The organism is Paenibacillus baekrokdamisoli (assembly GCF_003945345.1).
Classification (GTDB): Bacteria; Bacillota; Bacilli; order Paenibacillales; family Paenibacillaceae; genus Paenibacillus_Z; species Paenibacillus_Z baekrokdamisoli.
On the sequence record NZ_AP019308.1, the window covers coordinates 1,499,458 to 1,730,143 of the forward strand.

204 protein-coding genes and 6 pseudogenes (2 of these 210 running past the window's edge) are annotated in these 230,686 nt (G+C 43.7%); 164 read left to right on the top strand and 46 right to left on the bottom strand.

Going from position 1 to position 230,686, the window contains the following annotated elements; translation table 11 throughout:
* The 3 genes in view from deoB to EKN16_RS06555 are tightly spaced (at most 60 nt apart) and all read left to right on the top strand, a layout consistent with a single transcriptional unit that may run on beyond the window.
* Positions 1–677, top strand: partial view of a phosphopentomutase gene (deoB, locus tag EKN16_RS06545; protein ID WP_125654745.1) — the 3' portion only. It extends 514 nt beyond the left edge of the window; 677 of the gene's 1,191 nt are visible here — the last part of the coding sequence; its start codon lies beyond the left edge, outside the window; the stop codon is at positions 675–677.
* Positions 678–737: 60 nt separating this feature from the next.
* On the top strand, positions 738–1,445 hold the full coding sequence (gene deoD / locus EKN16_RS06550; protein WP_125654747.1) for a purine-nucleoside phosphorylase: 708 nt from the start codon (positions 738–740) through the stop codon (positions 1,443–1,445).
* Between the two features lie 42 nt (positions 1,446–1,487).
* Positions 1,488–2,789: a pyrimidine-nucleoside phosphorylase gene (locus tag EKN16_RS06555; RefSeq protein WP_125654749.1), complete on the top strand. Its 1,302-nt coding sequence runs from the start codon at positions 1,488–1,490 to the stop codon at positions 2,787–2,789.
* A gap of 160 nt (positions 2,790–2,949) precedes the next feature.
* Here the strand turns inward: EKN16_RS06555 and EKN16_RS32875 are convergent, their stop codons facing one another.
* Positions 2,950–3,669, bottom strand: a complete 720-nt coding sequence (locus EKN16_RS32875; protein ID WP_331852370.1) for a DUF421 domain-containing protein — start codon at positions 3,667–3,669, stop codon at positions 2,950–2,952.
* Positions 3,670–3,890: 221 nt separating this feature from the next.
* Between EKN16_RS32875 and EKN16_RS06565 the strand changes: the two genes are divergently transcribed.
* The 3 genes from EKN16_RS06565 to EKN16_RS06575 all read left to right on the top strand — a co-directional run bounded on the left by EKN16_RS06565 (position 3,891) and on the right by EKN16_RS06575 (position 7,579).
* Positions 3,891–4,712 (top strand): DUF2935 domain-containing protein, encoded by an 822-nt coding sequence (locus tag EKN16_RS06565; protein WP_125654751.1) that lies wholly within the window; start codon positions 3,891–3,893, stop codon positions 4,710–4,712.
* 235 nt (positions 4,713–4,947) lie between these two features.
* The gene (locus tag EKN16_RS06570) at positions 4,948–6,504 is read left to right on the top strand and encodes an ABC-F family ATP-binding cassette domain-containing protein (RefSeq protein ID WP_125654753.1); all 1,557 of its coding nucleotides are present in this window, start codon (positions 4,948–4,950) and stop codon (positions 6,502–6,504) included.
* A gap of 247 nt (positions 6,505–6,751) precedes the next feature.
* The gene (locus EKN16_RS06575) at positions 6,752–7,579 is read left to right on the top strand and encodes a L,D-transpeptidase family protein (protein WP_232016255.1); all 828 of its coding nucleotides are present in this window, start codon (positions 6,752–6,754) and stop codon (positions 7,577–7,579) included.
* 116 nt (positions 7,580–7,695) lie between these two features.
* Here EKN16_RS06575 and EKN16_RS06580 read toward each other — a convergent pair whose 3' ends face one another.
* Positions 7,696–8,595, bottom strand: a complete 900-nt coding sequence (locus tag EKN16_RS06580) for a LysR family transcriptional regulator (protein ID WP_125665945.1) — start codon at positions 8,593–8,595, stop codon at positions 7,696–7,698.
* A 148-nt stretch (positions 8,596–8,743) separates the two neighbouring features.
* Here EKN16_RS06580 and EKN16_RS06585 point away from each other — a divergent pair, with 148 nt between their 5' ends.
* Together EKN16_RS06585 and lspA are read left to right on the top strand one after the other, a co-directional pair.
* Positions 8,744–9,754, top strand: a complete 1,011-nt coding sequence (locus EKN16_RS06585; protein ID WP_125654758.1) for an alpha/beta fold hydrolase — start codon at positions 8,744–8,746, stop codon at positions 9,752–9,754.
* Positions 9,755–9,832: 78 nt separating this feature from the next.
* Positions 9,833–10,303, top strand: coding sequence for a signal peptidase II (gene lspA, locus EKN16_RS06590; RefSeq protein WP_125654760.1), 471 nt, complete (start codon positions 9,833–9,835; stop codon positions 10,301–10,303).
* A gap of 129 nt (positions 10,304–10,432) precedes the next feature.
* Here lspA and EKN16_RS06595 read toward each other — a convergent pair whose 3' ends face one another.
* Both EKN16_RS06595 and EKN16_RS06600 read right to left on the bottom strand, forming a co-directional pair.
* Positions 10,433–11,173: a spermidine synthase gene (locus EKN16_RS06595; RefSeq protein ID WP_125654762.1), complete on the bottom strand. Its 741-nt coding sequence runs from the start codon at positions 11,171–11,173 to the stop codon at positions 10,433–10,435.
* A gap of 88 nt (positions 11,174–11,261) precedes the next feature.
* Complete coding sequence (locus EKN16_RS06600) at positions 11,262–12,935, bottom strand: ribonuclease J (protein WP_375782068.1); 1,674 nt, start codon at positions 12,933–12,935, stop codon at positions 11,262–11,264.
* Between the two features lie 249 nt (positions 12,936–13,184).
* Between EKN16_RS06600 and EKN16_RS06605 the strand changes: the two genes are divergently transcribed.
* From EKN16_RS06605 to EKN16_RS06655, 12 genes are all read left to right on the top strand, one after another.
* A complete protein-coding gene (locus tag EKN16_RS06605) occupies positions 13,185–14,540 on the top strand; it encodes a GGDEF domain-containing protein (protein ID WP_125654766.1) in 1,356 nt (451 codons plus the stop codon).
* Between the two features lie 212 nt (positions 14,541–14,752).
* Positions 14,753–15,769 (top strand): NAD-dependent epimerase/dehydratase family protein, encoded by a 1,017-nt coding sequence (locus tag EKN16_RS06610; RefSeq protein WP_125654768.1) that lies wholly within the window; start codon positions 14,753–14,755, stop codon positions 15,767–15,769.
* A 2-nt stretch (positions 15,770–15,771) separates the two neighbouring features.
* Entirely contained in the window at positions 15,772–16,839 is a 1,068-nt protein-coding gene (locus tag EKN16_RS06615) for a dihydrodipicolinate synthase family protein (protein WP_375782069.1), read from the top strand.
* Positions 16,840–16,855: 16 nt separating this feature from the next.
* Positions 16,856–17,536 (top strand): L-serine ammonia-lyase, iron-sulfur-dependent subunit beta, encoded by a 681-nt coding sequence (sdaAB, locus tag EKN16_RS06620; RefSeq protein ID WP_125654770.1) that lies wholly within the window; start codon positions 16,856–16,858, stop codon positions 17,534–17,536.
* Positions 17,533–18,426, top strand: a complete 894-nt coding sequence (gene sdaAA, locus EKN16_RS06625; RefSeq protein ID WP_125654772.1) for an L-serine ammonia-lyase, iron-sulfur-dependent, subunit alpha — start codon at positions 17,533–17,535, stop codon at positions 18,424–18,426. Before sdaAB ends, sdaAA begins: the two co-directional genes overlap by 4 nt.
* Positions 18,427–19,307: 881 nt before the next feature.
* Positions 19,308–21,131, top strand: coding sequence for an LTA synthase family protein (locus tag EKN16_RS06630; protein ID WP_183530747.1), 1,824 nt, complete (start codon positions 19,308–19,310; stop codon positions 21,129–21,131).
* Positions 21,132–22,034: 903 nt separating this feature from the next.
* Positions 22,035–22,331 (top strand): hypothetical protein, encoded by a 297-nt coding sequence (locus EKN16_RS06635; RefSeq protein WP_125654776.1) that lies wholly within the window; start codon positions 22,035–22,037, stop codon positions 22,329–22,331.
* Between the two features lie 615 nt (positions 22,332–22,946).
* Positions 22,947–23,279, top strand: a complete 333-nt coding sequence (locus tag EKN16_RS06640) for a PadR family transcriptional regulator (protein ID WP_125654779.1) — start codon at positions 22,947–22,949, stop codon at positions 23,277–23,279.
* A complete protein-coding gene (locus EKN16_RS06645) occupies positions 23,276–24,610 on the top strand; it encodes an FtsW/RodA/SpoVE family cell cycle protein (RefSeq protein ID WP_125654781.1) in 1,335 nt (444 codons plus the stop codon). Before EKN16_RS06640 ends, EKN16_RS06645 begins: the two co-directional genes overlap by 4 nt.
* Before the next feature lie 265 nt (positions 24,611–24,875).
* The gene (locus tag EKN16_RS06650) at positions 24,876–25,487 is read left to right on the top strand and encodes a hypothetical protein (protein ID WP_125654783.1); all 612 of its coding nucleotides are present in this window, start codon (positions 24,876–24,878) and stop codon (positions 25,485–25,487) included.
* A gap of 141 nt (positions 25,488–25,628) precedes the next feature.
* Positions 25,629–25,754: a hypothetical protein gene (locus tag EKN16_RS33435; RefSeq protein WP_269462722.1), complete on the top strand. Its 126-nt coding sequence runs from the start codon at positions 25,629–25,631 to the stop codon at positions 25,752–25,754.
* A gap of 61 nt (positions 25,755–25,815) precedes the next feature.
* On the top strand, positions 25,816–26,517 hold the full coding sequence (locus EKN16_RS06655; protein WP_125654785.1) for a DUF3153 domain-containing protein: 702 nt from the start codon (positions 25,816–25,818) through the stop codon (positions 26,515–26,517).
* 73 nt (positions 26,518–26,590) lie between these two features.
* Here the strand turns inward: EKN16_RS06655 and EKN16_RS06660 are convergent, their stop codons facing one another.
* Positions 26,591–27,256 (bottom strand): stalk domain-containing protein, encoded by a 666-nt coding sequence (locus tag EKN16_RS06660; protein ID WP_125654787.1) that lies wholly within the window; start codon positions 27,254–27,256, stop codon positions 26,591–26,593.
* Between the two features lie 109 nt (positions 27,257–27,365).
* Positions 27,366–27,965, bottom strand: a complete 600-nt coding sequence (locus EKN16_RS06665) for a TetR/AcrR family transcriptional regulator (protein WP_311547056.1) — start codon at positions 27,963–27,965, stop codon at positions 27,366–27,368.
* Positions 27,966–28,042: 77 nt separating this feature from the next.
* On the opposite strand from EKN16_RS06665, the gene EKN16_RS06670 reads away from it, so the two are divergent.
* The 11 genes and pseudogenes from EKN16_RS06670 to EKN16_RS06720 all read left to right on the top strand — a co-directional run bounded on the left by EKN16_RS06670 (position 28,043) and on the right by EKN16_RS06720 (position 38,215).
* A complete protein-coding gene (locus EKN16_RS06670; protein ID WP_125654791.1) occupies positions 28,043–28,588 on the top strand; it encodes a hypothetical protein in 546 nt (181 codons plus the stop codon).
* Positions 28,589–28,740: 152 nt separating this feature from the next.
* Positions 28,741–28,863, top strand: a pseudogene (locus EKN16_RS33680) (S-layer homology domain-containing protein); the annotation flags it as partial.
* Positions 28,864–29,072: 209 nt separating this feature from the next.
* The gene (locus EKN16_RS06680; protein WP_125654793.1) at positions 29,073–30,836 is read left to right on the top strand and encodes an ABC transporter substrate-binding protein; all 1,764 of its coding nucleotides are present in this window, start codon (positions 29,073–29,075) and stop codon (positions 30,834–30,836) included.
* A gap of 75 nt (positions 30,837–30,911) precedes the next feature.
* Positions 30,912–31,883: an ABC transporter permease gene (locus EKN16_RS06685; protein WP_125654795.1), complete on the top strand. Its 972-nt coding sequence runs from the start codon at positions 30,912–30,914 to the stop codon at positions 31,881–31,883.
* On the top strand, positions 31,883–32,881 hold the full coding sequence (locus EKN16_RS06690) for an ABC transporter permease (RefSeq protein ID WP_125665951.1): 999 nt from the start codon (positions 31,883–31,885) through the stop codon (positions 32,879–32,881). The genes EKN16_RS06685 and EKN16_RS06690 overlap by 1 nt, the downstream gene beginning before the upstream one ends.
* Positions 32,848–33,906, top strand: coding sequence for an ABC transporter ATP-binding protein (locus tag EKN16_RS06695; RefSeq protein ID WP_125654797.1), 1,059 nt, complete (start codon positions 32,848–32,850; stop codon positions 33,904–33,906). Before EKN16_RS06690 ends, EKN16_RS06695 begins: the two co-directional genes overlap by 34 nt.
* Positions 33,903–34,877 (top strand): ABC transporter ATP-binding protein, encoded by a 975-nt coding sequence (locus EKN16_RS06700; RefSeq protein ID WP_125654799.1) that lies wholly within the window; start codon positions 33,903–33,905, stop codon positions 34,875–34,877. Before EKN16_RS06695 ends, EKN16_RS06700 begins: the two co-directional genes overlap by 4 nt.
* Positions 34,878–35,156: 279 nt before the next feature.
* On the top strand, positions 35,157–35,372 hold the full coding sequence (locus EKN16_RS06705; RefSeq protein ID WP_125654801.1) for a hypothetical protein: 216 nt from the start codon (positions 35,157–35,159) through the stop codon (positions 35,370–35,372).
* 494 nt (positions 35,373–35,866) lie between these two features.
* Positions 35,867–36,367, top strand: a complete 501-nt coding sequence (locus tag EKN16_RS06710) for a 2,4'-dihydroxyacetophenone dioxygenase family protein (protein WP_125654803.1) — start codon at positions 35,867–35,869, stop codon at positions 36,365–36,367.
* Positions 36,368–36,832: 465 nt separating this feature from the next.
* Positions 36,833–37,444 carry a DUF3267 domain-containing protein gene (locus tag EKN16_RS06715; RefSeq protein ID WP_125654805.1) on the top strand — a complete coding sequence of 204 codons (612 nt, stop codon included), beginning with the start codon at positions 36,833–36,835 and terminating at the stop codon, positions 37,442–37,444.
* Positions 37,445–37,633: 189 nt separating this feature from the next.
* Entirely contained in the window at positions 37,634–38,215 is a 582-nt protein-coding gene (locus tag EKN16_RS06720; RefSeq protein ID WP_125654807.1) for a class I SAM-dependent methyltransferase, read from the top strand.
* A 94-nt stretch (positions 38,216–38,309) separates the two neighbouring features.
* On the opposite strand, the gene EKN16_RS06725 is transcribed toward EKN16_RS06720, so the two are convergent.
* On the bottom strand, positions 38,310–38,714 hold the full coding sequence (locus tag EKN16_RS06725; protein ID WP_125654809.1) for a CBS domain-containing protein: 405 nt from the start codon (positions 38,712–38,714) through the stop codon (positions 38,310–38,312).
* 327 nt (positions 38,715–39,041) lie between these two features.
* Between EKN16_RS06725 and EKN16_RS06730 the strand changes: the two genes are divergently transcribed.
* The 6 genes from EKN16_RS06730 to EKN16_RS06755 all read left to right on the top strand — a co-directional run bounded on the left by EKN16_RS06730 (position 39,042) and on the right by EKN16_RS06755 (position 45,191).
* On the top strand, positions 39,042–39,479 hold the full coding sequence (locus EKN16_RS06730) for an RrF2 family transcriptional regulator (RefSeq protein ID WP_125654811.1): 438 nt from the start codon (positions 39,042–39,044) through the stop codon (positions 39,477–39,479).
* Between the two features lie 320 nt (positions 39,480–39,799).
* Positions 39,800–40,951: a serine hydrolase domain-containing protein gene (locus EKN16_RS06735; protein WP_125665962.1), complete on the top strand. Its 1,152-nt coding sequence runs from the start codon at positions 39,800–39,802 to the stop codon at positions 40,949–40,951.
* An 82-nt stretch (positions 40,952–41,033) separates the two neighbouring features.
* On the top strand, positions 41,034–42,254 hold the full coding sequence (locus EKN16_RS06740; protein ID WP_232016257.1) for an MFS transporter: 1,221 nt from the start codon (positions 41,034–41,036) through the stop codon (positions 42,252–42,254).
* 352 nt (positions 42,255–42,606) lie between these two features.
* On the top strand, positions 42,607–43,293 hold the full coding sequence (locus EKN16_RS06745; RefSeq protein WP_125654813.1) for a FadR/GntR family transcriptional regulator: 687 nt from the start codon (positions 42,607–42,609) through the stop codon (positions 43,291–43,293).
* Positions 43,294–44,511, top strand: coding sequence for a CynX/NimT family MFS transporter (locus EKN16_RS06750; RefSeq protein ID WP_125654815.1), 1,218 nt, complete (start codon positions 43,294–43,296; stop codon positions 44,509–44,511).
* A complete protein-coding gene (locus EKN16_RS06755; RefSeq protein WP_125654817.1) occupies positions 44,508–45,191 on the top strand; it encodes a hypothetical protein in 684 nt (227 codons plus the stop codon). Before EKN16_RS06750 ends, EKN16_RS06755 begins: the two co-directional genes overlap by 4 nt.
* A 114-nt stretch (positions 45,192–45,305) precedes the next feature.
* Here EKN16_RS06755 and EKN16_RS33625 read toward each other — a convergent pair whose 3' ends face one another.
* Entirely contained in the window at positions 45,306–45,632 is a 327-nt protein-coding gene (locus tag EKN16_RS33625; protein WP_331852371.1) for a DUF2642 domain-containing protein, read from the bottom strand.
* Positions 45,633–45,998: 366 nt separating this feature from the next.
* Here EKN16_RS33625 and EKN16_RS06765 point away from each other — a divergent pair, with 366 nt between their 5' ends.
* Genes EKN16_RS06765 through EKN16_RS32890 form a run of 3 tightly spaced genes read left to right on the top strand, consistent with a single transcriptional unit; the run spans position 45,999 to position 46,866 of the window.
* Positions 45,999–46,364, top strand: a complete 366-nt coding sequence (locus tag EKN16_RS06765; protein ID WP_125654819.1) for a DoxX family protein — start codon at positions 45,999–46,001, stop codon at positions 46,362–46,364.
* A complete protein-coding gene (locus EKN16_RS32885) occupies positions 46,364–46,558 on the top strand; it encodes an LLM class flavin-dependent oxidoreductase (RefSeq protein WP_232016260.1) in 195 nt (64 codons plus the stop codon). Before EKN16_RS06765 ends, EKN16_RS32885 begins: the two co-directional genes overlap by 1 nt.
* Before the next feature lie 41 nt (positions 46,559–46,599).
* Positions 46,600–46,866, top strand: coding sequence for a hypothetical protein (locus EKN16_RS32890; RefSeq protein ID WP_232016261.1), 267 nt, complete (start codon positions 46,600–46,602; stop codon positions 46,864–46,866).
* Positions 46,867–47,109: 243 nt separating this feature from the next.
* Here the strand turns inward: EKN16_RS32890 and EKN16_RS32120 are convergent, their stop codons facing one another.
* Both EKN16_RS32120 and EKN16_RS06775 read right to left on the bottom strand, forming a co-directional pair.
* Positions 47,110–47,286, bottom strand: a complete 177-nt coding sequence (locus tag EKN16_RS32120) for a hypothetical protein (protein WP_164522699.1) — start codon at positions 47,284–47,286, stop codon at positions 47,110–47,112.
* A 163-nt stretch (positions 47,287–47,449) separates the two neighbouring features.
* The gene (locus tag EKN16_RS06775) at positions 47,450–47,674 is read right to left on the bottom strand and encodes a helix-turn-helix domain-containing protein (protein WP_125654821.1); all 225 of its coding nucleotides are present in this window, start codon (positions 47,672–47,674) and stop codon (positions 47,450–47,452) included.
* Positions 47,675–48,119: 445 nt separating this feature from the next.
* Here EKN16_RS06775 and EKN16_RS06780 point away from each other — a divergent pair, with 445 nt between their 5' ends.
* From EKN16_RS06780 to EKN16_RS06815, 9 genes and pseudogenes are all read left to right on the top strand, one after another.
* Entirely contained in the window at positions 48,120–49,400 is a 1,281-nt protein-coding gene (locus EKN16_RS06780) for an ArsB/NhaD family transporter (RefSeq protein ID WP_125654823.1), read from the top strand.
* A gap of 42 nt (positions 49,401–49,442) precedes the next feature.
* Positions 49,443–50,375: pseudogene (locus EKN16_RS06785) on the top strand (ATP-binding protein); the annotation flags it as partial.
* 97 nt (positions 50,376–50,472) lie between these two features.
* A complete protein-coding gene (locus EKN16_RS32125; protein WP_164522700.1) occupies positions 50,473–50,634 on the top strand; it encodes a hypothetical protein in 162 nt (53 codons plus the stop codon).
* A pseudogene (locus tag EKN16_RS06790) lies at positions 50,565–51,023 on the top strand (M15 family metallopeptidase); the annotation flags it as partial. The gene EKN16_RS32125 and the pseudogene EKN16_RS06790, both read left to right, overlap by 70 nt.
* 51 nt (positions 51,024–51,074) lie before the next feature.
* Complete coding sequence (locus EKN16_RS06795) at positions 51,075–51,926, top strand: carbohydrate ABC transporter permease (RefSeq protein WP_125654827.1); 852 nt, start codon at positions 51,075–51,077, stop codon at positions 51,924–51,926.
* A 74-nt stretch (positions 51,927–52,000) separates the two neighbouring features.
* Positions 52,001–52,834 carry a carbohydrate ABC transporter permease gene (locus EKN16_RS06800; protein ID WP_375782074.1) on the top strand — a complete coding sequence of 278 codons (834 nt, stop codon included), beginning with the start codon at positions 52,001–52,003 and terminating at the stop codon, positions 52,832–52,834.
* Positions 52,835–52,859: 25 nt separating this feature from the next.
* Positions 52,860–54,026 carry an efflux RND transporter periplasmic adaptor subunit gene (locus tag EKN16_RS06805; protein WP_311547067.1) on the top strand — a complete coding sequence of 389 codons (1,167 nt, stop codon included), beginning with the start codon at positions 52,860–52,862 and terminating at the stop codon, positions 54,024–54,026.
* Positions 54,027–54,067: 41 nt separating this feature from the next.
* Complete coding sequence (locus EKN16_RS06810) at positions 54,068–55,414, top strand: ABC transporter substrate-binding protein (protein ID WP_311547069.1); 1,347 nt, start codon at positions 54,068–54,070, stop codon at positions 55,412–55,414.
* 389 nt (positions 55,415–55,803) lie between these two features.
* A complete protein-coding gene (locus EKN16_RS06815) occupies positions 55,804–56,787 on the top strand; it encodes a phosphotransferase enzyme family protein (RefSeq protein ID WP_125654831.1) in 984 nt (327 codons plus the stop codon).
* 542 nt (positions 56,788–57,329) lie between these two features.
* Here the strand turns inward: EKN16_RS06815 and EKN16_RS06820 are convergent.
* Positions 57,330–58,031, bottom strand: a complete 702-nt coding sequence (locus EKN16_RS06820; protein ID WP_125654833.1) for a succinylglutamate desuccinylase/aspartoacylase family protein — start codon at positions 58,029–58,031, stop codon at positions 57,330–57,332.
* Between the two features lie 132 nt (positions 58,032–58,163).
* Between EKN16_RS06820 and EKN16_RS06825 the strand changes: the two genes are divergently transcribed.
* From EKN16_RS06825 to EKN16_RS06850, 7 genes are all read left to right on the top strand, one after another.
* Positions 58,164–58,901, top strand: a complete 738-nt coding sequence (locus tag EKN16_RS06825) for a YheC/YheD family protein (protein WP_125654835.1) — start codon at positions 58,164–58,166, stop codon at positions 58,899–58,901.
* A 120-nt stretch (positions 58,902–59,021) separates the two neighbouring features.
* Positions 59,022–59,819, top strand: a complete 798-nt coding sequence (locus EKN16_RS06830) for a lipid II flippase Amj family protein (protein WP_125654837.1) — start codon at positions 59,022–59,024, stop codon at positions 59,817–59,819.
* A 98-nt stretch (positions 59,820–59,917) separates the two neighbouring features.
* A complete protein-coding gene (locus tag EKN16_RS06835) occupies positions 59,918–60,745 on the top strand; it encodes a MerR family transcriptional regulator (protein WP_125654839.1) in 828 nt (275 codons plus the stop codon).
* An 829-nt stretch (positions 60,746–61,574) separates the two neighbouring features.
* A complete protein-coding gene (locus EKN16_RS06840; RefSeq protein WP_232016262.1) occupies positions 61,575–62,990 on the top strand; it encodes a sensor histidine kinase in 1,416 nt (471 codons plus the stop codon).
* 151 nt (positions 62,991–63,141) lie between these two features.
* The gene (locus tag EKN16_RS33440) at positions 63,142–63,270 is read left to right on the top strand and encodes a hypothetical protein (RefSeq protein ID WP_260182826.1); all 129 of its coding nucleotides are present in this window, start codon (positions 63,142–63,144) and stop codon (positions 63,268–63,270) included.
* A gap of 57 nt (positions 63,271–63,327) precedes the next feature.
* Positions 63,328–64,899 (top strand): amino acid permease, encoded by a 1,572-nt coding sequence (locus EKN16_RS06845; RefSeq protein WP_125654843.1) that lies wholly within the window; start codon positions 63,328–63,330, stop codon positions 64,897–64,899.
* A gap of 445 nt (positions 64,900–65,344) precedes the next feature.
* Positions 65,345–66,001, top strand: coding sequence for a FusB/FusC family EF-G-binding protein (locus tag EKN16_RS06850; protein WP_125654845.1), 657 nt, complete (start codon positions 65,345–65,347; stop codon positions 65,999–66,001).
* Between the two features lie 302 nt (positions 66,002–66,303).
* Here the strand turns inward: EKN16_RS06850 and EKN16_RS06855 are convergent, their stop codons facing one another.
* The gene (locus tag EKN16_RS06855) at positions 66,304–66,879 is read right to left on the bottom strand and encodes a 5' nucleotidase, NT5C type (RefSeq protein ID WP_125654847.1); all 576 of its coding nucleotides are present in this window, start codon (positions 66,877–66,879) and stop codon (positions 66,304–66,306) included.
* 158 nt (positions 66,880–67,037) lie between these two features.
* Here EKN16_RS06855 and EKN16_RS06860 point away from each other — a divergent pair, with 158 nt between their 5' ends.
* From EKN16_RS06860 to EKN16_RS06870, 3 genes are all read left to right on the top strand, one after another.
* Positions 67,038–67,571, top strand: coding sequence for an NUDIX domain-containing protein (locus EKN16_RS06860; protein ID WP_125654849.1), 534 nt, complete (start codon positions 67,038–67,040; stop codon positions 67,569–67,571).
* A gap of 497 nt (positions 67,572–68,068) precedes the next feature.
* Positions 68,069–68,974, top strand: a complete 906-nt coding sequence (locus EKN16_RS06865; RefSeq protein WP_331852372.1) for a tyrosine-type recombinase/integrase — start codon at positions 68,069–68,071, stop codon at positions 68,972–68,974.
* An 84-nt stretch (positions 68,975–69,058) separates the two neighbouring features.
* On the top strand, positions 69,059–70,753 hold the full coding sequence (locus EKN16_RS06870) for a M3 family oligoendopeptidase (protein WP_125654851.1): 1,695 nt from the start codon (positions 69,059–69,061) through the stop codon (positions 70,751–70,753).
* 113 nt (positions 70,754–70,866) lie between these two features.
* Here the strand turns inward: EKN16_RS06870 and EKN16_RS06875 are convergent, their stop codons facing one another.
* On the bottom strand, positions 70,867–72,627 hold the full coding sequence (locus EKN16_RS06875; protein ID WP_125654854.1) for a sigma-54-dependent Fis family transcriptional regulator: 1,761 nt from the start codon (positions 72,625–72,627) through the stop codon (positions 70,867–70,869).
* A gap of 229 nt (positions 72,628–72,856) precedes the next feature.
* Here EKN16_RS06875 and adh point away from each other — a divergent pair, with 229 nt between their 5' ends.
* From adh to EKN16_RS06895, 4 genes are all read left to right on the top strand, one after another.
* Positions 72,857–74,377 carry an aldehyde dehydrogenase gene (gene adh, locus EKN16_RS06880; protein ID WP_125654856.1) on the top strand — a complete coding sequence of 507 codons (1,521 nt, stop codon included), beginning with the start codon at positions 72,857–72,859 and terminating at the stop codon, positions 74,375–74,377.
* A 20-nt stretch (positions 74,378–74,397) separates the two neighbouring features.
* The gene (locus EKN16_RS06885) at positions 74,398–74,760 is read left to right on the top strand and encodes a DUF779 domain-containing protein (protein ID WP_125654858.1); all 363 of its coding nucleotides are present in this window, start codon (positions 74,398–74,400) and stop codon (positions 74,758–74,760) included.
* A gap of 58 nt (positions 74,761–74,818) precedes the next feature.
* Entirely contained in the window at positions 74,819–76,147 is a 1,329-nt protein-coding gene (gene rpoN / locus EKN16_RS06890) for an RNA polymerase factor sigma-54 (protein ID WP_125654860.1), read from the top strand.
* Positions 76,148–76,232: 85 nt separating this feature from the next.
* Positions 76,233–76,601 carry a VOC family protein gene (locus tag EKN16_RS06895; RefSeq protein ID WP_125654862.1) on the top strand — a complete coding sequence of 123 codons (369 nt, stop codon included), beginning with the start codon at positions 76,233–76,235 and terminating at the stop codon, positions 76,599–76,601.
* 116 nt (positions 76,602–76,717) lie between these two features.
* Here the strand turns inward: EKN16_RS06895 and trhO are convergent, their stop codons facing one another.
* Both trhO and katA read right to left on the bottom strand, forming a co-directional pair.
* Positions 76,718–77,614: an oxygen-dependent tRNA uridine(34) hydroxylase TrhO gene (gene trhO / locus EKN16_RS06900; protein WP_125654864.1), complete on the bottom strand. Its 897-nt coding sequence runs from the start codon at positions 77,612–77,614 to the stop codon at positions 76,718–76,720.
* 204 nt (positions 77,615–77,818) lie between these two features.
* Entirely contained in the window at positions 77,819–79,276 is a 1,458-nt protein-coding gene (gene katA / locus EKN16_RS06905; protein ID WP_125654866.1) for a catalase KatA, read from the bottom strand.
* 267 nt (positions 79,277–79,543) lie between these two features.
* Between katA and EKN16_RS06910 the strand changes: the two genes are divergently transcribed.
* Entirely contained in the window at positions 79,544–79,993 is a 450-nt protein-coding gene (locus tag EKN16_RS06910) for a PCYCGC motif-containing (lipo)protein (RefSeq protein ID WP_408636358.1), read from the top strand.
* A 197-nt stretch (positions 79,994–80,190) separates the two neighbouring features.
* A complete protein-coding gene (locus EKN16_RS06915; protein ID WP_125654870.1) occupies positions 80,191–81,288 on the top strand; it encodes a GerAB/ArcD/ProY family transporter in 1,098 nt (365 codons plus the stop codon).
* Between the two features lie 15 nt (positions 81,289–81,303).
* On the opposite strand, the gene EKN16_RS06920 is transcribed toward EKN16_RS06915, so the two are convergent.
* Positions 81,304–82,203: a LysR family transcriptional regulator gene (locus EKN16_RS06920; RefSeq protein WP_125654872.1), complete on the bottom strand. Its 900-nt coding sequence runs from the start codon at positions 82,201–82,203 to the stop codon at positions 81,304–81,306.
* A gap of 183 nt (positions 82,204–82,386) precedes the next feature.
* Here EKN16_RS06920 and EKN16_RS06925 point away from each other — a divergent pair.
* Positions 82,387–83,010, top strand: a pseudogene (locus EKN16_RS06925) (ankyrin repeat domain-containing protein); the annotation flags it as partial.
* A gap of 30 nt (positions 83,011–83,040) precedes the next feature.
* Positions 83,041–84,261 (top strand): amidohydrolase, encoded by a 1,221-nt coding sequence (locus EKN16_RS06930; protein WP_125654876.1) that lies wholly within the window; start codon positions 83,041–83,043, stop codon positions 84,259–84,261.
* 228 nt (positions 84,262–84,489) lie between these two features.
* Here the strand turns inward: EKN16_RS06930 and EKN16_RS06935 are convergent.
* Positions 84,490–84,693: pseudogene (locus EKN16_RS06935) on the bottom strand (YnfA family protein); the annotation flags it as partial.
* A 115-nt stretch (positions 84,694–84,808) separates the two neighbouring features.
* On the opposite strand from EKN16_RS06935, the gene EKN16_RS06940 reads away from it, so the two are divergent.
* The 10 genes from EKN16_RS06940 to EKN16_RS06985 all read left to right on the top strand — a co-directional run bounded on the left by EKN16_RS06940 (position 84,809) and on the right by EKN16_RS06985 (position 92,902).
* Positions 84,809–85,165, top strand: a complete 357-nt coding sequence (locus EKN16_RS06940; RefSeq protein ID WP_125654880.1) for a hypothetical protein — start codon at positions 84,809–84,811, stop codon at positions 85,163–85,165.
* Positions 85,125–86,012 carry a hypothetical protein gene (locus tag EKN16_RS06945; protein ID WP_125654882.1) on the top strand — a complete coding sequence of 296 codons (888 nt, stop codon included), beginning with the start codon at positions 85,125–85,127 and terminating at the stop codon, positions 86,010–86,012. The genes EKN16_RS06940 and EKN16_RS06945 overlap by 41 nt, the downstream gene beginning before the upstream one ends.
* Positions 86,013–86,166: 154 nt before the next feature.
* Positions 86,167–87,039 (top strand): helix-turn-helix domain-containing protein, encoded by an 873-nt coding sequence (locus EKN16_RS06950; protein ID WP_232016263.1) that lies wholly within the window; start codon positions 86,167–86,169, stop codon positions 87,037–87,039.
* Positions 87,040–87,226: 187 nt separating this feature from the next.
* Positions 87,227–87,661, top strand: a complete 435-nt coding sequence (locus EKN16_RS06955) for a VOC family protein (protein ID WP_125654884.1) — start codon at positions 87,227–87,229, stop codon at positions 87,659–87,661.
* A gap of 438 nt (positions 87,662–88,099) precedes the next feature.
* Positions 88,100–88,411 carry a hypothetical protein gene (locus EKN16_RS06960; protein WP_125654886.1) on the top strand — a complete coding sequence of 104 codons (312 nt, stop codon included), beginning with the start codon at positions 88,100–88,102 and terminating at the stop codon, positions 88,409–88,411.
* Positions 88,412–88,556: 145 nt separating this feature from the next.
* The gene (locus EKN16_RS06965; RefSeq protein ID WP_125654888.1) at positions 88,557–89,135 is read left to right on the top strand and encodes a TetR/AcrR family transcriptional regulator; all 579 of its coding nucleotides are present in this window, start codon (positions 88,557–88,559) and stop codon (positions 89,133–89,135) included.
* A 105-nt stretch (positions 89,136–89,240) separates the two neighbouring features.
* Complete coding sequence (locus tag EKN16_RS06970) at positions 89,241–90,335, top strand: cytochrome P450 (RefSeq protein WP_232016265.1); 1,095 nt, start codon at positions 89,241–89,243, stop codon at positions 90,333–90,335.
* 273 nt (positions 90,336–90,608) lie between these two features.
* Complete coding sequence (locus EKN16_RS06975) at positions 90,609–91,094, top strand: 8-oxo-dGTP diphosphatase (protein ID WP_125654892.1); 486 nt, start codon at positions 90,609–90,611, stop codon at positions 91,092–91,094.
* A 167-nt stretch (positions 91,095–91,261) separates the two neighbouring features.
* Positions 91,262–91,822, top strand: a complete 561-nt coding sequence (locus EKN16_RS06980) for an adenylate kinase family protein (RefSeq protein ID WP_125654894.1) — start codon at positions 91,262–91,264, stop codon at positions 91,820–91,822.
* A 255-nt stretch (positions 91,823–92,077) separates the two neighbouring features.
* Positions 92,078–92,902 carry a phytanoyl-CoA dioxygenase family protein gene (locus tag EKN16_RS06985; RefSeq protein ID WP_125654897.1) on the top strand — a complete coding sequence of 275 codons (825 nt, stop codon included), beginning with the start codon at positions 92,078–92,080 and terminating at the stop codon, positions 92,900–92,902.
* A gap of 127 nt (positions 92,903–93,029) precedes the next feature.
* Here EKN16_RS06985 and EKN16_RS06990 read toward each other — a convergent pair whose 3' ends face one another.
* The gene (locus EKN16_RS06990; RefSeq protein ID WP_164522701.1) at positions 93,030–93,845 is read right to left on the bottom strand and encodes an AraC family transcriptional regulator; all 816 of its coding nucleotides are present in this window, start codon (positions 93,843–93,845) and stop codon (positions 93,030–93,032) included.
* A gap of 315 nt (positions 93,846–94,160) precedes the next feature.
* Between EKN16_RS06990 and hpaB the strand changes: the two genes are divergently transcribed.
* The 5 genes from hpaB (at position 94,161) to nagA (ending at position 99,687) form a co-directional block, all read left to right on the top strand.
* On the top strand, positions 94,161–95,609 hold the full coding sequence (gene hpaB / locus EKN16_RS06995; protein ID WP_125654901.1) for a 4-hydroxyphenylacetate 3-monooxygenase, oxygenase component: 1,449 nt from the start codon (positions 94,161–94,163) through the stop codon (positions 95,607–95,609).
* Between the two features lie 148 nt (positions 95,610–95,757).
* Complete coding sequence (locus tag EKN16_RS07000; RefSeq protein WP_125654903.1) at positions 95,758–96,810, top strand: hypothetical protein; 1,053 nt, start codon at positions 95,758–95,760, stop codon at positions 96,808–96,810.
* A gap of 234 nt (positions 96,811–97,044) precedes the next feature.
* Positions 97,045–97,521, top strand: coding sequence for a GNAT family N-acetyltransferase (locus tag EKN16_RS07005; protein ID WP_125654905.1), 477 nt, complete (start codon positions 97,045–97,047; stop codon positions 97,519–97,521).
* A gap of 215 nt (positions 97,522–97,736) precedes the next feature.
* The gene (locus tag EKN16_RS07010; protein ID WP_125654907.1) at positions 97,737–98,528 is read left to right on the top strand and encodes a DeoR/GlpR family DNA-binding transcription regulator; all 792 of its coding nucleotides are present in this window, start codon (positions 97,737–97,739) and stop codon (positions 98,526–98,528) included.
* Entirely contained in the window at positions 98,521–99,687 is a 1,167-nt protein-coding gene (gene nagA, locus EKN16_RS07015; RefSeq protein WP_125654909.1) for an N-acetylglucosamine-6-phosphate deacetylase, read from the top strand. The genes EKN16_RS07010 and nagA overlap by 8 nt, the downstream gene beginning before the upstream one ends.
* A 3-nt stretch (positions 99,688–99,690) precedes the next feature.
* On the opposite strand, the gene EKN16_RS07020 is transcribed toward nagA, so the two are convergent.
* Complete coding sequence (locus EKN16_RS07020) at positions 99,691–100,563, bottom strand: pentapeptide repeat-containing protein (RefSeq protein ID WP_232016496.1); 873 nt, start codon at positions 100,561–100,563, stop codon at positions 99,691–99,693.
* Between the two features lie 314 nt (positions 100,564–100,877).
* Here EKN16_RS07020 and EKN16_RS07025 point away from each other — a divergent pair, with 314 nt between their 5' ends.
* Positions 100,878–101,105: a hypothetical protein gene (locus tag EKN16_RS07025; RefSeq protein ID WP_125654911.1), complete on the top strand. Its 228-nt coding sequence runs from the start codon at positions 100,878–100,880 to the stop codon at positions 101,103–101,105.
* A gap of 21 nt (positions 101,106–101,126) precedes the next feature.
* Complete coding sequence (locus EKN16_RS07030; protein WP_125654913.1) at positions 101,127–101,450, top strand: hypothetical protein; 324 nt, start codon at positions 101,127–101,129, stop codon at positions 101,448–101,450.
* A gap of 72 nt (positions 101,451–101,522) precedes the next feature.
* Here the strand turns inward: EKN16_RS07030 and EKN16_RS07035 are convergent, their stop codons facing one another.
* Positions 101,523–101,993 (bottom strand): ferritin family protein, encoded by a 471-nt coding sequence (locus EKN16_RS07035; RefSeq protein ID WP_125654915.1) that lies wholly within the window; start codon positions 101,991–101,993, stop codon positions 101,523–101,525.
* Between the two features lie 183 nt (positions 101,994–102,176).
* On the opposite strand from EKN16_RS07035, the gene EKN16_RS07040 reads away from it, so the two are divergent.
* The 5 genes from EKN16_RS07040 to EKN16_RS07060 all read left to right on the top strand — a co-directional run bounded on the left by EKN16_RS07040 (position 102,177) and on the right by EKN16_RS07060 (position 106,428).
* Positions 102,177–102,863 (top strand): response regulator transcription factor, encoded by a 687-nt coding sequence (locus EKN16_RS07040; protein ID WP_125654917.1) that lies wholly within the window; start codon positions 102,177–102,179, stop codon positions 102,861–102,863.
* Positions 102,864–103,002: 139 nt separating this feature from the next.
* A complete protein-coding gene (locus tag EKN16_RS07045; protein ID WP_232016268.1) occupies positions 103,003–104,109 on the top strand; it encodes a sensor histidine kinase in 1,107 nt (368 codons plus the stop codon).
* A gap of 99 nt (positions 104,110–104,208) precedes the next feature.
* Positions 104,209–104,718 (top strand): FMN-binding protein, encoded by a 510-nt coding sequence (locus tag EKN16_RS07050; RefSeq protein ID WP_125654920.1) that lies wholly within the window; start codon positions 104,209–104,211, stop codon positions 104,716–104,718.
* 11 nt (positions 104,719–104,729) lie between these two features.
* Complete coding sequence (locus EKN16_RS07055; RefSeq protein ID WP_125654922.1) at positions 104,730–105,611, top strand: FAD:protein FMN transferase; 882 nt, start codon at positions 104,730–104,732, stop codon at positions 105,609–105,611.
* A 1-nt stretch (position 105,612) separates the two neighbouring features.
* Complete coding sequence (locus tag EKN16_RS07060) at positions 105,613–106,428, top strand: RnfABCDGE type electron transport complex subunit D (protein ID WP_125654924.1); 816 nt, start codon at positions 105,613–105,615, stop codon at positions 106,426–106,428.
* A 3-nt stretch (positions 106,429–106,431) separates the two neighbouring features.
* On the opposite strand, the gene EKN16_RS07065 is transcribed toward EKN16_RS07060, so the two are convergent.
* A complete protein-coding gene (locus EKN16_RS07065; protein ID WP_183530749.1) occupies positions 106,432–106,959 on the bottom strand; it encodes a hypothetical protein in 528 nt (175 codons plus the stop codon).
* A gap of 383 nt (positions 106,960–107,342) precedes the next feature.
* A complete protein-coding gene (locus EKN16_RS07070) occupies positions 107,343–108,587 on the bottom strand; it encodes an IS110 family RNA-guided transposase (protein WP_125654929.1) in 1,245 nt (414 codons plus the stop codon).
* A 410-nt stretch (positions 108,588–108,997) separates the two neighbouring features.
* Here EKN16_RS07070 and EKN16_RS07075 point away from each other — a divergent pair, with 410 nt between their 5' ends.
* From EKN16_RS07075 to EKN16_RS07090, 4 genes are all read left to right on the top strand, one after another.
* Entirely contained in the window at positions 108,998–109,411 is a 414-nt protein-coding gene (locus EKN16_RS07075; RefSeq protein WP_125654931.1) for a VOC family protein, read from the top strand.
* A 401-nt stretch (positions 109,412–109,812) separates the two neighbouring features.
* The gene (locus EKN16_RS07080) at positions 109,813–110,457 is read left to right on the top strand and encodes a DUF4912 domain-containing protein (RefSeq protein ID WP_232016498.1); all 645 of its coding nucleotides are present in this window, start codon (positions 109,813–109,815) and stop codon (positions 110,455–110,457) included.
* Positions 110,458–110,470: 13 nt separating this feature from the next.
* A complete protein-coding gene (locus EKN16_RS07085; RefSeq protein WP_232016270.1) occupies positions 110,471–113,329 on the top strand; it encodes a 1,4-alpha-glucan branching protein domain-containing protein in 2,859 nt (952 codons plus the stop codon).
* A 35-nt stretch (positions 113,330–113,364) separates the two neighbouring features.
* Positions 113,365–115,779 carry a sugar phosphate nucleotidyltransferase gene (locus EKN16_RS07090; RefSeq protein ID WP_164522703.1) on the top strand — a complete coding sequence of 805 codons (2,415 nt, stop codon included), beginning with the start codon at positions 113,365–113,367 and terminating at the stop codon, positions 115,777–115,779.
* 114 nt (positions 115,780–115,893) lie between these two features.
* Here the strand turns inward: EKN16_RS07090 and EKN16_RS07095 are convergent, their stop codons facing one another.
* Complete coding sequence (locus EKN16_RS07095; RefSeq protein WP_125654937.1) at positions 115,894–116,250, bottom strand: hypothetical protein; 357 nt, start codon at positions 116,248–116,250, stop codon at positions 115,894–115,896.
* A gap of 14 nt (positions 116,251–116,264) precedes the next feature.
* Positions 116,265–117,716, bottom strand: a complete 1,452-nt coding sequence (locus EKN16_RS07100; protein WP_232016272.1) for an FTR1 family iron permease — start codon at positions 117,714–117,716, stop codon at positions 116,265–116,267.
* Positions 117,717–118,047: 331 nt separating this feature from the next.
* Here EKN16_RS07100 and EKN16_RS07105 point away from each other — a divergent pair, with 331 nt between their 5' ends.
* From EKN16_RS07105 to EKN16_RS07115, 3 genes are all read left to right on the top strand, one after another.
* Entirely contained in the window at positions 118,048–120,489 is a 2,442-nt protein-coding gene (locus EKN16_RS07105; protein ID WP_125654941.1) for a bifunctional diguanylate cyclase/phosphodiesterase, read from the top strand.
* A 151-nt stretch (positions 120,490–120,640) separates the two neighbouring features.
* Positions 120,641–120,835 carry a hypothetical protein gene (locus tag EKN16_RS07110; RefSeq protein WP_125654943.1) on the top strand — a complete coding sequence of 65 codons (195 nt, stop codon included), beginning with the start codon at positions 120,641–120,643 and terminating at the stop codon, positions 120,833–120,835.
* Positions 120,836–121,132: 297 nt separating this feature from the next.
* Positions 121,133–121,315 (top strand): hypothetical protein, encoded by a 183-nt coding sequence (locus tag EKN16_RS07115; RefSeq protein WP_125654945.1) that lies wholly within the window; start codon positions 121,133–121,135, stop codon positions 121,313–121,315.
* Here the strand turns inward: EKN16_RS07115 and EKN16_RS07120 are convergent.
* Positions 121,298–121,717, bottom strand: a complete 420-nt coding sequence (locus EKN16_RS07120; RefSeq protein WP_125654947.1) for a DUF2238 domain-containing protein — start codon at positions 121,715–121,717, stop codon at positions 121,298–121,300. The two genes, EKN16_RS07115 and EKN16_RS07120, sit on opposite strands and share 18 nt — an antisense overlap.
* A 177-nt stretch (positions 121,718–121,894) precedes the next feature.
* On the opposite strand from EKN16_RS07120, the gene EKN16_RS07125 reads away from it, so the two are divergent.
* Positions 121,895–122,308, top strand: a complete 414-nt coding sequence (locus EKN16_RS07125; protein WP_125654949.1) for a CBS domain-containing protein — start codon at positions 121,895–121,897, stop codon at positions 122,306–122,308.
* Between the two features lie 209 nt (positions 122,309–122,517).
* On the opposite strand, the gene asnB is transcribed toward EKN16_RS07125, so the two are convergent.
* A complete protein-coding gene (asnB, locus tag EKN16_RS07130; protein ID WP_125665985.1) occupies positions 122,518–124,389 on the bottom strand; it encodes an asparagine synthase (glutamine-hydrolyzing) in 1,872 nt (623 codons plus the stop codon).
* 88 nt (positions 124,390–124,477) lie between these two features.
* On the opposite strand from asnB, the gene EKN16_RS07135 reads away from it, so the two are divergent.
* The 6 genes from EKN16_RS07135 to EKN16_RS07160 all read left to right on the top strand — a co-directional run bounded on the left by EKN16_RS07135 (position 124,478) and on the right by EKN16_RS07160 (position 128,470).
* Positions 124,478–124,663 carry a hypothetical protein gene (locus EKN16_RS07135; RefSeq protein WP_125654951.1) on the top strand — a complete coding sequence of 62 codons (186 nt, stop codon included), beginning with the start codon at positions 124,478–124,480 and terminating at the stop codon, positions 124,661–124,663.
* A gap of 118 nt (positions 124,664–124,781) precedes the next feature.
* Positions 124,782–125,315: a GNAT family N-acetyltransferase gene (locus tag EKN16_RS07140; RefSeq protein ID WP_125654953.1), complete on the top strand. Its 534-nt coding sequence runs from the start codon at positions 124,782–124,784 to the stop codon at positions 125,313–125,315.
* 293 nt (positions 125,316–125,608) lie between these two features.
* Entirely contained in the window at positions 125,609–126,001 is a 393-nt protein-coding gene (locus tag EKN16_RS07145; protein WP_164522704.1) for a VOC family protein, read from the top strand.
* A gap of 172 nt (positions 126,002–126,173) precedes the next feature.
* A complete protein-coding gene (locus tag EKN16_RS07150) occupies positions 126,174–126,374 on the top strand; it encodes a GNAT family N-acetyltransferase (protein ID WP_125654957.1) in 201 nt (66 codons plus the stop codon).
* Between the two features lie 384 nt (positions 126,375–126,758).
* Positions 126,759–127,859 carry a glycosyltransferase family 2 protein gene (locus EKN16_RS07155; RefSeq protein WP_125654959.1) on the top strand — a complete coding sequence of 367 codons (1,101 nt, stop codon included), beginning with the start codon at positions 126,759–126,761 and terminating at the stop codon, positions 127,857–127,859.
* Positions 127,814–128,470, top strand: coding sequence for a glycerol-3-phosphate acyltransferase (locus tag EKN16_RS07160; RefSeq protein ID WP_311547865.1), 657 nt, complete (start codon positions 127,814–127,816; stop codon positions 128,468–128,470). Before EKN16_RS07155 ends, EKN16_RS07160 begins: the two co-directional genes overlap by 46 nt.
* A gap of 186 nt (positions 128,471–128,656) precedes the next feature.
* On the opposite strand, the gene EKN16_RS07165 is transcribed toward EKN16_RS07160, so the two are convergent.
* Positions 128,657–129,556: a helix-turn-helix transcriptional regulator gene (locus EKN16_RS07165; protein ID WP_164522705.1), complete on the bottom strand. Its 900-nt coding sequence runs from the start codon at positions 129,554–129,556 to the stop codon at positions 128,657–128,659.
* 166 nt (positions 129,557–129,722) lie between these two features.
* On the opposite strand from EKN16_RS07165, the gene EKN16_RS07170 reads away from it, so the two are divergent.
* The 3 genes from EKN16_RS07170 (at position 129,723) to EKN16_RS07180 (ending at position 132,821) form a co-directional block, all read left to right on the top strand.
* Positions 129,723–130,568 (top strand): sugar phosphate isomerase/epimerase family protein, encoded by an 846-nt coding sequence (locus EKN16_RS07170; protein WP_164522706.1) that lies wholly within the window; start codon positions 129,723–129,725, stop codon positions 130,566–130,568.
* Between the two features lie 10 nt (positions 130,569–130,578).
* On the top strand, positions 130,579–131,580 hold the full coding sequence (locus EKN16_RS07175) for a hydroxyacid dehydrogenase (protein WP_164522707.1): 1,002 nt from the start codon (positions 130,579–130,581) through the stop codon (positions 131,578–131,580).
* 125 nt (positions 131,581–131,705) lie between these two features.
* Positions 131,706–132,821: a glycoside hydrolase family 88 protein gene (locus EKN16_RS07180; protein WP_164522708.1), complete on the top strand. Its 1,116-nt coding sequence runs from the start codon at positions 131,706–131,708 to the stop codon at positions 132,819–132,821.
* A gap of 91 nt (positions 132,822–132,912) precedes the next feature.
* Here EKN16_RS07180 and EKN16_RS07185 read toward each other — a convergent pair whose 3' ends face one another.
* Positions 132,913–134,205 (bottom strand): carbon-nitrogen hydrolase family protein, encoded by a 1,293-nt coding sequence (locus EKN16_RS07185; RefSeq protein WP_125654971.1) that lies wholly within the window; start codon positions 134,203–134,205, stop codon positions 132,913–132,915.
* Positions 134,206–134,449: 244 nt separating this feature from the next.
* Between EKN16_RS07185 and EKN16_RS07190 the strand changes: the two genes are divergently transcribed.
* From EKN16_RS07190 to hepB, 4 genes are all read left to right on the top strand, one after another.
* Positions 134,450–135,421 carry an ABC transporter permease gene (locus EKN16_RS07190; RefSeq protein ID WP_125654973.1) on the top strand — a complete coding sequence of 324 codons (972 nt, stop codon included), beginning with the start codon at positions 134,450–134,452 and terminating at the stop codon, positions 135,419–135,421.
* A gap of 46 nt (positions 135,422–135,467) precedes the next feature.
* The gene (locus tag EKN16_RS07195; RefSeq protein ID WP_125654975.1) at positions 135,468–136,355 is read left to right on the top strand and encodes a carbohydrate ABC transporter permease; all 888 of its coding nucleotides are present in this window, start codon (positions 135,468–135,470) and stop codon (positions 136,353–136,355) included.
* Between the two features lie 74 nt (positions 136,356–136,429).
* Positions 136,430–138,013, top strand: coding sequence for an extracellular solute-binding protein (locus EKN16_RS07200; RefSeq protein ID WP_125654977.1), 1,584 nt, complete (start codon positions 136,430–136,432; stop codon positions 138,011–138,013).
* A 257-nt stretch (positions 138,014–138,270) separates the two neighbouring features.
* A complete protein-coding gene (hepB, locus tag EKN16_RS07205; protein WP_125654979.1) occupies positions 138,271–143,505 on the top strand; it encodes a heparin/heparin-sulfate lyase HepB in 5,235 nt (1,744 codons plus the stop codon).
* Positions 143,506–143,589: 84 nt separating this feature from the next.
* On the opposite strand, the gene EKN16_RS07210 is transcribed toward hepB, so the two are convergent.
* The 3 genes from EKN16_RS07210 to EKN16_RS07220 all read right to left on the bottom strand — a co-directional run bounded on the left by EKN16_RS07210 (position 143,590) and on the right by EKN16_RS07220 (position 148,973).
* Positions 143,590–145,746 (bottom strand): helix-turn-helix domain-containing protein, encoded by a 2,157-nt coding sequence (locus EKN16_RS07210; protein ID WP_125654981.1) that lies wholly within the window; start codon positions 145,744–145,746, stop codon positions 143,590–143,592.
* Positions 145,747–145,925: 179 nt separating this feature from the next.
* The gene (locus EKN16_RS07215; RefSeq protein ID WP_164522709.1) at positions 145,926–147,698 is read right to left on the bottom strand and encodes a DUF4091 domain-containing protein; all 1,773 of its coding nucleotides are present in this window, start codon (positions 147,696–147,698) and stop codon (positions 145,926–145,928) included.
* 651 nt (positions 147,699–148,349) lie between these two features.
* Complete coding sequence (locus EKN16_RS07220) at positions 148,350–148,973, bottom strand: acetylglutamate kinase (RefSeq protein ID WP_232016275.1); 624 nt, start codon at positions 148,971–148,973, stop codon at positions 148,350–148,352.
* A gap of 485 nt (positions 148,974–149,458) precedes the next feature.
* Between EKN16_RS07220 and EKN16_RS07225 the strand changes: the two genes are divergently transcribed.
* The gene (locus EKN16_RS07225; protein ID WP_125654985.1) at positions 149,459–149,722 is read left to right on the top strand and encodes a zinc ribbon domain-containing protein; all 264 of its coding nucleotides are present in this window, start codon (positions 149,459–149,461) and stop codon (positions 149,720–149,722) included.
* 152 nt (positions 149,723–149,874) lie between these two features.
* Positions 149,875–150,513 carry a pentapeptide repeat-containing protein gene (locus EKN16_RS07230; protein WP_125654987.1) on the top strand — a complete coding sequence of 213 codons (639 nt, stop codon included), beginning with the start codon at positions 149,875–149,877 and terminating at the stop codon, positions 150,511–150,513.
* 181 nt (positions 150,514–150,694) lie between these two features.
* Here EKN16_RS07230 and EKN16_RS07235 read toward each other — a convergent pair whose 3' ends face one another.
* The 3 genes from EKN16_RS07235 to EKN16_RS07245 form a co-directional block, all read right to left on the bottom strand.
* Positions 150,695–151,015, bottom strand: a complete 321-nt coding sequence (locus EKN16_RS07235; RefSeq protein WP_125654989.1) for a hypothetical protein — start codon at positions 151,013–151,015, stop codon at positions 150,695–150,697.
* A gap of 309 nt (positions 151,016–151,324) precedes the next feature.
* A complete protein-coding gene (locus EKN16_RS07240; protein WP_125654991.1) occupies positions 151,325–153,064 on the bottom strand; it encodes a SulP family inorganic anion transporter in 1,740 nt (579 codons plus the stop codon).
* 148 nt (positions 153,065–153,212) lie between these two features.
* A complete protein-coding gene (locus tag EKN16_RS07245) occupies positions 153,213–153,542 on the bottom strand; it encodes an ArsR/SmtB family transcription factor (RefSeq protein WP_125665989.1) in 330 nt (109 codons plus the stop codon).
* A 226-nt stretch (positions 153,543–153,768) separates the two neighbouring features.
* On the opposite strand from EKN16_RS07245, the gene EKN16_RS07250 reads away from it, so the two are divergent.
* Both EKN16_RS07250 and EKN16_RS07255 read left to right on the top strand, forming a co-directional pair.
* Positions 153,769–154,392, top strand: a complete 624-nt coding sequence (locus EKN16_RS07250) for a hypothetical protein (protein WP_125654993.1) — start codon at positions 153,769–153,771, stop codon at positions 154,390–154,392.
* Between the two features lie 406 nt (positions 154,393–154,798).
* Positions 154,799–156,358, top strand: a complete 1,560-nt coding sequence (locus EKN16_RS07255; protein WP_125654995.1) for an SAM-dependent methyltransferase — start codon at positions 154,799–154,801, stop codon at positions 156,356–156,358.
* Positions 156,359–156,487: 129 nt separating this feature from the next.
* Here the strand turns inward: EKN16_RS07255 and EKN16_RS07260 are convergent, their stop codons facing one another.
* From EKN16_RS07260 to EKN16_RS07275, 4 genes are read right to left on the bottom strand one after another with little or no spacing between them, the layout of a single operon-like run.
* A complete protein-coding gene (locus EKN16_RS07260) occupies positions 156,488–157,600 on the bottom strand; it encodes a GerAB/ArcD/ProY family transporter (protein ID WP_125654997.1) in 1,113 nt (370 codons plus the stop codon).
* A gap of 24 nt (positions 157,601–157,624) precedes the next feature.
* Positions 157,625–157,867 carry a hypothetical protein gene (locus EKN16_RS07265; protein ID WP_125654999.1) on the bottom strand — a complete coding sequence of 81 codons (243 nt, stop codon included), beginning with the start codon at positions 157,865–157,867 and terminating at the stop codon, positions 157,625–157,627.
* 2 nt (positions 157,868–157,869) lie between these two features.
* Positions 157,870–159,039: a Ger(x)C family spore germination protein gene (locus EKN16_RS07270; protein WP_125655001.1), complete on the bottom strand. Its 1,170-nt coding sequence runs from the start codon at positions 159,037–159,039 to the stop codon at positions 157,870–157,872.
* Positions 159,036–160,595, bottom strand: a complete 1,560-nt coding sequence (locus EKN16_RS07275) for a spore germination protein (RefSeq protein WP_125655003.1) — start codon at positions 160,593–160,595, stop codon at positions 159,036–159,038. Before EKN16_RS07275 ends, EKN16_RS07270 begins: the two co-directional genes overlap by 4 nt.
* Positions 160,596–160,843: 248 nt before the next feature.
* Here EKN16_RS07275 and EKN16_RS07280 point away from each other — a divergent pair, with 248 nt between their 5' ends.
* The 20 genes from EKN16_RS07280 (at position 160,844) to EKN16_RS07370 (ending at position 185,986) form a co-directional block, all read left to right on the top strand.
* Positions 160,844–161,170: a hypothetical protein gene (locus EKN16_RS07280; protein ID WP_232016276.1), complete on the top strand. Its 327-nt coding sequence runs from the start codon at positions 160,844–160,846 to the stop codon at positions 161,168–161,170.
* A 333-nt stretch (positions 161,171–161,503) separates the two neighbouring features.
* Positions 161,504–162,205, top strand: coding sequence for a response regulator transcription factor (locus tag EKN16_RS07285; RefSeq protein WP_125655006.1), 702 nt, complete (start codon positions 161,504–161,506; stop codon positions 162,203–162,205).
* 3 nt (positions 162,206–162,208) lie between these two features.
* Entirely contained in the window at positions 162,209–163,201 is a 993-nt protein-coding gene (locus EKN16_RS07290; protein WP_125655008.1) for a sensor histidine kinase, read from the top strand.
* A 100-nt stretch (positions 163,202–163,301) separates the two neighbouring features.
* Positions 163,302–164,072, top strand: coding sequence for an ABC transporter ATP-binding protein (locus EKN16_RS07295; protein ID WP_125655010.1), 771 nt, complete (start codon positions 163,302–163,304; stop codon positions 164,070–164,072).
* On the top strand, positions 164,047–165,927 hold the full coding sequence (locus EKN16_RS07300) for an ABC transporter permease (protein ID WP_125655012.1): 1,881 nt from the start codon (positions 164,047–164,049) through the stop codon (positions 165,925–165,927). The genes EKN16_RS07295 and EKN16_RS07300 overlap by 26 nt, the downstream gene beginning before the upstream one ends.
* Before the next feature lie 517 nt (positions 165,928–166,444).
* Positions 166,445–168,463 (top strand): endonuclease MutS2, encoded by a 2,019-nt coding sequence (locus EKN16_RS07305; RefSeq protein WP_125655014.1) that lies wholly within the window; start codon positions 166,445–166,447, stop codon positions 168,461–168,463.
* 179 nt (positions 168,464–168,642) lie between these two features.
* Positions 168,643–169,473, top strand: coding sequence for a glycosyltransferase family 2 protein (locus EKN16_RS07310; RefSeq protein WP_125655016.1), 831 nt, complete (start codon positions 168,643–168,645; stop codon positions 169,471–169,473).
* Entirely contained in the window at positions 169,470–170,441 is a 972-nt protein-coding gene (locus EKN16_RS07315) for a phosphotransferase (RefSeq protein WP_164522710.1), read from the top strand. The genes EKN16_RS07310 and EKN16_RS07315 overlap by 4 nt, the downstream gene beginning before the upstream one ends.
* 240 nt (positions 170,442–170,681) lie before the next feature.
* Positions 170,682–173,267 (top strand): RCC1 domain-containing protein, encoded by a 2,586-nt coding sequence (locus EKN16_RS07320; protein ID WP_164522711.1) that lies wholly within the window; start codon positions 170,682–170,684, stop codon positions 173,265–173,267.
* Positions 173,268–173,584: 317 nt separating this feature from the next.
* Entirely contained in the window at positions 173,585–173,986 is a 402-nt protein-coding gene (locus tag EKN16_RS07325) for a VOC family protein (RefSeq protein ID WP_125655022.1), read from the top strand.
* 139 nt (positions 173,987–174,125) lie between these two features.
* Entirely contained in the window at positions 174,126–174,551 is a 426-nt protein-coding gene (locus EKN16_RS07330; RefSeq protein ID WP_164522712.1) for a pentapeptide repeat-containing protein, read from the top strand.
* 302 nt (positions 174,552–174,853) lie between these two features.
* Positions 174,854–175,204, top strand: coding sequence for a VOC family protein (locus EKN16_RS07335; RefSeq protein WP_125655026.1), 351 nt, complete (start codon positions 174,854–174,856; stop codon positions 175,202–175,204).
* 214 nt (positions 175,205–175,418) lie between these two features.
* Positions 175,419–175,883 (top strand): VOC family protein, encoded by a 465-nt coding sequence (locus EKN16_RS07340; RefSeq protein WP_125655028.1) that lies wholly within the window; start codon positions 175,419–175,421, stop codon positions 175,881–175,883.
* A 573-nt stretch (positions 175,884–176,456) separates the two neighbouring features.
* Positions 176,457–179,078 (top strand): alpha-amylase family protein, encoded by a 2,622-nt coding sequence (locus tag EKN16_RS07345; RefSeq protein WP_125655030.1) that lies wholly within the window; start codon positions 176,457–176,459, stop codon positions 179,076–179,078.
* Between the two features lie 281 nt (positions 179,079–179,359).
* A complete protein-coding gene (locus EKN16_RS07350) occupies positions 179,360–180,085 on the top strand; it encodes a hypothetical protein (protein WP_232016277.1) in 726 nt (241 codons plus the stop codon).
* A 12-nt stretch (positions 180,086–180,097) separates the two neighbouring features.
* Positions 180,098–181,786, top strand: a complete 1,689-nt coding sequence (locus EKN16_RS07355; protein WP_125655032.1) for a vWA domain-containing protein — start codon at positions 180,098–180,100, stop codon at positions 181,784–181,786.
* Between the two features lie 25 nt (positions 181,787–181,811).
* Complete coding sequence (locus tag EKN16_RS07360; protein WP_125655034.1) at positions 181,812–182,951, top strand: toxic anion resistance protein; 1,140 nt, start codon at positions 181,812–181,814, stop codon at positions 182,949–182,951.
* 299 nt (positions 182,952–183,250) lie between these two features.
* Complete coding sequence (locus EKN16_RS32135) at positions 183,251–183,403, top strand: hypothetical protein (protein ID WP_164522713.1); 153 nt, start codon at positions 183,251–183,253, stop codon at positions 183,401–183,403.
* 187 nt (positions 183,404–183,590) lie between these two features.
* A complete protein-coding gene (locus EKN16_RS07365) occupies positions 183,591–185,066 on the top strand; it encodes a protein adenylyltransferase SelO (protein ID WP_125655036.1) in 1,476 nt (491 codons plus the stop codon).
* 569 nt (positions 185,067–185,635) lie between these two features.
* Positions 185,636–185,986 carry a hypothetical protein gene (locus tag EKN16_RS07370; protein ID WP_125655038.1) on the top strand — a complete coding sequence of 117 codons (351 nt, stop codon included), beginning with the start codon at positions 185,636–185,638 and terminating at the stop codon, positions 185,984–185,986.
* 907 nt (positions 185,987–186,893) lie between these two features.
* Here EKN16_RS07370 and EKN16_RS07375 read toward each other — a convergent pair.
* Positions 186,894–187,610, bottom strand: a complete 717-nt coding sequence (locus tag EKN16_RS07375; protein ID WP_221226884.1) for a VIT1/CCC1 transporter family protein — start codon at positions 187,608–187,610, stop codon at positions 186,894–186,896.
* 453 nt (positions 187,611–188,063) lie between these two features.
* Here EKN16_RS07375 and EKN16_RS07380 point away from each other — a divergent pair, with 453 nt between their 5' ends.
* The 16 genes and pseudogenes from EKN16_RS07380 to EKN16_RS07455 form a co-directional block, all read left to right on the top strand.
* Entirely contained in the window at positions 188,064–188,609 is a 546-nt protein-coding gene (locus tag EKN16_RS07380) for a YdhK family protein (protein ID WP_125655040.1), read from the top strand.
* A gap of 321 nt (positions 188,610–188,930) precedes the next feature.
* Positions 188,931–189,485, top strand: coding sequence for a hypothetical protein (locus EKN16_RS07385; protein ID WP_125655042.1), 555 nt, complete (start codon positions 188,931–188,933; stop codon positions 189,483–189,485).
* 355 nt (positions 189,486–189,840) lie between these two features.
* Positions 189,841–190,650 (top strand): type II pantothenate kinase, encoded by an 810-nt coding sequence (coaW, locus tag EKN16_RS07390; RefSeq protein WP_232016278.1) that lies wholly within the window; start codon positions 189,841–189,843, stop codon positions 190,648–190,650.
* A gap of 272 nt (positions 190,651–190,922) precedes the next feature.
* Complete coding sequence (locus tag EKN16_RS07395) at positions 190,923–191,366, top strand: small multi-drug export protein (RefSeq protein ID WP_232016279.1); 444 nt, start codon at positions 190,923–190,925, stop codon at positions 191,364–191,366.
* Between the two features lie 626 nt (positions 191,367–191,992).
* Entirely contained in the window at positions 191,993–194,065 is a 2,073-nt protein-coding gene (locus EKN16_RS07400) for a methyl-accepting chemotaxis protein (protein WP_125655048.1), read from the top strand.
* Positions 194,066–194,848: 783 nt separating this feature from the next.
* On the top strand, positions 194,849–194,923 hold the full coding sequence (locus tag EKN16_RS07405) for a DUF2277 family protein (RefSeq protein WP_375782100.1): 75 nt from the start codon (positions 194,849–194,851) through the stop codon (positions 194,921–194,923).
* A 283-nt stretch (positions 194,924–195,206) separates the two neighbouring features.
* On the top strand, positions 195,207–196,706 hold the full coding sequence (locus tag EKN16_RS07410; protein WP_125655050.1) for a malate:quinone oxidoreductase: 1,500 nt from the start codon (positions 195,207–195,209) through the stop codon (positions 196,704–196,706).
* A 443-nt stretch (positions 196,707–197,149) separates the two neighbouring features.
* Positions 197,150–197,527, top strand: coding sequence for a hypothetical protein (locus tag EKN16_RS07415; RefSeq protein WP_125655052.1), 378 nt, complete (start codon positions 197,150–197,152; stop codon positions 197,525–197,527).
* Between the two features lie 5 nt (positions 197,528–197,532).
* Positions 197,533–198,864, top strand: coding sequence for a right-handed parallel beta-helix repeat-containing protein (locus tag EKN16_RS07420; RefSeq protein WP_232016280.1), 1,332 nt, complete (start codon positions 197,533–197,535; stop codon positions 198,862–198,864).
* Positions 198,861–199,421, top strand: a complete 561-nt coding sequence (locus EKN16_RS07425) for a nitrous oxide reductase accessory protein NosL (protein ID WP_232016281.1) — start codon at positions 198,861–198,863, stop codon at positions 199,419–199,421. Before EKN16_RS07420 ends, EKN16_RS07425 begins: the two co-directional genes overlap by 4 nt.
* Positions 199,418–200,239, top strand: coding sequence for an ABC transporter permease (locus EKN16_RS07430; RefSeq protein WP_125655056.1), 822 nt, complete (start codon positions 199,418–199,420; stop codon positions 200,237–200,239). The genes EKN16_RS07425 and EKN16_RS07430 overlap by 4 nt, the downstream gene beginning before the upstream one ends.
* Positions 200,232–200,963: an ABC transporter ATP-binding protein gene (locus tag EKN16_RS07435; RefSeq protein WP_125655058.1), complete on the top strand. Its 732-nt coding sequence runs from the start codon at positions 200,232–200,234 to the stop codon at positions 200,961–200,963. Before EKN16_RS07430 ends, EKN16_RS07435 begins: the two co-directional genes overlap by 8 nt.
* Positions 200,964–201,052: 89 nt before the next feature.
* On the top strand, positions 201,053–201,631 hold the full coding sequence (resA, locus tag EKN16_RS07440) for a thiol-disulfide oxidoreductase ResA (RefSeq protein WP_125655059.1): 579 nt from the start codon (positions 201,053–201,055) through the stop codon (positions 201,629–201,631).
* A gap of 276 nt (positions 201,632–201,907) precedes the next feature.
* A complete protein-coding gene (locus EKN16_RS07445; protein WP_125655061.1) occupies positions 201,908–203,701 on the top strand; it encodes an ABC transporter ATP-binding protein in 1,794 nt (597 codons plus the stop codon).
* Positions 203,702–203,721: 20 nt separating this feature from the next.
* Entirely contained in the window at positions 203,722–205,497 is a 1,776-nt protein-coding gene (locus tag EKN16_RS07450) for an ATP-binding cassette domain-containing protein (RefSeq protein WP_164522714.1), read from the top strand.
* An 18-nt stretch (positions 205,498–205,515) separates the two neighbouring features.
* Positions 205,516–205,756 (top strand): annotated as a pseudogene (locus EKN16_RS07455) (IS110 family transposase); the annotation flags it as partial.
* A 170-nt stretch (positions 205,757–205,926) separates the two neighbouring features.
* On the opposite strand, the gene EKN16_RS07460 reads toward EKN16_RS07455, so the two are convergent.
* From EKN16_RS07460 to EKN16_RS07475, 4 genes are all read right to left on the bottom strand, one after another.
* On the bottom strand, positions 205,927–207,540 hold the full coding sequence (locus tag EKN16_RS07460; RefSeq protein ID WP_232016282.1) for an MFS transporter: 1,614 nt from the start codon (positions 207,538–207,540) through the stop codon (positions 205,927–205,929).
* Entirely contained in the window at positions 207,498–207,938 is a 441-nt protein-coding gene (locus tag EKN16_RS07465; RefSeq protein WP_125655065.1) for an SRPBCC family protein, read from the bottom strand. Before EKN16_RS07465 ends, EKN16_RS07460 begins: the two co-directional genes overlap by 43 nt.
* A 13-nt stretch (positions 207,939–207,951) precedes the next feature.
* Positions 207,952–208,440, bottom strand: coding sequence for a MerR family transcriptional regulator (locus tag EKN16_RS07470; protein WP_125655067.1), 489 nt, complete (start codon positions 208,438–208,440; stop codon positions 207,952–207,954).
* Positions 208,441–208,740: 300 nt separating this feature from the next.
* The gene (locus tag EKN16_RS07475; RefSeq protein ID WP_125655069.1) at positions 208,741–210,126 is read right to left on the bottom strand and encodes an MFS transporter; all 1,386 of its coding nucleotides are present in this window, start codon (positions 210,124–210,126) and stop codon (positions 208,741–208,743) included.
* A 113-nt stretch (positions 210,127–210,239) separates the two neighbouring features.
* Here EKN16_RS07475 and EKN16_RS07480 point away from each other — a divergent pair, with 113 nt between their 5' ends.
* The 4 genes from EKN16_RS07480 to EKN16_RS07495 all read left to right on the top strand — a co-directional run bounded on the left by EKN16_RS07480 (position 210,240) and on the right by EKN16_RS07495 (position 214,280).
* On the top strand, positions 210,240–211,127 hold the full coding sequence (locus tag EKN16_RS07480; RefSeq protein WP_125655071.1) for a LysR family transcriptional regulator: 888 nt from the start codon (positions 210,240–210,242) through the stop codon (positions 211,125–211,127).
* 457 nt (positions 211,128–211,584) lie between these two features.
* Positions 211,585–212,634 carry a Gfo/Idh/MocA family protein gene (locus tag EKN16_RS07485; protein ID WP_164522715.1) on the top strand — a complete coding sequence of 350 codons (1,050 nt, stop codon included), beginning with the start codon at positions 211,585–211,587 and terminating at the stop codon, positions 212,632–212,634.
* 17 nt (positions 212,635–212,651) lie between these two features.
* Positions 212,652–213,416, top strand: a complete 765-nt coding sequence (locus tag EKN16_RS07490; RefSeq protein ID WP_125655075.1) for a sugar phosphate isomerase/epimerase family protein — start codon at positions 212,652–212,654, stop codon at positions 213,414–213,416.
* Positions 213,417–213,755: 339 nt separating this feature from the next.
* The gene (locus EKN16_RS07495; RefSeq protein WP_125655077.1) at positions 213,756–214,280 is read left to right on the top strand and encodes a GrpB family protein; all 525 of its coding nucleotides are present in this window, start codon (positions 213,756–213,758) and stop codon (positions 214,278–214,280) included.
* Between the two features lie 192 nt (positions 214,281–214,472).
* On the opposite strand, the gene EKN16_RS07500 is transcribed toward EKN16_RS07495, so the two are convergent.
* Positions 214,473–215,099, bottom strand: a complete 627-nt coding sequence (locus EKN16_RS07500) for an FMN-dependent NADH-azoreductase (RefSeq protein WP_125655079.1) — start codon at positions 215,097–215,099, stop codon at positions 214,473–214,475.
* 591 nt (positions 215,100–215,690) lie between these two features.
* Positions 215,691–215,981 carry a hypothetical protein gene (locus tag EKN16_RS32895; protein ID WP_221226918.1) on the bottom strand — a complete coding sequence of 97 codons (291 nt, stop codon included), beginning with the start codon at positions 215,979–215,981 and terminating at the stop codon, positions 215,691–215,693.
* 255 nt (positions 215,982–216,236) lie between these two features.
* Between EKN16_RS32895 and EKN16_RS07510 the strand changes: the two genes are divergently transcribed.
* From EKN16_RS07510 to EKN16_RS07550, 10 genes are all read left to right on the top strand, one after another.
* Positions 216,237–219,236 carry an immunoglobulin-like domain-containing protein gene (locus EKN16_RS07510; RefSeq protein WP_164522717.1) on the top strand — a complete coding sequence of 1,000 codons (3,000 nt, stop codon included), beginning with the start codon at positions 216,237–216,239 and terminating at the stop codon, positions 219,234–219,236.
* 341 nt (positions 219,237–219,577) lie between these two features.
* Complete coding sequence (locus EKN16_RS07515) at positions 219,578–221,149, top strand: pullulanase X25 domain-containing protein (protein ID WP_125655085.1); 1,572 nt, start codon at positions 219,578–219,580, stop codon at positions 221,147–221,149.
* A gap of 11 nt (positions 221,150–221,160) precedes the next feature.
* Positions 221,161–221,616, top strand: a complete 456-nt coding sequence (locus EKN16_RS07520; RefSeq protein WP_125655087.1) for a hypothetical protein — start codon at positions 221,161–221,163, stop codon at positions 221,614–221,616.
* A 360-nt stretch (positions 221,617–221,976) separates the two neighbouring features.
* The gene (locus EKN16_RS32900) at positions 221,977–222,192 is read left to right on the top strand and encodes a hypothetical protein (RefSeq protein ID WP_232016283.1); all 216 of its coding nucleotides are present in this window, start codon (positions 221,977–221,979) and stop codon (positions 222,190–222,192) included.
* A gap of 7 nt (positions 222,193–222,199) precedes the next feature.
* Complete coding sequence (locus EKN16_RS07525; RefSeq protein ID WP_232016284.1) at positions 222,200–222,466, top strand: hypothetical protein; 267 nt, start codon at positions 222,200–222,202, stop codon at positions 222,464–222,466.
* A complete protein-coding gene (locus tag EKN16_RS07530) occupies positions 222,417–224,222 on the top strand; it encodes a hypothetical protein (protein ID WP_125655091.1) in 1,806 nt (601 codons plus the stop codon). The genes EKN16_RS07525 and EKN16_RS07530 overlap by 50 nt, the downstream gene beginning before the upstream one ends.
* A gap of 35 nt (positions 224,223–224,257) precedes the next feature.
* Positions 224,258–225,670: an arylsulfatase gene (locus EKN16_RS07535; RefSeq protein WP_125655093.1), complete on the top strand. Its 1,413-nt coding sequence runs from the start codon at positions 224,258–224,260 to the stop codon at positions 225,668–225,670.
* Between the two features lie 283 nt (positions 225,671–225,953).
* Entirely contained in the window at positions 225,954–228,095 is a 2,142-nt protein-coding gene (locus EKN16_RS07540; RefSeq protein WP_311547873.1) for a glycoside hydrolase family 36 protein, read from the top strand.
* A gap of 3 nt (positions 228,096–228,098) precedes the next feature.
* Positions 228,099–228,371: a hypothetical protein gene (locus EKN16_RS07545; RefSeq protein ID WP_125655095.1), complete on the top strand. Its 273-nt coding sequence runs from the start codon at positions 228,099–228,101 to the stop codon at positions 228,369–228,371.
* Between the two features lie 346 nt (positions 228,372–228,717).
* Entirely contained in the window at positions 228,718–229,698 is a 981-nt protein-coding gene (locus tag EKN16_RS07550; protein WP_125655097.1) for a glycoside hydrolase family 43 protein, read from the top strand.
* Positions 229,699–230,076: 378 nt separating this feature from the next.
* Here the strand turns inward: EKN16_RS07550 and EKN16_RS07555 are convergent, their stop codons facing one another.
* A protein-coding gene (locus tag EKN16_RS07555; protein ID WP_125655099.1) for a LysR family transcriptional regulator crosses the window boundary here: on the bottom strand, positions 230,077–230,686 show its 3' portion. Its footprint extends 266 nt past the window's final position; only the last 610 of its 876 coding nucleotides appear in the window; its start codon lies off the right edge, out of view; the stop codon is at positions 230,077–230,079.

Below are 230,686 nucleotides of genomic sequence, written 5' to 3' on the forward strand. Positions count from 1 at the left end.
CATTGAAGGAGTTATATGAGATTTGTGAATTTTGCCGAAAAATCACGCTAGAGGATCCCTATATGCTGGGACGCATTATCGCTCGGCCATTTCTAGGCGAACCAGGCAGCTTCAAACGGACTGCTAATCGCCATGACTATGCCTTGAAGCCCTTTGGACGTACAGTCATGAATGAATTGAAAGATGCTGGCTATGATTCGATTGCGCTTGGGAAAATTACCGATATTTATGATGGAGAAGGCGTCACAAAGACCGTTCGGACGGTCTCTAATTCCGATGGTATGGATAAATTCATTGCTACTTTGGATGAATCGTTCACTGGACTCAGCTTTTTGAATCTAGTCGATTTTGATGCGTTGTATGGACATCGACGTGACCCGCAAGGCTATGGTCATGCATTGGAGGACTATGATACGCGTCTTCCGGAAGTATTCGCTAAGATGACGGATGAAGATCTTTTGCTGATCACTGCCGATCATGGCAATGATCCCACATACCGGGGAACGGATCACACGCGTGAATATGTACCGCTATTAGCCTACTCGCCACGGTTTAAGCAAGGCGGCCAGGCGCTGCCAATTCGGGATACTTTTGCTGATATAGGGGCTACGGTTGCGGAGAACTTCGGCGTCCAAATGCCGGAGCATGGAACAAGCTTTTTATCGGATTTAAAATAAGCTCTAAACCATAATCAGTATTTGCTGAAGCTATTATTAACATAATAAAGGAGCAATCAAATGAGCGTTCATATTGAAGCTAAACAAGGTGAAATTGCAGAAACGATTCTACTTCCAGGGGACCCGCTTCGGGCCAAGCATATAGCCGACACGTATTTGGAAGATGTCATTTGCTATAATCAAGTACGCGGTATGCTTGGTTTTACAGGAACTTATAAGGGGAAGCGCGTATCCGTACAAGGCTCGGGCATGGGCATTCCGTCCATTAGTATTTATGTGAATGAGTTGATTAAGGAATACGGTGTGAAAACTTTAGTTCGTGTCGGCACTTGTGGTGCTATGCAGGAGAATGTGCATGTTCGAGATGTCATACTTGCACAAGCGACTTGTACAGATTCAAGCATGAATCGTCACGTTTTTGCCGATTATGACTTTTCGCCTATCGCCAGCTTCACACTGCTGAAGGCAGCCTACGATCGCGCTGTCGCTAAAGGCTTGAAGCTGCATGTAGGTAATGTGTTCAGCTCCGATATTTTTTATCGCGACGACAAATCAGTCGTACAGAAGCTCATGGACCATGGCGTATTGGCAGTGGAAATGGAAACAACGGCTCTTTATACATTGGCAGCGAAATTTGGGGTTAATGCCTTAACCATCTTAACGGTGAGTGACCATTTATTGAGTGGCGAAGAAACGACCTCGGAAGAGAGACAAACGACCTTTAATGAGATGATGGAAGTCGCTCTTGATACGGTAACCTCCCTATAACTCCATACTGTAAAAATAATCGATGAATGAGGAGAGTTTCCTATGAGAATGGTTGATCTAATTGCAAAGAAACGAGACGGTGAAGAGTTAACGACTGAGGAAATTAACTTTATTATCGAAGGCTATACCAAGGATGAGATTCCGGATTACCAAGTTAGCGCCTTAGCTATGGCGATCTACTTCAAAGATATGACAGAACGTGAACGTGCCGATTTGACGATGGCTATCGTGAACTCTGGGGATACGATTGACCTATCGGCTATCGAAGGAGTGAAGGTGGACAAACACTCCACAGGCGGAGTTGGTGATACGACGACACTGGTCTTGGCACCTCTTGTTGCAGCGCTCGATATTCCTGTGGCTAAGATGTCTGGACGTGGACTAGGTCATACTGGCGGCACGATTGATAAATTGGAAGCAATCGCAGGATTCCATGTAGAGATCGACAAAGAGGAATTCGTTCAATTAGTGAACAAAGATAAAATTGCAGTCATTGGCCAATCAGGCAATCTTACACCAGCGGATAAAAAGCTATACGCTCTGCGTGACGTAACGGCGACGGTTGATTCCATTCCTCTGATTGCTAGCTCGATCATGAGCAAGAAAATTGCTGCCGGGTCGGACGCGATTGTATTGGATGTGAAAACGGGTGCTGGTGCTTTTATGAAGACCGTGGAGGATGCCAAGGAGCTTGCCCATGCAATGGTGAGTATCGGTAATAATGTGGGTCGCAAAACAATGGCAGTTATCTCCGATATGAGTCAACCACTTGGCTTTGCCATTGGAAATGCGCTCGAGGTTAAAGAAGCTATCGATACACTGCAAGGAAAAGGCCCGAAAGACTTAGAAGAGCTTTGCCTTGCGCTCGGTCGTCAAATGGTTTACCTAGCCAATAAAGCAAGCTCGCTTGAGGAAGCAGAGGAAATGCTCAAAGAAGTCATTCATAATGGCAAAGCATTGCAAAAATTCAAAGACTTTATTACGAATCAAGGCGGGGATGCGTCGGTTGTCGATCATCCAGAAAAATTGCCGCAGGCAGCCTACCTCATTGAAGTACCTGCTCTAGAATCAGGGGTTGTAGCTGAAATTGTAGCCGATGAAATAGGCACTGCTGCTATGCTGCTTGGAGCTGGTCGTGCGACGAAGGAATCCACTATCGATTTGGCTGTAGGTCTTATGCTCAATAAAAAAGTTGGTGATCCTGTTAAAGCAGGGGAATCACTAGTAACGATTCATTCCAACCGTGAGAATGTAAAAGAAGTCATCCAAATGATATATGAGAATATTCGGATTGCTGACCATGCGGAGCCTCCTGTACTGATCTATGAAATTGTAACGGAGTAGCTTGAATATCGTCTGACGAGTTGAATCCAATTTGAAAGAAGAGTGAGGCTTCACGCCTTGCTCTTTTTTGCTCATTACACTCAAGTGGGTTCATTTGATAGGGGGTGTATCCTTCAAAAAACAGAACCTACCCGGTGAACAAAATACGGGTAGGTTCTGTTTATTCTTTATCAATTGGATTCCGAATACGGTCTTTATAGACATCCCAGTAGAAGTTTCCATTAGAGCTCTTTACCGCATAAAAGATATCCGGTATTTTTATTGCGTGTTTCTTTAGCTCCTGTTTGAACCATTCTTCCAGGTTATTCTCTTTTAGGTTATTTTCGATTATTTGTCCGTCCATGACGAGCTCGATAGGGAAGTTCATAATCGGCTGCAGCGCAATGTTTAGATCCTTTTTGAGAATTTGGCGAAATTCAGGTTTTTTGATTATCGATAATTTCCCGTTTAACTCAAGAACCGCGTATTCAACCTCTTCGATATCAAATACATCCTTCAACCTTAATTCCTGATTTAACGTATCCATGGTAAAATACAGCTTTTTCATATTATGTTCGAGGACTTTTCCCTTTTCAATTAATATAGTTGGTTGACCGGATACCCACTTCCTGATTTTGCGATTTTTAGTGGCAAGTATAGATAGCAGTAATGACACTAAACTGAAAGTAAGCAAGGAAATAATAAAGTACCATGTACTTACTTTGATGTTAAAAGCCAAGTTACCTGCCATAGAACCTAATATGATAACAAATGCAAAATCATGAAAACCCATATGAGATATAGCTTGCTTACCCAGTACTCGTGAAATAAGGATAACAATCATTATCGCGAGAATTGTCCTCGTAATAACTGTGAAATTTTCTAACAAGCTTGTCAGCACCCCTTATAAGTTCCTGCTAAACAGAAACTGAATCCACATTCATTATCTTCCCAATTAAATCCAGAATTTATTCATACACGAAAGTGAACTGGTGACCACGCAGGGAGAGTATATGAATGGATTACAATGCAATGACGAGTGACGAATCCAGAGCTTTGGGTGATAACTCTAGCCTAGGCAGCATAGAGTAAAATGAAATCTTTACATCTGGAGGTCGGCCTATGAAGAATGGCTTTGTAATTCGGTCATTAAATGAGATCCAATTTTGGTCTCGAATTATGAAAGAACACTCGTTTTTTTTAGGTTTGGGGTTCCGACGGGAGGATACTCAACTTATTGACGAGGCCAATCATTTTTACAAAATATTTGAAGGGATCGAACAAAAATCATATTCTTTTGGCGAGAATGCAGATCCAGCTACCATTTTACAATTTAACAAAGAAGTGCACACAGCAGTTACTTACATCTGGTTGTTTAAACGAAAAGTATTAGGACTTATACTTACATGTAAACTTCCTGGAGCAACGAACTTCCCTCTATTAGTGGATCATACCAGCAGGGAAGCAAAGTATTTCAGAAAACGATTAGAAGAATTAAATGAAGGCAAACTTGAACCGCTGCAGGATGCGATAATCGATGAAAATGTCTTTTTCTTAAAAATCATGGCAGACCATGCTAAATTCATCGGTCATCTTCTGGATCCCTCCGAGCGGAAACTTGTGGAACAGGCACGAGATTTTAGCCAAGACTTTGATCAGTTGTTATTTCAGGCAAAGGATTTAGACTCGATGCGCCCTCAGTCTCAAACCGTTCCGTTATTAGATCAGTTTCTTGACCAGAATAGGGTGTCTGTCAAATCGTTACGCGATTTCAAGAAAACAGCGAGTGAATTAATTAATGAATGCAAAATTAAAAGCATTATACATCCTTTATTGGCTGATCATGTGTTCCGCGAAGCAGAGAGATTTTTAGAAATTATTGATGCTTTTGAAGGGGCGTTAACAGGGAAGAGACCACCTAAACTTGATATTCATGAGGCTTAACTTTCGCCAGAAGGGGCCATAGTTTCATGAATTCATGGAAATCATTTAAAATTCATGGAAATCATATAAATACATGCTGAAAGCTGGCGTCTGTAACTTACAGGCACCCGCTTTTTTAGCGTTTTTGCTGATTTTTGCGCTTACATACATTTTGCATCATTTCACAGATTGAGTTTTGCGCCTTATAACGTTTATAATAAAACGAGAAAAAAGTCTAAAAGAAAAGGTGTCATTCATGAGCATATTAAACGTAGAACGACTAAGTCACGGATTTGGAGATCGAGCTATCTTCAACGATGTATCTTTCCGCTTGCTCAAAGGCGAGCATATCGGACTCATTGGCGCCAACGGTGAAGGTAAGTCCACCTTCATGAACATCATAACGGGTAAACTCCAGCCAGATGACGGCAAGGTTGAATGGTCCAAACGCATGCGTGTTGGATACCTCGATCAGCATGCGGTGCTTAGCAAGGGTGTAACGATCCGCGACGTCCTGAAGGGAGCCTTCCAATACCTGTTCGATATGGAGCAAGAAATGAACGATATGTACGGGAAAATGGGCGAGGTGACCCCGGAGGAGCTTGAGCAGATGCTCGAGGATGTCGGAACGATTCAGGATACGTTAACGAATCAAGATTTCTATATGATCGATGCCAAGATCGAAGAAACTGCCCGCGGGCTGGGACTAACTGATATTGGACTGGATAAGGACGTCAACGACCTTAGCGGCGGACAGCGGACGAAGGTATTGCTAGCAAAGCTTCTGCTCGAGAAGCCGGATATTCTGCTTCTTGATGAGCCGACCAACTATCTCGATGAACAGCATATCGAATGGTTGAAGAGATATCTGCAAGAGTATGAGAATGCATTCATTCTTATCTCTCACGATATTCCTTTCCTCAATAGCGTTATTAACCTGATCTATCATATGGAGAATCAAGAGTTGAACCGATACGTTGGGGATTATGACTATTTCCAGCAGGTTCATGATATGAAGAAACAGCAGCTTGAATCAGCCTTTAAACGTCAACAGCAGGAAATTGCGGGTTTGAAGGATTTCGTTGCCCGGAACAAAGCGAGTGTTGCGACACGAAATATGGCGATGTCCAGACAAAAGAAGCTCGATAAGATGGAAGTTATCGAAATTGCGAAGGAAAAACCGAAGCCGCAGTTCAATTTCAAGGATGCGAGAACTTCTGGCAAGCTGATTTTCGAGACGAAGGAGATTGTCATTGGATATGATTCTCCTCTATCTAGACCACTCGACCTCCGTATGGAACGTGGTCAGAAGATTGCGCTTGTGGGTGCAAACGGAATCGGTAAAACGACGTTACTGCGAAGTATTTTAGGTGAGATCCAAGCGCTCTCAGGCTCCGTTCAGCGGGGAGAGCACCTCAACATCGGCTACTTTGAACAGGAAATGAAGGAAGCTAATTATACGACATGCATCGAGGAAATATGGAATGAGTTTCCCTCACTTTCGCAATTCGAGGTACGTGCAGCATTAGCTAAATGCGGTCTTACAACAAAGCATATCGAGAGCAAAATTGCTGTGCTTAGTGGCGGTGAGAAGGCGAAGGTACGACTTTGCAAGCTGATCAACCGTGAAACGAATCTTCTTGTGCTCGATGAGCCGACGAACCACTTGGATGTGGATGCGAAGGACGAGCTTAAGCGTGCCCTCAAGGCTTATAAAGGCAGCATCCTGCTGATTTCCCATGAACCGGAATTTTATCGCGACATCGTTACAGATACATGGAACTGTGAATCCTGGACAACGAAGGTGTTTTAAATCGTCGCCTATAGCCGATCTGATTGTTAATGATCAGATCGGTTTTTTTCTGCGCGCTGATAAAGTGTGAAAACAAAGAAGGGGATCATTGGAAATTCGTTGTCGTAGGACAGCGTCTCCCGCAATATATTGAATAGTAATTCGATTATTGATGGGAGGTTATCTGTAGCTGAAGCATCGTTTTCTTCGATATACCATTGTTTCTCTCGCCGTTCTTTTATTGTGGAGTGTTTCATTTACGCCTAAGGTGGATGCAAAGGATAATAATAACGATTTGATTATTATTAACAAAAAAACGAATAAGTTGGCTTATTTTAGCAATGGAGAAATGATTAAGACCTTCTCTGTAGCTACCGGCAAAAAGAAGCAGTTAACACCTGAAGGGACTTTTAAAATTGCTAATAAAATTAAAAATAGGCCCTACTATAAAGACAAAATTCCAGGAGGCGACCCCCATAATCCTTTAGGAGACAGATGGTTAGGCTTGGATGTGAATGGTACAAAAGGAACAACGTATGCCATTCACGGTAATAACAATGAGAGATCTATTGGGAAGTATGTTAGCGCTGGCTGCATTCGTATGAAGAATGATGAGATTCACTGGCTCTTTTCCCAGGTCAAAATAAATACCGATGTTATTATTACGAATTCAACACTTACATTGGAGCATATTGCAGCCAATCATGGCTATCAGATCGGTCAGATGAAGTTTGAAGGGAAATTGCTTGTAAATGGTGTGAGGAAGGAATTGGATAGTGATTTATTATTAAGTAACTCACAAGTTTTTATCCCATTACGAGAATGCTTTGAAATTCTAGGGGCCAAAGTGGAATGGAGTCAATTAACGGGGATAGTAACCGCCACGATTGGTAATCGCATAATTACGCACAAACCGCTCACGAGCAAAGCTGCTGTTAATGGAGTATCCATTGCTATCACAACCTCTCGTTTACAAGATGACAAAGTCATGCTGCCACTGCGGAATATCGCTGAGATTACCGGTTATAAAGTGATATGGGATGCTAAAGGAAAGACAATTCAAATCTCTGATCATGGAGACGAAGAGGTAAATTAATAGGCTTCCCCAAAAGGGTAACGCTGAATGAGCCAGTCCCACAAATCGAATTATGAAGCCTCCAGAACCACTGTTAAAGTGGAGCTGGAGGCTTCATTTTATTATCATTGCTGAAGCTATGCCTTCTCTACGCCCATGAGAGTATCCCGAGCGATATCCAGAAAAGCGCTAATGGCGGGCGAGAGCCATTTCTCTTTATGCCAGAGCATTTGTGTAACTACGCGCAATTCCGGCATTTCCCAAGAGAGAGCGACCAGTTCGCCCCGATCCAATTCGTTTGCTACCACCATTTCGGGGAGAAAGGCGATACCGAGGCCTACCATCGCGCACTGTTTGATCGCTTCCGCACTGCTGAACTCCAAATTCATGGTGCTGTCGATGCCTTCCCGCGTAAGTGCCCGGTCGAACAGTGTGCGATAGGTGCACCCTTTCTCGTTAAGCAAAAACAGCTCCCCTTGAAAATGTTCCGGAAGAAGATTGCTCCACTTAAGAAGAGGATGGTTCGGCGCGACAAGAAGCTGGAAAGGTTCCTCGATCAATGATTCGATAGCGAGACCCGTCGAACGGAGCGGCTCGTCTAGTAGAAAAACCACATCGGCCTTTCCATCGCAAAGACTCTGCTTAAGATAATCGCTAGGAGTCGGACGAAAGATGAGGCGAACGCTGGGATGATGCTCGCGAAAACGACGAAATAAGGCAGGCAGCCGATAGGCGCATAGCACTTCGTTCGCACTAACGGTCACGGTTCCGGTCACTTGTTCACTTTCGCACATGACGATTCGTGCTTCGTCCAGCGTATTCAGCACTTTATCGACGTAGAGAAGAAATCGGTTTCCTGCATCGGTCAGGACAAGCTGCTTGCCGAGACGGTCAATAAGGCGAACCCCCAGCTCTTCCTCCAGTGCTTGCATCTGCATCGTGACGTTCGAAGGGACATAATTTAAAGCAGCGGCGGCACGACTGAAGTTGAGCGTAGAGGTTACGGTTCGGAAGGTAACAAGCTGGCGCAGTTCCATAGTCTGTATCCTCCAACATTCAATATTTTTGAATCTTAATGTCAAGAATGATTAATTTACCTGATCTTATCTTCAATATAAAATAAAAGCAAGAGGTGCTGTACGCGCTGCACTTCTTCAATACGATCGAATGGAAGGAGCCTTTGCGATGGATTATGAAATTTTCGAGCTTGGTGACGTTACACTGCAGTCTGGAGTGATGCTGCCTGACGCTTTCTTGGCCTACAAGACATATGGAAGGCTTAATGCCGATAGGAGCAATGCCATCGTCTATCCGACAGCATTCGGTGACCGGCATCATAATAATGAGTGGCTGATAGGTGAAGGCATGGCGTTGGATACTGAGAAGTATTTTATCATCGTTCCAAATTTGCTCGGAAATGGTCTGTCATCGTCTCCCAGCAACACGCCGCCGCCTTTTGACAAATCTAACTTTCCGCAAGTCACGATCTTTGATAATGTTCGGCTTCAGCACCAGCTGGTGACCCGTAAATTCGGGATTGAGAAGATTGCTTTAGTCACAGGCTGGTCGATGGGCGCACTACAAACGTTTCAATGGGGTGCGAGTTACCCGGATATGGTGGAGAGGATCGCGCCGTTTGCCGGTACTGCGAAGACATGGCCTCATACCTTTGTGTTCATTGAAGGCGTAAAGGCACCCTTGCTGGCAGATGCCTTATGGCGGAATGGAAATTATACGGAGCCACCGACAGCCGGTTTACGAGCTATTGGGCGTGTCTACGCCGGATGGGGCTTCTCGCAGGCATTTTATCGCGAGGAGAGCTTCCGTCAGTTGGGATATCGCACGCTGAACGATTTTCTTGCCGGCTTCTGGGATCGTAGCTTTCTCGGATTGGACGCCAATAACTTGCTGGCGATGCTCTGGACGTGGCAGCATGCCGACATTAGTGCCAATTCCATGTACTGCGGTGACTTTGAGAAAGCTTTGAGGAGCATAAAGGCCCACGCAACCGTCATGCCGGGAAGAATGGATTTGTACTTTACTCCTGAAGATAGTGAGTATGAGACAAGACGGATTCCCAATGCCAACTTCCGTCCCATTGAGTCGATTTGGGGTCATTTTGCTGGTCGCGGTATCAATCCTGACGACACGGAATTCATTGCTGCTCAACTGAAGCAAATACTGGATGTATGCTGAATAAACATTCCATTAGCAGTTAATCTTATTTGTCATCATCTCTCAGAAGGTTATAATTACTGAGAGGGAGTGTGAGTGATGAGATTCTACATCGTTTTTTTTATAGCCATTTTGCTTGATCAAGTCTCAAAAATATGGGTTCGGCTGCATTTGCCCACGGGAGATTCGTTGGAAATATGGACCGGCATTCTTCATTTTACACATTATGAGAACAGCGGGGCTGCATCCAGCATGTTTCAGGGTTATGGAAGGTTGTTTGTTCCTGTGGCGATTCTAGCGGTGGTCTTCGTTCTTTATTTCCGCAGAAAAGGCCATCTCAACAGATGGCTCTTGGATGTGGGAGCTGCGCTCTTTGCAGGAGGCGCAATTGGCAACGCTATTGATCGTGTTCTGTTTAACCAGGTGACTGATTTTATTGTCTTTCAGTCAAGTAACGGCATTATGAATGTAGCAGATTTGGTGCTAAATCTAGCTATTCTTCTATTGGGGTTAGATCAGCTATTGAAGTATTGGAGAAACAGAAGAACGAGGTATTATCACAAAATATAAGAAAGTATAAGTTTCCTCTATACTTTGCTTATATTTCAGAGGGAAGAAACTTGCTTCGCCGCCAAGGACGGCGTAAGCCGTTTCTTCTTGATTCCTGATGCTTAAAAATCGATGAAGTAAACGAATTTTCTACCTATCCATAATGATATGACCTTGTCCAAGTTCGATTTCAGTAAAGCCTGCCATATGTCGCAGTTGGAACTCGATTGGCCTATTTCGGCCAATGATAATGATATTCTTGGTGTCGGTGATACCCTCTGATCGGAGAGAAAAGGCTTTGGTATAGGCAAATTCTTCTTTTAGAGTCGTATAGATGGCGTTAATTAGCTTGTCATTTTCACCTTTGCCCATTACATTCATGATGATCGCTCCACGGGGATCCAGCTTTTCTCTGGCTATCCTGAAAAATTCCTTGGAGGTCAGATGAAGCGGAGTTCCCTTATCCGTGAAGGCGTCCAAAACAATATAATCATAGGCATGTGGCACTTCATTGCTCAGAATATGACGTCCATCACCAATAATCACATTATCCTTAAGGTATTCAAAATACTTCCTGCTGAGCTCAAATACTTGGTAGTCGAGCTCAGCTACTTTAACTCGCTTCTCTAACAAATGACCGGGGATCGTCCCAATGCCATGTCCGATGACGAACACCTCTTCGAATGACGGGTTATTAACCTCCATTAAGTGGATAATAGCTCGCGGATATTCAAACAAGATACGTTGTGGATGATTCAAATCCATCGCACCTTGTATGGCATGATTGGAGAACTGCATAACTCGAAAATTTCCCTTCTCGCCATATAACTCGGTCGTGTCATAAACCGTTATTTCATGATTATTGCTGAGTTCCTTAAACAGTAAATCCAAGTCAATGATCTCCTTCTGAGGTTAAACCGCATAGCAAAAAAGAGGTCAACCGAAAGTTCTGGTGACCTCATAATACGATAGGATGGGGTTAAACCTCAATGATTATGGGGAGAATCATCGGTCGTCTCTTTGTCTTGTTATATAAAAATTGTCCAACCGCTTCTTTAATACTTTGCTTCATAACGCCCCATTTGTTCACATTCGTTTCTTGCAAGTCGTTAATGGTCGTAATAACGAGTTGATTCACGTCATTCAAGAGATCTTCTGAACCGCGTACATACACGAATCCACGAGAAATCGTATCCGGCCCCGATACAATTTTTCCTTCCGTCTTACTAAGCGTGATCACAATGACAAGCATCCCATCCTCAGCAAGTTGTCTGCGATCACGCAATACAATGTTGCCAACATCGCCAATACCCAAACCATCTACTAGAATATTGCCCGCAGGAATCTTGCGACTTTGCTGGGCCACCGATTGATTAATGTCGACAACATCACCGTTATTGATTATATAAATGTTTTCCTTCTCCACGCCAACGGATTCTGCCAATAATCGGTGCTGGTACAGCATTCTAAATTCACCATGTATGGGGATAAAGTATTTTGGTTTCATTAAGGTCAGCATCAATTTCAGTTCCTCTTGGCTAGCATGTCCGGAAACATGCATACCCGTTACACTACCCGATCCATAAATCACTTTTGCGCCCAGAAGAAATAAATGATCGACAATATGTGCGACATTCCGTTCATTGCCTGGTATAGGCGAGGCAGCAATAATTACAGTATCTTCACGCATAATTTCGACTTGTCGATGGTTAGAGCTGGCTAGACGGGATAAAGCAGCCATCGGTTCTCCTTGGCTTCCCGTACATAATACTGCGACCTTATCAGGGGCCATTCGGTTAACTTCACTTGCATCAATCAACATCCCTTCGGGGACATTCAAATAACCAAGTTCTGATGCAACTGACACTACATTCACCATACTTCGTCCGAGCAACGCAAGCTTTCGGTTTGTTTTAAGTGCAGCATCGATAACTTGTTGTACACGATGAACATTAGAAGCGAAGGTAGAGATGAATATTTTGCGACGGGCCTTGGTGAAGGCATCTTCAATATGTTCACCTACAAGTCGTTCAGAAGGGGTAAAGCCAGGACGCTCCGCATTCGTGCTTTCGGACAAGAGGACTAGTACGCCCTCCTTACCAAGATCTGCCATTTTATGAATATCCGGATATTGATCATTTACAGGCGTTAAATCGAACTTAAAGTCACCGGTATGAACAACTGTACCTTCTGGGGTATGAAAGGCAACACCTAGACAATCGGGAATACTGTGATTGGTTTTAAAGAAGGTCAGGCGTATCGTGCCTAGCTCAATATTGGAATCGGAGTCAATCCGAAATAGCTGTGTTTGCCTAAGAAGTCGATGCTCTTTTAACTTCACTTCGATTAGCCCTAGGGTCAATCGCGATGCATATATGGGCATATCCAATTGTTTCAGCACGTAGGGAATGCCCCCAATATGATCTTCATGACCATGGGTCACAATTAAAGCTCGAATCTTATCCTTGTTTTCTTTTAGGTATGTAATATCCGGGATAATCAAGTCAATGCCTAATAAGCTTTCATCAGGAAACTTGGAGCCGCAGTCGATGACAACGATATCGTCCGCGTATTGTATGGCATACATATTCTTCCCAATTTCATTAATGCCACCTAAGGCAAAAATGGACAATGTAGGTGCTGCTGCATTCACATTAATATCCTCCATGTTTGAACGATTTGGTTTAATTATTCCCTTATAAAAAAACATTTATGTTTCTTAATAAAATTTGGATTGCCAAACTGTGTTAACTGGGTATAGAGGAGATACTGTCTTTAATGATACGATTGGACTCGTAACTTCAGAGCACAGATTTGCTGCTGTTGCGGGAGATTTAGAAAACATGCTATGCTTTATTAAAGTCTTTTTATAGATGATGACTGTAAGTAATGGAGGATTTTTATGCAACATATAACTGACTCATCCACGGAAAAAGGCATTTCTATCGGTATTATCGGGCAAGAAGTTTTAGTGAAGCGGATGATGAGGGTTCTGAAGTCTTTCCCTTCCTTCCGACCGATTCCGAAGATATATGAGAAAGAAGATGAGGCACCCGGGTTGGCGGAAGAAATCGCAGGTGATGTAGAAGCGATCCTCGTATCGGGACCCTTGCCGTACCACAGAATCCGGGAAGAAACGAGCCTGAAAGTGGCGCTGCATCATGTGCCTTTAACGGATACCAGCTTTTATCGGTCGTTGTCTCGGATAAAAAACGCACTTGGCCCAGAGAAGACGCTGCGTGTTTCGATCGATACGCTTGGGATGCAAATGGTGGCCAAATCGTTAAAAGAAATCAATGAATCCCGTATCGAAGCGACTCATTTTGACGGATCATCCTATCCCTCTCGTGAAGAGTTAATTACCTTCCATAGACGCCATTATGAGTCTGGGACATGTGATGTGGCAATGACAGCTGAAGGAGCGGTTGCTGAAGCGCTGTCTGAACGGGGCATTCCGAACGAATGGATTATACCGACTGATCAGAATATTACGGTTGCCCTAGAGAGAGCTTTGTTATCCACGGAAACCCGGCAGAGTAAAGAAGCGCAAATTGTTGTTGGGCTTCTGAACTTTGATCATTTTGAGAAGCGAATTCATACTCACGCCTCCGAGCATGAGGTCCAAAAGTTCAAGCTTGACATACATCGGATGCTGCTGGATTACGTAGAGTCGCTGGACGGTTACTTGACCCATCTCGGCGGAGACGAATATTTGTTCTTTACAACTCGGGGGATATTCGAAAGAGAGACTGGTGGGTACAAATCGATCCCGTTAGGCAGACATGCCTTTAAGAAATTCGGCCTCTCCCTTAGCATCGGAATCGGATTTGGCCGCTCTGCCAATGAAGCGGGTACACACGCGAGGGCTGCTTTGCGCAAATCGAAAGAAGCGGGTGGAGATACATGTTTTATCGTCCGGGAGGATAAGACATTAATCGGCCCGCTTGCGATGGCAGATCCGCTGGAGTTTGTATTGTCTATGACGGATGCGGGATTAATCAAGAAGGCAGAGGAGGCGGGAATGACCTCCGTATATTTAAGCAAGCTGATGGCTCAAGTGGCTCGAACCGGTAGAACGGACTATATGGTACACGAGCTGGCTGCTATATTGGATATTACCGTGAGGAGTACACATCGGTTAGTGCTGCAGTGGATGGATCACGATTTGGTGCGGATCGCAGCGGTAGAGAAGGTTCCCAAAGGAAGACCGCGTCAAATTTTCCGCCTCTCTTTCCTGGAGGACAAAGTCGGGGGTTAAATCTAAGCAGCAGTCGTTCTTAATGTATTAGGGAGATCAGAATAGTTAATCATCAGAGCAGTCTATGACTATATTTTATAGTCTTGACTGTTCTTATTTATTTTCATGCAATCAGACTACGCTTATTTATAGACAATTTAAAGATTTGTCTTTTAAGTTGACCGATACTATGATTAAGCTATTCGGTAAACATAGAAGGGAGATCTGGACAAATGAGAACCATAGAAGAACTGGAGGCTAAGCTATCCGAGCCCTCAGAAGCACTCATTAAAGACATAAAGGAAATTGACGGGGATATTCTGCTGCTGGGTGTCGGAGGGAAGATGGGACCGAGCTTGGCTAGACTGCTAATGAATGCGATAAAGCAAGCGGGTGTCGACAAAAAAGTAATTGGGGTGTCTCGCTTTTCGGAAGCAGGGCTGCAAGAGCAGCTGGAGGCCGAAGGCATCCAGACAATCGCCTGCGATTTGTTCGATGATGAGAAGCTTCAAGGCTTGCCGGATGTTGAGAATGTGATCTATATGGCCGGCAATAAATTTGGTACGACTGGCAACGAATCTTTTACATGGGCGATGAACGCTTATCTTCCCGGCAGAGTTGCAGAGAAGTATCGGAATTCACGAATCGTCGTATTCTCCTCAGGTAACGTGTATCCCTTTACGCCGGTAGGTTACGGTGGTGCGAGCGAATCCGTATCGCCGTCACCGATCGGGGAATATGGTCAATCGTGTTTGGGTAGAGAACGCATTTTTGAGCACTTTTCAAAGAAGTATATGATTCCAATGGTCATTTACAGACTCAACTATGCTATTGATATGCGATACGGCGTTCTGCTGGAAATCGCCAAATCAGTCAAAGCCGGAAAACCGATCAATCTAACCATGGGTCATGCGAATGTCATTTGGCAAGGGGATGCTAACGAAATTGCCATACGCTCCTTGCTTGCTTGCGAAGCACCTGTTAATTTCCTGAACGTCACAGGACCGGAGACGATGTCGATCCGCTGGGCTGCAGAAGAGTTCGGCAAACGTTTTAGAACCGAGCCCGCGTTCGAAGGGGTTGAAGCCGAAAATGCACTTCTGAATAATGCGACAAAATGTCATCAACGATTTGGCTATCCACGCGTATCGCTTCTGCAAATGATCGACTGGATGGCTGAATGGGTAGAGGCTGGCGGAGCAACTTTGAACAAACCCACTCATTTTCAAGAGAGAAAGGGGAAATTCTAATCGTGAGCCATGCAAAAGAGTTATCATCTGAGCAGAAGCACGCGCTTCATGACGGATTAGTGATCCCGGCTCATCCGCTTGCGCTGGACGAGAATCGCCGATTGGATGAAACGTATCAAAGGGCTTTGACCCGCTATTATATAGCCTCAGGAGCGGGTGGGATTGCTGTAGGCGTCCATTCGACGCAGTTTGAAATCCGCGATCCGAAGTTCGGTTTTTATGAAAAGGTGCTTCGTTTAGCTGCTGAAGAGGTTGATCGGGGTAAACTTGAGCGCCCGTTTATCCGTGTTGCTGGTATATGCGGTCCTACAGAGCAAGCGCTGAGCGAAGCTGAGATTTCGGCGGGACTCGGTTACGAAGCGGGTCTGCTCAGCATGGGTGGTCTGCAAGAATGGTCGGAATTGGACATACTGAAACGAACGGAAAAAGTAGCGGAGGTCATTCCCGTCATTGGCTTTTATTTGCAGCCTTCCGTAGGCGGGAAGGTGTTCAGCTTCGACTTTTGGCGGGCATTCGCTGATATTCCAGGTGTCATTGCAATCAAAATGGCTCCCTTTAACCGCTATCAGACAATCGATGTTGTACGTGCGGTCTGTTATTCCGAACGCAGAGATGACATTGCCTTGTATACGGGGAATGACGATAATATTATTAATGATCTACTGACAGTTTACCAATTCCAGGTGCAAGACCGTATCGTTAAAAAAAGAATCGTCGGGGGGCTGCTCGGACATTGGGCTGTCTGGACGAATAAAGCGGTGGAGCTGCTGGAGGAGATAAAAAGGGTTCGCATTCAAGAGAGCATTTTACCGGAATGGCTGACTCGCAATATCGAAGTGACGGACTCCAATGCGGCATTTTTCGATCCGGCCCATGGGTTTGCCGGTTGTATCCCAGGGATTCATGAGGTACTGCGTAGGCAAGGACTGTTGAGAGGAATTTGGTGCTTGAATCCGCACGAAAGCCTCTCCAAAGGTCAAATGGAAGAGATCGATCGGGTTTATCGGGATTATCCACATTTGAACGATGATGCTTTTGTTAAGGAACATCTCTCTTATTGGCTGTCATAGAAGGTAGTGATTAGATATGCGCTTTAAAGATGTGTTTTCCATTATTGGACCGGGGATGATTGGACCGTCTAGTTCGCATACGGCGGGGGCTGTCCGATTAGGAAGAGTTGCACGTGAGCTGTTCGGTGGACAGCCCAAGCAGGCTGATATACTATTCTACGGTTCTTTGGCGGCAACATACAGCGGACACGGAACGGATTTAGCCGTGACTGCTGGACTGCTGCAGTTCGAAACAGATGACGAACGAATTCCGGAGTCGCTGCATTTTGCCGATGAGATGGGAATTAGGGTGACATTTCAGACGAGCAGAGGACCTGCCATTCATCCGAATACCTTGACTATTACATTACGTTCGGGACGCCGACGCTATAAGATGACTGGCTGCTCAATCGGCGGAGGGAACATCGAAGTGGTGGAAGTGAACGGGTTTGATCTCAAATTTACGGCCAATTATCCGACCTTGATCGTATACCACGAAGATCGTCCCGGCGTGCTTGCAGACCTCACAAGGTTATTAAGTGATGCTAAGGTCAATATCGGTTATATGGATGTTGACCGCAAAGGCAGGCTTGGGCATGCCGCAACCGTCATCGAAACCGATGGAGAAATACGGGAGGAATTGCTCAAGAAGATCAAACAGCTGGATAATGTGAAAAGCTTGAGTTACATCCATTTGAACGGCGGTGTTCGGAGTTGAGGTTCAGCACTCTAAAGGAATTGGCGCTCGTGTGTGTGAGTGAAGGAAAGCCGATCCATCTCATTATGTTAGAGGACCAGGCGAAGGAGTCCGGGCGGACAGCGGAGCAGGAATGGGACAAAATGAAAGATTATTACGGTATCATGAAGGAAGCCGTAATCAAAGGGATCTCGTCAGAAAAAACTTCCCGCAGTGGTCTAACTGGCGGAGACGCGAAACGGGTGTATGAATATACCCATCGTCCGGACGCATCGTTGGAGCCGTTCACGGGTAAGGCGATGGCATATGCACTTGCGGTATCAGAAGTGAATGCCTCAATGGGGCGTATCGTGGCTACACCGACTGCCGGATCTTGCGGCGTTATACCAGGTGTATTCGTCAGCAGCCAAGAGCGGTTTGGATGGACTGACGATCATATGGTGAACGGTCTATTCACTGCTGGAGCAATTGGCTATATCATCGCGAACAATTCTTTTATATCCGGAGCGGAAGGCGGCTGCCAAGCTGAAATCGGCTCTGCAATCGGGATGGCGGCTGGTGCTCTTGTCGAACTGAAGGGTGGAACTCCGGCACAAGCGGTTCACGCTGTCGGATTGGCGCTAAAAAACACACTCGGTTTGATATGTGATCCAGTAGGGGGATTGGTGGAAATTCCATGTATTGTCCGCAACGGGTTCGGAGCGGTGAATGCACTGGCGGCCGCCGATATGGCACTTTCCGGTGTGAGAAGCGTCATTCCTTCGGACGAAGTCATTCAAGTCATGCTTGAAGTAGGGAGCGCAATGCCAGACATTCATCGTGAGACGGCAAGAGGAGGATTGGCGCAGACACCAACCGGCAAACAAATAATTGAGCAGCTGACCAAAAACAAAAAGAAGCCTCTTTTGTAATCGGCTTCCAGCCGTCAAATAGATCATTTTGCTGAAGTTCTCGACTTGGTAGAGGTGCTGTAATATACAGCGCCTCTACCTTTTCTTTTAGGACTTCTATGTTTCATGGGCAGGATAACGTAATAACTTTCTTTATTGAAATTGAAAGCTGATTCGAATGCAATATAATTGGTTAATTCAATAAAAGATTTATTAATGAGGTCTCGATTACCATATTATTGGTATCGAGACTTTTTGTTTTCATATAGTGATGCACTCTTGATGGCTGTCAAAGCATTCGCGCCAGCCTCTCTTGAACGGTTTGAAACTTCAAGTCTGGATAAAGTTCGGCGGCCTCTACCGCATTGGGGAGCGCTTGATGTGGCCCCGAGAGGACTTTGAACCTCAGACCTGCGGTTTAGGAAACCGTAAATTTCTAAATTAATTCTGTCTCAGCGTAAAAACCCGCTGTGCTTTCTCTTACGAGGAGCCATTTGAGACCGATCAATGATGATGGTCAGAAGAATGGTTTTGTAGTCCTAACTCTCAAGGTTACCTCTAAGAGGTTATCGACCTTTTGGTTTTCTTATAGAAATATTTTTCTGAATTTTCTGTTAATGAGGTGATGAGATTTTATGTAACGCTAGTAAATGTCAACCAATGATTCTACTTTAAGTTAATAGTAAAAATAACTGTTAGTAGTTTAAACATAGGTATCATAGAAATGCAACGATTTAAGTTCAAGTTTGGAAAATCAGCAACTTTGCATAGTGCAGCTTCAAGTCAAAGAAACTGTGATGTTTAAGAGAAGTTCCCTTTTGATGAATCGAATTTTAAGGTTCTATTAATTTGCTTATGCTATACTCACGCTTTGAAAGAATAACAGATGAAGGAGAATGACTTTGCGCAATGTACCTTATAAACGAATCGGATGGACGCTCGCGGGATTGTTGATAGTTGGACTAGCGCTGAATCTCTTCCTGCAGGCTGCTTCTTTGAATATGAATGGCGAAAGCGCGCTGGCTTGGATGACAGAACATATCTGGATTTACCTGGTAGGCGGACTTTTCTTTTTCTTTGTGTTACTGGCGGTGGTGTCCGTTGTTGGCAACGTCTACATGGGTACGCTGATCGTTGTAGTTGTGGGCGCGCTGGTCGGGACGGCCGATTATAAGAAACTGAACGCCACAGGCGAGCCGCTGTTTCCGTGGGATATGATGCTGCTTCGCAATGCCAAGGAAATGGGCCAGATCACAAAAGGGATGATTTCTCCCTTTTATATTCTAGTGGCGCTGGTAATCATCGCCGCAGTTGTTTACCTGACATTCAAGATGCCCAAGGTCCGGATTCCGCTTGTGATTCGAGCCGGCTATGTTGTTGTTTCAATTGCGGCTGTCATTGGCTTCGTACAGCTGATGGGCGGCAATCATTCGAAACTGTTCAGAGCTATAAACTATCAGAACCTATTCTGGACTCAAAAGGCCAATTATACCGAGAATGGCTTCCTGTTCGCATTTGCGGCCAATCTGAAGCAGGATCTGATCGACGAGCCCGAAGGCTACAGTGAATCGGCAGTGACCGCGATTGCTCGCAAATACAGCCAAGCTTCCAATTCGGCATCTTCGGTCGCGTTGGCGGAACAGCCGAACATCATGTTTATGATGGATGAGGCTTTCTTCGACTCGACCCGTCTGCCCACGTTCTCGTTCAGTGAAGATCCGCTATCTTTTATTCATAGCGAGGAGAAGTCGACGCCGTCAGGGTATATGCTCTCGCCGGAGTTCGGCGGAAATACGGCGAATATTGAATTCGAAGCGTTAACCGGGGAGTCCATGTATTTTTTGAAGGACGGCTCCATTCCCTATCAGGAAAAAATCGTTAAGGAATCGTCGCTGCCGTCTATTGTCAGCATTCTAAAAGCCCGAGGATACCAGGCGCTGGCACTGCATCCCTTTGACGAAACGTTCTATAACCGCAATCGAGTATATCCGATTCTTGGATTCGACAGGTTTACGAGTCAAGCTGACTTGCAGAATGCGCAGAGAATTACACCAAATGGATATATTTCTGATATGGCTGCTGTGAAGGAAGCGATTCAAGAATTGCAATCCGCAGAAAAGCCAACCTTTCTTCATCTGGTGACGATGCAAAACCATTTTCCGTTCACCAAGGGACTGAACGGACCGAATACAGTAAAGGTAAATGGCGTGAAGCCGGAGCGCAAAGATGAGCTGGAAACCTATGTGCAGGATACGAAGCTGACGGATCAGGCTCTTGCCTATCTGCATCACGCGATACAGTCGCTCAAACGGCCGACGATCGTCGTGTTCTGGGGCGATCACTTACCGGCATTATCTGCAGATATTTACACGCAAGCGGGCTGGGATGTTCTTCCGAAGCAGAAGCATGAGACACCTCTCTTGTTTATGGCCAACTTCGATATTGGCAAGCAACCGATAGGTACGTTAAGTCCAGCGTTCATCGGACCGACCGTCTTCGAGCTTACGGGGCAGCAGCTGCCTCCATATTACAAACTGCTGGTCAAAGTAAAGAACGAGATTCCGGGCCTAAGCAAAAATGTGCTCACCAGCTCCGATGCGGTATTGCAAAATTTGACGGCTGAACAGAAGTCGTTACTTGATGATTACCGTATGATTGAATACGACTTGCTCGCAGGAAACCGTTATTCGGAACCGATTCTGTTTCCTAAATCGATGGGAAGCTGATTAATTCGGTAACTCCTGTGTGACCGAAACCGTTGCTTCGCGCGCGCGGGAAGAGAAGATGGCCGGCTGTAAGATAGTCCTTGCGATCGGCGGCTATTTGCAGGAGAGCTGCTGTGCGTAATGCTGGAGGTTATGGTTTCACAATTGATTTGGAAAGTGACGGTGGTTCATCTCATGCTTTTAATCATCGTGGATATATGGAATATCAATATTCTAAGGATTGTAACCAATCCCACACTTGTATATGCATTTTCCACATGCAGTCGGTAAACTGAAGAAAACGCAGCATTTATTAACATTTTCTAGAATGGTGGCGTTTATTTTAACCAATTCCATAGTCCTTACCTTGGAAAAAATAAAATGAATTTTTCCATAATTGATTGAGTGAAGTGATATAGAAAAAGCCAAATAAATATAGAATGAAGCAGATAGGGCAGCCTATCTGCTTTTTCATGCAAAGATACAATTATGGTATTCGTTATTCAGTCGGAGATACATAAAACAAAAACTTGGACTAGAGAAAGGGAATTACAACCAAACGCTTAAGAACTTGTATAACATGATTAAATGGAATCACAAATTTGATTCAGAACGAAAGCCATTAATTGATAAGATGTTGTATTCGTTTGACTACAAAGTACAAAAATTCAAAAGCAATAAACACGTTATAGAATCTTATCTCGATAAGACTTGTTGAACTAACGAGGAGTTGTCTATATGCTAACAAAAAAACAGAACCCATAAGAAAAATGTCCGGTTTATGAAACAGAGCAATTTGTTTTTAGATTGGTTCAACTGGAAGACGCATAAGAGTTACTTTCCTATTATTCTGATCCGGATTCAGTTGAATTTTTCAACAGTGATAATTGCACCAGTAATTTTGTATTTCGATCGTTAGATGAAATGAAAAAATGTATTCAATTTTGGATTCATGAATACGAGAATCAAAATTATATTCGATTTAGCATCGTTGACAATATAAACTATAGAGCGGTTCGGATTATTTCATTTTTTGCAAAAAACGAAATGTTTGAAGGCTTTGGAAAGGTGGGCGTTTTACGAATCGATCTTGCAAGTATTATGACAAAAGCCATTCCAACAGCAAAACAAAGAGTCATTGCTTTAAAAAATAGTGGATACCAAGAATTAATGAGCAACCCAATCATGCCATTTGAGCATTATTACGTAAAAGCCAGATGAGACTTCATTTCAAATCGGAAATATTCTATGTCTTATCGCATGGCGTTATTTGTTCAACGGATAACGAGAGTTTAATAAACAGCAGGAGAAGGCAGTCGGCCTAAAGTGGTCGGCTGCCTTTGCTCAACTAAACCGAGTAACGGGCAGAAAATATGGATAAATGTTACAATTGGACAATTGAAGAAATTCTTCGTGAGATCAGGGATAAAAAATAAACAAACAACCTTCAATTCCCATAACAAATTGCTCGAAACCTAAAATAGAACATATTAAAGTAGATCCTAGAAGAAGTGTATTAAACTTAGTGGGTGGAATGATTAGCAATACTCAAATTCGGAGGTATAGAGCTTCTTCACTTTGTATCATTAAGATAGCTGGTTCAATATTGTTGGAACAGTTTCCCGTATAGGACGGCGTTATTACATTCCTTCCAGTTGAAAGAACCAATGATGGCTGTCAAAACGAACGGCAGCTTTCGTTGTGCTAACGGACAGCATAAATGGTATAGCGAATTATCAAAATTCAATTAGTTCTTGAAAAAAATAGGATATCATCTATAATCATACATAGATAATCAATGCATTGTTAAACGATGCATTGGAATAGGAGAGTTACATGAACATTAACAAGGAGCTCATGAAGGGTAGTACAGTGATCTTAATTTTGACGCTGTTGGAGAGTAGGGATATGTATGGATATGAAATGACAAAAGAAATTGAACGAAGATCGGACGGTATTTTTACATTTAAAGAAGGCACACTGTATCCTATTCTACATACACTTGAGGTTGAGAGATTTGTGGAGGCCTATTGGAATGAGGAAGGTGGACGAAAACGTAAATATTATCGAATCACAAAAGAAGGACTCAAGAAACTCGGTGAGAAGCAACGAGAATGGTCGTTGTTTAGCACTACTGTTGACCGTGTGATCGGGGAGGGCCATGCATGAGTAATAAAATAGAACATCATCCATTAGTCTATGCCTATCTCCAAAGGGTGCGCGCTCAGGTTAAGGCTAAAGAGCTTCATGATGACATTAGGTTTGAAATGTTGAACCATCTGGAGGAAAGGGTAGATGAGAAGATCGAACAAGGTGGTAAGACTGAGGAGGAGGCTATAGAAGAGGCTCTCAGACAAATGGGTGATCCAGACTTAGTTGGTAAGCAACTGCATGCTGTTCATAAGCCGAAACTGGAATGGAGCGTGTTTGCACTGGTCGCGGTTATGATCGTCATCGGGCTCGTCTCGCTAGTTTCCTTGAAGTTTTCGCTAAATCTATTAGTTGGACGCAAGCTTTTTTTCGGCTTTGTGGGAGTAGCGGCTATGATTGTGCTTTATTTTGTTGATTATCGCAGAATGCTGGGTTATTCCAAGATTTTATACGGAATGACACTACTTCTTATGGCGATAGCTAAATTGCAAGGTACTCAAGGCCCCGATCAGTGGATTGGAATTGGCTCATTTGGTATTCATGTGTACGCGATGTCTCCTTATTTGCTTATTATCGCCATTGCGGGCATGCTTCAGAAAGAGAAGTTAGAAGTCAAAAGCATTAGTCAGAAAGCACTGTTGGTTCTAGCTAAGGATGCAGCAATCTACATGCTGATTCCCACGATATTCTATCTGATGGCTCCAGCATTCACATATTTAGTAATCTATTCCTTAAGTCTAGCCATGCTTCTGTTAGTTGCTGGGAAGAGGAAGTTGCTGTTAACCGGAATTGGTATACTTGCTCTTTTGCTCAGTCGGTTAATTCATTCCCAATCATTTTATTATACTTGGCAGCGTTTTACCGCCTTTTTTCCTCCAGTTACGGATAGAAAAGGATTTGGTTTTCTTACAATGCGCTCTGTAGAAGCCATTCATTCAGGCGGCATGTGGGGGCAAGGAGTAGGAGTAGTAAACAGCAAGCTGCCATATGTATCGAGTGAGATGATTTATTCCTATTTGGTTTACAGTCTGGGATGGGTATTCGGCATTACCCTTGCCGTTATTACGTTATTGTTCATAGTAAGAGTCACTCGTATGGGCTTTAAGCTTCAGAATGATTATGCAAAAAGTTTGGTTGTAGGGCTTTCATTAGTATTTGGCATACAATATGTATGGAATTTGCTGATGTCCATAGGCTTGCTCCCTATACTTGGAGGAATGTCCCTGCCAATAATAAATTGGACTTCCGTCACGATGATTGAGCTGGGAGCGGTCGGACTAATGCTCAGCGCGTACAGACGTAAAGACATTATCGTTAGTTCCTATCGTCATCAAATAACTAAAGTTTAAATATAGATCGAGAAAATCTCGTTGAAAGTTGGATGCTCTAATGGTATGGAGAGAAAGCCTCCCGGCACACCTAAAGCGCACAGGTCAATCTGTCAACTGGCGTCAGCATAATACCAGAGAAGCCGATTCCACTGGCTTTTACGACGGAATGCGGATTTGTTATCGTCATATAGGCCTGCTTATGAAAATAGGAACGATGAATTATGTAACATTTCAGCTCCTTTTACGTCGGATAAGTAAAAGGTGATGGAAGAGGTGATTTTTTTTGAATATTAGATTACTACCTCTAATCCTTGTGCTATCTTTTTTCTTGATTTCACATAACGCAACTGCATGTAGTCCTAAAGAGTGGTCATATGAAATTCTGGAAAAAGAATCAATCGCTATTATTTATGGTGAAGTTACAGAAATTAAAAATGACGGAAGGAGGGCAACTTTAAAGGTCATAAAGTATGTCGGACCTGGTGTTGCCCCACAAATAGTGCGCTTGCCGTCTACAGCATCTAGTCAGAAAACAAATGACGATCCTTGTCCGGACTTCTCAATGAAGTTCCAAAAAGGGAAAAAGTATCTTGTTTTTTTGAAGGAGATTGGAAAGACCCCGGCGTTGCTTTATTCGGACTCGACAACTTCTTTAGAAGTTCAAAGGAATAAGGTAATGGTGAACATGCAAGAAGAAAAAGTAGATGTGGATGCTTTAGTTCAAAAATATGCTGAGTTTCATCTTCAAGAGGTTAAAGCCCCGAATCAAAATGCTCCTAGCTGGGGTACGCAAAATGACAAGAAATTGATTATTTTATCCACATTAGTAATTCTAATGGGCATTGGAATAATTTGTTTTTTTATAAAAAGAAGAATGCACAACCCAAAACTTTAGGCCCGTTGGGTAATCTTACAGTACCAGCTGCAGCTGGAAGGTATTGTTTACCTGCATGCAGCTTATTCACGATTGGAAGGGCAACCAAAAACCTATGTTCAGCATGAAATGGGGCAGGATGCTCATTAAATTATCGAATTATTGGATCATGGTGCGAAACTCTTCGTATGCGGAGACGGAAGTAAAATGGCTCCTTATGTAGAAGAAACGTTGGAAAAAGCGTATCATACTATTCATGGTGTCAATGAGGAGAAGTTCAAAATCTGATAGACTGCCCGATTACTAAAAGAAAGTTTCAAAGACAGTTTTATTATTTGGAGGCGCTGGAGTGAAGTTTAAGTTATTGAAGGTAATAGGATTGATTGTTATATTCGTATTATTAACGGGATGCGCATCGGGAACAGCCCACATTATTATTAAGAAAGATGGTAGTGTAGATTTAAAGATTAGCGCGCGCATTGATTCACGTACCTTGAAGTTGATAGGCGCCCAAATGGAAGATACGCTAGAGACGAAAGCAAAGGAAGAAGGCTATCAGTATAATAAAACGCAAACCGAAGAATATGTGGATTACCAAATTTCCAGAACATTTGCTTCCGCAGATGAGATGAAAAAGGCTTTTGGTAATACCAATGATTCTACGATGAATGTTAGTAAAACGGATCGTCTATTCTACACAAAATATACGATTGACGGTCAAATTGAAATGAACGCATATACGAATGGAATGATTCAAAGTATAGAAAAACTGAACGTACCCAAGCCGCTTATTACTCTGCTTCTTCGTCAGTTTGTATTTAATTTAAAAATCACCTTTCCGCTTAACTTAATTGGAGACAATAATGCAAACGAAGTTACGGGAAAAACGTTAACTTGGCAGGTTCCCTTGACGGAGGATAAACCCTTTCACCTTGAGTTTTTTGTCCCTAATGTGAAAAACATCATCTATATAATCGCAGGACTCATAGTATTTGTGATCGTAATTGTAATTTTCTTTGTTAGGAAGAGGAGAAGAAAGAGGAAAGTTTGATTTGATGGGAAGTAGGGTCAATAAAAAGGCTGAGCAGGGTGCAATCACACTCTGCTCAGCCTTTATTTGTCGCTTATTTATAATACGAAGTAGAGAGAGGCACGAACATGCCAAGATTTTTACCGGGGTTCACAAACTTATAGAAAACGAAGACTTCATCTTCTTGAGCCACTTTTACTTCGATTGTTTTCAGACCATCTGCCTCTGTCACATTATCTTGCTTAAGCAATCTACCTTCGCTGTCTTGAACCGCTATCTCTATTTCTGTATCAATAGCAGCAATTTGTAAATATAAAGTTTGGAATTTTTTATTCGGCGTTAGCATGAAATTGGCGTTGTGGAAATCTTCTCTTACGTTGTATACTTCCGTATAATCCTTGCCTCTGTATTTAGTCAGATTAGGGTCTTTAATGGAAAGTGGGAAAGATTGAGCCGCATTAAGTGGAGTACCGTCAACTTTTTCACCAATCAAAACACTATTCGTTGCGGTATCAAAGTCAACAGCTACACTCAACGAGGAGGATATTGCTCTTACAGGAAGATAGGTACTGCCATTATATGTAATCGGAGTAACTGCTTTTCCTTTGGCGTCTACAAGTTGAACAGCTTTACCGTTTACTTTGACTTTAATATCGTTGTTTAGGTAAGCCTTGATTTCTTGCAAATGAGCGCCAGCGTAAACGCCGCTCGCACCGAAAAGCATAGAACAACCGACAATAGAAATAATCATTTTTTTCATAGAAATATAATTCTCTCCTTCTGATTGAATATGTGCATTCTCGTAATTATAGATTACAAAAATAGGCATTACAAGATTTCTTATTATTAAAGATTGTATCCTCTGAAGTCTAGTGCTTTAGCAACGATTGTAAATGATGAATAACAATAGACCGAATCAGCTCGGGCGTTACATGATCAGGCTGCATGATTGCATGCAGCGCTAACCCGTCTATCAGGGCTAATAACCTCTCCGTCTCTATCTTTGCATCTAAATGGCTGCAGCCCGGTTCATATTGAATAAGAGAGTCGATCATCCATGAAATTCCCGCTCTCATTTCGTTTGACACTTGAAGACTTAAAGATTGCAGTGCTGGATCGACGAGCGCTTTTGCCGTAAAGGCAATCCAGACCTCCATTTCCGCGCTTCGCTCTTTATCCAGCGGCAGCAGCTCATACAACAACTGCAAGATGTCCTCTTGTAGATTGCCAGTGGAGACAAAGCTCTGGAATTGGGCATTTACTTTGTTGGATACCAATTTCATTGAAAAGGCGAGAAGCTCAGAGTGCGTTGAGAAGTAGTGACGCATGGATCCAACTGATAAACCAGCTTCCGCTGCAATATTGCGGACGGATGCGCGCTCTAAGCCGTCTCGACGGATCACTCTCCAAGTTGCTTCAGCAAGTTTTTCCCTTTGTTTTTTGTGATCTACAATTTTTGGCATGTCCATAGTATATCACCAATTGTTTTTTTAATACAACTGTGCTATTTTAAATTAATACAATCGTATTAAAAAGAGGTGAGCATGTGATCGCTTGGTTTATTTTGGCTTGTGAGATTGGGTTCTGGGTGTTTGTCATCGCTGGATTGTTTATGAGATATGTGTTGAAACAGAAGAAGTTTGGTGGTTTCTTACTGCTTTGTACGCCTCTTATCGACCTCATTTTAATCATCGTTACGATAATCGATTTGAGAAATGGAACAAAGGCTGACTTTTTCCACGGTTTGGCGGCTATCTACATTGGGGTGACGATCGCTTACGGACACCGAATGATTCAATGGGCGGATGCTCGTTTTGCTCACTGGTTCGCTGGCAGAGCGAAGCCGCAGTCGGCGCCTAAATTCGGTAAACAGCACGCGAGTAAGGAACGAGCGGATTGGTTTCGGCATCTGCTCGCATGGGCGATCGGAGTCGCCTTGTTGTTTGGAATGGTCTTTATCATCGGAAACTTGGAACAAACGAGTCAGCTTCTGAGCCTTGCTGGAGGATGGACTGTCGTACTATTGATTGATTTTCTCATCAGTTTCAGCTACACGTTGTGGCCAAAAAAAGGTAAAGATCAATCATGGTGACCCAAGCGGCAGATCGGCAACAAAAAGGGAATTGCTTCCGACAAGGAATGTAATCGCCTTCCTTGTACGTGCGCTTGATCTAAAAGTGGATCCAAAGGCTATTCTTACTTTCACTGATTCCAAGTTAGTGCCGAAGTGGGGCCGTTCCATACGTAGCGGCAGCCTACAAGGAGGGTCTTATCAAGGGAGTAGGCGATAATAACTTTGCTCCGAATAAAATTGCGACAAGAGCCGAAGCAGTAACGGTCATTCTCGCATTGGAGAACAGTAAGTAATACGCAATGTATGACTTAGTAAAATAGTTTTCAATTAAGAGGTTAATCAGCTAAGTCTGGTTAACCTCTTTTTTGTTACAGGCAAGACTGCGAATTGAGAAAATATTTATTATGGAAAAAAATGTGTAGTTAACTTTCAGAATATTTGGTATATTCTTAAAAAGCAGTTTTTACCATTTTTAACAACTGAATAAGAGGAGGATGAAGAAGTGAGAAAAGCAACCAAATGGCTGTCCTGTTTGACCGTGATCACTTTAGTCGGAATTTTGTTGGTGGGGTGCTCCGATTCTAACAAAACAAATACCAATACCAAACCAACCGACCCAGCCCCCTCTGACACAACGGGTGATGCAACGAACAAAGGAAATACCTCAACCAACACCCCTGATACGACGGGACAGCCCGTAGATGGAGGGACTTTAACCATCAGTACCTTCTCCGATATCGTATCTATTAATCCCATGTTCATCAACGATACCTCATCAGGTGATGTCGAAAATTTAATTTTCGCTAAGCTTTATGATTTGGATCGCAATGCCAATTTGACGGTTGAGCCTTGGTCTCTTGCATCGGAGCTTCCTAAAATAAGTACGGATGGTAAAACATACACCATCAAATTGAAGAATTACGCAAAATGGAGCGACGGACAGGCGATTACGGCTGATGATGTCGTCTATACCTATAATACGATCCGCAATCCTGAAGCTGCCTCACCAGGGATCAGTCAGTACGATAAGATTGAATCTGTTACCAAAGTCGATGATCAAACGGTCGACATTAAGCTGAAGCAAGTCTATGCACCCTTCCAATTCTCGCTTTATATCTCTATGCTGCCAGCTCATATTTTGAAGGATGTACCCCTTAAGGATCTTAAGACGAATTCCTATGGAGTCGACCCAGCCAAGACGATTACTAGTGGACCTTGGAAATGGACGGAATGGAAACAGGGCCAATACATCACTCTAGATACGAACCCGAATTATTGGGGAGAAAAGAAGCCGCATATCGCGAAGATCGTTTACAAAACATACGCGGATCAAAACACGGAGGTTCAAGCGTTAATTAAGGGTGATGTCCAAATGACGCAAGCGATTCCTGTCACTCAGATCGATGCTGTTAAGAAGCATGAGAATATTAACGTCATTCTGGCGCCGGGTCCTCAATACGAATACGTACAATTCAACTTCAAGGATGAGAATTTCCCTGACAAATATTCACCTTTCAAAGGGCAAAAGACTCGCCAAGCGATCGCTAACGCCCTGAACCGCCAAGGCATGGTCGACAATGTTCTGAAGGGTTCTGGCCAGCTGATGAATTCGCCATTCTTGCCAGGTTCATGGGCAGATCCGGGCTCTGAAGCAGTTAATTACGCTTACGATTCTGATAAAGCAAAGAGCTTGCTGGCCGAAGATGGCTGGGTGGCTGGCAAAGACGGAATTTTGGTGAAGGACGGACATCGATTCTCCTTCGAGCTTCAGTTCAATGCAGGTAACAGCCGACGTGAGCAGGTGGCGGCAGTCATCCAGCAAAACTTGAAGGATGTAGGCATTGAAGTTAAACCTAAAGGGATCGACTTCGCAACTTGGATCGATCAGAACATTACACCAGGTAAATTCCCGGCTATCCTGCTTTCATGGTCTCTTAATAACCCTGATCCGGATGCAGAAAGTATTTTCTCCTCTAAGTATTACCCGCCGACAGGACAAAACGGTGGCTGGTACAAAAATGAAAAGCTTGATGCTCTGTGGGTACAAGGACAGCTAACCGTTGATCAAGCGGCACGGACTAAAATCTATCATGAAATTGGTAAAGAAATCTCTATCGATTTGCCATACGTATTCCTGTATCAGTATGGTTTACCTCAAGGGGTAGATAAAACTACCGTCCATTGGTCCGAAGATGATCGTCCGGAGTCAACTTTAGGCAGCGGCTACCTATTCCATATCATCAATTGGTGGTCAGACAAGAAGTAATAATCACATAAGATGATTCAAACAGGGGAAGGACCACTAGGCCCTTCCCCTGTATCGGGAATAGGGGGATGCTAGATGACCGAATATCTGATACGCCGACTGCTTCAATCCGTACTCGTGCTATTCTTGATTTCCGTACTAACATTCATAATGATTCACGCGGCGCCAGGTGGACCTACCCAAATGTTTCTCGGACCAGGGTTATCCCCAGAGGTAGCGAAGGTTCAAGCACATAACCTTGGACTTGATCGTCCAATTCCCGTTCAATTCACGATTTGGCTTGGAGGTTTACTGAAGGGGGATCTGGGATATACCTTCAAAAACCATATTCCGGTTGGAGATATCTTATGGCCAACCGTTAAGAATACGATGGTGCTAATGGGTGCTGCATGGTTTCTTTCGTTATTAATCGCGATCCCATGGGGGATTTACAACAGCACGGTTGAATATGGCTTTTCCGACCAGACGGCATCTTTCATTTCGTATATTGGGTTTGCGATGCCTACGTTCTGGTTCGGGATTATTTTGCAGGAGTATTTTGCGCTAAAGCTGAATATTCTGCCTTTGTCCGACATGTATACGATGGGGAAAGAGGGCAATCTGATTGATTTGTTTCTCCATCTTATTCTACCTGTATCTGTTCTTACGCTGGGCTTTCTGGCCTCTTATTCCAAATATGCGCGTTCCAGCATGCTCGAGGTGCTTAATCAGGATTATATCCGAACAGCACGAGCTAAAGGGCTTCGGGAGAGGAAAGTTATATTCCGTCATGCCTTGCGAAATGCCTTAATCCCTATCATCACAATTCTCGGTCTTGACTTGCCGATTCTTGTAAGTGGTGCAGTACTAACGGAAAGTGTATTTAACTGGCCTGGCATGGGCCGGCTGTTCGTAGTAATGGCAGTGGCAAGAGAATACTCTGTGTTGATGTCAATCACGTTGATTGTTTCTCTTATTGTCGTCATCGGTAACCTTATCGCCGATATTCTCTACGCGATCGTAGATCCAAGAGTTCAACTCGGCCGGGAAGGGGGATCAGCGACATGATGAGTGAAGCTAATCTTGGACATCCCATCCCAGACAGTAATTTGAATAAGACAGTAAAGGTTCCAGTGGAAACTCAGACCACAGTGCTGGACAAGCGGCCGCAAGGTCCGTGGAAGACGGCGTGGAAGAAATTCGTGCATAATCCTTTTGCCATTACGGGACTTGTCGTTCTGTTATTCTTCATTACACTCGCCATACTTGCCAAATGGATCGTACCTTATGACCCAACCCGGATTGATATGATGTTCCCCAATCTGCCTGCGGGCACCGACAATCACCTGCTAGGGACGGATGAGCTAGGGAGGGATATTTTCTCCAGACTTGTGTACAGCAGTCGAATTTCGCTTACAGTTGGCTTCGCTGTTGCATTCGTATCTGTCATGATCGGCACATTGATTGGCGCTGTTGCAGGCTATTTCGGCGGGTGGGTAGATACGATTGCCATGCGTTTCGTAGATGTTATGAATTCGATTCCCTCGTTGTTTCTTAATATTTTGATTCTAGCTATTTTCGGTTCCAAAATGTCTTATATGATTCTTGTTCTTGCTCTTACAAGTTGGATGGGGGTAGCGAGGCTCGTTCGAGGCAATTATCTTCAGCTGCGAGAAATGCAGTATGTGGAGGCAGCCAAAGCGACTGGTGTATCCAGCTGGGGGATCATATTCGGTCATCTTCTCCGTAATGCATCCGCACCGATCGTTGTCACGGCTACCTTAATGGTGGGCGGAGCAATTCTTAGTGAATCGGCTCTTTCTTATTTGGGCTTGGGCGTTAAAACCCCAGATACGAGCTGGGGGCTGATGCTGAGCAATGCACAGGAATTCATGTTAATTGATCCCATACAGGCTTTATATCCTGGCTTATGCATCCTGATTGTCGTTCTGGCTGTCAATTTCATCGGAGATGGAATTCGTGATGGTTTGGATCCTAGGAAGACCACGATCCCTAGAAGGAGGCTGGACCAATGGCGGAAAAAATTCTCCAAATCCGAAATTTGACAACCGCTTTTCTGACGGATCAAGGTGTGGCCAAAGCGACCGATCGAGTTACCTTTGATTTGGAAAAAGGACAAACGCTTTGCGTAGTCGGTGAATCCGGGAGCGGTAAGAGTGTCACGGCACTCTCGGTAATGCGTCTGATCGATTACGCAGGTGGCGTCATCATGGATGGCGAAGTGCTTTTTAATGGAGAAGATTTGGTTCGGACGAGTCAGGACGACATGCTGCGAATTCGCGGCAATCTGATTACGATGATCTTCCAAGATCCGATGTCCGCGCTGAATCCTGTATTCACGGTAGGGGACCAAATCGCCGAAGTACTTCGGATTCACAGACGGATGAAGAAGAAAGCCGCCTGGCAGAGAAGTGTGGAAATGCTGAAGCTGGTCGGGATCCCAGATCCCGAAATACGGGCTAAGCAATTCCCGTACGAAATGTCCGGAGGGATGTGTCAACGTGTTGTCATTGCCATGGCGCTTGCATGCAATCCCGAATTGCTCATTGCCGATGAACCGACAACGGCGCTGGATGTGACGGTGCAAGCGCAGATCTTGGAACTTCTTCTTCAATTAAAGAAAGAGCTCGGGATGTCGATGCTGCTGATTACTCACGACATGGGTGTAGCAGCAGAAGTTGCGGATCGTATCGCGGTCATGTATGCGGGGATCGTCGTAGAGGAGGGAACCGTGCAGCAAATCTTCGAGAATTCGCGACATCCTTATACGATTGGTCTTTTACAATCTATTCCCGGTATGGACGGTAAGCGAGGCGGAGAATTATACACCATTAAGGGCTCCATTCCTCCTATTAGCAAAGTACCTTCCGGCTGTCGTTTTCATCCGCGCTGTCCTCATGTGATGGATATCTGTCGCACGGAAGAACCGCTGTTAAAGTCATCATTGACTGGACACAAGACGGCCTGCTGGCTCGAAGATAAGGGCGAGTTCGACCTGAAGTCAAATAAGGGGAATAACCAAGAGGCCAATAGGTTGACTGATATACGGACGGAGGCGACACATCCATGAGCAGCGAATACCTATTAGAAGCCAGTCATGTGAAGAAATATTTCCCGATCAAGACCGGCTTGCTGAACCGTGTCGTTGGGCATGTAAAGGCGGTAGATGATGTTTCCTTCGGAGTTCGGGCAGGTGAGACCTTCGGCTTGGTCGGGGAGTCTGGCTGCGGGAAATCCACCTTGGCGCGTGTTCTGCTAAATTTAAAGAAGGCGTCGGGAGGCGAAATCAACTTTGGAGGACGGAACATTCAGCGGCTGAGGAACAGGGAGCTTCGCCAGCTTCGCGAGGAAATGCAGATCATTTTTCAGGATCCATACGGGTCCTTGAATCCGCGGTTTCTTGTTCGGGATCTTATTGGTGAACCGCTTCTTATACATCGTAAGATGACGTCCAAGGAGATAGACGATCGGGTCATAGAGCTGATGGAGCTAGTAGGATTGGATGTTTCCCGTCGTAATCGCTACCCGCATGAATTCTCGGGAGGTCAGCGCCAGCGGATCGGTATCGCTAGGGCAATTGCGCTCAATCCGAGGTTCATCGTGGCAGATGAAGCGGTGTCGGCATTAGATGTTTCGGTGCAATCACAAGTATTGAATCTGATGATGAAGCTGCAGAAGGAGCTCGGGCTAACCTATTTGTTCATTGCACACGGTCTTAATGTAGTGCGTCATATATCGGATCGGGTAGGTGTCATGTACTTAGGCAAAATGGTGGAGGTAGCGCCAACAGAGGATTTGTTTGCTCATCCGCTTCATCCTTACACGGCAGTGCTGCTGTCTGCAATTCCACAGCCTACGCTGAATCGGAAGACCGCGAGAATCATTTTGCAAGGCGAGGTACCCTCTCCAGCCAACCCGCCATCTGGCTGTCGATTTCACCCTCGTTGTCCAGCCGCCCAGAATCGGTGTAGAGTAGAAGAGCCTCTACTGAGTAAAGTAGCTCCAGAACGACAGGTTGCTTGTCATTATCCATTAGAATAGAAAAAGTACGCCGAGTTTTGTTTATTGTCATAAAAACTTGTGAAAAAGGAGCCAAAAGGGCTCCTTTTTTGGTAGGCTTGTATATGCTAAACTTACTTTTGCTAATAAACCTATCCGCAATCTTGACGCTGCTGCAATGAGCTATAAGGAGTAATTGGAAGAAAATGAAAGCGCATCCTTGTTGCTGAGAGCTTCGGACAAGGTTTACCTTGCCAGCGTATGGTGAATAATTAGTGAGTAAGTAGGCTTGGCATTCTATACATGAAAGGAGAAGACGTTATGACAGCTTCAGGAGATACCATTAAGCAAATCGATGAGTTAACGAACATTTTGCAAAATGCCTTATCCATAGAAATTCGAGTGAAGAATTCAGAAACTGAACAGGCGATTGCAAGTATGGCTAAATACGATTTCAGATATAAGAATTCATGGAGCTCGATGGAATTAGCAGAACATACCGTTATTAATTTTTGGAAAAATGAATTCTTCAAATAAGGAAATGGCCAATCCGTGACAATAGCCAAAACTAAATAAGAATTAGTTAAGTAGGGGCTGTCTCAAAAGTCATTTCCGGAAAATTCAGTCCCCACTTTTCACGTAATATTCGGGTAAAGAAGAACCTTCAGATCCACTTTCATAGTGGCTTTGAAGGTTCTTTTGCAAATATTATGGGATTCGCTCACTTGGGTCTACCCTTTTGGGACAGCCCCTCTTCATTTTTTAAAATATAAGAAAGTATAAGCGTCCTCTATACTTTGCTTATATTTCAGAGGGAAGAAACTTGCTTCACCGCCAAGGACGGCGTAAGCCGTTTCTTCTTGATGATTTTGAGTTTTTTGATTACAAATAGCATAGCGGAGCAGGGATATTTTAGGATATATTGAATTAATGTGAGGAGTGCATTCTAGCAAGATCTTGTTAAAGGAGAAGATAATGATGGAACAATCGAGATATGTCATCGTTGTGTTTAAGAAAAGGAGGTTATCCCTATGAACCAGCTGATTAATGAAACAGTTATCAAACTTGCTGAAAGTATCCAACTACCCGAAAGAGTGATTAATAGAGATGAATTACCTTGGGTTCCTTTCAATGAAGGGGAAGCAAATTGTTACTTTAAACCACTGAGATTTGATTTGACAACTGGATCTTGGACGTACTTATTTAAGATTAAGAGCAATCAAGTTTTAACTCGTCATCGACACACAGGAGGTTGTGTTGTTGGTTACAATTTGCAAGGGATTTGGCGCTATGAAGGACGAGAATGGCTCGCCAAGCCAGGAACCTTTATTTTCGAACCACCAGGTGATATCCATACATTAATTACAGAAGATGAAGAGGTTATCACATTGTTTATCTTAGGAGGTTCTCTACAGTACTTTGATGACAATAACCAGATTATTGGACAAGACGATGTATTCACAGTATTGAAGAAGTATAGAGACTATTGTGATGAGAATGTATTAGAAATACGTAAGGACTTAATCTATTAACCAGATATTGGATGACTGGTTCCTTGCTGGTACAAGAAGCAGGTGAAGTGGTTACAGATAGTCGCCAATCAAACGTAGTTTAGATAGTAGTCGCATAGGAGAGCAAATTGATAAGGGGTAAGTCAATGATAATAATGATTAACGGAGCCTTTGGTTCTGGGAAGACTACCGCTGCCAAGATGCTTCAATCCTTAAGCCTCTGAGGAGACAATCCGAAGGCGTCTAATAGCTAGAGGAGATGCATTAGGTGGATGGACATTTCAACAAATCAATAAATGTGTAAATGCGTTTAAAGAAAGTAGATTTGAAGAGCATATTCTTACAGATGAGTTGACCACGGAAGAGGTTATTAATCGGATCTTATCTAAGGTTGGAAAACGATTGAATTGACCGGTGATCGGCGAGAGGAACCTTTGAAATAGGGGAGCATCCGAAGTAGACATCATACAACTGTAGGAGGTAAGTGTGAAAATCATTTTTCATATTCCAAAAGCTAATCCAGAGAAACAAGCCGAGCTAGTTCGGCAGCAATGGATGAAACTAAAAGAGCCCCAATCTATGCCAATCGCTATCTTATTTTCTATTCCCTTTATGATTCTTGCTGCTGGTATTACACTCATTCTAACGAGTTTATTTCATCCAATTCGTTTAGAGGACTTTGGTTTCCATGGAGGCTCTATTACCTTTAAAATTAATATCCTTTATATCATTGGTATCTTTGTGGTATTGATTATTCATGAGTTGATTCACTTGGTTCTCGTTCCGAATTTTATGAAGTCCAACAAAACATGGATAGGCATTCAGTTATTCGGTGGTTTTGTGCTGACGGAAGAGGTAATGTCCCGGAATCGATTTGTTTTAATATCTTTATCACCATTTCTCGTGATTTCTATTATTCTACCAATAATCTTTGGTTTTTTTGGATGGCTGAATCCAACCGTTATTTTTCTTTTCTTTCTTAATGCCATGGGATCGTCAGTCGATTTATTGAGTTTAACTCTGATTTTGTTTCAGGTTCCCAAGAAAGCGTTAATCATAAACTGTCATTTGACTACGTATTGGAAGTTGAGTAAGTAATGAATAGATAGCGCTGAATTAAATGGGGGATAGAATCAAGAAATAGGGAGACAACAGCGATCGTAAGAATGATCCGGCAGCAAGCGGGCTTCTACGCACCATGTTATGAATTTATCAAGCACTTATTATATGAGATAGAAATTCATTATCTGTATGATCGATTTTATTGTTTTTACATCAAATGGATAAATTGATTTAGGAGCAGGAAGTGGGATTTTCAGTAGAGACCTAAATAAAATTGGTGCTCATGTCATAGGTATCGAACCTTCTAAGGAATTAATCCAAGAGGCCATGCTAATGGGTAAATTAGCAGGAGTAGATGCTATTCAGTATGTTGAAGCACATGCTGAAGATTTTAAGCTTCAATGTACCTACCCAATCATAACTGTTGTTAGAGCATGGCATTGGTTTGATCGAATCAAGGTTATCGAGAATATTAAGGCACATTTAGAACCGAATGGTCATCTATTGGTCATTAACTCTATATTTAAACCGGATTCCAAAATAGCCAGACTTACGTTTGAGGTTCTAATGGATAACAACATTGAACTTAAGCCATCTGGATCAAATGTGGATACAAAGGATCGAAGAAATGGGTTTCCTGTTAATTGGTTCGATGAATGGAAGAACAACTCATTCCTCGTTGTAGATGAATGGCAGCATGAATACGAACTCAAATTTACACATGAACAATGGTGTGGAAAGTTAAGATCGATATCATGGCTGGCAAATATAGAAGAAGAGACGAGAATAACATTTTTCCTACATTAAAAGATATCGTTGATTGCGTAGGAGTCTCCATCTCGACGTACAGACTCCGGAATTGTGCGCAGCTTCTTGAATGAAGTTCGACACTATAAGCACTTCAATCGGTTATATTTCTCATATAGTATTCAATAATATCTTTTCGTCTAATAATTCCGATGAAAACATGCTCATCATCGACAACCGGAACGAAATTCTGATCGGCTGCCAGCGCTAGCATATCCTCCATATCCGCATGGATAGAAACGCATTCGCTATGGATACGCTTCTTGATATCGGTTATCGGAACCTGCTGCATGTCATCAACATTTAGACCGGGCGTATTAATTATTTTCCTTAACAGGTCACCTTCGGATAAGGTCCCCAAATATTTACCTTCGCTATCTATTATTGGAATTGCGCTGTAATGATGATATTCCAACTGCTCCAGTGCTTCACGCATAGATGCTGAGGATGAAATAAAAGCTACCTCGTCTTTCGGTAATACAAAAGAATCTATTTGCATCGTTATGGACTCCTTTTCTCTAGGATTTTCACATACCGTTCCTTTTATTAAAACATACTTTGCAAAAAAAGAGCATTGAGAATGCCTTCCAATCTATTGCAGTATGCCCCTAACCCTGTTATTTGGTTCATTTGGGGAGGAGGAACGATATATTATCTCGACACGGGGATTTGATTCAAAAGATAAAACAAAAGATAAAACTAAAGATAAAACTTTCTTGAGTATTGAAATTTTATGTTCTATAATGCGCTTATTACAGTTGCATTTAAAAAGCTCAAAATTGAAAGCTTAATATAGAGTAAATGCGGCAAAAGGAGTGAAAGTAAATTGAGTACAGCAAACCGTGGAGTTAACATTGGTCCTCCACGTTTTAAGATAGCCGTTCATTCGCTCGTCTGGTTAGCAAAAAGCGGCAGTATATTATCGAGTGCCATGATAGCGAATCAGGTGAATTCGCACGCAACCTTCATGCGAAGAGTGATGCAAGCACTAACGACTGCAGGTATCGTTGAGTCAAAGGGCGGTCGAGAGGGCGGGTATATTTTACGGAAATGTGCGGATCAAATCACGTTAGGTGAGATTTACTCTGCAGTTAATGCGGAGTCTGATGAGCCAGAGATTGACGTTGACTGTGGTGAAGCTGGTGAACAACTGGATGTGGAATTAGAAAAAATACTCCACGAAGCCGAACAGCAAACCATTGATTATTTACGACAATATACGATTGCGAACGTAATGGATCGTGTTGATTTTTTCGTGATTTAATGATTTTCAGAAGGTGCTAGGAATCCGGGTTTGTGCCGGATTCCTTTTTGTTTTGCCCGTAACTTCAACCCTTATTCTAGCTCGGCAAGTAAGTTTGCCTCTTCTTCCTAGTTCCGTGTCATCATCGATGGGGGTTCCTTTAAATTTAACGATTTATATTCAAAATAACTTGTTTTCCTTCGTAACGGGGCAGATTTAACGTAAATGTCTTATGTAAAACAATTCACTTAATTAATATAATATACTTACAATAGTAAAGCGATTAAAGCTTTTACTATTCAGAGAGGATGAAGAACATGAGTAAGTTATATTCAAAAAAAATGGATACAGATTATTTAGAAGCACGCATCGATGAAGTAATCGATCGTACCTTTGCCGACAAAAGGTTGGTTGGCGCTGTCATTAAAGTGGCGGTAGACGGGGAACTGGTTTATAACCGAGCTGCCGGTCTTGCTGACCGGGAGAAGAACCAGCCTATGCAAGAAAATAACTTATTTAGACTTGCCTCTGTATCCAAACCCATCGTTTCAACAGCTGCCTTAGTACTGCTTTCACAAGGTCGTATTCATCTGGACGACCGCGTTGATCGGTGGCTTCCCGAGTTTCGGCCACGATTGGAGAACGGGGATTTCGCGATATTGACGATTCGACATTTGATCACACACACGGCGGGTCTGACTTACCGCTTTTTTCAAGAAGAGAATGGTTCATATCATCGCGCTGGGGTATCAGATGGGATGGATCAGACTGATATCACGTTGGAAGAGAACCTGCGTCGTATTGCCTCTGTTCCACTCCTTTACACGCCAGGCACCCAGTGGAAATATTCTATCGCAACAGATGTACTCGGCGCAGTGATTGAGAAGGTTAGTGGAGCCCCACTTAGCGAAGCCGTTCAATCCTTGGTGTTAAAGCCGCTTGGTATGAACGACACCGGATTTACTGCAGTCGACCCGGAGCGACTGGCTACGGCCTATACGAATGACGCTCCAGAACCACGGCCTATTCGTGATCCAGATCACATTCCTTTTATTGAAGGTACCGCGGGCTTTCAGCTTTCTCCTGGCCGAGCTCTTGACGATTCTGCCTATCACTCTGGTGGAGCTGGCATGGTCGGGAGCGCTGGCGACTTGCTGCTGATGCTGGAAACATTGCGCAAGGGCGGAGCACCTTTGCTGCCGGAGAGTTTGGTTCGCGAGATGACTACCAACCAGATCGGGAATATGCCAATGGCCTTTTGGCCAGGCAGAGGCTTTGGCTTAGGATTTATACTGCTCAAAGATCCTATTGCTGCTGGCACTCCGGAATCACCAGGTACCTGGCGTATGGGTGGTACTTATGGTCATTCGTGGTTTGTTGATCCTGAGCAGCAGCTCAGCGTTGTTGCCTTTACTAATACGGCTTTGGAAGGGATGTCGGGCCAGTTTACTGTTGATCTCACAGAAGCCGTTTATGACGGGATCAAGAAATAAAGAAGGGGTACAAGAGCCTTGTGCGGCTTGATCCGTACAGGGCTCTTTGTGTAAAAGCAGGATACTTAAGGGAGTGATGATCTTGGTACAATTCGATTCAAATAAAAGGACTATAAATCCAATATTTTTTATTGCTCTGGGCTTATTCGGCCTGTATACCATTGAGTTTGGTATTGTCGGAATACTGCCAACTATTACTGAACGGTTCAACGTCAGTACGTCTCAAGCCGGACTGCTTGTTGGTATGTTTGCGCTTGTCGTTGCTCTATTAGGTCCCTTTATGGTATTGCTGCTTTCAAAATATAATCGTAAACATGTTTTGGTCATGTCGTTACTCATTTTTTCTGCGAGCAGCTTATTATCAGCTTATACTTCGAATTTTTATATTTTGCTGGCGCTTCGTATGATCCCGGCATTGTTTCATCCCGTATATTTTTCAATGGCTTTTGTTGCTGCGAGTTCACTTTATCCTAAGGAAAAAGCCACGCAGGCTTCAGCTAAAGCATTTGTAGGTACTAGTATGGGAATGGTACTTGGAATTCCGATAACAACTTATATCGTAGATCAGTTCTCATTCGAGGCCTCTTTTATTTTTTGTGCGCTTGTAAACGCCGCTGCTAGCGTAGGGATCGCGTTCATGCTTCCGAAAACGTCGAAAGCCGAGAAAGTATCTTACGGAGAGCAGCTCAGCATTTTGCGAAAAGTCCCTCTTTGGATAAATATTGGTGCAGCAACCTTCATTTTTGCCGCTATGTTCTCGGTGTATAGTTATTCAGCTGAATACTTGAAACAAGTGATGGGTATGAGTGGAGAAGTGATTAGTGTCCTGCTTGTCATATTTGGTGTTGGGGGTGTCGTCGGAAACTTGTTGGCAGGGAAACTGATTGGTATAAATAAGGTGAGAACGACTGTTTTCCATCCGATCCTATTAGCACTCACTTTCATTTTGCTATATTTGGGAGCAACATCTATTGTGCCTGTCATTGTCATAATGGTTTTGTGGGGAGCCGCTCATACCAGTGGACTCATCGTCACCCAGATATGGTTGACTGCTGAAGCTCCAGAAGCTCCTGAATTTGCCAACGGGTTATATATTTCTTTCATCAATCTTGGGGTGTCCATCGGTTCGTTAGTAGCAGGATGGTTTCTTACTGCTTCAGGCATGAAAGGAACCATATGGAGCGGATTATTATTTATCATATTGGCACTTGTTTGTATTGCAATAAAAATTCTGTATGAGAACCAAAAAGGCAGAGAGAAAATGTTGTTGCCACCAAGCGACAAACCATCGGTGAATAGATAGCATTGGCGAAAGACCGCAAAACACCCGCCGAGCAGAACACCGAGCCACTCAGGAATGGTAAAATGATGAATGTTGATAGAACCCTCCGCAAATAGCTTCATCTAATACCATTGCGAGTAACGATTCCGGATCTCTCCAAAATGCCAAAAACCCTTGTCACACAAGGGTTTTTGGCATTTCATTCCCAATCATAGCTTTACGGATATCAGTTAAAAGTATGGAATGATCAAAAGGCTCGTATTAGCAAAATGTAAAAAAAATGAGAATATTATTTTTTGGGCAATGTACACAAGTGAGATTATATGTTATTTTAACAAGAGAACCAATCATCCCATGTTTGGAGGTTTGATGAATGCTAACGAAAACAACTCGACTTAATCTTGTTGATCAAGTCATTTTACAAATTGAATCTCTAATTGAATCCGGCGAATGGCAGGTAGGAAAGAAGATACCAGCCGAACCGGAACTTGTCGTTGAACTTAACGTTAGCCGCAATACGTTGCGTGAAGGTATAAGGGCTCTGTGTCATGCTGGCGTATTAATGACTAAACAAGGGGACGGAACCTATGTTTCTTCAGGCAGCACGCTTGGCGCGGCCATTCAACGGCGTATTCAAAAATCGAGCTTGCTTGATACGCTGGAAGTTCGGAATGCGTTAGAGCAGGAAGCAGCTAGACTCGCCGCTGAAAGGCGCACTGAACAGGATCTGGAGAAAATTTGGTTTTATCATCAGGAATGCAGTTCGTTTACAGTTAGTCGTGATATGGAACAGTATGTGGCCGCAGATATGAAATTGCATCAGACCATTGTGGAATCGACCGGCAATCAAATGCTCATCGACCTGTATGCACATATCACTGAAGCCATCCAGGAATCCATCACCATTTACTTAAGAAAAAGATTTACCGATAAGCTTCCTCAAGATGAGCATCATCAACTGGTGGAGGCCATTGCCGCGCAAGATTCAAAAGCAGCTGCCAAAAACGTACAGCAGTTCTTCGACCAATTAAAAAGAGATATTGAGATGGAGGAAATGTAAGTGGAATCATCACAACTTAGATCCAATACCAAATCGAAATCCACTTCTAAAGGATGGCTGCTTGTCTTAGGCATTATTTTGATTGCGGCGAACTTGCGTGCCCCTCTAACCTCAGTAGGTCCACTCATTGGAACCATTCGGGATGACTTAGGAATATCGAATACTTTAGCGGGCTTGATTACCACACTGCCATTATTGGGGTTTGCACTTCTTTCACCTGTTGCGCCTAAATTGGCTCGCCGTTTTGGTACGCCAGCTGTTCTCTTCGGTTCCTTGTTCCTTCTTTTAATAGGAATGGTATTACGCTCATTTTGGGGAATCAGCTCACTGTTGATCGGAACAGTCATTCTGGGCCTTGCGATTTCTGTTTGTAATGTATTAATGCCGAGCCTTATCAAAGAAAACTATCCATTAAGAATTGGAGTAATGATCGGTATTTATTCCGTTGCAATGAATTTTAGCGGTGCGATCGCATCCGGAATCAGCGTGCCGCTGGCCAATCAAGTCGGCTTGGGATGGAAGGGGGCATTGGGGATATGGACACTACTAACATTGGTGGCGATGCTTGTCTGGATGCCTCAATTAAGGCGTAAGCAGCAAAAAACGAACTCATTAACAAGGAACGAAAACCGGACGAGTCTGTGGAAATCCTCACTCGCATGGTACGTTACACTATTCATGGGTTTACAATCCATGTTTTTTTATGTAGTCGTTTCTTGGCTTCCGGATATTTTGAAAAACCAGGGAATGAGTTCCGATTCAGCGGGCTGGACGCTATCCCTGATGCAGCTGGCTTTACTTCCAGTCACCTTTATTGTGCCTATATTAGCAGGGCGAATGAACAATCAAATTCCTCTTATCATCCTAACTGCTGGATTTTTCTTTATTGGTATTGCGGGATTTCTTTCTGGGAATCATTCGCTAGTTATTCTGTGGGCAGTGTTAATCGGTATTGGAGCGGGTTGTTCATTCAGTCTGGCTATGATGTTCTTCGGGCTTCGTACTACAAATGCTCATGATGCGGCAGAATTATCCGGTATGTCTCAGTCTGTAGGTTACTTGCTCGCGGCTGTAGGACCCACTTTATTCGGCTATCTACATGATGCCACGAACGGATGGAATGTGCCGCTTATTGTTCTGCTTGCAATGACAATACTGCTGATGATCTTTGGCGTAGCTGCAGGCCGAGATCGATTAATTTTGAGGGAATTTGGATGAGTAAGAAGTGGAAGGTTTTTACTGCTGTCTGTGCCGGATTCATGATTATATCGAGCACTGTTATAGCGGCAGCATCAGGTACACGGATTTTTATAAATGATGTAGAATTTTCTGGCAGCGCCTTTAATCTGAATAAGGACAAGGGAATAGTGATGGTATCCTTGAAGTCCATAGTGGAACAGTTCCAAGGAAACGTGACTTATAAAGACAATAGCATCTATGTGACTATGCCTGAATCATCCAATTTGTCCTTACAAGTGAAAAGTCTAGAGAATGCTCTTGAAGCTGGATCTCCGGAAGAAGCAGTTCAGACATGGATCCGTGGCGTGCAAAAGAGAAGCGGCGCAATGCAGTATGCTGTCTTATCGCCGGCTCTCCGTCAAGAGAACAAGCAGGAATTTGAAGACAACTTTTGGGTAACCGGTGCCTCCAGCCCTCATATGGGAAAAGTCGAACAATTGCATTCCAAGGAATTAACACCAGACAAAGTTCAAATCTCATTTGATTATCCACTTGTTGTGATGAATGAAACGATTGGAACCGGGAGTGCCTCCATTACGGTTGATAAGATTAAACGGGAACCGTTCGATTACTGGGCTATATCATCTATTGCTTTGAAGGACCCAGGGGATACAGGAAATATGATCGGAGCGATAAAGCTGGGGAATCCAAAAAAATGATATCGGAACATGTTTTTGTCATTCTGCTTGACAAGAACATGTTCCGATTCCCGATGCTAAGGAACGACGAGCAGAACAAGACTAGGAAACGCTTGAAGGAGTCTCCTTAAATGCTTATAATGGCATCGTCCATACAATTTCGGCTATTCGCACACAGGCTTGGCGGGAATGTAGCTGGAGCAGAACATGATCTGGTTTGACATCAACAATAGCTCCTTCAATCGCCCCTCGTGTTGTTTCGAGCAATACGCATCGGCCTACTAAGCGGCTAAGGGCTTCCACAACGTAGGGGTCGATCGACGAAACCATTTGTATTTGGCTAGGGCTAACTTGACTCGGGCTTACCTGGCTAGGATTGACCGGACTTGTATGGTATGGATACAAAACATTCATCACTCCTTGATATAGGTTCGAACCCATCATATGCAGATGCCTATTCATTGGACTGGGCGGAAGTGGTTTTATGATTTCACGACAACTGTTAAAGATTACACTAGCTTACAGCCAGGTGTTTAATCTTCGGATTAGTTGAAGAGCTTGGAATAAACACACTTGGACATAAAAAATTTACTCTATAATGTGCTTATTGAAGTTGCATTAAAATGAATGTCAGATTATAATGTGCTTAATGCTGTTGCAGTTAAGGCTGCATGATTAATAAACAATAGACGAGAAGGGTGTGATACAACCGAACGGGGTCAATTGGCCCTTTAGTAAAAGGGTATATGGCATGAGAGTGACAAGGGTGATTTTTAATTTAAAATGTGCTTCAAACAGTTGCATATATAATGAAAAGGGGAGATTAAGATGGATATTTTGTCAAATATTTTAGGGGGATTACTAGCACTTATCTTTTTGATGGCTGCCTTGGGTAAAATAACAGGTTCCAAGATGCATGTCGATGGCTTTAGGCAGTGGGGTTTACCACAATGGTTCCGAGTTGTGACAGGCATCGTTGAATTTGTCGGTGCGGCAGCATTAATTATTGGCTTCTGGGAGCACAGTTGGACAGCAGTAGGAGCTCTCTTACTTGGTGTTACGTCTATTGGAGGTATTCTAACTCATATTCGTGTTAAGGATTCATTCAAACAAACATTCCCGATTATATTCCTCGGTATTTTATCTTTTATAGTATTTTTCATTCGGTTATCTGATTTCCCAGGGTTTAACTAATGGGTATCAATCAGAACGATAACACGGAGTTTGAGTTTGGGATATACTCCTTGGGGGAATTAATTCCTGGACCGTCTGGACAAATTATAAGTGCTGGTAAACGGATTGAAGACATTATAGCCGCCGCTAAACTGGCAGACGAAGCAGGTCTAGACTTATTTGGAATAGGCGAACATCATCGTAACAAGCATTAGATGAGTTCCATCCCCATTATGTCAATTATTTCTCCTATTTCATGAAAGAGCGTGGGCAACGATTCTGGGTATCCCGATCAGATCTAGACCCGATGACTGCTCCAAATAATGTGCTCGCCGTAGGAAGTCCACAGCAGCTTGTTGTGAAAATATTGCATCAGTATGAGTTATTTGGCCACAGCCGGTTTATGGGGCAATTTGATTTGGGTGGGCAATCGTTGTCCAAGGTGGCGACTGCTATCGAGCTATTGGCGACGGAAGTAGCTCCTGTGGTGCGGCGAGAAATCAGAAAAAGTAGAGGTCAATGAAAATGAATATAACCTTTTCGGTGCTAGTGGGGTGATCGGTCAATTGGCATTTGAACTGCAAGATTCATATATATGTCAAATGCCCATCGTATTTAACAACTAGGGTTCAGAAGTTAAATGAATTTCCCAGGTCAGAAGAGTAGGTATATATCAGCTAATGTTATTGGAAGAGGTTTGTTTAGAATATAAGGGATTTTCATAATGAACCCCAAAAAACAAGGGGATTTTAAGCCCCTCGTTATTTTACTTATCGAAGATCTCGTCCAGTGAGGTGTGTGCATCGCGGTTCGCCGCCTTAACAATTTCACGATCTGTTTCATTTCCGCCTTGGATGGCATCCGCCGCGTCCGCCTGCTGTTTCAATTGCTCTTCAATTTGCCCGATGCCGTGTGCCTCTTGATGATTTCGGCTTGATGTCATAGTTCACCTCCGTCAACATTCCGTATAATTCCCCTGCTTTAATATGCGTTGTTTAACAGGGAATTATGACGTTGATATGAGGGCAATACTGGTTCCCCGTGAGGGGCATGGAGGGCTATCGGGCAGCATAGCAGTTCAATAACATAAAACATATTTGCGATTACTAGAACTCTGTCGGAAGCGGAATTAATTCGTACAGATCGTTCACGGGACATCCGATTGTATCGGCAACCGAAATGGCCGTCTTTAACGGCATGACTCTCTTACCTTCCATATAGTCGACTAAGCGCTCTGGCTTAAAAAGCAAAGTTCGGGCGAGTTCCTCTTTCGTCATGCCGGACTCATGCAGTCGCTGATGAAGCAAGCAGCGGCCGAGTTCGATTTTCATTGTAGCAGCCTCCATTATTACGATTATAACTACATCTTAGCCATATTTCGGGAGGAATAAAACGTTCTTGGCAGGACTGAGAGAGGTTAGCCTACGAAATACAGGTACGTGAGGAATACTTACTTGACTTTCATTAACCTGACATTGTATTCTTATCAAGACAAAAACACGTTCAAGGAACATCAAGAGTGCGCATTTCATAATTAGCTGTAAATTAAAATTTCATAATTGTAATCGATACGTACTACAAACATATCGATTCGTGAATCGGAGGAGCCTGTCACCAAGGGCTCTTTTTTGTGTTTTTTAGCCACTCATTGAACTTGTGAATAGGAGACGAATAAGGAGGCAAAGAGAAAGTAAACCATGTATGCTCAGGATTTATATGTAAATAGTAAAGAGACGAAAACTGCTTTAAAGCAGCTTTAAATCGGAGGATTCAATTATGGAGCAGCAAGCTATATGGGCAATCGGAATTTTTCTTGTTATCTACGCGCTTATTATTTCAGAAAAGATTCACCGCACGATTATAGCCATGATCGGTGGGCTTATCATGGTTACGCTTGGGATAGTGGATCAAGAAACAGCATTACATCATATTGATTTCAATACGCTCGGGCTACTTATTGGCATGATGATCATAGTAAGTATTACTGCCGACACGGGTCTGTTTAAATTTATCGCAGTATGGGCAGCAAAGAAATCGAAAGGTAATCCAGTCCGGATTCTGATTGCACTAGCACTTATTACTGCAATAGGTTCTGCATTTCTAGATAACGTGACAACAGTGCTTCTTATGGTACCTGTAACCTTTAGCATTACGCGCCAATTACGAGTGCCTCCAATACCCTTCTTATTGACGCAAATTATTGCATCTAATGTCGGTGGCACAGCAACGCTAATTGGGGATCCACCGAACATTATGATTGGGAGTGCGGTTAAGGAATTGACCTTTATGGCATTCATCAACAATCTGGCGCCTGTCGCAGCGTTAGTTATGATTATTTACATCCCCATTTTTGTTTTACTTTTTCGTAAACAAATTCAAACAACACCTGAATTAACGAAAAGCATTATGGATATGAATGAAAAAGAGCTTATCGCTGATCACAAATTGCTGCGTAAATGTTTAACGGTACTGGGACTGACCATCGTTGGATTCTTCCTTCATCAGTCACTGCACCTGGAGTCGGCTACAGTTGCATTAGTCGGCGCCTTTCTTCTCTTGCTTCTTACCGGTGAACATATGATGGAAGCAGCATTTACTAAAGTAGAATGGATGACGATATTCTTCTTCGTGGGATTGTTCGTACTTGTTTCGGGATTGATTGAAACAGGAGTAATCGCCAAACTAGCGGCACAAGCTATTGAATTGACGAATGGAAACGTGATTGCAACTTCCTTACTAATCTTGTGGCTCAGTGCTATTGCATCAGCGTTTTTGGACAATATACCTTTTGTCGCAACCATGATTCCCATGATCCAAGAAATGGGCAATATGGGTGTCAGCAATTTGGAACCGGTCTGGTGGAGCCTTGCGTTAGGTGCTTGTTTAGGCGGTAACGGGTCATTAATCGGTGCAAGTGCCAATCTTATCGTTGCGGGTATGTCGGGTAAGGAGGGGCATCCCATAAAGTTTCTCCAGTTCTTCAAATATGGTTTTCCTCTGATGCTGATTTCTATTGTAATATCGACCTTTTATATATACATTAGATACTTAATGTAGAGGGGATAATTTTACGTAGATGATAGGGGATGCACATAGTGAAGCGTATTTTTGCTTATTTTTATTCCTCTTGCGATTTTGTTTTTCTTTCTACTAACCAAACCTTATGAAACCTATTTCAACAAGATTTCCAATGGCATTCATGATCTCGCGAGCGGTGAGTTTACAAGTCGTGTTCAAATTTCATCAAAGGATGAGTTCGGGGATATTGCTACAGACATTAATCTAGCAAGTGAAAAGTTAAGAGAAGCGGTAGAAAGAGGAGATTTTGCTGAAAGTAGTAAAGATCAATTGGTCTTGAATTTGGCTCATGATCTGCGCACGCCGCTGACCTCAGTTTTAGGTTATTTAGACTTCATTCTTCAGGACAATCATTTGACTGTCGAACAAATCAGACATTATGCGGGCATTGCTTTTAACAAGTCTCAACGTTTAGAGAAGCTTATTGATGAACTATTCGAGATAACAAGAATGAACTACGGCATGCTTACCATTGAAAGAGAACCCATAGATTTAACTGAACTGCTCAATCAATTAAACGAAGAATTATATCCCGTCTTTGAGAAAAATCATCTCATCGCTCGAATGAATGTGACGCCGCGTCTGCATATATGGGGTGACGGAGAACTGTTGGCACGTGTATTTGAGAATCTGCTGACGAATGCCATTCGTTATGGAAGTGACGGAAAGTTTGTAGATATAAATGGCTATCTGGATGAAGAAGAGGTGGTCATTCAAGTGGTTAATTATGGTGATCATATTCTCCCAGAAGAGCTGCCGCATCTCTTTGAAATGTTTTATACGGGCGACAAAGCACGAACAGATCAAGGCGGGGGTACAGGTCTTGGATTGTTCATTACTAAAAATATCGTGATGCAGCATAATGGGACGGTGTCCGCCCAAAGTAATTTGATTCGTACGATCTTTGAGGTACGTCTACCGCAAGAATCCACTTCAAAAGAATCTGGTTTATAATCCAAATCCCTAATTTAAGAAAAATTTTATAATTACCCTACTTCTTTTTAAACAGTTTTCTCTATCCTTTATGTATGAAGGCAGGAGGGAACTGTGGATGAAGAAGTGGGTTTTTTTGTTTGTCGTACTTTTGCTGCTGGGCTTTAAAGCCACTGGGCAGAAAGCGGAGATCATACAGGAGTATCCTAGCAAAGCCAGCTTTATGAAGAAAAGGGTTCAGCTTATGCTTTACCAGCGGGTTACAGCGAACATAATTTAGGCTTATCCCTGGATATTGGCTCTACACAAATGGAAATGAATAAAGCGCCTGAAGGAAAGTGGCTTAAGAAAAATGCTTGGAAATACGGTTTTATTTTACGCTATCCAGAAGACAAAACAGCTATCACGGGTATTCAATATGAACCTTGGCATTATCGCTATATTGGTATGCCTCACAGCGCTATTATGCAAGAACATCATTTTGTTTTGGAACAATATTTGGATTATTTAAGAAAAGAAAGAGTCATTTCGGTTCGTGTTGATGGTAAGAAATACGAAGTTTCTTATTATCCTGTCTCCAAAAAAATGACGATTAAAGTGCCGACAAATCGCCAGTATGACATTTCAGGCAACAATAGGGATGGAATCATTGTGACCGTGTACCCCTGATAAGCTTGTACGAATCTAAAGAAAGTAAGGATATCCATGATGAATACAACAATGAAAAAATGGCTTCGAAGGGATACATCAGCGGCATTCCTGTTTCTCGTACCGAGTGGTATAGGGTTTGCTTTGTTTTACCTCATTCCGTTTGCAATGGGGGTCTTCTATTCCTTTATGAATAGTACGGTCGACAGCCAATTCGTTGGATTGGATAATTACCGCGAGCTGCTCGCAAGCGATTCATTTCGTAAAGCGGCATCCAATACGTTTTATTTTACCGCAGTTAGTGTTCCGATCATGCTTGTACTGTCTTTGGGACTCGCAATGCTGCTGAATCAGAATATATATCTACGAAACTGGCTGAGAACGGCCTATGTGCTGCCGCTTGTCGTCCCTGTCGCTTCGATCATTCTAATCTGGCAAATGCTGCTCGATTGGAACGGGTCACTTAATGCCTGGATGAATGATTTCGGATTCGACCGTGTGGATTGGATGAAGACAGATGCAGCGCGCAATGTTGTCATCATCATCTATCTGTGGAAGAACATGGGCTATAACATCATTCTGTTCTTGGCGGGGCTGCAGCAAATTCCGAAGGATTATTACGAAACCGCTCAAATTGAAGGAGCTGGACGTTTTCGGCAATTTAGTAGAATAACGCTCATCTATTTGACTCCGACGATGTTCTTAGTCATCTTAATGTCTATTATTAACTCATTCAAAGTGTTCAGGGAAACGTACTTGATCGCAGGCGATTATCCGCATGACAGTATTTATATGCTGCAGCATTATATGAACAACATGTTCATGTCGCTGGATATTCAGAAGCTGACTGCGGCGGCAGCGATGATGACGGGCTGCATTCTGCTTCTTGTTATAGGGCTGTTTGCGCTTGAACGCCGTTTCTGAAAGTTTATGGAATAGGGCGGGGGAATCTATTGAAAAGTACAAGAGTACTGCAAAAATATGCATTAACAATTGCCATGACTGCAATCGCTGTGCTGCTTATTTTCCCTATTATAATCACATTCACCAATTCATTGCTGACAGAGCAGGAAATCAGTATTAATTATGGGTTGATAGGGAAAATGAACGAAACAGCTGCAGGAACAGCGAATCCTTTTATTAATTTAAAGCTGCTGCCAGATCAAGTCTCGCTGGAGCAGTATGGCAAAATATTAATTAATAGCCCTAAATATCTAACTATGTTTTGGAATTCGGTATTCATGGTGGTGCCGATTATCATCGGACAGACGCTAGTATCAGCGCTTGCTGCGTACGCGTTTGGTAAGCTGCAATTCCGGGGACGAGAATCGTTGTTTCTCATCTATGTCTTAACGATGCTCATGCCGTTTCAAGTAACGCTGGTGCCGAATTATATTATGGCCGATAAGCTTGGGTTGCTGAATAGTACGAATGCCATTATATTACCTGGGATATTTGCTGCTTTCGGCGTGTTTATGCTCAGGCAGTCCATGCTGCATATTCCGTACACCTATATTGAAGCAGCGAAGATGGACGGAGCTGGACATTTGCGAATTTTTTACCTGATTATTATTCCGATGATTAAACCAGGTTTGGCTGCACTAGTCGTACTATTGTTCGTCGATTATTGGAATATGGTGGAGCAGCCTCTTATTTTTCTAGATGATCCGTTCATGCAGCCTTTATCAGTATATTTATCAAGAATTAATACGGGCGAACAGGGTGTTGCATTCGCTGCATCCGTGCTCTACATGACTCCGATGGTACTGTTATTTCTGTATGCGGAAACTTATTTTATTGAAGGCATTCAATTGTCTGGCATCAAAGGATAGTTGCTGCGGTTAGGAGGACGGAGATGTGGAATTGGAGCTAACAGAAGTGCCTAAAGATCGTAAGCGCAAACGTAAAATTCAAATCATTTTTACTGTTTTTATGGGGTTATTAGTGCTTTTCACACTATTCAGCAATACACTGCAGTCGCTGACATTACCGAAGGTGACCACGGAGAGGGCGGCAATGGGCAGTTTTGTACATACGCTTGAAGGAAGTGGAGTTCTGCGGCCAATTGTGGAAGCAAAACTATTAAACCCTGCTGGTTGGAAAATCAAAACGATTCTCGTGAAAGAAGGTGATCATGTAAAGAAGGGGCAAAGGCTTATCATCTATGACAGTAAATCTGCCGAACGGGAATTGCAAGATGAGAAGACACAGTTGGCAAAGCAAACAATCGATCTGCAAAGTATACAAGATCGGTTCATTCTATCGAAAATGGAAGGAGATGAAACGAAGATTCGCAGCGTAAGCCGCGATATGGAAACACGTAAACTCGATATGGGCGTTCAGGAACGAAAAATTAGCGATTTGAGAGACCGTTTAACTAACCAAAAGGAAATTACAGCTCCATTCGATGGTCTTATTACGAAGCTGAATGCCGTGGAGGGATTATCGTCTATGGGGGAACCAGATGTGTATATTTCGAGTAACAGTGGGGGTTATCTGTTTGAATTTCCCTCCGATGCGCAGCGATTAACTGACTTAGGGGTTCAAGTTGGAGAGAAGATTGAGGTTGAAGTTCATATGATGTTAGATCAGCAGACGAGAATCATCGAAGGCATAATTACCGAGATCGTAAATGCAGAGCCGCGCACAGAGAACTCGAATGATATAGAGACGAATAAGACTCTAGTGATATCACAGAAGGTTATTCGCGTGAAAGTCGTTGGTACCGAGCTGAAAGGCGGTGAGCAAGCACTTGTCAAACTCACGAAAAGCTCACAGCAGGACGGGTTTATCATTTCCAATAAGGCGATTCATCAAGATCGGGAAGGCAAGTATATTTACAAAATCGAAGAGCAGCAGGGCGCATTAGGGAATGTCTTTGTTGCACGAAAAGTTACCATTCTTTCCAGTGAATCGAATGACAAAGAAACGATAGTTCAAGCAGTTAGCTTTAATGAGAGTGATCTGATTATTTTGGAGAGCAGTGAGCCTTTGCAAGATGGCAACCGGGTTCGTTTGCAATAGCTATGCACGTATACGATATAAAGATAGGGAGAGGAAGTCATATGATGAAAAAGCGACTATTGATTGTATGTATCTGTATTTTGCTGGCGGCTACAACCGCATGCAGTGCTGGAGGTAACGGGGGTTTAGGCAGCAAAGAGAAACCAAAATCCAAAGATGGGAAGACGGTCGTCACGATATCTCTACTAAGACCGGACGCATTCTACCTCGGAGTAGAGAAGAAATTTGAGAAGAAGTATCCTGACATTGACCTGCAATTCCAAATCTTTAAACAAGAAGGGGAAAAATGGGGGGAGGGTGATTTTGAAAAATACATAAAAACGACGAATACAGCACTACTATCAGGAAAAGGCGCTGATATTTTCGAAATGAGCAGCTTGCCTGTCGGCAAATATGTGAGCAAGAAGCTTCTCATGAACATGAATGATTGGATGGAACAAGACAAAACACTGAATAAGAGTAATTTGCAAACAAACATTTTGGAAGCTCTGAAAGTAGATGGCGGCTTGTATGTGATGCCTTCCTCGTTCTACGTAGGGACATTCGTAGGAGATGGAGACATTCTGAAGAAGACGAGCGTGAAGTTCGATGATAAGAACTGGACCTGGAAGCAGTTTGAGGATATTTCGCAGCAGCTCATACAAAAGGAGGGAGACAGCAGCAAAGAACATCGCTACGCCTTAGCGAATGACACGCCGGAATTTTTCCTTCTGGCACAAGTGAAGAATAATAATACGGATTTCATCGATCAGGTAACGCAGAAAGCAAAGTTTGATTCTCCCTTATTCGAGGAAACGATGCTGCATATTAAAAAAATGTATGATGATAAAATCATGACTTCAAAACCAGCGGATATCGGAAATCAGTTGTTCTATTCCACCTTCTTGTTCTGGCCTGAAGACTTTATTGATGGACCGCATAGGTTCTACTCGAATCCGAAGCTGCTGCAAAGGCCGCATTCCGAAGGGGAACCAAGTGGAACTACATTCTTAACCCCTTTTCAGCTTGCCATACAAGACAAATCATCGGTTAAAGAGGAAGCTTGGAAGTTTATTTCCTTTTTATTATCCGAAGAAGCGCAATCCTTAAGTGAGAGAGAAGGATTTTCACTCCTTAAATCCGTGAATGAGAAGAAGATGAATGAAATGCATGAAAAAGTGAAAAGTGGCGCCTATAAACTTCCATCAGGGAAAGCAGTTAAGATATCGGAAGAAGACTTTGCATCGTTCAAACAGCTCATCAATACAGCGGATCGCTTGGCATCAACGGACAATAAAGTGTTGTCGATTATCGAAGAGGAGTCCAAATCATTCTTCAGCGGTCAAAAGACTGCCAAGGAAGTAGCAAAATTGATCCAGAACCGAGTGACAACCTACTTAAACGAATAAAGAGAAATATCCAGTATAGGGGAAAGCTTGAGAAATCAAGCTTTTTTAGTTTGTCGATAATAGAACAGGTCAATATTCAAAAGTTTCTTCCAGTTATATCCTATTGTAGTATGGTAGTAACTTGTTTTTGAAGGGAGTGATCGGCATGAAAAGCCGGGCTATTACTACTATTGTTATTTTTAAGGTGATCATTAACTGAATATTGGAGGCAGACATAGTTAGTCTGCCCATATAAAGGATATTGCTGCTCATTTTTCCTGTTCATGGAGAGGGTCTGTTTGTTTTGGATTCTTACCCTCCTATAAGGATTAGTAGACCGCAGGCATAGCCTTGCGGTCTTTTTGCGCTCAAAAATAGGGCTATTCATTTAAAATGAGGAGTTGTAGACGATGTTGAAGCTAAAATATCTTTTCAATGATGTGAATGCAGCAGAAATGCTTTTGAGAAATTGGGATTTTGATAACGAATCTATGGATATGTTTCAGTATTATCGAATATCCTCAAACGCGATTTATCCGTTCCAATTCAAAGGGAATACCCAGCTATTAAGATTTGCCCCAAAAACGGAGAAGAGTAAAGAAAATATTTTAGCAGAACTCGATTTTATTGCATATCTGCGTACCAAACAATATGGGGTACTAGAAGCCGTTGTATCAAAAGCTGGGGAAGAGCTTGTAGAAGCCCAAACACCATGGGGCGAGTACTTTGCTTCCGTATTTAAACGTGTAGCAGGCGAACAGATTAACAAGACTGATTTTAACGATAACGTTGTTTTCAGCCTTGGGAAAGCGCTCGGAAGACTTCATTATTTATCTAGTGAATATACACCTATTAATCACAAGAGATGGTCATACCGCGATGTTTTAAATTGGATTGAGAATACACTGGTTGATTTTCCACAGGAAACAGCAGCTTTGGCAGAAACAAGGTTATTGCAGGATTATTTCTCTTCTATACCTATCACAAAAAGTAATTATGGACTTATTCATTATGACTTTGAGTCTGATAATGTTTTCTTTGATGAAGAAACGAAATCTTGTAACATTATTGATTTTGATGATGCTATGTATCACTGGTATGCGATGGATATTGAGCAATCTCTTGATAGCTTGCAGGGTGATGTTCCAGTTGAAATGTTTAGCCATAAAAAACAGTGCTTTATGGAAGGATATCTCACTGAATATGATTGCTCAGATGATTCTCTTTCAATTGTGCCAGCTTGCAGGCGGTTTGCTAATTTATATGGGTATACTCGTATCCTAAGATCCATATCCGAACAATGGGCTAATGAACCGGATTGGTTGATACAATTGAGAGGGAGATTAACTAGGCATCTGGAAGATAAAACTTCTTGCTTTGGACAGGAGATTTAAGGAAACGCCGAGGGGAGTATTGAATTGTGTTTAATCAATGATAGCTAGCAAATTACATGTATAAAGCGTAATGGCAGACTAGACGACAATGTTCTAGTCTGCCATTCTTCTTCACGTAGCGTTCACAATAGGTGGCAGATCGAAGCGTGAGTTTTATCTCAGAAATATCAATAGATAAAATAGGTGGTAAGTAGGTTTCACAACCTGCTTACTGTCTTTTCATTTATAGCAGCTTGGAGATCCGCGTATTGCATCCAATCTATGTTAAGCTACACATTTATAACGGGGAAAGTGTAAAATATTTCTATTCTATCCTTATACTATTAAGAAGGAGGTGTTCGTTTGTTTTTTGACCAATCACCCTATGAAATAAAAGTAGAGTGGGGACAAAGGGGACCGTGCTGCAGGGGAACGAGGGGACATTGTAAGAAAAACTGTCTATGACTCGGCAGACATCCAATTGATACTTGTAACTTCATAGGCATTCTTTTTGTTATAAAAGTCCGAACTTAACGATTACATGATATTTTAAGTATGTCCACCTATGATGACGAATTCGATAAATTGGAGTAGAGCCCTGCTTCATCCAAAAGATAATGTAGTATTTTGGATTGAAAATGTACACGGTTTGAAACAGGTAAACTCCAGCAGGTCTCCACAGTAATTGACTTCGATTTAAGTAAGCGGTTAGCTGCATTACGACCTGAACCCGGTAAAATGCTCAACTTAATCGTGAACCGCCTAGCCGGCGGAACTATAGAGCGATTTATTCGATTTACAACCCGTTTTACTGTAGGTACAGCTTTACTCCCGGGGTTTGTGATGAGTGTCTGCCCTAAAACTCTCGGATCTAAACTAGACAAATCGTTGGCTTCATGAAGATCAATGTACCAATCCGGTTGGTAATCCTTGGCTAATTGAAATAACGCAGCCGAAAGTGGATGGCGAGCCTTCTCTTTAATGTTACGCGGGAATGTTCGGTTCAAATCTGGAACTCCGCGGATATGTCGTTTATAAGCGACTTGATTTACAATGGGAACAATAATCAACGTTCCCTTATGGATACGCATAGACTCCATCTTCAGCATACTCAGCAGCTTTTTGGCTGCGATGACACTCGCACGTTCATTTCCGTGAACACCAGCTGTGATCATAACCTTGTTTCCTTCTGCATTCCCTCTAATCATGAAGTATGGAGTTTCGAATTGGGTGTCCTCAGCTAATTGTTTTTTGATGATACGCAATTAAATCACCTCCGCAATATTTTACAGTATGATTGATACGAAACAATGGCACCGGGCAAATGTGCAAGCAAAAATATCCGCAGGCACATATCTTTATAGGGATCAAGAATGATCGGAGAGGATGGTTTATTAATGCCTAGTCTTGCAACCAAACAAAACGTAAGTAAATCACTGAATACCAATAGCGAACTAAGACCGAATGTTCCTGAGACAAGTTTGTTCAATAGACCAACACTTAAAAGGATGCTGGATAAGTACAAAATGCTGTATGTAAAGCCGAATAACGGAACGGGCGGCAATGGGGTCATACGGGTGGAAAAGTTGGGACCTAGCCAATATGAATATCAGTTGGAAACCACTGTCACGACGTTCAAAACATTCGACCTATTATTCGATTCTATAAAAAAGATGACGTCAAGCACCCCATATATCATTCAACACGGTATTCATTTATTGCGTTACAGCAAACGGCGCTTTGATCTAAGGGTTATGGTGCAGAAGAACCCTCAAGGGAAATGGGAAACGACAGGGATTATCGGTCGATTAGGACACCCGAAGAAGATCGTAACCAATGTATGTAAAGGCGGCAGCTCTGAGCCGATTGAGGTTTTACTGAAAATGCATGTGCCCAATATACGCACTTTTAGAAAAGGGTTGGAAAGTCTGGGGATAATGGTAGCCAGTCAATTGAACAAAACATTTCCTGCTATTAAAGAATTGGGTTTGGATATCGGGATTGATGAGCGTGCACATCCCTGGATTTTGGAGGCCAATACTCGACCTGCTATTTATGGATTCAAGAGCCTAAAAGATAAGCGTATATATGAGAAGATATGCCGTTATCAAAAAGCGTATGGTCGTGGTAAATAAAGTTATGCTCAATAGACACATCAAAATAGGAAAATAAAATGAAGAAAGTTTCTCTTTTAGAAAAATGTAACACCTATATTATAAGAAGGGTAAGTTCAAACAAAGCTGGAGGTTATTCCAATGGTTGAACGAATCGTCTTCATTTCTTTGCTTACTTTAATTATCCATTGTGCTGAAACACTCTCTTATTCGGTGCGAATGGCTGGAATTCGAACAGGTAAGTTAGCTATAGCACTTTCTTTAACGGGCATGATTGTTCTTATTTCTAGAACGTCTAATATCGCTCAGGGAACGATGACTGGTAAAGTCGTTGATTTTGCCAAAAATCATATGGATTTTGACCTAGCTGGGAATTTTCGAATCATATTAGCTGCAGCTTCCCTTGGTACACTAATAGCAATAGGCTTATTTCCTACTTTTGTAGGGTTATCAGGACGTATGGTATCACATCTGGAGAAGGCCGGATCAATCCCCAAAATGGTTAAAGACGGATTCCGAGTCAATGTCATGCGCAATATTCCCTACCATTTTCGAATGCCGAAATGGGAAATGGTTCAGCGACTTCGTGCAGGCGGGGTCCCAAAACGATTGATGCTTATGAACGGTTTGGTGACTGCTATTTTTACCGTAGGCGTATTGGCGGCCTTATATGCAACGTTTTTACCTGGGCAATATAGCATTGGCGCTTCGCAATCCTCGGGATTAATAAACGGATTGGCCACTATACTATTAACCATACTGATTGATCCACAGGTAGCATTATTGACAGATAAGGCCCTGAGAAAAGAGGCGAAGTTATCATCCATTAATAAAGTTTTTGGTTTTCTCATGTTCTCTAGATTTTGTGGTACGTTATTCGCACAAATCATATTCATACCCGCAGCCTATTGGATAAAAGCGATTGTTCCATATTTATAAAATACATAAATGGTGATAATGATTAGCGATAGACCACGACATCATCTTGACACTTACGTTAGGTAAGAATGTAGAATATCCTTAGGAAGGGTGATTCTATGAAAATGAAAGAGGTCTGCAAGCGGACAGGGTTGACCGAGAGAACAGTTCGTTTTTACGTGGAAGAAAATTTATTAAGTCCCAAGTCAAGTCTGATCAATGGAAGAGAATACCGCGATTACTCTGAACAGGACGTAGCGGAGCTTATCACGATTGCCGATTTGCGGAAGATGTTCTTCTCTATAGATGAGATTAAAGAAATGAAGGAAGCACCGACCCGAATAGCGGAAGTAGTTTCGATGTATAAGATCAAGCTGGCAGCTGATGCACAGGCTAAAGCTTCTATCGTTCAGACGCTGGATAATATCGATATCGCTTTGCTTAGTGATGTAAATGCGCTTGCTGTAAGACTGAAGAGTATGTCGGCAAACCTGCCACTTCCCAAGCGGGATATTGATCCTGATTTCGGAAGGTTTGATAGTGAAAGCAAGGAAGAAAGAGAGCATCAGTACAATCTCTATCTGGCGAAGCAAAAACGGCAATATCGTTTGGGCCAAATCATTGTAAGTTCAATTTCTATTATCAATGTTATATCTGCACTAATTTCAGCATTTGTAAATTTCAGTTTTTTTTCATTGCTCATTCAAGTAATTGTATCTATCGCTTTATTTGCAGGTGTTACCTGGATTCGTTATCTATTTGTTGTTGGTGCCGTACTCAGTATCATATTGAATTTGATGCTGCTTACTAGCGAGTATGTATCCATGATGACGCAAGGGCTAATGATTGTGACGGTTTTCCAAATGATATATGCAGCCTTGGCAAGTTTTCTTTTACTCAAAAGTAATTCCGTTAGTGAATTTCTATATTCACAAAAAAATGGATAAATTCATGAAGGCCCCTCCTGAAATCGGGAAGGGGCCTTCATGATCGTGCAGCTAAGTACGCAAATGATCTCCACTAGGTAATAACTTCATTGGGTCATACGAACGGACAGTTTAAAGCAACATTACCTCAATTTGTCTCGTCTTAGAGTAGTGTTGAAAAGAGATATTTTTTCATTTTTACTACATATTAGAAACCAATCAAATTTGAAAGTAGTTGAGGGAGGAATTTCATTGAAGGAAGAAGAGAGTTTACTAGAATTAATTAAAAAGCTACTCCGATTTGTTGCCCGTCACTGGGTGTTCATATCTTCAGCGGTAATTGTCGGTGTACTAATAGTAGGTCTAATTTACATTGGTATCATATGGTCTGCTCTTAGAACAGAATGATTGAAAATTGATCAAGCGCTGATTTTAAGGTTGAGCCATATTCCAACATGTTTCTATACGATCCGTATAACAATACAATTGACCTCCTTCTTCCGCGCCAAGCGATTCGTTTCAATAACCCTCGATATAAGCAGTACTGAGCCGATCAGATGATACACCGTAACTTCTCGATGCTGCTCCCCTTCATGATAAAGATGAACACAACGCCGAACACCGACAGGAAGATCGACAGCTTCTGCAACACGATTGTTGCTTCTTTCAAAATACGGAAGCAAGCACCACCGTCACGACCGATGTGAACGGTACAAAATTGAAGCGATTCATTTTACCGAAATAATAAAATGACTTCCCTGACAAGTTGTCGTATTTCTCGAATAGAATGAAATACAGTCAAATACGCTGCTGTGGGGGATTTCATATGGGATCGGTCACCGAATTGTGTATGGAGCACACTTTTTTGACGGCAGAAGAGGCACTGGTTATAGAAAATCTCACACGCCATTTGCAAGTATTTGCAGATGTGTCGCAGTCGGACGTGTTCATCGATTGTCCACTCGCGGACCAAAGTACGGCGCTGGTTGTGGCTCAGGCCCATCCTTCCACCGCTCTGTCGCTGTACCGAACCTCGGTTGTGGGTCATTGTGCTTATGCGCATAATGAGCCTGCGGTAATGTTTTGCTTGCTGTCGGGCAAGCCAGTGATCGGGTCCCGCGGCATTTCGCAAGAGCAGGTCGCGATGCAGCAGAACGTCGTGCCGGTTTCCACACGGAGTGGTAAAGTGATCGGCGCGCTCATAATGGAGCGAGATATATCCTACACGATCGAACAGGAAAAGAATGTAGAACGGTTAATGGTAACGAACGAACAGTTAAGCGAGACGCTGCTCCGGGTCGCGATGTCGGAAGGCCGAATGCAATCGTTGATGCATGAAGGTATTGTTCTTTTTGATGAACATGAGATCGTCACCTACACGAACACTCGCGGCCGTGAATTGCTGCAGGACATCGGTCAAGTTGGCGCGGTGGAGGGCCGGAGTGTTGAGGAATTGTTTTATGGCAGGTTGAAAAATGCGAATATGCTGAGACAAACCGGTATTTTGCAGGAAGAGTTCCAGATCGGCAGTGTCGCGCTAGAGTTAAAAGCAGTGTCGATGTACCAGGATCACAAGACGGTTGGCGGGTTTATGCTCGTTCGGGACATATCCGATCTCAAGGAAAAAGAGAAGCAGCTAATCATCAAATCGACCGTCATTAAAGAGATCCATCATCGTGTCAAAAACAATCTGCAAACCGTATCCAGCCTCCTCCGCTTGCAAATGCGTAGAACGAAGCAGGTTGAAATCGAGAAGGTGTACCGTGACAGCATCAACCGGATTAACAGCATAGCCGTTATTCATGAGATGCTCGCGTTCGAGGGATTGGATACGATTCAATTTAATGATGTGGTGGATCGGATCGCGAAAAATATTATTTCTTCAAGTACTAAGCCGGATCAGGCGATTCGAATCGCGATTACGGGGGACGAACTGGTTCTACCGTCAAGTATGGCAACGACACTGGCTCTTGCGGTGAACGAGCTGGTTCAGAACAGCGTGATACACGCTTTTGCAGACAGGGAGCAAGGTGACATTGAAATCGCGGTACAGCACAGCGGCCAAATTGCCAGATTGCGGGTGTCGGACAACGGTATCGGCATAGATAAGACGGTGGAAACAGATCGTAAAAGTCACTTAGGCTTAAAAATAACAGAAACGCTCATACAGGAAAATCTCGACGGTATCATGTGTATCGATTCAGATATAAAAGGGACGGTCATTCAGATCACATTCCCGCTCATTGTTCTTCCTATCTGCGAATAAACACCCTTGAGTCGCTATGATTTAGTGATCTCGTTAAGGGGTTTATCTCATACAAACTTCAGCAAGCGCATACAACTTGTCCATTACCGTGATCCAACCCTTTTAGAATGGATGAGAGGATTACGAGAAAGGAAAGAAGGAGGTGGCATGGATGAATCTGGCGATCGGTCTTGTTTTAGTGGCGGTGGCTTGTTGTTTTGCATGGTGGATTGTTCGTATTGCTGGTAACAGTATTAAAAATTACGACGAAAGTGAACATGAAAGCTTCCTGGGTAAATGAAGAAACGTGGGTTTTGCGTTTATGAATTGAGAAGCTGTTACCTTAGGGAGGTAAACTATGAGTACACATGTCGACCACCAAGATAAGGATAAACAAGACTTAAATAAATTCGGTTACGCGCAAGAATTGCTTCGCAGCATGGGCGGCTTCTCTAATTTCGCCATTTCGTTCTCGATCATTTCTATTCTCACAGGTGCGGTATCCTTATACGGACACGGATTGACCTATGGTGGACCTGGCATGATGGGCTTCGGCTGGCCGATTGTTGCATTGTTCGTAATGTTCATAGCAGCTGCCATGGCCGAGCTGGCCTCCGCGATTCCGACGGCAGGAGCGCTGTACCATTGGGCAGCTATTCTGAAGAACAAGCGCTGGGGCTGGTACACAGCATGGATTAACCTAATCGGACAGATTGGGATTGTGGCCGGGATCGACTACTCTGTTGCTCTGTTCGCCGACCCTCTGCTTGCGAGCGTTTTTGGTTACGAATCTAATAATACCACCGTACTCATCGCGTTCACGATCATCTTGCTTTCTCACGGCATTTTAAACCATATCGGTATCAAGATTGTCTCCAAGCTCAATGACTTCTCCGCGTGGTATCACATCGCTATCGTTGCGGTGCTTGTCGCTTCCCTTGCCTTCTTCACGAAAGGAGGATTAAACAGCGTCGATTATTTGTTCACCGTGGGGCAGACATTTTCTGATAAGCCATACATGTTAGCTTTCTTAATCGGTCTCCTTCAAGCACAGTGGACATTTACAGGGTACGACGCTTCCGCACACACCATCGAAGAAACGATCAATCCGCGAGTGCGAGCGCCGTGGGGGATCTTCACTTCCGTAGCTTACTCCTTCGTATTTGGGTTCATTATGCTCGCATTCGTCACTCTCTCAATCAAAGATCCAAGCGCAGCGACAGGCTCAGACAATGCCTTCATCTATGTTATCAGCCAAGCACTGGGCGGTACGTTCGGATCTGTTATTTTGTGGCTGGTCACAGCTGCCATGTGGTTCTGCGGATTGGCTTCGATCACTTCCTTCTCCCGTATGATGTACGCCTTCTCGCGCGATAAAGGAATGCCCCTCAGCAACCAATGGGCGCAAATCTCCAAAATATACAGAACTCCAGCCAAAGCGATCTGGCTGGCGATCATTCTTTCCTTCCTGCTCGCTTTAGTCGATTACATTATCAAAACTGTCAATCCCGACGCTACATATACAACCATTGCATTCTTAACCGCGGTAAGCGTGGTCGGCTTATACGTCGCCTATGGCATTCCAATCCTGCTCAAATTGCTCGCCAAGTCCCAAGGCAAATTCCAGTCTAAACATCTCGGCCCTTGGAACCTCGGTAAATATAGCGACTTTATCTCCATCGTCTCGCTCATCTGGATCGTATTCATTTGTATCGTCATGGTCATTCCACCGAATCAAATGGCGGGTTACGCCTTGGGAGGCATGCTGCTGCTCCTGGTTATTATGGATTTTGCCTACTATAAAAAGAACTTCCAAGGACCGCAGGCCGCGCTGAATAAATCAATGGATGAGATTTTAAAGCGGGAGAGGGAGTTGGAGGGCGGCAATTCATTACCGGGCAACACGAATTCGCATAGGGCGAAGCAGTAGTACAAATATGGATTTGGACCGCTGCGGCGGTCCTTTTTGTTGTTAATAGATCAAGAAGTCGCTTTTACCTAAAAGTCCAGGTCTATTCAAAGAGGACAAGCCATCCGAAAACACCACATTTACGCTTCGAGCCGAAAATGTCTAATGCTTGATTGGCTCTTGTCGATCAAGTAATAAGGAAATTAGACGGCCGAATTAATTCGTCAAAAGAGTTGAAACAAAGGTTGGAATTATTTTATAATCGTCAGTAAAAGGGAGGTCGGTATAGATGGCAAAACAATTTGCCAGAATAAGTATCTGCTCATGCAAAGCCTAATAGTAGGGCGATACTTTGCATGGGGCATGACAGTTATCGTTAACATTGTCGCCCGAGAGAGCTAATATCGTTTCTAATAATAGGCTTTGCACCTTATTCCTTTCATATTAAATAAGGGGCTGAAAAGCAATGGTAAAACCATTTATTAGAAACCATCAATATAACTTGATCAAGAAGCAGGCCGTTATGCTGCAGAATGCTTGCAACACCGTTTCAGATCGGAAAGTGTTGGAATCGGTAAAATATAGCGCACAATCCAAAATTGTAGAAGCGTTCCCAGATGTGACAGAGCTCCAATTGCAAATGCTGGAGAAGATATCAACGATAAATACGGCGGGTGAATTCCAGCAGTATTTGCTTTCGTTGGAACCATATTTGACGGAATTTGTGGAAGTGACGGAGAAGCAGCTTAAGAAGCTGTTCCCCAAAATCAAAAAACTGAAGGTTCCTGATTTAGCAGCAATCGATTACCGCTATGTTACTTATCTTGGCTGGACCGATATCGCGACGAACAAATTGTTCCTCGTTTATTATCTGAACGGTCAACTCGTTGGGGTTGAAGGAAGATATACCCCGGTGAATAAGAAAAGCATTTGCTTCTTATGCAATCGGCATGAAGAGGTTGCATTATTTTCGGCGATCACCAAATCGAAACCGGCTAACGCTTCTCCAGATTACTATAAGGCGATCGGCAACTATTTGTGTGTGAACAGCGACACCTGCAACAAAAACATCACGGATGTCACCGCATTGGAAAAATTCATTCATGACGTTGTGGGATATTGATCCCACCAGATATGGAAGCTTAGAATAAAAAATAATTCCCGTTGCCTTGCGGTTAACATTTCGCAAAGCAACGGGGATTTTTTGTGAGGAAAATTTCCGGAACATGAAAGCTTTCATTGAAGCATCATTATCGAACCAGTTTCTTGACTAAAGGATTATTTGGTATTTCAATCGAATTGTAAAAGGATGAAATGGAAATTTGAAGGAGGAACCTGGAGAGTGACCATGAATTTTGAAACAGCTCGCCAGATCATATCAAAAATTGAAGGGGACGGGTTCCGGAATAGTTTCATTATGGAAATTCATTTTTTATTAATCAAGTTTAGTTTAGATTCTAGGTATTCAATTTGCTTTTTTACCTCAATCCAGTTTGAAGCACGATATACGAAGTCATTAGTAACGGACAAATTATATGGCTGATCATATAGAATAACTGGCTTATTTACAAGAGCAAACTCCTCTGCATAGTGAGGACCATCATCAATCAACACATCTACCTTTGAAATCATACATTCTTGGAGCTTGTTTTCAGTAAGTGTAATATTGTGATAATTAATCTTATGGAGTTTAAGCCATTCAATGGTAACATCACGAAAAAGTAAGGGTCGAGCAGTAATAATTGATATTTGATGCTGTTTGAATAGTTGCTGTAATATTTCTACTGCCATCGGTAAAGGTGACGAGTTCCAATGAATATCATGCCCATATTTATTATAAATGGCATCACGTTCTGCCTCAGCCCATCCATATAGACGGTATAAATAAAAATCATTAACATCGTCGGGAGTTAACGATAATCCAGACGCTTTATTATAATAGTGTAAATGAGCTGAAGTGGCATCAAGAATTGTGTTATCTAAATCTACCCCAATATGCATTAGTTAACAGCTCCTAACTATAAATTACTAGTTTTTTCTACGAACCCAGTATAGCATATGTTGGATTATATTTTTTAAATGTTTCATAAGGGAATCATTAAAGTGAGTTCAATAATATCAGAAAAAGGCAGCCGTTTTTATATAGGAGGATATTATCTATGGCAGAAATAAGAGAGCTTTATCCCAACCTGTTCCAAAAAGCGATATGGGGTAAAATTGAATTGGAATTTAGGATGGATTTACCTGAAAGTCATTTAATATCAAATGTCAATATTGTTCCATTTGTAAATAATGAATGTGTGGTTATTCGGTTAGAAAATGGACAGTGGGAAATACCAGGTGGCACCTTAGAAAAAGGTGAATATTATCTAGATACGATTAAACGTGAACTCATTGAAGAAGCAGGGGCGACATTACATTCTTTTCATCCTTTTGGCGGTTGGAAGTGTTATTCGCATCATCTACAACCATATAAACCTCACTTGCCACATCCAGAATTTTACAGAATAGTTGGGTATGGAGAAGTCCAATTAGTATCATTACCGCAGATTCCCGCAGATGGTGAAAAAGTCGTTGCAGTTGAAAGTATGTCTGTCCAAGATGCAGTGAATAAATTCCAACAGGTGGGAAGAAATGATTTAGCTGAACTATATCAATTAGCTAAAACAATTCGTAATTCAAGTGCTAAATAACACCTCTTCCAAAAAGAAAGGCTTTTATTATGGTACTGAAACTGTATCAACAGGAACAAAGCGTAAACCATTCCCTTCTGAGGGGGCTGTTTTTTCAGTATTTGAGACGTTTTGCTTTGAGCATATCACTAGCAAGCTCGGGCTTCTAGATAGTCGATGGCTTCTTCTAGGCAAGAAGATAAGTAACTCCGAATAACATGGTAATCTCAGAAGATTTGCTGACAAATGCTGCAAACTATTATTGCAGCTATGATCATAGCTATAAAAAGCATAAATGGTGGGAGTTTTTATTCCTTTTCGGGAACATATGTGCTATAATAAGTGCGCCAAACACGTATTTTGCGCACTTTCGTCCACAATCGATTTAATGAATGGATCATGGGGTCAATGTCTACTAGATCTTCTATGGGAAACTGAGTTTTTCTACAAAAAATAGGATAAGAAGAGAGATTTATACATGGATGTTTTGAGTGATTGCAATGACTAGAAATTACGTAGTGGAAGAAACCTACTCAAAACCGCTGAAAGCTTTTACAATTTGGATGAAACAATCCGGTTATACAGAAACGACGAAAAAAGAGTATTTGAGGGAAGTGAATGACTATCTACTCTCATTAGAAGAAATGCCGGTACAGCAGGCGGGAAAAATGAACGTTGTTGGTTTTTTAGTATCCAAGCAGGGAACAGCGGGGGATAAGACGAGGAATCGAACACTCTCAGCTATCCGGTCGTTTTATACTGCATTAATTGATTTTGAGCTTGCAACAAGAAACCCTGCATTAGAAGTGAAAAAGTCTAAAACGGAGAAAAACAGGAATCCGGTTTATTTGGAAGAGAACGAGCTTGAGAAGGCACTAAGCTATGTGGATGGTCGTTATCGCGATCGGAATTTAACGATTTTTCTTTTGATGGGCTACTGCGGATTGCGTGTGGGTGAGGTACACCGAATAAATCTGTCTCATTTTAAAAAGGCAAAAGGGACATTAGAAGTGCTGGGTAAGGGGAGAAAATGGAATGAAATTCCGCTTCCAGACCTATTAATTCAGTACCTCACGAAGGTTGAAAAGGAAAGAATTAGTCCCTATAGTAAAAAGGAAGATGCTTTTTTCGTTTCCCAGAAAGGGAGAAGGCTTTCTATACGTCAGATTCAAAAGATTGCAACTCAAATCTTTGCTGATTATAAAAACGACCATCCACATTTGAGCGATTTGAAGTTGTCCTGTCACAAACTACGGCATTCATTTGCAACGATGCTTCTGAATAATAATGTAGATATACGAATCGTTAAAGAACTTTTAGGCCATGCATCGATTGAAACTACGATGATTTATACCCATATCAATGACGAGCAAAAACGTACCGCCATGACCACGATTAAGGTTCCTCAATTAGCTATGGTTTAACAGATTCGCTTGGGTGAGAGCAGAGCGTATGTAACATATTCAGGCGATGAATTTAACATTAAAGAGAGGGCAGGTGCCAGCACTATGAAATTCAGCGAGTATCTTTATGAACGTCCGGATGTCAAAGTTTTTGAACAGAACTTCAAGCAGCTGCTAGCTTTATTCACTTCTGCAAGCAGTTATGAAGAGCAGGACATAGCCATGTCTGACATTAACAAGCTTCGCAGCGAGTTTGATACGCTTCAGCAAATTGCAAGTATTCGTCACTCTATCAATACAAATGATGAATTCTATAAAGCGGAGCAGGACTATTTTGACTCTGTTGGTCCGGTCGTGCAGGAATACATAACCGACTATTATCATGCGTTGGTAAATTCGAAATTCAGAGTGGAGCTCGAGGATAAGTGGGGCAGGCAGCTGTTCCAGCTTGCTGAGCTCTCGCTGAAGACGTTCAGCCCGGAGATCATTGAAGATTTGCAGCAGGAGAATAAGCTGCAGACGGAGTATTCCCAGCTTATCGCATCTGCGAAAATCCTTTTTGATGGGGAGGAGCGGACGCTATCTCAGCTTACTCCTTATGCGCAATCAACTGATCGTGAGACCCGGAGACTGGCAGAGGAAGCAAAGAGCAGCTTCATGGCCGAGAATGAGGAGAAATTCGACCGCATTTATGATGACTTGGTCAAGGTGCGTACGAAGATCGCGAAGAAGCTGGGTTATGACAATTTTGTTGAGCTCGGCTATGCTCGGATGTCCCGTACCGATTACAATGCTGAGATGGTGATCAGCTTCCGTAACCAAGTACTGGAGCATATTGTGCCAGTTGCGACGAAGTTGAAGGAGCGCCAAAGCAAACGGATTGGTCTGGATGAGCTGCTTTATTACGATGAGAGCTTCAGCTTTAAGTCTGGCAATGCGAAGCCGAAGGGCGATCCAGAATGGATCGTGAAGAACGGGGAGAAGATGTACGCTGAACTATCTCCGGAAACTAACGAATTCTTTACTTTCATGCAAGATAACGAGCTAATGGATCTTAACAGCAAGAAAGGGAAGCAAGGTGGTGGCTACTGCACCTATATCAGTGACTACGGCGCACCCTATATTTTCTCTAACTTTAACGGTACTTCCGGTGATATTGACGTCCTAACACATGAAGCTGGCCATGCCTTTCAGGTGTATGAGAGCAGAAGCTTCCAGGTGCCTGAATACAGCTTCCCGACCTATGAAGCTTGCGAAATTCATTCGATGAGCATGGAATTTTTCACATGGCCTTGGATGAATTTATTCTTCGAGGAAGACGCGGACAAATACAAGTTCGCACATTTGGCAGGCTCCTTGATCTTCATCCCATACGGTGTGACGGTTGATGAATTCCAGCATTATGTGTATGAGAATCCAGATGCAACACTAGCCGATCGGAAGAAAGCATGGCGCGACATTGAGCGTAAGTATTTGCCTCATCGCAATTATGCGGACAACGAATATTTGGAACAGGGCAGCTTCTGGCATAAGCAGGGGCATATCTTCAGCTCGCCATTCTACTACATTGATTATACCCTTGCTCAACTATGTGCGTTCCAATTCTGGAAGAAGATGCATGAGGACCGTTCCGCCGCGTGGACAGAATACTTGAATCTATGCCGTCAAGGAGGAAGCTTGTCTTTCACGGAGCTTGCGAAGGTAGCAGGTCTTATCTCACCGTTCGAGGATGGCTGTGTCACGTCGGTAATCGGCAGTATTGAGCGCTGGTTAGATAACGTGGATGACTCAATTCTCTAAATAAAGTTACGGCAGTATACAGAATGAAGGCAACCATCTCCAGCTTACAACGGGTGGCTGCCTTCATTTTTTTGGTGCTGTATATGATTAATACTCGAGTAACAGACATGGGTTCAGAAGAATACGATTCCATATTCTTCAATCTTTCTATACAGAGTCGTTCTGCCGATCTTGAGTAAATCCGCTGCTTTGCGCACATTCCATTCGGTCACGCGAAGTGCCTGTTTAATGGCAGCGATCTCCGCGTCTTGCAGGGAAGTCACAACGTCTGAACGATCTTCTGCAGGTAATCGTTGGTCGATGTTCTCAATCGGCAAATGCTCAGGACTAATTGATCCGCCATCGGAGAGGAAGGTTGCTTGCACAAGAACACTGTTCAATTCCCGAATATTGCCTGGCCAATGATAGTCAAGCAGCTTCCGCTGTGCAGCTTCCGTCAAAAGAGGTATCCTCTGACTATTTTTCTCCAGTAAAGCATGAACCAGCATCAACAAATCTTTTCGTTCTCTTAGCGGCGGCAAAGTAACTTGAATGCCCTTCAGCCGATAGTATAGATCCGCGCGAAAGCGGCCTTCTTGCACTTCCTCGGTCAAATTGCGGTTCGTAGCAGCAATGATTCTGACATCGACGGATCGCTCTTTGACACTGCCTACCGGAGTAAGGATACCTTCTTGCAATACCCTCAGCAGCGCGGCCTGTGCGCGAAGCGACATATCTCCGATCTCGTCCAGAAAGAGCGTTCCTTTATGTGCGGCCGAGAATTTACCCATTTGGCCTTCCCGATTTGCGCCTGTGAAAGCCCCTCGCTCATACCCAAATAACTCACTCTCAACTAGACTGTCTGGAATGGCGCTGCAATTTACTGCGATGAATGGCTGGTCCCTACGAGGCCCAGCTGTATGAATTGACTGAGCGAACAGTTCTTTTCCTGTGCCGCTTTCTCCCAACAATAAAACAGGGAAGTCGGTCAATGCTGCCTTATAGGCTAATTCTTTACGCTGCAGAATCGAAGGACAGCTGCCGACAATATCTTCAAATGTATAGAGGTGTTTATCTCCGGATTGTGGCTTGCGGATAGCCACAGACCGCCATGACTTACCTTGATAATCCTGGATCGTCTCCACGGCAAACCCTTTGTGACTATTGAATTCCTTCCCGATCGCATCACGGCCCACAACATGGAGTGCTGCCTGATTGGCACGTATGATCCGGTTATCCTTGTCTAATGTTAGGAGTGGCATCGGATGGTTACGCGCGGTGTAATCGAGTTCTTTCAAGGTGATTAGATGCTCCTTCATGGAATCTTCGACAATCAGCCTGTTTTGCAGTGAATCAGCAGCAAGAGAAGCGATCATTAGTGAATGATCATGGAAATTTTCTTGTTTGCCACTTATATTCACAACGCCTAACAGTTCTCCATTAGTTCCGAAGACGGGCGAGGATGCACAGGTTAGAAAATGATGCGACACAAAATAGTGTTCACCAGCGTGGACGCGGATCGGCATTTTCTCAGCAAGCGCAATGCCGATCGCATTGGTGCCCTTTCTGCGTTCTTCCCAGTTGGCACCTACCTTTAGTTGAATAAGCCCTGCCTTGCACGAGAAGTCCGGGTCGCCAACGGAGTGAACAATATGGCCTTCTGCATCGATCAGCATCGCAATTTGTTTCGTTTGCTTGATGAAGGAACTCATTCGTTCGAACACTTGTTCAGCATGTTTGACTATAGGACCCCTTTGGTCAAGAAGCTCCCGAATCCGGGTTTCACTTAGTAGGTTATCATCCCAAGGATCGGAAGGTGCCAGCCCAAAATCTTGACAGCGCTTCCAAGATTGATTCATTACTTTCGTCCGGTCATGACCCTCCACAGAAAGCATTAATAACACCTCCAAGGTAATCTCGGTACTCGTAATTTGATCATAACATATTAAGTGCAATGATACAGTCTGTATGATAAGAATGTCCCAAAATGGAACACTGTTGGTGTATCATTTTGGAACTGACCACTTAAGAGCGCTTACAAAATAGCTGATTAGACTCATTTTTTAACGTTGGCACGATTCTTGCTTATAAGAATATGTAACCTATTATGAGGAGGATGGACATATGATTTATGAGCAACCGGGTCAAGATGGATCAAAGGTAACCTTCAAGAAACGCTATGAAAACTTTATCGGAGGCAAATGGGTGGCACCCATAAAAGGGCAATATTTCGATAATCCATCACCGATCAACAACCAAGTCTTCTGCGAAATTCCAAGATCTACTTCAGAAGATATCGAACTCGCGCTGGATGCAGCACATGAGGCAAAAGATGCATGGGGACGTACTTCAGTAACCGAGCGTGCCATTATTCTTAATAAAATCGCTGATCGCATGGAAGCTAATCTTGAGATGTTGGCCGTAGCCGAGACTTGGGATAATGGTAAAGCGGTGCGCGAGACACTCGCAGCAGACTTGCCACTAGCAATCGATCATTATCGTTATTTCGCTGGCGCTATTCGCGCACAGGAAGGGACGCTCAGTCAAATAGATGAGGATATGGTAGCCTATCATTATCATGAACCGTTGGGTGTCGTAGGGCAAATCATCCCATGGAACTTTCCACTACTTATGGCAACTTGGAAGCTTGCCCCTGCACTTGCAGCTGGGAATACTGTCGTACTTAAGCCGGCCGAGCAGACACCAGCTTCGATCCTCGTACTTGCGGAGCTCATTTCGGATCTGCTTCCACCTGGTGTATTGAATATCGTGAACGGATTCGGACTCGAAGCAGGTAAACCGCTTGCTTCAAGCAGCAGAATCTCCAAAATCGCCTTTACAGGTGAAACGACGACAGGCCGATTAATTATGCAATATGCTTCGCAGAATTTGATCCCTGTCACTTTGGAGCTCGGGGGTAAATCACCGAACATCTTTTTTGAAGATGTGGGCGTGAAGGACGATGCGTTCTTTGACAAAGCGATCGAAGGATTCGCCATGTTCGCCTTAAATCAAGGAGAGGTGTGTACCTGTCCGTCGAGAGCGCTCATTCAGGAATCGTTATATGATCGTTTCATGGAGAAAGCATTGAAGCGTGTAGCAGCCATTAAGCAAGGAAATCCGCTTGATACGGATACGATGATCGGTGCACAAGCTTCTACCGAGCAAATGGACAAAATCCAAAGCTATATCAGCATTGGGAAAGAAGAAGGGGCGGAATGCCTAATTGGCGGTGGGCTCGCTTCGCTAGGTGGTGACATTTCCGAGGGGTACTACATTCAACCGACTATTTTCAAAGGACATAATAAAATGCGGATTTTCCAAGAGGAAATATTCGGACCTGTTGTTTCTGTCACAACGTTCAAGGATCAGGAAGAAGCGTTATCCATTGCCAACGATACGTTATATGGACTCGGTGCCGGGGTGTTTACGAGAGATATGAATACAGCTTACCGAATGGGACGCGGCATTCAAGCCGGTAGGGTATGGACCAACTGCTATCATGCTTACCCCGCTCATGCAGCCTTTGGGGGATATAAAAGCTCAGGTATCGGTCGAGAAAATCATAAAATGATGCTTTCTCATTACCAGCAAACTAAAAATCTACTCGTCAGCTACAGCCCGAACGCCCTTGGATTCTTCTAATACGGGGCTGGGTGATGAGGATGAATGTTCAAAAGGTGCTCGCCACCGATGAAGCTCTAGAATTAATTGATCTGCTGGTGTCCAAACATGGTCCTGTCATGTTTCATCAATCTGGAGGATGCTGTGATGGAAGCTCGCCGATGTGTTATCCACTGGGTGAGTTACTTATCGGAGATAGTGATGTGCAGCTTGGAGAAATTGGTGGCGCTCCATTCTATATGAGCAAGTTGCAATATGATTATTGGAAATTCACACAGATCATTGTCGATGTTGTTACAGGCAGGGGAGGCATGTTCTCTCTGGAAAATCCAGAAGGTCGCCGCTTTTTGACTCGTTCTCGTATGTTTACGGAAGAGGAACAGCGCGCTTTGCAACTTCTATAACGGGTAGTATAATAGTGTAAGAAAGCGCTGTCAAATTGATCAAAGGAGGACATCAGACATGGAATTGCAATTAAACTCCGCGTTGGTACAAAAGTTGACCCTGACACCGCAGCTTCGACAGTCAGTGGAGATTTTGCAAATGTCCTCCTTCGATTTGACAACTTATATGCAGGAAAGGGCGTTGGAAAATCCTTTTATAGAAATAAGCGGAGATTCATTTGCCCCCATCCAAGTAGGTTCGAGTCGCGGGACCGCTTCGATTGATCAGGGCAGGATGCTGCAGCACCATTCAAGTGAAGAACTTACGCTGGAAACCGTATTATTGGAACAACTCAATGAGCTTCAATTGGACAAAACCGTTTATCGGCTGTGCAAGCTGATTATTGGTAGTCTGGATGAGCGAGGTTATTTGGCTAAAGAAATGGGATGGATGGCTGAGCAGATGGCGACTTCCATGGAAACTGTTCGAATGGCCACAGGCATTATTCAGCTCATGGAGCCTTATGGCGTCGCTGCCGCATCGCTGGAAGAGTGTTTACTTATACAGATGGAACGGCTAGGGGAGAAGGACTCTCTGGTACTTGAACTCGTCAAGCATGAATTGAACCATATTGCGCAGGGCAGATTGCTTCAATTAGCTTCCAAATATTCGGTATCATTGACGGAGATTCAAACGGCTGTCGATAAAATTAGTATGTTGAATCCAAACCCAGGCGCTGCATACCAACAGGAAAAGATACATTATATCAAGCCTGATCTCTTATTGAAATGTCAACCAGACGGCAGTTATGAGCTTGGGATCTTGGAAGCTTCAACACCTACCGTTACCATAAGCAGCATTTATATGGATATGATGAAGTGTCAGCATGACAAGAATACGGCACAATATTTGAGGAATAACTGGAAAGCCGCCAAATGGTTGCTCCAAAGCATCAGTCAACGTAAGTCGACATTGCTTCAGGTAGGGCAGGCTATTTTTGCCTATCAGACCGACTTCTGCATGAGTGGTACTTCACAAATGAGGCCAATGAGTTTGAAGCATATCGCCCAAAAGGTGCAACTACATGAATCGACGATCTGCCGTGCGGTAAACGGTAAATATGTTCGAACACCCTGGGGACTGTTTGAGCTCAAGCATTTTTTCACATCCGCGATTAGACATACCGATGGAGAAGATGTATCTGCACTCCGTGTGAAGGATAGTATCCGTCATTTAATCAAGGAGGAGGATAAAGCTGCACCATTATCCGATCAGAAAATCACCGATTTACTGCGTAGGGACGGCATTCTAATTGCAAGGAGAACGGTCACCAAATACCGTGAGCAGTTACACTTGTATACCGCTGCGGAGCGAAAAAGACAAAGATCCTCATGTAAATTCAAGTGAGGGTCTTTGTTTATTTCTTACCATCCATAATATGGTAGGATTGAATTAACAAAGGGAGACGAAATCTTGGGAGGTTTCTAAAAATATGGTACAGGAAACAAAGTCAAATATTGAAAACAGTATTCATTTCGTATTTGTTCCAGTAAGAAACATGGAAAGAGCAGTGAATTTTTACAGTGATATTTTGGGGTTAGTCATCAAATCAGGTCCGTATGGAAGCCTTTATAACCTTGATATTAATTCACCGAATATTGTACTTGATAGTAACTTGGAAGAAGATTTCGAACCGTGTAAACACCCACTGTTTTCATTTAAGGCAAACAATCTTGAAGATGCACAAGCGGTGATTATGAATGCAGGCGGTAAAACAAGGGATATAGTATCTTTTGGGGAAACCTCTTTTTTTGTGTTTGATGATTTAGATGGAAACAGAATAATGATTGTTAATAATTAACACAACGTCAAGCAGCGCAAACACATAATATACTTTGATTTTAGTTGGAATGCGATTCTCCACAATCAAAGAAGCCTCTCCTCTTAAACAAGGGGGGAGGCTTCTTTACACTCGCTTTATGCTTCATTTACCAGAACTTTATCATTACTTTCACATTCACTGGAGCAATAGCTATTATGTGCTTTCTCGCAGTCATCGCAGCAGAGATGCTGTAGATGGCAGGTATCATCCGCGCAGTTGATGTATTTGTCTGTTGGCTGTCCACAATGGTGACATTCGCCAACAATAATATGTTCGTCTGTTTGATTAATACGCACGGAAACACGCTCATCGAACACATAACAATTACCATCGAAGCCTTTGCCTTGAACCTCGGGATCTTTACCATAGGTGACGATGCCGCCGTCTAATTGATAGACATCTTTGAAGCCTTGATCACGAAGAACGGAGGTTAGCATTTCACAGCGGATACCGCCTGTACAGTAGGTTAGAATGGTTTTCTCTTTGTGCTCCGCGAGGTTTTCTTGAATCCACGAGGGGAACTCACGGAATGAATCCACTTCAGGATTGATTGCATTACGGAAGTGACCTAAATCAAATTCATAACCGCTTCGTCCATCTAGTACGAGAACGTCATCCCTTTGCAAGTACTCATGAAACTCCTTAGGTGCGAGTCTTTCACCACCATCTGTATTTGGATCGAGTTTAATCGGGTATCGCAGCGTAACTAATTCTTGTTTATAGCGTACAAAAAGCTTTTTAAAGGCATGGTCTTCACTTTCATCGATTTTGAAGACGAGATCAGAGAAGAGAGGGTTGCGATGCATTTCAGCTATATAGTCTTCCGTCTGTTCTAATGTGCCGGATAATGTGCCGTTTATTCCTTCCTCAGCGATTAAAATCCGTCCTTTTATCCCAAGATCCTTACAATATTGGAGATGTTGGGCCGCCAAGGCTTCGGCATCAGGAATAGAGATATATTTGTAAAAAAGTAATATACGATAGTTACTCATGTTTAATAGCACCTTTCATTTAATATTGGGCATAAGAATAGCGGAAGAAAAAGAGAATACTCTTTTCTTCCGCTCATAGAAGGTAAAAGCTACAGTACTTTTGTAATCATAGCAAATAATAAATACATAATCAACATTTAAGTTTATAAAATACCAGAAGATGGGTTGCATTCAATGGTATGCTAGTTAGTTGAGCTAAGTGGTTTAAACACCCTCCGGTACAGTCAAGCCAAGCCCATCCGCAATTCCTTTTCCAAACGCTGGATCTGCTTTATAGAAATGTCCGATCTGACGAAGTTTAATTTCATCATTCTCAACCGGCTTCATTGCACCAACGATATTTTGGATTAACCGCTCACGTTCCTCAACGCTGAGTAGACGATACAAGTCTCCGGCCTGCGAATAATGATCATCATGGTCATAAGCAACACTATCAGCTTCACCAGATACCTGAAATGCAGCTGGCTTGTTCTCAGGTGACTCTTTAGGTCCGCCAAAGCTGTTGGGCTCGTAATAGGTGGAAGCCCCGCCATTGCTGTCGGAACGCATTTGTCCGTCACGCTGATTATTATTCACTTCAGCCACTGGGCGATTGATCGGCAGCGTATTATGGTTCGTACCCACGCGATAGCGATGAGCGTCAGCATAGGCGAATAACCGACCTTGCAGCATTTTATCAGGAGATGCCTCGATACCAGGAACAAATGAGCCAGGAGAGAAGGTGGCCTGCTCTACTTCAGCAAAATAATTGTCTGGATTTCGGTCCAATACCATCCGTCCCACTTCAATTAATGGATAATCCTTCTGAGACCACACCTTTGTAACATCGAATGGATCGAAACGGTAGGTGTCAGCATCCTCTAAAGGCATGATCTGAACATGCAGCTTCCATGCAGGGAAATCGCCTTTGTCGATGGCATTGAATAAATCCTCCGTATGATAATCTGGATTGTCACCAGCTAGTTTAGCGGCAAGGTTGACGTCCAGGTTTTTAACACCTTGCTCGGTTTTAAAATGATATTTAATCCATGCCCCTTGACCTTCAGCATTCACCCACTTGAAGGTATGGCTTCCGAATCCATGCATATGTCTTAAGGTAGCGGGAATGCCACGATCGGACATCAATATCGTTACTTGATGTAAAGATTCAGGAGATAGGGACCAGAAATCCCATACCGCATTCGGGTTCTTCAAATGGGTTTGTGGGTGTCGTTTCTGAGTATGAATGAAATCAGGAAATTTAATCGCATCACGTATGAAGAAGACGGGGGTATTGTTACCGACCAAATCATAGTTTCCTTCTTCGGTGTAGAACTTCACAGCGAAACCCCGAGGGTCACGCACCGTATCGGACGAGCCGAGTTCACCGGCAACTGTAGAGAAACGAATGAACATTGGCGTACGTTTGCCAACCTCGGATAAGAAGTTAGCTTTCGTATATTGGGACAGATCCTTTGTGACTTCAAAATAACCATGTGCCCCTGCGCCTTTAGCATGCACAACACGTTCAGGAACACGCTCTCTATTGAAATGCGCTAATTTCTCTAGTAGGTGGACATCTTGAATTAATGTGGGTCCACGCGAACCGGCTGTCATGGAGTTTTGGTTATCCCCAACGGGAGCCCCCCAGCTTGTAGTAAGATTATTCTTATTCGTAGACATAGCAGAATCCCTCCTTGATCTATTTAGTAACTCTCTATATATTATAATAATTATAATTAAATAATCAATGTAAATTTATAATTAGAAAGTCTAATCTCAATAATTGACCTCCGTTATTGTATGTTCAATTACTGGTTTATTAAGGTATAATTTGGGGGTGGCAACGTCTATTGAGCGCGATGGCTGTAGATGTAGTTAGAATGTTAAATTAATTCTCATAATCACTAGGAGGAAAAAATGAAGTTCCCGTATAAAAGTACTCTGATCATGTTATCTCTTGCATTTGTTGTTTCGGCATGTGGATCAAACAAAGAACAAGTTCATCAGGAGCATACGATGAGTGGTGATTTACAAGAAAAGACAACATCAAATCGGATAATGCCGTCATTTTTAAAAGAACAACCCGAAGAAATTCGCATGGTATATGAAGCAGTAGGTAAATCAACAGAAATACTTAAGTGGATTCCTTGTTTTTGTGGTTGCGGTGAGAGTGCAGGACATGCCAGCAATATGAACTGTTTTGTGAAAGAGGTTAATAAGGATGGTTCTCTTGTATGGGATGACCACGGAACCCGCTGCGGGGTTTGCCTTCAAATTGCAGTGCAGGCCATTAAAATGAAACAAGAGGGTAAGTCCTTAAAAGAAATTCGTGTGTTTATTGATAAAACTTACGAACAAAGCACTGTCAAACCAACAGCTACGCCATTGCCGATGTGAATGAGATATTAGTGAATGCTGATTCTGTGAAGGTAAGCAACCCGAAGGCATAAGAGATCGTCCCGATTTACCGGGACGGTCTCTTTGCATCTCTAGAGAAAGAGGAACTGCTTAATTTATTGCTCAAAGTGTAAAAAGCATGTATTTAACCGATAATTTATGTAAATCCTTTAATTGACAATGGAAAGAGAGGTTCCATGAAAAAATACGCATTCAACGAAATTACCTTTATGCAGTTTATTTTTATCATTCACGGAACCCAAGTAGGAACAGGCATATTCTCTTTACCTAAGGACCTGGCTATTAAAGCGGGAACGGACGGTTGGATCTCTCTTATCATTGGCTGGTGCTGCACCATGATCGCCAGTATTTTGATTGTGCAGATAATGAAAAAGTACCCGAACGATACCTTATCGGATCTGATGATTCGCCTTTTCGGCAAAGTAGTAGGGAAGATCTTCATCATCCCTGTTATTTTTTATTTTGCATTTTTTGCCTGGATCATACTCTTGATAACGGTGCTCTTCGTCAAACACTGGTTTTTACCGCTGACTCCGGATTTTATCTTGATGATTCTATTAATTGTGCCAGGATATTTTGTTGCTAAGAACGGCTTGCGCGTATTGGGCCGGTATTGTGAACTCGTTTTTTATATGATGATGTGGATGCCATTTGTTCTACTGATCCCATTGAAGGATAGCCACTGGATTAACTTGCTTCCGCTCATTAAAGAAGGATGGACGCCGATCTTCAATGGATTAGAAGGGACGATTTTATCCTTTCTCGGTTTCGAAATCGTGTTTATCATCTACCCTTTTTTACAGAAAAAGCAGCTTGCTATTCGTGGACTTGTTATTGCCAACACGTTGACTTTGTTCGTTTACCTTGGAATTACCCTGATTTGCTTCGCTTATTTCAGTCCAGACGACATTACGAACTATAATGAACCTCTACTAAGCTTGTTAAAAGTCATTCAATTTCGATTTCTCGAACGATTTGATATGATCTTTTTGGTTCTTTACTTGTTTATTATTTCGACCGCATGGCTGCCTTGTATGTTTGTTGCGATCTTTTGTACAGGCCAATTGTCAGGGAAAAAGGATCCCGCTCCGCATGCCGTTGTATTCTTCCTATTGTTCATTACGTCGGTCATCGTATTGCATCCTTCATGGAATCAGGCCCTAAAATGGCAGCAATTCATAAGTGAATTTGGGATATGGTTCGCTTATGTGTTTCCATTCTTATTATATTTATATATTCTTGTCTATAATCGATTTCGTAGGCGATTATCCTAGTCGTGTTCGATGTACCTAACAACGATATTCCTTTGCCTCGTATGCCATCTCTTTCATGAGCTCGATGAAATGCTGTGCCGTTTTTGTTAGATAGCGATCCTTCAGCCAGATTAATCCCGTTGCAAAGGTTAGCTGGCTGTCTGCGATTGCGAAGGCTTGAACCTCATACCCGCGATGTAATTTAAGAATAGACTCCGGTACGATCGTTGTCCCATCTCCAGAGGACACCCACTCCAATAACGTTACGATATCAGAACATTCCCCAATCACATTCGCATGCAAACCACGCTCGGTAAATTGATCGATAATGCTCTGATAAAGCCCAAGACCTTCTCTACTTGGCAAAATGAGCGGATAATGCTGGATATCACTATAGGTGAATGGCTGCGATTCAGGCAAGGAAGTTTTGGCAGTTACAAAATAAAAGGGCTCGGATTGAAGCTTCAACACTTCAAAATCGCTTAGCTCAAGCGGAAGCCGTACAATTGCAAGCTCGATAGAACGTTCTCTTATGAGACGAAGAAGCTGCACGGATTCATTTTGTTGTATTTTATAGGTGACACTAGGGTAGCGACTTTTGAAAATACGCAATATATGCGGTAATGGGACACAAGACAATGTGTTAACGCCTACCATCAATTTGCCTCGCGTACCGCTGCCAATCTCTTTTACTTCGATCTCCGACTCTTCTAAGAGCTTCGTCAAGTGGAGGGCATGCTTATATAAGGCCTGTCCTGCGTCGGTCAGTTCCAATACTTTACCTGTTCGTATAACAAGTTGGACCCCAAGTTCTTGCTCCATACCTTTCAATTGTTGCCCGAGCGGGGGTTGTGTCATGTGCAAGCGTTGGGCTGCAACGGTAATTTGCTTCTCTTCAGCGATAGCAATGAAATAGCGAAGTTGGCGAATGTCCATCCAAGGAATCCCCTCCTAACCGAATGATAAAAGTATGCAAAATGAACTTTATAAATATTTTCCGTATGTCAATGGCTATGGTACCATAGAAGTAGAAGAGGAAGAAAGGAAGATAGATAGATAGATAGATAGATAGATAGATAGGGGATACTGATAGGATGTTAGCATCTTGCAAACTTTGACAAAGAGGACGTGGTGTCAATGAATCTAACGTTTTTTCAGGCAGCTGAAAACGGAGATACCAATACCGTATTACAATGGATCAAAGACGGGACAGATATCAATACACAAGATGAACTAGGGCGAACCGCGATTCTAGCCTCTACACATGGTAATAAAGTTAATACGGTTAAAGCATTAATTGAAGCTGGAGCCGATATTAATCTGCAAGATCACAAACGGGATAATCCCTTCTTATACGCTGGTGCACAAGGATTGCTAGAAATCGTAAAGGTCTTGATTGATGCTGGCGCTGATTCAACGATTACGAATCGTTATGGTGGAATAGCACTCATACCCGCAGCGGAACACGGTTATGTTGAAGTCGTTAAGGAGCTGCTTACCCGGTCAAAAGTAAATGTTAACCACGTTAACAATCTAGGATGGACGGCGTTGATGGAAGCAATTATCTTAAATAACGGCGGTGAAAAGCAGCAGCAAGTCATCCAGCTGCTCATTGAATATGGAGCAGATGTGAATATTCCAGATAAGAATGGAGTTACACCTCTGCAGCATGCAAGAGCGAATCATTTTACAGCCATTGCAAGTATTTTAGTAGACGCTAGGGCTTTGACTAATACAAATTGAGAGCTTAAGGGAAAAGGAAGGGATGACCTTTTGAATACTTCTTATTGGTTAACGAATGTAAGATTAGAGCAGGGTTATGTCATGGAAGATGGACAAGTGGCTGGCACGGATACGAAGCTTTGTCATATTCGAATTGAGGGTACTGCTATAGCTGAGGTTATTGAGACGAAAGAAGTGCCTCAGAGTAATCTTCCTCAATACGACTGTAAAGAGCTATTGATGCTGCCTTCTTTTGAGGAAGCGCATATTCATTTGGATAAAACGTATTTTAATGGACCGTGGAAAGCGGTAAAGCGTGTATCAAGCATTTTCGAACGGATTGAGGAAGAGAAGATATTGCTGCCTAAGCTCCTGCCAATGGCGCAGCAGCAAGCGGAGAGTATCTTGACACTTATTCAAGCATTTGGCGCTACACATGTCCGCAGCCATTGCAATATCGAACCTGTCAGCGGGCTGCGCCGATTAGAGGCAACCAAGCAAGCCCTTGACAATTTCTCGGGTAAAATATCATCTGAGATTGTTGCTTTTCCGCAGCATGGACTGCTTCGATCGGATTCCGTCCAACTCGTAAAACAATCATTGGCAGAGGGGGCATCCCATGTAGGCGGAGTTGATCCGCATACGGTGGATGGGGATGTCGAGAAGTCGCTGCAGATCATGGTAGAGCTGGCGGTTATGAATGATGCTGGCATAGATATTCACTTGCATGATGGAGGCGAAGCTGGCAAGCAAACGATCATGCGTCTAGCTGATCTGACAGAAGAAGCTGGATTGCAAGGGAAAGTTACAGTCAGCCATGCTTTTTGGTTTGCAGGTGCCGAGCCGCAAGAGGCGGAGGAAGTAGCGAAGAGAATGGCATCGCTTCGCATGGCCATCGCCTCGACTGTGCCAATTGGAAGATCAACGATGCCGCTTCCGATGCTGGATGAGCAAGGTGTAAAAGTGAAATTGGCAACAGATAGCCTAACAGATCACTGGTCTCCTTTCGGAAATGGAGATCAATTGGAGAAGGCTGGACGGTTCGCAGAATTGTATGGATGTTCGGATGAATTGTCTTTGTCACAATCACTTGGATTCATTACAGGCGGGATAACACCACTTAATCAGCAAGGGGAGCAGGTATGGCCTAAGGCTGGAGATACCGCAAACTTTGTAATGCTGCCTGCAAGCTGCTCAGCGGAAGCGGTAGCACGAAGAACAGGGCGTCAAGCGGTATGGTTCGAGGGGCGACTTGTAAGCGGTTCGCTATAAGCTTCCGATACAATCATGCTGACTACTTAGGAGTCGCTGAAGCAGCGGGTAAATAAGCGATAAAGAAAACAGGGGTAGGCCGAATGGAAGTCATTCAGCCTACCCTTTTTTGTAGGGAACTCTCTACTAATTCATAGGGTAAGTTTGCTCACAATAGTGGATATTGGCAGGGCAGGGATTTGGTATAAGGGGCAGTTAGCAGGATCAATAGGGACTCGTGATTTAGTATTAACTTCTGGGAGCCCATAGCATAATGGAAACTCCCACAACACAAACAGCTGCTCCAATCCAATCGTACAGATCGGGTGTTTTTTTATCAACGAACCAACCCCATAACACTGCGAGAACTACAAATACACCTCCATAGGCTGCATAGACTCGTCCAAACGATGGGAAGCTTTGCAGCGTTGGTATGATGCCATACAAAATAAGATTATCGCATGAAGAGAAAACAGTCGACAATGAAACATAAATAGATGCATGCACGTCTAGAGATCGTTATGAATTTGAATAAATGTAAAAATATGACGGGAATGAGTGTGATGTAATGAAGAAAGTAACGGTCTCGATGGCGTTAAGTGCAGCTTTGCTGTTTACGTCCATTTCAGGAACAACGACTGCCGTCCATGCGGCAGCATCTAAGCAAGAGACAGCTATGCTAAGGACCAGCTTGGTAGACAAACAAACGGGTCTAAGATTCTTTGAATGGTATCCTAATCGTGAGTCTTACGATTCCGCTTATGTCGTCGTAAAGGATAAAGAAGGGCATTGGTCTCGGTTAAATAAAAATTATGGGATGCCATACGGTATGGTGTACGATGCCGGTGACGGTGTCCAAGAGTCTGAGTATCGAATAACATTGCATGATACACCAGATTGGTATTTATGGCTGGGGGGGGCCTAGTTATTATTATAATCTTAAGGACAAAATCGTCTATCGAGGCATGTCGTACTACTTGTCCCCGGATCGCCAGTATGGCTATACGATCGTTAATTCGCCGGATAAGGGCAACTGGCAGGGGTACAGTCTTCTTGTGAAGGAGACTAGCACTGGCGAGATCCGTGAGTTGATTCGTTCCAACAGCCGTTGGGAAGGGCTCTATTGGCTTGATAGCAAGCGCTTGATCATGTGCAAGTACAACTCAACGGCCAAGCAGAACGAACTACTGCTTTTGGATGCGGCTGCAGGCAGCGTGAAGCATATCGCATATGGTTCCTTGAAGGGCTTTGACCCAGCGCATCGAGAGGTGCTGTTTGTTTACAACGAACCAGCAAGGACGCCATATATCATGGAAACGGCAACCGGGAAGATAAGAAAAGCGGTGGAACAAGAGCTGAAACGTTTCGAGAGGCAGTATACATCTTATGGAGAAAGGGTTCCGACTAACCTTGATGCGAGCGTACTGGAGGAGTGGAACCCGCAAATTGTAATTCGGTATGAGCATGAACTTCAGGTAGGGGATACAAAGGTTCCACTTCCCTTCACCGTGAAACGTGGTGGCACGCTTTACATTCCCGTTCAACCGCTGCTTGGCGGACTAGGGTTGCAGCTCGGCGAGAAGCGAGGAACAGCTGCAAAGTATAACTTTCCATTGCTTTCCAAAGACGGACTAGCCCGCACCGAGCTCACGCCGAATAACAGTATCGTACTGGCGGGGCGGCTATTTACGACGAGTGGAGTGCTGCAATCGTTAGGGTATCCGAATGTCCGTGTTGTTGCTGCGCAAACAAAGCAGATTTCCCCGGCATAATCATATTGGACGCTTATTCGATTGAAGATAGGTGCGGATATACAACGGCTCACGAGGAATATTGAAAATAGTCTGATTCGGGTCCGCGCAAAAAGTTTAAACGATTGCTTGAGCTTGAGGCACATTTCGTTACTTCTAGTACTCCAAAGAAAGGATGGAGCGACTCTACGGATTAAACATCCATTGCTCCTGTCGTGCATCTGCCATGCTGCTGCAAACTTATATTCCACAAACCCCATTATCAGGTTTTGTTGATCTTTTCTGGTATCTCGAAGGTTATAATCCGTCTCATTCGAAGGAGCTCACGTTACCTGATGGTTCAATTGAGCTCGTGATTAACCTGCGTGAAGATAAGATTAAGCTATATGATCGAGAAAATAAGGACCAATTACGGACGTATGGAAGCTCTGTCATTTGCGGGCCGCATACGGATTTTTTCATCATTGATACTTCTGTAGAGACCACGGTTATGGGCATACATTTCAAGCCAGGAGGTATTTATCCATTTCTTAAAATGCCAGTGAATGAACTACATAATATTCATGTATCCTTGGATACTCTGTGGGGAGCAAAAGCCGATGAGCTGCGTGAGATGCTGCTTCTCTCAAAAACGGTAGATGATAAGTTTCGAACACTTGAAGAAAGTCTTATAAAGCTGGCCTCCCGACCTCTGATATTACATCCGGCAGTAAGCTTCGTACTTAACGAATTTCTGAGTTTGCCGTTTAAAAGACCTCTCTCAGATGTGGTCGGACAAATCGGTTTAAGCCAAAGGAGATTTATCCAGCTATTCAAAGAAGAAGTAGGGTTGAGTCCTAAGCTCTTCTCTCGTCTGCGCCGCTTTCAGGAGGTATTGAAAAGAATAGACCACGCTAAGAGCGTCAATTGGTTGGATGTAGCTATTGCTTGCGGTTATTATGATCAGATGCATTTTATAAAAGATTTTCAGGCTTTCTCCAGTCTCAACCCTACTGATTATTTCTCAAGGCAAGGCAGGCATCATAATCATATTGCGATCCACGATTAAAGCCTTATTCAATTGCAGACTATGTAAGTATCGGACCTGAATTATTAAATAAAGGGTCAATTTTTTACTATAAGATTGTTTGGAGGATGGTTATACTATTTATATGAGGCGGGAACAGTCAGCTTGATCGCATCTAGCGATACTACATATGGCTCATCTTATTCGGGAAAGAGAGAGGTGGATTTATATGGATAAAGCAAGCCCGTTTCTATGGATCAAGAATACTGCGGAGGCGATTGAGTTTTATAAAAAAGCTTTCGATGCCGTAGAGATATACCGCTTGACGGAGCCCGGAGGCAAAGTAGCTCATGCTGAAATTACAATCGGCGGAGCCAAAATATCAATTGCCGGTGAATATCCCGAATACGGCATTCTGGGGCCGGAAACGATTGGCAATACAACGGTTGGTATCCATCTGCAGGTCGACGATGCGGATAAGCTGTTCCATCAGGCGATTGCGGCTGGTGCAATAATCGTTAATCCAATGACGGATCAATTCTACGGTGACCGAGCGGGAAGTGTGAAGGATCCCTTTGGACATTATTGGATGATCTCAACTACTATTGAAGTCGTGAATCCGGAGGAAATGCAGAAGCGATTCCTCGCCATGTTTGTGAGTTAACTTATTCTACGATGATCGCATGCCGTTGATAGAAGCAGCTGTCCGAGGATAGAAATGCGCCCATAATTTTTTCAGGAAAAAGCTTGAGAAATCAGGCTTTTTTTTATAGAGAAAGTTTGATATTATAATCTCTCAATTAAAGTTGTGCTTGTATAGATTATTATTGTTGCAGGAGGAGCAGACGAGTTGGTTCCTTCCTTTGAGAATGCGGCTCTTCTAGAAAAGAAAAGACTCGCTGACCTTCTTAAGTGTATGTTCAATTGTTGGCTTGGTGAGGTATAATTTGGAATATTCCCTCGAAAAAATACAAATAAACGGCATACGTTTGAAACCCCCTATGGAGCCTTTCATGTGAAGTCGACGCCATTCCATGAATTTCCAAGATTTAGTAGGATTAGAAAATTAAAAACCAAACCAGTATGAACAGAGGTAAAAGGGATGAAACAGAAAAAAACGCTTTGGATATTAATCGTGTCACAAATCATTTATTCCTTGTTTATATTCGTATGGCTGTTTATTGCCGGAATGTCCGTTATGGGTTTCGATAGTCCTCAGGCAGCGACAGACCCTACGACCTGGCTCATTTTTTCTTATATTTTACTTTACCCGGTGGGACTTCTCATCGCACTAATTGCGGGATGGGTTTGTTATTCCCGGCGGAAGTATAAGGCTGCGCTGATCTGGAACGGCATACCGTTAATCTGGATCTTGCCCATGCTCGGCTTAATAGCATACGTGATATTTTCATGAGTTAAAAATTCGGATTATAAGACTCTCTTACTCGGCGGCGCTGCATCTTTAAGGAGATCTAGTTGACACTTATTTTACCAATATGTTACAATCCATTCGTACTGACTAGTCAGTTTCTCCATTAATAACGAAAGGCGGATATTCGTTGAGCAAAGAGAAAATTATTCATGCATCGGTTGAAGTATTTTCGGAAAATGGGTACCATCGGGCAAGCATGGATGAAATCGCCCTGAGAGCAAATGTCGCTAAGGGAACGCTTTACTATCACTTTCCCAGTAAGGCCCAATTGTTCAAAACGCTTGTTATGGAGGGCTTTCAGGATATTATTGATCGCGTTCGTACTGATCTTACAGCCAATCTAACCTTAGAAGAACATATTAAAAGGATCATTAGGCATAATCTCGATCTGTTTTTGGAATCCAGCGGTTTAGCACATATCGTGTTTAATGAATTATCCAATGGTATCGATCAGGAAGTGCTGGAAGAACTGAAAAAACTGCGGATTGATTATATTCATTTTCTTGCTGAAGTCTTAGAAGAAGGAAAACAAGAAGGCGTGCTTCGTGATGTTAACTGTAATTTAGCCGCGGCGGGGATTGTTGGGATGCTCGAAGGCGCAAGTAATTATTTTATAAACAACAGAAATGAATTATCTCGTGATCATATGGAACGATTCTTTTATACGATCATTACGTCAGGTCTGTTAGTGACTACCGGTGAGTAAATTCACCTTTTTTTATGGAGTTTATGTACTGACTAGTCAGTTTAAAAATAAAAAGAAGCGATGGTGAAAAGTATGAATTGGGGAACGCCTAACGAACTGATACCTTTGTCTTATTTTAAACAAATGCGTGCTACTTACCCGGTGTCGTTAAAAGAGGAGAACGGGGCATGGGATGTTTTCAAATACGAAGATGTTAAAGCGATTTTTACTAATCATGAAGATTTTTCTTCGCAAGGTACAGAATCGATGAACGATCCCATTGATACGAGCATTCTAAGACAGGACCCGCCCAAGCATCGGCAATTGCGAATGCTCGTTTCTAAAGCATTTAGTCCTCGGATGATCGAAGGACTGGCACCAAAGATTAAGTCGATAGCGCTTGAATTATGTGACCAGGTGGAAGCCAGTGGAAAGATGGATGGACTCCATGATTTTGCTAGTCCTCTACCGATTATCGTCATCGCCGAAATGCTAGGCGTTCCTCCGGAAGATCGCGGGCGTTTCAAACAATGGTCGGATGCGTTGGTCGGGAACGACTCCGAGCGATATTATCAATGCCAGCAAGAGATGAGCGTCTATTTTACCGAAATTGCGGATAAGCGACGACGTGAACCGCAGGATGATCTCATAAGTAATCTCGTCTTAGCAAAGGTAGATGGGGAACAATTAAGTGATCTGGAAGTAATCGGTTTTTGCATTCTATTGCTTGTAGCAGGAAATGAGACCACAACCAATTTGATTTCCTCGGCAATGCTCTGCATCGATAGTAATGCGGATGCAAGAGCGCAGCTTATCACGGACCGTTCCTTGATTCCACAGGCGCTAGAGGAGGTTCTTCGTTATTGTTCACCTGTTCAAACGATGATTCGAACGGTAAAAAAGACCACGGTTCTACGCGGTCAAACACTTACTCCTGGACAAATGGTCAACATCTGGATCGGCTCGGCGAACCATGACGAAGAGATTTTTGAGAATCCGGAAATTTTCGATATCCGCAGGAATCCTAATCCTCATCTTGCTTTTGGCCACGGTATTCACTTCTGTCTGGGAGCGCAGTTAGCTCGGTTGGAAAGTAAAATTACAATTGAAACGCTGCTTGAGCGGTTCCCGAATTTCCGTCGTGATCGTTCTCATGGCTTGGAGCGGATTGAGAGTTGGATCATATTCGGTGTAAAAGACTTGCCTATTATTTTGAGGTAATGGCAGACCCATAAGAATCCGCGCCCTGCGCGGATTTTTCATTTTAAAAAATAAGAAAGTATAAGTTTTCTCCATACTTTGCTTATTTTTCAGAGGGAAGAAACTTACTTCGCCGCCAAGGACGGCGTTAGCCGTTTCTTCTTGTGGACACAGTTCTAGCCCAAGGGAATTTAAAAATCAGGACCTTGGGTTCCTAAATATGGTAATATAGTTTGAGGCTTGATGCCCGGAGAATCGTTTAATGAGCAAATTCAACTTCATGGAGGATGCTAGATGTCGAATAAAATTGAGTACGGAATGTATACCATGTGTTTGGTTCAATCCGAGAACAAAGTATTGCTGATTAACCGTCCCACTAGCCAAGGTTTTCCAGGGTATCTCGGTCCAGGAGGAAAGGTTGATTTTCCAGAGAGTATGGCTGAAGGAGCTATGAGAGAGCTTTGGGAGGAAACCGGACTTATCGTAAAACCAGAGGATCTAGTCTTTAAAGGAATAGATGAATATGTTGTTCCAAAAACAAATTATAGGTACATGGTATTTAATTATCTTGCTCAAAAATTTGAGGGCGAATTGTTATCCAATCCTCCAGAAGGAGAGCTTCTTTGGGTAGATATTAATGAAGCACTAGAGCTGCCCATGCAGCCTTGGTATAAACGAAGGTTTCCCTTATTCTTTGAGCCTGGAACATTTGAAATTTCAGTTGTTTGGGATGAAGATAATCATATTGCAATCGAGGATAAGCTTAGAAGATTGGGTTAAGCTGTTCAACTATCTGGTAACAAGAGAAGAAGTTGACCTAGATACGCCAATACTAAGAGATAGTCCCTTCCAATCTAGCAATGCTAGATTAAACAGATATTAGGAAGAGATTACAGAAAATTAAAGCCTGAGGGTATCTAGAAATCTTACTAATTTTGGAGGTAACGATGCTTTATATCATTGGAGGAGCATCAAGAAGTGGGAAAACAACATCAGCAAAAAGAATTTTAAAAGAATCGGAAATACCCTATTTATCTCTAGATTATTTAATGATGGGAATTGCGAATGGAATACCAGAATTCGGGGTTTATCCAACTGAGGGTGACTTCATAACTGGACAAAAGTTGTGGAAAGTAGTTAATCCTTTAATGACAGCTATGGTTGAGAATGAAATAGATTACACCGTAGAAGGAGTACAATTAATACCAAGTTATGTATCTCAATTCGAACAGAGGTATTCAGGGAAAGTTAAACCATGTTTTATTGGCTTGGCAGAATTAAATGTTAAGCATAGTGTAGAAGAAATGAAATTTCATTCTAGTAAAACAGAAAATGACGGTTTGAAAGACCTTAATTATGCTGAAATTGTAACGGTATTAGAGCGGATAAAAACAGACAGCATAAGAATAAGAGAGGAATGTGAGAAATGTAATCTTAAATACTTTGAGAGCTCTTTTAATTTTAATAAAACTATACACTCAATTGTAACTTATTTAATGAATCAATGATTTGAGTCACATCGAGGAATGCGAGGGGAGAAGCTTCCAGGTAAGACTGATCCAAAAATTGATTGCCGATTGTTTTATAAGAATGCCACTTATTAATCATTCCAACAGATCGGATTTCTGAAGTAGTCTAGAGTCTGTACGATTATACATGGAATTAAGACCGCCATCCATGGAATACCTCGTTGAATTCACCTACACTTAGCTTACAAAGTAACGAACCAAATGGTTTTTCCAAGCAGAGGAGTGTATGTGAAGATGATGGTTAAGGTAGGTAATCGAGAATTGGAGATGGGTGGACCGCATTTAACGGAGCTGAGAAGCTCGAATGAAATCTTACACGATGTGCAAGCACTTCGCGAGCGGATGGAGGAAGACGGATTCTTGCTGATTCGCGGATTTCATGATCGGCAGAAGGTTCTGCATGCCCGAACAAGTATTTTAGAAAAAATGGATCGGATGGGAAAGCTGGATCGTGACACTTTGCTTGAAGAAGGCGTCATGGCTGACGGCAGTAGGAGTATTTTCATGGGCGGTACGAATGAGGACTTGCCAGCTTTGCTTAATGTGTTAAACGGGGAATATATCATGCTTTTTTTTGACGAATTTCTTGGCGAACAGTCGTTAACGTATCATTATAAATGGCTTCGTGCGGTTGGTAAGGGAGATTTCACCGGGGCTCACTATGACATCGTCTATATGGGAAGAGGGACGCATAACGTCTATACCGTTTGGTCGCCGCTAGGAGACGTCTCGTATGAAATGGGCGGACTTGCTATTTGTCTGGGATCGCATCGTTTCGAGGAATTGAAAAAGTCTTATGGCTCGAAAGATTCAGATCGGGATGGAATTGGCCACTATACCGATGATCCACTTGTCATTACGGAAAAGTTTGGTGGGACGTGGGCGACAACAACGTTTGAAGCTGGAGATGTTCTCATTTTCGGCATGTATTTACTTCACTGTTCGCTCGAGAATACCACGAATCACTATCGGATTAGCGTAGACGCGAGATACCAGTCGGTAAACGAGAAGGTGGACGAGAGATGGAGCGGCAAAAAACCGAGCGGTCATTTTAAGTAATAGAAGAGAAGGGGCACTCAAAGACAGCCGCCTTGAGTGCCCCTTTTTTCTTGGAAGGACTTTAAGCGTATTCCTGCAAACAAAGATTGCCGTAACTAGCTGGTTTAGAAGAAAATAGCTGAAGTGGTTATTTGGAATCTTTCTGACCACGAAATGCACTTGGAGACTGACCGTAGTTTCTTTTAAACAGCTTAGAAAAGTGAAATTCGTCATAAAAATGCAGGGCGGATGCGATTTCTTTAACCGACAAGTTTGTCGTTTCGAGCGATGCTTTCGCCGACTCCAGCTTCAGCTTTAACATATAATTACTTGGAGACATCCCGGTTGTGGAACGAAAACGGGCAAAGAAGGTGGTGCGGGACAAGCCGCTTTGCTGCACAAGTTCTTCGATTCGGAAAGGCTTGTCAATATTTTTGTGCATATAGAAAAGTATCTTGTCCAATTCAGTATGACGGGTTGTTTCTGAAACCGATTGTTCCCTTGCGAAGAGCAGTAATACCTCATGAAGTAGTAGATTGGCAGAATAGGCGTAGCCGACCGGTTGTACAATCAGATTGTCGATTAATCGCTCGCATAGTTGTGTGGCCTCCGTCATTTTCCCCGTTAATACGACCTCACAGATCGGAAGATTGAGAAAGTGGGTCATTTCAAGACTGCTAAAGTCGAGAAAATAAAACTTCCAGTTATCCATTTGACATCTGTAAGAACACGGGATAGCTTCCCGAACGAAAAAAAACGTACCTGGCAGTAATTCATATCGTTCTGTTGATTGAGAGAAGGCTCCTATTCCTTCATAAATGATGAATAGGCCAGGTGTAAGAAATCCCTCTCCTTTGTTAACCTGATAAGCATCGTTAGCTTGCACTTTCCAAATGGACAAAAATTTACAAAGGGGAACAGCTGCTTGTACCTCTAATCTATAGGGGATATCCATGTAAGACATGACTCCCACTCCCTTAGTGATGTAATTTGTACTAATATACATCAATTTCATGAAATATTACATCAAATTAATTGTTTTACGAGACAAATCCAAGTGCTTACGAGTGGCACCACGGAAGATAAACTGACAGAGCAGGAAATCAATGAGCTAAAACAGTTATTGATGACAACAAGAATGTAGATAACAATCGAAAGAAGACAAATTAAATGTCCTGTCTTGATAATTTCTTCTGTTCAATTGTCCAATAGGTATCCGCTTATGCAAAGCTTCCTTGATCAGAATACAGTAACATAGCATCAAGGAGGCGATTGGACAATGCCGGTTAAAAATGGTAAGCAATATATTGAACGGATAAATAAGCACTTGCCCGATGTCAGGATAGCAGGTGAGCAGGTGAAGGGGGCTATATCGGAGCATAAAGCTTTCAAGGGGCTTATGACGACTCAAGCTTCTATGTACGATATGCAGCAGGATGAAAGATGGAAAGCAACAATGTCTTATTCTTCACCGCTGACATGCGATCCGGTTGGACTTTCCTTCATGCAGCCAAAGACGAAGAAGGAGCTTGCTGCTAGAAGAAAGATGATGCAGACCTGGGCATACACGCATCACGGCTTTCTGGGCCGTGCCCCCGATTATATGAACACGGCGATTATGGCCTTCTCCGCAGCAGCGGGACTTCTGGAAGAGGAAACTCCCCAATATGCCTCTAATTTGAGGCGTTACTATGAATACTGCCGGGAAAATGACATCACCCTTTCCCATGTGTTTATCCAACCGAAGGCGGGCAGGCTGTCGACCTTTTTAAAGACATTTGAAGAGCCGGTGGCGGCCCGTGTAATGGAAAAGAATAAGGACGGCATCGTTATCCGTGGAGCTTTTCTGTTAGACACACAAGGGGCAACCTCGGATGAAATTCTTGTATTCCCAGCACCCTTTCCCTCGGTAAGCACTGAGGAAAGTCCTTATACATTCGCATTCGCAGTGCCGAGCAATCTTCCCGGGGTCCGGTTCATTTGCAGAGAAAGCTTTGTCGGCGGCGAATCCGCGTATAATTATCCTCTGAGTTCTCGATTTGAGGAGATGGATACACTGGTCATTTTCGATGACGCGCTTGTCCCATGGGACCGGGTATTCATATGTGGGAATGAAAATCTGGCGTTCCGTTTGATCAACGAAAGCCGTTTTCATACCCATGCCAGCGCACAGATAATGTGCAAAAACATTGCCAAAACGGAGTTTCTTCTGGGAACCATTGAAACGATGATCGAAGCGGCCGGACTGGACAGCCATGACCATATGATTGAGAAGGTGACGGAAGTCATTCTCGCACTGGAAACGCTCAAGGCGCTTCAGCTTGCAGCCGAGAAGGGAGCTTCCCCCGACAGGTGGGGCAGTATGCTTCCCAATCGGAAGCCACTTCTTGCTGCCAATGCTTATTTTCCGAAAATCTATCCTCGTATGATTGAAATCATCCAATTAATTGGTGGCAGCGGCCTGATTATGATCCCGGAAGAAAAGGATTTTGACACCGATATCAGCGGTCAATTGAACCGTTACCTGAAAGGCATAGACTTGGATGCCAAAGCAAATGTGCAGTTATCCAGATTGGCGTGGGAGCTGAGCGTCAGCGCGTTTGGCGGCAGGCAATCAGTCTACGAGCGTTTTTTCTTTGGAAATTCCACCACAGTGAACAACCGTCTATACAATGGATACAAAGGAAGAGAAACCTTTAAGAACCGTGTCAGAGATTTTCTATCTTAATCGCATCGATGCTTCGGCTCTGACGCCGAAGCATCGAGCAATTTGTTCTATTTTCTGTCATAATTCCCTTCTGAAATCGATTGGTTTATGCCTAACCATTCAAGTAAGATAATGGTATAAATAATCCATGATGAGGTGGAAATCAGGTATGACGGAAACACTAATTCGCAAGCCTTTGTGGTTATGGTTTGCCGTGGTGGCGGTAATGATCTTGATGGCAGATACGACCATTGTTCGCATTTCTGCAAGCGGTTCACCAGACGATAGGCTGCTAATCTATGCGGTATTGTTCGATTTCATGCTCGTCATCCCTTTCCTCTATTGGATGCTTGTAGTACGGCGCAAAAGCAAATCCATTTCCGCAATCCTGCCCTTACCAGTGCTCGGTGCACTTACGGCATGGCTCGCTTTACCTGGTGCGCTCCGTCATATGGTATGGAGTACGGCATGGCCCGTAGAGCTACTACTCTTGACGGCAGAAGCTTTGTTCATCGGTTATGAGATCCGACTTCTTATGAGGCTTGTTCGACGATTTTGGGAAGTAAGAGCCAGCGAGCGCGATACCGGGGAAGCGCTTCGCATCACTGTGAAGGGTGGCATGGGGGACGGGATTATGGCCAGTATCCTGCTTCATGATCTCAGCCTGATATACTACCTTTTCTTTTCCTGGAAAAGGAAGAAAATTCCGCCATCCTCAGCAGATCTTGCAGACCGGGAATACTCTTACACTAAACAATCGAACCAAGTGATGTTCGCTGCCATTTTGACGAAAATCATCGTGTTCGAAGGCGTCTTTGTCCACCTATTTGTTCAGCAGTGGTCACATCCTGCGGCTTGGGTACTCAGTGCTGCCGATGTGTGGCTGCTGGCGCTGCTTTGGGCCGACTGCCGGGCATCTGTGCTCAATCCGGTAAGGATCAGAAAAGGTGTGTTGAATCTGCGTTACGGGCTTCGCATTCAGGCGGACATACCGATTTCTCTCATCGCCGATTCTCATAGCACCCGCGAATTCACTCTCGACGCAAAGTCGCGGAAGGGTGCAGCGCTGCCTTTATTCGCGGCCCCGAACGTCCGACTTAGGTTGAGGCAGCCGGTTCTCATTCAAGGTCTGTTATTTCTACCTAGCTGGGTGGATACGATTTATCTGACGCTCGACGATCCAGAACCGTTTGTCCGCAGCATTCATGGAACGCTGGAATAAAACTGGGTTAAGGTTCATGGCGAAGGACAAGAATTTTTTCGAATCAAGTCCGCTTAAATTGCGGGCTTTTTTTAGTTATCAGTTTATGTTCTTACCATTTGGCGATGACAAGAACTTAATCTGACTCCGACGAGTCCAGTAGGCGAATCTGATTTGTTTCGATGTGGCAAATCACTTGCGAACATACATTCTCACTGGTATATTTATAGAAATATATGCATGTGGAGGTTCTGTATGAAGACATTATTTGACGTAGAATTACAATTTTATAAACCTGGAAATTTTGAGTCTCTTAAGTCATTTAACTTACCGGAAGAACAAGAGCAATTTACTGCATTACCAATCGAAAGCTTGGATATAACTCACGAACGGTACCCTATCATAATAGTGAGTAAAAATGAAATAGTGGGCTTTTTTGTTTTGCATTCAAGTGCAAGAGTTAAAGAGTATACTGAAAATCCGCACTCTATGTTGTTAACTGCACTTTCAATAAATCACACTCAACAAGGGAAAGGATTTGCAAAGAAAGGGATGGAACTTTTAAAAGGCTTTGTGAATCAGGAATTTCCTGAGTGTAATGAGATCGTTTTAGCAGTAAATAATAGAAACATCCCTGCACAAAAGCTATATGAAAAGGTCGGCTATAAGGACACTTGTAGAAGAAAGATGGGGGAAATCGGAGAGCAATTGATTTTAAGCTTGTCTGTTTAATGAAGTGCTTTCCTCAGGTGCCATGGGCGTCACCTTATATTAGTTGGAAAGCCACTTGTCCTTACGCCTAGCGGCATCATCGGACATATAAATTGTCATACAACCAAACATCAATTCAATACTTATAAATACTTATGTACATTGAACAATTTATCTAAAATACTTTCAATTACTTAAAATATCGATTATACTCGCTTATGGAAGGAGTGAGTTAAATGTACCAAGAGGAACGGTTATTGAAGATACTAACGTACTTAAATCAACACCGAACGATGAGTGTTAACGATATATGTGTGCATTTTGGGATATCAAGGGATACCGCACGACGAGATATTGTCAGATTAGTACAAGAGGGCGTTGTAATTCGAACGCATGGGGGACTAGCCCTACCTGAACTGAAAAAGGAAATATCCTCCTATCAGGATCGTCTGATTGATGAATCGAATAGTAAGAATCAGATAGGGAAACAGGGTGCCAGGCTGATTCAAGATCAGGAGACCCTATTCTTAGATGTGTCAACGACCGTGCAATTTGTTGCCGAACACATTTCCGCAAAAGAAATAACAGTAGTCACGCACTCGATTGATAACGTAGGGATCCTATCGAATCGAGAAGATCTTCAAATCTATGTTCTCGGCGGCTATTTACATGCTAAACATCGTTTGCTTCATGGCTCTTCTGTTATTGACAAAATTAGTGAAATGCATGCAGATAAAGCATTTATTGGTGCAACAGCTATTCGATCCGACGGAATCTATTATCCATTTGAAGATGACGCTCGCGTAAAGAAGGAAATGGCCCGCAGGTCTGACCAGGTCATCGTTGTAGCCGATCATACGAAGTTCTCAGGCAAGTCCTCATTTAAATTAGACTTTGATTGGGTAGATATTTTAATAACAGATCAAGACATTCCAGATGAAATAAGAGAAGTTCTCGACCAAAAAAACATTACTGTAATTGTATGTCAAGAAAATAGCCAACTTGGGGAGGAAACCAGCAATGAATAAAACAATTTTGCATCATGTACAAGTAATGCTGCAAGACAGGATTGTCCCATCAGCGACTGTGTGGATTTCTGAAGGGAAGATTGAGAAGATAGACACAGGAGATCATCCTGTTCTGAATGATGGGTACAAGTTGGTTGATGGAAGCGGGCATTTGCTAGTACCTGGAATGATTGATGTTCATATCCACGGTGCCAATGGTTTTAATATGATGGATGGCACGGAAGGGAGTATTCAAGAAGTTTCACGCGCTTGTGCTTTAACAGGATGTACGTCATTCCTGGCTACTTCTGTGAGTTCGACGATTGAGGATCTTCTGGAAATGATCCGCAGTGTTAAGCGTGTTATCGGGCACGAAGTAGGGGCCAAAATTGCGGGCATTCACTTAGAAGGACCCTATCTAAATCCGAAGCGCAAAGGGATGCAAAATGAAAAGTACCTGCGGCATCCAGAACTGAATGAAATGAAGGCAATCTTTCAAGAAGCGGGTTCGCTAATAAAGATGGTTACACTCGCTCCGGAATTGCCTGGGGGAATGGATTTAATTTCTTTTTTGAAAGAACAAGAGGTTGTTATCGCGGTTGCTCACTCTGATGCCACTTACGAGGAAGCGAAGGAAGCCTTCGCAGCTGGTGCGAGTCATGTTACGCATTGTTTTAATGGCATGCGTCCGATTCATCATAGGGATCCGGGTCTGATCGTAGCCGCTTTTGAAGAAAATCATGTTAGTCTTCAAGCCATTGTGGATAATGTGCATCTACATCCTGCCATTATACGATTGATGCATCGTTTAAAAGGACCTGAAGGCATGGTGTTAATTACGGATGCTTTACAAGCAATGGGGATGGGTGATGGGAGTTATGTGTTTGGTGGTCATCATGTCACAGTAATAGATGGTATTGCACGGCTCAAGGACGGGACATTAGCATCCAGTACAGTTACGATGAATGAAGCTTTACGCTTAACAGTCGACACAGGTATATCGTTGATAGATGCCGTGCGCATGGCTGCGACGACACCTGCAAATATTCTTAAGCTTGACCATATTGGAACTATCGCAGCTGGACTCGATGCAGATCTAGTGTTGTTAGATGAAAAATTTCAAGTCCAATGGACCATGATTGAGGGTCGAATTCTGTTAGCTCCTGATGATGAAAAATGATGATCAGAGAGTGGACCAGTGCGCTGGGCGAGTGAGTGACGGCGGCAACTTTGTGTTGACATCGCCCTTCGCCGCATTGAGCTGGGCCTGAGTGAGAAAGATACTCTCGGTGAGGTCGGCTCCTCTGAGGTCAGCGTCTCGAAAGTCAGCCCCGATGAGGTCAGCCACTCTCAGGTTAGCTCCTCTGAGATCAGCGGCAATAAGGTAGGCCCCTCTCAAGTTGGCGGCTCTAAGATCAGCTCCTCTGAGGTTGGCCCCAACTAGGTCGGCTCCTCGGCCGTAGGTCTTCTGACGCCCACGATGGTTCTTTTGTTGGCGACTTGCTTCCGCTCGCACGAGTTCGCTGGTCCGTAGGAGCAAAGCGTTGACATCTGCTCGGTGTGCTGCCACGTCCAGTTCCATGAGAGAGTCAGGACTGAGGAGAGTGAGGCGTTCCGTCTCGTCGAGCGCGGATCTGAGCGCATCGTGAATCGATTGGGCCGGCTGTAAAGCCAGCGCTTCAGTCAGATAAAAGAGCAGCTCATGGAGATGCCACATGATCGGAAATACCTCGAACATTTGCTTCGCGGATCCTGGGGCTTGCCGCCAGTCATGCCCGCCGAAGGTGACTTGGGAAACCTTTTGCCCCGCGCCGAAGCAGTCATATACGGTGCAACCTCGAAAGCCCTGCTGCCTGAGGCTTGTGTGAATGCCGCAGCGAAAGTCAGATTGCAGGTTGTGGCAGGGCTGGCCGGCGTCTTTATCGATCGCGAAGTCTGCCGAAGCAGCGAAGGGCAGTGAAGCACAGCACAAGCCGAAGCAGTTCTCGCAATCACCTCGCAGACTGAGGCTGCTTTTATCGGGGATTGGTCCTGAATATTCGTGATTCTCAGACAATGCGTAGCCTCCATCCATAAAAAATGAATTTTTCTTCAATTCTACTATATTATTACTGAATATTTTTCCCGTCAATCCTTCCCGCAACTGTTTGTTGTTCTTCCCGCAACTGTGCCGAGAAACCAATCCCGTGAGAACGGTGATTGGTTTTTTATTGGGATGGATAAACTAAAATGATTCATTCGAAATGTAAGCAGAATGGAGGAACATTCGGAGTGTAACGTCGGCATTCGATACGGAAATCAGCAAAAATGCATAAATAAAATCATGAAGTAAAAAATAAAGAACACTGCTAAGAGGAGGGATTTCGTCTAATGTCGATGTATACTGCATTGCTTCTATTGGCTGGGGCCGTATGCGTTTTTTCACTAATAAGCTCAATTTATTATGTACGCAAGCAAGAAGGTAAGGAGTTGGACAAAAACATCAGTATGTCTACAGTAAGGCATCCAGTTAAAGGGAACCCAGCTATAGTCGCATACTGGATGTTTCCCATCGTTGTAGTTCTTGGCGCGATTCTATTGGCGTTTTTTATGAGATAAGCAGTGAAGGAGATAGTGGCCATGGATAAAAGAAGGTACTATGTCTCAGTTCAAGCCAGATCTGTCATGCATAATCAGGGCGATGCGGCTTATGAGTTGGAGATTAATGCCACAACAGAAGAGGTGGAGAAATTGATGGAGTTGTTCAACGAATGGGAAGAATTCGATGAACAAACATTTTTCCGAGCGCAGATACCAACAATTCCATATCACCACGACAGTGAAAACGATGGATATGACTACTTCTTAAAAGATATTTATAAAGCGATTTATCAAATGGGCACGGACGAAACCAAAAGTCATATTTCCTCGATGAATTTACAAATGGGCTCTGTACATGAATGATAATAACTAGCTGAAGCAGACAACCGGAGAGAAGTCCGCCTAGTTGTCTGCTTCAATTCGTTAATTGATGGATCATTTAGTTCGAGTCAATGTTAGCAAATAATTGTATTTGCTTGCATGTTTCATTTCATCCAAAATAATCCCCATTACAGTATCCCGATATATCCCCGCTGGAAGTCCGAACCATATTTTGCGGTATTTCTCAACTGCAGATAGTTCACCTTGAAGAGCCCGCTGTAATCCTATGTCATAGGACTCTACCCGCTGATATTGTTCATTGCTAATCCCCATGATTTCCTGGCCTGTAATTTCTCGGTAAATTCCTCGAAACATCTGATTATGACCACGTTCATCATCACGTATAGAAGCAATTATTGCAGCTTGCTCGGAGTTGGGGGCAAGCTTGATGAGTTCATCATAGAACAATTCGTCATTGCGTTCTCCTTGAACGGCTTCTTTTATTAAATCTAATGCTTGCTGGTAGGATACTGCCCAAACGGGTTGAAAGGCGGCTCTATTCCAATATGTGTTAACCCAATTCATCTAACAAAACCTCCCTATGCTGTTGTTTCGTCTGAATTAGAATATGTGCACATGACCATTTTGCTATCAAGTGTCCCGAAATATAGGCACTTCATGTATCTCTTATTGGGATATCCGGTTCTCATCTGACGTTAATGAGTCAAGCTTATAATAAGTATATAACTACACCAGAGGTTGATACTATTGAAAATATTAATCGTTGAAGACGACCTTCCGCTGCTTGAAGCGATCAAGGAAATATTCGAAAATGAGTCATTTGACACGACAGGGGCTTCGACTGGAGATGAAGGGTACTTCTTAGCGGAACAAGGAAGCTACGACCTTATTCTCCTTGATGTGATGCTGCCTGGAATGAACGGTCTGGACATCGTAAAGCATTTGCGGACCCATCAAGTTTCAACGCCGATTATAATGCTGACTGCAAAAGACAGCGTCGAGGATTGCGTGAGGGGGCTGGATGCGGGTGCAGACGATTATGTGACGAAACCTTTTGCTGTTACCGTACTGCTTGCTAGAGCAAGAGCCGTATTAAGAAGACGCGGTACTGTTGATCTAGATGGCGAACTGTCTTGCGGGCAAATTCATCTGGTGTCTAACATGAGGGATGCTTACGTCGGCGAAGAACATTTGAGATTAACTCCTAAGGAATATGAGCTGTTGGAATTTTTCCTATGCAACAAAGACCAAATTCTATCTAGAGATCAAATCTTCGAACGGATATGGGGATTTGATTCGGATTCTGCTTCAACTGCGGTTGATGTATACATTCACCATCTGCGCAAGAAGCTTGCGCCGTATGGAGGAGACCTCTACTTAAAGACAATTCGTGGGGTAGGCTATTTATTTAAAGGAGATCCCAATGTTCAGTAAAACCCGGACTCAATTGGTGTTGTTAAATTCCGTAGTACTTGTGTTGATTTTGCTAATATCCGGAATCACCTTGTATTCTCATTTAAGCTACCGGCTATACCATCAAGCTGATGAGGCTGTTGTGAATATTTCAAGAACCATGCTGACAAAATCTATTGATCAAATGCTTCGAGTCGATCATCCGGAGCCAGACCCCGACCGGAGAACCTCCTACTTTTTCTGGGATGAGCAAGGGAATTTAATTAATCAATATCCGAAACAGTCGTTCTCTCTGAATGACGCTTCGCGATTCAAGAATATTATCACCGATGGCTCTTTGCTGAATGTGTCTGCAGGCGGGCGAGAATATCGGGTGTTGGGGTTCCGTAACCCGATGCACGAGACGGATGATTCATCGTCTTTACCCCATGTTTCTTATGTTGTCGTCGTTAGAAGCCTGGATGCTGAGAATAAAATGCTTCAGACGCTTCGCACGGATCTCATATTGGGCAGCGCAGCGGGTGCGCTTGTCTCCATTCTTGCAGGCTTCTACTTAGCAGGCCGTTCCCTTTTGCCGATTCGCAGGTCATGGAACAAACAACAGCAATTCGTTGCGGACGCTTCCCATGAACTGCGTACACCGACATCCGTTATTTTGACCCGTGCCGAGCTTTTGTTTCGGCATCCGCAGCATACGATTGAACAGGAAAGCCAGAACATAGCTGTCATCTTGAAGGAAAGCAAGCGAATGGGGAAGCTGGTCAATGATTTACTGACTCTGGCCCGAACCAATTCCAATCAGCTTCAAATTAATGCTGTTCCGATACCGCTGCACCCTGTTCTTGCAGAGATTACCGAGGAATTCCAACTGCTAGCGGAAACCAAAGCCATTCACATTCATTCGCATTTCCAGCCTTCTTTGATATGGGGGGACGAAAGCCGCCTTCGGCAATTGTTTATCATTTTATTGGATAATGCTCTAAAGTTTACCCCACCTCATGGCTCCATTGAATTTACTTGTAGGAATTTATCGCATTCCATTCAGATAATTGTGAAAGACAGCGGCTGCGGTATTGCTGAAGTCGATCTTCCTCATATTTTTGAGCGATTCTATAAAGGAGATAAGACCCGTTCCCGCACAGAAGGCGGAACAGGTCTGGGACTTTCTATCGCTCAATGGATTGTGCAGGAGCACAAGGGCAGCATTCGCGTCACATCCCAAGTTTCCATTGGAACCGAATTTCAGATTATTTTTCCAAGGAAATAAATATTAGATACTCAAATACATGCAGGCATTTTAAGAAAATTTAAATGTTCCCTCCTTATAATAAAACTATCGATGAAGCATTACATTGGAGGGATTCATATGGCAAAAGTAAACAAAAAGTGGGTCGTCCTTTGTTCCACAGCCATTGGAGCGATATACGCCGCAGGATATTTCACAACCGAAACTCAAGCTTCCATGCTGCAACCCCCACAATACAACCAAGTTAGCATTGCAGCAGGCAGCAGCCAATCTTACAATCAATCCAACAGCCAAACCAATATCCACTCGAGCAAGCAATCCAGTAGCCAATCCAAAAGCCAATCCAATATCCAATCCAAAAGCCAATATAAAAATGGGACTTTTTACGGATCAGGAAGAAATCGGCGGGGATCCATTCAGCTAGCAGTAAGCATTAAGAACGATAAAATAACGGATGTTGAAATTAGTGATTTTGCCATGCATTATTCAGAGGACGACGTAGTTGGGTTGCCTCAAGAAGTGGTACAAAAACAAAGTGCGAAAGTACAGAATGTATCGGGTGCAACGTATAGTACACAAGCCTTTCAAGATGCCGTACAAGATGCGCTTTCCCAGGCACGAAACTCGTAATGGACATCATTATGAAAAAAACGAAATTATTTATGGATACCGTTGTAGATATAAAGGTCGTCACTCGAAAATCTAATGATGATGCGGAATCAGCAATTGATCGGGCTTTTGAGGCATTTCGGAAAGTCGAACATGCCTGCAGTCGTTTCAGCCTGGATAGCGAATTGATGGAGGCATGCCGGCGGATCAAGACTCCGGTACAGATTAGTCCGTTTTTATTCGAGCCTCTGAAGTTTGGTTTGGAGGTGGCGAAATGGACGAATGGCATATTTGATCCTACGGTGGGAAAAGCGATGGAAGATCTCGGATTCAATCAACATTATTTAACGGGGAAACTCATCCAAAGCTCCTCATCTGAGTCGGCTACCTATCGGGATATTATCTTAAATGAACAGGATCGTACGTTGTATTTGCGGAAGCCGCTGGTGATTGATTTAGGAGGCGTAGCTAAGGGATTCGCTATCGATTTGGCCTCACAGGAGTTGAAAGAATTTGAGGGATTTGTTATCAATGCCGGCGGTGATCTCTATGCTGGAGGATTAGATGAAAGTGGAAGCAAGTGGAAAATTGGCATTCAGCATCCTATAAATAAAGAACAAATCATACAAATGATTGAAATTTCTTATGAGGCTGTCTGTACCTCAGGAAGTTACGAGCGTAAGAGTCCAATAAATGCCGACATGCATCATATCATCGACCCAAACTCCAAACAATCACCTACCGAGTGGATCAGCTGCAGCGTCATCGCCCCTTACGCCATGATGGCGGACGCCTTCTCCACGGCCTCCTTCTTATTGGGTGCAGATCGCGGTAGATCTTTAATAGAAGCAATTGATCTCAAGGGAGTCTTGATTACGTCTGATTTACAAATATGTAGAGTAGGAGGGATATAAAATGACAGCAAACCAATGGATCAAAACACCGAAGGGATATGTCATAATATCCCTGGTTGCCTTTCTTTTATTAGCGACCATTTGGTCTCTAGACATCAGGGGCATCTATAATAGCATCCTTGCAGTTGGAGTGTCTTCAGCCGTCGATATCCTTTGTTCCCACAATGCCAAAAAGAAGCGAACTCTGCCGGATAGTGCGGTGATCACAGGGTTAATCATTGCCTTGATCTTAAGTGCAGCTACCTCATGGTACATTGTTGCTGCAACTTCCATCATGGCTATTTTGTCCAAACATATACTTGTCCATAAGAAAAAACCAATCTTCAATCCAGCGGCTTTTGGACTGCTTCTGTCTATCCTTTTCTTTCGTACAGGACAAAGCTGGTGGGGCGCATTCGGGGATCTTCCTTCATGGACTGTCGTGTGTCTCTTGGCTGGTGGTTACATGGTAACAAATCGAGTGAACAAATTTCCTCAGGTTTTTTCGTTTCTTGGAACGTATTTTATCTTATTACTTATTATGGGCGTTTTTAATGTCGGAGATGCTTCTGATGCACTTCGGTCGCCTTTTATCAATGCTTCCATTTTCTTTGCTCTCTTTATGCTTACAGATCCGCCTACTTCACCAGCCAAAGATAAGGATCAAGTCATTTTTGGCATCCTCATCGCGATTGTGGGAGCGGTTGTTTATGGCTTGTTTGGAGGTTTGATGTACTTATTTATAGGATTGCTTATCGGAAACCTATACCACTTTTTGAAAAAGCGCCCCTATTTAAGAACATCCAATCTTCAAGAGCGACGCTATCAAAAAGCCTGATTCTTACTTCCCAATCGCCTTCCTAGCAGCGTTATGGGCCATTCGGTGCAGGGCATTATTCTTCTTGTGTTTGCTTATGTACTTTACTTTTACTTGAATCTCAGGGAACATGTTTTGAAGGTCATCTAGGGAAGCCAAAATTTCATTTCTCACATCTTCATAAAATTGCTTATCAAAGTATTCTTTAGATAAAATTTTCGCTATGCAGTGACAATCCGTGAAAATAGTAGCAAATTTAGGAATGCTATTCAATTGATGCTCCATTAGTGCTTTTGTAAGCAATTCAAGACTGAAAACGATAGCTAGTAATTCGCCGTAATCAGAACCTCCATCATATTTAGGATTTAGTTTCTTAGAGGTAACACTAATTGTTCGGTTGTAGACAAAGCAGCAAGCTACACCATGAGCATTTTGTTCAGCGTAACCAGAGTAATCACAATAAAGAGAGATCATGCCCTTATTTAAGATGTTTGCTCTGATCGGAGGAGCGGCATATGCTTGTTTCATTAATGTTTCCATAGTAGAGTCCATGATCAATCTCCATTCCAATTCACATTAAAATCCAAGTGTGAGGGCACTCTTCGAATTCAATTCCCATCCTTGGCACAATCGGGTTTTATACTTGTTAGGATTGACAAAAATCCATCTGAACAAAACAAAACTGCGGAATTCACTGGACTTCTTGAATGCGCGCAATAAGTGAAACATGATAAAATTTCAGTATGGTAAATCAAAGTTAACTAAAAGTCCAGCGGTATGATGTCAAGCCCATGATTCTTACGAATTGGAAATTATCTTGGCTATAAAGCGTTTCAGCCAGGAAAAATGGGCGCATCAAACCTAACCCAGTAGAAAAAACGTCTAATTACCATATTTTTACTGGGAATTAATGAAGGACCTTGGCAAAGGAGGCGTTAATCCTTCGCGCTATTCACCTTCCTTCTAGGCGTGTAGAGTTGGCCGTTGCGTAGCAGTACATCGACCAGACGCACAAGTTTTCTTGCCGTTAAGACGAGGGCGCGTTTGTGTTGGTGCTTGGGTACTTCCTTGTATTTCTTCCGGTAATACTCACCGAATTCATCATCGCGGTTTTTCACCGAGTTGGCAGCTTCAACCAGGTAATAGCGAAGGAAACGGTTGCCGGATTTAATGCGTTTAGTGTCTTCTGCTTCAAACGGGCCGGACTGGTGTCTGCGCCATGTGAGACCGGCGTACTTGGCCACAGCGGCTTGGTCGTTGAATCGGTCTATGTTGCCGATTTCAGCGAGGATACCGGCGGCGTAAACGCGGTCAATGCCAGGAACGGAGCGCAAGCATTTAGACTCCGGCATGCTTTCAAGAATGCGTTCTATGGCCTTGTCGAGATCTTTGAGCTGGGCTTGGATACTCCGTATAGCTTGAATGGATGTGCCGAGCACAAGATCAATAGAATCCTCGACAACCTTTGAGAGTCGGTAAGAAGCTCTTGCGGCTTTCTGGATACAGCGAGCGACATTCTCTGGGTCTGGGAAGCGATTGCGTCCCTTATCTCGCAAGTAGTCAGCCAAATCAGTGACGTCCATCGTTGCGATGTCATCTAGACTGAACTTCTCTGAGAGCATTTCCATGAGAGCGTGGCCGAAAACGGAGCTATCCACTTCGGTAGTAAAGGCATTGCATTTGTAGAACAAGTTCTGCAGGAAGTATTGCTTCTCACGAGTCAAGTTGTGAACCATGTGAAACCGCATCCGGGTTAGGCGCTGAAGTGCGACATACTGCTCCTGCATGACGATGGTGGTCGTCAGTCTGCCGAAGCGAAGCCGGTCTGCAATGACCCATGCGTCGAGACGGTCGGTCTTGTCTAGGTCGGGGTAAGCCTCTCTGAACTTGCTGACGAGCTTCGGATTGATCGTAAAGACTTTGGTCTTTCGCTCTTTCAGCGCTGGATCTTCATGCATGTACATGGCGGGATGCCAGCTGTAGACCGAGGTGGCTTCTAGCCCAATGTGTATTTCCGAAGACGAATGCTTGTCCACCGCAATGACGATACGATCACGCAGATGGGAAGCCCCCTGCAAGTCGTTTTTCACTTTGAACGATTCCAGCTTATCGCCGTCCGAGTTCATAAAACACGCTTCTAGCTCTTGCGAGCTAACGTCAATACCGACAAATAGCTTCAAGTGGAATCTCCTCCTTTCTACAGGGGATCCAGGGAACGGACTCTCCGGGATGCCTCCGGCGCACTCGCAGATCAATCACCCTCGCATATAAGAACACGCTTCGGTCCATGAGCTGCCCCGGACCTGCTAAAACCGGGCATGGGCTACCGAAGGGAACAGCCAGCGGGTAAGAAGTTCAAACGAATACCGGAGAAACAGACTTTGAGAGTAGACAGTGCTACAGGAGAAATAAGAATTTCCCCGAATGGACCCTAAGTTCCATTGTCCAGAGGCATGCCGGAAAGTCCAGTCCCTTTTTAATTTTCAAGGTGCGATTTGCTGGAAATTTTGAAGTGGCCTTCCAGCCCCCTCGGGGGCTGGAAACTGGCATTCAAATAGCTTCAAGAAATACTATACGAGGAGAATGTTCTATGACAAAAGAAATTTGGATAAACCTCCCGGTGAAAGATGTCAAAAAGTCCAAAGAGTTTTTCATCCAGCTTGGATTTTCTTTGAATCCACGACATGGCAATACTGATGATAAGGCTAGCCTTGTCATCGGAGATAAGAATGTTATCGTGATGTTATTTCCCGAACCCACTTTCAAAAAATTTACGGGAAATGAAATTGCAGATACAAAGCAAGGTACCGAAGTATTGATTTCCATTGATGCAGAGAGCAAAGAAGAAGTGGATGAAATCGTAAAGAAGGCGGTAAAGGCAGGTGGCACAATCTATGGCAAACCCCATGACCAGGGTTGGATGTATGGCGCCGGTTTCGCTGATTTGGATGGTCATCGGTGGAATGTGTTGTATATGGATATGAGTAAGATGCCAGAGGAGTAAAGTAGAATTAGGAGTTTAGATTATGTCTGTAAGATCGAAAGACAATAAAATAGTCCGAATGAAGCCCGCGTTGATCGCGGGCTTTTTTAGTTTAAGTTCTTGTGTGATTGTTTCAACCTCAATTTTCTTCTTCCATTGCGATCGCTTTAACAGATTATTTAAGATAAACCCTCACGTATATCCGTGTTACCTATTTTGCTCTATTCACTTATCTGGCTCAAATTTGCAAAGCTTGTCGATTTCTGGTTGTTACACAACTATTTATCTACAAAAAAAGGGGAAAACCTAAGACGTATTTCGGCAGACTTTAACATTCCACTTCATGTAAACTTACAATCATGCTGTGGTAGAGAGATTTGCACCAAGGCAAAATACGTGATTAGGGGGATTACATCTTGGATATGACAACGATCCTGAAACTACTGGAAACGGGAAAGACGCAAAAAGAAATTGCCGAACAATTAGGCGTGCCTGTTGGGAAGCTGAGGTATCAATTGACCAACCAAAGGAAGATTGCTTCCGCGAATGCCTTCGTGCTTGATAGAGGCTTGGAAGATTATGAAATCATCCAAGAGGCTTATGGTTTGGACCGACTGTTCGCACTCCCGAGAGATACGGAGTCGCTCTATTTATACTGGGAACTCACTTCCGACCGGAAGCGAATGGTAGAAGAGCATTTTCGCTGCGGATGGATGGATCTTCCGAAGATGCTGCGTGTATACGATGTTTCATTTTTTTATTTCGAAGGGGATAATTTCAACCGTTACTGGGATTTCTCGATCAATCAGGAGGCAAACAACTGGTTTGTTAAAGGCATCTCGTCGAATTGCTCGTACGTCATTGATTATGGCACCACGACCATCGATGGAAGGTTTGTTACGATTTTACGCTCAAATACCGTCAAAACGCCGCCAAAAGAAGAACGCTTTGACGGAGAGAATCGGTGGACCCGGATGGAAGTGACCCCTACCGAGGACATTTCTATGATGGACTGGCAAGGGCACTTCACAGGCTACTCGCTTTCACTACCAAATACGGAACGATAAGAAGGAGGGGCGCATGTTGACCAAAGGCTATTTATCTCTCGTACTTCATGCTCATTTGCCGTTTATACACCACCCTGAGAGTGAAAATTATATTGAAGAGAGATGGCTCTTTGAAGCCATGACAGAGACGTACATCCCGCTCCTAGAGGTGTTTGAGAGGTTGTCAAATGACGCAGTCGATTTCCGGATTACAATGTCTTTGACGCCAACTTTATTGACGATGCTTGCCAATCCACTGCTGCAAAAGCGATATTTGAAATATATCGATAATCTCATTGCGCTCAGTAAACAGGAATGTAAAAGGACGAAGAAAGACAATTCGTTCTTCCCTCTGTCCACCATGTACAGGGAGCATTTCATACATATACGTCAGCGTTTCACTCAGACCTATGAAGGGAATATCATAAACGGCTTTAAGCAATATCAAGCTTCCGGCCATCTTGAGCTGATCACCTCATCCGCGACACATGCTTTTCTGCCTTATGTGAAGACTGAGCAAGCATTGCGTGCGCAAATTGAGAATGCGGTACGCATTCACAACGATTGTTTGGGAAGAGCGCCAAGAGGAATTTGGCTGCCGGAATGCGGCTTTGTCGAAGGGCTGGACCGGATTCTAAAGGATTATGGCATTCTATTCTTCTTCACCGACACGCACCATGTACTGCATGCTAGTCCCAAACCGGTAGATGGCGTATATAGTCCGGTCCTTACCCCGCACGGGGTAGCCGCATTCGCGAGGGATAACGAAACGTCCAAGCAGGTGTGGAGCTCCTTGGAAGGTTATCCGGGCGATCATGATTACCGTGAATATTATAAGGATATTGGTCACGATCTCGATTACGACTATATAAAGCCCTATCTTCATTCATCAGGGGTTCGTCTGAATACCGGAATCAAATATTACCGTATCACCGGAGGGGATCAGCCGAAAGAGCCGTACTATCCGGAGTGGGCACGTGAGAAAGCGGACCGCCATGCCGGCAATTTCATGTTTAACCGGGAAAAGCAGGTGGAGCATCTGAAGGACCAAATGGATCGTAAACCGATCATTGTCGCTTCCTATGATGCCGAGCTGTTCGGCCACTGGTGGTATGAGGGACCGATGTGGATGGAGTATTTGTGCCGCAAAATCCATTATGATCAGCAGACCTTCAAGATGATCACACCCTTCGAATATTTGCAAGAATACCCCGAAAGCCAGCAATGCGAACTGTCCTTCTCCAGCTGGGGGAGAGGCGGGTATGGCGACGTTTGGCTTGGTCAGAACAACGAGTGGATTTACCGTCATCTGCATCAGATGGAAGAACAGATGATCGAGCTTGCAGATAGCTTCGAAGAAGCTGCGGGTCTGAGGCTTCGGGCATTGAATCAAGCTGCGCGGGAGCTGCTTCTGGCGCAGAGCAGTGACTGGGCGTTTATTATGGATACGAAAACGATGGTGGATTATGCGGTCAAACGGACGAATAACCATATCGGACGGTTTCAGCGGATTTATCGTGACCTGAAGCGGGATGCAGTGGATGAGCGGTGGCTCCGTGAGGTAGAAGCACGGGATGCCATCTTCCCCGATTTGGACTACCTAACGTATCGGTCTAAGCCTTCAACATGGCATGGGAATAGGGGAACCGCTCCAGCTGGAAGGCAGTCAGATCGTTCCCGCATCATTATGTTATCTTGGGAATTCCCTCCAATGACTGTAGGCGGCTTGTCCAGACATGTCTTCGATTTATCCTGCAAGCTTGTAGAACAGGGTACCGAGGTTCATGTCGTCACTACACATGTGAACGGTTATCCGGATTACGAGGTGAACCAAGGCGTTCATGTCCATCGCGTCAGGACCTATCAAGAGCAAGAAATGAACTTTATGGACTGGGTGTTCCAGTTGAATCTGGTGATGACCGACTATACAAAAAATTTGATCGCTCATTTTGGTCCGTTCGATCTGATCCATGCCCATGATTGGCTCGTCTGCCAAGCGGCGAAGACATTGAAGCACGCCAGTGGATTGCCGCTAGTGGCAACAATACACGCGACGGAGCACGGGCGTAACCAGGGGGTGCACAGTGAGCTGCAGTACCGCATTCACGATCTGGAAGGACAGCTCACTTATGAAGCTTGGCGAGTCATCGTATGCAGCAGATACATGGAAGAGGAAGTGAAGCAGCTTTTCCATGTACCGGCTGATAAAATCGATATGATTCCGAACGGGGTTGATTCCGCCGTTATTCGGATCAACCATCTTGATCCCTTTATGAAGGACCGCTATGCACTGCCTGAGGAGAAGATTGTCCTCTTTGTCGGGCGTCTTGTTCGCGAGAAAGGCGTTCATGTGCTGCTCGAAAGTATCCCCGCCGTATTGGCGGCCTGCCCGGAGGCTAAGTTTATCATTGGCGGCAAAGGGCCTATGATGGAGGAGCTGCAGGAAATGGCGAGGACAATGGGCATCGCGTCCAAGACGGCCTTCATCGGATTCGTCGATGACGAGACGCGCAACCAGCTGCTGCGCGCGGCATCCGCTGCGATATTCCCAAGCCTGTACGAGCCGTTCGGTATTGTGGCCTTAGAGGCGATGGCCGCGGGAGCCCCGGTTATCGTATCCGGTGTCGGCGGGCTGCAGGAGATCGTTCATCACGGCGGGGATGGCTTCACCGTGCTGCCTGGAGACGTCCACTCATTATCCGCTCACCTAATTACCATGCTGAAATCTGAAGATATGGCGCGCGCAATGGCCAAGAAAGCGTTCCAAAAAGTAAATACGATGTACAACTGGGATCGAATTGCAGAACAGACCTCCGCTACCTACAACTATATGTTAAACAGGAATTCAGTTAGCCTTCTGAATAGGGAACTTGCCGTAACCCGTGAATCATGAGTGCGACCATTTCAACAATCGGGGAGGAACGAAGAATGAAGGCTGTAATTATGGCAGGTGGAAAAGGGACACGATTGCGTCCTCTTACCAGCAACACACCGAAACCGATGGTACCTTTATTGGATCGGCCTGTAATGGCCTACACGATCGAGCTTCTCAAGAAGTACGGGATTACGGACATTGCGGTAACCGTGCAGTACCTCCCAGAGGTGATTCGGCAGTATTTTGGCGATGGATCCGATTACGGGGTGCGGCTCCACTATGTGGAAGAGGAATACCCGCTCGGCACGGCGGGAAGCGTAAAGAACGCGGAGGACTTCCTTGACGAAACGTTCCTTGTTATCAGTGGTGATGCGCTCACGGATTTCAATTTGGGAAAAGCAGTCGCCTATCATCGGGAGAAGCAGGCGGTTGCCACACTTGTTCTGACTCAGGTGGAGAACCCGCTGGAATTCGGTGTCATCATGACCGACGAAGCGGGAGAAATTATCCGATTTCTGGAGAAACCATGCTGGGGGGAAGTGTTCAGCGACACGGTCAATACCGGGATATACGTGCTCGAGCCAGAAGTATTTCGCTACTTCGACCACGGCAAACCGTTTGATTTCAGTAAAGATCTATTCCCTCTGTTAATGAAAGATAAACGCTCGCTCTATGGGTATGTTGCGGAAGGCTATTGGTCGGACATTGGCAACCTTTTGCAGTACCGGCAAGCACAATTCGACATGCTGGACCTAAAGGTCGAAGTAAATGTCACCGGAAGAGAAATCGCGCCGCAAGTATGGGTAGGCGAAGGCGTACGAATTGATCCGAACGTAACACTAACGGGCCCTGCTTTCATCGGCCGTCATAGCGTAATTGAAGCTGGAGTCAGCCTGAATGGCTATACCGTTGTGGGGGAAAGTTCGCGAATCGCTCGCAGCGCTTCCTTGGAGCGATCGGTGCTCTGGAAGAGCAATTTTATCGATCAGAATGCCGAGATAAAAGGAGGCACCCTATGTAATAAAGTCGTCGTACGATCAGGTGCGATCGTCTCGGAGGAGGCGGTAGTGGGCGATGGGTGCCATATAGGGGTCAAGAGTTTCGTTCAACCGGGAATAAAAATTTTTCCAGGGAAAACGGTAGAGAGCCATACGACGCTAAACCATTCTCTGATCTGGGGAGAGCGAGTTACGAATCAGCTGTTCGGTCAACTCGGCGTAAAAGGTATCTGTAACGTAGAGATGACAACCAATTTCGCCAGCCGGCTTGCGCTCGCTTATGGGACGATACTTCCAGTTGACACAACGATCGGAATCAGCCACGACGAGACGCCGTTTACTGCGATTATTGCTGATTCGTTCGCTTCCAGCATGCATGCATCTGGCATCCATACTTTTCCTTTCGGCGCGGTTACCACTCCGGTGAGCCGACATGCTGCTTATCATCTGGATTGCGTCGGCGGTATCCATATCCGAATGCTGCCGGGTGAAGAAGACAACCAGCTGGTTATCGAGTTTCTGGATCCATCCGGTCTTCCGATCTCAAAGGACATGGAACGTAAAATCGAAAACGCCTACTTTCAGGATGATAGCCGTTTGATTGCGGTAAGCGAGGTCGGGAAGAGAAAAGATTGCCCAGATGTGCGCAAGCTGTACCAGGAGCATCTACTGGAGCTGGCTGGGTCGAATACGAAAGGGTATACCGTCGTGCTTGAATACCATTACCCGAATTTGGGCTCGATTATTCCGGTGCTTGCGGACTCACTTGGATGGCGGATCATACAACTGAATCAGGTGACCAAGACGCCTTCCGAGCTCGCCTCTTGGGTCAAATCGGCGGGAGCAGATCTTGGACTTCAGCTGGATGAGAACGGACGCCTTGCCGTCTTGGTGACCGATGAGGGGGAAATTGTCCGCGAGGAAATGCTCATCGTTCTACTGGTGATGATTAGGCTTCTGAATAGTGATGTGACTACACTTCACGTTCCGGTTAATGCGCCCAATATTATTGAGACGCTCGCATCCAAATATGGCAAACAGGTCATTCGAACGAAGGCCGATCTGCGTTCAATCATGGCAGGCTGTCAGGACCGGGGCTTCTACGTGTACGGGGACGGACTTTATACGCTTATTCATATGCTTCGAATTATGAAGGCGAGACAGATGCCTCTCTCCCAAATGATCGGGGCGATCCCCGAATTTGCGCTCCTTAGAGAGCAGGTCGATTGCCCATGGACCGAGAAGGGGAGCGTCATGCGGTTTCTAATGGAGCAAACAAAGGGTGAACAGGTGGAGTTAATTGATGGGATCAAGATCATCCATGACGAAGGTTGGACCCTCATTCTTCCGGATAGCGAGGAGCCGGTCTTTCAAGTGTTTGCGAACGGAGTGAATGAGCAGACGGCCAAACAATTGGCGTCGACGTACACGTCCATGATCGAGAATTACCGAAGACGGGCAACAGTATAGGGGATGAGAAACAACGAGGCGGCTCTCTTATTAAGAGGGCTGCCTCTTCGTCGTACGGTTGCAGTTAGACTTATAGAACAAAAAAGGAGCCTTCAACTCGGCTCCTTTTTCTCATTATTTAATTTCTTTTAAGACATCATTCAACTTTGTTATCTGTTCTTTTAGCGTTGCTTGGTCAAGTGGATCTTGTTTTACTCCGGTCTGGATGGCACCCAATGGGTCTTCCACTTTGCCATATAGATCAGCTTGATCTTTCTTGACATCATCCTCAAACTTCTGCCAATTGGTCTCGAGATCTTCTGCGTTCTTGATCACCTTTGCAGAATCGTTTGCGTCCACGTTTTTCTGCATATCCGTCAAAGTATCCTGCATTTTCTTTGCACCATCGGAAGTCGAGCTCGACTTGGATGAACATGCAGTAAGAACGATAACCAAACATAATAGTACTGTTAATCCTTTAATTGCTTTCAATGTATAGCCCCCAATTAGATATGATTTACTTTCAATTGCTGTTGAATCTTTTGATCGCGGAATCGTTTCGAGATAACTACAATGATGGCAGCTAGCAGAAGGATACCTTGCGGAATGATATTCTCCCATGTCGGATAAAGACCAAACATATCGATTACAGGAAGACTATCGGAGTGAGTTGCTCGTAGTACTCCCGCCAGCTGCAGCCCATGGATTCCCATTCCCAGAAACTTAAAGCATAAGTAAAACACAAGAATACTGGAAATGAGGAAAAAGGGTCTCATCGGGATTTTTAGGCCGACTTTTAAAATTAAGAAGGCAACAACTATTAAAATCAGCACTCCAAGTGCGATTCCCCCTAGCAAACTGGTCAAACTAATAGAGGAAGCCATGCCGATGAAAAAGAGTACCGTTTCCGTTCCCTCCCGAAAGACTGCTAGAAAGGAGAGGATGGAAAGCGACCATAAACTTCCGGAAGCAAGAGCTTTACTGCTTTTTCCATTGATATACATGCGCCAGTTTGAAAGGCTTGATTTACTATGCAGCCAATAACTCATATAAATAAGCATGACAGCTGCAAATAGTCCTGTACATCCAGCTATCAAGAAGTTATTGTTACCGAAAGTTCCAGACGAGAAGAGCTGTTGAACGACAATACCAAGAATAACACTAACAAGAGCGCCTGCACCTAAACCGTACCAAATCCAATTCTTTTTCTCACCTTGGCCTGATTTTTTCAAGAACCCAAGAAGAGCGACAATAACCAAGAGAGCTTCTAAACCTTCACGAAGTAAGATGGTTACGACATCTACCATACCGTAGCTAGTTTTATTAGCAAGAGGTGCCAAATAATCATGCATCTCCTGTAATGTTTGCTTCGCTTCTGAAACTTTTGCTGGGTTAGAAGTGAGCAGGGCGTAGGAGGATACCATATCTCGTTCCGCATCCGCATAAACCTTGGAGGACTGAGTTAGGACAATTCCTTCAACGTCGAGCCAAGAATTTCGGAACGCTTGAATCTTTTCTTTAGCTGCTTCTATATCATTTTGATTGAGTGATTCTTTTGCTTGGTTAAGCAGTTGAAGAATCCCTTCAATCGATGTATTTCCGGAAGAAGAAGGATCTTTAAAAGAAGAAAGATCACCAGAAATTACTTTTTGATTAATGCCATTAAGTTTATTGAGACTAGCAAGTACTTTGTCTTTTGAAATAGGCTTTTTGGCAAAGGCGTATTGGACTTCTCCCATCGTTACCTCTATATTACGATAAGCGCCCTTCGACTTTGACTTAATATCCTGTTCGAATCCGTACCAGTCCGAGTTGTATTTGTCGTATTGTTCTTTTGCATGAATCAGATCATTTTGCTTGGCGTATTCTGTGGCTTTCACAATATAATCATTTGCTTTTTGCAAAACATCGGATGCTTGATCCGCAAAGATAAATGAAGGACACAATAGTAAGCACATAAAAACGAGAGTAAGTATTTTAACCTTCATTTTTCACCTCGACATAAAATGAGAATTGTTATCAATTAACTTCCTTTGTTAATAGTACTCACTCAAGGAATGAAAGTCAATAATGATTCTCATTGTCACCATGTCGATTTGTTGAATAACTTTAATTATTATAATGTAGGAAAGACTATTTGCAATCCTGCGTAATTGTGAATGGCTTTTCTTTGAGTAACTCTTTTGAAGTGACTACCAGAAATTCATGGTATTATAGACCTAGGTGAATTTTGGAAAACGGTAGAGAGTTGTCGATTTGAGTTGAAAAAGGAGACTTAGAATATTCAGTATGCAAACATTTACAAGCACGTATAACTTACCCCTTGTCCTTCTTTCTATTATTATCGCAATTCTTGCTTCATTTGCTGCACTAGATCTAGGAATTCGTATACATAAGGCAAAAGGTGCTGCACGTTACATATGGTTATCCGGTGGCGCTTTCGCAATGGGAATGGGTATATGGTCTATGCATTTTATAGCTATGCTTGCCTTCCATTTATCTATTCCCGTCTCATACAATTTGACGCTGGTCATTGTATCGATTTTTCCTGCCATTTTTTCATCAGGGTTAGCCTTAAATATCGTAAATAAATCTGCTTTGCGCAAATCCCAGGTCTTCACGGGAGCCCTTTTCATTGGGATTGGGATTGTTTCCATGCACTATATTGGAATGGAAGCCATGACGTTGGAAGCTACAATTGAGTATAATCCGCTGTTATGGGCACTTTCCGCCATCATCGCTTTTGTTGTTTCATTAGTAGCCTTACTTTTATTGTTTTTAGTGAAAAAGCATTCCAACACCCCGGGATTATGGTGGAGAAAAGTATGCAGCGCCTTAATTATGGGAATAGCAATCTCGGGCATGCATTTCACCGGAATGTCAGCAGCAAGCTTCAAACACAGTCACCATCATCCCATCAGCTTGCCGGAATCATCGTTCGACAATACTCTTCTCGCGTATTCGATTGGAATTGGCATGTTGATCATATTCGGATTGGTATTCATCAGCATTTTTATAGATAAACGGTTTGAATCGCAATCCTTAGAGTCAGAAAAAAAATTCCGCTCTGTTATCGAATCCGCTAACGATGCCATTATTTTAGCTGATAGCATGGGAACCATTATTTCATGGAACAGGGGAGCCCAGCTCATATTTGGATTTCAGGAGAAAGAGGTCTTAGGTGATAAGCTGCAAGTCATTATACCCGAACGATACAGAGAAGCTCATCAAAAGGGAATGGAACGTTACATTTCTACAGGCAACCCTCACGTTATTGGAAAAACGATCGAATTACAAGGATTACGGAAAGACGGAAGTGAATTCCCAATCGAACTCTCTATTGCCGCTTGGGTGGAGGAAGGAAATACCTACTTCAGCAGCATCATTCGAGATATTACAGAACGCAAAAAAGCTCAAGAAAAAATCAATCAAATGGTTTATCTTGATCCTTTGACAGGATTACCGAATCGTCATTTATTAAATGATCGCCTCACGCAAGCTTTGGATCAGGCAAATGAAAATAAACAAATCATCGGGATTATGTTTATCGATTTGGACCGCTTTAAATATATCAATGATACGTTAGGACATGCCATGGGTGACCGTTTATTGATTGAGGTCGCAAAGCGAATACAAGCTATTGTGGGTAAAGGGGATACCGTTTCGCGCCAAGGTGGAGATGAGTTTATTGTACTTCTCCCCAACACCACTTCAGATGAGATTACAAAAAAAGCTCACAAAATAGTCGATTTATTCAGTAAATCGGTTGTGATAAGCGAACACGAAATGTTTGTTACCCCTTCGATTGGGATTAGTTTGTATCCATCTGATGGCAGTGATAGCGAGAACCTGATCAAAAACGCGGATACAGCTATGTACCGTGTGAAGGAACAAGGAAAAAATAGTTTTCAGTTTTACACACCCGATATGAATGAAATGGTATCCAAAAAAATGAAATTAGAGATTGGATTGCGTAAAGGGTTGGAACGCGGTGAGTTTCATGTTTTTTATCAACCTCAGGTTGATATAATTTCCGGTAACGTGATTGGTCTGGAAGCACTCATCCGTTGGCAGCATCCCGAGTGGGGGGTTATCTCGCCAGCCGAGTTTATTCCCTTAGCGGAGGAAACCGGATTAATCATCCCAATTGGTGAATGGGTGCTTTATGAGGCGTGCCGTCAAAGTAAAACTTGGCAAAATGAGGGGTATCCCCCTTTGCGAATGGCTGTTAATATTTCTTCCCGCCAGTTCCAACAAAGCAATTTACTTGAGGTCATCAGTAAAACATTAAAGGAAACGGGTCTTGATCCTCAATATCTTGAGCTTGAGCTAACGGAAAGTATCATCCAAGATTCGAAGTATGCGATTTCTACTATGCAACAATTAAAAACAATGGGCATTCATCTGTCCATTGACGATTTTGGAACAGGGTACTCTTCACTTAGCTATCTGAAACTTTTCCCTATTGATACCTTAAAGATTGATCGTTCTTTCACCAGTAATATATTCGTCGATTCAAAGGATGCGGCTCTTGTTCATACTATTATTAATATGGCACATAATCTCGACCTAAAAGTTATTGCAGAAGGCGTTGAATCCCAGGAACAACTTCATTTCCTAGAGCAGAGACAATGTAACCAAGCCCAAGGCTACTTATTTAGTCGTCCGATTTCTACTGATGAAATGTCTGTTTTTCTTAAAGAACATTACAGTAGAATAGTCAACGCTTAGCGTCTGACCTATTGAAGATCGGTTTATCAAAAATGCCATCTCTATAATTAGAGGGGATGATTCGTCTTTTCCGCTGATATCCCTATCAAATTTAATATAATTGCATAAGTTGATATAGAAATATGTCTGACTATGAGAGGGGGAATTCAAGATGACATTTCGTAGAAAAGCTATATCACTACAAGGAAAAAGAGTACAAGTTACAGCAACTTATGGTGGTACTTTTACAGGGACTATTTTATCTGTTGGTGCAGATTTTCTTATTTTGAGCGCACTAATACGAGGAATTAGACGAAGACGGATCATTAGATTAGCGGAGATTGTTGCCTTATTAGCCTTAATTTAATCTATTAATTTAGTATGATAGCCCTCTAATCGCGCGTTGTACGCTTGAGACGCCTGGAAACCTTGATCCGAATGGAGCACGGCCTTCCAGACGTCTCTTTTATGTCCATTCCTCCTATGTTCCTCGATATTCAAACGGTTTTCATTTCTGAATTATTCGCACTAACCATTCACGAATGTTCATTTTTCCTTGATGTACTAAAATCATCTGTTTTTCTACATCATTATTTCGACACTCTTTTATTTCAGAATATGTTAATCTCATATAGCTGTTAAAAAACGCCTATTGGAGTGGATAATGATTAATCAAATTACCGAAATCGTTAGTGCAATTACTGATGCTGGAATTAATATAAATTGGATTAAGTGGGATGGAATTGAATTAGGTATTACTACTGATAATCAAGAAAAAACGATTGAAATACTTAAAGTACTAGCTGCCAATTATTATCCAACGGGCATATTAGCCTCGGGGGGGTGAGCTACACCATGAAAGAATGCCCATCGATACGACTCCACCTAGGAATCCTAATCCCATATCTTTTTGCGTATCGAAGATATCACCTTGGAGACCGACAAATTTGGCTTCGCCACCTGGTCCAGCCACTAAGGCGGCCAACATTTCAAGAATTTCGAATAGTGCGCTAAAACTGAGAACAACGACTACTGGCAGAATATATGACCAGATCCCGGGTAGCTTAATTTTACATTTTAAAAACTCGCGGAATGGGAAAGAAAAGAACGATCCGAACGCGAAATGAACGACACGATCGTAATAGCTTCTTTTCGTATGAAAAGATGTTTTTAGCCAAAAGTCAAATGGTGTGCCTTGATATGTATAATGTGCCGCCCATTGAGCTCGATCAGTTGGTGATTTGGCCATAAAACCAAAAAAGATGATGAAAATGAATTTCCTCCTTGAATTGATGGCTTTAGGGTCCCCAATTTTAGGGAAGAAACACCATTTGAAGATAAAAACTTATCATAATGGAATAACATTAATACAAATGAGTTAAAATACATTCGATTGATAAAAAACTAAGAAGGATGGAAAAATACAATGAGTATAGTAAGAGACATAATGACCACAGACGTGAAAGTGTGTGCACCCCATGATGCCATATCAGCTGCAGCAAAGCTTATGCGTGATATCGATTGTGGATCTATTCCAGTTTGTGAAGGTAAGAAAATCGTTGGCATAATTACAGATCGTGATATAGTAATAAGCTGCGTTGCAGCCGATAAAGATCCCAAAACCACTCATTGTCACGATGGTATGATCACAAATGTAATTACTTGCTCACCGGATATTGATGTACATGAATGTGCAAGTTTAATGGCTGAGCATCAAATTCGTCGTATTCCTGTTGTAGAGAACGGTGATATTGTTGGTATTTGTGCTATTGGTGATCTCGCAACTGTAAATATTTTTGTTAATGAAGCTGGTGATGCATTAAGTCAAATATCTCACTAAGTTTCAGGGCCGGAATTAATTCTGATTTAAGAATGTTAATAATAGAATCGGAAGAGAGCCCCCGTTACTGACATTTGCAAATTGAGGGCAAATGGAAATAGAGGGGGAGGTCGCTGCCCCTCTATTTCCATATTCTGTACGTATTCGCCAGACTGCACTCGAAGTTTTTCACTCCCATGTCTCAGCCTTTCTATCACCGCAGTGTCGTTTCATTGGTCGCGACCGAATGTTGAGTTGTTAATATACAACGAGTGCCATAAAGAGAAGATATAGATCGTCCATATCTTGCGGGAATAGTCCCCTGACCCAGCCCGGTGTTTCTTTAGCATGTCATTAATATGATCCATTTGGAACCATTGACTGGCATTGCTTCCTGCTATTTGCTCTAATATCGTATCCCCTATTTCGGTATGTAACCACCTGCGTAAAGGCACGGGAAAACCCAATTTCGAGCGGTTTAGGGCATGATCAGGGACAATCCCTTCCATTGCTTTACGAAGAACAAATTTAGTTGTACCATTGGCAATTCGATAGGAAGTCGGGATTTTCCGAGCTATATTGAAGAGTTCTTTATCAAGAAAAGGTACTCGAAGTTCCAGTGAATGAGCCATGCTCATCTTGTCTGCTTTCATTAGAATATCACCAGGCATCCATAGGTTTATATCAATTGTCTGCATTCGGCTTACATCATCCAAATGACGGCAAGAATCATAGACCAATCTGGTTATTTCCGTTGATGGTGTCCATGACTCGTATAAATCGGGATGAAAAGCCAGTAAATTTCGTTTTTCGTCCTCGTTGAATACACGTGCGTTACCAAAATACCTATTTTCAAGATGAGTAAGTCCTCGCAACAAATAATTTTTACCATAGAACGAGAACGGCACTTTACGAACCATCTTTTCCATCATTGGTTTTATTCCATTGGGTAACCATGATACGGCTTTTAAGGAGGAAGGCTCATGGTATATTCGATATCCTCCGAATAACTCGTCAGCCCCTTCTCCCGACAATACGACCGTTACATGGTTCTTTGCTAACTTTGATAATCGATATATGGCAATTGCAGAAGGGTCGGCGATTGGTTCATCCATATGCCATACTGCCCTCATCGTATCCATGAAAAAATCATTTGGTGAGATGATTTCATCAAAATGCTCTGTACCAAGGTGGTCAGCTGTTTGTCTGGCAAATACGGTTTCATTGTTTTCACCACTGAATCCAACTGAGAACGTTTTGGTTGATTCAGTTCTGGACATATATGCTGCAATAGCAGAGGAGTCTATTCCTCCAGACAAAAAACTCCCTCTAGGTACATCACTCTGCCTATGTAAGTTCACTGAATCTTGTAATACGGATCGGATTTCTTCAACAAACGTTTCAATCGGACGGTTCTCCGGTTCAAATATTGCTTTCCAATATTGCTTTATCATTGTATTCCCTTGAGAATCAATCCGCAAAAAGTGGCCGGGTTCGAGCTTTTTAATTCCTTGAAACATGGTTTCTGGCTGAGGAACATATTGGAAGGTTAGGTAATGCAGCATACTGGTCGGATTGATTGTCGGCACTACATCGTTCACGGTCAGAATGCTTTTTATTTCGGAAGCGAAGAGAAATTGCTTGTTACTCTGATAATAATAAAAAGGCTTAATCCCAAAATGATCACGTGCTGCGAACAATTGCTGATCGTTCCGGTCCCATATGACAAAGCTGAACATCCCTCTAAGATAATCCACACAGCTTTCTTTATGATCTTCATAGAGATGTAATATGACTTCAGAATCGGTATTTGTTCTAAATTGATGTCCTTTATCTTCAAGTTGTTTTCTTAGCGTTTTGTAATTGTAAATTTCACCATTGAAAATAAGCCACAGACTGCTATCTTCGTTTGTCATAGGTTGTTCTCCATCATCAAGGTCAAGAATTGACAATCGATTGAATCCTAAACCGATTCGATCGAAAACTCGAATTCCAGTCTGATTTGGCCCTCGATGCGTCATGGCATCGGTCATTCTTTGTATACTCGAAGAATGAGGTTCTGATCCCTCACCAAATAATAAAATACCAGCAATTCCACACATAATCGGCATTCCTTTCGTAACACTACATTTTGTGGTTTTATTTTCACACACTGTCTTTTTCATAAAAGGAAGTATGAATGATCTCCTAATGGATCAAATCCCTTTATGTATTTTGATGCCGATCAACAAGGAACACACACAAAGGGTGGATTTCCTGTTTATTATTGGCAAACGAACAAATGTTTATCCACTTTGTTCCGAGGCTTACGCAGCCAATGCTCTGCATGATTTTGCACAAGAAAAACAAGCATCAGCCAGCGCTACGGACAATTGAAGCCAGACGAACTCGTCATCCACATAGTTGAAGCACAACATTGAAGCACATAAATATTGACTGCGTTCATGAATTCAATTAATATTTTTCCTATTACTTTAGAAAGGTCTGATACGATTTGAGAAGCAAAAACAACATATATTTAAGACAGCTTGAGATGAAGGATGCAAGCTCGCTTCTAGACTTAAAATTCAGAAACCGTGATTTTTTTCAACCATTTGAACCAATCAGGGATGAATCACACTTTACCCTTGAGGGACAGGAAAGAGAGATTGCAAATGGTATTCAAGGGGCACTAAGCGACCAATCATACATATTCGGAATCTTTCTTAAAGAGACTGATAAAGTTGTTGGAAGAATAGCATTAACAGGTATTGCTCGCGGCTTTTTTCAAAATGCATATTTGGGTTATTACATTGATCAAGAATATAACGGAAAAGGCTATGCAACAGCGGCAGTTTCATTATGTTTGAAAATTGCATTTAATGAGATCGGTTTGCATCGTGTTGAAGCTGGGGTCATCCCAAGGAACTTGCCCTCTATCCGAGTTTTAGAAAAGGCAGGGTTTAGACATGAGGGTTTAGCCAAAACATATTTAAAAATTAACGGTACGTGGGAAGACCACGCAATATATGCAATTACTGCTGAATGACATAATGGTTAGCATTCAGCTAACGAGGAAATAGAGCTTGAAAGGAACTATTGGAAGAACATAATCAAAAGCGCATGATTATATTATTAAAGTTTATTGAAGTAATGGAGAACTATAGCATTCAATACCGAAAGGGCTGCCTCGTGGCGGCCCTTTGCTCTGCTAATGGGCAGAATTGTTTAGCCAAATCAAGGATTTGTCTGACTTGATCTAGAATATCTTAGGATAAATTAAATTCTTTATAAAGTTGCTTGCACGTGATCCATGTGAAATTAAAGGGGAGGGGATTCTTGGTGGAACAGATGAAAAGGAAAACGGTTTTGACCGGAATAGATGGTGTTTATATCCCGGTTTCTAACAGGAAGCAGTCCGAGGCATGGTATATTGAGCATTTTGGGTTAGAGCATGGCGGAGATTATTTACTTGCGGGTAGGCAGGAGGTTTTCCTACGTGAGCGGTTAGACCAGCAGGTTCTAACTTTTCGGACAAACCAGTGGCTGGAAAACGGCGAAAGCTATGAAATGCCGGTTGTGTGTTTTCGAACGTTAGACATTGCCGGACTGTATGAGTATGCCTGCTCGAATGGCATTCGTGTTGGCCAATTGCTTGAGCATAACTGGTTCCGAGAATTCGATTTCTATGACCCCGACGGTAATAAGCTGAAAGTATGGCAGCCGAACGAGTAGTTTAAAAAGAGCGAGCAATAAGAGTGCTTTAAAGAAAGGATGGATTGAAATGAAACTTTTATTATAGAAATGCATTTCCACAAGATGAAGAGGAATTGTTTTCTTTAGCAGCAAGACTAGCGTCAAGTTTCGAACATAATAAAGGGATTTTACGAGAATTTTTCAAGATATCTTGAATAACATAAATGCTGATATTTTAATAATGAAAATTGGGAAAAAACTGATGGAATTAGTTGAAGGGAGAGCTCTTGAGCGTGGTTCAAAGCTGGTTGCCCTTGCCACTAGAAGAGCCAGCGAATTTTACAAGTCCATTGGATACGATGAATCCGCTACATATTTTAAGAAGACATTATCTGATGACAGCCAATTATGAGTTAAGATCCGACGTTATGAAACATAAATGAAATGGTTGGTAGCCAATATGCAAGAGCCTCATGTCACAGTCAAAGCCCAAGGAGGACTTACCGTAGAGAGGGCCTGGATAAATAGAGTCAAGGAGGTGTGTGCGACGTTCCCACGATTCCAGTTATTACTTTCGGATTCCTTAACGTTCAATCATATGAAATTGGGATGAGTACGTGCCTTTTGAAGATATCCGGCTAGCACATTGAAGAATCGCAACTAAGCTGGCTGCCGCAGATTCACCCGGTTACTGATTGAGCCTGTGTGTTGTAAGCAAGGGAATAGCTTTAAACTGAAACGAAAATAATACGCGCCAATCCCTCATATATATAGATACATGAGGAGGGATCAGAAAATGTGGATTATCATTCTATTGCTAATGCTAGTCGGATGTCTCTCCGGCTTTTTTCTGTTCAAAAAAAACACATTGGCCGTCTCTCAAGAGCCATATCTGGGTATACGGAAACTGTCCATTATCATTCCGGCTAGAAATGAAGAATGTAATTTGCCTCATCTACTCGATTCCCTCAAGTCGCAAACCTTTCAGCCCTTCGAAATTATAGTTGTGGATGATTTCTCGGATGATCGGACTAAAGAAATAGCTGAAAGCTATGGGGTCAAGGTTATTACGGGCAGAAGTCTCCCTCAGGGATGGACAGGTAAGAACTGGGCCGTTTGGAATGGATATTTGCACGCCTCCGGCGATGTCTTTGCCTTTTTGGATGCCGATATAAGACTGGCGCCTAATGCGCTGGCGTCGTTGATGAAAGCAAGGGAGCGATCGAAGGGCGTTATATCGGTTGTTCCTTTTCATCATACGGAAAAGCTGTATGAAAAGCTCGCCCTGATCATGAATATGCTGGGCATATTCGCGTTTACATCGGTTTTTGAAAAGAAAAACCCCAAGAAAGGTCTTTATGGCTCCTGCATATTGGCCTTAAGGGAGGATTACGAAAAAATCAATGGTCATGAAAGCGTCAAATCTGAAGTGCTGGATGATCTATTTCTAGGATCGAAATTTATAGAAGCAGGTGTCGCGGTTACCAATTTTATCGGGTATGGCTTGGTTTCGTTCCGTATGTACCCGCAAGGCATACGAAGTGAAATTGAAGGCTTTAGTAAAGGAGCCGTCTTAAGCACTTCAACGCTGAGCCTGTGGACGATAGTCCCCATAGCCATTTGGGTGGTGGGACTCATTGTGTCGGAAACCGTGTTTATTTTTGCGAACACTTCATGGGCAGTGCCTTTGTTGATTGGTTATTTCATGTATATGTTTCAATTATTTTATTTCATTAAATATGTAGGTGTTTTTGGGATCATGCTTCCTGTTCTGCATATTGTGGGTTCCTTATTTTTCATTGTTATCATGATTTATTCGTTGTATCAGGTGGTTGTTCTGGGGCATGTAAGATGGAAAGGAAGGCACATCCGAGTGGGGGGCAAGCGGGGCCGATGATCATTTTGCTGATTGCGGGTTCATTTCTATCGGGTTCTCTCATGTTTTCGTACTGGCTGGGTCTAGTAGGTAATAAGAATCTAAAAGTCGTTGGCGACGGAAACCCGGGTGCCTTGAACCTGTGGAAGGCATCTGGTTATAAATTCGGTATTTACGGGATTTTGTTGGATTTTCTAAAAGGGTATCTTCCTCTTATATGGGTTATCGGAAGCGATTATGACCAAGGTTATCTCATCGTCCCGCTTGCCATAGCTCCCATTGCGGGTCATGCTTTTTCTCCATTTCTTAAAGGGAAAGGAGGCAAGGCCATTGCTGTCACCTTCGGGGTTTGGAGTGCTTTGACGGGGTTCGAGGTTTCCTTGGTATATGCAGTGATTTTAGCGCTGCTGGCGGCTGTGACCCGCTTGATATACAAAAGCAGGCCTAAATCCACGGAGGCGGATGGCTTGCAGGTTGTAAGCGGTATGCTGCTCCTTTCCCTCTATTTGTATATGAGGATGTTCTCTTCTGCGATCCTGTGGGTTTGGTTTGGAAATTTTGTGATCTTAGTCTATACCCACAGATTTGAAATGGCTGCCTGGTTGAAAAGAATGTTCAACAAAGGCACATAATTCTGAGGCTAACTCCGCATACGGTGCAGGTGAAGTGTCTATATTGTTGGTTCGAAATGAATTAGATGAGTTATAACAGTATTGCACAAATGTAGCCGCACGGACGGAACGGATGAGTAAGCTTCGAAGAAATGCCCAAGTGCGGGGGCAAGTCGTCTGAATCTACCGCAAAAAGCGCTTGATTAACTAAGTATGATGCTTGCGAAAGTCTCCCGGCGTTACCCCCGTGTGCTTCTTGAATGTTCTGTTGAAATGACTAATATGATTATAACCCACTCGAGCAGCGATCTCGGTCACATTGAGATCCGTTCCCCCCAGCAGCTCCATGGATGCCTGAATTCGAATCGAGGATAAGAGCTCAATATATGATTTGCCTCTCACCACCCTGAGCATATTGCTGAAGTACGAGGGGGCCATCAATGCTTTGACTGCCATATCCTCCAAATGAAGATCCTCATTATAACACTTCTCCATGTAGGATATGGCTTCATAAAAGGCTTCCCGATGCAGCATTACCTTCTGGCGCTCATGCTGACTTTGCGTTTGGGAATAACGTGTATACTGCCTTCCGGTAATGACGAGAAGTTTCAACAGCTCAGCCTTGATCGCCAGTTTGTAGCCCTCTTCCTGTTCCTTCCATTCGGTGAGGATGACGTTCAGTAAGCTTTCGACCACGGACTGAGTAGGTGGAGGGAGGGCCATTTTTGGCATGAGATCAGCTTCGGAAACAAGGGGTCTTATATAGGCGAAATCGACAAATGTCTGCATTTGCGCAAGATCACGAAAGCTTTCGTTAACTGCATGGGGCATAAAATCAACTTGAATCATAATAAAATCCATCGATTTACGGGGTCCCAACTGATGCTCTTGAAAAGGCGGAATCGAGAAAAGATCGCCCTTCGTTAAAACATATTGCTGGCCCGCCGCCCAATGTAGACAACTGCCGGACATCATGTAGCATAACTGCAGGTGCTCGTGAGCGTGTTGAATTCGATTCATCGTAAGTGGTGTGCGAATCTCGATTTTAAAAGGAAACTCTTCGTCAGGCAACTCTTTATAGGTATAGATCGGGAAATTAGACATCATTATGTCCTCCATAACATTCTTACATACTTCATTCTCTAATGCTCATGCTACATGGAATCGCGGAATTGTGCAAAAAAATCGTGGAAATAGGAAAGCGTCTTCAGAAATGCCATGCCATAATAAAAATGAAAATAAGTCACCCACATCGAATAGGGAGGTAAGCTGCATGAAGCGACTGGCATTTAGCACGCTGCCCTGTGAAGGCTGGTCTTTGGACGAGATGATCGCTATTGCAAAGGAATGCGGCTTTAGCGGAATAGAGCTGAGGGAAGGGGATACTTGGGGCATATCCAACAAGTTGACTGCAGATGAGCGAAAAGCGGTACTTTGGAAATTTCAAGATGCATGCATTGCTATTACCAATATTGGCTCTAATGTGTGCTTTACAGGCAAAGAGGGGGATGTAGAGCAATTTGATATCCTTCAGAAGGCTGTCGTCCTCGCTCACGATCTGAAGGCTGATGGTGTACGGATTTTTCTGGGCTACTTTAATATGCGCAGAGACAATACAGTACCGGCTATTCCCTATGCGGAGATCGTGAACCGGATACAACAGTCTTGCGATTATGCGGTCTCTTACGGAGTGCAGATATGGATTGAAACCCATAATGAATTTGCAACCGGTCGTTCGCTGCGCAAGTTGCTTGATGACGTGGACAGACCAAATTGCGCGGTTATCTATGATATTATCCATCCGTTGGAAGAAGGAGAGACACCTGCGGAGACTATCGCGTTGCTCGGGTCTCAGTGCGTTCATGTACATGTAAAAGATGGCGTCCCTTTTGATGATCCGCTGGAACTGAGCTGGAAATACACTAGGGTCGGTGAAGGAAAAGTGCCGATTGCTTCTATTGTTGAGCAGCTTGAGCAAGCAGGTTATTCCGGGAGCTATTCCTTAGAGTGGGAAACCAAATGGCGGAAGGAGCTGCAGATCCCTGGTATGGAGCCGGCGGTTATTTTCCCTCTTTATGTTAAATGGATGCGCAGACTCTTACAAACCTATACGAATTGAGGATGCCTTTGTGAAAACACTAATTGCAATCGCTAACGCGGAACTACGTGATTTATTTTGGCAGGAGCCTACTAGGAACAAGCTTTCTAGCTTTTCTGAAGTTGATTTTATTCCTTTGAACGAGAAATTCACCAGCGATGATCTAGCTGAACGAATCGGAGCTTATGATGCCTGTATTACTTCATGGGGTTCGCCTAACTTTACCCCTGAGGTGCTCGCACGAGCGAAGAGATTGAAGTTTATCGGTCATGGAGCTGGCAGTGTAGCATCAATCGTCAATGAGGATGTGTTCGACACCTCGATTGCCGTCACATCAGCAAATAAAGTGCTCGCGCTCTCAACTGCTGAATGTGCGTTCTCCTTGATATTCGCTGGAGCGTGGGACTTCGCAGGGTACAGTGCTCGGATTAAACAGGGGCAATGGAGTAACAACAATCGCGATTCGGTTCTTGGTGTAACGCGTAGAGTCATCGGTCTGGTCGGCTTCGGTGAAATCTCCAAGCATGTCATTCGGATGCTGCAACCGTTTAACGTCCAAATTTTGCTGCAATCTAGTTACTGTTCGCATGAGGAAGCGGATGCTTTAGGTGTAGAGGTCTGTGAGCTAAATGAGCTATTTGAGCGTAGTGATATCGTCTCGCTGCATAATACGTGGACGCCGCGCACGCAAGGGATGATTGGTGAAGAACAGCTAATGCGACTGCGCGACGGAGCGCTTTTCGTCAATACGGCACGCGGGCCTATCGTGAAGGAGCAAGCGTTGGTGGATGAGCTCCGCAAGGGACGTATCTTCGCAGCCCTTGACGTTTATGACAAGGAGCCGCTGCCTGCGGATCATGAGCTTTTGTCGATGCCGAATGTATTATGTTTACCGCACATTGGGGGATTCCACGGGCTACTAAAGCGAGAGCTCTGCGATTACATTGTAGATGAGTTGCATCGCTTTGTGAAAGGTGAAGATGTGCTCGGCAGAGTCATTGTGGATCAATATCGGAGATTGACGCCATGGTAAGGTGTGGAGTTTGCAGGATATTAGCACAGAACAAATAAATACGCTGCTTTCCGAGTTATCGATGAAAGTCAGCGGCAGCCGTTATGTCAACATTAAGAAGAATAACAGAAAGAAGGCATGAGTTGATGAAGGAAATGTTGAGCTTTATTTTGGGGAAAACACGAAAAAATGCCCTGGAATTCGGGGACAAGCTTCCTGACGCGACGGTTAACGGCAAATACCGGTTTACGGACGACGGCTCGTGGGTCGGCAGCTTCTGGAATGGATTGCTCTGGACTTGTTATGAAACGACAGGCGACACATTCTATTCGGATGCAGCGAAATCGTCCCAGCACCGTCTTATCAGAAGATTGCATGAAAATCCCGACACTCTAGATCATGATATTGGCTTTCTGTACTCGTTGGCATTCGTTAGCGAATACAAAGCGACAGGTAATCCGGAGGCTCGTCGAATTGCCTTGGAGGCCGCCGATCTTCTGTCTAGCCGATATAATGATAAGGGAAAGTTCATTCAGGCATGGAATGTCTGGCAACCGGGCGAGACTTTCAGTGAAATGAACAGAGGAAGAATTATTGTAGATTGTATGTACAATCTGCCTCTCCTGTATTGGGCTACCGAAGTAACGGGTGACAGCCGTTATCACGATATTGCCACCAGTCATGCCGCGACTTGTTCCACCACGATCGTACGATCCAATCATACCGTCTACCATACCTATTTGTTCGATCACGTGTCCGGGACGCCGCTTCATGGGCAAACCTTCCAAGGTCATCAAGACGAATCCTGCTGGAGTCGGGGGCAAGCCTGGGCGCTTGGTGGATATGCATATGCCTACCGATATACAGGGAACCAATCTTTTTTGGAGCTGTCGAAGAAGCTGGCGGATGTGTTTCTAGCCAATCTTGAAGAAGACGGTATTCCGATGTGGGACTTCTCGCTGAACGATAAGAATGGAGAACCACGCGATAGTTCGGCTGCAGCGATTGCCGCTTCGGGCTTGCTGGAAATAGCATCACATGAAAAAGGATCCATACGCGACTATTATAGGTCCGCTGCTGAACGCTTGTTGATATGCTTGTACAATCAATATTCCACCATTCGGCTGCCGAATGAGGAAGGATTGCTGCTCCATGCCTGTGGCAATCGTCCTAAGGGTGAGGATGAGGATTGCTCGTTAATATATGGAGATTATTATTTTGCTGAGGCGGTGACCCGGCTATATTCAAAGTCTGAATTCTAATCGATACTTCTTTGTGCCCTTATAGGTATAGAGATACAAAAACCTCCTTCTCCTGAAATAAATTCGGGATGAGGAGGTTATTATTTTGATTCTACAAGATATTCCCTAGTATATAAGAGCTGCTTGTTGCTAGTTTTGTACTTAGTAAAGCGTCGTACTCATCAGTTCTGCGCTCTTTCTTGAATAAGCTTCGCGATTCTCCATTGCCATCTCCGACAGAGAGCCAGTAGGTGTAGCGCCGCTCGTCCAATCTTATATCTGCCGTGAACACACCTGCTGCTTCGTCAGCTACATGCCCAATGATGTCACCCATTGGGTCAATTATTCGACTTGATGCAGGGCCATCGCAGCCGGAAACAACAACATGCAATCCATTATCCCTCGCGCGAGCTTTTGATTGCAGCGGCTCATCGCCTATTGTCGGTATGAAAATCACTTCTGCACCTGAAAGTGAAAGAATTCGCGCTGACTCAGGAAATTCTTGATCGTAGCAGATCAGTACGCCTATGCGCCCAAAATCCGTATCGAAAATACCATGACCTGTTCCTGGCATGACTCCGGATTCTGCTTCGTAAAGAGGCAAATGTATTTTGCGATATTTCCCTGCGATCCCGCCATCCCGTCCAATTAACACTGCGGTATTATAAATATGCTCCCCATCTCGCTCATACATGGTAAATAAAATATAGCTGTTATACGCTGCGGCTTTTTTCGCAAGCTCATTCGTAAGTGGACCTGGTACAGACTGGCATTTCTCCACCATGGGAAGCTGAACAGAGGCTTCATAGAAGGTTTCAGTCAAACAGATGATATCTGGTTTGCTGCTGCTTGATTTATCTATTACCCCCAACATTAAACCAAGATTTGCAGCAAAATCCTCTGTCGGTTTTATATAGGTGGTAGCCACGCGTACGATTCGTTCCCCGAGTTTACTGCCTTCCTCTAAAGTCATATTTCGCCAAGTAACCCTACCATCAGCACTCCAGCGAAAGGAAAGCTCAAGCTGCACCGTTGCAGCCTGCTCAGGTGAATCTACAGTTCTAGTAAGCCTGCGCCATCCATCATTTAACAATTCTAAATGATCAATATAATCTCGTTGGAGTAATTTTTCTTTCTCGTCAAACCAACTTACAATCGCATAGATGCTGACCTGTTCATTAGCTACATCTTTAATTTCATATTCTGCTGTCCATTCATATTTGCGTTTTGCATCAACTTGAATAAGTTTGCTATGCCAACTGCCATAATTTCCGCTATGCCCTGTTCCTTTGATTTGAAGGCCTTTCCCTATTTCGAGATCGATGATATGAAAATCGGGGGAAAGCTCGTCACGTGGTGTCCAAGCATGCCAATCCTCATCATTGAACGTATTAATCAGATTCATTGCACAACCTCCTATTCGGATTCCATTCTAATACACTGCGATCAGGCATCTTTAATAGACCTTCTAAACCGTACCACGTTCGAAACAGGTGTGTAAAGATCGTGATAACCTAATTTCGGGTCATATCTTGCACTCTTTCATCATTTTTATGGTTTTAGTAAAAATAGAGAAGCACTGAGAATAACAGCGATACACAGTACCTAATTAATCCGATATTGTGAGTAAGAAAAGGAGTGAGGCCAATATGAATCAATCAAGTGGAACCCCTACACTAGCAGCTGCAGTTCCTAAGTACCCAGTGCCTCGTAGAGCAAAGAAGCTCAAGGACAGGTTGTGGAGAGAACGTTATTTATTTCTTCTACTAATGCCGGGTCTGCTTTATTTTATCGTATACCGATACATCCCGATGCTTGGGAATATCATTGCCTTTCAGGACTTTAGCCCGTTTCGTGGATTCCTGAACAGTGAGTGGATAGGGTTTCACCATTTCAAGACGATATTCAGTGATCAGGAAGTTATTCGAGTATTGTGGAATACGCTTTTGTTATCCTTCTTACAAATTGGTTTTGCTTTTCCCGTTCCAATCATTCTGGCGATAATGCTAAATGAGATCAAGAATGAGTGGTATAAGCGTATCGTGCAGTCCATTGTATATTTACCACATTTCTTATCCTGGGTTGTCGTAATCGGAATTGTGACCATATTCCTCAAGAATGAGGGCATCGTTAACCGCATACTTAACCCACTGCTTGGCATAGAACCGATCTCATTTCTCCAACAACCTGGATGGTTCATGCCCTTGGTTGTATTAGAAGTCATCTGGAAAGAGGCTGGATGGGGAACGATTATATTCCTGGCCGCCCTGTCTGGCATTAATCCGAGCTTATATGAAGCAGCGGTTGTGGATGGAGCGAACAGATGGCGGCAGATCTGGCATATTACGTTACCTGCTTTACGAAGCACAATAGTCATTCTGTTTATCCTTCGTCTAGGTACTGTGCTCGATTCAGGCTTCGAGCAGATCTTTCTGATGCTAAATCCCTTTACCATGGATGTGGGGAATGTGTTGGATACGTATGTATATTTCAAAGGGATTCAAAATGCAGACTTTAGCTTTGGAACGGCAGTAGGGTTATTTAAGAGTGTAATCGGATTAATTCTAATCTTTGCTGCGAATCGGTTAGCTAAGAAATACGGAGAAGAAGGCGTTTTCTAATCTATTTGAATGTATTTACCGAAGATCAAAAGGTAGGTGTCGATCTATGATTAATCAGAAATCTATGTCAGGGCGATTGGCTGACATTATAAATATCATTTTGCTGGGCTTGTTAGCATTAATGATGCTCTTTCCATTCTACTATATCCTTACAATCTCTTTCACTTCCAACGAGGAGTATAAGCTGAGTGAACTAATTTTATGGCCGGATAGATGGGTTACCGATGCGTACACATACATTCTAAAATCCAAAGAGTTTATTCATTCGATTGGTGTAACCATTTATGTGACTGCAGTTGGAAGCCTTGCCAATATCATTTTGACTGCAACGATGGCCTATGCTATAACTCGTAATATATGGGGACAGAAGGTGTTTTTGTTCCTGGTGCTTTTTACTTTCATATTCAATGCAGGAATGATTCCAACCTATTTGATCGTCAAAGCTACAGGTCTAATTAATAGCTATTGGGCCTTAATTATTCCAGGTGCAATTAATTCGTTTAACCTAATTGTCATTCGTCAGTTCATACTCAGCATTCCGGGTGAATTGAACGAAGCCGCCTTAATTGATGGTGCGAATGACCTGCAGATTTTTACACGGATCGTATTGCCTTTATCCAAGCCAGCGCTTGCTGCTTTCGGATTGTTCTACGCAGTAGGACATTGGAACACCTATTTTAATGCCATCCTGTATTTGAATGACCCTTCCAAATGGACTGTACAAGTTATCTTAAGGCAAATTGTAATACTTAACGACACGACGAATACTCTTGCTTCAGCTGCTCGAGATGCAGCGAGATCAGGCCACCTGCCTCCTGGGGAAACGATTGGAATGGCGGCTATTCTATTATCCACCCTGCCTATATTAATTGTATATCCCTTTCTGCAAAAGCATTTTGCGAAAGGGGTGATGCTCGGTTCCGTTAAAGGCTGATCGTTTCTAAATGGACAGAACCTGCAGGGCGTCGAAGGGAATAGGTAACAAATATACTAGGAGGGTTAATACAAATGAAAAAACTACTAAAGATAGGGCTTGCTGTATGTTTGACTGCAAGTTTGGCCGCGTGCTCAACGGGCACCAACACCAATGTGCCAGAATCAAGCGCAACAACTACAGATTCACCCGCACCAAGTAGCGCTGTACCAAAGACGATCACCATTTCTTCTATAGAAGGAACATGGCAGATTCCTCTGAGTGCAACAGGTGAAGGTCTGAAGAAGCTCAACGAGAAATTCAATGTGGATTACAAGCCGCAGTTTGTCCCATACGATGAATATGGAACCAAATTACCGGTTGTTATGGCTGCTGGGGATTTGACTGATGTAATCGGAATGGAGAGTGCGGATGCCAACTTTTTCAAATGGGTGAAGCAAGGCGCTTTCCTTCCGTTGAATGACTATATTGACAAGTATCCTTCGTTGAAACTTGTTCCGAAAAGTGTTTGGGATGCTGTTACCGTTGACGGAAAAATTTATGCGATTCCGCAGTACTTCCCTGCGAAATATGGCAAGAAACCTGTGATTCGCAAAGACTGGCTGGATAATCTCAATCTTAAGATGCCGACAACCTATGATGAATTGAAGAAAGTGGCGATTGCATTCACGAAGAATGACCCGGACAAGAATGGAAAAAACGATACTTACGGATTTGCATTATCCAAGCAAATCGTATATGGCGCTCAAATGGGTGCTCAGTGGGATACAGGATGGTATAACAAGAACGAGCAAGGGCAATTAATCCCAGGAATCATTTCTGAAGGGTTCAAGGAGCAGACTCAATTGCTCGCGGACTTGTATAAAGAAGGAGCGATTCACAAGGATTGGGCTGTCTCTAAGAATACGGATATCCGTAAAGACTTCTATGCTGGGAAATATGGGATTTGGTATGAACAGCCTATGGGAGTTGATCAAGTTTTGTTCGCGAGTATGAAGCAGCAGATGCCTACAGCTGAACTTGCCGTTATACCAGCTTTCAAACAAGCGGATGGCGAGCAGGGGTACACATCGCTTCCCGGTTATTATACGATAACGATGTTGAATGCCAAGATCGGTAGTGATCCAGATAAAATTAACAGAATTTTAGAAATGCAAGATTACTTCCGCACATTCATACCTGTTGACAATCGTAACCCGCAGAATCCTGATTTCGACTGGTCAAACGGCGGCGAAGGCGTGGGTTATAAGATGGTGGATGGAGTTATGGCTTATGACGCAGCAATATTTGATAAACGGCCTAGCAGTTATTTTAGTGGTGTAACTGGCTGGGCACCAAACGATGAAGCAAACGAGCCTGGAAAATTAGAGTCCAATCCATTTACCAAGAGCTTCGTGAATTCGGCTGTAGAATTGTTAAAGAATACTAAATTCTATATTAATCCTGTAGACCGCGTTCATTCCGAGGTTCTCGCGGCAAAAGAATCGGAGTTGAACCTGATTGCTCAGGAATGGCAAACGAAGATGATCGTGGGCCAGGAGCCAGTTTCTAACTGGAGCAAAATGGTCGACGAATATATGAAAAAGGGCGGTAAAGAAATGATTGACGATGTAAATAAAGTTTTAGATTCATCAGGAATTAAGGGAGAATGGAAATAGCATATATCATGTAGAGCAAAAGCCCGTACACATCAAGATAGACCGTACGGGCTTTTGTAATAGTGTTGTGAATGCTTAATTAATATTCTGATAGCCTGCGAATAACGCAGCAGGCTTTCACGATTAAATGTACGCGCTTACATTTATAGAATCACCATTTATCAATCGTTTTTTCTTCTAGCTGAATCTAGCCGTATGTTGTAAGTAAGGGCTAATGTCTAACAGCTTTTATTACTTTTTGAAAAGGGGTTAGTTAAATGATCAAACTTAAGTGGCGGTTAAACTTGCAGCTTCTCTTGTCCTTTCTCATGGTTTTCTCCATTTCCAACGGTTTATTGGGCAGTCAGGAAGTTCAAGCGGTTGCGGCTTCATTAGCGACCGAAACCATACTCGACGCGAAATCCGGCGAAGTCCCAGCTCCTCCTGTGCTGCCGCCAGCCGAACAAAACGTCAAAGGTGTCAATAGTGATGACAACTTACCGGTAAATTTAGTGGTAAATCCAGGATTTGAATCCGGAGATGAAACAGGCTGGGGATTTTGGGATAAAAACTCCTCCGTTGTCATTAACAATGCCAACAGTGGTACACACAGTGTAAAGGTAAGTGCCGGAGAGACAGGATTTGAACAGATTATTACCGAGGGTGTTATAGTGAATGAAACCTACTATTTTGAAGTCTATGGAAAGGTCGATGGCGGTCAAATTGGTCAAATTTTTGTTTCTTGCCGTGATGAAAATAATAAGGAACTCCAGACAAATTCAATGCCAGATTTCAAAACTGCATCGACAGACTATAAGCTGCGGTCTAAAAAATTCACTGCACCGCTGGGTACAAAGAAGATTGTAATCTGGACATGGACAAATAATAAAACTGGTAATTATTATTTGGATGATTTTGTGCTAAGAAAACATAGCGGTCCAACACCAATTGAAAATCCATACCCGGCTCCTCCTGTGCTGCCGCCAGCCGAACATCCACGTCTGTTCGTTAGGGCAAGTGATCTAGATGAGATCCGCAGCCACCTAGCGCAAGCTGAAGTAAAGGATGCTTGGGAAAGGATGCTGGATGCTGCTGGACAAAGCTATACCGGAGTACTTTCAGCTCCAAGTTCAGGAGAGAATAATATGAGCGATGTTACTATGAAGACGATTCAAGCTAAGGCTTTGTTGTACTTACTGCAAGCAGACAAAACAAGTGGCCTGCAGGCCGTCAGCATGATGAGCAATTATTTGGACACAGTCGTCTTCCCACTTTACAATTATCGTCCGATGGGTCAAGTTATTACATTGGGTTCCATTGTATATGACTGGTGTTACCCGCTGATGACCCCGGAACAGCGATCGCATTTCATTCAGCGCTTTGTGTCTATAGCCGAAGGTATGGAGATGGGCTTTCCTCCGATTGAACAAGGAGCTGTAGTTGGCCATGGCAGCGAAGCGGAACTGATGCGTGATCAGTTAAGTGCTGGTATTGCGGTTTATGACGAGAATCCAGCTATATATAACATAGTAGCTGGGCGGTTCTTCGCTGAGTTTGTGGAGCCGCGTAATTATGCATACGCTTCTAATGCTCAGCATCAGGGTGATTCCTATGGACCTTATCGTTATCAATGGGATGTGTTTGCATCATGGATATTTAAGCGGATGGGTGCTGGTAATGTATTTAATTCCGATCAACAGATGACCCCATATGAATGGATCTATGCACGTCGTCCCGATGGGCAGCTAATGCGTAACGGTGACACGTTTCAATCAGAAAGGCCACTCGGCGAATATTGGTCTGAGCCTATGCCTAACATGCTGCCTGCCAGCTACTATAATGACCCTTATTTGAAGCATGAATTTCTGAGGCAAGATAGTTACAATAAATCAGCCAAGGATGATCTTTGGGTTATATTATTTGTTGACCCTCAGTTAGAGACAAGGAATGAACAAACGCTTCCGCTCACCAAATATTTTCCCGAGCCTTCTGGCCAGATGACTGCTCGTACGAGTTGGACAGGAGGTATACAGTCTTCTACCGTCGTTGCGACGATGAAGGTTGGCACCACCATGTTCGCGAACCATCAGCATATGGATGCTGGACAATTCCAGCTGTATTACAAGGGCGGTTTGGCCATTGATTCGGGTATTTATCAAGGTGCGAATGGGGGATACTTTGATTCCCACGATCTTAATTACAATAAACGCACGATTGCCCATAATACGATGTTAGTCTATGACCCTAACGAAACTTTTCCAGCAGGTTCGAATGATGGCGGTCAGCGCTTTGTATATGAAGAACCTGCTACGATGAAAGATTTGCTTAATCCCTTAAATAATCATGAAGTTGCTGACGTCGTCAAACATCAGTTCGGGCCGGATGCAGTTACACCGGATTACAGCTATATAAAGGGAGACCTTACTAAAGCTTATACGTCCAAGATGGAGGATTTTAAACGTTCTTTTGTGTTTCTTAACCTGAAGAATGATGATCATCCCGCTGCGTTGGTTGTATTCGATAAGGTAACTTCTGCTGATGAAACCTTCAAGAAAACTTGGTTGCTGCACAGCGAGAACGAACCTAAGATATCAGGCGATACTGTCACCCTTGAACGCACAGAGAAAGGTTATAATGGCAAATTGGTCAATCGCACCTTACTGCCGGCTAGCAATAATGCTGAAATCACCAAGATTGGCGGAAAAGGCAAAGAATTTTTCGTCGATGGTGTCAATTATCCGGAAGAACCCTACTATTCCGGGGATAGCACAGAAGCGGGTGCCTGGCGTGTGGAAGTTTCTCCGAAGGCCAACGCCAAAACAGATGTATTCTTGAATGTCATGCAGGTGATGGATGCAGTGGATGGTCCTCAGCCGCTCGCTACGGAATCGATCGTTTCGAATGAGATGGTTGGTGTAAAGATAGAAGATCGGGCTGTGCTTTTTTCCAAAAGTGGTGTTGATATAACCAATACAGCGAGCTTTGAACTGCCAGTATCGAACAAGGATGTCCGTGTATTGGTGACTGACCTAGCTACTGGCTATTGGACGGTAACTAAAGCTGGGGAAACGTCTTCAGTCGAATATGAAGTAACGCCCGATGAGGGTACGTTATATTTTGCTGCTAATACCGGAGGTACGTATACCTTACAGCATTCTTCAACAAGAACTTTATCCGTATCAGTAGCGCTTGAAACATTACCGGTACAAGCTGAGAAGAATGCCGTAGTTATGCAAGTTAATGGCGATGACTTCGCTTTTAATTCAGAGCTGGGCTTAAGTGACGGTCAGGTGATCATTCCTTATGAACGGCTGGCTGCTGAGCTTGGTCTAACAACCAATCTGCAAGGATCGACTTTGACAATGAGTCACCGAGGAACAACGGTTGTGATGACCATTTCTAGCAATGCGATCACCATCAATGGTCAACCCGCAACCCTACAAACACCGGTAACCCTAAGAAATGGAGAAGTTTATATTCCACTTGAGGTGGCCTCTGTAGCCAGATGGGCAATGGTCAAGTGGGATGAATTTTCACTAAAAGCGAAAGTGTCTTCGATTCAACCGATGACCGAATATAAAGTAGTCGAGATCGATTCCAGTACGACCGCAGATGTTGCCTTACGAGCAGCTGATGGCGATCTGAATACCGTATGGACAGATAGTGTACCGGGCGCCTACTTGGTCTATGATCTCGGTGAAACTCGGAAGTTCGATCATGTCGATCTCGCCTGGCTCAATGGGCAGGATCGTTATTATCAATACCAGCTGTTGACATCACCAGATGGCAGCGATTGGACATCCATATATACTGGGGAGAGTTTAGGAAGTGATGATACCTATGAAGCGACATATTTTGCCCCTGTATCTGCTAGATTCGTTAAGCTAATTGGGAACGGATATCGCTCAGACCTGGGAGGCAGCAGTGAAGTATCGCTCAAAGAGATGCGCATTGCTACCCCATATTACAAGATTGAAGCTGTAAGGTCTTCTAGAGGCACGGGCGAAGAGGTCATTGACGGCAATTTGGGAACGATGTGGACGGGTGAAGATAAGGGGGCATGGATCGAATTTGATCTGGGCGCATCCTACATGGTGGCCGGACTAGGTAGTTCCTGGTACGAAGGAGAAAAGCATTATTTCGATGTGTTGGTCTCGGATGATCAAAAGCAATGGACGACTGTGTTCCAAGGTTATAACAGCGGAACCACGAGAGGCCTGGAGGATATCTTCTTTACACCGATCGGAGCAAGGTATGTTCGGATAGTTGGGATAGGTAATTGGAACTCAATATGGGAAGCAGTCTTGCACAAACCGGCGGTATCGAATAATGCGAACTTAAGTGGCTTAAGTGTCGATAGCGGAGCCCTTAACGAGGATTTTGCCACAGGAACGAAGAGCTACACACAAACTGTTGCGAACGATGTTACAAGCCTATCGGTCACACCAAAATTGGCGGATAACACGGCAAGAGTAAAAGTAAACGGTACAGCAGTTGTGAGCGGTCAGGCGAGCCAACCTATCTCACTTAGTGTAGGGGTGAATACCATTACCGTGGTTGTAACGGCGAAGGACAACACGAGGAATACCTATACCATAAAGGTAACTCGCATGGCAAGTATACCGACGGATACTACATCAGGCGTTTTGCCAAGTAAAGATTCAACTCTATCCAAAATGAACCTTGTTGCCGAAGGGAAGACGCTTATTTTATCTCCTGCGTTTTCACCGGACATTGTTCAATATACAGGTGAGACCGATGCCGAATGGATAGAACTCCAACTAGCCTCTAGAGATTCGAAAGCGGTTATAAAGCTGAAGGATGAAACTATTTTATCTGTAAAAAGAGTGCAGTTGCTAATCGGAGACAATAAGTTGATCGTTTCCGTTAAAGCTGAGGATGGTACCATTAAGACATATACGGTAACCATTAAACGCATTGCGGTTAAAGACCCTTCAATTCCGACCGTGGCATGTTCTATTAAGGATATCGAGAATCACTGGGCACAGCTTGATATATGTAAAGCAGCTGAGCTTGGAATTGTCGAAGGAATATCTGTAAATAAATTTGTTCCCGACGGTCAGGTAACACGGACAGAATTTATTGTCATGCTGCTGAAGACCCTTCAAATATCTACAGCAAAAGAATCAGCTGTATCTTCATTTACTGACAGCAGCAGTATACCAGAGTGGGGTCAATCAGCTATCCGTACAGCAGCAGCTTTGGGAATAATCAAAGGATACTCGGATGGGACATTACGTCCACAAGAGAGTATAAACCGATTAGAAATGGCGGTCATGATCTCAAGAGCAATGAAATTGGAGAAGGGCACAACACAACAGGCGATTTCTGACCATAACCAGATACCAAACTGGGCAAAGTCTTATGTAGAGGCTCTCTATGAACATGGACTTCTAAAGGGAACGGCAGGTAAACAGTTTCTTCCTTATAGATTAACAACAAGAGCTGAATCTGCTGTGATATTACTAAGAATTTGGAATAAACTTCACTAATTAACTACGAATACATGAATAGCAAAAGCCCGTACACGTCAAGATAGACCGTACGGGCTTTTGTAATATTGTTATGAATGCTTCTTATTGCAGCTCATTTTTACGGAATTCGCTAGGGGTAAAGCCTGTGAGCTTCTTAAACATACGATTGAAAGAATTAATATTCTGGTAGCCTGCGGACTGCGCAGCATCTTGAATACGAATGTCTGGCTGAAGCAGCAAAACCTTGGCTTTATTGATTCGGACTAAATTTACATAATCTACAAAGTAATCGCCTGTTTTTTCTTTGAAATAGGTAGATAAGTAACTGCGAGAGATATTCAGCTTATTAGCCAAAGCATCCAATGTTATATCCTTGTCATAGTTCTCTTCGAGATATTCATAAACAAAGTGAATAATGTGGTCTCGTTTATCTCTTAGCCCGTTTACGAGAAGAGCGGAGCTATGAATCATGGTGGTCATTATGATGTCTAACTGCTCATAGGTGTGACAGTTCTGCAATTCAGTGAGCGTATGGCGTATGGAAGTGTGGTCGATATTGCGCTGTTGAAGAATTTTCTGTGTTCGATACACCATGGATTCCGCGAATTGAAGGACACTCTGCGCGCTTTCATTGCGCTTTTTCATCCTCCCTAGCACCCGTCTTACCAGCTGGAGCACGTCCGTTTCATTTCCGCTGTATAGATTCGCATCCAGTTCTTCTTCTTGCGCGTGTGACAAGTGAATATCCTCGTCTTGCTGCTCTTTATCTACAATAATCTGAGTCTCATCATTGAATTTCCGCATTGTAAGCTGGTCGAGGCCAGTCTGATAAGCTTCATTCCAATCCTCTGTACCACCTGAAGAGGTGATCGTAAGGAAACAATATTCTCTCTCTGCTTCCAGCACATGATGGATTTGTTCAAGCGTGATTGGGATATTTGGATCAGTCATCTCCGTAAATACAATCGAGAGAATTTGATCATTCTCCATCTGGAAGGTCAGGGAATCCGAGTAGGTCTCGGAAATAATGCGATTGACATATTCTCTGATGAAAGAAGTTGCACGCTCCTCATGTACCTCTAATTGATGAAGCTTAGACTTGTAATTCACCTGGAACAACAGCAAAACAAATGGGCGATCCGTAGGAATCCAAGTGGTGCTGCCGACATTTTGCTGATGAATCTTCTTTAACACGTTGGAATATGCGTAATAACGCAGCAGAGATTCCTTCTCAGACATGTCCTGATTAATATCTCGGCTTGTTTTCAATATATCACTTATTTTGTCATGAATAATATTGAATTCCTTGATGCCGCTCATCCAAGGCAGAGGAGTATTCCACTTCTGAATAGCATCGATAATCCGCTTGACGGGAGTATTAATTCGAACGCTAAGCAGGAAGGATGCGATCACGCTAATGGCAATGGTAAGGATCAGCAATAACACGAACGAGAAATTCCAGCGAACCTGACTCGAGATCGTTGTGTCTGGAACCACATGAGTATAAGTTAAACCACTCGCGCCTCTTATATAGAAGTAGTAGGTGCTATCCTTAAGCACATAACCTGATTCATCGGTAAACTTGGGTAAAGAGACTTTCTCTGACCTTGAAGAAGTATATAATTGCTGATGTTGTTCATTCAAAATATAAAAGCTGTCATTAATGGACTGGTGCAGTTTTGAGAAAATCATGTCAGCATCGGCCATAGCTATTAAATAAAAATCCGGAAGCTGATCATTCTTCACCACAATTGGAAGCAACATCCGTTCACCCGTTCGGTTTCCGGAATCTTGCTCAGCAAACAAGGAGGACGGAAGAACCTGAAACTTGTAAGGTTTTGCATATTGATCGTTCCAGAATGAGGCGCTGTAATCCGGACTATTGTAATAGCGTTTGAACATGATGTCCATATCAGCCCCGCGGCTTTTTTCAAGAGCAAACCCGCTGTCTTTATACATTAGAAATACATTATCCAAGTATAATAGCTGATTGGATAAAAAAAGATTGAGCTTCTGCATCGTAGATATTGCTTTCAGATAATCAATGGATTGCCCTTGCACCTCTGGCAGCTCTAAAGAAAAGGTTAGAACCGAGCTATGAATCATGGCAATTAGGTTTTCATAATTTTCAGTTGTTTTTTGCAAGCCGAGTGTATTGTATTTAATAATCTCATCTTTAACACTCCCCCTGTAGAAGACAACGGAAAATAAAATGAACGCTACCAATAGCGCAATAATGGAGAGAAAGCTGACTAACAATCTAATGAATAATGAGGATGTCTTATCCTTGAGCTTGAATTTGGATAATATTATTTGAGGAGACTTATTTTTTGAGATATTTCTTCACCTGCCCTGTGTATTCTTTCATCAAGCGATCATTATCATATACAGAATATCTAGAATTATCCATTGAACAATAGATAAAGGCGGTTATGAGATCAAACAATTAGATCAATCAATTTTTTTCTATACGCATCCCAATCGTTTCCATGTGGAGACCAGACTATGGGGTGAGTGCGATCCGTTTCATGCAACACTTTTGGTAGAGCAGCACTAACGAGATGATCTACTTGTTCATGTTTTCCTTTTGAGGCTGCTAGCCACATATATTCATAATCTTGAATTCCTCTGCGTAAGTTCTTCATCCGAATTGAACTGATGGGAGCCTGAACGCCGCGATCCTGTTCACGGTAGTAGGGATCATGACCTGGATAGAATAAAATGCCGTCACCGTTGCCCCAATGAATCCCTGATTCTCCGTAAAATTCGTCTTCCGGATTGTCATTTACATACATGAATGTGACGGGATAACCGTACACATTCTGGTTCGTACGAGCGCGAGGGCCTTGATGGTTGTGACGCCAGTGTGTCCCTTGCCAAATGAAGTATAAGTCCATTTTGTGTTTCCATTTCACCCAGCTATTCACCCTCAGGTCGACTGCTTCTCCTTCTAGAATAACAGAGCCATGAGAAGGTCTGTATCCGTTGTAGAACCAGATAGGCTGACCATTCTCATCCGCTGCTGCCTTCTCTGCGGGAAGAAGGTGTGAGGTACACCAGATATCAATACAATCGTCAATTTCCTCCGCATAAGTGCGTGTAGCCATGATAGGCAGCTTATGCCCAGGGCCAGCTGAGCCTTTGATTGCTTCACTTTTCTCTCTAATCCAATCGAATTTGTCTGGACGGGGTTCATCAATCAAATAGAGGAAGTAGTTGCCCTGCCAACCCGTCTGCACTTGAAGCTGTTGGAACCAACCCACCCACTTATCAGCTTCATCTTGCATGGAGGAAGGGGAATCACCCAGAACAGAAGAACCATACATCCCAATAGGGAATATTTGCTCACCAACACCTTGTCCCGGACCCTCATAGCCGTTCTCTGGCTGAAAGAAGGAACCATCCAAATACATTTTGTAATTCTCCAATGCATCAGCATCGTAAGACTGATTGTGAACATTAGCGCCCACCAGATCGAAACGATGTCTATGAGCCATCTTGCGCAGGGCATCATTGGAGTTGTCTAATGCAGGGAAATAAGAGCTAAAGTCACTTGCATATACCATCGTCTTAGTATGATTTTCATGGGGCAACGCGAAGTCGAATAAATCCAATTCCACGGGAATAACTCGCTCTTCTAAACCACTATTCCAACGCACCGTAATAGCACCTGAATAAATTCCAAATTCGAGCGCATTTTCATCTGGGATATAAATGTCGATCCAGAAGCCTTGATTTTGTTTAGCCAGCACTTGAACCGGTTGCCCGCCGAAGCCTTGTCTGGCATCATGGGGGATTAGTGCATCAGGAATCCAACCTGATTGTTGCAGGGGAGGAGCGCTTGCTGCATAGAACCATTGCGGTGGAGTACTGAGCTCCGGCGGGACAAATAGGTAGTGTTCAGTGAATACTTCAATTCTGCGGCCAATGTAATCATTGGGGTCCTCGGGATGAGCCGGTTGATTGCGTATGGACAGCCCTTCATTCAAAATATGCGTTAAATCCGACATCTCAACAGTTAAATCCTCAATGGCTCGATCGCCTGTTTGTACAATAATTTGAAAAGCGACAACTTCGTTTCGTGCTCCGAAAAGCTTGACACGATAGCCGTCCCAAACACTGTTTGAATGCCGGTTCAGATTAGTAAAATCATCGCGTTGAATTTTTTCTCCATCGTTTACAGCCCATACTTGAACTTGTTGATTAATCATGTATTTCTCCTTCATTTAAATTATCATTTCTATTAAAACATTAATAGGAGTATGTTGATATCATCATATTTTTAACTGTTTCACTCATTGTTAAGAATTCGTTAAACAAGGCTTAAAAAAACCTCCTTCTCTCGAATTAAATTCGGAAATAGGAGGTTGGATTTAGTAAACCCATTGAAATATGTAAGAACAGTTAGTTTGTATGTGATAAAGCGTCGTACTCATCAGTTCTACGCTCTTTCTTGAATAAGCTGCGCGATTCTCCATTGCCGTCTCCGACAGAGAGCCAGTAGGTGTACCGCCGCTCGTCCAATCGAATATCTGCCGTGAACACACCTGCTGCTTCGTCAGCTACATGCCCACGGGTTTACCGAGTTTCGATTGCATCAGAAATCTCTCCAAGATAGAACAGTTTAAGGAATTATTACGAATATTATAACATAGTTGCTGTTAGGCGTTTTAATTATGGAGATGATATCCACTACTTTTTTGACCGTGATAATAGCCCGATTATTTCCGCCTAAACAGCGGATTTTTTATTTTTTCGGATCATTTTCTTGTCATTTCATCATGTCTAGAAAATGATCCGATTGCCGATATGAACCCATTAATGACTAGTCTCGTTTGCTTCAAACATACATTAACCAATCACTACGCAGTAAAAGCAGATGGAAACTGTTGGACAATTCCATGCGTCATCACATCGGCCATCTTGAGCGCCTGTGGTTCAATCTGATCATTTATTGCAATATTCTCTATATAGTTCCCAGATAGACGGGAGGTGGCTTCGATGCCAGTAAGCCTCAGATGCTCATAAAGCATATTTCTCCAATCCTCTTTTGACCAATATGGGTTAATTCGGCTCAAGAAATTAGCTATTGCATCAGCATTAGCATACCAGCGCTTCTGTGCATCACTAGCTGCCGCGGTATTCCCAGATTGCAACGCCTTGACGAGCTCGGCTGCGATCGTCAAATGTTCCCTGAACAAATTGGCAAACATGGTCGCAATGCCCGATCCGTATAAGGGTTCAAGCAGTGCTGCGAAATCTGAGGGATTTCGGAGAAGTCTTGCTGTCGTTTCTTTTTCGTCCGGAAGGCGGCTTACGATACTATTAATCGTTAATCTAGTCCAGTAAATGTGCTGTTCCCACAGAGTACGCAATTTTTGATTTAAATCAACTTTTGAAGGTGTCCAATTGGGGTTGCTTTGTCTGAAGTAGTAATGATAATAGTGTGGGGCATATCTGTACATATATTGGTCTTCACGCTCCATATTTTCATTTACGAATAGTATATAGGCGAGGTACTTCTTTCGTGCAACTATTGGTGAGGGAACTGGATATGGCGGTTGAATAGGAGCAGTTGCGAAAGCTGCTTCTTTTTATGTATGACTGTTCGATAAATCGATCTAAAAAGAGAAAACCCGTAAGGCAGTAAATAATATGGGTTCGCGTATGGTCTTCGCCACCGCTATCGTTCAGATACTCCTTCAGAAGTCTGAACTCATCTATTCGACAAAAAAACGATTAAAAAAACTTCTTTAGCAAGAATACATGCTCCATAAACTGGTGAAATAATGTAAAATTGAGCTAAATGACCTGAAGGTAACAGAATAGGACTCGAGAAACCCAGTAAATGAAGTTTTCAGCGGACTATAACAGTTTTTATCAAACTCGCGGTTTTTCCGAGAGTATGTGCTGTATGGAGTGTTGTTGGCGGGGAAATAAAAATCATATACATAGAACGGAGCTAAACAATATGGAAAAAGAATTTAAGAATTGTCAGAGCTGTGGCATGCCGCTATCCCGTGATGAACAACGGGGAGGTACAGAAAAAAACGGTCATAAAAGCAAAAAATATTGCAGCCACTGTTATCAGAATGGTGAATTTACATTACCCAACATGACACTAGAACAAATGAAAGATAAGGTTAAGCAAAAATTGATCGAATTCGGCTTTCCGAAGTTTCTCACAGGCTTCTTTACTAGAAATATTCACAAACTTGAACGATGGTCTAAGTAAAGGTAGTGAGACCGCTTTGCTCCTTTACGGAAGCTAAACGGTCTTTTTTGTATCCTATTCAAACCATCCAGATTCCCGATAGTAGCCCGTCCCGAGGTTTACATGTGGTAGATCCGGGAATATTCTAAACTCTTAAAATAATGGAGGTATACATGAAAAGTAAGATTGAGTTACCGAAAATCCCTTTAAACTTGCCCGTATTATCACAACAAGTGTACTCGTTGCAATCAAAAGATGAATTCACTATTGGGTCTGTTGACGATATTACAATTGACAATCAGAATGCTGCTAAGGTTTCATTTGATAAAGTAGTCTTTAATAATGTAACCATTATGGAATCGTCATTGCCGGAGAGTGAACTTACAGACGTCATTTTTGATAAATGCGACTTGTCAAATATTAATTTTTCAGGTTCCTTCTTTCATCGGGTAGAGTTCAGAAATTGCAAACTAATAGGAACTGACTTCTCCAGAAGCAGATTCCAAAATGTCCGATTTCTAAATTGTTTAGGAGATTATTCCGTGTTTCGATTTGCAAAATTCAAGCAAGTTGCTTTTGAGGACTGTTCATTAATTAGTTCCGACTTTTATCATTCTACCTTACAAAAATTCTTCTTTACCAGCTGCAAGATTGATCAGGCATTGTTGTCGGGGGCAAAGCTAAAGGAGATCGATCTAAGCGACTGCGAATTTGATGGATTAAATGTGGATATAGAAGATTTACCTGGTTGTATCATCTCAGCGAGTCAGGCATCGTCTTTTGTGGGGCTTTTAGGTTTAGTTATAAAATAGTTATTTATTAGGAGCACATTATGTTCCAGTATACCTATCGTTACGGCGATCTCAAGATCGCTAAACAAGAGGCGAGTGGAGCGTAAATTCTGTGTATCCCTATTTCTCTCAAAGAAAAGCGAAAGCTTCTGATGTCATAAGCTTTCGTTCGCGATGGAAAAAATGAAAATATGACGACCGCTTAATAATCGAATGAGAAGCTGGGAGTCAGACCATATTGAGCTATGGCTTTCTTGATTTGAATCATGGCCCATAAGCCTTCGGCGGATGATTCACCCTCCGCATCATTGTTTCTTACTGGTATTCCGCCATTAATGGTAATAACGTCAAAGACCGTACCCTGTGCTTTATACACTCCTGTACCGCTCTTGGCATCGTACATATCCGCTAAAGCATTATTGTTACCGATGAACCATGTGGCCACGCGCTCGGAATAGGTTAAATATTTAGTTCTGCCAGCGGTTTTATCCGTCCGATCGGAGAGGTAATACGCCTCTGCCATTTCTGTCAGCCGGGCAGAAGGTGCGAAGGCAATTGCTGCAGTCTTAGAAAAACTTCAACAATCTTAAGTTATACGAGTTTACTTATAAGTTTATTTGCCATACAGGAGATGGAATTTATAACAGTAGAGAGCGTTATCTGCACAAAGTCTTCTTAGAGTTTCAAAATTGATTAAGAAAAATGCCCTAGAGCTTTTAAACTCTAGGGCATTTTTTATTATGATAATGTAATCACTTTACGCTACTTCTCGAGAGCCTCTCGTTGAGGTTCTTTTTACCACTATGGTAAGCAGCAGTGATATGCTTAATCGCTAGTTCGAATTATTAATTTTAATCTGACTCTCTCTATTCGATAATGCGGTACATTCACGGAAAGCGAAATGTGTACAACCCAGACATTTATTAAAATCCAATTGAAATAGAGCGAAGTTAATCGCCTCACCCGTATGCTCAAAGAAGTGTTCTGCCCCAATTAGCGTATACAAACCCGTTTTCTTCAATACTTCTAAAGGTTGTGGTTGAATTCCCGATATAAGAACCATTCCGCCAAGCTTCTCGAAGTGCTTCACCAAGCTAGCAAGATTAGAATCGCCTGTTGTATCCAAAAATGGCACTTTTCCCATGCGCAGAAGTAAAACTTTAGGCCTTAGATGAATCGTATCCATGATAGACTTCTCAAACATGTTCGCGGCACCAAAAAAGAGGGGACCTTCAATGGTATATATACCGATTTGAGGACAATCATGGCCTTCAGTAACCATGTGTGCTTTCACTTTTTCATGTTTAGCAGTTGGATCGGGTAGCACTTTGGCTACCATCAACATATCACTCATTCGTTTCACAAACAAAATAACGGACAAGATTAATCCGATTTCTACTGCAGTCGTTAGATTCGTAAATACGGTTAGCAAAAAGGTAATGAGAAGTACAACGGAGTCACTCGTTTTGGTTTTCAGGAGGTGAGCGAATTCTTTCCGTTCACTCATATTCCAAGCAACCAGCATCAGGATGGGAGCCATGCTTGCAAGTGGGATCTTAGATGCGTAAGGAGCAAACAAAATGAGCACCAGAAAAACAATAATTCCATGTATGATGCCAGACAGAGGTGAGAAGGCACCGGTTTTAATGTTGGTTGCTGTCCGTGCGATGGCTCCCGTCGCTGGAATGCCTCCAAAGAGAGGGGTTACCATATTGGCGATGCCTTGACCAATTAGTTCGCGATTACTGTTATGACGACCGCCTGTCATGCCATCGGCAACAACCGCCGATAACAAGGATTCTATACTGCCTAACATAGCAATTATAAAAGCAGGGCGAATCAGTGTTTCAATTCGATCCCAGGTTATTTCCGGAAAATGAAAATGGGGTAATGCACTTGGTATGGCTCCGAATGACGAACCAATCGTCGCTACATCTCCTTTAAAGAACACGCCTGCAACCACACTTGATATGACAAGCCCCACTAAGGAACCTGGTACCTTCGGTAGAAACCTCGGCGTAAGGAGGATGACGACCAGACATATCCCAGCTGTTATGACACTGTAGATATTCGTGAATGTCAGATGCTTCATAATTTCCTGCATATTGGGCAGAAAATTCTCGTGTTTTTTAATACCGCTCAGTCCTAAAAAGTTGGCAATTTGTCCGCTGAAGATAATCACGGCAATTCCAGCGGTAAATCCGATGGTTACAGGACGAGGGATAAACTTAATAAGCGCACCAAGTTTAAATACCCCCATTAGAACAAGAATGATTCCGGCCAGAAATCCTGAAATCAATAAATTTTCGTATCCATATTGAAAGACTATCGCGAAGAGGATCGGAATAAAAGCGCCGGTTGGACCCCCAATTTGAAATTTAGAGCCCCCGAACAATGAAATTAAAATACCGGCAACGATGGTTGTATAAATACCATATTCGGGTTTGACCCCGGCAGCAATAGCAAACGCCATTCCTAATGGAATGGCGATAATGCCTACAATGAGGCCTGAAATGAGATCCTTGCGAAATGCGGCCGCGTGGTATCCATCAAATCTTCCAGTCCATTTCATATGTCTTACCTTCTTTTCATATATTTGATTATTTGAATATATATGAAATGTTACTCCTGCGAACTACCGTTGTCAATCGTTAAATCAAGGCATCTTGTAAAGAGAAAAAAGAAATCCTTGTTATTGCTCCGGATTCCTTTTCCTTGGTTTATGACTCATTTCTGATGACCTCAAGTAATGAAATGGCATCAACGAGATGATTATCAAATATCTGTTTCGTGACAGCTAGTAACTCCTTAATTAGCGGATCCCGTAACGAATAAATGACCGATGTACCATCTTTTAAGCCAGTAACCACATTTTTATTTCGTAATACCGACAATTGCTGAGAAACGGCAGAACCTTCCGACCCCAAAATACTTTGTAATTCGTTTACGTTTTTATCTCCTTCGCTTAGAACCTCAAGAATTCGAATTCTCATCGGGTGAGCTAACGCTTTAAAGAAATCGGCCTTAAACTGTTGAATATTTTGATTCATGGCGTATGCTCCCTTAATGGACAAACTTTTGAATATATGAATATAATAGCACAACTTCAAGCCAACCATCATGGCAAAAGGTAAAAGCCAGAGCAACAAAAAGCCAGAGCAACAAAAAGCCAGAGCATCATTTGTCATTTGGTTGTTACTGCTGTATAATACCCTGGTATTCAAATATCTGATTATTTGATTTTATAATGTTATTGATTTAAGGAGTGGATGCGAAATGCCCGACTATACAGTTAATGATCAATCACATCAAGATTCGCATTCCTATTACGAATCGACTTTACCAATAAATAAAGTGAGCAGGCAAACAGTCATTTCGATTGGTGTTAATGCTCTGGATGCGGTTGGATCCAGTCATATTTGCAAAGTATGTATCGCTAATGGAGGCTCCTGCTGTAATGGGTGTCGGCATCTTGCTAACGGAATTGGCTGTCAACAACGTAATACAAGCTGTACGGCATGGTTATGCGGGTTTCTTAAATATCTATTGTATGAAACAGGACTCTTAAAGGAATGGAATGAATTTTGGGATCAAGTACCTGGACAAAGTTATCGCGAGGATTTCACTCCAGAGTTTTTTTTCGCGGAAAAGTCGTTACACCTTCAGGACCTTCGGAAACTTAGTGAAGCTCTAGCAGCAGATCTTCAGGTGTTAGCAAGATCACATATTGCGATCGGATTCATCCTAACACTTCGGGAGAAAATAGATAAAAACATTGACCAATTGGATAATTACGAGCATGATCCAAAAAAGAAAATCAAAATACAAAGAAACATCAAAATTTTATCAAGCCCTTTTCATCGTTTCCAAAAAGAACTGCAGGATTATAACAAGGCATAACTTACTCGCAGTTATTCGGATTTTTCGCAAAGTAGGCTGCCGCCTTTTTTTACAGCTTTTTTACTCCAACTCTGACTTTGATTCATCCGGGGCAGGGTCAAGCCATTAGCGTTTCTTCATCTTCGAAATTCCTCCATTATGAAGCCGTACGTTCACCTCAAAATTTGTTTCTTTATTTCTTGGGCTGCTAACTCCTCTAACTTCTTTTGCGAAACCGGCGCATTTAATTGAGAAATGCTTCCTTGCATCGAGATTTTAATGTTGAAAGTAGCTACAGGTTTTGGTACATGCAACTTATATGGTAGGATTCAAGAGACATTCATTTGTTGGCTGGTGTTTGAAGTATACTTCCTTAGCCTGTTAACAGATTGTCCCAAATGATAGACAGAAAGCAGGTTTATAGTGAATGGCAGAAAATAGACAACAGAGATTCCGCTTCAGCGAAGCACCCATCTGGGATTTGCAGCGGACTTATTATGAAGAACAAGGAATGAAGGCTTGGAATAATGATCAGGTTCCACAGTATATTACGAGCAATCCCATGATTGCCACAGCCTACGCGGAAATGATTTTTGGATTTCTTCAAGACCGGTCCGAAAGGGGAGAGATTTCTGAACCTGTTACGATCCTGGAGCTGGGAGCGGGTGCGGGGCGCCTCGCATTTCATGTATTGCATAAACTATGTGAGCTGAGAGATTTTGCGGGTATTGTACTGCCCCCTTTCCGCTATGTTATGACCGATTTGGCGTTAAAAAATGTTTCCGGTTGGCAAAATCATCCTGCTCTTAAATCTTTTATTCGGCAGGGACTGCTGGATTTCGCAGTGTTTGATGCCGTGCATGACACGGAGCTAAATTTGGTTATCTCCCATACAACCATCCGTCCGGGTGATCTGAAGCAGCCGCTGCTGATTGTCGCTAATTATTTTTTTGACAGTATTCCGCAAGAATTGATCTATGTGGGTGATGGTAAGATTTTTGAATGCGATGTTATAATCGAGTTTTCCGAGAATTCCAATCTACTTCAGCCGTCAGAAGCACTGGAAAAAATGACACTGAATTACGAGCATCGCCAGGCGCCAGAATACGAAGAAGAAACATACCCGTATCACGATGTGATCGTGCTTTATCTGCAGGAGCTTGAGGATTCTCATATCCTGTTTCCGGTGGCCGGATTGACATGTCTGGAGCGGCTAAATCAGCTGTCACAGGCAGGTTTCCTGCTGATCACAGCGGATAAAGGCGACCACAGGCTGGAGAACTGGAAGTTTGCGGAGCCTCCCCAGTTAATTCATCACGGCAGCTTCTCATTAACGGCCAACTATCATGCGATTCAACATGTGTTTGAGCAAAGAGGTGCACAGTCACTCTTCACCACGCATCATTATAAAAGTATAAATGTCGGCTGTATATTCATGCTGGAAACGCCATTGAGCTATGCCAATACCCGGCTTGCTTACCGGCGATTTATCGAACGTTTTGGACCGGATGATTTCTTTAGTATGAAAGAATGGGTAGACCGGCAATTCGATACGATGGGACTGCAGCAAATTTTGGCCTTTTGGCGTTTGGGCGGGTATGATGCGGAGTTTTTCATCCAGAGTGCGAAACGTATCTCGAGCATGCTGTCAGAGGCGAGCGATGAAGAAATGCTGGATATCCAAAGAGGCATACACATCATGTGGTCATCGTACTATGCGATGGAGCAGCGCTATGATTTAGCGCTGGACGCCGGGCTTCTGCTATTCGAGATGGACATGTATGAGGATGCGAAGCTGTTCCTGGAAACATCCGTACATGCTGATGAAGACGAGTCTGTGCCGACTGTCTTATATTGTCTGGCTATATGCAGCTATGAGCTTGGACTGGAAGAAGCGGCACTGGAATACCTACGCGAGGCGCTGGTTCAGGAACCTGAGCATGAAGAAGCTTTGGCTCTGCTGAAAGCTTTGAGTGAAGGGGAGTAGTGTCAGCCTATAGCATGCTAGTGTAGGGGATATGCATGAATATTCATACATTAAGGTCCGCGCTCAGCGCGGTTTTTTTGTTTATGAAAGATTTGCTGCGTGTAGAGGAGCTAAGATGATGAAACTGTCTTAATCTTGATTTTTGTTCCGACTGTTGCGGCTTCGAAATAAAGTGACTCCGAAGATCAAAAGCAAAGGAAGAACATAGGCGATATTATTGAGTAAAGGCCATATTATATTCACTATTTCTTCAAGTTCCGCTTCTTTGGTATAGGTAGTGAGCGACAACAGTAGGCAGATAAAAGCAGCAGGAAAGACCAGAAGACGTTCATTCTCCAATCTCAGCATCTGCGCTAAAACGCGTATTAGAATAAGCAGCAGGATGGAGGCTTTGAAATAAAAGCCCACAATGAGCGAGAATCCAATTACGGATTCTATCCTTTCGATGATATCCTGAACAAAGATTAATCGGGCAAGCTGGTATAACGAATATTTGAGGTCTCCGGATAGAGGCCCCAATACCATAATGCTGCAAATAATCGAAGCAAGCAGAGTCATTGCGTTAACAATGAGCGCGACAAAAAGATGCTTCCCTACCTTAGAGGTGTCTTCATTCCGTACGAGCGGCAATATTATGGCAAAAACCACGAGTTCGGAATAGGGGAATCCATAAGCGATATAAGCGGCGTTAAGGATTGGTCTGATCCCATCCGGCAAGACAGGAAGGAGGTATTCCGGATGATATAAGGTCCCAACAAGCACCAAAACTATGATGATGAATCCAAACATCAGAGTCAGGAAGACGGCGGTCATTCGGGCTATAACCTCAATTCCAGCAAGTACGGTCAAAGCTATCGTTACGAAAAACAGAGAGTTCACAGCATAGGTAGGCGTTTCTTTTAGCATTGTGCTCTTAAAGAAGAGTCCAATTTCAATCACAATACCGGCTACATTCCAGAACATCACGCACGTGAACGGAATGAGCAGAAGAATGGTCAATCCGTTCCCAAGCGTAAAGCGACTGTATTCGATAAGTGACTTGCTCGGAAATTGTCGATATAAATAAAGAATGCCAGCCAGTAGGACCATCCCCATTGCCACGGCGATCAGAAGAGAAATCCATGCTCCATTGCCGGCAACGTTTGTCAGGGGCGCAGGAATGATTACGATTGAAGAGCCGGTGACAAAGAAGAGGAACAGCATGCTCATCTGGATAGAGCTAACTCGTTCTTGCTTACTCATGGGTTCCCCCCGATTCCAGGTTCATTATGAAGACTTAGGATTAAGCCATTGGACGATTTGTTTGGCAGGTTTGATGAGTATATTAAAGATTGTGTCCAGATTAGGCCACGGCTTTGCCGTAACAAATATAAAACCGAGATAAAGAAGAGCTGCCAGTAATGCTCCATAGACAAGCTGATCGCGGCGGCAGGCTCTTCTGAACTTCGGGATGTCGTAAACCAGCATTGCGGCAGCTAGTACCAAGACGCAGACTAATTTTCCATACACAGCTACTTCTCCTTTGTACCAAACGGAGTTCCTACGTTCATTCCAGTACTCAATACGCCAACATCAACCTTGACATGAAATCGATTTTGGGTAAGCTGCTTGTCCCATATCGGCTCCAGACGTTTCCAGAGTTTTGGATTCCTCCTGTAAATCTGATTTCCGATTCCGATGGCATCCAGCTTCTGCCGCTTGAAAATCAAGATCACGTGCTGAATTTCTTTCTCAATCTGGTCACTGATGTTATTCTCGAAGCGCTGCACATCTTTTTTTGATTTTAAGCGGGAGCACCGCAGCTCTCCAATAGTTCCTTTGATTATTATCTTTACATTGACCGTGACTTCGTTTCCATTCACTTTCGGAGTTACTTTACTGTTGAGAGAGAGAACTTCGAACGATTCTTTGTTTTGGACTTGTCCCTTAGTACCGTCTATGCAAGGGAATTCCAGTATCCCGTTATTATAATTGTTTAACAGCATCATAAAGGCTTCCGTATCCCTCACCCCAAGAATGTCGACCAGCTTGCCGTCTTTGATTAAACCGACTCCGGAAACGACGGCTTCATCCTTAGAGCTGCTTTTATGAATATATGGGATGGCAGAGGTTTTCGAGGGACTCTTCAATTGAATAGCCAGCTCATATAGCGGGATTCTAGAGGCTTTGGCGGAATAATAGGCGCCACTGGTAACCATTTTTTTGAACTGCTGACCAATGGTCTGCTCGATAAACGGTTGAACTTCCAGAAAGTCGCCGGCTACTCCTTCCGCAACCAAGACGAGAACAGTGCCGCGCGGTTCTTGATCTCTTGAAAAATAATCAAGGACTTCACTTATGCTTTGGGTTTTGGCCAACTGCTCTCCGAGCAGAATAACACGCATATGATCCCACTTGGCCTTACGTCCGAATTTCATCGGGATATCCCGAATGGCTTCAAAGATTGTTTCCCCACTCGTTCGGATATTGATGCCCTTCTGTGGAGACTTTGATCCCCCGCCCTTTCCCATTTTGCTTGAAGGATTGTAGAAATGGGTCGTTAGTTGGATTTGATGGTCCTTGATCCGATCAATGGCAACCGCTTGGACATACCCATATTCGTCCAATTCATTATTATCCCAGCATCCGGTGGTTAGAGTAAGGATAAGCAAAGAAATGAGTGTGGATGTAAGTGGTTTCACTGTACCTTCTTCCCCTTTGGGGTCTTTTTATACAGGTGTCGACTCCGGGGCGAATGAAGCAGCATCCGCCTTGGTAAGACGATAAGTGCATCCCGCAGCTTATTTATGTCCAGTGGACTTAAAGAAGCCAGATACGGCTGTCCCAAAGAGCGTAAGGTAGCCAGATGGAGGTAAATAAGGATGAAGCCGATCATGATGCCAAGTCCTCCAAAAGTTGCGGCAAGAAACATTAACGGAAAACGCAGGATGCGAATCGCAATAGCCATGTTATATTGAGGTAGTGCAAAAGAGGCAATACCCGTTAAGGCGACGACAATGACCATAACCGGTGAAGCGATCTGGGATTGAATGGCTGCCTGTCCGATGACCAGCGCCCCGACTATACTCACGGCGGAACCGATCGGTTGAGGCAAGCGAAGCCCGGCTTCCCGCAGCAGCTCAAAGAAAAATTCCATAATGAGCGCCTCAACTATAGCCGGAAATGGAATCCCTTCCCGCGTGTCCAAAATCGCAAGAAGGAGAACGGTCGGAATGAGCTCAGAATGGAAGTTAGATAAAGCGATGTATGTACTCGGAAGCAGCAGCGCGATGATGAAAGCGGCCACCCGAATCAGCCGAATTAATGATGAAAAGAGTGTTCGATAATAATAATCTTCGCTTGTTATAAAAAACTCCAAGAAATTACCCGGACAAATTAAAATGGAGGGGCTCCCATTCACCATAATGATAATTTTTCCGTCCAGCAGAGCTGAAATGGCGGTATCTGGACGTTCCGTATATCGAACCTGCGGAAAGGGGGAATAGCGGGAATCTCCGATCCATTCTTCAAGGTACGAGGCATCGAGAATTTCTTCCTTATCAACTAATGCAATGCGCTGCTTGAATTCGAGTAACGTTTCGGACTTCACGGTTCCATCCAAATAACAGTAAGCAACTTTTCTTTGACTCTGCTCACCGGATATAAAAAACTCCATTTTAAGCTTTGGGGATTTAAGCAGGCTTCGAATTACCCCAATATTGCGTTCGAGATTCTCTATGAAGCTCACATGGGGACCTTGTACACTAGGCTCCGTGATCGGTTCGGAAGCCTGTCGCTTTTCAACATCGAGGGCGAGATAACCTAGCGCTTTATTCCATTCGTTAAAGAAGATGACTACTTTTCCGTCCAGAATGCTTTTGACGGCTTGGTCGATATTCTCCAAAAGCTCAGTTGAAAAGGAGGATGCTCCATCATTCTCAAAAAAACCAATCACATCTTCGACTGTAACTGTCATTGCGGGCCCGATCTCATGAGAAACGAGATTTTGGAGCGATTCTTTTAAATAATTTTTATGATTAGATTTAATTAATGTGTCGAAATAGACAGAAAATGCCTTTTGCTCCAGCATTGGACCATAGCTCCAATGGAGGATCTCCAAATCTTTGCAATTAGCAAAAGACTCTTCTATGCTTCTTAAGTTTTCTTCCAAGTGGGAAGAAATAGAATTGGATGGTTTGGATATTGGATTGGAACTATGGCTAGGAGGATGCTTCTTATCATTTGGATGTTTCCGCATACTACTCTCCTTTAGGACGTTAAGTGTATTGATATCATTTCCACAAATTAGGATTATATGCAGTAGCTATTGACATCTCTAATGTAAAAAATATTCTGGTTATTAGGAGATATTGGAAGGGGAATACGTATATGCGGTTAAACCTGTAATGGTCTTTTTACAAAATAAAGCAGAAAAAACATCCTTTAAAAACCAAGGGATTTCTGCGCTTATTTTGTCCATTACGGGAACGCAAGGGAGGTCTTCTTGTGCTTCAGGATTTCCACCCCATTTCCACAAAATTAATAACGTCAAGAGGAACTACTGCAAATATTCGGAAGCATAAAGTGACAGGGGACTATTTTGATACGAGCCTTGAGGAAAAGGAAGTTGCTTTTTCAAAGTTTCTTCCTGAAGGCAGCAGCTGTAGTAAACAAAGTGTATTTTTGAGAAATTGGACGCTCGGCGAGATCATTACTTCTATTGCTAGTGAAGGTTTACACATAAGGACCCTAGAAGAGATTCCGAATCAATCTTCAGATGAATTTGATAAAGGAATCCCAAAAACGTTTTCTATTACCGCAGAAAAAATGTAACAGGTGTCGGAGGTCAAAAACATAGTCCAAAAAAAGTCGCTTAAATGGCGACTTTTTTGTTGTGAGACGGGCAGTCCTAACTCTAGCGAGGTAATCGCTAATGGAAGCAGCATCCAGCCCATGAGCTATTTTTATACGTATATCGGCTTTACCCTTAAATGGATATTTCGTTTGAACCGTAGATTTTGTTACAATGATGCTATTGGAGAAATTAGCCAATCAAATTATAAGATAACATAAATATAATTATGTAAACTAATTATAATGGAAGAACAGTTAAATCCGATTTCACTACTCAAATGCGTCCTTCATGTGGAAGAAAGGAAGATTACGATGCAGCGCATCATGATATGCGAGGATGATCCGAAGCTTTCGGCTATACTCAAGTCTAACATCGAAAAGTACGGCTACAATACGGGCGTCGTGCTTGATTTTGACTCTGTGTTTGATTTTTTTCAATCATATGATCCTCATCTCGTACTTATGGATGTCAATCTACCTAAATATGATGGATTCTACTGGTGCAGACAAATACGTTCCGTATCTATGTGTCAAATCCTATTCATATCCGCCCGAGCAGGCGAGATGGACCAAGTCATGGCGCTAGAGTGTGGGGCAGATGATTACATAACCAAGCCGTTTCATCTTGAAGTGGTCATGGCCAAGATCCGAAGCCAACTACGGCGCGCTTATGGTGAATATGCTCAGAATACGGAAGAACGAATCGTAAAGCTGGCAGGATTAATCGTTTATCCGGAACGATTGGAGCTAGAATTAAACGGAAGCCGAGCACAATTAACGAAGAAAGAGGCCGTGTTATTGGAAACTCTTATGCAGCAATTTCCACGGGTAGTAAACCGTGAAGTTTTATTGGATAAGCTATGGGATGATCAAGCATTCGTCGACGAGAACACGTTGAATGTAAATATTACCCGCTTGCGCAAGAAGCTTCAAGAGGTGGGCATCGATAATGGAGTCGAAACCGCGCGTGGTACAGGCTATAGGCTTCAGATCGTATGGGATAGTAGGGACTAATCCATGAAACTTTTTTTGCGCGAGCATATGCCACTTGTCATCCTACATATCGTTCAATTGTTCCTTGTCCTGCTCATTTATTGGCTCGACGGCTATCGGAATATGCTTACCGCCCTTTACTCCGTCTTTCTTGGTCTTGTAATGCTCTCCGGCTATTTGATTTACCGTTATGTGAGCCATAGATCGCTTTACAGTAAGCTGAGCGACCCTATGGAAACGTTGGATGATTCCATACATGGGGGCGGATATACACCGTTGTCCTCTGCATTCGATCAACTCCTTCAAACCCAGTATCGTCATTACCAGCAGCAGCTGAAAATTAGGGAAAAAACCCGTAATGACCACCTCGCTTTCATGAATCAATGGGTCCATCAGATGAAGACGCCTTTATCCATCATTCGCCTAATGATGGAGGAAGCAGATGATGCGCGTTCGGCAAGTATACTCGAGGAATCAGATCGGATGGAGAAAGGACTGGATACAGTATTATACGCTGCGCGCCTTGAAACCTTCGAGCGTGATTTTCAAGTTGAAGCCGTTACACTAAGAGCAGTCGTTGAGAATGTTATTCGCGAAAATAAACGTTTGTTTATAGGAAATAAAGTCTACCCAGACTTACAGGTAGATTCAGGGCTCATCGTTGAGAGTGATGCCAAATGGCTCTCTTTCATGATCGGCCAGCTCGTTACTAATGCGATTAAATACTCGGCAGAATCTCATCAGAAGGTAACGTTCACCTCGTACGTGAGGGGTAAAAATGCCATTCTGGAAATCCTTGACCGCGGTATTGGTATTTCACTATCAGATAGGAAACGAGTGTTCGAACCGTTCTATACGGGTGATAACGGAAGAAGATATCGGGAATCAACCGGAATGGGCCTTTATTTTGCCCAGGAAATAAGCAACCGTCTCGGTCATAAGATTGAGCTTGAATCAGAAGTCGGTGTTGGCACCTCTGTGAAGTTGATTTTTACATCATACCTTACAAAGACGTAAGGTAGTTGAAAGACAAATCGATAGGGCTGCTTGATTACTTCCGTTACACTCGGGTACAGAAGCAGATTAAAGACTGCGCAATGAAGAGGAGCGAGTGGTAATGGAGATGCTTAGCGTTCATCAATTAAACAAAATCTACGGTGGGAAGGTTCCTTCCCGCGCTTTGACTGATATTAGCTTATCTATTGAGCAAGGTGAATTTGTCGGAATCATGGGACCGTCTGGAAGCGGCAAAACAACGTTACTCAATCTGGTAGCGGCGATTGACACTCCGACCACCGGTGAGGTTCTTATTAACGGGAAAAATCCGCATAAGCTCAAGAGGGTGGACCTGGCGCGATTTCGCAGAAAGGAGCTTGGCTTCGTTTTCCAAGATTTCAACCTACTAAACACTTTGACGGTAGAAGAGAATATCGTGCTTCCCCTGACTTTGGAGGGCGAACGGGTTAAGGTGATGGAGGAAAAGGTAGCTTATATTGCCAAGAAGCTTGGGATTGAGACCATCCTTAAGAAACGTACCTACGAGATATCCGGCGGTCAGGCGCAGCGTACTGCGATTGCCAGAGCGATGATCCATTCACCGAAGTTTCTCTTCGCGGACGAGCCAACGGGTAACTTGGATTCCAAGTCCGCCAGGGACGTAATGGAAACGTTGAGCTCAATTAATCGTACGGACGGCACAGCCATGATGTTAGTTACGCACGACGCGGTAGCAGCCAGTTATTGCCACAGGATTATCTTCATTAAAGATGGCCAATTATTTAATGAGATTCATTGTGGGGAGAGCCGCCAAGCCTTTTTCCAGAAAATCATTGACGTTCTTTCGTTGCTAGGAGGGAACGCACATGACCTTTCGTCAATTCGCGTTTAATAATGTGCTGCGCAATAAGCGCACTTACGCTGCTTATTTCCTAAGCAGCGCGTTCTCTGTCATGGTTTTCTTCGTCTATGCCGTATTTGCTTTCCATCCGGACCTTGCGGACGGGAAAATTAACATGAACATATCGACTGGTATGCATTTTGCGGAAGGCTTGATTTATGTATTTTCCTTTTTCTTTGTCCTTTACTCCATGAGTACCTTCTTAAAGACACGCAAGAAAGAATTCGGCTTGATGGTCATGCTCGGAATGACTAACACACAGTTAAGAACGATGGTGTTTCTTGAGAACGTTCTGATTGGTTTTTTTGCGACGGTGACGGGTATTCTGATGGGGCTGGTTATGTCTAAGCTAATGCTGCTCGCAGCTGAGAATTTCCTTGAATTAGATGAATCCTTGCCGTTTTACTTACCGATTAAGGCGATCTTTTTGACCTTTGGCGCGTTCGTGGTTTTATTTGTACTGATATCATTATTTACCGTTGTTATTCTCAGGGCCAATAAGCTCATCGATCTCATTAAGGGCAGCAGTATACCGAAAAAGGAACCGAAGTCGTCGATTCTATTATCTTGGATCGCTGCACTGCTCTTAGCGGGGGGATATACGGTTGCTTTAATCATCAAAGGGATAGTAGTCGTATATGCCATGATTCCGGTTACCTTAATCGTTATCGTGGGTACTTATTTCCTGTTTACGCAGCTGAGCGTTTACATCATTCACAAATTCAAGAATAACCGTTCCTTCTTTTGGCGCAAAACCAATATGCTCTTTCTCTCGGATCTGGCTTATAGGATGAAAGACAATGCCCGGACTTTCTTCATGGTAGCCGTCCTTTCTTCCGTAGCCTTCTCGGCAATCGGTTCCCTGGTTGGCTTCAAGACTATGTCCACGGAGGTTATGGTGAAGGAGAATCCATTTGCATTCGAGTATATTGCTTATGAAAGCAATCAAGGAAAAGATGCGAAGGCCGAGGAAAGTCTGGCAACCATAGCAAGCTCGCTGCAAACTGCTAAAATCGACTACAAACGTCTGCAAATATCCATGTCAGATCAGGAAACGGATTCACAAAAAAACGTAACCGTAGTTAAGGCTTCGGAGTATAATGCCATCGCGAAGGCGGCTGATGAGCAGACCGTAGATTTGAGAGGCAATCAATCCATGATGGTTTATTACACGAGTTCGATTATGGGTGATAAAAGTGTGAGTAGGGTTGAAGGAGTTCGACTTGCCACAGGCAATATTAAACTTGATCCTTTAGGAAGTATATCGTCCGTGACTCTTCCTCTGTATGGCAATTATTACGTAATCTCGGATACCCTATTCGATAAGCTGAATCATGAAAAGCTGAATACTTTCTATGCCTTCGATGTCGACAACTATAACAAAACGTTTAAGGTCGGAGAGAGCCTTACGAAGAAATTATCAGGGGACAGTAATCGTTTCAAGTCCTTAGCCTACGATTTGCATCAGATGAATCAAGGATTTGGTCTAGTCATGTTCATTGGATTGTTCATAGGAGCTGTATTCTTCGTAGCTGCCGGCAGTTTCCTGTACTTTAGGCTATACGCAGATCTACCCGATGATAAATTCAAATTTACCTCTATCATGAAACTAGGGTTAACGGAGAAGGAGTTATCCAAGATTCTAACGAGGCAGCTGCTGATTTTATTCTTTGTACCGATCGTCGTGGCCACAGCACATGGAGCAGTAGCTTTAACCTCGCTGCAGCATTTATTCGGTTATTCGCTCATGAAGGAATCGTTCTTGGTATTAGGAACGTTCGTATTTATTCAGATGATCTATTTTCTACTCATCAGATCCCGTTATATTAGACAGGTATTGGCTTAGTTAGTTGGTACATTAATGATTTGGACATTCTCTACCACTACCGCACTTACAGCTTCTTGACATTGATCTGCGAATTCCGCTATTATAGGTGTAACTTAAGCAGCAAGGGGAAATTTTAATGTTTGTTGGTGTTCTTAACTCGTAATTGGATATTAGACACTGTAAGGAATGTAGTGTTTCTTACAGAAGGATGTTGAAAGGTAACGAATCCAGCTTGTCCGAACATAGGGCAGGTTTGTTAAGTTACATTCACTCCGAGTCGACCAAGAGTTAAGGACATAACGATTTCCGCCTGCTGGACGGCAAATCTGCGTGCTCTTTCGAGCACGCTTTTTTTATTGGACGAAGGGTGTTATCTGTCTTCTTAAACAGATGGCCATCGTTCGATTAGTGCCGATTCACTAACAGGAATGGGACGCGTATGCGTTCTGTTCCTGTTTTTTTGTTTATTTAGACTGATTTGCCAATTACAAAGCTTATGCCCATAAGGCATAAACAATCAGGAGGACATCGAACAATGAACGAATTCAGTTTAAAGAAGCTGGAGTATGACAAAATCAAGCAGATGCTGGTGGGATATACTGTATCTCATTCTGGAAGAGAGCTTGCACTCAAGCACCAACCAAGTGTTAACCATGCACAGGTCAAGGCTTGGCTGCTTGAAACTGACGAAGCCACGCAATTGTTGGTCTCCGGTGCAAGCGTCCCGCTATCGGCAATGGAAGGCATTGAGCCCTTCATCGCATTGCTTGGCAAAGGCAAGATTTATACGGAACAGGAGTTGGGTCACTTGGCCGCATGGTTGAGTGCTGTTGCTCAAATGAAGCGTTACATGGATGCCAAACGATTCACAGCACCGACTATAAGCAGCTATGCCGATTCCATGTACGATTGTCCAGAGCTCCGCAAGGAAATTGATCGGTGTATACGTCATGGCGTCCTGACAGATCAAGCAAGTCCCGATCTGGGTGATATCCGCCGACATTTAGCAGCTATTGAAGATCGAATTGAGCGTAAACTGACCCAAACCTTAGGAAAGTATAAGAGTGCACTTCAGGATCAAATAGTCAGTAAACGCAATGGTCATTATGTACTCCCTGTCAAACGTGAGCTACGCAAGCAGGTTCCGGGTACGGTATGGGATGAGTCGTCAAGCGGGCAGACGCTGTTCATCGAACCGGTTGATGTGGCTGAACTTCAAGTGGAATGGCAAATGTGGAAAGCAGAGGAAGAGCGGGAGCGGACGATTCTGTTATCAGCAATGTCTGAGCTTGCAGAAGAGCAGGGCGACCATCTCCGATGGAATTTGGAGGCAATGGCTTCTTTTGATTTTATATTTGCTAGGGCGAAGCTCTCAAGAACATATGATGGCATTCAAGCAGTGCTCTCTGACCGCCCCTATGTCAAGCTAGTAGGAGCGAGACATCCACTGCTCGCAGCAGGCTGTGTGCCCTTGAATGCTGAGCTCGGAGGCGAGTGGAAGCAGTTAATCATCACGGGGCCGAACACAGGAGGTAAAACCGTTACACTGAAGACAATCGGATTGCTCGCGATCATGGTTCAATCCGGCCTACTGATTCCAGCACAAGAAGGAACCGAATTCGGCTTGTTTCATCATATCCTGGCAGATGTAGGCGATGGTCAAAGTATAGAGCAATCACTCAGCACATTCTCCGCTCATATGGAGAGTCTCAAAGAAATGCTTCAGGCTGCAGACGCTCATTCCTTGCTGCTGCTTGATGAAATGGCGGCAGGGACAGATCCTGGAGAAGGAATCGCGCTCGCAATTGCAGTGTTGGAGGAGCTGCTGGAGAGAGGCTCGCTCGTCGCGGCAACGACTCATTTTAACGAAATCAAACGATTCGCTGCCCAGCAGGAAGGATGCATGAACGCTCGTATGGCTTTTCACGCAGAAACGCTCATTCCGATGTATCGACTTGAAATTGGTGAAGCGGGGGAGAGTTATGCGTTTGCAATTGCTAGACGTTTTGGACTGCCCGAGAGAATCGTCAGCCGCGCAGAACATCGAGCAGCCGCATCTAAGGCTAATGATGTCGAAGATAGGGGACATCAAGCAGATAAGGAAGCATATCCAGTAGTATTTGATCGAATTAAAGAACCAATTGACGTTGAAGCTGGTAAAGTTAATCGCCCATCTTCTCATAATCGGAACGCCCAGCCCAAGAAGGGCGAACAAGGAAAGTCTGCTTCTGAACGCAAAGGAAACGATACAACAGCAAAGGTTTTCGCAGTCGGCGATTGTGTATGGATTCATCCTTTGAAGAGAACGGGGATCGTATTCAAGCCGGCGGATGATCGCGGTGATGTTCAGGTTCACGTGCAGAAGGCAAAGATGACGTTTAATCGTAAGCGTCTTTCACTCTACATTCCGAGCTCGAAGCTGTATCCAGGTGAGGATTATGATATGGATATCGTTTTTGATACGAAGGAGAACCGGAAGACTAGAAAGCAAATAAAACGAAAATATGTACCAGGTCTGCAGATCATTACAGAGCCCGATCAGCCCAAGTCATGATGGTAAACAAGCCGCTGTTTTCTATTACAAGGAATCGGAACAAGCGCTTGTGATTTAACAAGTGAGGATCAATTTTTCGAAAAGAAGGGCGAAAAATTGATCCCATTAAAACGGAGGAATAAATGGGTGAAACAACGAATGTAGACAAGGACAGTTTTTAAACGTAAGGAGGATCCGCTATGAATCCGCTAGTTTCGGTTGTCATACCTACATATAATCGACCTGGACCTCTATGTGAATTGATAGAGTGCTTATTTCGCCAAACGCATAAGAATATTGAAATTATTATCGTAAATGATAACGGTGAAAAAGTGGATTTTATAAAAGAACTATACCCTGAATTGAAAATCCTTATCCTAGATATGAGTTCAAACGTAAAACATGTAACTGCAAGAAATGCAGGAGTTTCGGCGGCATCAGGAACTTACATTATGTTATGTGATGATGACGATTTGGTTGTTCCAACTCACATCACAACAATGCTTAGTGAGATTTCTGAATTTGAAATGGTTTATTCGGATGTGGAGATTGTTGAATTCATAACGGAGGGAAGAACACGAATCCCGGCGAAGAGGTCTCTCTTCGCATATGAGTACGATCTAGAGGCGATGAGAAGCTTTTCAACCTTTATACCATCTGGCTGCTTATACCTAAGGGACATACATACCAAGATAGGAATGTTTGATGAAAATGTGTACCACTATTGGGATTGGGATTTTTTCTTGCGCGTTTCGGATAAATTTCGTATAAAACGTGTTCCCGTTGCAGGGACACTGTATGCTTTTGCTTCCGGTGGAGATAACTTATCAGAGGGGCTATCGAGTATGGAACCTTACTTAAATCAATTGTCCAAAAAGCATGATTTAGGCAAACTTCCAACTAGAAATTTCTTTCTTTTACTTGAGGAACCAAAAGTAAAAGAGAGAAGATCAGAAAGCAACATTATCTGGGATGGTCAACCAGTTGTTTCTCGATGGTCATTAGTAGAAGAGGGAGGTACTGGCTTATGATTGATTTTTCAAACGTGGTATTACCAAATGGGAAGCTCAATGAAACAACAATCGCAAAGCAAGAAGAAATCAACCAGCAAAAAAATATAGGCCGCCTGAGTCTATATCGTTTTTGGATCGAAACAGATACGGATTTGAAAAGTTATATATTTAAGCCAACCAAAGACAGCACGCCTATCAAATTCGAACTTTGGTTTCAAAATGAACTTGTTCCACTCATGGAGCATGTGCGATCACCTAAGCTGCTTGCCCATCGGATGGATGAAGTGCAAAATATCTTTTGGATGATTTATGAAGATATAGGGAGTATAGAGCCTGCTTTCGATCGGAAAGTTCGGATTAAGGCAGCGAAAAAGATGGCGGTTTGGCATCGTCTTCCGTTACAAACGATCGCTTCCAATACCGCCAGTTTTATGCCTTATATTGATGAAACGATGCAGTCGTTGTGTCGTGACATACATTATTATGCAAAGCTGCTGCAGAATATCGAGGTTACAGAAAGAGAAATTACTTCGTTTTTTGATCTAATCAACAAGATGAATGGTGTTTTCCCATCTGAACTCACGGTATGTCATGGAGATTACCACTGTTTAAACCTCTTGAATACTTCTGATGAATTAGTTATTTTAGACTGGGAGTTTATTCAGGTAAACTCGATCTTTTGGGATTTTTACACGCTGCTTGATATGGCAACGCCACGCTATCGCATTCAGATAAATAAAAGTATTAGGGAAGAAGCATTACGGTCATATTCAGAAGAGAGAAATAGACTCTCTGGATGGGTTGCCAGTAAAGATTTTGTGTACAATTATCATTTGTACAGCCTAATTTATTCAATATGGATTCTCGCTTTGGTTGCAAGTGATCTCGAAGATGAACGTTTTGAGCAGGAAATTCTCCTTATTCAGAAGCAGGAATTGAAGGGTATAATTCGTGAGTGCTTGGATGTAGTCCTATATCGAAACTAATGTTTCTTTCCTACGAGCGCTAAAAACATGGTCCCATTAAAAGTCGCGTAAATCGCGGCTTTTTTGGTTTAAGTACGGCGACATTGAATGGAGTTGTTGTCATCCGACGACAGACAGTGGATGATGCCAACCATTTACATTCTATTGACATGTCGATTTTTGTAAATATAGATAGACATTTCCTTGGATTACCATATAAGATAAATTTCTAAATACATTTTTCACCTAATGGAGGAACCTATGAAACCGCAGAAATTCGCGCTTATCTTAATCTGCATCTTTGTTTGTATGTTAACAATCTCTGAATTGCCGGTAAAAGCGGCACAAGACGCATCTCGTTCTACGCTGCCTAGAATCATTCAGGTATCTGCCGGAAAGGGACATGCACTGGCAGTCGGAACAGATGGCACACTCTGGGCATGGGGAGACAATAGTGCCGGGCAGCTTGGCGACGGCACGTTCATTTCGCGTTCCGCTCCGGTTCAAGTTGGAGGTGGGACAGAATGGGCTTCGGTCGCCGCCGGGGACCACTTATCCGTTGCTATCAGAAAAGATGGCAGTCTGTGGATGTGGGGGACTAACCAAGCGCAAACGCGCTCCGGTCTGGATCAAGCGATCACCAATCAGAAGATTCCGCTGCGCTACGGCATGGCGACCGATTGGGTTAAAGCTTCCGCCGGAGAAGGCGGAGCGGCTGTCCTACGGAAGAACGGAACGATCAAAGTTTTCGGATTAAATGTGATGCCGGGCGAAGTTGATGACAGCGTTGATTTAAACAACGATAAAGACTGGTCCGACGTTTCCATGGGAAGTCATTGTCTGATGGCTTTGAAGAAAAATGGCAGTCTATGGGTCAAAGGAGGATGCATTCCTAACGGGCGCACAGTGGAGTTAAGCCGCGTCGGGAATGATCATGATTGGGATCGTATTGCTGCAAGTTACTATTCAGTCGTTCGCAAGAAGGACGGATCGGTTTGGACGCTGCGTGGCGACTTTGACACGGGTAAACTGCGATTAGAGCAAGTGACGGAAGTGACCAACGCTGTATCGATCTCGGGAGATTTCGTGTCTGTCATCGTTTCGACAGACGGAAGCGTCTGGAAATGGGATACCGGTTATGACCGATACGAGAAGATACAAGGCGACGCCGAAATGATCGACGCAGACGATAGTTATGGCTTCGGGGTTGCTTTGAGTCGAGATGGAGTTCCATGGACGTGGGGCAATAACGAGTGGGGCCAACGGGGATCCGGCGAAAATGATACATGGTATGAACCGCAAGCAGTCGAAGCTCGCTACAGATACAACGTACGAAGCGATTTTTTTGCCTATACGCTGCAAGACGATGGATCCATATGGATAAATGACTTGAGAAACGCGCAAGAGAAGAGGTTTGGGACAGATACGGATTGGGCTTCCATTGTAGCCGGAAGAAATGCCATGTACGCATTGAAAAAAGACGGCAGTTTATGGTCATATCAGGAAAGTGACGCTTCGATATCTGGTTCAGCTGCTCTTCTGCTGAAACCGTTCATGGCGGGAACCGCTTGGCAAAGCGTTCAGGTGTCGTCGCTCGGATATGCAGTCGGCTTGCAGCGTAATGGGTCGTTGTGGGCATGGGGAAGTGATGCCTGGGGGCTGATTTTGAAAGGCTATGAAACTGCGCAATCACCGCCGCTCCAACTCAGCAAGGATCACGATTGGCAGTCATTCAGCGTCAACCTGGATCATATTCTCGCTGTCAAGAAAGACGGCACATTATGGGGGCGAGGAGATAACCGTAGAGGCCAGCTAGGTCTCCCATCCGCGAGGAAGCAGACCGATACTTTCACACGAATTGACAAATCTAGCAGTTGGGTGCAAGTTCAGACTGGGGAAGCGACTTCAATCGGCATTCAGAAGGACGGGACCTTATGGCAGTGGGGGGAAGGCTTTGGCGGGAAATACAAAACCGGCAGCATGAGCCTCCTCACGCCGGATAAAGATTGGACGAAAGCATGGGCATCAAGCAACAGGTTCTTCGCGCAGAAGAAGGACGGCAGTCTTTGGGCTTGGGGCGACAACAATTTCGGACAGCTTGGCATCAGCTCGGCCGAGTCGCGTTCTGTGCCGACGCAAGTGATAGACAAAGGTCCTTGGGTAGACCTCTACCCGGAGTCCTATTATACGATCGGCATCAAGCAGGATGGGACGGTCTGGACGTGGGGGAACAGCAGTACGATCATGAATCACGGAGTAAATGTTCAAGAAATGCAATTGGCACCGATACAGACCGAGGTCCACTATCGGGTTCCGGAACCGTCCTGGACTGTTTCTTTTCTTCCTTTCTCGGTAAAAGATACCTCGGCAAGTGTGCAGACCCAAGCGAATATGCACGTAACCGTGATGAAAGGGTATGAATATATCACAAATGGAATGAGTGATGCATCCGGATTATTCCGGTTTAATCTCCCTAAAATCAGGGACGGCGTCTATAGCGCACAGGTAATGGATGCGAACGAGAGACTGGTTGCCCAGACCTATTATTATGTGGGAGATACTACCCCGCCCAAGTATCCGAGGGTCATCGTCCCCAAGGCTGGGTCTAGGGCAGTTACCGGCTCTGTTGAGCCTCGGTGCACGGTTAAGATCATGCGAAGCACGGGGGTATATCAAGGCCAAGCAGATGCAAAAGGGAATTTCATTGTTAAAGTGCCTCCTCTTATTGCGGGGGAGGAGCTATCTATTTGGGCCATTGATGCGGTGGGTAATCGAAGCGGACTCTATTCGTTTAAAGTTGCTAAAGTGTCGGATGACAAGAATTTAGTCCGATTCCAACCTGCTTAAATCGCGGTTTCTCTTTTTATCGGAACTAAACAGAACAAGGCTGCTGAAATGTCGGCAGCCTTGTTGCGTTAAAGGGTTTTTTCAAACAACTAAACGCGGGAATGTTGAAGGGTTATTTAATCCAAACATCAGGGTCAGAAAGACGGCGGCCTTTCGGAAAATAACTCAATTCCAGCAAGTGCGGTCAAAGCTATTCCAGAACGACAAGACTTATATAAATATCAAAAATATTAATGCATGGTCCATAATATGGTAATATAATTGCATATCTATGGCGATAGGAAAGTACATTTCAGCCAAACGAGAGGGGCAGTGAAATGTCAGAACAAACGCTGATGACTGTTGTAAAAAGGATTGAGTGTGTTTATTTACCGGCAACGAATACAGAAGTTTCCGCCAAGTGGTATATCGAGCACCTTGGATTGAAGCTATTGAGGCCAGTCGATGAGAATCAGGCCCAGTTGGGCATTACTTCTGAGCAAACCATTTTTTTAATCAAGTCAAAAGAACTAGGCAACTTAAATTACACGGAAATTGGCGGTTCGGAGCAATGTATCATTACCATGGAAGTCGAAAATTATAAAGAATTACATAGTAAAATGAAACAGAATGGCGCTCATGTTACGGATATCGTAGATAATGATGATTGTGGCTTTAATTTTTATTCTTACGATCCAGCAGGAAACAAGATTGATCTATGGAGTGGCTGGCCCAAGTAATTGTTGCTCAACTAACGGAAAGTAGAGCGTAACAACCTATCAAATCTAGTGTTACTCCCATAGCAAACTATAGCTTGGTCGGCATATTTTTCATGTATATACGGGATTAACAACCACCAACTTTTAGGAGGAATTGAGAGTGCAATTGGAAAACGAAAAGAAGGTAATAACCGTCATTAACTCAGATATCACTGGTTCTAGCTTTAAAAATGTGCGAGCGGAGCAAGTCTCTATTCAATGTGCCAATCTATCTGGCTTAACAATGAACGATGTCAATCTGACGGGTATGAATATTTCTGATGCCAATCTGAGTGATCTGGTTATTGATGGTGCACAATGGGGAGGTGCCCAATTTAAGCATATCGGTTTCTCTGATAAGGATCAGCCTGAGTTGGAACAACTAGAACGAAATCCATTGCAATTTACGCACTGCTCATTAAAACAAGGTGTGTTTACTGATTGTGATTTAACGAATGTGAAGTTGGAGAACTGCAACGTTACAGGTTTGGTGATAAACGGAGTTAATATCGAAAATTTAATCAAACGGCATATATCTGCTGATTAAAATAAGAAGAATACGTGAATTATTGAGGGACGGGAACACGATAGTTTAACGACAAATAGGCTGCCGACCTAATCGGCAGCCTATTTGTCGTTAAAGTTGTACGTAAGTATCTGAAAAAGCTACACAAATATTGTCATAGGACAAGAATTTGATCCTTTAGCATATTTGAATATGATCTTAATCAAACCTACATTATAGAAGGTGAGATACTGCAACTTTATAATATCATTTGAATTACGAACGCATGTTTGTTAAATTGGTTATGAGTACCAAAAAATACAAATTGAATGGTGGATGAGTCTATGAGTCGCGTCGTTGGTTTCGAAATTAGTAGTCAGGATGCAGCAACACAATCAAAGTTCTATGCTGATGTATTCGGATGGGAATTAAGTGAGCCTAATTGGGGATATTACCCTGCTAAAACTGGACCTTCTGATAAAACAGGCATCGACGGCGGCATAGCACAGGGACCAGAACATTTTCCAGTTGGTGTCCGCTTGCAAATCCAAGTTGAGTCCATAGAAGAATCAATTGCGAAGGCTATTGAACATGGGGGTAAGGTAGTCCAAGATGTTATGGATTTCGGAGATTTCAAGCTTGCCTATATTGTTGATTCAGTGGGTGTTCACTACGGACTCATAGAGAATTATTAATACGTATAACTTGGAGTTTTGATTGAGCTAACGGACAACGAGAACTCAATCAACAACAGGAGAAGGCAGCCGAACTAAGTAGTCGGCTGCCTTTGCTCAACGAACGGGCAAGTTAATTTAATAAACTTCCACAAGGGTATAATCTGATCCGCCCCTGATTTGCTAACTAGGCTTTGGGAGAAAAGAAAATTATGAATTAGAGAGGAGAAACAAAATGAACGAAAAAGTAGAAGAGATACATACAGAAAAACAGAGAGGTAAATTCGGAGGATCGTTTCCAGTCCGTTTAGTCTCAGACTTTAAGAAATCACAGGAATATTACCGTGATGTACTTGGTTGTGAGATTAGTGATTGGGGACACATCACGCGGGACGATATGACAATAATTTTGCAGCAGGCGGTCTCACCCGATGATGTACGTCCAAACGCAGTATCAAAAAAACGTTCAGATTATCCGACTGAATGGGAAGGTCCTGATCATGGATGGGATTCTTTTGTGCATGTCGAGTGGGATGACCTGGATCTCATAGTCGAGGAAGTACGTAGTAAAGGTGGAATCATTGCAGTCGAACCATTTGTTCTTTCCCACGGTGAATGGGACTTCAGAAACGCACACCTTTCCGATCCTGACGGGTATACCATCGTGCTAGGCGGAATGCGTGAGCGTACTAGCGCATGAAAGTGGATAACGACAGGAAGCGGTCAACAGCGACCAGCTTCCTTTTCAATTAGTCTTGAATTAACAACTATTTCCTGTAAGATTGTGTTATCAATCTAAAGGGATGATTCATTGCAAGTTAGGGAAACGAAAGGGCTGCCACGTGGTAGTCCTTTCGTTGCGTTAACGGGGAACGAGAGCTCAATAAAACAATCATCAGGAGAGGATGCCGGCACAAATCGGCAGCCTTCGTTGCGTTTCAGGTAGGAGGTGTGATGTTATTGATAACGGATCACCTGCTGTTCTGGACTGTTGATTGTAAGACCCTTTGATGACTTGCAGCTGAACGAGCGCAAATAATGGTTAAAAATTTAATGGAAACGGTTTCTTTTCTCAGATGTAAACTGTTTATAGGAACTATATAATTCTCGTAGGCAGCAGAAACTATGCTGACACTTTAGCATTCACTGAGAGGGACTCCTTCTCACTAGGGATTGCTTCCCATCGCGCGGAAATATTTCGTCGTTGGGATAGCGTTGGGTTCTGTGAAGGGATAGTTAGCCACACTAATTAATTGTAGATGAGGTGTTCATAGTGCCACATTCAGTTACAATAACGAATTTATTTAATTGGAATCTCCCGCGCTTCGTACCCATTAAGTTAGAAGTATTGACTGATGAGGTTCGATTGCACGCAGGCGGGGAGACGGTTGTTCTGCAGGGCTCGCTATTCAATATCGACTCAGATCAAGAGATTACTCCAGCCTGGAAGATTGAGGAATATGATTTTTCTATACTATTCCTGGAACTGAAGGCGACCGAATCCGCCTTTCTAAAGAAAGTAACCTGGTTTTCCGGAACTTGGGAGGCTTACGATACTAGGCTCGTCCATGCTACAGAGCTTCAGGACAATTTCCTATTTCTCAGAAAAGGTAATGTATCCTTCTTCCTCTCTCTGGACTTCCCCAGCAGTAAAATATCCGAAAAGGGTATTTACTACGAACCTTGGGACGAGGTTCCGGTCCAAACGGCTTATCATTGCCATACTCTTACAACAGGAGCTTGTATGCTGTCAGGCCACATGGTCGGAGACTATGATCGGGCAGAGATTGAGGCAGTCAGCGCCTATATTGAACAACGGTTTCCGTTAAGGTTTAACCGCCCTGTGAATTCTACGACGTGCATTACGAACCGGATGACGGATGTACGAGAAGGTCGGATTTTCTATTCTATGTATGATAATCCAACCCTGCTTCTGTCACCAGAAGTATTGGAGCAAGAAATTGATTTGTGCGCGGAAGTTGGAATTGAATACTATCAAGTGTTCGAAGGTGTGTTTGACTGGCCTGAAGACGATACGAAATCTGGAGAGGCCCTCCGCAAATTAGTGGAGTATGGTGCACAGCGGGGGGTGCGAGTAGGCGATTATGTCCATCCCGGTGAGTTATATTGCCCTCACTATAATTATGAACAGCGTCAGTTGGATCGACCTGAATGGCGGCAGCTGGATGCTCACGGTAATCGAGGTCAACTCTGTTTGGGTCACAAGGACTATGCAGAGTTCCTCCGTGATAAGCTGGTTGCGCATAATCGCAAATATAATGAACAAATGATCTGCTTGGATATGCTGTCCATTCAGCCTTGTTATAACACTTCTCATCATCATCCAGAGGGAGATGTCTATCATCAGATTCGCGGACTAGTAGATCTCCTGGTTGCGCTGGCTGGAATTCATCCCGAATACCTCATCTGGACCAATAGCGGTAATTGGCTGGAATTCATGCCGAAGCTGGTCTGGTATAACCCGAACATCTATTTGACTGATCCTCATGTTCGAGAATATACGCCGAACTTAAACATGTTGAAGTTAATGGGAGATACCAGGCGCGAGCAGATGGTAACTTTTCATAATACTTATATGGTTCCCTACCGATTTTACACAAATTGTGAATATTACTATTCTAGGCGCAGCAGGATTCATGATTTACATGTCTTTGAATACAGTCTACTGCAAGGATTGGCCGTCACACCCAATATCTGCTTAGGGGAATGGCGAACTTTTCTGGAGAGAATTCCTTCCTCCAAACGGGATGAGTGCGTCGCATTTATGAAAAAATGGCTGGGATTCATCAAAGAAAACTTTGATTTATGGCAGCATACGAAGCAAGTTGGAGATTCCCCGAGTATAGGTGCGATGGAAGCCTATTCGCATATGGACAAGGATCACGGATTTATTTGTTTGGTAAATCAGAATCCTTTTCCCGGTTCGGTTACTTTTCAGTTGAATGGAACCATCGGGCTGGAGGAGGGGAAGCAATTTGATCTCTTCGAGATCTATCCACAGGAATGTCCGTTAGTCGAACAATCTCTTCCCTATGCTGCATCCGAAGATTCAATCACTTGCTCCATACCTCCGCAAAGCGTACGGTTTATTGAGATCAAGCCAGCAGCGAAACCCGAACAATTAAAAGTATTCGGACTTCCCGCTAAGGTAGAGAGGACGGAACAGGGGTATCGCCTTATTATGAAGAAAGCGCAGGGAGAGATTGCCCCTCTTCGGTTGCTGCTGCCCGATGGTGAACAGATTGATAGGGTTACCGCTCAGCATGCACCGACGGTCCGTATGTTCACCTTTCCGGTTTTCACACAACTAAAAGGGCAAATTGGCAACATTGCGTCACTGGATGTCACTTTTCCTAGAATCAAAGCTCCGCGAGAATTGACTCACTGGACATTGCAGCCTGACAACAAGGAGATCGTACTCCCACAACAGGACAATTTCCCCTTTCTGGGTGCCTTGGTATCCGGGGCTTATTCAGAAACGACCGAGGTATGGCTGGATATTGTATTAGAAACCGGCAACCGGACGGATGATCAACAAGAAGTCATTCCGGACTTTCCAGTTCTCCCTGCAAAGTCTTTAAACAATCTAATCACGAATAGCCGTAAACATACGTTTGAAACGGTATTTGAACTACCGTTCATAGAATGGGACGCATTTGCACAGGGATATGATGATGATGCTCTAATAGAACTCTCTTTTAACAATCCTACGCAAGTGGGCAAGATTTCGGCGACGATCAATGAAGAAACCGTAGAAGTGAGACGTTATTTCTATGCAACGAAGAAGGAATGGTACTCTTTCTATATTGTACTTACAGGTAAAGTGAAATTAGGCATGATTAAGTTAGTCGTTGAGATTGAGTGGAACGCATAGTTGATCGCTATGTATCAAAGTTGAAATTTGGAAGAGAAATAGTCTTAACCAAACCCGCCAAAGATATTTTGTGCGGGTTTTATATTGTGTGCCCAGCATGGTCGCTACCTCTAGGGTTCAAGTCCTTGACCTGTTTAACATGCGACGACCTAAAATCACATACATATGAAGTAATATACCTTCAATTGATCTGCCGAGTAGGCTATGTTTCGGATTCAGTAAGATTGGAGTACGTTTTCGTCATTGTGCAGGAGGTATGAATGTTGAATAACTCGAGATCCATGAAGTTGTTGGGACTTATGACTGGGGTTGTGCTCCTTAATATTATCGTTTTGTCACCAGGATTATTAGGGGTGCAAATCGGTGGTGAAAGTGCTATTGAGACTGCTTCTGGCGTAACCTTATTGTTCAGCAGCCTCCTTACGCTGCTTTACGGAAGTTATGTTTTACTTTTGAAATCTCCTGTTGTGACGCCTTTAAAAGACCTTAAATCGCATGAGGATTACATAACGGCACTTAATCATTACAAATATGTAAAAGTGTTAAATAAGGATATTTCACTTGCCTTAGATCAGTTAGATCGAATGGAGAAGAAGATGATCACCTTGTTAGATGTCCTTAGTCAGAGATTTGATCGAACGGAGTTAAGTTTCAAGAAGTTCATTACTGTCATTAATGAGGTCGAAAATCTTTTCTACCTGAATATCAGGGGTATGCTCAATAAGCTTAGTGTTTTCGGTGCATCAGACATCTCAGTTATTGCTAGTCCGCAAAGACATACGCAGTTTTCAAATAAACTGCTGCAAGAAAAAACGGATCTATACAAGGAGTACTTAGCCCAAGTGACGGGTTATCTTAGCGCGAATGAAGAAATTCTGCTGAAGTTAGATAAGTTACTCATGGAGATCTCTCAATTAGGTACTACAAATTACGAAGATGTTGAAAAAATGCCCTGCATGAAAGAAATAGATTCATTGATCAAGCAGACCAAATTCTATCAGCAATGAGAGGGGATAAGTATGGCTAGTAAAGGTAAAGCGGCTGTGGTGTTAGGGGCTATTGCAGTTGTCGTTTTTGCCCTTGTATATTTCGGGATCATCTTAACATCGAATTTAGGTAAAACAGACACTGAGGTAACTTCGGAAAATGCGGATAAACAATTAGCTAAACTATACAAAAGCATCTCCGTAACGACAGCGGAACAAATAAAAGGGCAGATAGACCTTGATCCTGCAGCTGTCGGTGATTCATTGCCCGATATCTCTAAATTTCCAATATCCGTTGCCAATACAACCGATCATTTCGTAGAAATCTTCTCATCCACCGAGAAATCAGGGACTGGCAATGATGGGTGGTTAAATGAGGTTGCAGAAGACTTCAATAAGGCCAATATTGCTGTGAATGGGCAGCCAGTTTCCGTCAAGATCCGTAATATTGCATCGGGCACAGCCGCCGATTATATAAAGTCAGGCAAATATGTGCCAGATGCATTCACGCCTTCAAACGAGTTGTGGGGAGAAATGATTAAAGCGCAAGGCACCAAAATTCAACTTGTATCTAATCGTCTTGTCGGTAATGTAGCTGGTGTCGTAGCAACGAAGAAGAAATATGACGAGCTGGTAGAGAAGTACGGTTCATTAAATGTCAAGACGATTACGGACGCCATAGCGGATAATGAGCTGGCTATGGGGTATACGGATCCATTCGCTAGTTCCACTGGCTTGAACTTTTTAGTGACTGCGCTTACCACTTTTGATAGCTCTAATTTACTTGGAGATAAAGCGGTTCAAGGGTTTGAGAAATTCCAAGCCAATGTACCTTTTATCGCGTCTACGACTTTACAAATGCGGGATGCAGCTAAGTCAGGGATGCTTGATGCTTTTGTCTTGGAGTACCAAACCTATGTCAATGCGCCTGATCTGAAGGAGGGCTACGTATTCACTCCTTTTGGCGTCAGGCATGACAGCCCGTTATACGCTTTAGGTGATTTACCTCAAGATAAGTTGGATATTATTAATAAGTTTGCAGAGTTTGTCGCACAAGAAAAATATCAGAGTTTGGCCGAAGAAAAGGGTTTCAATGGTCTTGAGGATTACAAATCGGAGCTCGGTGTCGTTGATGGCAGCCTCTTATCCTCTGCACAGAAGTTGTGGAAGGAAAAGAAAAACGGCAATAAACCGATTGCTGCCGTATTTGTAGCCGATGTATCAGGGAGTATGGATGGCGAACCTCTGAAGCGATTAAAAGAGTCTTTATTATCAGGTCAAAAGTACTTAGGTAGGGAGAATAGCATTGGTTTAGTTTCTTACTCCACTGATGTTTCAATCAATCTTCCTATTGGGAAGTACGATACGAATCAGCAGTCCATGTTTGTTGGAGCCATAAATAGTCTTCAGGCTAGCGGAGGTACAGCGACATTCGACGGAATTGCAGTGGCCATGAAAATGCTTCAAGATGAGTTAGCTCTTCGCCCTGATATTAAACCTCTGATCTTTGTTTTAAGCGATGGGGAAACGAATGAAGGGCATTCGCTTCAGGATATCAGAGGGTTAATCGAGACCTTCAAGATTCCAATATATACGATTGGTTACAATGCAAATATTAAGGCGCTGCAAAGCATATCAAGCATTAATGAGGCAGCTAGTATCAACGCAGATACAGATGATGTCGTGTATAAAATCGGTAATTTGCTCAACGTTCAAATGTAAAGTCAATTTTATGGGGAGGGTTACGATGTCATTTACAATGGAAATAGTAAGTCCCGAGAAGATTAAGTCGGCTATTGAAGAGCAGGTTAAGCCTGTGCCTGAAGAAGTACAACAACTCAAAGAGTTGGCCGTAAACAATGTCTCGACGATCTTAGAGTTAGATATCGATTCCGTAGAAAAGCGGAAAGAGGTATTGCAATCTATTGATAGCTTCGGTATGAGTTCCATGAGGTCATCCTCGGAGAAAAATTCCCTTTTGCAAGTATCTGTTGGGAATTTATCTAAAACGGGTGATGAAGGCGGTCAAGTAGCCAAGGGATTAACTGAACTGCATCTCCAGTTGAAAGATTTGGATCCGAGTGCAGTGGATTTTGCCAAGAGTGGTTTTCTAGGCAAGTTCTTTAACCCATTGCGTAATTACTTTACCAAGTACCAAAAAGCGGATAGCGTAATTTCGGATATTATAGTTTCATTGGATAAAGGAAAGTCGGTATTAAAGAATAACAATACAACTTTGGAGTTTGAACAACAAGCACTGAGGGAGGTTACTAAAAAACTTCAAAAGGAAATCCAGCTTGGCGTGTTGATGGATGAAGAGATTGAGTCTCAGATCGAAGCAGCCGAATTACGCAATGAGTCTGAAGATAAAATCCGGTTCATTACGGAAGAAGTGTTGTTCCCTCTACGGCAACGCGTGATGGATTTGCAACAAATGATGGTCGTTAATCAACAAGGGATCATGGCAATCGAAGTGGTAATCAGAAATAACAAAGAGCTAATCAGAGGGGTGGATAGAGCTAGGAATGTTACGGTTTCGGCCCTGAAAATCTCTGTGACTGTGGCCAGCGCGCTCTACAATCAAAGGATTGTCTTGAAAAAGATTGAACTTCTCAATCAAACGACGGACAGTCTAATCAGCGGAACCTCGAGAATGTTGAAAGAACAGGGCGCGGCGATCCATAAGCAATCTCTTGAAACGAGTATTTCAGTTGATACATTGAAACAAGCTTTCACAGACGTGCTATCGGCATTAGATTCTATAAGCACTTATAAGCAGGAGGCACTTCCTAAGATGCGTGAAACCATTAACCAGTTCAGAGAACTGGCTGATAATGGTGAACAACAGATTCAACGTTTAGAGAAAGGTCACAAGCTAGGTTTGTAATGTAGTGGGCGAAGAAGTCGCACGTACGACCCACTCTATTCAACGGGCAATTATGCGTAAAAATAGATAAGGGTATTATTAACTATTGGAGTTGGGGTGCTTTTATCAAGAAAAGATATGTTTTCCTCATAGTTGCCTTGTTATTGTTTGCGATGGCTTATGCAACACCAAGTACTCAAGATTATGATATTTACCTCCAAAAGGTCCATGGCCTTAAATGCGATAGTAGCACTAGCTCCAATTGCTTTCACACCATAAATGACTTGAAAGCGGCTCATATCACTCATCTAATTATTTTTATGACAGCAGAAACCCATATCTTTGGAGAAAAAGACAATAAAATACGTGTACTAGGTGTGTTTAATCACTTCTTTGTAATAGAAAATAAGCTTCACCCTAAATCATCTGACAACGCTGACAACATTAAAATGGGAGGTTGGCCAGGAAAATAAGGTGTAATAAATGGGGGAGAAGGAGATGGCCGTAAGTAGCCGAAAATCGAATTGTCGGGTACATAAAAGGGCGCCATCTATGCGTGGAAAGGGTATAATAAATTGGCAGAAGCAAACACTAAAAGGGCTGCCTCGTGTTAGTATAGAAAGTAGATAACTAAAAATATCATAATGCCTAGGAGATACGATGACAGAGAAAAAAGCACAAATAGAAACAGGATGGAACTTCGACAACAGTTATGCTCGTCTGCCGAAATCAGTTTTTTCCAGGCTGAGCCCAACCCCTGTACGTTCACCGAAGTTGATCATTCTTAATGGTCCGTTGGCATCATCCCTGGGGCTTAACGTCCAAGCGCTGCAAAGCAATGATGGCGTAGCGGTGCTTGCTGGGAACCAGATCCCCGAAGGTGCTTTACCTCTTGCTCAAGCTTATGCAGGGCATCAATTCGGGCATTTTAACATGTTAGGGGACGGTCGGGCTCTGCTGCTTGGCGAACAGATCACTCCCCAAGATGAACGGGTTGATATTCAGCTTAAGGGTTCAGGTGAAACGCCATACTCTCGCCGAGGCGACGGTCGAGCGGCACTTGGACCGATGCTGCGTGAATATATCATCAGCGAAGCCATGCATGCCCTTGGTATTGCTACCACTCGCAGCCTAGCGGTCGTGACAACAGGTGAGTCAGTATTCCGCGAAACCGAGCAACCTGGTGCAATTCTGACCCGTGTGGCTGCCAGTCATCTTCGCGTCGGCACCTTTCAATATGTATCAGCATGGGGCACTGTTGATGATCTCCGGGCCCTGGCTGACTACACATTGGAAAGACACTTTCCAGAAATTGAAGCTGAAGAGAACCGCTATCTTTTCCTACTTCAGGAAGTGATCAAGCGTCAGGCCAAGCTGATTGCCAAATGGCAGCTCGTTGGCTTTATTCACGGGGTAATGAATACCGACAACATGGCCCTTAGCGGAGAAACAATTGATTATGGTCCTTGTGCCTTCATGGATGTCTATGATCCAGCAACGGTATTCAGTTCCATTGACACTCATGGTCGCTACGCTTATGGCAATCAGCCGCATATTGCCGCGTGGAATCTCGCGAGATTTGCAGAAACCCTATTGCCGCTGCTGCATGTCAATGAGTTGCAGGCTGTCAAACTAGCCGAGGATGCGATTTCAGATTTTACCGAGTTGTATCACCGTAATTGGCTTACCGGAATGAGGGCGAAACTGGGGATCTTTAACGAAGAGCTAGAGGATGAATCCCTTATTGAAGGTCTACTCAGTATGATGCAGAAGGATCGTGCGGACTATACCAATACCTTCCGCGCATTAACGTTTGATAAGCCGGAGGATACGATCCTGTTTGGCACCACGGATTTTGCTCAGTGGCATGAGCTATGGCAGGCGAGACTAGGAAGGCAGCAGGAACCAAAAGCCTCCTCGCATCAGTTGATGCGCAGCAGCAATCCTGCGGTAATCCCTCGCAACCACCGAGTAGAAGAAGCACTAGAAGCCGCTGTTAAACATGGAGACAATAGCGTTATGGAGCGGCTTCTTGATGTTCTTTCGAGCCCCTATGCGCACTCCCCAGAACAGGCTGATTACTTCACACTCCCTGCACTGTCAACCCGTCCTTACCAAACCTTTTGCGGCACCTGATATAGAAGCAGTAGACCAAAACTTCATAATAAATGTTTTACAGAAAAGGGCATTCTAATTGGCCCTTTCATCAAAAGAGCGTCGTGTTAGTCACAGACGCTCTTCTTATTTTCTATTTGGTTGATAAAGAAGAATAAACCTGGTTAAGATAGGTAATTAATCTTGTTCAGCTTCTTCTCTATACATCAACTTAGTGATGTTTTGACGAAGGCGAATCGGTCTTCAATCCATTGAGGTTCAAGATCAGGATAGAAAGGAGAAGTTTTCTGAAGTATCGTAAGTTCTATCTTGAGTTAATTAGGGGTAATTCGAAATTCCACTGATGGAGCTGACTGAACTTATATATGAAAATAGCAGTGTAATCGAGAAATTTCCAGGGGATGGAGTCATGACGGGGACAAGAATTAATATACATTGCCGTTTAATTCCCATTACATGAGCGTCGTTCGACTTTTATTTGAGGTAAAAGCAAGGTTTACAGAGGACATTGGCACATAATTACAACTCCACTTGCACACCTTATAACAAGTGATCCGATAACAAGATGATGGAAGGAGGGAGTGGGCTTCATGGACCGAATGGAAATGAATGGTTCCGCGGATTCTGCCGGATATGCGCAGTCTGCCGAAATGCCGGTGATAGGGGAGAATGGCGAAACGTTAATCGAACAATTCAAACGTTATTACGAGAATTATCGGATGACGTCCGGTGTCGACTCCAGTTTTCAGAACGCAAGCGAGGCTTTGTCGGCGTCGATTCTGAATCTGGTTGGCCAATCTGCCGATAACGGGGATTTGGTTACAATCCGAAACCTTATGCATGAATACAGCGAGATTCGCCTTTCAGTACAGGCCAGTAACGATTCCCTGAAAGAGCGTTTCGAGCTGCAGTACAAGCAGCGGTATAAACCGAGCTACTAGGAGCCATAAACTACAAGTCAGTGCTACCCAGCAGCAGAATAATAAAGCTCTTCCCGGGCGCTGTCGGAGGACAAGGACATATATCCATTAGAAGCCGAATGATTGCGGCTTAGATTGTCGAGAAAGCCTGCGTTTTTGAGGCTTTCTTTTTGTACAACACAGAACTTACATATATTGGTTCGCACACTACTATGGACTTGCTAGAAGTGCTTTTGGAAGGAAAACTACAAGGGATAGTGACTCATCTTTAATCATATTAGAAAGGCCGATTTGAAGACGGGTATTTAAGCCTTGGAGATGCGATAATACGCGAAATGCAATTTGATCATGAAGTTTGTTTTTAAGGAAGAGTACAAATCAATTCGGTTAGATGTTTATAGTGGAAATGAAAGAGCGGTAAATTTCTATAAGAAATTAGGATATGAGTTACGTGGAGAGTTCTGGTTTCTAGGAAGAACTTCACCTTTCTATTGTATGGAGAGGAATATCTGAGAGATATATCGAAGAAGACAGAATCTTCGTTTTAACCGGCTAGTCAACACTTTACTTAACTTTCAAAACGGCAGTGAAGAGAGGCATAAGTAAAGTGATTAAATTTTCTCTTAGAGTGGAAAGAATCCAAAAGAGTTGAGAACTATACGAAAAGGACGGTACTTAAGTAACAGGAAACCGTCCTTTCGTGTATTGTACAAGTATCGTCTTACTAACTGAATATTTACTAAGCTTTGTTATTTTATTGGAAGGGAAAGAATGGTGTAAGATGCGCTGCTGGAATTGAGGTTTTCACCTTAATTACTTCCAAATGCTGCACGCTTATCTCCACGCCAATGCTGCTAGGCAGCACAATATCCGTTTAGCCTATTCGTTTGCACTTCGTGATAACTGCGTGGGTACTCCCACTGTTTGGTTAAGAAATTAATTTAGCTATCAGAAAAGCAATGCCTGCTGCTAATCCCCCTACCAGTGTCGTTTGCCATGCACTTTTGATGGGCTTGGATCCTGTAAACTTCCCCTTGATAAATCCAAAAATAAAAAGAGCAATTAGTGTGACAATAACAGAAACGATTAGGGCTGATTCTGGTTTATGAATGATCATGTATGGGGCTAAAGGAATGATACCCCCTATAATATAAGACACGCCGATAGTTATTGAGCTATTACGTGCTCGTTTTGGTTCAGGTTCCTCCAGTCCTAGTTCATATTTCATCATGAAATTGACCCATCGATCTGGATCCTCACTAATCGCATCTACAACAGAGGTGACTGTTTGTTCAGGAAGGTTCCACTCACGTAAGATGTCTGCTACTTCTTTCCGTTCCTGATCGGGCAATTCAATAACTTCCCGCTTTTCACGTTCCAATTCGGATAAGTAATGTTCCCGGTCCGTACGCGCTGCAAGATATCCACCTAAACCCATAGCGATAGAGCCCGCTGCGATTTCTGCCACTCCCGCAATAACGACTAAACTTGTGTTAGATAGGCTTCCAGATAATCCAGCAGCAAGGGCAAAGGGGACAGTCAATCCATCCGCCATTCCAATCACAATATCCCGAATAAGATCTGGAGCCATAAAATGTTTTTCTTCATGCTTTTCTTCTTGTATAACATATTCATTTTGTTCCATTAGATTTCCCCCTTAGGTTTAGGTTCATATAGAAGTTGGTCATCTTCTAGGAAATAACCATTGATAATGAAAATCCTTATCTATCCCCTTAAAATAGCACATGCTGCTGTCACAATTGTGACAGCAGCATGTGTTTCTTAATATGAACTTATTATTGTTAATAATACCATAAATCTGCTTGCCACTATAGTAATCCTGACGAGTGTCGAGAAAATAGCCGATTGCCTTAGTGATAACAATAACCAAGTGACTACAAGACCGGCGAAAGCTACCGCTGCATGTTGTGCTGGATTAATGAGCCACGACACCAGTGCGAACTAAAAAATCATCGCCCTAAACTTACATCCTTTTCATAGTGGTAGGTTAGTTTTACCAATGTTTTAGTTTGATTTATACTCCTATTACTTGGATATATTATGGAATAAATTTAAGAATTCGAGGTGCGTTATTGAAATGACAAAGCAACTGGTTTTTCTAAGTATCGCCACAATTATTGTTATAAGTGGATGTGGAAATAATACAAGTCAACAGCCTGTTGCAACCATGAACCATTCAGACATGAACATGAACCATCCCATTTCAAGTGAAGTTCCTCTAGGGTTAAAAGAAGCAAAGAATCCAACCTATGAAGTTGGAAGTCAAGCAGTTATCCAAGCAGAACATATGCCGGGTATGAAAGGTGCTACAGCAACGATTGTGGGTACTTATGATACGACAGCTTATGCTGTGTCGTATACGCCAACAACTGGTGGACAACCAGTGAAAAATCATAAGTGGGTTATTCTTGAAGAGATTGAAAATGCGGGTAACCAAACTTTGAAACCAGGAACGGAAGTTACCTTAGAGGCAGACCACATGCCAGGAATGAAAGGTGCGAGTGCTACAATCGAATCAGCCGAACATACTACCGTGTATGTGGTTGATTATAATCCGACAACTGGTGGAGAAACAGTGAAAAATCATAAATGGGTAATAGGAAGTGAACTTTCAACTAAATAAAAGGTTGTTACAAAGTTCCACAAAAAGTCTTGTCGGAGGACAAGAACATATATCCATTGCCGATATCGGAAGAAAAGAATATTGTCCGATTCCGAAAGAGATAATGAATACTTAGCCAAGATCGGTTTCCTTGAAGTACCAGCTGATATAATCAGATGCTAAACGGGACACGTTAGTTCAAATATCAACAACGAGGCTGTCGGCAATATGTATCCGGCAGCCTTTGTTACGCAAAATGACAGTAATGCGTAACAAATTAGTGTAGTTCTCGTCTAAAGGGATAAGAAGGATACTAAAAGAGGTGAGGGAGTCGTGAAGCTAGTGGCAAAGAAAACTCAACCAATATTATTAGGGCTATTTATTTTATTGCTTATTTGTTCAGCCAGCGTTTTATACAATCACCAGTACAAAGTCGACCATGGAACGAAATTGACTGTGGAAAGTATAGTGGGTAGTTCGCTATTTATGATTTGGAGTAATTATAATTCTATACTTGAGAATGAAACCGACATGTTGACGATAGAACATATAAACGACATACATGTAAAACTCTCTGTAATTGAGGCTTACTCAGATACAGTAGGTCGTTCGGTGAACACTCAGTTATTAACCCCAATAGGTAAAGATATGAAAGTAATAACTGAAAGCATGCAAAAAAGCTATAAAGAAAACAAAAAGTTCACAGAACAAGACCAAACAAAATATGCGACATTAATAAATGAGATAACTACGTTGATTCCTCTAATATATAAGGTTTATTATGTTCCTGAATCTCAAGAAGGTGCAAAAGTTACATTAAAAGTAAATAACAAAGAAGCGTTAATAGAGTTTAGAGATAAATTGAAGAATTACGTTTCCAACTTGAATAACGTGTAGGATCTGAGCAGGAATATCGCTCTACCCCCATCTTAAGGAGGTTCATGCGATCTTCTTCATGTTCTGAAAGGCTGCTGTCATCCCACACATATCGTGTAATCACGTTTCGGTGGTTTTTAGAACGGGTGTACTGTGCAAGCATCGGACAGCTTTTGCAAAATTCAGCATGTTTAATCAGCAACGTTCTTATCATTCTAGTCTGAGAAGAGGAAAACGAAGCAGTACAACGAATACCTTTATTACTTCATGTTGGGGGAGCATATGACGATATTCTATCTAATTAGGTATGGCGAGCCGGATTAGGAACTAAACGAATACGATTATTGTCTAACAGAGGAAGTGAAACGATAAATTAATGATGAATATTGGAATTGATGCTGGTGGTACGCTAATCAAAGTCGCATGCTTGAAGCATGGTTCGCTCGAATTCAAAAAGTTCCCAATTTCCCAATTGGAATATGTGGCCTCATGGATTTGCGGATTTGATACCGCTAAGATTTGTATTACCGGTGGTAAAGCAGCTTTATTGAAATCATCTTTGAATCAAGAAGCTGCAGAGATTGTTGAATTTGAGGCAACATGTAACGGGGTGCGCTATCTTCTTGCAAAGAACGCTATATCAGAGGATAAATTTATATTAACTAATGTTGGGACAGGCACTTCGATTCACCATGTAGATAATAGCAGACAACAACGGATCGGGGGAACCGGGGTTGGAGGCGGAACAATAATGGGGCTATCTCAACTGCTGACCGGGATAACAGATTATGAAGCAATTGTAGCATTAGCAGTTAAGGGACTTCGAGATCGAATAGATTTGAAAGTAAGTCACATCTATGCGGGAGCAGAACCACCAATCCCGGGAGATTTAACAGCAAGTAATTTCGGGAATATCTTACCATTGGTATCCACAGATCAATTAACCAAGGAAGAACTATTAGCTTCTGTAACCGGTCTAGTGGGGGAAACTGTGGCAACGGTTAGTGTTCTCGCTGCTGGTCAATGTGGAGTATCATCAATTATTTTCATCGGTTCATCCTTCATTGGAAACGACCTTCTTAAAGAAGTTGTACAAAATTATACGAAACTAAGAGGAGCCTTACCCTTGTTCATTGAAAATGGAGAGTATTGTGGAGCAATTGGAGCTTTATTGTATTACAGATAATAAACCAAATAAAAAACTAACTTCCGTTACTTTGTAAAAAGACAATATCGAAGAAGACGTAACTCACTCATTTTTAAAAATATGCAGCTTCTGTTAATGCAGATTTTTAATATTTGTTCCTATTTCATTTAAGATTTCTCATGAAATTAAGGGGGTATTTTAATTCACTGGACTTTTCCGCAGTAGGACCGTATAGTATTTTCTAATGAAATCAAACATATCGTACGAAAGGATGGAAGAGCAATTGGAATGGAACAAAATTAACAGGATGAATGGTGATTCGGATGGATAGTCTGTTGGCATGGGCTTCTGTCATCGGCACAGGCATATTGGAATTATGGGCAGCGATTCCTCTCGGGCTTACCCTCAAGCTGCATCCATTACTGACAGGTATTCTAAGTGCGGCCGGCTCGATGCTAAGCGCAGTTATCGTGATCTTCTTCGGCACATCCATCAGGAATTGGCTTGTACGACGAACTCGAAACAAGAGCGGCGGGAGAACCAGCCGCATGACCCGCATTTGGGACAAATACGGTATCCCTGGAATCGGCTTCTTATCTCCGCTTATTACCGGAGCACCACTCGGTGCAGCCATAGGAATTTCTTTCGGAGCAGAACCACGTAAGTTGTTTGTATGGATGACCATCGGGATCGTCTTCTGGAGTTCTGTGCTGACTACAGCCGCTGCATTAGGACTGAATGCTTTTTTAACTTAGGCGGGTAGATTTACACTTCGACATTGGTCACCTAGTAAGTAAAAAACACCGACTCAAGGGCGGCCACTGAAAAATACAGTGGTACATTGCCAGGTTGGAATTTTGAAAATGAATGATTTCCACTCCAAAAAAAGAGGGGGTTTCTTCCGAAGTTTTTTCGAAAAAAAGAAATAAGTTCTTGTCTTAAAGCTATATGTTCTATTGTCGGAGGACAAGACTATGTATTCATTAGGTTCCGCGCGCCGCGCGGCTTTTTTGATTTAAGGGTAAAGACAAGAATATATATGTTTTGCCGAAGGCACGGTATTGAGTACAATATAGGTAATATGATGTTGAGCAGCCAGTAAGTGGCGGCTTTCCTCGACTTTGGACTAGGGCTAAACCGTCCGTGAGTCCGTTATGCGCGAAAGCGGAGAGGGTTACAATCTATTTAATGAAGCAATAGAAAATAAAACCACAGGAGGTTACGGGTCAGGATCAATCGTTAAACTGGCTTATACGCCGGTTGCAGGTCAAGCATAATACGAATTTAGTAACCAAAAGGATGTGACTTCACGCACGTTAAGATAGCATTTAGCGCCTATTGTTATTGGAAATCGCTATAAAACATCCAGGGGGACACATGCATGCAGCCAAATAAATTACATACCAACTCTACGACATCATCAAATCCATTCGAGGGACCCAAACCGCCGTCCCGATATAACAAATGGTTTCATTCACTTCGGACGCGGCTTACTTTCTGGTTTTTAGTCATCGGCCTTATTCCTTTAGTAGTTAGTTCTTCAATCATATACTATACGACCGCAAGTGATCATGTCGAAAGCGAAGTAAGTGTCTATCGCAATCTGACCGAGAATAAAGCGAATACTGTGCTTGAGTGGGTGGATCAACGGACTTCTGAACTGATGCTTACCTCGCAGAATGAAATGATGCGGTCGAACGATCGCGTGAAACAGAGCGAATATTTAAAGGTTCTCCAAAATTTGTCCAGCATCAGCAGCGATATTATGTTGACCGATGCTTCAGGAAAAGTTCTATTACATAGCAATATGCAGCAAGAAGTCACGTCGATCGCGGATCAGGAGTATTTTAAAACCGCTATGCAAGGCGAGACGAATGTATCCGACGTCATCATTTCAAAAAGCACGGGTGAACCAGCTGTTGCTCTTACGGTTCCGATCATGGATGCTTCAGGTAAAAAACCAATCGGTGTACTGACGAATATCATCGCATTCGATTCAATGATGGATCATTTGTTCAAGGATCTGGTGATCGCCAAAGGTGCTGGATATCCGATCATGCTCGACAATCAAGGTATCATCCGGTATGCCCAGCAAAAAGAAGCGATCGGCCGCACGCCGCAAGAATCCAATTTGCCGGACGGGCTGAAAGCCATATTGTCTAACCCGACAATGAAGGACAACGTAGCCGACTACACGGTGAATAACGAAACGTATATTGTTACTTATTCGCCACTAGCGGACACGGGGTTCAAGTTATATTTTCATATGCCATTGAACAGTATTCTGGTATCACAGGCCAAGACGGAAACGACGCTTTATACGATCCTGCTTATTGCTGGTGGGATTACGATTATTATCGCGCTCCTGATCGTGCTTACAATAACAAGACCAATCGGCAAAATTACTAAACAGGTGAAACGTATTGCCGCGGGTGATTTAACAGAAGATCATCAACGGATTAAAAATAAGGACGAAATCGGCGAATTAGCGAACGACATCAACACGATGACGACTTCTTTAAAAACGATGGTCGGGCATTTGAGGGGCAATGCGCATAAGGTGGCGGAGACGGCGGAAATGCTCGATACCAGCGCAGGGAATACGCGGCTTGCTTCTGATCAAATCGCCACAGCCATGGAACAGGTCGCGACGGGAAGTGAAGTGCAACTGCAGGGAGCTATGCAAAGCTCGCAAGCGATGAATGAGTTGGCCGCAAGCATCCAACGGATTTCTGAATCATCCTCTGTCGTATCCGATACCGCGGTAGAAGCGGGTAATGATGCGATAGCAGGGAGCGAAACGCTGCAAATAACGATCGGTCAAATGAACAGCATCAGCCAATCGGTCGGCGCTTCGGCGGAACTGGTCCGGCAGCTTGGCGAGCGGTCAGCGGAAATCGAGCAAATTATTACCGTCATGTCAGGCATTGCGAGCCAAACGAATATTTTGGCACTGAATGCAGGGATCGAAGCTGCTCGGGCTGGCGAGCACGGCAAAGGTTTTGCAGTCGTAGCCTCAGAAGTGAAAAAATTAGCTGAACAGTCCAATCAATCAGCGGAGCAAATTAGCGAATTGATCGGGCAAATCAGCCGGACCATCGGGCATATCGTCGACTCGATGAACCGAGGTGTAGGCGAGGTGGACAAAGGTATCGTTAGCGTGCAAGAAGTGGGCGAAGTGTTCCGCAACATCGTCCATTCGGTGCAAAACGTCACTGAGCAGATCCAAGAAATATCCGCGACGTCGCAGGAGATTTCGGCGAGTACGCAGCAGGTGACCGCATCGATGAGCGAAATGGTGGCAATCTCCAGATCGTCAGCCAACATTGTACAAACCGTAATGGCCGCGAGCGAAGAACAATTCGCTTCGGTCGAGCAGGTTTCGTCTTCAGCGGAACAGTTGAGTGGGATGGCTAACGAGCTTCAAAACGAAGTGGGTAAGTTCAAGCTATAATAAGACATACGAGGAAGAAAAAGGGCAGATTAACCATCTTGCCCTTTTTTTAATTGAGCCCTAAATAGGCACAGGATACCAACCATTTTAGGTCTAGGTGGGCTTTTATCTATTAATAGAAAGGGTTATTTTAGCAGATACATGCCATTGTAACAATTACCAGAAGAATGAAGAGAACGAGAACAACTCCTGAACTTAGATGTCTATGATGACGAAATCTTTCTTCTTCAAGGATTCCTAACCCCATAATGCTCACCTCCTTTATAAGGTACAGACTAAGCATATGCCATCAAGCTTATTATGTAATGGACTACTATGAAAAATGGGTTTGTGCTCCTGTGTCCGCATCCATTAGGAAGTCAAATTTGACTGAGAACTTAGATGAATTAATCTAGAAAAAGCCCACAACCATTTAGGTCCAGGTGGGCTTTCATCTATTTATTGAAATGGATAATTTAGCAGATACATGCCATTGTAACAATTACCAGAAGAATGAAGAGAACGAGAACAACTCCTGAACTAAGATGTCTGTGATGACGAAATCTTTCATCTTCAAGGATTCCTGACCCCATAATGCTCACCTCCTTTAACAGGTACAAACTAAGCATATGCTATCAAGTTTATTATGTTATGGACTACTATGAAAAATGGGCTTGTGTCCCTGTGCCTGCATCTGCAGAGGCAATTAGAGTCACATTTTATGTCTAGTTCGTTCTATTCACTGGCATGGAGAATTCATGTGTTGTAATATTGATATACTAAAGAAAATAAAAGGAGAAAGATATGTGCGGAAATATAAAGACATTATTTAACTTTGACCCGCCGGCTACCGACGAAGAAATCCTGGCGGCATGGTGACGGTTCACGGTAACGGCAATCCAAAGCCTTAATCCTTGCATGAAGCTGGGTTAAAAGGTCTTGGTTTTTGTGTGTTCCTAGGGCCTTGTGGACGAGCTTTTAAATAGCTTATAATTATCAGATAATAGTAGATATGTTAATCTATAATTAATTGTAATACACTATGATATAGTTATAATTGAAACAAAGAAGGTGTGACTAGGTCTCGCCTTGGCTTGGTGTGACGCCTAAGCAGGAGCGCCTACATCCTTTCTGCAAATTTTAGGGTATAAGGATGGTAAAAATGAGTAATAGAGAAACTAAAACAGACGTCATCTTAATTGGTGCCGGAATCATGAGTGCGACTTTAGGGACACTTCTTAAAGAATTAGTACCGGAATGGGAAATTACAGTATTTGAGAAGCTCGAAAATGCAGGAGAGGAAAGCTCTAATGAATGGAATAATGCAGGAACAGGGCATGCGGCACTTTGCGAGCTTAACTACACTGTCGAAAAACAAGACGGATCTATAGATATTAGTAACGCTATCAAAATTAATGAACAGTTTCAGCTTTCCATGCAGTTTTGGTCTTATCTTGTAAACAGCAAGCTGATACGTAATCCGCAGGACTTTATCATGCCATTGCCGCATATGAGTATGGTACAAGGGGAACAAAATGTAACGTTTTTAAAGAAACGTTTTGAAGCGATGTCGAATAATCCTCTGTTTCAAGGGATGGAATTTTCCGATGACCCTGGAAAACTGATGGAATGGATTCCGCTTATTATACAAGATCGTCCATCAAATGAACCTATAGCGGCAACAAAAATCGACTCTGGAACTGATGTCAACTTTGGTGCTTTAACGCGCATTTTGTTTGACCACTTAAAGAGTAAAAACGTCGATATCAAATACAAACATAGCGTTGATAATATGAAACGTACTAGCGACGGCTCGTGGGAATTGAAAGTACGAAACGACAGCGGTAACGTCGAACGCCATACTGCAAAATTCGTCTTTATCGGAGGCGGAGGAGGAAGCCTGCATTTACTGCAAAAATCCGGTATTCCTGAAGGAAAACATATTGGAGGATTCCCGGTAAGCGGAATATTTATGGTGTGTAATAATCCGGATGTTGTAGCGCAGCATCATGCAAAAGTATACGGCAGAGCTAAGGTTGGAGCTCCTCCAATGTCTGTTCCGCATCTTGACACAAGATTTATCGACAATAAAAAATCTTTGCTATTTGGACCGTTTGCCGGCTTCTCACCAAAGTTTTTAAAAACCGGTTCAATGTTTGATTTGGTAACTTCCGTAAAACCGGATAATCTCGTAACTATGTTGTCGGCAGGTGCAAAAAACATGTCTTTGACAAAATACCTGATCGAGCAAGTTATGTTATCAAAAGAAAAGCGCACGGAAGAGTTACGAGAGTTTATCCCGAACGCCAAAAGCGAGGATTGGGATCTAGTAGTAGCGGGCCAACGTGTGCAAGTTATCAAAGATACTGAAGCTGGCGGCAAAGGTACACTTCAATTTGGTACGGAAGTTATTAGTGCCGCTGATGGCTCGATTGCAGCATTACTAGGTGCTTCTCCAGGTGCTTCTACTGCGGTTCACGTTATGCTTGAGGTAATTAAAAAATGCTTCCCGCAACAAATGAAAGAGTGGGAACCGAAAATTAAAGAAATGATTTCTTCTTATGGCATGTCACTAATGGAAAATCCAGAGCTTCTGCACGAAATTCATACTTCAACAGCAGAGACGCTTGGTTTAAACGAAAAAGAGCTAGTTTATAGTTAATTATTTGGATGTAGAAACAAAGGTATTTAATGAAATAGTTTAAGCAACATTTTTTCATCAATGAACAATCCATGACCCTTCTGTATAAGCTCTTTAGAGATAGCCTCCCAATCGTTGGTAGGCTATTTTGGGTTGTGGAATCGTATCTTTTTTGCAGGCAAAGCGAAAGGATCTCCTACCCTAAGAACATACAAAAGAGCTTCTTTACTTGTTTAAGTAAAGGGGCTCTTTTGTATGTAAGCACCGTTACATTTTGACTGCACTACAAAACATTCAAATGCGTCTACAATTGTTTCAACAAGGCTAACCATTAAAATTGTTGCTGCTTTGTCAAATTTTATGAACGAAAACGAAGGCTTATAGCTCGATCTAGCCATATATTGATAATTGTTCCATTGATATAATGAGCCTTGATGAAGCGTATTTAGAGGGGTGGTGATAGAATGACCAAGAAACTCAGAATGGTCTTGGCAGTATGCCTATTAATTGGATTGTTAACCGCCTGTTCATCTGAGCCAGCAGCGCCCATCAATCCCGAGGCCATAGAAGTGTCGCTATCAACTGAACCAGTACCTGCAGTCGCGGGAAATCTATTGGAGCTGAGAGCGAAGTTCACGGGAGCTGAATTTTCTAAATCAACTCAAGTCACGTTTGATATCCGACTGGATGGTAAGCCCAAACTGATAGAAGGGCAAAATGAAGGCAATGGTGCATTTACCGGAAATTTCACTTTTCCACAAGCTGGCCAGTATGATGTGTATCTTCATTTGTATGTGGATGACCTCCATATGACCAAGAAGAAACAAGTGGATGTGAAATGACGAACATGAAACGAATATGGCTTGCCACACTTCTGATGGGTATCCTGTTTGGCGGGACCCCTTGCTTGGCAAAAGCAGAGATGGAATCGTTTAATTTGCAGGGAATCATTGATCGGGCAGAACCCGGAGAAACGATTATCGTCCCTCCTGGAAACTATGAAGGGCCGCTGATCATTTCGAAGACTCTTCGACTGGAAGCAGAGCATGAAGGATCGGTCACACTCTTGAATTCAGGCAAGGGAGCTGCGCTTCAAATTGAGAGTGATCATGTAACTGTTACTGGTCTGGAAATCATGGATGAATTAGTCAAAGAGAAGCCCTCTGTTCTGGTTACTGGCGATGGGGTATTACTGGAGCGTCTACATATTCATACGGGCTCGTATGGCATCAAGATGCAGAATGCCGATGATGGAGACGTACGGAACAATACCATTGAGTGGAGTAGTCTTGAATCAAGACAGGCTATCAAGATGGCCGACAAAGGGAATGGAATCGACCTGTACAACGCCCATCGGAACCGAATCACAGAGAACATCATCAAACGTGTACATGACGGAATTTATCTGGAGAACAGTGATGAAAATACGATAATCGGAAACCGTATCGAGAATTCCCGCTATGGCGTTCACTGCATGTATACAAAGGGAACCGTCATTCGTGAAAACATCGGACAGATGAATATTACAGGGGCTATGGTGATGACGGTTCGAGATGTAGAAGTGGTAAACAACACCTTCATGAAACAGAGTGAGAATGTCAATTCACAAGGCATACTGCTGTATGATGCTCATTTTACAACGGTTCGAAATAACCGATTAGAAGGAAATCGAGTTGGGCTTTATATTGAACAATCTGCAAACAACCGAATTGAAAACAATGGGGTAACCGATAATTTCATCGGCATTCAATTGCTGGAGTCCATCCAGAATACGATTAGAGGAAATCGATTTTCAGGTAATGTATCCGATGCATTGGCCAAAAACAGCACCGGTAACGACATAACGGGAAACTTTTGGGACTCTTTTCGTGGAATCGACGCGGATGGGGATGGTAGAAGTGACATCGTTTATGCGATTAACCCTTTTTTTCAGGGGCTTATTCAAAAAAGGCCTGCTTTTCAGCTTTTTTTTCAATCACCGGGTATGGTTTTTCTTGAAAGCCTGTATCAATCTGAACGCAGCAAATGGACAAAGGATATATCGCCTCTTATGGCTCCACCAGCTTCAACTCGTTTGTACGAACAAAGTGCATCTGGAATCAAGACAGGTTTGATAGGTATTCTACTGTTGGGTTCAACGTGCATCATTTTACTATTGACAAGGAGAAGAAAAATATGAAAATGAAATGGTTCGGTATGTTAGTAGTTCTCTTATTGACAATGAGTGTCGTTTCCGCATGCGGTAGATCGGATTATCAACCCCAAGCTATAAATGAGGATACGGACCGATGCGCAATCTGCAAGATGGCCATAAAGGATGATGCGTTTGCAACGCAAATCATCACGAAGGACGGGCAATCTCTCAAGTTTGATGATATTGGTTGTATGAATGAATGGAAGCTTCAGAATGGCACAGATACCATCGGAGCTGCATTTGTTCGTGATTACGGCAGCAATCAATGGTTGAAGTATGAGAAGGCATACTACGTCTATGACTCCTCATTTATAACGCCGATGGCCTATGGTATCTATTCTTTTGAAGAAGAAGCTAATGCCAAGTCATTTATTAAAGAGCAGGGAAAAGGCAAGCTGATGACTGCAGATGATCTGACTGCCCATAAATGGGAAGTAAACCGAGATATGATGGATATGAACGATATGAAAGATATGAAAGAAATGAAAGATATGAAAGAAATGAAAGATGATGGTCAGAAAACAGAAGGACATCACCAGTGAATGCATTGATTACTGTTGCTGTGAGAGAAGTCAAAATGGGATTGCGTAATCCATGGGCCTATTCATTTATGGGCCTCTTTTCTCTTTTTATGTTAAGCCTGCTGCTCATTAATTCTCAAGGGTATGTAGAGGGTTATTCTGGTATTACTGGCACGATACTTAACCTGATTTTGTACCTGCTGCCGCTGATGACATTGATGCTTGGCTCCTTCTCATTGACAGGGGAAAAAGAAGACGGTAACTGGGCACTTCTTTCAACTTATCCGATAAGCACTTGGATGTTCATCTTTGGTAAACTGGCAGGTCTAGCTATTGTACTTCTGACAATTGTTGCTCTTGGGTTTGGATTCGCTGGATTGGCAGGCTGGATGACGGGCAGAGGTTTTGACTTTGAAACCTATCTGCTCCTTCTGGGATTCTCTATCAGCCTGGCTTTACTATTCTTGGCTATTTCTTTTCTTATTGGTACCTTGTCACGAAATCGCTGGCAAGCTTTAACGGTTGCGGTGGCTACTTGGTTTTTTTTGATTATTGCCTGGCCCCCGCTGCTCATCGCGACACTGGGCATGTTACCTTTTTTGTGGATCAAACCGGCCATATCCGCCATCACTTTTCTAAATCCGGCAGAGTTATCCCGTTTGTTTACGGTGATTAAGCTCGGAGGAGGTTCTGTACTTGGACCCGAGTATTACGAATGGGTAAAATGGATTCGTCGTCCATCTGGCACGGCTGGATTCTTGGCGGTCTCTGTCTTATGGATTGCCATTACCGTAGGCACCGCCAATTGGTTATGGGAGAGGGGGAGGACACGTGTCTGATTCTTTTGTACATATGAAAAACGTTCATAAAATTATAAAGGATCAAACAATCATACAGGATTTGAATTTACAGGTCACACGAGGGCAGATCCTTGCATTATGCGGGGGAAACGGTGCCGGCAAAAGCACTATATTGCGTATGATAGCGGGAATCCTGCAGCCTAGTCAGGGAGAGATATGGGTAGATGGCCTGCGCTGGATGGATAACCGCAAACGCTATGCAGAGTTAATCGGTTACATGCCGGATGATTACCATTTCAATCAGGGACTTACAGCACAAGAGACGATGACGTTCTGGGCAAAGCTAAGAGGATTAACAAAAGCGCGTGCGGTCGAGGTACTTGCCGAAGTCGGACTAGAGAAAACCGGTACCAAGCCGGTCTCATCCTTTTCCAAAGGAATGAGGCAACGCATTTTATTTGCCCAGGCCTTACTAGCCCGGCCAGCTCTTCTTGTGATGGATGAGCCGACCAATGGACTTGACCCCTATTGGATGGAATCCTTTATTCAGCTCATAAACAAAGCAGCAGCAGACGGACAAACCATCCTGTTTTCAACCCATCAATTGCAAATTGCAGAGGTATTTGCCCATCGGATTGTTTTTCTCCGTGACGGAGCTGTTTCCTTGGAAGGAACGGGAGAGGAACTACGTGGACAACTTGGCTCTGCTCGCTTACAGGACGCTTTTGCTGAATTATTTGGTATTATAGGAACTCGAAAATAAAGAACAAAACAAAGGGTGCTGCCTAATTTTAGACAGTGCTTTTTTTGTAATTTAATGAACCCATATGAGAACTTTCAAGGAGAAGCGAAATGAAGAAAATAGTGAATTCATACTGGATACAGTCCTTGCTGCTTATACTTATCCTTTTAATTGTAGGTTACGTAATCGTGCAGAAGAAAAGCGAGAGTCATTATTTGATTAAAATAGGTCAAACCGCTCCAAATTTCGCTTTATCCGGATTGAACGGAGAAGAAATATATTTATCGGATTACCGAGGAAAAGGCGTTCTACTCAATTTCTGGGCATCATGGTGCAATCCTTGTGTCAATGAATTGCCACTTATGAATGAAGCATACAAGCTATTAGGGGATGTTGAAATTGTCGCTGTCAACATGGGTGAAAAAGAAGAAACCGTGAAAAAGTTTGTGAATCGATATGATCTAGAATTCCCTGTCTTGCTCGATCTGAAAAACAGCGTGAAAAGAAAGTATCATGTTTCAGGATTACCAGTAACTCTTCTCATTGATAAGCAAGGAAAAATCATAAAAGTCCTAGTAGGGGAACTCAATAGTTTTGAAAAGATTACAAGCTTGATGAAATTGGTTCGGGGTATCCATAATTTTAACGATGAGCATTTGAAAGGTAATTCGAGGGTGCTGGTAAAATAGATCGAGCAGCCAGAACAGATGTCGGGGGACAAGACTATAGTTCAACACTGCGAGGGCTGTCGCTAGGCAGCCTTTCGTTACGGGCAGATTAGCGTAGAAACATGTTTCTCTCATATACATTCCACATTGTGGTAATATAGTGTTGAATTGCAAAAAGTATACAGGGAGTTTAAGTGAAATGTCTGCAGATGTTCACGCTTGTCCATTTCTCGTCTTCTCTGTGGCCGGTCACCTAGTGATAAAATACGAATAATCCAACGATTGGAAGTGATACAGATGATTCTACAACAAAAGAAGTATGGACTTATCGATTTAATCTTAATCCCTATCCAATGTGCACCAGTCGCAGCAACGATTGGTTTTATCATGTCGCTTATTAAAAATGGAGCGCCAATTCTACAAGTTTTGGTAACAGCAAAATTCATAGATTTGGCCATTAGTGTGGTACAGGGCCAAACGGATATAGCTACAGTGTTACCTTACTTGCTTGCCGTTGTTATTCTTGTAGGTGTTGACTGGATTTTTAGTCCGTGGCAACTCGCGGGGTTACCTATGGTGTGGATTCAAACCAAAATCGCCGAAAAATTTCGCTCTGCGATAACAGAAAAAAAGGCAAAACTCCAATATAGCTCTGTTGAAAATTCAGAAACTTGGGACTTAGTTGAACGAATATCCGATAAACCCGAGGAAAAATTGAAAGATGCATTTGAAATCTTTATTTCACTTATTACCATCATCATCAAAGTCGTTGGGCTTATTTTTATTTTGGCTTCGCAAGTTTGGTGGGCAGCTGTAATTCTTTTTATTACTACCATTCCTATTTTTTTAATGTCCGTCAAAAGTGGAAAAGCCCAGTATCAATCTGTACGAGACACATCGAAATTGAAAAGAAATTATAAATATCTTTCCGAAATCTTAACAGGAAGAGAAGCAGTAAATGAGCGTGCAGTTTTCGAATATGGTACTAAATTAAACGAAACATGGCATGAACATTATGAAACCGCAAGAAAAATTCAATTGAAAACAAGATTAAAATGGTACATTAGAGAAACGAGCGGCGGACTCATAACATCTCTATTTACAATCATCGTAACGATTGTTTTGCTAAAACCGACAGTGGATGGGCTTTTGACCATTGGTATGTTTATGTCCTTAACGAATTCGTTTCGTTCACTTGCTTTTATTGCTTCGTGGCAGCTCAATTTTTCCATTCGAAAACTAGTTGGCAGCATTGAAATGATGAACGATTTAACTGTCTTTTGTGCTTTACAGCAAAGTGAAGATGCTACAGTAAAACCATCTCCGGCACCTCTAACTTTTGATAGCATCGTTTTTGACAATGTACGATTTAGCTATCCAGGTGCAAATTCGGAAATTCTCAAAGGGATTCATTTTACAATTGAAAGCGGTAAACATTATGCATTTGTTGGTGCAAACGGCGCTGGTAAAACAACGATTACGAAACTGATCACAGGCTTATACAACGGCTATAGCGGAAACATTCTTGTAAATGGCAAACGGCTAACCGATTATTCTGAAGCAGAAATTAAAAGTCTTTCCGCAGTCGTTTATCAAGATTTTGCTCGTTATCAAATTACAATTAAAGACAATATTGCTCTTGGGAATGTGAACGCTCTAAACAATGATGACCTCATACACAGTGCCATAACAACAGTAGGTCTTGAACAAGCGATCTATAATCTTCCGCACAATATTAACAGCTATTTAGGAAAACTGAATCAAGATGGAGTAGATTTATCGGGCGGACAATGGCAGCGTCTTGCAATGGCAAGGGCGATTGTAAATCCTGCTCCATTGCTTATTTTAGATGAACCAACAGCAGCACTTGATCCTGTTAGCGAATCTAAAATTTATGAGGAATTTGAAAAATTAAGTGCAAACCGTACAACTATTTTTATATCACATCGTTTAGGCTCAACTAAACTTGCCGATAAAATTTTTGTTATTGATGACGGAACAATTGCTGAAGAAGGTACGCATGACGAACTGATTGCGCGCAATCAGATTTATGCCACAATGTATGAAAGTCAAAGGGGTTGGTATCAATGAGGGCATCACCAAATATAACGATGACTATCATTCAAACAAGCATTTCTATTGTATGGAAAAATGCGAAATGGATGTTTATTGTTGCTATCGCTACATCTGTTCTATTATCACTTCTTTTAGTGTTAATGACATATGCTACTCAATTCTTTTTCGACACAACATTAGCGGCTTTAAAAGGAGACGCCACATTAACCTATTTGATTTTCGTTGCTATTGCTATAGGCGTTATCGAAATTGTTCAGAAAGTCATTTCATCACTATCAAATTTTGTTTTTGATGAATTACAAACAATTGCAGAGGGCGGCGCTGGCTATTTAATTCATAAAAAAGCTTCGTCTATTGAACCCATTTCCTATGAAAATCCTGAATTTCTAGATGATATTAATCGGGCAAATGAAGGGGCTCGAAATTGCTTCAATTTATTCAATGCGTACTTAAGCTTTATTAGCTTTTATATTCCATACTTTTTAACAATAGGCATTTATTTATATACACTTAAACCGATATTGGTCGTTTCACTCCTATTTATTTTTGTACCGCTATTCATTAACAATTATTTGCGGGCCAAAGTATTCACAGATTTAGAAGATGACGCAGGTGCTCTGCGACGAAGTTATGAATATTATGAACGTTGCATCGTAGATAGTGAATATTTTAAAGAAACTCGAATTTTAGGCGCATTCTCCTATTTTTACAAGCTATATCAAGCTTCATTACAAGCATTGAATAAAAAACTGTGGCGTGTAGAAGTTAGAGGAGATTTGATTGAGCTTGGCATGTATTTGTTAACGCTTTTAGGATATTTAGGCGTTTTATATTTATTATTGATCAGTTTGATAAGCGGCGATATTAGCGTAGGTGCATTTGCCGCAGTTTTCACTTCGATTGCAGTTGCTGTGAGCCTTGCTAATGAAATGATCAATGTAAAAATGAGGCGAACTGCATCTAAACTGCCGACTGTTATTAATTTTATAAACTTTCTTGCCATTCCTGAACGAAGTGGCGAATTTATGAATTTGTGTCCAGCAGATGGTGTTGTTCTAAATAACATTTCGTTCCGCTATCCAGGAACAGCTAAAAACGCAATCGATCATGTAAGTTTAACAATCCATAAAGAAGAAACGATCGCAATTGTTGGAGAAAATGGCTCGGGTAAATCAACATTAACGAAGCTTATTTTAGGTATGTATACACCCGACAGTGGTGAAATTATGATCAATGGCAAGAACGTAGCAACCGTATCACCAAGCTCAACTTATTTAGGAGTTACGGCTGTTTTTCAAAAATTTCAACGATATAAGTTTTCACTTGAAAATAATATAAGTATAAGCGATATAGACAGAGATGTTACTTCTGAACATCTTTCGCAAGCTGTCAGAAATGCTGATGTTGATATCGATTCCAGTTCACTTTTTCCAGAAGGCTATGACACGATACTATCCAAAGAGTTTGATGGGGTTGATCTATCCGGTGGGCAATGGCAAAGAGTTGCAATTGCAAGGGGGTTTTATCGGCATAAAAATTTTATCGTGCTGGATGAGCCTACTGCTGCTATTGACCCAATCGAAGAAACGAAACTTTATCAAAAATTTGCCGAAGTTGCCCAAAATAATACAGCCATCATCGTAACCCATCGTCTGGGCTCAGCTAAAATAGCGGATCGTATTATTGTGATGGACAACGGAAAAATCGTTGAAGAAGGCACACATGATTCATTAATGAAGATGGGCAAAAAGTATGCAGAGATGTATACCGCTCAAGCCAAATGGTATGAAAATAATAGCTCAATGATGTGATAAATATACAGATCTAAGAAATCATCGAGCTTACGCAAGGTAAAGACGGATGCGGTAGATGCCTATGCCCTTTGTGAGCTATTCTACAAAGAGGATTTTGAGCACCATAAGACAAGAGGCGTTCAACTACTAGACTTACGAAATCTAACAAGGCAGTACGATGCGGTTACGGGAGTGTACATTCAAATTAAGCTTAAGTTCCAAGCCATTTTAGATCAGGTGTTTTCTGTTTCCTGAATACAAAGGTGCCTTCGCAAATGAAATGGAAGAATATCAGATTATCCAATCGATTCCCGGAATCGGAGAAAAAATCGAAGTATTGGCTGATTTAGCAGAGTGAAGGGCTGCCACACGGCAGCCCTTCGATGTTTAACTATCGATCCGTTAGATTAAACGTCACTTCATATGGTCTTGTACGACTGGTAATATTTAAATACTCTTCATCTCCATATCTAATGTCGTCTCACCAATCGTGTTCTGCCCGATTGGCCTTACATGTCGGAGCTTGGTCACGACAAGAATGGCGATTCCTATCATAATCCCGCCACTAAGCAACGCGACGACATGCATTCCGCCGGTGAAAGCTTCGCGGGCGCCGTGAAGGAGCGCCGTGCGAGTGGGATCGGGCAAGCTCTTCGCTGCCGAGATAGCCCCTGCCAGGCTTTCGCGGGAAGCCCATGCCGCAGAAGCCGGCATATCGCCTGGAATGATTCCCGTGACTTGATAACGGTATATGTAAGTACCGAGGCTACCCAAAACAGCAATGCCTAACGCGAATGCGAATTCGCCACTCGTCTGAAGCAAGGATGCCGCCGATCCTGCCTTCTCGGGCGGGGCTGATCCGATGATAAGGTCACTTGATAGGCTCGGGAACGGAGCCGCGCCCACATTAAACAAGATATATCCTATAACCAGGATGGCGAGTCCGTATACGGACCCCACCTGGGACAGCAGGATGCAGCCCGCAGTAGAGACAGCAAGTCCTGCTCCAATGAGGAGCGAAGGTCGGATCCGCCTGGCAATGAGTGGTGACAGCAGCATGCCCGCCATTGACGCGACCACTCCTGGCAGCATCCACAACGCCGTCTGGAGCGGCGACATTCCTTGAACGAACTGAAGATACTGTGCGACGAAGAGCATAGAAGCGCCTGTCAAGGTGATACCGAACATGCCTCCCAGCGCTGCTCTGAAGGCGGAGTTAGCGAACAGGCGCAAGTCCAATAGGGGATTGGCCAGTCGACGCTGCCGCCTTACGAACATCGCCCCGAAGGCAACTCCCGCCGTTACAGCAAGGATCGGCATCGACTGTAGGCCTTGTTTGGCGACTTCCTTAAGGCCGTATATAGCCGGAAGGATTGCGCACAAAGACAATACGACGCTTGTCATATCCAAGCGGCCGGATGCGGGGGCGCGATATTCGGGCAGTAGTAGAGGCGCAGTCAACAGCAGTAGCGCCATGACTGGAACACCGAGCAGAAACACAGAACCCCATGGGAAGTGCTCCAGCATCGCCCCGCCGACCACTGGCCCAAGCGCCATGCCCCCCATGGAGCACATGAACCATATACCGATGGCGAGTGAGCGCTGCTTGTGATTGCGGAACATGTTGCTGATCAAAGCCAGTGTGGAAGGTGATACCGTTGCCCCTGCGATGCCAAGTAGCGCCCGGGCCGCAATAAGCATCCCGGGGCTACCCGAAAAAGCGGCCAATACCGAAGCTGTGCCGAATGCCGCTCCGCCGATCATTAGTAATTTACGGCGGCCGATTTGATCCCCAAGCGTGCCCATCGTGATTAGGAACCCGGAGAGCATGAAGCCGTAGATGTCCATAATCCATAACTGTTGGGCGCTATCAGCGCCAAGGGAGACACCAATATGGGGCAGGGCAAGAATCATTACGGATACGTCAATTGAGACGAGCAGGGCAGGCAACGCCAGTACGGCAAGCCCAATCCAGTCCTTCAGGCCCGCCTGGAGGTTAGATTCGTTCGCAGCATCCTTCATTGACTGTCCAGAGCGTCGCCGAGCCGGTCCAACAACCACTTCGTTCCGTGTTCGCGCTGTTCGGGCGTATCGTGGCCATCCAGAAAAACGCCCTGCTCAGTGTATATCAATCGCGTGCCGCCCTCCGCAGGAATAAATTCTACTGTCGTCACAGAGACGGATATCCGCGTGTCCTCCATGTCCATAGTATACGAGTAGACAATGCGCTTGTCTGGAACGATCTCCTGATAACAGGCGTCAAAAGTGTAGACCGGGCCCCCGGATGGACCTCCGCGGTTGAACTCGCGTCCGCCGACGCGAAAGTCGAACTCTTCAGCTTTCGGGAACCAACCGGCTTTGGCGGCTTGACCTGCCCAAGCGGCGAATACTCGGGTAGGCGAATGCTTATAGTTTCGTTTGATAACAAAAGTGGAATGGTTTGCAGATGGTTCATTCATAGTCAAATCCTCCTTAGTCGGGTTCTCCCGGATGTTCGTCTAGATATGTACTAAGTTGGTCGAGGTGATTTTCCCAGCTCGACTTCCTCTCGACGAAAAATTTCTCATGATTCATTCTCATCGTCTGCATGATTTTGGTGAAATTTTCAACAGTTAATAGTTCGTTCCTTTGCATTCGGCTCGATACATTCTCCAACTCGTGCAAGAGCTTCTGCTGAAGGCGAATATTTTCTTTGAGTCGGTCCATTTGAAGGGATACAATGTCTGACAGGCTGAGTTGATCTCCGTCCATAATGACTTTAATCTGCTCCAGCGATAAACCTAACTCCTTCAAGGAAAGGATTTGCTGTAGACGCGATATGTCCGTTTCGGTGTAGAGCCTGTATCCGGAATCGGAATGGCCCGATGGTGAAAACAAACCGATTTGATCATAAAATCGCAATGTTCGAACCGTCAGTCCTGCCATTTTAGCAAGTTCTCCAACTTTCCATTCTCGTAGCATGATCATCCCCTTTCTTGGTTGCTAGCTTTTTACCGGTACCCTCACTATACAGCATTACGTTACGTAAGGGTCAAGCCAGTCTTGCAAAAAATGCTGTTGATAAAAATCAAAACGTCCGGGCAACAGAACAACCAGGTGGCACCCGGCAAAGTGCAGGCCGTTACGCCCAACTAACAAAGGTTTTTCTGAACAAGCAAGAGATGTTGCCCAATGTGAGCAGCATCCCTTCATGTATGTATATAGAAATATAGATATTACCAAACCACTAAACTGTAAGTGTATAATTTGACCTTGCTGAACCTACGACTCATCCAATTGCCCTGACTCCCGGCGCCGCCAACTTATGAATACCAAGGATAATGCAATTACCGAGAGGATAGCCCCAAGCAGTCGAAATCCCACGGCACTGAACTTATCTCCCATTACGATGCCTAGCAACAATGAAGAGAGAATGGTTCCCAGGTATCTCGATGTCATAAATACTCCGGATGCTACACCTATAATTTCTTTTGGAGAACTTTTGAACAAGGCCGCTTGCATACCGACATTGTTCAACCCGTTGCTAATACCGAATGCAGCTAAAGCCAAACACACACTGATAACCGGTGAAGTTTGATTCAATGTCACTATCCATACTGACCCAAGTGTCATCAGTATTCCGGATAGTAGCAATGCCGGCCCTGGTCCTGATTTATCTATCCATCGGCCTGCTATTGGAGAAGTAACGAGCGAGCATAAGCCTAAGCTTAGCATGAGAATCCCAGTATGGAACTCGCTGACATGACGTACCATTTGCAAGTAGGACGGAAGCCCGAAAAAGAGCGAGTAAAAAAGTACGTTAACGAGTATGAATTCGACATTGACCCAAGTCATCGCAGGATATTTGGCGAATGTGCGCAAAGGAATAAAGGGTGACTTCGCTTTTAACTCATGTCGTACGAAAGCCCCCAATGTAACGAGGCCTATCAGCAAGGCAATAACATTACTTAATGAGATTTGCCCCGATGATTTTGCTGACAGTAATCCAACGAGCAAGGCAACCAGACCCACTGTGAATAGCAGGATCCCTGACGCATCAATCAAATCAGACCATTTACGAATGGACATGCCCAGTGCAACGGATGTTGACGGTTCGTCCTTAGGAATATTCCTCCAAGATAATAGAAAGCTCACCACCACGAATGGAATATTGACGAAAAAGATAGCAGGCCAGCCCCACCAGTGAATGATGACCCCGCCAATAAAGGGTCCAATTGCTGCCGCTCCGGATAGGAATATGGACAAAACAGACAGCGCAGTCGCTTGTTTCTCCGTAATATGAATTCGCACAATGGCCATTCCAACCGCAACCATCATGCTTGTTCCGATGGATTGCACAATGCGGAACACGATGAGCCACCCAAAGTTTGGTGATAGTGGAGCTAATAATGATGCTACGAAGGCTACAACAAGCCCGGTAAGAAATATCCTCCTACGACCGAATAAATCGCTGGCCTTTCCCATGACGGGTTGAGCGATGCTACTTGCAATGTAGAAAGAAAAAATAATCCAGGAAACACCTGTAAAGTCAAGTTGGAACACATTTTGCAGCCTTGGAATAGCAACTGAAACCATTGAAGAATTTAATGGGTTCAATAGTATCCCTAGACCAACTGAAATCATTAACCACCTGCTGCGAACATTCATTTTTGGTCCCCCCCAAAGCGTATTAATGTCATCGTACTTGAAATCGTTTATTTATTCCAACGCATTTCATGATATGATTTCATTGACTTGAAGGAATGAATGGAGGATGCGAAATGGAACTTCTTCAACTGCAATATTTTCTCGCGGTAGCTCGTTTGGAACATGTGACAGAAGCTGCACAAAGTCTGCATGTTTCTCAATCGTCACTAAGCAAAACGATTCAACGTTTGGAGGAGGATCTAGGGGTCCCTTTATTTGATCGAAAAGGGAGGAAGCTGCGATTGAATGAGTTCGGTAGCAGATTCCTTCGCCGTGCAGAAAGGGCATTGTTTGAATTGGAACAGGGGAAGCAGGAGATTAGTGATTTGTCCAGCCCGGAACATGGCACACTCGAATTGGCGGTGACCACCGCAAGCACGTTACCAAATATCCTTCGAGAGTTTCGGAAAAAGCGGCCCGATATCCAATTTCATGTGCAGATGCTAACCATGAAGGAAATGGTTACGCTTCTTCATAGAGGAGAAGTCGATTACTGCTTGTCCTCACCACCGTTACAAGGGGATGACATTGAATGTCAAATCGTGTTCATCGACCCGATTCTTGTAGCTGTTCCAAAGGGGCATCGGCTGGCAGACCGAAGCAGTGTATCGCTGACAGAACTAAGGGATGAATGGTTTGTCGGTGTAAAGAGAGGCTATGGTACTCGCGATCTAGTGGACTCTATTTGCAAATCGGCTGGATTTGCACCTAAATATGTGTATGAGGGAGATGAACCTGCAAGGCTAAGCTCTCTGGTTGAAGCAGAAATTGGCATAGCATTCATACCAAGCACGGCAAGGTTTTCACGGGAACATATCAAATATCTCCAAGTAGAGAATCACGAATTGGTACGGGAGATCGCTTTATTATGGCACAGGAGTCGGTACATTTCGCAGGCTGCTCTAGAATTCCGTGAGGTCGTTGTAGAATATTTTGGATCGATATCCAAACAGACAATTTAATCATGCTGCACAACTAATACTGATTCTATTGGTGGAACAAAACAGTCGTAACCAATACAAGGAAAAGGGCCAGGTTCTTGCGCTTTACTATTCGAAGCGCTGCAGAGGTGGCAACTTCATTCCTAATCCGAAATACAATTTGATTATTGTATAAGAAAAACATGAGTTGAAAGCGCTGTATATATTGATGTATTCTTGATGTATATTGAAACGTTTCGATAGAATCGGTCGTGAGCACAATGGCTGATATCGCTAGTGTCGACGCGGATGCGATTACTTTCGGCTGACGCAGCCGCAGGACGTGATCATGGTTCGCACCGGACGCGATATTTTGCCGAGTGACAACTTTAGGGTCGTGATACAAGTTCTTGTCTGTAAAAAAAGGTATTAAGGTTGTTACGGTAAATCCGTATCACGTCAAAATAAAACGTAAGAGATTGAAGGAGAGGATTTCGAAGTGATCAAATCATCCGTCTATCGAGTAGCTTTTATCGGCTGTGGCAAACGTGCGCATGAACACGCGATCGGCGTACAAGTCGACAGCAGGTGTGAGGTTGTAGGGTTGTCCGATATCTCAACTGCATCGGCCGAAACGCTGAATGCCGAATTTGGATTTCAAGCAAAGATCTACACTGACCATAAGGAAATGCTGGCGAAGGAGAAGCCTGACGTTGTTCTAATCTGTCTATGGACTCCTCTGCATTTGCCGGTATTTCGTGATTGTACGGAAGCCGGCGTCAAAGCAGTGCTGTGCGAGAAGCCGATGTCGGCGACCTGGGGAGATTGCCAAGATATGGGCCGGATCGCCGAAGAGACGGGCTGCCAGCTGACATTCTCTCTTCAACGCCGTTTTGCAAAGGGCAATCAAACCGTACGGCGCCTAATCAAGGAAGGGAAAATCGGACAAGTGCTTCGAATGGATTTATATTCTCCACCAAACCTGCTGGATTGCGGCATCCACACTTTTGACCAGGCAATAAGCTATATGGATGAAACCGCGGCGAAATGGGTACTTGGAGCGGTCGACACCACCGAAATATATAACTGGTTCAACGTACCTTCAGAATGCGGGGCGTCAGGACAGATCATATTCGCTAACGGTGTCCAAGCCAACCTCTATTCCGGCTCCATCGATACTTGGGAACCGACTCAGGATATGGCGAAGATCTGGGCCGGCGTTCGAGTGATCGGCACCGATGGCTTTATTGAAGTAATGTGGGACGGGCAAATTGTCAGGGGAGTCAACTACGAGGATCCGTCTTGGAAGCCTGAGATGGAATTATCCTCGATGTCCGATCAGATGAAGGGCTATGTCCGCCATGCGATCGACTGTTTGGAGACAGGTGAAGAACCTGAGGTTTCGCATAAAAAGGCACTTCGCGCTTCGGAAATTATTTTTGCTGTTTATGAGTCGGTACGCCGAAATGCACGCGTGGAGCTTCCGCTTACCGGCGTAACGGACAGTCCTTTTATCACTATGCTTGAGAACGGCCAATTTACTAAATAAGGAGCGCGAACCTAACTATGTCAAGACCTAAGCTTGGTCTAATCGGAATCGTTCACGAAGAAGCGAAGCAGGACTTCTGGGGCACGATGCAGCGCGTAGCTGAGATCGGCTATGAGGGGATCGAAGGTGGAGCTGAACTGCTCGAAGGAGATGTAAAGGCTAATGTCGCGCGGTTCCACGAATTGGGACTCCAAGTTGCGACGCACAGTGTCAGCAAGGAACAGCTGCGCGACGAGAAGGAACTCGATAAAGTGATCAGAGAGGCCCTCGCGTTGCAAACGAAGGATGTCACCTTCTGGTGGGACGTTGTAGATACACGAGAGCAGCTGCTTCGCGATGCTGAATTGTACAATGCAGCAGGTGCTCGTTTTGCAGCTGAGGGACTGAGATTTTGCTACCACAACCATGCTCATGAGTTCCAAAGAACATTCAATGCTGTTTACTCGTTGGATATTTTAGCAGAGCACACGGAACCGAAAAATCTCTACTTCCGTATGGATGTCGCCTGGATTACGCTTGGCGGCGCCGATCCGGCACACATCCTTCGCAAGATGGCGGGCCGCGTACCGGCCATCCATTTGAAAGACGTCTACGACACCGACGAAATCGGAAAGTGGACTGCGATCGGTACGGGTGTAGTAAAAATTAAGGAATCCATTGAAGTGGCAAAGGAAATCGGAGTTGAATGGATGACTGTCGAGCAGGACCAGCTCCGCAACCTTACCGGTTTCGAGACTGCGACGGCCAGCTATCTGAACTTGAAAGAGAAGGGATTGCTTTAATTTGTCGCCACACGATCTTTTGACGGTCGTGTGGCTTTTTTTATTATTCCGGCTAAGCGTCTGTAGAACGACCGCAAACAATGACAGGATGGCATCACCAAACCGTGAAACCTAGTTCTTAGAGAGGAGCTTTTACGAATGAAATCTAACGGGAACGATGCCTCTCCAGTAAGCTTGTTACCTTTCCACAAGTGGGTAGAAAATCACACATCGTGGTTCTTATTTTATTGTTAAATTTGAGTTGTTCAATATTTCATTGACACCTCTCCCTCACTTTTATATGATGATGTACTTCCTTAATCTGATCGCAATGAATATTTCCTTGAGGAGGTTTATTAGATGAATGTTGTGGTTACAGAATACAAAAATAATTGGAAACAGAAGTTTAGCGAGGAATCTCAAAAAATACAGGATATTTTTGGTGATGAGTTAATCGACATTCATCATATAGGTAGCACTTCAGTTCCAGGGTTAAAATCCAAACCAATCATTGATATCATGCCAGTAGTAAAAGATATTGAAAAAATAGATTCGTTTAATGAGCGAATGGAAGAACTTGGTTACGATTGTATGGGCGAGCTCGGTATGAAAGGAAGAAGATATTTCCGAAAAGGTGGAGATAATCGCACGCATCAAGTGCATGTGTTTCAAGGGGATAATAAGGAAGATATTACTCGCCATCTGGCGGTAAGTGATTACCTCCGAACGCATCCCGATGAAGCAAATCGTTATGGAGATTTAAAAGAAAGCCTCGCCAAACAGTTCCCAAGGGACATTGAAGCTTATATGGACGGTAAAGACGCGTTTGTAAAAGAGCTAGAAAGAAAAGCACTAAGTTGGTACAATATGGGCAAAAAACGTTAAGCTATCGCAGAACGATAATTCAATAAATAAGGGCTACCTAGTGGCAGCCCTTTATTCCGCTTTTGGGCAGGATTTTGCAGGGCAGGCATCAGTTCGCCCGGAAGTCGACCAGTACGGTCCCAGTGGAGTCAACTTCTCCTTAAAAATTTGCATTCGTTACGTCTACAATAGTAACTGCAAATCCCCATCTTTTTAAAAAGTTTTCGCTGTTTCAACAGCTAGTTGAATGGCGTCTTCGATTATTTTTCCCCTTAGTTTCGGAGACTTGTTATGGCCTTCAGCAATAACCTTCGTTATTTCTCGAATACCGAATAAATATAAATTCCTTACTACAAAATTGACCGCCATTTCTGATGAAGCTGCCTCTCCATCAGAATAGTAACCTCCGCGAGCATTAATTAACGCCACCTTTTTGCCTGAAGCCAATCCGATTGGGCCTTCCGCTGTATATTTAAAGGTGGTTCCAGCACGATTCAGATAATCGATATACGTATGCAAGACTGCAGGAACGCCAAGATTCCAAAGCGGAAAACCGATGACGATTTTGTCCGCGGCCATAAATTGATCGAGGTATTTGGTTGCAATATCTGTTACCTGTTTTTCCTCCGGTGTAAGAGGGATGCCCTGACTGAATTTGAATGCACCGTTAATCATAGTAGCATCCAAGTAAGGCAAGTGCGCTTGAAATAGATCAAGCTCAGTCACCTGATCTTCAGGATGGGAGTCCACATAACTTTTCAAAAAAGTTTCGTACAATTTAACGCTTACTGCTTGTTCTACTGGACGATTATTTGCCTTTACGAATAAAACCTTTCTCATTCCCGTCTCCCACCTTATTTTGACTATTGCTTTCGATCCCAGTTTAATCCCTTCCACTAGTGTGAGGGTCAATACATTTCTGTAAGAGACCTTACGGATGCAGGGAAGGAATCGGGAACTGCCGTCAGCGATAATACTAAAAAATGCACACATTTTCCAAAATCACCCTCGTATTCTTTATACTGCCGATAGGGATATGATAGGAGTACAGCAACCGATCGTGACGAAGCGGCGCAGGCTTCCGCAACATGAAATCACCGCTCTTGCTCGCCCATGCTCGAGTACCACCGCATCCACAACCGGCACAACGAACACGAAGTGGTTATCTTCTTACTCATGATTGTAGGCGTTTACAAAAACCACAGCAGACTTATTCATCGCATATTCAAAGGAGGTGATTCCCAAGGGGACAGCATCATTCTGGCGAGTGGATTGTACGTACAACAGCGTGCGAACGAATAAGCTGACCGTATGGGGAGAGCAGCTCCAATGGTTTGCTCGGCACTACTTGCCTGCCGACCCGAGACCGTATACATCCCGCGAGGTCAGGCCGGATATTGCGTTCATCCGCTTCGACTATACTGACTTCGATCAAGCCGGCGAGTCGTTTAGCCGGAATGGCTGTACGGATTCAAGTCGTTGCGCTGGAGTGAAGCGACCTCCCATTGGCTGTAAATTTGGCATCTGCTGTCGCATGGCGTCATTCCAGCGGATAGCCTTTCCTGGACTACGGCGAGTTACGCCTCGATTCCCAATCGCTCTTTCGCTTCGCTGAAAGGTGTCGTCATCTACGATCACAATGTCGGGAGAGAGCAGATTGAACCGCTGAAGCTTGTTTTTGTAAGCGGTATCATCGATATAAGCAAGGAAACATATGAACAATTGGACGGCAAGGTGGAGCGGAACGGGCTTGTCGTCGTCACGCCCCCCACGCTACGAAATCGAAGTAATTGAAAGTTGAATGCGAAATCCGAAGATCGGAATAAATGCGGCATCGCGATAGGCCGGTATGCAAGTTCTCATCGAGTGCCGCATCCGGTAAATCCAGTGAACTCTATGATCGAATCAATCTTCATCGGGAGATCGAAACCGATTCCCCCGTCGGCCGGACCAATTATGTTGAAGGAGAGTTTATGGATGAGCAAAAAAATGAAAACGGTTTTTCTTGTTTGGTTAGTGGCCATTATGGCCGCCGGGGCGTTGCCGGGAGCGACAGTTCATGCGGCGCCGCCGCAAACATACTATGTCAGCAACTCGGCAGGAAACGATGCCAACAGCGGTATTAGTACTGCGGCGCCTTGGAAGACGCTGGCGAAAGTGTCTTCAGTCACGTTCAACCCGGGCGATACCGTACTGCTGAATAGAGGCGACACATGGACGGGTGAAACGCTTTATTTGAAAGGAAACGGCTCCTCCACCGATTGGATCACGCTGTCCGCCTACGGGACGGGCAACCGGCCCGTCATTTCGCCGTACGCTTCGCAAGCGGCCATTCCCGCTCCGGACCCGAGCAGCGTCGCCAACAACGGCTTACTCTATGCGATTAAGCTGGACAATACGGCAGGCTGGAAAATAACGGGACTGGAAATCGCCAACTCGAGAAGCGGTATCGTCTATGTAAATGGGGCGGAAGGAGAACGCGACGGACTATGGGTGGAAGACTGCTATATCCACGATATTACGAATTGGCCGCTTACGCCATATCCCGCAGCGGAAAACCGAGTACCTGAACTGGTAATGATGCCGTATTCGGTTGGCATCTTTACATTTCAGAATTCTGGAGAAAGATTACAGAATGTTACGATTAAAAATTGTATTTTCGAAAGAACGGATGCACCATTGGAAATTAGACATGCCGACCATGTGAACGTAGATTCGATAAAGGCAACGGACTCCTATAGGGAGGGCGTTATTTTTACCGGGATTAACTATGATCATCCTGGACAGCCAACTGGAATATTCAAAAATAGTCAAATTTTGCGTACGGGATCTCACGGTATGGTATGGGGAACGGCGGGATTAGCGCTGAATGCCGTGCATCAATTTACGATTGATAATGTGGAAGTCGGATTTACGGTTTCACCTAACTCACCCGACGGCGTAGGCGTTGATTACGAAGGGCTAAATAAAGACGTCACAGTGCAAAACAGCTACATTCATGATAATGAAGACGAGGCTGTCATGTATTACAGAAACCCGCAATGGGCCGGCAATATAGACAATGTGAATACGAGCCTGATTAACAATGTTTTCGAGAATAACGGGATTAAGGACGACGGTGTGCATGCAGCTTTACTCGTGCACCAATATAACGCCAACAACGGGGGAACTATCTCCGGCAATACAATTGTTAAAGCTTATCGGAATCAACCTTTGAACATGATTATCGAGAAAGACCCTCAAAAAACCGAAGCCTGGCCCGACAATTACCATATTTACGGGAATATCGTAAAGCTTCTGAATGGCAATACAATCCACAGTGCATCGACGGAATTCGGCTCTGTACAAGGTGGAAATCAATGGCATTATCGGCAATTTGATGGCTCCGCTTACACCGATCTGCAATGGGATTCCGCCCAAAATAGATGGAAGGGAAGCGCAAGTCCGCTATTCATAGACGAAGACCGGCAGAGTGCTGCTTTCGGGATCGATTCCGTGCGCCAATGGGTTTCTCCTTCAAACGGCAAAATAAGAATTACAGGCACGGCAACAAATACGGCATCAACCTTCGATCATGGCGTCGAAGCGTCCATTATGAAGAACGACACCTTGCTATGGGGGCCGTATCCGTTAACAGACTTGCGGGGATTGCGGCACGATATTGAGCTTGATGTCGCTAGCGGCGACCGGATTCAATTTGTCCTTCATGCCAAAGGCAGCCCTGTCTCTACGGATACGAGCTGGCATCCGATGATCGAAGAAGTCATACATCCTTCCGAGCCTGGGGAGGAAGATGAGGAGCTTGCGACGTATACGGCTTCTGCGAACTATTCGGGAACCCAGGGCGTCAACCAATGGTATTATCAGCAATATAACGGCGCCGCTTATACCGATATGGCCTGGAATTCGGGATACGGTTTGTGGGAGGGGACAGCCACCTTCCTCTATGTGGGTGACAACTGGCAGCATCCTTCGGGCCCCATGGACTCTGTAAGGACGTGGGAAGCGCCCGAGGATGGCACGGTGAAAATATCGGGGACGGCGAAGAAGAGGGACTCGGCTTCAGGCGACGGAGTGAAAGTAAGCATATGGAAAAACGGCGAACTGCTCTGGAACGAGCACGTTACCGATTTCATCGGTTCGACGCACGAGCTGGAGACGGTCGTCCAAGCGGGCGACCGGATCTACTTTAGATTGAACTGTAATCTGGATCCTTCCTATGATTTGACTCTCTGGGATCCGACGATCTCTTATTCAGTCAACCTTAATAAACCGCCTGCCATTACGTTGGCCGGAAATAATCCGATGTTCGTCGAAGCGGGGGCCCCTTACGTCGAACCCGGCTATCATGCAGCTGACCAGCATGGCCTCGATCTGACGAATCAGGTAAAGGTTACCGGTTATGTCAATGAGAATAAAATTGGAACCTATAACCTGTTCTACAACGTAGCGGATCAAAACCATAAAGTGGCCAAAACGGTTACCCGTACGGTGCATGTTCAAGACACAACGCCGCCGGCGATAACGGTTTCCGTGCCATCTGACGTAAGTTACGGCGATGAAGAGTATTTGCTCCCTCAATTTACCGTTTCCGACAACGGGTCTGGTGTCGACGATGCGAAGACGACCCTGTTACTCGACGGCCAACCCGTGCAGAAGGGAACGTCGATTCCGCTCTATACGTTGCCGATTGGTCCTCACACACTGATCGTTACCGCATATGATCTGGCGGGAAATAGGGGAAGCGTCAGCGTAAGCTTCCGAACGACGACGAGTGTGAAATCGTTGAAAGCTTTGGTCGCCACGTTTGCGCGAAACGGATGGATCGACAATCAAGGAATCTCGAACAGTCTGATCAAGAAATTGGACCATGGTAATTTGCAAGGTTTCATCCAAGAACTTCAGGCGCAAAGAGGTAAGCATGTGACCACCGAAGCGGCCAACTACTTGCTGCGGGATGCACAGGCGTTGAAATAATATACGAGTTGAGGCAGTTTAACCATTCCGAACACAGGGTTGAACTGCCTTTTTTGTTTGTACATTCCCCAAATCGACGATTGTGATACTTATCAGGCGCTGATGACAGCAGCGAATTCAAAACATGAGTTTACAAGTGCCAGTAGGGGATCTATACTAAAGAAATTACGAATGAAAACGCTTTTCAGGTAACGATACCCATACACTTCGGAGTTTTCTTTCTTTTAATCTTTGCGTCCGAAAGAGTCATGCAGCTTTTTATAACCCGATATGGTATCGATACCAGAATAAGCTCTTCATTTGATTTCAAGCTATGACAATGACTTATTATGGAGGCACTCATGAACAATTATTCGTTTAACGGCAGTATGAGTCGTGAGGTTCTGGAAAGCTTTCTCTCCAGAGCGGTTACGGCCGCAGATCTAGTAAACAGTGATACATTGGATGACGACTTGAGAATGATTGGGAATATTGGGGCCAAGTTTCTCGGCCGTGCTTCCGGAGTATGGGATCTGGAGCCTGATGACGGCGCGCATTTCCAGAAGTCCAGGACAGTGGCAGCACGTGTACATGAGATCGATCCGGACATTATTTTACAAACGTGCATTTTTGAAGCCATATTTAAAGAGGTTGAGAACATTGAAATACCGGATTGGGTGTTCAAGTCCTTTCAATTACCGATTGAGCATCGGACATTCCGTTTTACCGACATGTTGTTTGATAGTAAACCGCAGGGATACATCTGGGACCAGAATGGCGGAATTCCGAATATCGACAAGCTGGAGACACAATTGTGGTTCTTCTACAGGGCGGCAAGCTATATAGATGCCGGGTATGAGGCCATTCATATGGGGCAGATTCACTTGTATACCGCAGACGATACCGGATTCAAGAAAACGATCGCATTATTTGAAAAGATAAGGGACTATGCCATAACCAATGCGAGACGTGGCATTGTTCTGCTTGACGCGCATACGCATGGGGTGAATGTGCAAGGCAGGCTGCTGTTTGATTTTCACTCCATGCCATATTCGCGAATGCCGATTCTGGATACTACCGGCGACAAGCTCGCACTGGTGCAGGAGGGGTTCAGCGAAGGTGGAGTGACGCCAAGCGGCTGGAGCTGTGAGTCATTGCCGATGCTGATGGAACTCGATAACTGGGGCGGACAATTTGTCTTCGAAAATGACTGCATTCCGAATGAACAGCGGGCATGGAAGGAATGGTGGGGCTACGATCAGATCGCATGGTTTGCTTCACAGGATGAGGAGAGTCGTAATCGGTTTCTCGAATATACCTTGAAATGGACGGCCGTGAATAATGTCAACGCATATTTGCAGATGCCAATGCGAAGAGGGCTGGGCAGCTGCCAAATTCCGATGACAGCCTGGGGTACTGGAGAAATGACCGCAAGTAACTGTTACCAGGCCAATACGCCCGGTGAAGGATGCCCACTTGGATTTGGACAGGAAGAGACGATCAAATACCTCTGGCAATTAGAAAGCGATCTAAGACAGAAGGCCGGCAACCCGCTACCAAACGCCTCCTACGGAGCTGAAGACAGCTTTGATCCGGAGACCGGGATCAAGCTACCGTCTCGTGTCATTCTATACGGCAGCTTTCAGCATCATGTCGGCGCATTCAAGAATGATTCCAACAGCGAAACGACTCGGATGTATTACATGGGAGACGGTATCTATCAGCGCACCTTTGTCCTACCATTCCGTGGCTCCTACGATTATGCCGTGGCGTTGTATGGAACCCTGTCCCAGACCTTTTCGTTCGACAGTTATCCGCGCAGTGGGTCGTCGAATAAATCGACAATGGAAATCGAGCAGGACAATACCGTCGTAACTTTTGTATATGATTTCCGCAACAGGAGCCTTACAGCCAATATGATTGAAGGCCTGTAGATTATTACAACGTGCAGCGCAGGAAATATATCATCTGTGAAGGGATTAAGAATTGGCAGGAGCTTAGCTGGTACTGTAAAGAGCGTGGCATGGATTATTTGAATTTCGAGCCGATGTCTATTCCACGGGAAATGGCGAATACAGTCGAGGATACCAAGGAGCTGTTAGCGAGATTAAACGCCGCCGCTGGAATTCCCTTCATGGTATGTCTGGACGTGGGGTACGCTCCTAATCCGAATGATCGAGAGCGACACCCCGAATCGACCTTCCACGAGTGGCAACGGCTCTCACGTCGTGCCCGCGCCGGAAACGCAGTAACGAAAAGGATCGGCTACATACAGCTGATCCTTTTTGCTGTAGCTGGTGAGCCGTTCACTGTCGGAAGTCAAGAACATTTTCCAAATGAAGTCCGCATAAATCACGGGCTTTTTTATTTTTCAGATAAAGTTCTTGTCAATTGGCGATGACAAAAACTTTGACCGATTGTCTATGGAGAGAGGCTACCGGTGCCCCTATTTGCCCCGTTTTCGCAATAACCAAAAAAACGACACAAAATAAAAAAACTGAAGTATATTTCTCTGAGCAAGCATTCCTTATACTCTTTCTATAGACATTAGTCTAGAAAAGAAAGGGGCGGGGGGATCGTACGCCAAGCTCATTTCTCCCCGTTTTTATGAAAACCAATTGATGCCAAGGGAGTGTAACGTATGGGGAAATGGATGAATTCGATCATGTAAAGCGAAAGATAATCCTGCTAGCATTTTCCTTTCTCCAGGTAATTATGCTAGGATCGAACGCTTATATCCTAACGGTCTTTGGATCGAAGATTGCTACATTCACGACATTACGAAATGGCCGTTATCGCCTTATCCCGCCGCGGACAACAGGGATGCGGTAACCCCGTTCAAGAAGGAAGGATAATCAAGCTTTATGCTTTGCCGCTCGGTCCTCATTCTTTGACGGTAATTGCACAAGACTTTGCCAGAAAATACGGGAACCGCAAGCGTAACCTTCAAGACGACGGCAAGTTTGAGCTCGCTTAAAGCGTTGGTGGCTGCGTTTAGGGCTAACGGTTGGATCGACAATAACGGTATTGCCAACAGTTTGACCAAGAAGCTGGAGCACGGCAATTTGCAAGCGTTCCTAAATGAAGTGAAGGCGCAGAACGGCAAGCACATTAACGCTGAGGCAGCAGGCTACTTGCTGCGCGATGCGCAATTATTACTAAATATATTGCGAAAGATACGAGACGTAAAGGAGCGGGAGCATGACATTTTCCATCATAATAGGCTCGGAAGCTACGAAACTGGAGTGTAAAGCGGCGCAGATGTTCGCTGTGCGATCGCATCATCGTGCTGGAATTGACATTTCTGTCCTTCGGGAAGGTGTACGAGTTGCGGAAGGCAGAACCATCATCGCAGGAACTCCGGAAAGCTGCGCTCATATCGGAAAACTTTGCGCGAATGGGGAAATGCGCCTACCCGCCGACTTGGGAGATGAAGGATTTATCATTCAGGGCGGCGCGAAAAAGCCTGTTTATGTTGCCGCTCATACGCCGCAAGGTGTTCTGTACGGAATAGGCAAGCTGCTTCGTCAAATCGGGTTTTCAGCCGGTTCGATGCATATTCCGCAAATGGAGATCGTTTCTCGTCCGGACAAATCCGTACGCGGTATCTATTTTGCCACACATTTCGGCAACTGGTATTGCCAAGCGGAGCTGGAAGCCGTTAGAGAATATTTGGAAGAGTTGGCCTTGTGGGGAGTCAACGAATTGCTCGTATGGTTCGACATTTCCCATTACCGCTCGCTGGAGGAAGGACTGCCGATGCTTTCGCGTCTTGCGCATTTCGAAGCGCTCGCACGTGACGTTGGCATGAGGGTAGGCCGAATCGCGATCGCTAACGAAGGATTTAAAGGACAGGTAGGAGCCGGACGCTCGATGCTGAGTAAAAACTGTTTCGACGAAACGGATTACCATCCGCTGCGCGCTAGAGATCGCGTGTTCGGCGGATTCGACACGGATATATGTCCGTCTCAGCCTGATGGCAGAGAGATGATTTTAAGCAACAAGGAACTTTTATTCTCCCAAATGCCGCCTATCGATTCATTATGGCTATGGCCTTACGATCAAGGAGGCTGCAACTGTACGAAGTGTACACCTTGGCCTGCGACTTTCATGGGACTGAACCGGGAAATCGCGTCGATAGGGGCGCGGCACTTGCCCGGCATGACAGTCAACGTAAGCGCTTGGTGGTTTGATGGGCATCAGAACGGAGAGGACGATGCATTCTTCAAGTTTTTGGAGGAAGAAAGCGAGCGGGAGACGTCGTGGTTCAAACACATTTTGGTTGGGGCGGTCGAAGCGAAAAGATGGATACAGAAAGACAGAGTCATACCGAAGCGTCATCCTCTCGTGCTGTTTCCGGAAATCAGCATGTTCGACTGTGTACCTTGGGGAGGAAAAGGAGGCAACCCAGCCCCGCGTCGTTTCGCCGCCGAATATGCGGAATTAAGCGATAGTATCATTGGAGCATTTCCGTATTCGGAAGGTATCTATGAAGATATGAACAAAGTGATTTGGTCGCAATTAATGTGGTATGGCGATGAGGAAATCGAACAGATTGTGCAAGAGTACTGCAGGTACTACTTTGGAGCCGGGACGGAGCAGCAGGCTGAACAATTTATTTATAGGTTAGAGGACCTCATCCTAGGAGGGGAGACCGGCGAGACCGCCGAACGGTTGGTGCTTCAAGCCGATGAAATTAGCGGACAAATGGAAGATTGGGCAAGGCAAGGCTGGCGCTGGAAGCTGTTGGATGCCCGCTGCCGGATCCAAGCCAGCATCGACCGGTTGCGCCTTGAAGGCGAAAATGCTGAATGCATGGAACATTTCCGCACAGCATACGAAATGGTGCAGAACGAACTGAATTTGCACCGTGAAGGTGTCTCGCTGCAACCTTGGATATATGCTCCATCCGATACTGCGCTGAACATTTTCTTGGGACTGGCCGATGTCGTCAACTTGACGCTGGATCAGCAGACGAACGATGGGGCTGCGAGAGGGAAGGAATGATTCGAGGCTAACATCGGGAAGAAAGGAGAGAGACCTTGATAATTAGACCGAATATTTTGCTCATCATGACTGACCAGCAGCGCGGCGATTGTTTGAGCATTGAAGGACATCCCGTGCTGTTGACACCCAATATGGACAGCATCGCCGCACAAGGGGTGCGTTTTGACAGGTGCTATTCGACATGCCCTGTCTGCATCCCTGCCAGGCGGTCGTTATTGTCGGGACAATACCCCGATACGCACGGCATTGTTGGTTATTATCAACAAGCGGAGTGGGATGCATCGATCTCTTTGCCGACGGCGCTGAAAAATGCTGGCTATCATACATATTTGGTCGGGAGAGATATGCACCAATTTCCTCAGAACAAAAGATACGGATACGATCATACCGTAAGCTATCCGGATTACTGCGAATGGTTAAACAGCAGGTTATCTTACATCACCTACGAGCCTTCCGGACACTATTACGCAAGCGGCGTCATGCACAACAACAGGACAGCCAGACCATGGCCTCATGATGAATCTTTGCACTATACGAACTGGACCGTAAATGAGGCGCAGCGATTTATACAAAATCGTGATCCTTCGTGTCCGTATTTCTTGACCGTCTCCTTTCTTGCGCCGCATCCCCCGTTAATACCGCCCGAATTTTATATGGAACGATACATGAGAACGGGTGTCCCGGAACCGGTGATCGGCGAATGGGCTAAAGCTCCGGTAGCCGGGGGAAAGGGAAGTCCGGTCGATTCGGCCGAAGTATGTCTGTCGGGTGAAGAGTTGCTTTCATGCAGGTCCGCGTATTACGGCTTGATTAATCATATCGACGATCAACTTTCGCGTCTGCTTAGTAGCGTCGAAGCGGAAGGCGCGGATAACACCATCATCATTTTTACAAGCGATCATGGCGAAATGTTGGGGGATCACTACCTCTTTCGCAAAAGCGTTCCTTACGAACCGTCGGTCCGCGTTCCATTGTTCATTTCGGCTCCGCCCCGTTACGGAATAAGGAAAGGGCAGGTCATTAGCAAGCCCGTATCACTCGAAGATATCATGCCTACGATATTGGACTTGTCGGGCGTGGAGATTCCGAATACAGTCGAAGGATCAAGTTTGGCTCCGTTAATGCGTGAAGAGGAGGTTTCCTGGCGTTCCTACGTCCACATTGAGCATGGAGAGGGAACTGTAAACTTTCAACCTCACCATACGTTGACGGACGGGATCGAAAAATACATTTGGTTTGTACGGAGTGGAGAAGAGCAGTTTTTCGATCTTCGAACAGATCCGCAAGAATGCCGGAATGTATTCGATTCCGAGCATTACAGGGATGCTGTAGCAGGCTGGAGAAGGAAACTGATCGCAAAGCTGCGGGATCGCCCCGAACGATTTACGGACGGCGAGACCTTGATTAGCGGACGGCCTTATCCTACTTATATCGAGCGGCACAATTAGCTTGTATAGAGGATATCTGTCCGCCCTCTTCGGGCACGATTCGCGTAACCGGAATTGTCAAAAAATACGAGGGAGGGCAATCGATTAAAGTCACTCTCTATGGCGATAGCATTTCTGTCGGACTCAATGCAAGCGTAACCAGGGAAGAAATCCGAACAGCTTTGACAATAAAAACATCGTCAACAAGAAACTACAACCCGATCTCTTTGATTAACACATATAAATGCAATCGAGCCCGTGTCACAATGAGAGCCATCTATCAAGAATTGAGGGTGGACGAAAGGTGGCATGGGCTTACTTTATGGAAGAGGATACGATGGAAGTGCAGCGTTGGATTAACATTTACGAAAATGGGATTTATTTGGAGATTCAGATTGCCGAAAGCGGAGATGTCCGTCTGGTTCATCTATCTCCCTTCCCAGCGAATGAAGATGTACTAGGAACAGAGGAGGAACGAAGAACGCGCCGGATCGTCGAACTGCAAGCGACGGGCGAAGATCGGAACGATCATCATGCGTCCAAATATACGGGGACAATGCCGGGAGGGAGGCTGAAGTACGAATGCCACAGGGATTTCTATAACGAAAATGGACGAAAGCTTGAAGTGATTATGGAAGACAGGGGGATGTGGGTGACGGTGCACTATCAATTTTACAACGATATCCCTGTCATTCGTGCTTGGACGGAGGTTGTCAATCAGAGTTTGAATTCCATACCGATGGAATACGTCTCCTCGTTTACGATGACAGGTATCTCGAGCGGAGGTAGCGGGTCATGGGAAGCCAAAAGCCGACTGCATATTGCACATAATGCATGGCATGGAGAGTTGCAGTGGAGAAGTTATACGTTATCTGAGCTAGGATTAACGAAAGTAAATGATTTTTCGATAAAAAGACTTTCGTACAGCAACTCGGGAACATGGTCTTCCGCCGATCTTCAGCCGATGGGTGGCTATGAGAATACAGAGGCGGGAATGGCCCTGTGCTGGCAAATCGAGCATAATGGTTCATGGCATTGGGAGGTGAGCGATAAGGCGAATGGTCAACTCTACTTACAATTAAGCGGTCCTACGGAGAATGAAAGTCATTGGTGGAAAAATGTCGCGCCCGGCGAAACATTTATCTCCGTTCCTGCGGCGATTGCGATTGTCAAAGGGGGTTTCGAACAGGGAATTGTGGAATTGACGCGTTACCGGCGAGAAATCCGTCGCTGGAATGAAGATAATGAGCGACTGCCGGTCATTTTCAACGATTATATGAATTGTTTATTCGCTGATCCAACTACCGAGAAGATTTTGCCCTTAGTTGATGCGGCCGCTTCGGCGGGGTGCGAATATTATTGCATCGATGCTGGCTGGTATGCGGACGGCGAATGGTGGAGCGATGTCGGACTTTGGCAACCGTCACGGAGACGTTTCCCAGGCGGATTACAGGAGGTGCTCGACTATATCCGGGCGAAAGGCTTAATTCCGGGACTTTGGCTGGAACTTGAAGTAATGGGCATCCATTGCCCCTTAGCGCAACAAGTGTCGGATGAATGGTTTTTTATGCGACATGGTAAACGGATCATGGATCACGGCAGGTATCAATTGGATTATCGACATCCCAAGGTCATTCAATATGCAAATGAAGTGCTCGATCGGCTAGTGACGGAGTACAAGGTCGGTTACATCAAGATGGACTACAACATTAATGCAGGTATTGGTACAGAGGTTAAAGCCGATAGCTTCGGCGATGGCTTGCTGCAGCATAATCGTGCTTACCTGCGCTGGCTTGATAGCGTATTCATTCGTTATCCGGAGTTGGTGATCGAGAATTGCGGAAGCGGCGGTATGCGTATGGATTATGCATTGCTCGCCAGGCACAGCGTGCAGTCGATTAGCGATCAGACGGATTACCGCAAGTTTGCGGCGATATCCGTTGCCGCTCCTACGGCGCTCACTCCAGAGCAATCAGCTGCTTGGTCTTATCCGCTTAAGGAAGGAGATCGGGAAGAGGTCATCTTTAACATGGTGAACGGCATGTTAATGCGAGTTCATCAGAGCGGGCACTTGGCGGACATTTCATCGGATCGCTTCGAATTGATTCGCGAGGGGATTTCCTATTACAAGAGTATCCGAGCATCTATTCCGAAGGCTCTTCCATTTTGGCCGATTGGCCTACCTAAGCATGGCGATCATTGGCTTAGCCTTGGATTAAGATGCGGTGAGAATGCTTATGTGGCTGTTTGGAGATTAGAAGGCGGAACGAAAGAGGAGAGATTTCCTATTCCGGGCTGTGATGGAAGGAAAGTAACGGTTCGATGCGGATTTCCCCAGCATGAGAGCCGCAGTTGGAGTTGGAGTCAGCTTGATGGAGCGCTAATTGTTACACTTCCAACGGAATTTACGGCGCGCCTATATGAATTGCATATTGAGGAGGAGTAGCCAATGGCCAAAAGTTGTGTCTATGTTGTATTGTCAATTGCTCTAGCAATGGTTGTCTTCGTTCATGATGACAGGGCTTACGCAGCGGGCACGACGGATTATGTAAGCAGTTCGACCGGCAATGATGCTAATGACGGGACGAGCGCAGACACTCCATGGCAAACATTGGCGAAGATTTCGTTCCATACGTTTAATCCTTTCAGCAAGGGGAAGATTGGGTTAGAAACGTATAATGCGACTGCGCTATACGATAACGTTATACTCATCGAACAATAGGAACGCAGGACGCCTCGATCACCGATCGGGGCATTTTTTTATCCATACAATATCGTAACAAACTACATCCAATGTTCTATTCTCAGCACATATTAAGGGAAGGTCGCCTATGGCACAATCAAAATAGGAAGGAGCTACAACGGTGACGATTACCTGAACATTCACGATAATTCCGTTCAGGGTTTCGAGCGAATCAATGATCGGACCGTCAGCTTAATTCGTGTGGTGGCATAGCGTAATCCCTTTGCGCTAGGAGACGAAATCGAGTTTCGAAATGAAGATCTGTCGCCTGCCGGGCTCACGGAACGTATCGCTGGCGTGGAATGGAATAAGGAGGAGTTCGTTTATGGTACTAAACTCGGGGTTATCGGACTTGATAAAGTATGAGGATTTTCAGCCGGGCGAATTGTGGCTGGATACGAATGGAAAGCCTATTCAGGCGCATGGCGGCAGTATTTTATTCGATAACGGTATGTATTACTGGTATGGAGAGAATAAAGACGGCCCGAACAGACTAAGTCGGATCGGTATTCAGCGGGTGGACGTAATTGGCATATCCTGCTACTCTTCAAGCGATTTATACAACTGGACATTCGAAGGCATCGCGTTGCCTGCGGTTTCCGACGATCCGAATCACGACCTTCATACGTCCAAAGTGGCGGAGCGTCCGAAGGTTCTGAAGAATGATCGAACTGGCCAATACGTCATGTGGCTTCATGTCGATAATGAGGACTATACATTGGCTAAAACCGGTGTGGCCGTAAGCGACAATCCAGCGGGACCATTTATTTTTGTGGGAAGCAAGCGCCCTAACGACGTGGATAGCCGGGATATGACAGTATTTAAGGATGAGGATGGGACGGCGTATTTAATTCATTCGTCTGACTGGAACAAAACCCTGATCATATCGAAGTTAACAGATGATTATACAGATTTGAATGGCGAGTTTACGAAAGCGTTCATCGACCAGTCCCGGGAAGCGCCGGCGGTGTTTAAACATGCGGGAAGGTATTACTTACTATCCTCGGGTTGTACGGGGTGGTATCCCAATGTTGCTCTCGTTGCCGAGTCGGATCGGATGATGGGACGGTGGGAGCTAAGGGATAATCCGTTAATAGGACCGAATGCCCGGAAGACGTTCTATGCGCAGAGCACGTATGTGTTTCCTGTCCAAGGACTGGATAACTGCTTTATTTTTATGGCTGACCGATGGCGACCGGAGGAACTTGCGGATTCTAGATATGTATGGCTTCCTGTCACTTTTACGGATGACGGGATAGAAATCAAGTGGGCGGATCGCTGGGATTTGAATACGTTTAGAGAATGAATACATGAAGTCAGGCCGTTCCTCAATTTGAGGAGCGGCCTTTTCTTGATTAAGCTGAATTATAGCCGTTCACAACCTGTCTGTAATAGAAACTAATTGCTAGATATATTATTGAGAAGTTGAACCCGCATCTTGAGCATACGGTTGAAAGAAGAACGAAGTATTATGTTAAGCATAATGATTAAGCTATCGGGTAACTATAGCTCATTATACAAAAACGGAGAAGTCAGCCGGTCCTTGTGGTCGGCTGACTTTGCGATTTTAAGGAAATACCGGGTGACAAAAACATTATCTCATTCGTCTCGGCAAATAGATTCTTCAGTACGTTTAACTGCGCTGGGGTGCTTTTTTCTTGTTACTTGTAATTACCCTTTTGTGTTATTTCACGAGCTCAATAAATTTGCTTGCCGCATTGGAAAGCGGCATGTTTCGCATGATCATAAATCCCACTTGTGAAGGTGGCATCTTAATATCTAATTGAATTTCGAAGAGGGAGCCCTCTTCCAATTCCTTGGAAATGAATTCTTTTGTTATGTAAGAGATTCCGAGGCCTTTCCGTGCGAATTCGATGAGAAGATCTACACTTCCCACCTCAATTTCCGGTTTAATCTGATGTCCGTAACTTTGAAATAGTTCCGTGATAGCCATCCGCACCCGGCTATTACGTGAGAACAAGACAATGGGGTACTGAAGCAGCAGCTCCAGTGAGAGTACTCTGTCCTTAAGCTCAGCATAATGAACCCCCGCTACAAAGCAATCCTGCAGCTCAATTCCCCTCATCACTTCAAGCTGCGAATCGACGATAGGCATACGAACGACACCCAAATCGATTTTGCCTTCTTTCAAGAATGCAATGGTCTCAGGGGTCGTCCCGTGATTCAGATGCAATTTAATGCCGGGATGCTTCTGATGATAGCTCTCCAAGTAAGGAAGCAAGTAGTGCTTGAACAACGAGTCGCTGCCGCCAATCCTAAGCTCGCCGCTGTCC

What these genes read in the sequence shown, in the direction of transcription:
- EKN16_RS06810 (WP_311547069.1), top strand. Translation starts at nt 54,068, where the DNA reads ATGATGAAAAAGCGACTATTGATTGTATGTATCTGTATTTTGCTGGCG.
- EKN16_RS07060 (WP_125654924.1), top strand. Translation starts at nt 105,613, where the DNA reads ATGACAGCAAACCAATGGATCAAAACACCGAAGGGATATGTCATAATA.
- EKN16_RS32135 (WP_164522713.1), top strand. Translation starts at nt 183,251, where the DNA reads ATGACAGCAGAAACCCATATCTTTGGAGAAAAAGACAATAAAATACGT.
- EKN16_RS07305 (WP_125655014.1), top strand. Translation starts at nt 166,445, where the DNA reads ATGAACGAATTCAGTTTAAAGAAGCTGGAGTATGACAAAATCAAGCAG.
- EKN16_RS06555 (WP_125654749.1), top strand. Translation starts at nt 1,488, where the DNA reads ATGAGAATGGTTGATCTAATTGCAAAGAAACGAGACGGTGAAGAGTTA.
- EKN16_RS07375 (WP_221226884.1), bottom strand. Translation starts at nt 187,610, where the DNA reads ATGGAACAAAATGAATATGTTATACAAGAAGAAAAGCATGAAGAAAAA.
- EKN16_RS06955 (WP_125654884.1), top strand. Translation starts at nt 87,227, where the DNA reads ATGGATAAAGCAAGCCCGTTTCTATGGATCAAGAATACTGCGGAGGCG.
- asnB (WP_125665985.1), bottom strand. Translation starts at nt 124,389, where the DNA reads ATGTGTGGAATTGCTGGTATTTTATTATTTGGTGAGGGATCAGAACCT.
- EKN16_RS07495 (WP_125655077.1), top strand. Translation starts at nt 213,756, where the DNA reads ATGAATGTTGTGGTTACAGAATACAAAAATAATTGGAAACAGAAGTTT.
- EKN16_RS07135 (WP_125654951.1), top strand. Translation starts at nt 124,478, where the DNA reads ATGGATCAAATCCCTTTATGTATTTTGATGCCGATCAACAAGGAACAC.
- EKN16_RS06605 (WP_125654766.1), top strand. Translation starts at nt 13,185, where the DNA reads ATGCAACATATAACTGACTCATCCACGGAAAAAGGCATTTCTATCGGT.
- EKN16_RS06910 (WP_408636358.1), top strand. Translation starts at nt 79,544, where the DNA reads ATGTTATCTCTTGCATTTGTTGTTTCGGCATGTGGATCAAACAAAGAA.
- EKN16_RS07110 (WP_125654943.1), top strand. Translation starts at nt 120,641, where the DNA reads ATGACATTTCGTAGAAAAGCTATATCACTACAAGGAAAAAGAGTACAA.
- EKN16_RS06945 (WP_125654882.1), top strand. Translation starts at nt 85,125, where the DNA reads ATGATACACCAGATTGGTATTTATGGCTGGGGGGGGCCTAGTTATTAT.
- EKN16_RS07395 (WP_232016279.1), top strand. Translation starts at nt 190,923, where the DNA reads ATGGTGATTCGGATGGATAGTCTGTTGGCATGGGCTTCTGTCATCGGC.
- EKN16_RS06570 (WP_125654753.1), top strand. Translation starts at nt 4,948, where the DNA reads ATGAGCATATTAAACGTAGAACGACTAAGTCACGGATTTGGAGATCGA.
- EKN16_RS06870 (WP_125654851.1), top strand. Translation starts at nt 69,059, where the DNA reads ATGAAATTCAGCGAGTATCTTTATGAACGTCCGGATGTCAAAGTTTTT.
- EKN16_RS07155 (WP_125654959.1), top strand. Translation starts at nt 126,759, where the DNA reads ATGTGGATTATCATTCTATTGCTAATGCTAGTCGGATGTCTCTCCGGC.
- EKN16_RS06755 (WP_125654817.1), top strand. Translation starts at nt 44,508, where the DNA reads ATGAGTAAGAAGTGGAAGGTTTTTACTGCTGTCTGTGCCGGATTCATG.
- EKN16_RS07360 (WP_125655034.1), top strand. Translation starts at nt 181,812, where the DNA reads ATGTCATTTACAATGGAAATAGTAAGTCCCGAGAAGATTAAGTCGGCT.
- EKN16_RS06745 (WP_125654813.1), top strand. Translation starts at nt 42,607, where the DNA reads ATGCTAACGAAAACAACTCGACTTAATCTTGTTGATCAAGTCATTTTA.
- EKN16_RS06700 (WP_125654799.1), top strand. Translation starts at nt 33,903, where the DNA reads ATGAGCAGCGAATACCTATTAGAAGCCAGTCATGTGAAGAAATATTTC.
- EKN16_RS07190 (WP_125654973.1), top strand. Translation starts at nt 134,450, where the DNA reads ATGAATCAATCAAGTGGAACCCCTACACTAGCAGCTGCAGTTCCTAAG.
- EKN16_RS07185 (WP_125654971.1), bottom strand. Translation starts at nt 134,205, where the DNA reads ATGAATCTGATTAATACGTTCAATGATGAGGATTGGCATGCTTGGACA.
- EKN16_RS32890 (WP_232016261.1), top strand. Translation starts at nt 46,600, where the DNA reads ATGAAAGAGCGTGGGCAACGATTCTGGGTATCCCGATCAGATCTAGAC.
- EKN16_RS07045 (WP_232016268.1), top strand. Translation starts at nt 103,003, where the DNA reads ATGCTGACAAAATCTATTGATCAAATGCTTCGAGTCGATCATCCGGAG.
- EKN16_RS07180 (WP_164522708.1), top strand. Translation starts at nt 131,706, where the DNA reads ATGAAGGAAATGTTGAGCTTTATTTTGGGGAAAACACGAAAAAATGCC.
- EKN16_RS06725 (WP_125654809.1), bottom strand. Translation starts at nt 38,714, where the DNA reads ATGCAAATAGATTCTTTTGTATTACCGAAAGACGAGGTAGCTTTTATT.
- EKN16_RS07490 (WP_125655075.1), top strand. Translation starts at nt 212,652, where the DNA reads ATGTCAAGACCTAAGCTTGGTCTAATCGGAATCGTTCACGAAGAAGCG.
- lspA (WP_125654760.1), top strand. Translation starts at nt 9,833, where the DNA reads ATGAGATTCTACATCGTTTTTTTTATAGCCATTTTGCTTGATCAAGTC.
- EKN16_RS07335 (WP_125655026.1), top strand. Translation starts at nt 174,854, where the DNA reads ATGAGTCGCGTCGTTGGTTTCGAAATTAGTAGTCAGGATGCAGCAACA.
- EKN16_RS06645 (WP_125654781.1), top strand. Translation starts at nt 23,276, where the DNA reads ATGAGTAATAAAATAGAACATCATCCATTAGTCTATGCCTATCTCCAA.
- EKN16_RS33625 (WP_331852371.1), bottom strand. Translation starts at nt 45,632, where the DNA reads ATGAATAGGCATCTGCATATGATGGGTTCGAACCTATATCAAGGAGTG.
- EKN16_RS06895 (WP_125654862.1), top strand. Translation starts at nt 76,233, where the DNA reads ATGGTACAGGAAACAAAGTCAAATATTGAAAACAGTATTCATTTCGTA.
- EKN16_RS06830 (WP_125654837.1), top strand. Translation starts at nt 59,022, where the DNA reads ATGGTTGAACGAATCGTCTTCATTTCTTTGCTTACTTTAATTATCCAT.
- EKN16_RS07310 (WP_125655016.1), top strand. Translation starts at nt 168,643, where the DNA reads ATGAATCCGCTAGTTTCGGTTGTCATACCTACATATAATCGACCTGGA.
- EKN16_RS07250 (WP_125654993.1), top strand. Translation starts at nt 153,769, where the DNA reads ATGCCCGACTATACAGTTAATGATCAATCACATCAAGATTCGCATTCC.
- resA (WP_125655059.1), top strand. Translation starts at nt 201,053, where the DNA reads ATGAAGAAAATAGTGAATTCATACTGGATACAGTCCTTGCTGCTTATA.
- EKN16_RS07295 (WP_125655010.1), top strand. Translation starts at nt 163,302, where the DNA reads ATGGAGATGCTTAGCGTTCATCAATTAAACAAAATCTACGGTGGGAAG.
- EKN16_RS07035 (WP_125654915.1), bottom strand. Translation starts at nt 101,993, where the DNA reads ATGAATTGGGTTAACACATATTGGAATAGAGCCGCCTTTCAACCCGTT.
- EKN16_RS07340 (WP_125655028.1), top strand. Translation starts at nt 175,419, where the DNA reads ATGAACGAAAAAGTAGAAGAGATACATACAGAAAAACAGAGAGGTAAA.
- EKN16_RS06960 (WP_125654886.1), top strand. Translation starts at nt 88,100, where the DNA reads ATGAAACAGAAAAAAACGCTTTGGATATTAATCGTGTCACAAATCATT.
- EKN16_RS06975 (WP_125654892.1), top strand. Translation starts at nt 90,609, where the DNA reads ATGTCGAATAAAATTGAGTACGGAATGTATACCATGTGTTTGGTTCAA.
- EKN16_RS06780 (WP_125654823.1), top strand. Translation starts at nt 48,120, where the DNA reads ATGGAGCAGCAAGCTATATGGGCAATCGGAATTTTTCTTGTTATCTAC.
- EKN16_RS07300 (WP_125655012.1), top strand. Translation starts at nt 164,047, where the DNA reads ATGACCTTTCGTCAATTCGCGTTTAATAATGTGCTGCGCAATAAGCGC.
- EKN16_RS07100 (WP_232016272.1), bottom strand. Translation starts at nt 117,716, where the DNA reads ATGTGCTTACTATTGTGTCCTTCATTTATCTTTGCGGATCAAGCATCC.
- EKN16_RS07380 (WP_125655040.1), top strand. Translation starts at nt 188,064, where the DNA reads ATGACAAAGCAACTGGTTTTTCTAAGTATCGCCACAATTATTGTTATA.
- EKN16_RS07170 (WP_164522706.1), top strand. Translation starts at nt 129,723, where the DNA reads ATGAAGCGACTGGCATTTAGCACGCTGCCCTGTGAAGGCTGGTCTTTG.
- EKN16_RS07365 (WP_125655036.1), top strand. Translation starts at nt 183,591, where the DNA reads ATGACAGAGAAAAAAGCACAAATAGAAACAGGATGGAACTTCGACAAC.
- EKN16_RS07235 (WP_125654989.1), bottom strand. Translation starts at nt 151,015, where the DNA reads ATGGCAGAGGCGTATTACCTCTCCGATCGGACGGATAAAACCGCTGGC.
- EKN16_RS07475 (WP_125655069.1), bottom strand. Translation starts at nt 210,126, where the DNA reads ATGAATGTTCGCAGCAGGTGGTTAATGATTTCAGTTGGTCTAGGGATA.
- EKN16_RS07120 (WP_125654947.1), bottom strand. Translation starts at nt 121,717, where the DNA reads ATGGCCAAATCACCAACTGATCGAGCTCAATGGGCGGCACATTATACA.
- EKN16_RS07200 (WP_125654977.1), top strand. Translation starts at nt 136,430, where the DNA reads ATGAAAAAACTACTAAAGATAGGGCTTGCTGTATGTTTGACTGCAAGT.
- EKN16_RS07025 (WP_125654911.1), top strand. Translation starts at nt 100,878, where the DNA reads ATGTCGATGTATACTGCATTGCTTCTATTGGCTGGGGCCGTATGCGTT.
- EKN16_RS07115 (WP_125654945.1), top strand. Translation starts at nt 121,133, where the DNA reads ATGATTAATCAAATTACCGAAATCGTTAGTGCAATTACTGATGCTGGA.
- EKN16_RS07125 (WP_125654949.1), top strand. Translation starts at nt 121,895, where the DNA reads ATGAGTATAGTAAGAGACATAATGACCACAGACGTGAAAGTGTGTGCA.
- EKN16_RS07315 (WP_164522710.1), top strand. Translation starts at nt 169,470, where the DNA reads ATGATTGATTTTTCAAACGTGGTATTACCAAATGGGAAGCTCAATGAA.
- EKN16_RS06690 (WP_125665951.1), top strand. Translation starts at nt 31,883, where the DNA reads ATGAGTGAAGCTAATCTTGGACATCCCATCCCAGACAGTAATTTGAAT.
- EKN16_RS06875 (WP_125654854.1), bottom strand. Translation starts at nt 72,627, where the DNA reads ATGCTTTCTGTGGAGGGTCATGACCGGACGAAAGTAATGAATCAATCT.
- EKN16_RS07290 (WP_125655008.1), top strand. Translation starts at nt 162,209, where the DNA reads ATGAAACTTTTTTTGCGCGAGCATATGCCACTTGTCATCCTACATATC.
- EKN16_RS06735 (WP_125665962.1), top strand. Translation starts at nt 39,800, where the DNA reads ATGGATACAGATTATTTAGAAGCACGCATCGATGAAGTAATCGATCGT.
- EKN16_RS32125 (WP_164522700.1), top strand. Translation starts at nt 50,473, where the DNA reads ATGAAGAAGTGGGTTTTTTTGTTTGTCGTACTTTTGCTGCTGGGCTTT.
- EKN16_RS06710 (WP_125654803.1), top strand. Translation starts at nt 35,867, where the DNA reads ATGAACCAGCTGATTAATGAAACAGTTATCAAACTTGCTGAAAGTATC.
- EKN16_RS06580 (WP_125665945.1), bottom strand. Translation starts at nt 8,595, where the DNA reads ATGGAACTGCGCCAGCTTGTTACCTTCCGAACCGTAACCTCTACGCTC.
- EKN16_RS07080 (WP_232016498.1), top strand. Translation starts at nt 109,813, where the DNA reads ATGACAACGATCCTGAAACTACTGGAAACGGGAAAGACGCAAAAAGAA.
- EKN16_RS07225 (WP_125654985.1), top strand. Translation starts at nt 149,459, where the DNA reads ATGGAAAAAGAATTTAAGAATTGTCAGAGCTGTGGCATGCCGCTATCC.
- EKN16_RS06585 (WP_125654758.1), top strand. Translation starts at nt 8,744, where the DNA reads ATGGATTATGAAATTTTCGAGCTTGGTGACGTTACACTGCAGTCTGGA.
- EKN16_RS06840 (WP_232016262.1), top strand. Translation starts at nt 61,575, where the DNA reads ATGGAGCACACTTTTTTGACGGCAGAAGAGGCACTGGTTATAGAAAAT.
- EKN16_RS07370 (WP_125655038.1), top strand. Translation starts at nt 185,636, where the DNA reads ATGGACCGAATGGAAATGAATGGTTCCGCGGATTCTGCCGGATATGCG.
- EKN16_RS07000 (WP_125654903.1), top strand. Translation starts at nt 95,758, where the DNA reads ATGACGGAAACACTAATTCGCAAGCCTTTGTGGTTATGGTTTGCCGTG.
- EKN16_RS06800 (WP_375782074.1), top strand. Translation starts at nt 52,001, where the DNA reads ATGACTGCAATCGCTGTGCTGCTTATTTTCCCTATTATAATCACATTC.
- EKN16_RS07260 (WP_125654997.1), bottom strand. Translation starts at nt 157,600, where the DNA reads ATGAGTAAGCAAGAACGAGTTAGCTCTATCCAGATGAGCATGCTGTTC.
- EKN16_RS07515 (WP_125655085.1), top strand. Translation starts at nt 219,578, where the DNA reads ATGAACAATTATTCGTTTAACGGCAGTATGAGTCGTGAGGTTCTGGAA.
- EKN16_RS06885 (WP_125654858.1), top strand. Translation starts at nt 74,398, where the DNA reads ATGAATGTTCAAAAGGTGCTCGCCACCGATGAAGCTCTAGAATTAATT.
- EKN16_RS07465 (WP_125655065.1), bottom strand. Translation starts at nt 207,938, where the DNA reads ATGAATGAACCATCTGCAAACCATTCCACTTTTGTTATCAAACGAAAC.
- EKN16_RS06950 (WP_232016263.1), top strand. Translation starts at nt 86,167, where the DNA reads ATGGAGCGACTCTACGGATTAAACATCCATTGCTCCTGTCGTGCATCT.
- EKN16_RS06940 (WP_125654880.1), top strand. Translation starts at nt 84,809, where the DNA reads ATGAAGAAAGTAACGGTCTCGATGGCGTTAAGTGCAGCTTTGCTGTTT.
- EKN16_RS06915 (WP_125654870.1), top strand. Translation starts at nt 80,191, where the DNA reads ATGAAAAAATACGCATTCAACGAAATTACCTTTATGCAGTTTATTTTT.
- EKN16_RS07400 (WP_125655048.1), top strand. Translation starts at nt 191,993, where the DNA reads ATGCAGCCAAATAAATTACATACCAACTCTACGACATCATCAAATCCA.
- coaW (WP_232016278.1), top strand. Translation starts at nt 189,841, where the DNA reads ATGATGAATATTGGAATTGATGCTGGTGGTACGCTAATCAAAGTCGCA.
- EKN16_RS06815 (WP_125654831.1), top strand. Translation starts at nt 55,804, where the DNA reads ATGTTGAAGCTAAAATATCTTTTCAATGATGTGAATGCAGCAGAAATG.
- katA (WP_125654866.1), bottom strand. Translation starts at nt 79,276, where the DNA reads ATGTCTACGAATAAGAATAATCTTACTACAAGCTGGGGGGCTCCCGTT.
- EKN16_RS07010 (WP_125654907.1), top strand. Translation starts at nt 97,737, where the DNA reads ATGTACCAAGAGGAACGGTTATTGAAGATACTAACGTACTTAAATCAA.
- EKN16_RS06565 (WP_125654751.1), top strand. Translation starts at nt 3,891, where the DNA reads ATGAAGAATGGCTTTGTAATTCGGTCATTAAATGAGATCCAATTTTGG.
- EKN16_RS07085 (WP_232016270.1), top strand. Translation starts at nt 110,471, where the DNA reads ATGTTGACCAAAGGCTATTTATCTCTCGTACTTCATGCTCATTTGCCG.
- EKN16_RS07420 (WP_232016280.1), top strand. Translation starts at nt 197,533, where the DNA reads ATGAAACGAATATGGCTTGCCACACTTCTGATGGGTATCCTGTTTGGC.
- EKN16_RS06775 (WP_125654821.1), bottom strand. Translation starts at nt 47,674, where the DNA reads ATGAAAATCGAACTCGGCCGCTGCTTGCTTCATCAGCGACTGCATGAG.
- EKN16_RS06985 (WP_125654897.1), top strand. Translation starts at nt 92,078, where the DNA reads ATGATGGTTAAGGTAGGTAATCGAGAATTGGAGATGGGTGGACCGCAT.
- EKN16_RS06855 (WP_125654847.1), bottom strand. Translation starts at nt 66,879, where the DNA reads ATGCATATTGGGGTAGATTTAGATAACACAATTCTTGATGCCACTTCA.
- EKN16_RS06850 (WP_125654845.1), top strand. Translation starts at nt 65,345, where the DNA reads ATGGTAAAACCATTTATTAGAAACCATCAATATAACTTGATCAAGAAG.
- EKN16_RS32885 (WP_232016260.1), top strand. Translation starts at nt 46,364, where the DNA reads ATGGGTATCAATCAGAACGATAACACGGAGTTTGAGTTTGGGATATAC.
- EKN16_RS07480 (WP_125655071.1), top strand. Translation starts at nt 210,240, where the DNA reads ATGGAACTTCTTCAACTGCAATATTTTCTCGCGGTAGCTCGTTTGGAA.
- EKN16_RS06695 (WP_125654797.1), top strand. Translation starts at nt 32,848, where the DNA reads ATGGCGGAAAAAATTCTCCAAATCCGAAATTTGACAACCGCTTTTCTG.
- EKN16_RS07165 (WP_164522705.1), bottom strand. Translation starts at nt 129,556, where the DNA reads ATGATGTCTAATTTCCCGATCTATACCTATAAAGAGTTGCCTGACGAA.
- EKN16_RS06635 (WP_125654776.1), top strand. Translation starts at nt 22,035, where the DNA reads ATGAAAAAATGTATTCAATTTTGGATTCATGAATACGAGAATCAAAAT.
- EKN16_RS06705 (WP_125654801.1), top strand. Translation starts at nt 35,157, where the DNA reads ATGACAGCTTCAGGAGATACCATTAAGCAAATCGATGAGTTAACGAAC.
- EKN16_RS06795 (WP_125654827.1), top strand. Translation starts at nt 51,075, where the DNA reads ATGAAAAAATGGCTTCGAAGGGATACATCAGCGGCATTCCTGTTTCTC.
- EKN16_RS07410 (WP_125655050.1), top strand. Translation starts at nt 195,207, where the DNA reads ATGAGTAATAGAGAAACTAAAACAGACGTCATCTTAATTGGTGCCGGA.
- adh (WP_125654856.1), top strand. Translation starts at nt 72,857, where the DNA reads ATGATTTATGAGCAACCGGGTCAAGATGGATCAAAGGTAACCTTCAAG.
- EKN16_RS07445 (WP_125655061.1), top strand. Translation starts at nt 201,908, where the DNA reads ATGATTCTACAACAAAAGAAGTATGGACTTATCGATTTAATCTTAATC.
- EKN16_RS07355 (WP_125655032.1), top strand. Translation starts at nt 180,098, where the DNA reads ATGGCTAGTAAAGGTAAAGCGGCTGTGGTGTTAGGGGCTATTGCAGTT.
- EKN16_RS07285 (WP_125655006.1), top strand. Translation starts at nt 161,504, where the DNA reads ATGCAGCGCATCATGATATGCGAGGATGATCCGAAGCTTTCGGCTATA.
- EKN16_RS07550 (WP_125655097.1), top strand. Translation starts at nt 228,718, where the DNA reads ATGGTACTAAACTCGGGGTTATCGGACTTGATAAAGTATGAGGATTTT.
- EKN16_RS06845 (WP_125654843.1), top strand. Translation starts at nt 63,328, where the DNA reads ATGAGTACACATGTCGACCACCAAGATAAGGATAAACAAGACTTAAAT.
- EKN16_RS07030 (WP_125654913.1), top strand. Translation starts at nt 101,127, where the DNA reads ATGGATAAAAGAAGGTACTATGTCTCAGTTCAAGCCAGATCTGTCATG.
- rpoN (WP_125654860.1), top strand. Translation starts at nt 74,819, where the DNA reads ATGGAATTGCAATTAAACTCCGCGTTGGTACAAAAGTTGACCCTGACA.
- EKN16_RS06640 (WP_125654779.1), top strand. Translation starts at nt 22,947, where the DNA reads ATGAACATTAACAAGGAGCTCATGAAGGGTAGTACAGTGATCTTAATT.
- EKN16_RS06825 (WP_125654835.1), top strand. Translation starts at nt 58,164, where the DNA reads ATGCCTAGTCTTGCAACCAAACAAAACGTAAGTAAATCACTGAATACC.
- EKN16_RS07530 (WP_125655091.1), top strand. Translation starts at nt 222,417, where the DNA reads ATGACATTTTCCATCATAATAGGCTCGGAAGCTACGAAACTGGAGTGT.
- EKN16_RS06835 (WP_125654839.1), top strand. Translation starts at nt 59,918, where the DNA reads ATGAAAATGAAAGAGGTCTGCAAGCGGACAGGGTTGACCGAGAGAACA.
- EKN16_RS07230 (WP_125654987.1), top strand. Translation starts at nt 149,875, where the DNA reads ATGAAAAGTAAGATTGAGTTACCGAAAATCCCTTTAAACTTGCCCGTA.
- EKN16_RS07065 (WP_183530749.1), bottom strand. Translation starts at nt 106,959, where the DNA reads ATGGACTCTACTATGGAAACATTAATGAAACAAGCATATGCCGCTCCT.
- EKN16_RS07245 (WP_125665989.1), bottom strand. Translation starts at nt 153,542, where the DNA reads ATGAATCAAAATATTCAACAGTTTAAGGCCGATTTCTTTAAAGCGTTA.
- EKN16_RS06610 (WP_125654768.1), top strand. Translation starts at nt 14,753, where the DNA reads ATGAGAACCATAGAAGAACTGGAGGCTAAGCTATCCGAGCCCTCAGAA.
- EKN16_RS07160 (WP_311547865.1), top strand. Translation starts at nt 127,814, where the DNA reads ATGGAAAGGAAGGCACATCCGAGTGGGGGGCAAGCGGGGCCGATGATC.
- EKN16_RS07195 (WP_125654975.1), top strand. Translation starts at nt 135,468, where the DNA reads ATGATTAATCAGAAATCTATGTCAGGGCGATTGGCTGACATTATAAAT.
- EKN16_RS07510 (WP_164522717.1), top strand. Translation starts at nt 216,237, where the DNA reads ATGAGCAAAAAAATGAAAACGGTTTTTCTTGTTTGGTTAGTGGCCATT.
- EKN16_RS07425 (WP_232016281.1), top strand. Translation starts at nt 198,861, where the DNA reads ATGAAAATGAAATGGTTCGGTATGTTAGTAGTTCTCTTATTGACAATG.
- deoD (WP_125654747.1), top strand. Translation starts at nt 738, where the DNA reads ATGAGCGTTCATATTGAAGCTAAACAAGGTGAAATTGCAGAAACGATT.
- EKN16_RS06990 (WP_164522701.1), bottom strand. Translation starts at nt 93,845, where the DNA reads ATGTCTTACATGGATATCCCCTATAGATTAGAGGTACAAGCAGCTGTT.
- EKN16_RS07050 (WP_125654920.1), top strand. Translation starts at nt 104,209, where the DNA reads ATGGCAAAAGTAAACAAAAAGTGGGTCGTCCTTTGTTCCACAGCCATT.
- EKN16_RS07275 (WP_125655003.1), bottom strand. Translation starts at nt 160,595, where the DNA reads ATGCGGAAACATCCAAATGATAAGAAGCATCCTCCTAGCCATAGTTCC.
- EKN16_RS06665 (WP_311547056.1), bottom strand. Translation starts at nt 27,965, where the DNA reads ATGGACATGCCAAAAATTGTAGATCACAAAAAACAAAGGGAAAAACTT.
- EKN16_RS07325 (WP_125655022.1), top strand. Translation starts at nt 173,585, where the DNA reads ATGTCAGAACAAACGCTGATGACTGTTGTAAAAAGGATTGAGTGTGTT.
- EKN16_RS06920 (WP_125654872.1), bottom strand. Translation starts at nt 82,203, where the DNA reads ATGGACATTCGCCAACTTCGCTATTTCATTGCTATCGCTGAAGAGAAG.
- EKN16_RS06685 (WP_125654795.1), top strand. Translation starts at nt 30,912, where the DNA reads ATGACCGAATATCTGATACGCCGACTGCTTCAATCCGTACTCGTGCTA.
- nagA (WP_125654909.1), top strand. Translation starts at nt 98,521, where the DNA reads ATGAATAAAACAATTTTGCATCATGTACAAGTAATGCTGCAAGACAGG.
- EKN16_RS07005 (WP_125654905.1), top strand. Translation starts at nt 97,045, where the DNA reads ATGAAGACATTATTTGACGTAGAATTACAATTTTATAAACCTGGAAAT.
- EKN16_RS07450 (WP_164522714.1), top strand. Translation starts at nt 203,722, where the DNA reads ATGACTATCATTCAAACAAGCATTTCTATTGTATGGAAAAATGCGAAA.
- hpaB (WP_125654901.1), top strand. Translation starts at nt 94,161, where the DNA reads ATGCCGGTTAAAAATGGTAAGCAATATATTGAACGGATAAATAAGCAC.
- EKN16_RS33440 (WP_260182826.1), top strand. Translation starts at nt 63,142, where the DNA reads ATGAATCTGGCGATCGGTCTTGTTTTAGTGGCGGTGGCTTGTTGTTTT.
- EKN16_RS06765 (WP_125654819.1), top strand. Translation starts at nt 45,999, where the DNA reads ATGGATATTTTGTCAAATATTTTAGGGGGATTACTAGCACTTATCTTT.
- EKN16_RS07075 (WP_125654931.1), top strand. Translation starts at nt 108,998, where the DNA reads ATGACAAAAGAAATTTGGATAAACCTCCCGGTGAAAGATGTCAAAAAG.
- EKN16_RS07255 (WP_125654995.1), top strand. Translation starts at nt 154,799, where the DNA reads ATGGCAGAAAATAGACAACAGAGATTCCGCTTCAGCGAAGCACCCATC.
- EKN16_RS07240 (WP_125654991.1), bottom strand. Translation starts at nt 153,064, where the DNA reads ATGAAATGGACTGGAAGATTTGATGGATACCACGCGGCCGCATTTCGC.
- sdaAB (WP_125654770.1), top strand. Translation starts at nt 16,856, where the DNA reads ATGCGCTTTAAAGATGTGTTTTCCATTATTGGACCGGGGATGATTGGA.
- EKN16_RS06980 (WP_125654894.1), top strand. Translation starts at nt 91,262, where the DNA reads ATGCTTTATATCATTGGAGGAGCATCAAGAAGTGGGAAAACAACATCA.
- EKN16_RS07545 (WP_125655095.1), top strand. Translation starts at nt 228,099, where the DNA reads ATGGCCAAAAGTTGTGTCTATGTTGTATTGTCAATTGCTCTAGCAATG.
- EKN16_RS07090 (WP_164522703.1), top strand. Translation starts at nt 113,365, where the DNA reads ATGAAGGCTGTAATTATGGCAGGTGGAAAAGGGACACGATTGCGTCCT.
- trhO (WP_125654864.1), bottom strand. Translation starts at nt 77,614, where the DNA reads ATGAGTAACTATCGTATATTACTTTTTTACAAATATATCTCTATTCCT.
- EKN16_RS07470 (WP_125655067.1), bottom strand. Translation starts at nt 208,440, where the DNA reads ATGCTACGAGAATGGAAAGTTGGAGAACTTGCTAAAATGGCAGGACTG.
- EKN16_RS07350 (WP_232016277.1), top strand. Translation starts at nt 179,360, where the DNA reads ATGAAGTTGTTGGGACTTATGACTGGGGTTGTGCTCCTTAATATTATC.
- EKN16_RS07220 (WP_232016275.1), bottom strand. Translation starts at nt 148,973, where the DNA reads ATGGAGCGTGAAGACCAATATATGTACAGATATGCCCCACACTATTAT.
- EKN16_RS07215 (WP_164522709.1), bottom strand. Translation starts at nt 147,698, where the DNA reads ATGATTAATCAACAAGTTCAAGTATGGGCTGTAAACGATGGAGAAAAA.
- EKN16_RS07105 (WP_125654941.1), top strand. Translation starts at nt 118,048, where the DNA reads ATGCAAACATTTACAAGCACGTATAACTTACCCCTTGTCCTTCTTTCT.
- EKN16_RS07055 (WP_125654922.1), top strand. Translation starts at nt 104,730, where the DNA reads ATGAAAAAAACGAAATTATTTATGGATACCGTTGTAGATATAAAGGTC.
- EKN16_RS07415 (WP_125655052.1), top strand. Translation starts at nt 197,150, where the DNA reads ATGACCAAGAAACTCAGAATGGTCTTGGCAGTATGCCTATTAATTGGA.
- hepB (WP_125654979.1), top strand. Translation starts at nt 138,271, where the DNA reads ATGATCAAACTTAAGTGGCGGTTAAACTTGCAGCTTCTCTTGTCCTTT.
- EKN16_RS06660 (WP_125654787.1), bottom strand. Translation starts at nt 27,256, where the DNA reads ATGAAAAAAATGATTATTTCTATTGTCGGTTGTTCTATGCTTTTCGGT.
- EKN16_RS06860 (WP_125654849.1), top strand. Translation starts at nt 67,038, where the DNA reads ATGGCAGAAATAAGAGAGCTTTATCCCAACCTGTTCCAAAAAGCGATA.
- EKN16_RS07320 (WP_164522711.1), top strand. Translation starts at nt 170,682, where the DNA reads ATGAAACCGCAGAAATTCGCGCTTATCTTAATCTGCATCTTTGTTTGT.
- EKN16_RS32120 (WP_164522699.1), bottom strand. Translation starts at nt 47,286, where the DNA reads ATGACATCAAGCCGAAATCATCAAGAGGCACACGGCATCGGGCAAATT.
- EKN16_RS07500 (WP_125655079.1), bottom strand. Translation starts at nt 215,099, where the DNA reads ATGAGAAAGGTTTTATTCGTAAAGGCAAATAATCGTCCAGTAGAACAA.